Genomic DNA, 229,748 nt, shown 5'->3' with positions numbered 1-229,748 from the left:
TTCGCCGGCCTGATGGGCCAGCAGGTGGCGGCGAAAGGCGTCACTGTGGTCGACGACGGCACCATCCCCGAGCGGCGCGGCTCGCTCACCGTCGACGACGAAGGAACGCCTTCGGCGCGCAACGTGTTGATCGAGGACGGCAAACTGGTCGGCTATATGCAGGACCGACAGAACGCCCGGCTGATGGGCATGACGGCGACAGGCAACGGCCGCCGCGAGGGCTATGCGCACCAGCCGATGCCGCGCATGACCAACACCTACATGACCTCCGGCGACATGGAGCCGGAAGAGATCATCGCCTCGGTCAAGAACGGCGTCTACGCCGTTTCCTTCGGCGGCGGCCAGGTCGACATCACGTCAGGCAAGTTCGTGTTCGGCTGCACCGAGGCCTACATGATCGAGAACGGCAAGGTGACGCAGCCGATCAAGGGCGCGATGCTGATCGGCAACGGGCCGGACGCCATGCACCGCGTCAGCATGATCGGCAACGACATGAAGCTCGACAACGGCATCGGCATGTGCGGCAAGGCCGGACAGGGCGTGCCCGTCGGCGTCGGCCAGCCGCATCTGCGGATGAACCAGATGACGGTTGGCGGCACCAGGGTTTGAGCGCGTGAACGCTGGAAAGGCCACAATGTCGGCTTCTGAAAAGCTACCCATTGTTTCGACAAAAGAGATAGCCTGCGGGCCGGTGCCATCGACCAATGTCCAAACCCAAGATCGTCATCCTGACGGGCGCCGGCATCTCGGCGGAATCGGGCGTCGCGACGTTTCGCGATCCGAAGGGGGTGTGGGCTAGTTTCGACTTTGAGGAGGTCGCGACCCCGCAGGGCTTCGCCCGCAACCCAACCAAGGTGCAGGACTTCTACAACATGCGCAGGCGGCAGCTTGGCGACGTCAAGCCCAATGCCGCGCATGAGGCGCTGGCCAGGCTCGAGCAAGCCTTTCCCCGCGAAGTCCTGGTCGTCACCCAGAACATCGACGACCTGCATGAGCGTGCCGGCTCGCGAAAGCTGATCCACATGCATGGCGAGCTCTGTCGCGCGCTTTGCCAAGATTGCAGCGCCAGCAGCGCCTGGGCCGACGACATCGCCGACCATTCCGAGTGTCCGGCCTGCGGCGCCAGGGGACGGCTGCGGCCAGACGTCGTGTGGTTCGGCGAGATGCCCTATCGCATGGAAGAGATCAGCGAAGCGCTGGGCGGCTGCGACCTCTTCGCGGCGATCGGGACGAGCGGCAGCGTCTATCCGGCCGCCGGCTTCGTAGAAGAGGCACGCATCGCCGGCGCCTTGACCGTCGAGCTCAACCTGAAATGCGCCGGCTGGGCTTCCCGTTTCGACGAGCAACTGGAAGGGCCGGCGACGCAAGTGGTGCCCGCCTTCGTCGAGCGCATCCTTTCGGGCACGGGCTGATGGTTTCCAGCCCGAACTTCCCGCCGGCACCTTGAAGTGAACACAATCGTGTTAGGACATTATTAATTGTTTAATTGGCCGGGCCGGCGTTTGCGCATTAGCCTGTCGCCAGTCTCCTCGTTGCGGTGGTGTTGGCAGTGAAGCGATCCCCTGGTGTCTCGACCTCTTCTCTCCTCCTTGGCTTCATTTCGTTGGTTGGCGTTTCGTCGCTGCAAGTCGGCCCAGCGGCCGCGCAGTCGTCGCTGGTCAAACTAGCGTCGACGCGGCCTGCGGCCAGTTCCGCCGCCGTCGGCGGCAGCACCAGCGTCCCATATGGCTGGCTCGATTTCTGCCATCGCCGGCCGAAAGAGTGCAAGGTGCCCGCCTTGCCTGCCGCCAGCGTCAAGCTGACCGCGCAGAACATGAGCATCCTCAAGCGGGTAAACCAGAAGGCGAACCGCTCCATCAAGCCGGTCAGCAACTATGACCACTGGGGCACGATGATGGACCACTGGGACTATCCGGTGGACGGCAAGGGCGATTGCAAGATCTACGCGCTCTACAAGCGCAAGCTTCTCCAGGAGGCAGGATTTCCCCGTCAGGCGCTGTTGATGACGGTGGTGCGCGACCTTCACAATGAGGGCCACACCATCCTGACGGTGAAGACCGACAAGGGCGATCTCGTCCTGGACAATATGGTCGACGAAATCCGCCCCTGGAACGCCACCGGCTATTATTTCCTGAAGCGCCAGTCGCAGCAGAACCCGAACACCTGGGTGTCGATCAATCAGCGCGGCGGCACGGCGAAACGGCTGACGCCGAGTTCGTAGGCAAAGCGGCCGCTTGGCGAGATCTGCCCTTCGCCTTTAACACGATGGTCCGCGCCATGGACTCGTGGCCGCCTCTCGCAAGTTCATGGGTCGGAAGATCCGGCCCATGAAAGGAACGCTTCCGCCCGACAGCGGCAAGCCTATTGCTTGCAGGGCGGCTCGCCCGGATGCCCGCAGCTCGGCTTCTTGTTGCCTTGCGGCGGCTGCTCCTTGGGCTGCTGCGTCAGACGCCGCTCCTGCTGCTGGACCTGGAACTTCGGCTGCGCATGGAACTCCGGCTTCGGCGGCTTGGCGAACACCTGCACATTCGGCTTTTCCTGCAGCTTGAGCTGGCGCTGCGCATTCTCGTTTGGCCTGTTGACCTTGAAGTTCTGCTGGACCTCCGCGCCGCCAGAATCTGCACCACCGTTTCGCAATTTGCGGAACTTCTTGTTCCCGTTTGGTGAGCCCTGATTCTGGTCGGAGAACACGTTCGGATTGTTCTTCCCGAGGCGCTCCTGCACACTCGGCCGATTGTTGGTTGGCAAACCGTTGACGGTTGGCAGCTTGCGGAACTTCTTGCCCTTGTCGCTTCCGTCGGCCGAGCCTTGATCGCTCGGTCCGACGACGGACTGGCCTGCCGTAAGATCCTTGCGTGTCAGCTTCTTCGGTTTGCCTCCGTTCTGATCGGACAACACTTTCGTATTGTTCTTCCCGAATTTCTGCTGGGCGCTCTGTCCGTTCTCGGCCGGCAGACCGTTGACGGTCGGCAGCTTGCGGAACTTGCCATTCTTGCCCTGACCGTTGCCGGCTCCGTTCTGCTGGCCGCTACCGGTAACGGCGGCACCGGCATTTCCGGTTGCCTGCTGGTTGGTTCCCGGGGTGCCCTGCTTGCCGAGCAGCTTCTTCGACTTGTCGTTGGGGAAATTCTGGCCATTCAGCACCGGCTTGCCGTTGACGAGCGGCAACGTCTTGCCGTTCGTTCCCGGCAGTGCATGATCGGTCGAGAGCTTGCCCAGTGTTTTCGAAAGCGGCGCCGCACCGCCTGGCTGCTGGCCTTGCGCCGCACCTTGGCCGATCTTGCCCTGAACGGGATTCTGGTTGGACAACGCCGCCCGCTTCTGCAACAGCGGCGGCAGCGCCACCTTGGTAGCCAGAGCCGCGGCGCCCAGCCCAACCGCGCCGGCGGTCAGCTTCTGGCCGGTGGTGAGGCCGCCGCCCTGCCCTTGCTGATTGTTCTCGTTGATCGTCGTGTTGTTGATAACGGTCGTGTTGTGGATGTTGTTGAAGATGAAATTGTCCGGCGGCGGCACGATGTCATGCGGCGGCCTGACCCATACCGGCACGGGCACGAAGACCGGCGTCGGCAGGACGAAGACGTCGACCGGTGGCGGAGGCGGCGCCAGCACGACAAAATCCGGCGGCGGCGGCGGCAGGAAGATCACCGTAACCGGAGGCGGCGGGTCGAAGTCGAAATCCGGGTCGTCGAAATAGAGCACCGGCCGGTCGACATAGATGATTTCCTCCGGCGGAGGCGGCGGCAAATCATAGTCATAGACGGTGAATTCCTCCGGCGGCTCCAGCGCAGCATCGAAATGCTCGAGCCGACGACGCGCGTCCCAGGCGTGCGGGCCATGCGGATAGCGCCGCAGATAAGACCAATAGGCCTCCGGCGTGTCCCGCAGCCATGTCTCGCGCCAGGTGATCGCCTCGCGCCGCGCCGCGATGATGGCGCGCACCCGCTTGGCCATGGGATCGTGCGGATAGGCGACGAGGAAATCCTGGTAGCCGCGCATGGTATCGCGGTCGAGAGCCGCGACATAGGCGTCGTGCGCATCGAAGTCGCGTATTTCCCGAGTGCGGTTGGACCGGGATTCGGCCTCCGAAACCTTGGGCGCAGGCGCGTCCGGGGCACGATCGAAGAAGACGAAAGGCACATTGATCTTCGAGGCATTCCACGGCACTTGCGCGCCTTGCGTCACCTCGTTGACCCGCAGCCGCGTGCGGTCGAACACGTCGTCGAGCGACAACCCGCCTTCGCGTATCATCTCGGCCAGCGCCTGAGCATAGGCGCCATAGGGGCCCTTGCCTTCAGGCGCGACCGTTCCCGGGGCGGCATTGAACGCAATCAGCATGTTCGGGTCGGGGTCGAGCAGCGCGAGGCCGCCAGCCAGCGGCTGGCTCATTTGTGGGAAGTCATTCGGCCGCGCCGCGTCGAGGACCACGATATTGACCTTCGCCGGCAGTCCCGCCAGCGACTTGGTGACATCGGACAGCCGCATGGCCTGAAGCGGCACGTCGGCCGGATTGGCGATCTGGGCGTCGACCGGCAAGAAATAATTCTCACCTTCGAACTGCACCCCGCGGCCGGCGAGGTACACGAAAACGACCGCATCGGGACCTGCGGCGGAGACCTTTCCAAGGAAATCACGCAACGCGCCGCGCAGTGATTCCTGATCCACATCGCGGGCCCCAACCACATCGAAACCGGCCGCCTGCAGGGTCTGAGCGATCAATCCGCCGTCGTTGGCGGCTGTCGCGAGCTCTCCGGATTGATAGGCGCCATTGCCGATGACGAAGGCCAGCCGCTTTTCACCTTGCGCCAGCGCTCCGGCCGCGGAACCGACCGCGAATATGACGAGAACGACGACGAGACCGAGGAATTTCTGAAGCGTGCGCATTGCAATCCGCCATCCATTCAAAATGGTAACGCTCCAAAGGTCGGAACGTTTCCCGAACCGCTAAAATTTAAGTCCCGCAAAAAGGCGGCTTTAGGGCGCAATTTCGTCGAAGGAACAGAGGCTTCACAAAATTTCTTGCCAACCGCCAGTCGTAGGCTATCGCCGCCGCTTCGGCTTCTCCAGCAATGCCACCGCCTCGACATGCGACGACCACAGGAACTGGTCGATCGGCGTGACGCTCTTCAGTTGATAGCCGCCGTCGATCAGTATTCGTAGATCCCGCGCCAGCGTCACCGGATTGCAGGAGACGGCGGCGACCAGCGGCACGTCGGAACGGGCGATCTGCTTCGACTGGTCCTCGGCGCCGGCGCGCGGCGGATCGAAGACCAGCCCGTCGAAGACGTTCAACTCCTTGAAGGTCAGCGGCCGGCGGAAGAGGTCGCGACGTTCGCTGGTCACCCGCTTCAGACCGCCGGCGAAGCGGTAGGCGCGGTCGAGCGCGGCAAGCGCCGGCGCATCGCCTTCGACGGCATGGACCTCCGATTTCGCGCCAAGCCGCAGCGCAAAGCTGCCGCAGCCGGCGAACAGGTCCGCGACCTTCCTGGCGCGCGACAGATGCTGGCTGACGAGACCAGCCATTGCCTGCTCGGCGGCTTCCGTCGCCTGCAGGAAGGCGCCGGGCGGCAGAGCGACAGCAACCGATCCGAATTGCACCACCGGTTTCTTAGGCTCGACGACGATCTCGCCATCGACGGAAAGCCGCGCCAGACTCTCGGCCATGACGAAGTTCGAAGCTATGCGGCGCTGGTGGTCACCAAGCTTACCGGCATCATGGACGGCAATGTCGAGGCCCGAGGCGGTGACGGTCACGGTCATATGAAACGCCTTCGACGTCGCGCAGACCAGGCCGGCCAGGGCGCGCAATTTGTCGAGCGCCGCAACGATCGGCGGCAGCGAGATCGGGCATTCCTCGATCGGGATGATCTCTGAGGACAGCGCGCGCACGAAGCCGAGCAGCATCCCGGTTTCGGTGCGCCTGGCGCTGAACGTGACGCGGCGGCGGGTGTGCGGCGCGCAAGGCACCAGCGCGGCGATGTCACAGGCGATGCCCTTGGTCTTCAGGGCCTGCGCGACTTTCTCGCGCTTCCATTGCCGGTAGGCTTCCGCTTCGAAATGCTGGAGCGCGCAGCCGCCGCATTCGGTGAAATGGCGGCAGGCCGGGTCGATCCTGAGCGGCGAGGCTTCCAGCACCGACATCAGCGTGGCACGGTCCTTCTGGCGCGCGGCCATGACCGCCTCGCCCGGCAGCGTGAACGGGACGAAGACCTCCCCGCCCTCCGCATTGGCGATGCCGTCGCCCTGCGAGCCGAGCCTTGCGATCGTCAAGCGTGTGCTCATCACCCGTCCTTCGTGGCGGCGAGCAGGAACTCGCGGTTGCCGTCGCCGCCTTCGATCGGCGACGGGTGGAGTCCCAAGACCCGCCAGCCGGAAATACCAGCGAGCCAATCGCGCAGGTTAGCTGCAATGCGCGCTGCATCGCCTGGATCCTTGAGCAGGCCGCCCTTGCCGATCGCCTCGCGGCCGGCCTCGAATTGCGGCTTGACCAGGAGAATTGCCCTGGCGCTCTCGCCCGCCAATTCCAGCGCCGGCGGCAGCGCCAGCTTCAGCGAGATGAACGAGACGTCGCAGACCACAAAACCGGGGATGCGGCCGCCGAGATCGGCTGCCGTCAAATCGCGGGCGTTCAGCCCTTCGATCACCGTCACGCGCGGGTCGCCGGCAATGTCGGGATGCATCTGGCCGTGGCCGACATCGATCGCCGTGACATGCGTGGCGCCGCGCTCGAGCAGCACCTGGGTGAAGCCGCCGGTCGAGGCGCCGACGTCGAGCGCTTCGCTGCCGGAAGGATCGAGGCCGAAATGGTCGAGGCCGGCGATCAGCTTCAGTGCCGCGCGCGAGACATAGGCCCGCGCCGGATCGTCGATGGCGACCAGGCAGTCCGGCGCGACAGGCTGGCCGGGCTTGCGGGCGACGATGCCGTCGACCGTCACCGTGCCGCGCTCGATCGCGTCGCGGGCGCGCGAGCGGCTGGCGAACAGGCCGCGCCCGACGAGCAATTCGTCGAGCCGCTGGCGCTGGCTGGCTGGCAAAGGGGAACTCATCGGCCTTCATTGGCGAATGCCGGGCGCGAACGCAATGGGTTTGAATATCGGGCAGCAGGCTGCAGAATGCCGGCGGGAACAGGCCATTCGTCAGCCAATGGAGGTGGCAATGCTGAAAGGTACCTGTCATTGCGGCGCGGCCCACTGGACGCTGGAAGGCGATCCCGGCGGAATCACCGCCTGCAATTGCACGCTTTGCCGGCGCTACGGCGCACTCTGGGCTTATGACTATCTCGACGAGCGCATCCGCATCGCCGGGCCGCTGAAATCCTACACGCGCGCCGAGGTGTCGGAGCCCGCGCTGGAAATCCTGTTCTGTCCGACCTGCGCCTGTGTGGTCGCCTGGCGCGGCCTGCGCCAAGGCAAGAGCGGCCGCACGCGCATTGCCGTCAATGTCAGGCTGGCGCCGCCACAGGACGTCGCCGACCTGCCGACCATTTCGACGGCCTCGACAGTTTCGACGACCTGCCGCGCGATGGGCGCTGCGTGCGGGATATGTGGTTTTAAAGCATGTCTCCCGAAAGTGGTCCCGGTTTCGGGAAAAAGACATGCTTAAGATCAAAGACTTAAAGCAGGTTGCGTGAATCCTTTTTCACGCGACCTGCTTTAAAAGACAGTTCGCGAAACCTGGCGCTCGACGGCCGGCGTCAGGCCGTCATTGCCGGATGCTTCCTTGCGCAGCGGCTCAACCGAAGTGGGCGCGACAGGCGCAGCATCCGGCACCACGACGAGTTGAGGAACCTGCTTGTAGGAGAAGGTGCCGCGGATGTTGCCCATCTTGCCGGCGACGATCTCCATCGCCGCCTTTTCGAGATTGCGGTCGTAACGCGTCTCGGCTGCCGCCGGCGCAGCCATGGCAGCCAGCAAGGCCATGCCGCAAAGGAACGCCTTCATTGTTCTTACCCCGTGCCTGGGACCAAGGTCTTAGCAGGGCGCCGTTGAAAATCGGCCAAGAGACAGGGTAAGCGAACCGCCAAATGGAAGCGTTAACAACTAGTTACCGCAACAAACCAGCAAACCGATTCAGCGTGTTGAGGTCTTGATTCAGGCGCGCTGCGCCTGGACGCCGCGACCGAGCGCAGCAAAGACCGTGCGCACGATGCCGGCAGAATCCAGGCCGGCATCGGCATACATTTTCTCCGGCTTGGCATGATCGGCGAACATGTCCGGCAAGACCAGCGGGCGTACCTTGAGGCCGCTTTCCAGCAGGCCTTCATGGGCAAGGAAATGCAGCACCTGGCTGGCGAAGCCGCCGATAGCGCCTTCCTCCACGGTCACCAGCACCTCGTGTGAACGGGCGAGCCGGCGGATCAGATCTTCGTCCAGCGGCTTGGCGAAACGGGCGTCGGCAACCGTGGTGGACAGGCCTGCCGCGCCGAGCTCCTCGGCCGCCAATAGGCAATCCTGCAGCCGCGTGCCGAAGGAAAGCAGCGCGACCTTTGTCCCTTCCTTCAGGACGCGGCCCTTGCCGATTTCGAGCACCGAACCGCGCTCCGGCATGTCGACGCCGACGCCGTTGCCGCGCGGATAGCGGAAGGCGATCGGACCGTCATCATAGGACGCCGCGGTGCGCACCATGTGCCGCAGTTCCGCCTCATCGGCCGCGGCCATGACGACGAAGCCCGGCAGCGTGGTGAGGAAGGTCGTGTCGAAGGCGCCGCAATGGGTGGCGCCGTCGGCGCCGACGAAACCGGCGCGGTCGATCGGGAAGCGTACCGGCAATTTCTGGATTGCAACGTCGTGCACGACCTGGTCGTAAGCGCGCTGCAGGAAGGTGGAATAGATGGCGGCGAAGGGCTTGTAGCCTTCGGTGGCCAGCCCCGCCGCGAAGGTCACGGCATGCTGCTCGGCAATGCCGACATCGAAGGTCCGCCGCGGAAACACCTCGCCGAACAGATCGAGGCCGGTGCCACTCGGCATGGCGGCGGTGATGGCGACGATGCGGTCGTCCTCGCGCGCTTCCTGGATCAGGCTTTCGGCGAAGACCTTGGTGTAGGCCGGTGCATTGGCCGGCGCCTTGGCCTGCGCGCCGGTGATGACGTCGAACTTGTTGACGCCGTGATATTTGTCGGCCGCGGCCTCCGCCGGCGCGTAGCCCTTGCCCTTCTGGGTCACGACATGGATCAGCACCGGGCCCTTGCCGTTGTCGCGCACATTCTTCAGCACCGGGATGAGATGCTCCAGATTGTGTCCGTCAATGGGGCCGATATGGTAGAAGCCGAGCTCCTCGAACAGTGTGCCGCCGGTGACGTAGCCGCGCGCATGCTCGACGGCGCGGGTGATGGCGCGGTCGGCGCGCTTGCCGAGATAAGATGTCAGCTTCTTGCCGAAATCGCGCAGGCCCAGATAAGCCTTGCCGGAGGCGAGCCTGGCCAGATAGGCGCTCATGGCGCCGGTCGGCGGCGCGATCGACATGTCGTTGTCGTTGAGGATGACGATCAGCCGGGCATCGAGCGCGCCGGCATTGTTCAGCGCCTCGAAGGCCATGCCTGCCGACATCGAGCCGTCGCCGATGACGGCAATGACATTGTTGCGCCCGCCTGACAGGTCGCGCCCCATGGCCATACCGAGGCCGGCCGAGATCGATGTCGAGGAGTGTGCCGCGCCAAACGGGTCGTATTCGCTCTCGGCGCGCCGGGTGAAACCGGAGAGGCCGCCTTCCTGGCGCAGCGTGCGGATGCGGTCGCGGCGGCCGGTCAGGATCTTGTGCGGATAGGCCTGGTGGCCGACATCCCAGATCAGCCGGTCGTCCGGCGTGTTGAAGACATAATGCAGCGCGACGGTCAGCTCGACGACGCCGAGGCCGGCGCCGAGATGGCCGCCGGTCTGCGACACGGCGTCGATAAGCTCGGCGCGCAGTTCCGCGGCAAGCTGCGGCAACGCGCCCTCATCAAGCGTCCGCAGGTCCGCCGGAATGCGGACCTTGTCAAGCAGCGGCGTGTCTGGCTTCACTCGGGCGCGTCCTGCCTCAATTGATCGAACACGGCGCTACCAGCAAATTGCGCCTTAATCATGCGCCGGAATAGGCCGCCGGCGGGCGAATGTAAATGCGCGCCAGTGAAGCGCGGTCGAGCAATCCCTAGCTCTCTGGCAGCGGGATGAACTCTTCCTCATCGCCAGGAACGATATCGAAGCGGCCTGTCTTCCATTCCTGCTTGGCCTGCTCGATGCGTTCCTTCGAGGACGAGACGAAATTCCACCAGATATAGCGCTTGGAGCCGAGCGAGGCGCCGCCGAACAGCATGAAATGCGCGCCGCGCTCGGAGGAAACGACGATCTCCTCGCCCGGCTTGAACACCAGGAGCCGCTCGGCCGGGAAAACATCGCCGGCGATCGAGACGTCGCCTTCCAGCGTGTAGATGGCGCGCTCCTCGGCATCGGCCGGAATCTTCACGCTGGCACCCGCCGCCAGGCTGAGATCGGCGTAAAGCGTATCCGAAGCGGTCGCAACGGGCGAGCGCAGGCTCTCGAATTCGCCGATGACGACGCGGCCGCTGACGCCCTCAGCATCGATCTCAGGCAGGCGGGCCATCGAGGTGTTGGCGAACACCGGGGCAATTTCTTCCTTGCCGTCGGGCAGCGCCAACCAGGTCTGCAGGCCGGAGACCGACATCGGCGCGCCGCGCAGTTCCTCCGGCGTGCGCTCGGAATGAACGATGCCGCGTCCGGCGGTCATCAGGTTCACGTCGCCGGGCGCGATCACCATTTCGGTACCGAGCGAGTCGCGGTGCCTGATCTTGCCGTCGAACAGGTAGGTGACGGTGGAAAGCCCGATATGCGGATGCGGGCGCACGTCGAGCGCATGACCGGCGCGCAGGATGGCCGGTCCCATGCGGTCGAAGAAGATGAACGGCCCGACCAGACGGCGCTTTGCCGTCGGCAAGGCGCGGCGCACCTCGAAACCGCCGATATCCTTGGCGTTCGGAACCACCATCAGCTCGATCTGGTCGCAGGCGAAGGCATCGCCGGGCTCAGGATCGTTTCCCGGAAAGAAGCTCATGACCGTCCCTCAGGCGAAGCGCAGCGCCGACCTGGCTTTCGCCTTGGCGGCCTCTTCCTCGCGGTTGCGCGGTTCCAGGCTGGTTTCGAGCGAGTCGATCAATTCGCGCGCGATCGCGGCGATCGCCTCCACCGCATGGTGGAAGGCATGTTCGTTGCGCTTGGACGGCTTGGTCGAGCCGCTGAGCTTGCGCACGAACTGAAGCGCAGCATCATGCACTTCGTCATTGGTCGCCGGCGGTTCGAAATTGGCCAGGGTCTTGATGTTGCGGCACATGGCTTGAACTCCTTACCTGCTTGCTCTGCCCACCCTATTCCAAATCAGTCCGCGTCCAGCGGCTCCGTTCCTGCCGGCTTGCCGTCGCGCGACAGCCTGATCTTCTCGACCTTGTCCTCGGCGGCCTTCAGCAGCCGGTCGCAGTGCGCCTTCAGCGCCTCGCCGCGCTCGTAGATCCTGATCGACTGGTCGAGCGGGACGTCGCCGCGCTCCAGATCGTCGACGATCTTCTCCAGCGCGTCGAGCGCCTGCTCGAAGCTCATCGCCTTGACGTCCTCATTGCCTTCCACTGCCATACCCTATCCCTTCATCAGCCGCCCGACATGGGCGGCGACTGAAAATGCCAGTCCCTGCAGATCGTAGCCGCCTTCCAGCAGGCTGACGAGCCTGTTGCCGCTGTGGCGCCCGGCGCGCTCCATCAGCTGGCCGGTCGCCCAGTCGAAATCGTCCTCGGTCAGGTTGATCTCGGCCAGCGGATCGCGGTGGTGCGCGTCGAAGCCGGCGGAAATGATGATCAGGTCCGGCGCGAACGCATCGATGGACGGCAGCACGCGCGACAGGAAGGCGTCGCGGAACAGGTCGCTGCCGGTCTGCGGCGCGAGCGGCGCATTGACGATGTTGCCGGCGCCAGTCTCGCTCTTCGCGCCGGTGCCAGGATAAAGCGGCATCTGGTGCGTCGAACAATAGAGCACCGACGGGTCGTCCCAAAAAATGTCCTGGGTGCCGTTGCCGTGGTGGACGTCCCAGTCGACGATGGCGACGCGCTCGGCCTGGTGCTTCTTCTGCGCGTAGCGGGCAGCGATCGCGGCCGTGTTGAACAGGCAAAAGCCCATCGCGGTGCTTTTCTCCGCGTGATGTCCAGGCGGTCGCGCGGCGACGAAGACATTGGCGGCGCGGCCTTCGAAGACATCGTCGACCGCGGCGTTGGCGCCGCCGATGGCCGTCACCGCGGCCTGCCAGCTTTTCGGGCTGGCGCTGGTATCGGCGTCGATCGAGACGATGCCGTTCTCAGGGATCGCCGCGCGCACGCGCTCGACGAAATCCTCGGGGTGCGCATAGAGGATGGTTTTCTCGTCGCCTTCGGGCGCCTTGACGCGGTCGAGCGCCGAAAAAGCCTCGTCGTCGAGCACACGCTCGATGGCGCGCAGGCGGTCGGGCCGCTCGGGATGTCCGGGCGGCGTAAGATGTTCCAGGAAGATCGGGTGCGTGTAGAGACGGGTGGCCATGGCGCCTAATCTAGGCACCGGCGGCGCGGATGACCATGTTTGAAAGCCGAATGGCTGGGGAAAATTGCGCCAACCCGTGTCGCTGGCACCATTGGCGCAGCCCAAGCTTCGCGGTAAGGTCTCGTCGCTGCCTGGTGCCCGCGACGCGGGAGAATCGGGAACACGGTTGAAATCCGTGGCGTGCCCAACGCTGTGAGGGGGACCGCGCCGGCAAGAGCCACTGTCGATGACGGGAAGGCGCCGGTGCGGGACGATCCCGAGCCAGAAGACCGGCCTGGCAGACATGGTTTTCCGCTTGGTCAGGCGGGAGACTGCTTATCGCAAGGGGAAAAAGCGATGACGGCAGCAGCGATCGCCACGAGCGGCGACGACTTTGACCAATTGGCGCGCGACGCGGTCTACAGGGCGATGTTCACCAGGCGTGACGTGCGCAGCCATTTTGTCCCCGACGATCTCGACGACAGCGTGCTAGCGCGGCTGATCACCGCGGCCCATCACGCGCCGTCGGTCGGCTATATGCAGCCGTGGAACTTCATCGTCATCCGCGACGCGGCAAGGCGGCGGCAGGTACGCGATCTGTTCCTCGCCGCGCGCGAACAGGAACTGCCGGCGATCGAGGCGGAACGGCAGGCGCTCTACCGCAAGCTGAAGCTCGAAGGCATCTGCGAAAGCGCGCTCAACCTGTGCATCACCTGCGACCGGCAGCGCTCGAAAGACTCTCCGCTCGGGCGCTGGCACAACCCCGAGATGGATCTCTACAGCACCGTCTGCGCGGTGCAGAATTTCTGGCTGGCGGCGCGGGCGGAAGGTGTCGGCGTCGGCTGGGTCAGCATCATTGAGACCGAGGCGCTGAAGCAGCTCTTGTCGATCCCGGAGCATGTCACGCCGATCGCTTATCTGTGCGTCGGCCGCGTGTCGCAATTCGCGCCGAGACCGGACCTCGAAGCGCATGGCTGGGGCAAGCGCCTGCCGCTGCCGGAGCTGGTGATGAGCGAGACGTTTCGCGGCGCCGGCGAAGCGCCGCTCAAATCGGCAATCGCGAGGCTTCGTGACGACGACCAGCCGACGCCATAATCAGGCGGCCCGAGGCGTATCCCAGCGCGAGCCGCCGAAGGAGCCCAACGCCTTGTCGCGCAGTTCCCTGAACTTGGACGAGGCCTCGGCGAGCCGGCGGTCCCATTCGGGATTGGGCGTCTGGCCTTCGATGGCTTCGAAATAGACCTGCATCAGCGAGGCGATGGCGAAGGGCTCGATGAAGGCCGCCTTGAAGGCCCAGGCAAACACGATCGCCAGCACGAAGGCCCAGCCGGCAAGCTGTCCCGGCATGACCCAGAGGATCGCGGCCGCAGGCGCCAGCATCAACAGGAAGATGACGAAGGACACGCCCCACATGATCACCGCTAGCCAGACGGCGTTCTTGATCATGTGCTTGCCGTTCTGCGCGTAAAGCACGACGCCTTGCCGGGCCGTCTCGAAGGGCGAGTTCGAATTGATGCGGATGTTGTAGCCGAGGATGATCTCGTCGACATAGGTCAGCGAGATGCGGATGACCGTGTTGATGAAGCTGACGAGACCGCTCAGGCCCGGAATGGGCAGGAAGGCGGCGATGCCGCCGATCAGGCCGGTGATGGCGCGGATGGCGCCCTTGACCAGCTGGTCGACGACGAAAAGGATGTTGGCCTCGGCGAAACGCTGGGTGACCACTTCCTTGGCATAGGCGATCTGCCCTTGGCCGTCGGGAACGTCATGACCGTCGATCAGATGCACCATGACGGCGATATGACCGGCCTTGAGCACGTAGAGAATGTATTCGCGGATCCAGTAGACGGCGATCGAGACGATGCCGAAGCCGACCACGCCGCCCCAGAGCGCGAAAGACGTCGGTCCGTCCGGGTCGGTCGAGATGTGGCCGACGCCGTAGCCGACGCTGGCGCCGGTTCCGGTCGCCATGATGTAGGCGACCGTGATGCCGAAATAGACGATCATGCGAAAGACGATGAACGGCCATGTCCGCATCATGATGGACACCGACCTGGCGATGCTGAAGTCCCACATGCCCCGACTCTCCCACCCGCGCATGACCCCGAAAATCGGAATCGATTTTCGGAAAAGGATCATGCGCCAAATCAAGTTTTACAGCGTCCTTTGCGCGTTCAAAGAACGCGCGGCGCTGTAAGAGAATGGCTGGGGAGGATGCGCTCACCCGATCGATTGTCAATCACGGCAGGGTTGCGAGGGCCTGAAACCAGTGCACAACCCGGCGGCTTGGTCAGCCAAACGTGCCGTCAAGTTTTTCTGCGCAAGCCTTCGAGCAGTTGCTTGAACGCCGCGATCGCCTTCTTCGACGTCGCTTCGGGGTCACCGGAATTGGCGATACGCTGCGCGGCCTGGCTGCTGGCGCCGTTGATCAGCAGTGCGGTCGTCTCGGGATCAAGCTCCGGAACGACCACGCCATCGTCCTGCAGCTTCGTCAGATGGTTGGTCATCGAGGCGATGCAGGCACTGGCATTGGGCCATTGCGCCGGGTCGCCGAGCACCGCCGGGCCGTCGCGGAACATGATGCGCTGGATTTCCGGCTCCAGCGCCATCTCGATATAGGTGGTGCATTCGTCGACGAAATGCTGCCAGCGGGTCGGCGCTTTCGACGCCACCTCGTTCACCCGCACGGCCATTTCGCCGTCGATCTCGGCGATCACCGCCTGCAGCAGCCCCTTCTTGTCGCCGAAATGATGGTAGAGCGCGCCGCGGGTCAGCCCAGCAGACGCGGTGAAATCGTCCATCGAGGATTCGGCGTAGCCGACCGTGCCGAAAGCATGGCGAGCGGCCGCGATCAGCTTGGCGCGCGTCTCGGCGATCATCTCCTTGCGCGGTCTGTGCATGGCTCTGGCTCTATTTACATACGTTCCGTATGCCAATTGACATACGCTGCGTATGAACTATCTGACTTTCATACGCAGCGTATGTAGTTGCGATATGTTATGTTGTCGAGGAGCAAGACCATGCGAAACCCTTATTCGGACATCTTTCGGGCTCCCGGCACGAAAGGCTTCGCTGCGGCCGCCTTCATCGCGCGGCTGCCGATCGCCATGGCGCCGATCGGCATCGTGGCGATGCTGTCGCAGACGCATGGCGAATACTGGCTCGCCGGCGCCGTCTCGGCCACCTACGCGCTGGTCAATGCCTTCCTGTCGCCGCAGGTGTCGCGGCTGGTCGACCGGCGCGGCCAGACGGCGATCGCCGCGCCGATGACGCTCGTCTCGGTCATTTCCTTCGCGACACTGATCGTCGCGGCCAACCAACACTGGCCGGCCTGGACCTTGTTCCTTTCCGCTCTGCTTGCCGCCGCCATGCCCAGCATCCCGGCATTGGTCAGGGCACGCTGGACCGAGATCTTTCGCGATCGTCCCGAGCTCAACACCGCCTTCGCCTTCGAATCGGCGGCGGACGAGCTGGTCTATGTCGCAGGCGCCTCGCTGTCGGTGGGCTTGAGCGCGGCGCTGTTTCCCGAAGCCGGCATGGTGGTCAGCACGTTGCTGCTCGCGCTCGGCACGGCGGCATTCCTGCTGCAGCGTTCGTCCGAACCACCCATCCGCCCGGCGGAACATGGGGCGACCGGTTCGGCGATCCGCCTGCGGCCAGTGCAGATCATCACCTTCGCGCTGATCTTCGTCGGCGCGACCTTCGCGACGACCGAAGTGACGACGGTTGCCATTACAAAGCAGCTCGGCCAGCCTGAAGCGGCAAGCCTCGTCATCGGCGTCTATGCGCTGGGGTCGTTCGTGCTCGGCATCATCGTCGGCGCGCTCAGCCTGAAGGCACCGCTGCAACGGCAACTGGCTGTCGCAGTCAGCGTGATCGCGCTCACCACGCTGCCGCTGCTTTTCGCCGACACTGTGCCGACGCTGGCGCTGGCGGTGTTCGTGAGCGGCGTCGCGATCTCGCCGACCTTCATCACCGCTTTCGGCCTGATCGAACGCCACGTGCCGCCGGCGATGCTGACCGAAGGCGTCACCTGGGTGACCACCGGCATCGGCATCGGCATAGCGCTCGGCTCCTTCGCCGCCGGCTGGATGGTTGACAGTTTCGGTCCGCAGAGCGGGTTCTGGGTGTCGGTGGCGGCAGGCGCGATCGCGCTGGCCACCGTGCTCGCCGGGCAACGCCGGTTGGCGACGGACGATTGCGACGTGGACAGAGGCGAGGCGGTGATCCCGGCGCAGTGACGGCCAAAAGCGTGGCCAGCCATCCGTTGATCATCGCAGAGGTTGGAAGTTGGCCGTAGCCTCTATGACTTCGTCATCCACGGGCGGAGCGACGCGAAGCGGAGCGCAGACCCGAGGATCCATTCCGTTACCTCGATCGTAGAGCGCAGCGGAGCAGAATTCTGAACCGTCGCGGCGCTTCGAAGTCACGGCATGGATCCTCGGGTCTGCGCGCGGCGCTTCGCTCCTTGCTCCGCCCGTGGATGACGACGTCGCGGGGGGTTCAGCGAGCTACAAAATTTCGGTCTTGGCGATGTGGATGCCAAACCCCTCGAGACCGACATAGTGGCGCTCGCGCGAGGCGATCAGGTTGATCGAGGAGATGCCAAGGTCCTTGAGGATCTGGGCGCCTAGGCCGATCTCGCGCCACTCGTTCTCGCGGCGGCGGGCTTCCTCGTGGTCCTCGCGGTCGCCGCTCTGCGGCCGATTGCGCTCCTGGTGGGCGACGCCGACGGACCCCTCGCGCAGATAGACGATGACGCCGCGCCGGCGCTCGCCCATCGCCTTCATGATGCCGTCGAGGCGATGGCTGGTGCCGAAGACGTCAGTGACGACATCTTCGGAATGCAGGCGCACCGGCACGTCCTCGCCGTCGCGGATATCGCCGAAGACGACCGCGACATGGTGCATGGAATCCCAGGGCAGCGTGTAGGTGAAGACCTGGGCCTTGCCGCCGGGCGTGTCGATGTCGGAGCAGGCGACGCGTTCGACCAGCGTTTCCTTGCGCTGACGGTAGGCGATGAGGTCGGCGACCGAAACCTGCTTCAGGCCGTGTTGTTCCGCGAAAGCCTGCACTTCCGGGCCGCGCTTGACCGTTCCGTCGTCGTTCACCAGCTCGGAGATGACGCCGACCGGCGGCAGGCCGGCAAGCTTGCAAAGATCGACAGCGGCCTCGGTATGGCCGGAGCGCATCAAGACGCCGCCTTCGCGCGCGATCAGCGGGAAGATGTGGCCGGGGCGCACGAAATCCGACGGGCCGACATTGCCATTGGCAAGGTTTCGCACGGTCAGCGTGCGATCGTCGGCGGAAATGCCCGTTGTCGTGCCATGCTTGAAATCGACGCTGACCGTGAAAGCGGTGGTGTGGGCGGAGTCATTGTCCGCCACCATCGGCGCCAAGTTCAGCCGCCTGGCGTCCTCACGCAGCATCGGCGTGCAGACGATGCCGGAGGTGTTGCGCACGATAAAGGCCATCTTCTCCGGCGTGCAGTGGACGGCGGCGACGATCAGGTCGCCCTCGTTCTCACGCCCGTCATCGTCCATGACGACGACGATCTCGCCGCGCTCGAAGGCGCGGATCGCTTCGACGATCTTCTTCTGGTCGTAGGGCATTGGGCGCTCGCTTCGCTCGCAGGGAATAGGGGTTAGGCAGTAGGCGGTAGAAGGAAGAAACGGCTGTGTCGGGCGGCCTACTGCCTAATCCCTACTGCCTACTCCCTTCCCTGTTTGTCCTCTGTGCCGCAGATAATGATCGGCGATCGCGCAGGCAACCATGGCCTCGCCGATCGGCACCGCGCGGATGCCGACGCAAGGATCGTGGCGGCCCTTGGTCATCACCTCGACATCGTGACCGTCCTTGTCGATCGACCGGCGCGGGGTCAGGATCGACGAGGTCGGCTTGACGGCGAAGCGGGCGACGATCGCCTGTCCAGTCGAGATGCCGCCCAGGATGCCGCCGGCATTGTTCGATAAGAACACCGGCTTGCCGTCATTGCCCATGCGCATCTCGTCGGCGTTCTGCTCGCCGGTGATACGGGCCGCCTCGAAGCCGTTGCCGATTTCGACGCCCTTGACCGCGTTGATCGACATCAGGCCGGACGCGATGTCCTGATCGAGCTTGGCGTAGATCGGCGCGCCGAGGCCCGGCGGCACGCCGTCGGCGACGATCTCGATCACCGCGCCGACCGAGGAGCCGGCCTTGCGTATGCCGTCGAGATAGGCGGTGAAGACCGGAACCGAGGCCGGATCGGGCGTGAAGAACGGGTTTTCGGCGTCGCCGATGAAATTCCAGTTCCAGTTGCCGCGATCGATCGACTTCTCGCCCATCGAGACCAGCGCGCCGCGCACCACCATGCCGGGAACTATCCTGCGCGCCAGCGCGCCCGCCGCGACCCTGGCCGCCGTCTCGCGCGCCGAGGAGCGGCCGCCGCCGCGATGGTCGCGCAGGCCGTATTTGACGTCGTAGGTGTAGTCGGCATGGCCCGGCCGGTACTGGCGGGCGATCTCGCCATAATCCTTGGAACGCTGGTCGACATTCTCGATCAGCATCGACACCGGCGTGCCGGTGGTGATCATCGTCTCGCCGTCCTCGTCGAGGATGAAGCCGGAAAGGATCTTGACCTCGTCCGGCTCGCGGCGCTGGGTGACGAAGCGCGACTGTCCGGGACGGCGGCGGTCGAGCTCGGCCTGGATATCCTCGCGCTTGAAGCGAATGCCGGGCGGGCAGCCATCGACAACGCAGCCGAGCGCGGCGCCGTGGCTTTCACCCCAGGTGGTGACGCGGAAGAGATGGCCGAATGTGTTGTGCGACATGAGAATACGCCCTGCCCCGGCGGCAAAGCCGGTTAGGCTGCCTTCTATTGGCGTTTTCCACAGTGGTCAAACGACTGCATCAAACTGTGATCTGCCGGATTTAGTTTTGACACATTCGGTTGGTTTCTGCTCTCCTCCATCCGCCGTTGAGGATCCGCCGCTGACCAGCCGGCGCAATGACCAAAGAGGACGACGATGCGTACCCTGATTGGCGCCGCCTGCGCCATGTTGCTGATTTCCACCGCCGCCGCGTTCGCCGGCCAGACCGAAGGCCTGATCAAGAAGGTCGACAAGGACACGCTGACGCTGACGCTTGACGACGGCAAGGCCTACAAGCTCAACGCCGAGACCGATATCGACTCGCTGAAGCCGGGCATGGACATCGTCATCGCCTTCGACGTGACCAATGGCGAGAATGTCGTCACCGATATGCAGTTGCCCGACAGCGACCAGAACTAGTCCGACGCGAAGCCCGCACTGCACCGGGACCAACCTTAGACATTGGCCGAAACGCCAAAGCTTCGTCATTCTAGGGCGAAGCAAGGAGCGTAGCGACGCGCGCAGACCCTAGAATCCATGCCGTTGCGTATGAATGCCGCTACGGTGCAGGACGACCTCTGTCCTGCACCGTTTTTACCATTCGGCTGAGATCACGGCATGGATTCTAGGGTCTCCGCGACGGAGCTTCGCTCCTGCTTCGCCCTAGAATGACGATGCTAACCTTCACAACCACTCCAGGCTGCGGCCTTCCAGTCGCAGCAGGCGATCCTGCGGGATCTCCAGGCCGGCGGCTTCCTGCTTGGAAATGCCGGTAACGAAGCGGAAGAAGCAGCGCATGACGCCGCCATGGGTCACGCAGACGGTAGGCTGGCGCAGCCCGTCGAACCACGGCTTGATCCGGTCGAGCAGCATCTCGTAGCTTTCGGCGCCCTCGCCGGGCGGCTGGAAATCCCACTTGGAAGCGCGTCGGCCGTCGGTTGAACCGGGAGCACGTTCCTCGAGTTCGGCGAAGGTAAAACCCTGCCAGTCGCCGAAGCTTATCTCCACAAGGCGCGCATCGGTGCGGTAGGCGGTGGGATCGAGCCCCATCGCTTCGCGCATCAATTCCATCGTCTCGCGCGTGCGCCGCATCGGGCTGGCGACAAAATCGAAATCCGCAGGATTTCTGATTAGCTGCGCCAACCGTCGGCCATTTTGCGTGGCCTGCTCGCGGCCGAATGCGTTGATGTCGGTGTCGGCCTGGCCCTGCAGGCGGTGCTCGGCATTCCACTCGGTCTGGCCGTGGCGCGCGATGTAGACGAGCGGATACATCAGGTCTTCCAAGGTCGAGCCAGGGCCTGGGACGAAGGATCGGCGAAGGAGAGGATCAGTCCTTGACGGTCGAGATATCCGGCGCGTCGACCGCCTTCATGCCGACGACATGGTAGCCGGAATCGACGTGGTGGACCTCGCCGGTCACGCCGCGCGACAGGTCCGACAGGAAATAGACGCCGGAATCGCCGACCTCTTCCTGGGTGACCGTCTGCTTCAGCGGCGAATTGTACTCGTTCCACTTCAGGATATAGCGGAAGTCGCCGATACCGGAGGCGGCAAGCGTCTTGATCGGTCCGGCGGAGATCGCGTTGACGCGGATCTTCTTGGCACCCAGGTCCACGGCGAGGTAGCGCACGCTGGCTTCGAGCGCCGCCTTGGCGACGCCCATGACGTTGTAATGCGGCATCACCTTCTCGGCGCCGTAATAGGTCAGCGTCAAAAGCGAACCGCCATCGGTCATCAGCGGCTCGGCGCGCTTGGCGATGGTGGTGAAGGAATAGACCGAGATGTCCATGGTGCGCAGGAAATTGTCGCGCGTCGTCTCGACATAGCGGCCGGTGAGCTCGTCCTTGTCGGAGAAGGCGATGGCATGGACGAGGAAGTCGAGCTTGCCCCAGTGCTTGGCAATGTCGGCAAAGACGGCGTCGAGGCTTTCCGGGTCGGTCACGTCGCAATGTCCGGCGACATGCGCGTTGAGTTCGGCCGCGAGCGGCTCGACGCGCTTCTTGAAGGCTTCGCCCTGATAGGTCAGCGCGATTTCGGCGCCATGATCGGCGCATGCCTTGGCGATGCCGAAAGCGATCGACCGATTGTTCGCGACGCCGAGGATCAGGCCCCGCTTACCGGCCATCAGGCCCTGTCCAGCTGCCATGTGCAAGCTCTCCGCAAGAATATCTGCTTTGTGGAGAGCCCTATCGCACAGGCACAAAGCCCCTTCAAGCGCCCAAAAGACACTGTAACAGGAACAAAATTCCCTCAATCAGCCTTTTCGGCCGCGCATCAGGGCCTCAAGCTCGGCATTGCCGCCTTCCGGCAGCATCAATCGCACATGGGCATAGAGATCGCCATGGCCGCCAGCCTTTTCCGGCAGGCCCCTGCCCTTGAGGCGCAGCACCTTGTCCGAGCTCGACCATGCCGGGACGTTGACCGCGAGCTTGCCGGTCGGCGTCTCGACCGCCACCTTGGCGCCGAGGACGGCGTCGGCCAGGGAGACGGGCAGGTCGACATGCAGGTCGCGCCCCTCGATGCGGTAGCGCGGATGGCGGCGGATGTGGATCTTGACCAGCGCGTCGCCCGGCTGGCCCGGACCCTGCCCGCCCTGACCCTTCAGGCGAATCGTCTGGCCGTCCTCGACATAGGCCGGCAGCTTCACCGCCACCTTGCGGCCGTCGGGGAACATCGCCGTCACCTTGTCGGCGGTGGCTGCCTCCTCGACGCTGATGTCCATGGTGACGTTGAGGTCGGCAGCCTGCGCCGGCTGGCGGCGGTCGCCTGGCCCGGCCCCCCTTGCGCCGGCGCCGCGGGCGCCGGAAAAGGCATCGCCGAATATCTGGCTGAAGATATCGCTGTTGCCGTCGAACGGATCGCCGCCCGGACGCCCGGTGCGGAATTCGAAATGCGCGCCGCCCGGGCCCTGCTGACGGCGGAACCCGGCGAACGGGTCGCCGCCGGCCGCGCCTTCAAAACCCTGGAATTTCGGCTTGCCCTCGGCGTCGATCTCGCCGCGGTCGAAGGCGCCGCGCGTCTTCTCGTCGCCCACGACTTCGTAAGCCTGGTTGACGGCGGCAAAACGGTCCTTCGCTTTGGGATCATTCGGGTTCTGGTCCGGATGATGCTTCTTGGCGAGCTTGCGGTAAGCCGATTTTATGTCCTTCGCCGATGCGTTCTTGGCAACGCCCAGCACCTCATAGGGGTCGCGCATGCTTCCTGCCTGCAAGAGAGAATGGATTTGTGGTCGCCCCCTATATGCGCTCGCATAGGAAGAAATTCCAGTGCCACAAGAGGGATTGGTCCTCGAAAGTTAGAGCGCGCCCAAATCAAAGTGCCTTGAATTCCTGCATGCGCCAGCCACCGGCGCCGGCCAGGCACAACTCACCCTTGTAGAGCGCGACGCCGTCGAAGCTCTCGCGCGTGGCGCTGAAACGGCGGCAGGTCAGCCCGCCATCCTTCAGCTCCAGCAGTTCGGTGATCGCCCCGCGCGAGCCGGTGCCGGCATTGGCCCATGGCACCGCCTGGCCGCCCAACTCCTTGATGTCGGCCGAAGAAACGGCATTGCCGATGGTGGTCTGGTCGGAATCCTTGTCGCCGGCGGCCGGGGCAGCGGGCGAGGACGGGGCGCTGGAGGTGATGATCGAGCGGTCGACATCAGCCTTTTCCAGGCTGAAGCCACCTGCGCCGCAGGCGGCAAGGGGAAGGGCCGCTGCCACGACCACAGCCTTGACGCTGGCCGAAGCGATAACGCCCCATTGCCTGCTGTCAAAAGCTTGCGCGATACGCGACAATCGGCCAACTCCTCCCGCAACGGTAAAAATTTGGAAAACTATGAACGAAACCGAGTTAACAAGCAGTGACTTCACCGAGGCCGCGGAGCCGTTCAGGCTCTTTGCCGCATGGCTGGAGGACGCCACGAAAAGCGAGATCAACGATGCCAACGGCGTCGCCCTGGCGACCGTCGACGCCGACGGCATGCCGGATGTGCGGATGGTGCTGCTCAAGGGGTTCGACGAAAAGGGGTTTGTCTTCTACACGAATTTCGAGAGCGCCAAGGGCCGCGAGATTCTTGGCAGCATGAAGGCGGCGATGTGCTTCCACTGGAAATCGCTGCGCCGCCAGGTGCGGGTGCGCGGGCCGGTGGAGATCGTCAGCGACGCCGAGGCCGACGCCTATTATGCCACCCGTCCGCGCGGCAGCCGCATCGGCGCCTGGGCCTCGAAGCAGTCGCGGCCACTGGAAAGCCGCTTCGCGCTGGAGAAGGCGGTGGCCGAATATACGGCGCGCTATGCCATCGGCGAGATCCCGCGGCCGAAACACTGGTCGGGCTTCCGCATCCTGCCGCAGACGATCGAGTTCTGGCATGACCGGCCCTTCCGGCTGCATGACCGGGTCGTCTTTTCGCGCAATGCCGCCGGTGGCTGGGACAAGAGCCGGCTCTATCCCTAACCCCGAACGCCTGCCGGAAATCAGTCCTTTTCCAGCTGGAACAGCAGGAAGCGCGGCCGCTCGCTGGCGACGCCGACGGCCGGGCGTATCGACTTGGTCGCTTCCTTCGGCACCAGGAACGTCTCGCGCAGGTTGAGCGTATCGCCGCTCTTGGCGCCCGAGAAGATCGCCGAGATGCAGTTTCCGACATTGTCGGGGGTCTTCAGCAAGACGATCGAGGTCGGTAACCAGCGCCGGCCGTCCTTGTCGATCAGCGTGACCTTGCAGCCGAGCCAGAGCTTTTGCAGGTCCGGATCGCCGACCCTGACCTGGAAGTCGGCCAGCACGGGCACGGAGTCCGGCGGCAGGTTCGACATGCCGAAGGCGCCGCGCAAATCGGTCAGTTTCCAGTCGCTGCCGCCGAAATGCGCGCTCTGCCCCCACACGACGCGGCGCGCGAACAGGTCGCTGTCGCCGAGCAGCGCCTTGACGCTGTCATAGGACTCCACGGCCAAGGCGAGCGGGATCAGGAGCGCGAGCGACCACAGGCTGCGCCGCCGCCATTTCCGCTCCCCTGCCCTATTCTCCTGATCCAAAGCCTCTGCCGTCATTCGTTTTCCTCAGAGCGGCTGCGCCATAATCCAGCATGTCGACCGTGCCGGGAGGCAGGCCGTCCGGCGCGACTGCCACCGGCCCAAGCGCGATTTCGGCCTGGGAGTCCAGCGCCGCCATCAGCTTCTCCGAAACGAGCAAGGTCGCGTCGCTCACCTGGTCCGGCCGCATTTCGAAGATCAGCCTCGCCTTCCTCGGCAGGCCGGGATCGATCGCGACCGGCAAAAGCCCGTTCATGAAGGACAGCCTCTCGGTCTGGTCGTAGGTAAGACCGGTCGGCCCGCGCCAGGACGCGACACCAATGGTTGTCGACTCGGAGCGCGCCGCGAACTCGACCGTCACCACGGCCCAGACGCCGCCGGTGGTCAGGACCTTTTGTTGGCCGAACTGATCGACCTTCAGCTTGCGGGCGAACTCGACTTTCTCGGCATGGACCTCGAAGGCGCGCCCGACGGCGGTATCGCCGAGTTTGCCGTACGCGGGGATCGGCCCGATCAGGTCGCCGTAACGCGGCTTCGATGTCTGCAGGCCGTAGCAGAAAACCATGGCGACAAGCAGCAGGACGATGTTGGCCGATTTTCGCATCATGGGCCCATCATGGCTGGATATCCGCGCTGTCGGGCCCGGCGCCGACGGCAATGGTCAGCGTGCCGGCCGGTGTGGGATTGAACCAGCCCGGCAGGCCGTAGAGGTTGTCGCGCGGCTTGTAGGTCTTGCGGATGACCGTCAGGCCGAAACTGGCAGGTGCCGCCGCTCCGTCCGGCAATTGCCAGATATAGGCCATGCGCTCCGGCATGCCCGGATGCAGTTCGGGCGACATCGTGGAATCGCGCGTCAGCACGATGAAGGGTTTGGTGGCCGGATCGACCGTCGCCGGGCTTGCCTGCAGCACGTCGAAATAGTCCTTGGTCGACTTTGCAGTGCGGTTGGTCATTTCGAGCTCGAGCACCAGCGCCTTGCCGCCCGGCTTGAGCAACGTCCCGTAGGCGTATTTTTCCGCGGTGACATAGGCTTTCAATGGCCGCAGCAGCCACTCGCCGGTGTCGATCCGGCTTGCCGGCGCCAGGACCGGTAACGGCTCATGCCTCGCGCCGAAGGCGCCAAGGACACCCGCAACGGCAATTGCGGCTGCCGTGCCGATGCCGGCGACGGTCCACGCCTTCAGCCGTGAGCGGGCGCTTTCAAGCATTCTGCGCCTCGATTTCCGTGGCGTCGGCCGGCCCGGCCGGCTCGGCGCCCTCGCTGGCCTGGCGCTTGGGCAGTGCAAAGGCCGTTTCGAGGACCGCGGCGAGGAAGCAAATGCGCAGCGGCTCGACCAGGATGCCGGTCGAGGAATCCTGGAATGGGCTGCCGAACAGCAGCGATACGCCTTGCGAGAGCACCTGCCAGGTGTCGAGCTCATGCGGTCCGACGAGCCGCGTCATGCCGAGCCACGCCCAGGCGGCGAGCCAATCGATCAGGCGGTAGCCGACAATCAGCGTCACGATCAGCACGACGCCCGAGCTCAGCGTGATGCGCACGCCGTTGGCGATCGGCAGGTAACGCGAGCGGTAGCCGGAGATGAAATGGTCGGCGAAGTCGCGCAGGAATTTCGGGATGGCGCGATAGCGTTCGCCAGCGCGTTCAACCCGCCGGTGCATGCGCATCAGTTCCTTGTCGTCGCGCACGTCATAGCCGTAGATCAGCGCCGCCAGCACCAGCCAGATCACCGGCAAGAGCATGTAGAAGAACAGGTTCACCAGCCTGGTCGTGGTGTCGATGGAGGTGACCTCGACCGGCACCATCGGATCGGCGAAAGCGCTGGCGATGGGATGCGCGACGCCTTCGGCCGCTGCCTGCAAGGCGGAAAAGATGTTGCGGCTCATGATCCAGGCGACGGCCTCGTCCTTCCAGCGCGAGATCACGTAGAGACCGATGAAGATCCAGTTGGTCTCGCAGATGACCACGACGATCTGCCAGAAGGAGCGCGAGCCGCCGCGTTTCTGCATGGCGGTGGCGAAGCGCCTGATCAGCCAGGAGATGACGACCGACACGATCAGCCAGCGCGAATCCAGCACATCGAGCACGTTGCCGGCGCCTTCGCCGAAGGGCGCCATGTCGAGCGTGACGCGCGAATATTGCCGCACTGTGTCGCCGAGAAAGCCCCAGGCGGCGTAGTAGGCGAAGAAGGGCAGCAGCGCGACGGTGACCATGCGCGCCAGCCGCGCGCTACCGCTCCGTGGCCCGGTTTCGCTTTCGCGCTGGGCCGACTGCTGCGCGACGCGCACGGCAGGCAGAGCGGGCAGCAGGGTCTGGAACATGGCGACGGTGACGATGAGCTGGGTCAGCGCGACCAGCGTCAGCAGAGCGAGACCGGCCATGTGGTTGAGCAGGGCCGCGCGTGCCGCGACCTGCATGAACAGGTCGCCGAACACGATGCCCAGAAGCACCATGGCGACCAGCTGCGGCCAGAAGCGCCACCAGAGTTTCATGGTGAGCGCCAGCGGTCTTACGGCAATGGCAAGCATGTCGGACGTTCAATCCGTCGGTGCGTGCCTCGTCATTTCGGAAGGTTGCTCGTCAGCGGCAATTTTGCGGGCCATGTCCACTCCAGGCGACTAGAGCGCTTCGCACTCTAGTCCTTGTCTTGGCGCAATTCCGGACGGAAAACCGCTACGCACTTTTCCTGGAATTGCTGTAGGCCCCCGCCCCGTCGGCTTCGTGAGATAGGGCGCGAAAACGACAGTGTACAGACCAAAAATCGCGTCAGACGCGAGTTTCGCTCGAAGCTGCCACAACCTGACAGTGTCGTGAACTCAGCCCGCCTTCCTGCGCGTCATGAAAGCGGTGAGCGCTGCGCGTGCCTCTTCCGAGGTCAGCCGCTCGCGGAAATGCTCGCTTTCGACCTTGATGCGAGCGATCAATTCCTCGCGCGGCTCGCGCATCAGGTCGCGCGCGATCTTCAGTGCCTGCGGCGGCTTGGCGGCGATATTGTTGGCGGCGGCCAGCACCGCGCCTTCCAGCGCGTCTTCCGACACGACGTCGTAGATCATGCCGGCGGCCTTGGCGCGCTCGGCCGAAAAACCCTCGCCGAGACCGAGCAGCGCGAAGGCGCCCTGCCGGCCGAGGAGCTGCGGCGCGATCAGGCTGGAGCCGGCTTCCGGCACCAGGCCGAGATCGACGAAGGGCGTGCGGAACAGCGTGCGCGGCGTGGCGAAGGTCAGGTCGCAATGCAAATTGAGCGTCGTGCCGATGCCGACCGCGATGCCATCGACGCCCGACACCATCGGCTTTTCCGACCTGGCCAGCGCCATCAGGAAATCCCAGACCTCGTTGCCGCCCTCGCCGCCGGTGGCGATGACCAGGAAATCGGCAAGGTCGTTGCCGGAGGAGAAGGCGCCCGGAACACCGAGGAACACATGCACGCGGACCGCCGGATCGGCATCGCCTTCGGCAAGGGCCGTCGACATTTTCGCGTACATGGCGCGCGTCAGCGCGTTCTTCTTGTCCGGGCGGTTGATGCGGATGATCTGCACGGCGCCCTGGCGCTCGACGAGGATATGGTCTGTCACGGCTGGTCCTTTGAACGTCGGGATGCTTAAGCGGAAATCAGTGCCTTGCCGGCGGCGGCGAGGCTTTCTGCGCCGTCGATGACGCGCTCCTTCAGGGCGCGCGTTTCGCCGAGCAGGTTTTCGGCAAAGAAACGGCAGAGCGCGATGCGGCCGCGGTCGGCCAGCCCGCCCTGCGCCAGATAGGCACCGCCGGCGGCGAGCGAGATCAGGCGCAGATAGGGCGTCGCGCCGGCCATCGCGGCGTCGATCTTGCCGTCGGCGGTGAGCTTCTGCAGGAAGCGCGTCGCCTCGTCGAGATCGCTGAGTGATCGGTCGAGATTGTCGGCGGTACGGCCGAAGCCGTCGATGTTGGAGGTGCGCACCGCATCGGCCACGGCTTTCAATTCGCCGATATAGCGATGCACATGCTCGCCGCCGCCAAGCGGCAGTTTTCGCGCCACGAGGTCGATTGCCTGGATGCCGTTGGTGCCCTCATAGATCGGCGCGATGCGGGCATCGCGATAAAGCGCCGCGGCGCCCGTCTCCTCGATGAAGCCCATGCCGCCATGCACCTGGACGCCCAGCGAGGCGACCTCGACGCCGACATCGGTCGAGAAGGCCTTCGCCAGCGGCGTCAGCAGGTTGGCTCGGTCGCGCCAGGTGGCGGCGGCCTCGCCCTCGCCGACGCGGGCGCGGTCGATGGCATGGGCGCAGGAATAGCTGATCGAGCGGGCGATCTGGGTCAGCGCCTTCATAGTCAAGAGATTGCGCTGCACGTCCGGGTGATGGACGATCGGCGCCATGCCGGAACCGGAATAGTCCGATGCCTTGCCCTGGCGGCGCTCATTGGCATAGGCGATCGCCTTCTGGGTGGCGGTCTCGGCAACCGCCACGCCCTGCATGCCGACGGCCAGGCGAGCGTTGTTCATCATGGTGAACATGCAGGCCAGCCCCTTGTTCTCCTCGCCGATCAGCCAGCCGATGGCCCCGGGTGCCGCGCCCTGAAAGCCGTCGCCATAGATCATGGTGCAGGTCGGCGAGGCATGGATGCCGAGCTTGTGCTCGAGGCCGGAACAGAAGACGTCGTTGCGGCCGCCGAGCGAGCCGTCGTCATTGACGAAAAACTTCGGCACCAAAAACAGCGAGATGCCGCGCGTTCCGGCGGGCGCGTCGGGCAATCGCGCCAGCACCATATGCACGATGTTGTCGGTGAAATCGTGCTCGCCATAGGTGATGAAGATTTTTTGGCCGAAGATGCGATAGGTGCCGTCGCCGACCGGCTCGGCGCGGCTGCGCAAGGCGGCGAGGTCCGAGCCGGCCTGCGGCTCGGTCAGGTTCATCGTGCCCATCCACTCGCCTGAGACGAGTTTGGCCAGATATTTTTGCTTCAGCGCCTCGGAAGCATGTTTGTCGAGCGCCTCGACCGCGCCCATGGTGAGCGTCGGGCCGATGCCGAAAGCCATGGCGGCGGAATTCCACATTTCGAGCGCTGCGACGCCGAGCATCGTCGGCAGGCCCTGGCCGCCGAACTCCTCCGGTCCAGACAGCGCGTTCCAGCCGCCGTCGATCCAGCGCCGGTAGAGCTCTTTCCAGCCGGGCGGCGTAGTGACGGCCGCGTCCTTCAGCACCGCGCCATGCGCGTCGCCGATCTTGTAGAGCGGGGCGACCTCCTCGCTGGCGAAACGTCCCGCCTCGGCCAGGATCGCGTCGACGAGATCCTCGCCGAGATCGCCGAAGGTGCCGGCGTCCAGCGCCGGCTTCAGCCCGGCCACCTGCTTCAGCGTGAAGGCGATGTCCTCGACCGGTGCGCGATACATGTCTGCTCCTCCTCCGTTCCAGCCAACCGTAGTACATGGCCGAAGCGAAACCATGTGTCGATTTCGCACCTTCTTTTTACGTAAACGTCAAATTTTGTCACGCGGATTTTGCAGGATCGTCATCTGCGGGCGGAGCGGGAGCGTAGACCTGACGAGCGTTTCGACCAAGCGAAGGTCGGAACGCTTTGCCCCCCATGGAAACAATCGCAAACTTCGAAGATTAGCCGCAGCGCCTGAGCTTCGTCATCCACGGGCGGAGCGGGAGCGAAGCGGACGCGTAGACCCGAGGATCCATTCCGTGACCCCGCGCGAAGGGTGCAACGGAGCAGAATTCTGGATCGTAGAGCAACGTCAACGTTACGGAATGGATTCTATGGTCTGCGCGCGTCGCTTCGCTCCTTGCTACGCCATAGAATGACGAAATCGCGAATGCCGGGCCAATTGTGGAGGCTATGGCTACCTTTCAAAATTACTGCAACAAGGAACTACATCCCGCTATAGTCTGCCGAGGCAGATTACAGACAAACCGGACACCAGCCATGCTTGCCAGACCCGACGCCTATCGCTGCCTCGAATGCGGCCTGCCCTACCGGGCTCCAGGCTTCCACTACTATCACGGCATGCTCGAGGAAGGCCCAGCCTACTGGACCGATCGCGGCATATTGTGCTCGCCGCAATGCTCGCTCTCGCATCACAAGAAGCGCAGGGCCGAAGGCACGCTGCCGCAGGAGCCGGCGCCCGATCCGTTCGAGGTGCCGACAGTCTTCCGGCGCTGACGCCTTACCGATCCCTCAGCGCAAGCTGCGACCCACCGCCTGCAGCGCCAGAAAAGCTTCGTAACGGCGGTCGTGCCAAGCGCTGATGTCGCCCGTCGCGGGTGTGAAAACATCACCAAGCCGGGACATGGATGGCATGGCGGTCGATAGGTCCGCGTACCGGCGCGCCGCGACCGCTCCCAGCATCGCGGCGCCGAGCAGCACCGGCTCCGGCGACTGCGAGGCGGCCACCGGCAGGCCGGCGGCGTCGGCAAGCAGCTGGCGCACCAGCGGCGACTGGCCGGCGCCGCCGCTGATGACGATGGTGTCGACGACGTGGCCGGACGAGGCCATAGCCGCCACGATCTGGCGAACGCCGTAGCCGAGGCCGCAAAGTCCGGCCACGTAAAGGCCGACGAGACTCTCGACGGAACGGTCGGTGCCGAGCCCGGCGATCAGGCCGCGCGCATCAGGATCGGCTAACGGCGAACGATTGCCGAGGAATTCGGGCACGACATGGATGCTTCCCGTAAGCGTGGCGGCGGCCGACAGGTCGGGCGAACCCGCCGTGGCGGCCGCGGCCAGCCAATCGACCAGCGATTTGCCTTCGGTTGCGGCGCGCGCGGAAGCCTCGGCCTGGGCCGGGTGGAAATGCACCAGCAGGTCGATGGCCGCGCCGGCCGCCGACTGGCCGCCCTCGCTCAGCCAGAACCCCGGCACCATGGCGGAATAATAGGGTCCCCATACACCCGGCACGAAGGCCGGACCTTCACTGCTCGCCATGGTGCAGGCCGAGGTGCCGAGCACATAGGCCATGCGCGAGACGATGGTGCCGGCATCGCCCGCGGCGCCGACGGTGCCGACGCCGCCGGCATGGGCGTCAATCAGCCCGGCGGCCACGATCGTGCCCGCAACCAGTCCCAGTTCGGCGGCGGCCGCCTCTGTCAGGCCGGCGCCCACCGCCGTGCCGGGATCGACCACATCCGTGCCGATACGGACAAAACCCTCGTCCGCTAGCTCGCCAAGTCCCACCGCATGGAAATAGCTGTCGTCCCAGCGCCGTTCATGGCTGAGATAGGTCCATTTGCAGGCCAGCGTGCAGACCGAGCGGGCAAGGCTGCCCGTGGCGCGCCAGGTCAGGTAATCGGCCAGGTCGAAGAAATGCCGCGCTCTGGCAAAGGTCTCGGGCAGGTTCTCCTTCAGCCATAGAAGCTTCGGCGTCTCCATCTCCGGCGAGATGACGCCGCCGACATAGTCGAGGACCGGATGCCGCAGCGCGTTGATGCGCCTGGTCTGGTCGAGGGCGCGATGATCCATCCAGACGATGATGTTTCGGTCGCTGTCTCCCGAGCGGCCTACCGGCAAAGGCTCGCCATCGTCGCCGACCACCACCAGCGAACAGGTCGCGTCGAAGCCGATGCCACCGATGTCCCGGGGATCGACGCCCGATTTCCCGACCGCCTCGCGCACGCTGGCGCATGCCGCCTGCCAGATGTCGCGACTGGATTGCTCGGCGATCTCGCCGGACTCGACGAAGAGAGCAATGTCGCGCTTGGCGGAAGCCAGGAGTTGGCCATGCTCGTCAAAGACGCCGGCGCGCGCGCTGCCGGTGCCGACATCGATGCCGAGGAAGTGGGAAGGCATGGGGGGCCTCGGGGTGAACGGTGAATGGTGAATGGTGAATGGTGAATGGTGAATGGTGAGTAGTTATTAGTTAGTAGCGAGTTGAGTAGACGATTTTCTATTCACTATTCACTATTCACTATTCACTATTCACTATTCACTACTCACTACAAATCGTTGCTCTGCGGCAGGATCACCAGATCGCGAATGGTGATGTTCCTTGGTCGCGTGAGCATGAACAGGACGGCGTCCGCGACCTCGGTGGGCTGCATCAGGCCACCGGCCGCCAGCTCGTCCTCGAGCTTCTGCTTCGGCCAATCGCTGATCAGCGCCGTCACCACCGGCCCCGGCGCCACGGCGCCGACGCGCAGGCCGTGCTTGGCGACCTGCCGGCGCAGCGTGTGGACGAAGGCCTGGATGGCGTGCTTCGAGGCCGTGTAGACCGGCTCCCAGACGACGGGGACCAGGCCTGCGATGGAGCTGGTGACGACGATGTCGCCGGTCTTGCGTCCGACCATATGCGGCAGCACGGCGTGCACCGAGCGGAACACCGAATTGATGTTGAGGTTCAGCATGCGGTCCCAGGCGTCGGGATCGCCGTTGAGGATCTCGCCGCCGACATAGGAGCCGGCATTGGCGTGGAAGATGTCGAGCTGGCCGGTCTTGTCGAGGATGCCGGGCAGCATGGTCGCCACGCTGGCCGGGCTGGTGAGGTCGACCACCAGCGGGATGGCGCCGGAGCCGAGCTCGGCGACGACCTCCTTCAACCTGTCCTCGGCGCGGTCGACCAGCACGACGCGGGCGCCGGCTGTCAGCATGGCCCTGGCGCATTCGAGGCCGATGCCCGATGCCGCGCCGGTGACCGCGGCGACTTTTCCCGAAAGATCGTGAGCCATGTGTACCCTTCTCGTTTGAAACTGTTCAGGCGCGGCCGTGCGAAGCACGGGACCTGCGCGCGAGGGAGTCGACGATCACGGCGATGGCCAGAACGGCACCGGTGATCATGTAGCGAAGCGACGAGGACAGATCGAGCAGCGTCAGGCCGCTGGCGATCGACTGGATGACGATGATGCCAAGCAGCGCGGAATAGGCGCTGCCACGACCGCCGAACAGGCTGGTGCCGCCGATGACCGCGGCCGCGATGGCGTTCAGGTTCACGTCGCCGGTGCCGGCCTGCTGGCTGGCGGAAGCGAGCCGCGCCGCGGCCAGCACGCCGCCGAGCGCGGCGAAGAGCGAGCATAGGGCGAAGGCGCTGAGATAGATGGCGCGCACCTTGATGCCGGCGCGCCGCGCCGCCTCGCGGTTGCCGCCGACGGCGGTCATCGAACGCCCCCATTTGGTCCGGGTGAGCGCATAATTCATCGCCACGACGAGGCCGACGAACAGGCCGAACATCCACGGTATGCCGCGCGACTGGTTGAGGTAGGCGACGATCAGCTCGAGGCCGATGGTGATAGTGGCGACGCGCAGGATGAGCCCCGTCGCGGACGGGGTCGACAGATTGGCCGCGCGGCGGCGCGCGAAGGTGCGAAGCCCGGAAACCAGCATCGCCAGGCCGGGGATCGCGGCAAGCGTGTGGGAGACCCATTTCGGCATCACCATCAGCTGGCCGAAATCCACCAGGGCCGAGCCGTAAGGCAGGTTGATTGATCCGGTGGAGCCGAGGATGTAGAGCTGCATGCCCAGCACCGCGAGCAGGCCGGCCAGCGTCGAGACGAAGCTCGGCATGCCGAGCCGGTTGAACAGCAAGGCATAGAGCGAGCCGATCAGGGCGCCGAAGGCCAGCGCCGCCAAGATGGCGAGCGCCACAGGCCAGCCCTGGTTGACCCAGAGCGTGCCGACCATCGCCGAGGCGAAGCCGCTGATCGAGCCGACGGAAAGGTCGATCTCGCCGACCATCAGCACGCAGACGATGCCGAGCGCGATGACGCCGACGGTCGAGCAATCGAACAGGAGGTTGACCAGATTGCTGCTCGAAACGAACACCGGGTTGAGGCTGGTGAACACGGTCCAGATGACGACGAGGCCGACGACGACCGGCAGCGAGCCGAGATCGCCGCTGCGCACGCGATCGAGGAAGGCGCGGAGCGCGCCGCCGACGCCGGTGTCATGCTTCACCCGCGTATCGGCGCGGTCGAGCGCCAGCGGGGCGGAGGCGCCTTGCTTGACGTCCGTCATGGGTGTTGCTCCCCCGCCTGTTCGCTGTCGCTGTGATCGCGCTCCATGCGCAGGCGCTCGGCGCGGCGCGACACCGCGTTGTTGGACGCGCCGGTGATGGCGCTGACCAGATCCTGGTTCGAGGCATCGGGTTCAAAGACGCCGTTGTTGCGCCCCAGCCTGAGAACGACGATGCGGTCGGCGACGGCGCGGACATCTTCCATGTTGTGGCTGATCATCACGACGCCGAGGCCGCGGGCGCGGACGCGGTCGATGAGGTTGAGCACCTCCGCCGTCTGGGCGACGCCGAGGGCTGCGGTCGGCTCATCGAGCAGGATGAGCTTCGGTTCGAGCAGCAGCGAGCGCGCTATCGCCACCGTCTGGCGCTGGCCGCCGGACAGCGAGGCGACCGCCTCGCGCACGCTTGGGATGCGCGCCGACAATTCGTTGAGCAGCGTCCAGGCCCGCATCTCCATCGCCACTTCGTCCAGCCGGAGCGGGCTGAGCTCGTTGCCGAGGAAAATGTTGGCGACGACGTCGAGATTCTCGCAGAGCGCAAGATCCTGGAAAACCGTGGCGATGCCGAGCGTCAGCGCCGCGCGCGGGTCGGGCAGCGTCACCGCCCTGCCGCGGAAATTGATCGTTCCCGAGCTCGGCTGATGCACGCCGGCGAGGATCTTGACCAGCGTCGACTTTCCGGCGCCGTTGTCCCCGACCAGGGCCACGACCTCGCCGGCATGGACGTCGAAATCGATATCGGTCAGCGCCGAAACGGCGCCGAAATGCTTCGATATCCCGCGCAGGCTGAGCACCAGCTCGCCGACGGAAGCCGACCTTTCAGGACTCTCGTTCATGCGCCGCCCTTCTTGACAGTGTTTCCTGGACATCCGGCCGCCGACGGGCGGCCGGATGTCACCTGATCAGTTGGTGATGCCAAGCTTCTTGCAGCCCTCGGCATAGCGGTCGACGCAGAGCTCGGCGGCCGTGTTGATCTTCTTGTCGATGATCTCGGCCTTGAGGTTCTCCTGCGTCACCACCGCCGGCGTGAAGAGCTGCGAGGGCGTGTCGTAGAGCGTCATCTCGGCCTTCGGCGTCTCGCCCGACAACAGCTTGACGGCGACGTTGGCCGCCGCGGCCGCGACGATCTCGCTCGGCTTGGAGATGGTGTTGTACTGGTCGCCGGCGATGATCAACTGCAGCGCGGCGATCGTGGCGTCGTTGCCGGTCACCGGCGGAACCGGATCGACGCCGGCTGCCTTGAAGGCGGCGATCGCGCCGCCGCCGGTGCCGTCATTGGCGGCGACGACGCCTAGGATCTTGGCGCCGAAGCGGGTGACCTGTCCGCTCGCCCATTGCTGGGCCTTCGGCGGCGCCCATTCCGGCGTGTCGAACTCGGCCAGGATCGGGTAGCCGCTGTTGTCGAGACCCTCATGGATGCCCTTCTTGATCAGGCCGGCGGCGGCATCGGTCGGCGAGCCGTTGATCTGCAGCAGGCCGCCGCCGGCCGGGTCGACCTTCAGCGCCTTGAGATGCTCGACCAGCGAATCGGCAATGGCCTTGCCGATGCCTTCATTGTTGAAGGACACGTAGAAATCGGCGGGCGCCGTCGGGATGGGCCGGTCGTAGGCGATCACCTTGACGCCCTGGCTCTGCGCCAGCTTGACCAGCGAAGCGGCGGCGGTCGAATCCACGGGATCGAGCACGATGGCCTTGGCGCCCTGCGAGATCACCGAATTGAACTGCTGCTGCTGGCGCGCCGCGTCGGCATCGGCGTTCTGGTAGATCACCTTGCAGCCCGGGCAGAGCTTCTTCATCTCGGCGACGAAGCCCGGATAGTCGTGCTGCTCGTAGCGGGTCGATGCCTGGTCGGGCATCAGGAAGGCAACCGTGGCGTCGGTGACCGTGGCGGCGAATGCCGCCGTGCTGCCGAGCAGCGAGACCGCGAAAACGGCCGCGATCGTCGATTTCAAGGCAAACGGCGATTTCCATGTATATCTGGTCATTCGAATGTCTCCGTTTCGAGAAATGGTTTCACGATGACCTGCGCGGGACGACGCGTCAGGCCTTGACTGCATGTCGAACTGTTGAAAGGAGTATTGTCAGCAGCGGCCGAGGATCGATCGATCCCGATAAGCCACGCAGATATCCTCCTGAGCATGCTGGATTTCGGGCAAACGAACCCCAGCACCGGGTGCCCTGCACCCCGCGTCTTTCCTTCCCTGAATGTTTCTTTGTTTGATGCAATTCCGGGCGGAAAATCTTTTCAGACTGGAATTGCTTCAGGCTCCTCCCGCTTCCTCCCTGTTAGGCGGCAATCTCCGCGTTGATGTTCTCAGCCAGCAAGGCCCTGAAGCGCGAAGGCGACATGCCTTTCTGCGCCAGGAACTGACGGTTGAAATTCGAGATGTTGTTGTAGCCCGCGGCGTAGCAGATTTCGGTGATCGACATCTGGCCTTCGCTCATCAGCAGCTGGCAGGCGAGGTTGATGCGCAGGCGGTTGACATACTGCACCAGCGCCATTCCGGTGTGCCGGCGGAAGCTGCGCGAGAAGGCGCTCGGGCTGCGCCCGGCGATCTCGGCCAGCGTGCCTTCGCTGAAGGGTTCGGTCAGGTGGCAGTTGATATAAGCGAGCGCCTGGTTGATGCCGGCCGACATGAAGCCGGACGGGTCGGGCAGATAGCCGGCGCTGGCCAGCGTGCGGACATCGCCGGCGCGGTTCAAGATGTCGAGCACGGCCATGAACAGCGACAGGCGGCGCACGCCCTGCGCCTCGGTCAGCTCCGCCAGCAAGGGCGCCGCAAGCTCGGCCGTCGCCGCCGAGAACAGCGCGCCGCGGCGGCTGGTTTCAAGAATGCCGGCGCAGGCGGCAAGCTCGGGCAAGGCGGCGGAAGCGTCGGCGATGAATTCTTCGGAGAACTGCACGACACGGCCGCGCAGCGGCACGGTCTCGCCCGGCGGCACATCGCTGACCCAGTTGTGCGGCAGGTTGGGCCCGGTGAGCACCAGATTGCCCGGCTCGAACTCGCCGATGAAGTCGCCGACGAAATAACGGCCGGTGGTGGCGACGACCAGATGCAGTTCGTATTCGGGATGGAAGTGCCAGCGCACGGTGCGGAAAGGATAGCCGTGGGCCCAGGCCTTGAACGACTCTCCTTGTCTGATCTGGACGACTTCCAGGTCCGGATTCATCTTCATTTTCCTCCCCGCGCGGGTCCGGTCTTGTGACCGGTTGCTGCGCTTCGTTTGGGCAAACCGTGTATTCCCACTGGCCACCGCGATGGAAAGCTTAGGCGGCAATTGAAGCGCCTGCCACCACGGCTTGTCCACCCGACCGATACTTTTTTGACGTTTTGGAGCGGACCGAAGCAAGCCGATGTTGTGAAAGCAATTCCTTAACCATAGCGGTTCAGGATCGTCCCCTGGTCAGTGGGGACACCCTGATTGAAAAAGCCGGCGCGCCCTCTTCGCCGCCTGGCGCTTCTCGCGGCGGCGGTTGCGCTCGGCACGGCGGCACAGGCCTCGGATTTCTCCGAGCCGTGGAAGAATGCCGACCGCCCGCTGGTGATCGACGCCTACGAATACAATTCCATCGACTGGCAGCAGCTCGTCACCGACAAGCGCATCGCCGGCTTCATCAACAAGGCGTCCGACGGGCTGCCGCCACCTTACTTCTGCTTCGGGGCCGAGGCCGACGTCAAACTCTGCAAGGCGCAATGGAAGCGCTATGCGGTGACGCGCGAATTGTTCCAGACGCGCAAGGTCGTGGCCAAGGCGCTCGGCCTGAAATGGGGCGCCTATCATCTCGCTCGCCCCGGCAATCCGGTCGAGCAGGCCAACAATTTCATCGATTTCGCCGAACCGGCTCCGGATGAGCTGATCGCCCTCGACATCGAAGGCATCGATGCCACGCAATGGATGTCGCTGGAGGACGCGGAGGAATTCGTGCGCCAGGTGCATCGTCGCCTCGGCCGTTTCCCGGTCCTCTATGTCAACGGCAAGACGGCCCAGTACATCGCCGACAACCGTTACCAGTACCGCCTGCTGTCGCGGCTGCCGCTCTGGTATGCGCGCTACAAGCCGGACATCGACGTGCATTTCCCGATGGGCAACTGGCAGGGCTATGCGCTGTGGCAATTTTCGGCGCAGGCCAATTGCGGCCGTTTCCGCTGCCCCTATCGCGTGCCGGGCACGCCCCACGACATCGACGTTTCCGTCGCGCCGATGAGCGCCGACGAACTGCGCCAGGAATGGGCCTTTGGCGGACTGCTCGACGTGCCGGCCGACTACCTCGCCTCGATCCCGGTGCCGGTACCACGTGAGACGGCGCTGGCCGGCAAGGTGACCATCACCTATGCCGACGTGGCGACGCCGCCGACCGTCGAGGAGATGGTCGCCGTGCTCGGATCGCGCTGGGAAAGATTCCGCGACGGATTCCGCATGCCGGTGGTGAAGACGGTGCCACAGCGGCCGGGCTTCGGCATCGTGCAATATGTCGCCTGGAAACGCACCGAGCAGCGCACACCCGAGCAGATCGACGCGGCTTTCGCGGCGGCCGATCCGGTCAATACCGCATCGACCGCTCTCGACCACAAGCGACACTGAGCCCCAAGCATCATCAACGATGGTTGCCCAGGCTGGCATACATGCCGGTGGTGCGGAACTGCGTCGGGTTGATGCCGTAGCAGCGGCGAAAGACTTTTGAGAAGTAGTTCGCGTCCTCGAAGCCGCACAGCACCGCGACTTCCTTCACCGGCAGGAAATCCGCCTTGGTGAGCAGCTTCGCCGCGCGCTGCAAGCGCTGCTGCAGGACGAATTCCGCCGGCGGCAGCCCCTCGCTCTCGGCGAAGCAGCGCGAGAAATGGGCTCGGCTCAGGCCGCTGATCTCGACCAGCTCCGCCACCGGCAGCGGCTTGTCGAGATTGGCGTTGATGTGGTCGATGACCGGCTGCATGGCGCTCTGCTTCTCGGCGAAGGCGTGCGAGCCGAAGACGTCGTCGTAAAGCGCCATCGCCGCCTCATAGGCGATCGCCGACGCGGCGCCCGGTGAACCCGCCCCCTTGATGAGCCGCAGGCTGCAGTCGGCAAGGTGATCGACGGTGGCCGGCTGCAGCCGGAACACCGGGCCCGAAACGCTGAGGATCGACTTGTGGATGCGCAGTGCCTCCTCGCCATTCATCGAGATCCAGAAATATTCCCAGCGGTCGCCCTTGGCCAACCAGTAGCGATGATTGTGCGGCACCAGCACCAGCAGCGTGTCGTTCGCGTGCAGACGGTAGTTGCGGCTCTCGTAGCGCAATTGGCCGGTGCCGCTGATCGTATGCTGGAGCACGGTGAACGGGGTCTGGCCGCGCTTCCTGCCGTCCCAGTCGTAGGTCTCGTCCTCGCGCAGCTCATAGCCGGTGCTGGTCGGCATGGCATGCAGGCGCTGGCGGCCGCGCGGCAGCGAGATCGTGCGCATCAGCTTTCCGTTGGCGATCAGGTCCCGCAGCACAAAATTACCCTCGAAAGCATAATCCTTCTCTGGCCGCGCCGGCGAATAAGCGCATAATCCGGCCCTCAAGACGCGAAAGACCCGCGGTCGAGGAGCGGGCGGGAGGAGAAAAAGCCGGATTTCCGGCTTTGAATGGCGGGCGCGCTGTTGCGTGCGGCCATATCCTCCCTTGTTGCTCCTTGCCTAGCATTCGATTGGATCGAGGTGAAGGTGATGAGTTTCAAAATCGCTATTATCGGCGCCGGCAGCGTCGGATTCACCAAGAAGCTGTTCACCGACATCCTATGCGTGCCTGAATTCAAGGACATCGAATTCGCGCTGACCGATGTCAGCGAGCACAATCTCGGCATGATCAAGGCGATCCTCGACCGGATCGTCGAGGCGAACAAATTGCCGACGGAGGTGACGGCGACCACGAACCGCCGCGAGGCGCTGGAGGGCGCGCGCTACATCATCAGCTGCGTGCGCGTCGGCGGGCTTGAAGCCTATGCCGACGACATCCGCATCCCGCTGAAATATGGCATCGACCAGTGCGTCGGCGACACGATCTGCGCCGGCGGCATCCTCTACGGCCAGCGCAACATTCCAGTGATCCTCGACTTCTGCAAAGACATTCGCGAGGTCGCCGACACGAACGCCAAGTTCCTCAACTACGCCAACCCGATGGCGATGAACACCTGGGCCGCGATCGAATACGGTAAGGTCGATACGGTCGGGCTCTGCCACGGCGTGCAGCACGGCGCCGAACAGATCGCCGAAGTGCTCGGCGCAAAGTCGCCCAGGGAGCTCGACTATGTCTGCTCCGGCATCAACCACCAGACCTGGTTCATCGGGCTCAGGCTGAACGGCCGGCCGATCGGCAAGGACGAGCTGGTCGCCGCCTTCGAGGCGCATCCGGTCTATTCGAAGCAGGAGAAGCTGCGCATCGACGTTTTGAAGCGTTTCGGCGTCTATTCGACCGAAAGCAACGGCCATCTGTCGGAATATCTGCCCTGGTACCGCAAGCGCCCCGACGAGATCACGCGCTGGATCGACATGTCCGACTGGATCCATGGCGAGACCGGCGGCTACCTGCGCTACTCGACCGAGACCCGCAACTGGTTCGAGACCGAATATCCGCAATTCCTCGAAGCGGCCTCGAAGCCGATCGACCCGGCGAAGCGCTCGAACGAACACGCCAGCCGCATCCTCGAGGCGCTGGAGACCAACCGCGTCTATCGCGGTCACTTCAACGTCAAGAACGACGGCGTGATCACCAACCTGCCGCAGGACGCCATCATCGAATCGCCCGGCTTCGTCGACCGTTTCGGCATCAACATGGCGGCCGGCATCACGCTGCCGGAGGCCTGCGCCGCAACCTGCATGGCTTCGATTAACGTGCAACGCATGTCGGTGCATGCGGCCATTTCCGGCGACATCGACCTCTTGAAGCTCGCCGTGCTGCACGATCCGCTGGTGGGCGCGGTGTCGACCCCGGAAGAAGTCTGGCAGATGGTGGACGAGATGGTCGTCGCCCAGGCTCAATGGCTGCCGCAATATGCCGATGCCATTCCGGCGGCGAAGGAGCGGCTCTCGAAATCCAAGGTCAAGACCCGCGAATGGGCGGGCGCGGCGCGGCGGAGCGTGCGTTCGATCGAGGAATTGCGCGCCGAAAAGGCGGCGCTCAAACAGGCCGGCTGAGATCGCCCGGGCATGCTGACGGACGCGCAGGAGGCACGTCCGCCAAAGTCGGCCATTCAGAACAAGAAGCGGGCAGCAGCAGGCGTCCAAACAACTGGGAGGAGACGATGAGGACCTTACGCAGAATAGGCTTTGCCGCCGGACTGGCGATGAGCGTTGCCATTCCGGCATACGCCTTGGCATCCGAACCGACGATCCCGCCCGAGCCGGCGACGTTTCCGGCCGAAGGCAAGATCCACTATGTGGCGCGCGATTCCATCCTGGAGTTCAAGGCGCTGCCGCAATATCACGAGCCGGAGTGGGTGACGGAGAGATACGTCAAGACCGGCAAGCTGCCGCCGGTCAAAGACCGCCTGCCAAAGGAACCGCTGGTCTTCAAGACCGGCAACATGCCGGACGGCATCGGCGTCTACGGTGATACGATGCGCCACGTCATCGGCGGCAGGCCGGAAGGCTGGAACTACGGCGCCGGCCAGACGCAAGGCTGGGGCGGCATCGACATCGGCCTGTCCGAATGCCTGACGCGCACGGCGCCGCTGTTCCAGGTCGAGGCCAAGGACACCGAGCCGCTGCCCAACCTCGCCAAGAGCTGGGACTGGTCGAGCGACGGCCACAAGCTGACCATGCATCTGATCGAAGGCGCCAAATGGTCCGACGGCGCTCCCTTCAACGCCGACGACGTCATGTTCTACTGGGACGACGAGGTGGTCGATCCAAACGTCTCGCCGCTGAACGGCGCCACGCCCGAAACCTTCGGCGTCGGCACGACGCTGAAGAAGATCGACGACAATACCGTCGAGTGGACGTTCAAGGACGCCTTCCCGCGGCAATATCTCTATGCGATGGCCTACGGCACCTTCTGCCCCGGCCCGTCGCATATCCTGAAGCCGCAGCATCCGAAATATTCGAAGAACACCTACGACCAGTTCAAGAACGCCTTCCCGCCGGAGTATATGAACATGCCGGTGATGGGCGCCTGGGTGCCGGTCGAGTACCGGCCGGACGACATCATCGTCATGCGCCGCAACCCCTACTATTGGAAGGTGGACGAGAAGGGCAACCAGCTGCCTTATCTCAACGAGTTGCACTACAAGCTGTCGACCTGGGCCGACCGCGACGTCCAGGCGGTGGCGGGCTCCGGAGACTTCTCCAATCTCGAGCAACCGGAGAATTTCGTCGCCTCGCTGAAACGAGCGGCGGAAGCCAATGCGCCGGCCAGGCTCGCCTTCGGTCCGCGGCTGATCGGCTACAATCTGCGCTTGAACTTCTCCGCCAATGGCTGGGGCAACCCGGACGAGCGTGGCCAGGCGATCCGCGAGCTGAACCGTAACGAGGATTTCCGCAAGGCCGTGACCATGGCGATCGACCGCAAGGCACTCGGCGGGTCACTGGTCAAGGGGCCATTCACCGCCATCTATCCCGGCGGCTTCTCCTCCGGCACCAGCTTCTATGACCGCAAGTCGACGGTGTACTATCCGTTCGATCTCGAAGGCGCCAAGGCCGAGCTCGCCAAGGCCGGTCTCAAGGATACCGACGGCGACGGTTTCGTGAATTTCCCGGCGGGCACCGCCGGCGGCAAGAATGTCGAGATCGTGATGCTGGTCAACAACGACTACACGACCGACAAGAGCCTCGCCGAAGGCGTGGTGGCGCAGATGGAGAAACTGGGCTTGCGGGTCGTGCTCAACGGACTTAACGGCACCCAGCGCGACGCCACCCAATATTCCGGCCGCTTCGACTGGCTGATCCGGCGCAACGAGCAGGAGCTGACTTCCGTCGTGCAGAACACCGTGCAACTCGCGCCCGTCGGCCCCAAAACCAGCTGGGATCACCGCGCGCCCGAAAGCGGCGTGGTCGACCTGATGCCCTTCGAAAAGGACCTTGTCGATATCATCAACAAGTTCGTCTCCTCGTCAAACAATGACGAGCGCGCCAGCCTGATGAAGAAATTCCAGAAGATCTCGACCGAACATGTCTACAATATCGGCCTGACGGAATATCCGGGCGCGCTGATCGTCAACAAGCGCTTCTCCAACATCCCGCAGGGCACGCCGATCTTCATGTTCAACTGGGCCGAGGATTCGATCATCCGCGAACGGGTTTTCGTCGCGGCCGACAAACAGGCAAAATATGAATTGTTCCCCGAAGAGCTTCCCGGCAAGCCGGGTGACAAGGGTCCGATGTAAGGTCTACCTCCCCTGACCAAGAGACGTCCGGCCGCGTCGCGGCGCGGCCGGACAAACGAAACCTCCGAACGCACCCGAGGGAGCGACCGGTCAAAAAAGGAAGCGGACCGTCCATGCTGCGATTCCTGCTCATGCGCATAGCGTCGGCGCTTCCGGTCCTCCTCATCCTGAGCCTGGTCACCTTCGCCATCATCCAGGCGCCACCCGGCGACTATGCCGACTACATCCGCTCGCAGTTGATCAACCAGGGCGGCGCGTCCTTCGCCGAAGCCGACGCGCAGGCGCAGGCCTACCGTGTCGAGCACGGCCTCGATAAGCCGCTGCCCGTCCAGTACCTCAACTGGATCGGCGGCATCGTCACCCGCGGCGATTTCGGCTACAGCCTCTACTACAACAAGCCGGTGGCCGATGTGGTGGGCGAGCGCCTGCCGCGCACCTTGCTTCTGGCGCTGGTCTGCCATCTGCTCGCCTCGGTGCTTGGCATCACCTTCGGCATATGGGCGGCGACGCGGCAATATTCCTGGATCGACACGACACTTTCGGCGATCTCGTTCCTCGGCATGACGGTGCCGCGCTTCCTGATGGCGCTGATCATCGTCTATCTCCTGGTCTTCCAGTTCAACGTTTCGGAGATCGGCTCGTTCTTCTCGCCGCAATATGGCGGCGCGCCGTGGTCGTGGGCGAAGTTCGTCGACCTGGTCAAGCATGTCTGGCCGGTGGTGGCGATCGCGACCTTCGGCGGCCTCGCCTACAATATGCGCGTGATGCGCGGCAACCTGCTCGACACGCTCAACGCCCAATATGTCGAGACGGCCAAGGCCAAGGGCCTGACCGGCGGCGCCGTCGTCATGCGGCATGCCGTGCCCAACGCGCTGCATCCGCTGGTGATGTATCAGGGCGTGGTGCTGCCCTATATGCTGACCGGCGAGATCGAAACGGCGATCATCTTCGCACTGCCGACCGTCGGTCCGGCGATCGTCGGTTCGATGGCGGTCGGCGACGTCTATGTCACGGCCACCTTCATGATGGTGCTGTCGGCGACGCTGATTGTCGGCAACATCGTCGCCGACATGCTCCTCGTCCTGCTCGACCCGCGCATTCGCCAGTTCGGGGAGCGCTAGATGCTGGCCCGCGACCCCTCACCGCCGCCCCCATCCCTCACGCCCTTGCCGACCGAAGGCGTCGCGGTGGCCGGACCCGCGCATGGCAATGAGAGCTACATCGCGCTTGTCTGGCGCCGGCTGAAGCGTTCCTGGACCGGCATGGCCGGGCTTTGCCTGGTGGTGCTGCTGCTGGTCATGGCGGTGTTCGCCGAATTCCTGGCGCCGATGGACCCCAAGGCGACCGACGTCGCCTTCGCGCCGCCGCAAGTGCCTGTTTTCCACGACAAGGACGGCAATTTCGTCGCGCGGCCGCGGGTCTATGCGCTGTCCGATTCGGCCGATCTCGATCCGGTCACCTTCCAGCCGATCGTCGGCCCCGACTACGACCATCCAAGGCTGCTCGGCTTCTTCGTCGAGGGCGCTCCCTACAAGCTTCTCGGCCTCATCCCGGCGAACCGGCATTTCTTCGCCTCGATGGACGGCCAGCCGGTGCATTTCCTCGGCACCGACAAGTTCGGCCGCGACGTGCTGTCACGCGCCATCCACGGCTCGCGTGTGTCGCTGATGATCGCGCTGACGGTAGTCTTCATCATCACGGTCATCGGCACCAGCATCGGCATGATCTCCGGCTATTTCGGCGGCAAGTTCGACGTCTGGATGCAGCGCTTCGTCGAGCTTGTGCTTGCCTTCCCGCAACTGCCGCTTTACCTCGCGCTGACGACGCTGATCCCGGTCACCGCGCCGACCAATGTCTTCCTTGGCTTCGTCATCATCGTCATGTCGGCGCTGGGCTGGGCGCAGATGTCGCGCGAGGTGCGCGGCAAGACCCTGGCGCTGGCGCGGATCGACTATGTGCGCGCCGCCATGGCGGTCGGCGCCACCGACCGGCGCATCATCATGCAGCACATCTTCCCCAATGTGATGAGCCACGTGATCGTCGCGGTGACACTGGCGATCCCGACGGTGGTGCTGCTCGAATCCTTCCTCGGCTTCCTCGGCTTCGCGGTGAAGCCGCCGCTGATCTCGTGGGGGCTGATGCTGCAGGACACCGCGACCTATTCGGTCATCGGCACCTATCCGTGGATCCTGTCGCCAGTCGGCTTCGTGCTGATCACAGTCTTTGCCTTCAACGCGCTGGGCGACGGCCTGCGCGATGCCGTCGATCCCTATTGAGGTGGCCGGATGACGACGATCGCGCTCGCAGACAATTTCGCTCCGGCCGTCCGGTACGACCACAATGGTCGGCACGACCAGCCAGTCATCGACGCCCGCAACATCGAGGTCGCCTTCAAGGTCGAGCACGGCACCGTCGAGGCGGTGAAGGACATCTCGTTCCAGCTCTATCGCGGCGAGACGATCGCCATCGTCGGCGAATCAGGCTCCGGCAAGTCGGTGACGGCGCGCACGGTCATGGGCCTGTTGTCACGACGGGCAACCGTGTCGCCGCGGTCGAGCATCGACTATTGCGGGCAGGACATCCTGAAGTTCGCGGAAAGCGCGCGGCGCAAGCTGCGCGGCAACCGCATCTCGATGATCTTCCAGGAGCCGATGAGCTCGCTCAATCCGATCTACACGGTCGGAAGCCAGATCGTCGAGGCGATCCGGGTGCATCGCAAGATGAGCCGCAGGCAAGCGTGGGCGCGTGCCCTCGAGCTCCTCAAGCATGTCCAGATCCCCGAGCCGGAAGCGCGGCTCAAGCAGTATCCGCACCAGCTCTCGGGCGGACAGCGGCAGCGCGTGATGATCGCCATGGCCTTGGCCAACGAGCCGGACGTGCTGATCGCCGACGAGCCGACCACGGCGCTCGACGTCACGGTGCAGGCGCAGATCCTGAACCTGATCCGCAACCTGCAAAAAGAGCTGCGGATGGCGGTGATCCTGATCACCCACGACCTCACCGTCGTGCGCAAGTTCTCCGACTATGTCTATGTCATGCAGCATGGCGAGATGTGCGAGCACAACGTCACCGAGCGGCTGTTCGCCGAGCCGCGGCATCCCTATACGCAGCGGCTGCTCGCCTCGGAGCCGCGCGGGCGGCCGCAGCCGCTGCCGCAGGGCAGCGGCACCATCCTCGAGGCGAACGGCGTGCGCGTCTGCTTCATGCTGCGCCACGGCTCATTCCTCAAGCCGGACTGGCGCGAGCTGGTTGCGGTCGACGACCTCGACCTGAAGCTTTGCCGCCACGAAACGCTGGGGCTGGTCGGCGAATCCGGCTCCGGCAAGACCACATTCGGCCAGGCGCTGCTCCGGTTGCAGGACGCCAAACGTGGTGAGATCCGCTTCGATGGCCAGCCGATCCAAGGCCTGTCGCGCGCCGAAATGCGGCCGCTGCGCTCGCGCATGCAGATCGTCTTCCAGGACCCGTTCTCCTCGCTCAATCCGCGCATGACGATCGGCCAGATCATCGAGGAAGGACTGGTCGTCAACAGGTTGGGCGCGACGCGGCGCGAGCGGAACGACCGCGTGCGCGAGGCGCTGGTCAGCGCCGGCATGCCCGGCAACATCCTGTCGCGCTTTCCGCACGAATTCTCCGGCGGCCAGCGGCAGCGCATCGCGATCGCCCGCGCCATCGCGCTGGAGCCCGAATTCATCCTGCTCGACGAGCCGACTTCGGCGCTCGACCTCTCGGTGCAGGCGCAGATCATCGACCTGCTGCGCAAGCTGCAGGACGAGCGCGGCCTGAGCTACCTGTTCATCTCGCACGACCTCAAGGTGGTGCGGGCGCTGTGCCACCGCGTCATCGTCATGCAGCATGGCAAGATCGTCGAGCAGGGACCTGTCGACGAGGTCCTTTCCAATCCCAAGACCGCCTACACCGAACGGCTCGTCAGGGCCGCCTTCGACGTGGCGTAGCAAAAGTGCCGGAGGCTTACAGTGGCAAGGAATCCCAGGATCACGTTCATCGGCGCCGGCTCGACGGTGTTCATGAAGAACATCGTCGGCGACGTGCTGCAGCGTCCGGCGCTGTCGGGCGCGACGATCGCGCTGATGGACATCAATCCGCAGCGGCTGGAAGAAAGCGCCGTCGTCGTCAACAAGCTGATCGCGACGCTGGGCGTCAAGGCCAAGGCCGAGACCTATTCCGACCAGCGCAAGGCATTGAAAGGCGCCGACTTCGTCGTCGTCGCCTTCCAGATCGGCGGCTATGAGCCCTGCACCGTCACCGACTTCGAGGTGCCTAAGAAATACGGCCTGCGCCAGACGATCGCCGACACGCTAGGCGTCGGCGGCATCATGCGGGGCTTACGAACCGTGCCGCATCTGTGGAATATCTGCGAGGACATGCTCGCCGTCTGCCCCGAAGCGATCATGCTGCAATATGTGAACCCGATGGCGATCAACACCTGGGCGATCGCCGAGAAATATCCCACGATCAAGCAGGTCGGGCTCTGCCACTCGGTGCAAGGCACGGCGATGGAGTTGGCGCACGACCTCGACCTTCCCTACGAGGAGATCCGCTACCGCTCGGCGGGCATCAACCACATGGCCTTTTATCTCAAGTTCGAGCATCGCCAGCCGGACGGCACCTATCGCGACCTCTATCCCGATCTGGTGCGCGCCTATCGCGAAGGCCGTGCGCCGAAGCCCGGCTGGAACCCGCGCTGCCCGAACAAGGTGCGCTACGAGATGCTGACCCGGCTCGGCTATTTCGTCACCGAGAGCTCGGAGCATTTCGCCGAATACACGCCCTATTTCATCAAGGACGGGCGCGGCGACCTGATCGAGAAATACGGCATCCCGCTCGACGAATATCCGAAACGCTGCATCGAGCAGATCGAGCGCTGGAAAGGCCAGGCCGAAGCCTATCGCTCGGCCGACCGGATCGAGGTCGAGCAGTCGAAGGAATATGCATCCTCGATCATGAATTCGGTGTGGACCGGCGAGCCGTCGGTGATCTACGGCAATGTCCGCAACAATGGCTGCATCACATCGCTGCCTTCCGATTGCGCGGCCGAAGTGCCATGCCTGGTCGACGCTTCCGGCATCCAGCCCACTTACATTGGCGACCTGCCGCCGCAACTGACGGCGCTGATCCGCACCAACATCAACGTGCAGGAGCTGACGGTGCGAGCGCTGATGAGCGAGAACCGCGAGCACATCTATCACGCCGCGATGATGGACCCGCACACGGCGGCCGAGCTCGACCTCGACCAGATCTGGTCATTGGTCGACGACCTGTTGGCAGCGCATGGCGACTGGTTGCCGGCCTGGGCGCGGACAGGCAGAAAGACCCAGGCGGCCTGAAGGGTCAGGCATCGCCGCCCTTCTCGCGCTCGACGGCGCGCCAGCCGATGTCGTGGCGGTAAAAGCCCTGCGGCCAGTCGATAAGGTCGATCGCCGCATAGGCCTTTTGCTGCGCCTCGCCGACGGTCTTGCCCAGCGCCGTGACGTTGAGCACGCGGCCGCCATTGGCGACCAGCGCGCCGCCATTGATGGCGGTGCCGGCATGGAAGACCTGGACGCCCCCGCCTTCCGCCTCCTCGAGGCCGCGGATGACCGAGCCCTTTTCCGGCGTGCCGGGATAGCCCCTGGCCGCCATCACCACGGTCAACGCCGTCTCGTCGCTCCAGCGGATCGACATATGCGCAAGCTGGCCGTCGACGGCGGCGTTGAGCAGGACGAGCAGGTCATCCTTCAGCCGCATCATCAGCACCTGGCATTCGGGGTCGCCGAAGCGGGTGTTGTATTCGATCAGCTTAGGCCCGCTCTCGGTGATCATCAGGCCGGCGAAGAGGATGCCGGCGAAAGGCGCGCCGATATTGGCCATGCCGCGCATGGTCGGCTCGACGATCTCGCGCATGGTGCGCTCGGTCATTTCCGGCGTCATCACCGGCGCCGGCGAATAGGCGCCCATCCCGCCGGTGTTCGGTCCGGTATCCCCGTCGCCGACGCGCTTGTGGTCCTGCGCCGTGCCGAAGGGCAGCGCGGTCGCGCCGTCGCACAGGCAGAAGAAGCTCGCCTCCTCGCCGGTCAGATATTCCTCGACGACGACCTCGGCGCCGGCCGCGCCGAAAGCGCCTTCGAAACAGGCTTCGAGCGCGGCGTTCGCCTCGTCCAGCGTCATGGCGATGGTGACGCCCTTGCCGGCGGCAAGCCCATCGGCCTTGATGACGATCGGCGCGCCGGTCTGTTCGACATAGGCCTTGGCCGAGGCGAGGTCGCCGAAGCGGCCATAGGCGGCGGTCGGAATGTTGAATTTGGCGCAAAGATCCTTGGTGAAACCCTTCGAGCCTTCGAGCCGGGCCGCCGCCTTGGAGGGGCCGAAGACGCGGATGCCCCAGGCGCGCAGATCGTCGGCGATGCCGGCGACCAGCGGGCCTTCCGGGCCGACCACGACGAGGTCGATCTTCTTTTCCTGGCAGAAGGCGGCGACGGCGGAATGGTCGGCGACGTCGAGCTTCACCAGCTCGGCGACACGGCCGATGCCCAGATTACCGGGCGAGGCATAAAGCTTCGTCAGCAGCGGCGAGGCGGAGAGCTTCCAGGCAAGCGCATGCTCGCGGCCGCCCGAGCCGAGAAGAAGAACGTTCATGGCCACCTCTTGCTGATCGTCTCCCTGAACCCGCTATTGGTCCGCGGGCGGCGGGTCAAGGCGTCTTGGCATTTTGGCGGCAATTGCGCACGGGAAGATGGGCCTCATCAAGATGGATAAGATAAGTCCCGGTTCGGCTAGCCCAGAGCAATTCCAGGGAGATTAGCTGAAGCCTCCTCGACCTCGTCATTCTAGGGCGGAGCAAGGAGCGAAGCGACGCGCGCAGACCCTAGAATCCATGCCGTTACCTTAGCCGAAGGATGCAAACGGCGCAGAATTCTGGACCGTTGCGACGCCTCGGCGTCACGGCATGGATCCTCGGGTCTGCGCGCGTCGCTTCGCTCCTTGCTCCGCCCGTGGATGACGAGGTTGGGAGGCTTCAGCCAATCTCCAAGGCATGCCGCCTGCCAGTGCACATAGCCGACCGGTCGAAATCCTGTGCCTGGGGACCACCCTGGTCTGAAAAAGCGACTCAGCTCTGGTAGACGACCGGAAACCAGTCCTCGCGCAGTTTCTGGCCGGGCTTCATGTCGTGGCCCGGATAGGGCGGCGAGGTGCGGCCGGGACGTTCGACGTAATGCGCGTCGTCGCCGACCCAGCGCAGCGACAGCGCCCGGCGCCGCGCCGACGTCATGTTGCCGCGCGCCCCGTGGGCGGTGCGGAAATCGAACAGGATGGCGTCGCCCGGCTCCATCTCCCATTCGAGCACCTTCATCGAGGGGTCGTTGTCGGGATCGGGCACCGGCAGGTAATCGCCCTCGCCGGCATAGAAATTGTCGTCGTTCAGCCAGCGCACCGGCAGCACCATCTTTTCCCATTTGTGCGAGCCGGCGATCAGCCGAAGCGTCGCCTCCTTCACCGGGTCGATCGGAATCCAGAAGCTCACCGTCTGGCTGCCGTCGACGAAGTAATAGGGAATGTCCTGGTGCCACGGCGTCGGCTTCTGCGTGCCGGGCTCCTTGACCAGGACGTGGTCGTGGAAGAACTGGGCGCTGCGCGACTGCATGACGGCGGCGGCGAGCTCGGCGGCCGGCGATTCGCGCACGATCCTGACGAATTCCGGGATGCGCTCCCAGTTGCAGTAATCGTCGAAGAAGCTGCCCTTGCCGCCGGCGATGTCGGAGGCGGTGGCGCTGCGGTTCTCAATGTTGCGTTCGATGCCGTCGGCGATGACATCGACCCAGTCCTTGAAGGCGCCGCGGATGCAGACAGCGCCGTCGCGCTGGTAATCGGCAATCGTCGAAGCATCGATCTTTGGGCTGGCCATGGCGCTCTGTCTCTCTTTGTTTGACGCAATTCCGGACGGAAAACCGCTGCACACTTTTCCTGGAATTGCTCGCGGTTCGGTGGCCCGACTATCGCAAGCGCCAGACATCGCGTAAAATAATAACTTGTCATCTAGTTTATAGTTTTTGCCTATGAGACTGACGCTCACCCAGTTGCGCTATGTCGTTGCCGTGGCCCGCTATGGCAGCGTGACCGCCGCCGCCTCGGCGCTCAATGTGTCGCAGCCGTCGATCTCGGTGGCGATCGACAATGTCGAGGATGCGCTTGGCCAGAAGCTGTTCGTGCGCCAGCGGGGAAGCGGCGTTGCGCTGACATCCTTCGGCCGCAGGGCCGTCGCCAAGGCAAGGCAGGTGCTTGGCGAGGCGGATGAGCTCGCCGCGCTCGGATCACGCGACGCCGATATCGGCGGCGAGCTGGTGCTCGGCTGCTTCGAGGACCTGGCGCCCTATTTCGCGCCGGCGCTGATGCGCGCCTTCGCCGAGCGCTGCCCGGCCGTCACGGTCGTCATCGGCGACGAGACCTTCGACACGCTGGGGCGGCGCCTGGCCGACAGCGCCGTCGACCTCGGCCTCACCTACGATCTCGGCCTTCCAGGCCATTTCAAGCGCATTCTGCTGCACGAGTTGGGGCCGCACGCGCTTCTGCCGGCCGGCCATGCGCTGGCGGACAAGCACGCCGTCAGCCTGGCGGAGCTTGCTGAGCATCCGCTGATCACCACCGACCAGCCGCATAGCTGGCAGCACATGCTGGATCTTTTCCTGAGCCGAGGCCTGTCGCCGATCGCCCGGGCGACGACGAGCTCGTTCGAATTGCAGCGCTCCATGGTGGCCAACGGCTTCGGCGTCGCGGTCAGCTATACAAGGCCCTATGGCGACCGCAGCTATGACGGCCTGCCGCTGGTCTGCAAACCGCTCTCGGATCCGCTGCCGATGCAGCGCATCATCCTGACCCACGACACGCGCCAACGCCTGTCGAAGGCGGCCATGGCCTTCATCGATATCGCCAAGGCATGGTTTGCCAGTCACGATGTTTTCACTGCTTAAGCGACACTGCGTCCGCTTGACGGCGCCCCTTGCTGCTGCCACTCCAGCGTGATGGAACCCGTCCAGTCGAAAGCGATCCAGGGCCGTGTCGCCGACGCGCCGAGCGGCCATTGGGTCTATCGGGTGTTGCCGCGCTGGCTCTGGCCCTACGCGCAGCTCGCGCGCTGGGACCGGCCGATCGGCTGGCAATTGCTGCTCTGGCCCTGCTGGTGGTCGGCGGCACTTGCCGCGGGCGCCTATCCGCGTTCGACCGATCCGCTGCTGACGCTGCTTCCGGCGCCCTGGTACCTGCTGCTGTTCTTCATCGGCGCGGTGGCCATGCGCGGCGCCGGCTGCACCTACAACGACCTCGCCGACGAGGACATCGACAACCAGGTCGAGCGCACCCGCTCGCGGCCGCTGCCCGCCGGCAAGGTGACGCGCCGCCAGGCCTGGACCTTCGTCATCATCCAGGCGCTCATCGGGCTTGCCGTGCTGTTGCAGTTCAACAGCTTCGCCATTCCGCTCGGCATCGCCTCGCTGGCGATCGTGGCCGTCTATCCCTTCATGAAGCGCATCACCAACTGGCCGCAATTCGTGCTGGGGCTTGCCTTCTCCTGGGGCGCGCTGATGGGCTGGGCGGTCGAGTTCGGCGACATCGATGACCCGGCCATCATGCTCTATATCGGCTCGATCCTGTGGGTGATCGGCTACGACACGATCTATGCGCATCAGGACAAGGAAGACGACGCGATCGTCGGCGTGCGCTCGACGGCGCGGCTGTTCGGCGACAACACCAAGACCTGGCTCACCGGACTCTATGGCGGCGCGCTCATCTGCTTCGCCATCGCCTTCGCTTCGGCGCAGGTGCCCGTGGTGTCGCTCGCCGGGCTGATCGCCGCCGGCGCGCATATGGCGCGCCAGATCATCCGGCTCGACATCAACAATCCGGATCAATGCCTGAAACTGTTCAAGTCGAACAACCAGGTCGGCTGGCTGATCTTCCTCGGCCTGATCGGCGGGTCGGTGTGGATATGGCTGAAGCCGCTGGTGTAGCGGGGCGCCTTCCCTTCTCCCCCTGTGGGAGAAGGTGTCGCCGAAGGCGACGGATGAGGGGTGCTCCAGGGAAAGCCAACGTCTCACTCCGCTGGAACACCCCTCATCCGTCTCGGCGCTACGCGCCGATCCACCTTCTCCCGCAAGGGGAGAAGGAAAGCCGCGCTACTCCCGCGCGATAATCTCCTGGCCGTCGATGACGAGCCTGAGGCCCAGATTGCCGGCCTTGCGGCGGGCAAGGAAGCGCGGGCGGCGCATGTTGGAGACGCGGCCCTTGCGGCGCTCCTGCGGCGGCAGCGCCTTGATGGCGGCGCCGAGCGATTCTTCCAGTGTGCGGGCAATGCCGTCGGCCTCGATCAGCAGCATCGGCAGGCGATAGGCATCGGCCCAGGCGCGCCAGTCGGCGGCGACGTCGTCGAGGTCGTCGGCGACCAGAAGCGGCACCGACAGCATCGGATCATTGTGCAGCAGTTCCAGCGTCACCGTGACGTTGCCGTCCGGATCCTCCATGGCGCGCGCGGCGACGCCGCGGAACGCATTGGGGGGCAGCGCGATGATCGCCGGCACGCCGCTCATCTCCAGCATGCGGCGGATGACGGCGCCGCGCTGGTCGATGGTGAAGGTCACATCGCCATAGTCGTCGCGGGTGGCATAGCTCACCATCTGCGGCAGGCGAAACGGGTCGAGACGCATGTTGCGCCCGGCCCAGACTGGCTTCAGTCCAGTGTTCATCGATGTCTTCCCTGTTATTCCTGAGGGCCGTTTTTCCGGTTCTCTCAGGGCCGGTTTTTCCGGCCTCGTTATGGGAAGAAACATTAGCGCTCGCTTCTTACCGGCGCGCTTAAGAAAGTCGGTTAAATTTTGCTGATCTCAGGGATGGTTATCGGAATGCGACCGGCCACCAGATATGGGAAGGATCAGATAACCTTACCGGGATTCATGATGCCGGCCGGATCGAAGGCAGCCTTCACCCGGCGCATCAAATCGATCGCCATCGGCGGCGCCGTGGCGATCAGTTCGTCGCGCTTCAATTGACCGATGCCGTGCTCGGCCGAGATCGAGCCATGGAAAGAGCGCACGACGTCGTGCACCGCCTTGTTCATGGGGTGGTAGAGGTCGAGGAACGCCTCGTCCTGCCAGTCCACGGGACGCGAGATGTTGTAGTGCAGATTGCCGTCGCCCATGTGGCCGAAGCAGACCACGCGCGCGCCGGGGCAGACCCCCTCCACCACGCCGGCCGCCTTTTCGATGAACTCCGGGATCGAGGCGATCGGCACCGAGATGTCGTGCTTGATCGAGGCGCCCTCCGGCTTCTGGCATTCGGGCAGCGTCTCGCGGAAATTCCAGAAGGCGTCGCCCTGGGCAAGGCTTGCCGACACCACCGCATCGCCGACGATGCCCTGCTCCAGGCCGGCCGAAAGAATCTCCTCGATCAGCGCCTTGCCGTCTTCTTCGGAACGGCCGGACGAGACCTGCATCAGCACATACCACGGCCAGTCGTCGGCCAGCGGCCGGGTAATGCCTTGCCCGTGCTTGAGCGTGAAGTCGTAGGGCCTCTTGGCGATCAACTCGAAAGCGGTGAGCGAAGCGCCGGCGCGGTCCATCGCCAAGGTGAATAGCGAAAGCGCGTCCTGCGGGGACGACGGCAGGCCGGCAAAGGCGACCTCCCTGCCCTTCGGCTTCGGGAAAAGCTTCAGCACCGCGGCGGTGATGATGCCGAGCGTGCCTTCGGCGCCGACGAAGAGGTTTTTCAGATCGTAGCCGGTGTTGTCCTTCTTCAATTTGCGAAGGTCGTCGAACACCTCGCCGGTCGGCAGCACGACTTCGACGCCGAGGCAGAGCTCGCGCGCATTGCCGTAAGCAAGCACGCCGGTGCCGCCGGCATTGGAGGACAGATTGCCGCCAATCTGGCAGGAGCCTTGGGCCGCGAGAGACAGCGGAAACAGCCGGCCGGCGGCGTCGGCCGCTTCCTGCAGCGTCTGCAGGATCACGCCGGCCTCGGCGGTCACCGTATTCGACAAGACATCGATCTCGCGGATGCGGTTCAGCCGTGACAGCGACAGCACGATGTCGTGGCCGGATTTGTCCGGCACCTGGGCGCCGACCAGCCCGGTGTTGCCGCTCTGCGGCACGACCGGCGTTCCGGTCTCGGTCGCAAGACGCATGATGCGGCTCACTTCCTCGACGCTGCCCGGCCTCAACACCAGCGATGTGCGGCCATGCCAAAGGCCGCGCCGCTCGGTGATGTAAGGCGCGATATCGGCCTGGTCGCGCAGCGCATATTTGTCGCCGACGATGGCCACGAAGCGGTCGATGACGGCGGGATCGAGATCGAAGGGCTGATCGTTCATGATGCAAACCCTAGAGCAATTCCAGGAAAAGTGCGAAACGGTTTTCCGTCCGGAATTGCGTCAAAACAAAGAGATAGGCTCAGCCGTTCTTGTCACGCGGCGCGGCGGCGCGGGCAAGCCGGTCGTTGATCGCCTCGCCCAGGCCCTCGAACGGGATCGGCTCGACGGCAATGGTGGCGGCGCCGGCACGGTCGAGCGCCTGCATGAAGGCGAAGAGGTTGCTGGCCGCCTCGCGCAGGTCGCCCGTTTCGGAGAGATTGCGCAACGCAACGGCCCGTTCCCAGTCCGCGGCGCGGTTGCGGCCGAACGCAAGCAAAGCCTCGCCTTCGGCAACATCCTCGACATTGAGCCGCATCGCGGCGCCCGGCGCATAATGCGAGGCAAGCATGCCTGGCGCCTCGATACCGCTCGCGCCGCGCGATAGCTTCGCGCCAGCCACCACCTCGATCTCCTCGGCGGAGATGCCGCCGGGCCGCAGCAGCCGCAGCCTGCCGTTCTCGACCTTGAGAATAGTCGATTCCAGGCCGACAGGCGTCGCGCCGCCATCGACGACCAGCCTGATCCTGTCGCCGAGATCGGCCGCGACCGCGCCCGCCGTGGTGCCGCTGATCCTTCCGGAGGAATTGGCGCTGGGGGCGGCGAGCGGCCGGCCGAGCCGCGCGATCAGCTCGCCGCCGAATCCGCGCGGCATGCGCAGCGCGATCGTGTCCAGCCCCGCCGTGACCAGCGGATGGATGCCGCTGTCCGCTCTGCGCGGCAGCACCAGGGTCAGCGGTCCGGGCCAGAAGGCTTCGGCCAGTCTTGCCGAAAGCGGATCGAAGCCGGCAATGCGGTCCGCCATCGCGCGATCGGCGACATGGGCGATCAGCGGGTTGAAGCGCGGCCGGCCCTTGGCCTCGAAAATGCGCGCCACGGCGACGCCATTGGTGGCATCGCCGGCCAGGCCGTAAACCGTCTCGGTCGGGATGGCGACGACGTCGCCGCCTTCGAGCAACGCCAAAGCCCGCTCCAGAGCCTCGCCGATCGCCAGTATCTCAGCCAAATTCGCCACCAGTCCTGATGCATGTTGCCCAAAAGTGTGCAGCGGTTTTGGGACAACAACATGCATGAAACAAAACCTAAAGTGCGTCGATTGAATCCGTTTCAACGCGACGCGCTTTAGACATGCCGGTCCCGTAATACGGCCGCTTGCATCGGGCAAGTGCGGGCATTGGCGATTTATCAATCCCTAAAATGTTAAGTTTCCGCGCAAGCCGGCTTCAATGTGCCGGCTCTAAGGTGCGGGCTTGAGTTGGTTGCGGGCTGGGGAGTTTTTGTGATGCGTTTGCTCGGAGCGTTCGGTATCAGCCTTTTGGCGATGAGCGGCGCGGCACAGGCTTCGTCGATCGTCGTTGTCGGACCCTCGACCTCGACGCCTTCCGTCGTCAGGCTGAATGCGATCGAGGCAACCAAGCTGTCCGCGGCCTCGACGCCGTCGATGATAGCGCTGGGCGATCCCGTGCCCGCCGTCACCGACGAAAAGGTCGCGGCAATTCCCGAGAAGTCCAGGCACCAGCAGGCCCCGATGATCATCCGGGGCGGCATTGTCGGCGGCGCCTTCTCGACGCCGGCGGCGACCGCGTCGGCCAAACCCGCAACACCGACAACCACACCCGCGGCCACGGCGCCGGCAAACGGCACTTCGACGGCTACGCCCGCGAACGGCACCGCGTCCGCTTCGAACGGCAAAACCGGCAACCAGCCCGCCGCGACGGCCAACGCGCAGCCTCCAAATGCGCAGCCGCTGCCGCGCGTCGGCAAGGCAATGTAGATCACACTGCACACCACCTCGATGTGCTAGGCGCAGTTTGTCGGGACGCAATTCCGAACGGAATTGCCTGTCCGATCTCCGTCATCGGGATATGGCACGATGGGTTGGCGTTTCAAAAAGAAGGGGGATTTCATGACTGTCTCGAAAGCAATGGCCGTTGCCGGGTTGATGGCGGCAATAGCGCTGAGCGCGGGCACGGCGCGGGCCGACGACATGCTCGGCTCTTACACGGCGCGCATTTCCGATCGCGATCATCGCGCCAGCGACGGCTATCCGCTGAGCAGCGCGGCGCAGATGGTGCGGCAGGACCGCGCCAACTGGCACAAGTTCCACCGACGCGACAGCGACGACCAGGGCGATTCCTGGTTCCGCAGCGATGGTTCGCGCGCCGACCTGCAGCGCATGCTGGAACGTGGCGGCGCCATGAGCAGCGCCACAAGGCGGGCCATCGTCAATGGCGAGCCGTTGATCGAGGTCGACGTCTATCCGGACAGCGTGCGGGTCAGCATAGTGGAAGATTGACGGGTCAATCTTCCTGGAAGATTGACGAGGTCAGCTTCTCGAAGAGTGACAGGGCAAGCCTGACGAAAGGGGCGACGCACAACGCGCCGCCCCTCATTTCAGACGAGAGGAGACGGCTCAGGCCGCTTCTTCCTTGTCGTCATCGTCGGACTCGTCGGCGTCGTCTTCATCGTCGTCGCCATCTTCATCCTCGTCGTCGCCCGAGGCTTTGGCTTCTTCGTCGGCGTCTTCGTGTTCGTCGTCGCCGTCTTCGTCGTCATCTTCATCCTCGTCGTCCGACTCATCGTCGGCCGAGGCAGTGGCCTCCTCGTCGTCGCCTTCTTCCTCATCGTCTTCGGATGGCTCGGCGGATTCGACCGCCGCGGCGGCAGCGTGGTCGAGCAGGTTTTCGGAAGCGGATTCGATGGCCTCGGCGGCGGCCGGGGTCTCTTCAATCAGGTCGATATCGTCAACGGAATTCATGGCATGCCTCCGTGGTTGGGGAACGTCTTTTGTCTGATGCATGTCGTGGTCCCGGAACCGCTGCACACTTCCGGGCGACATGCATCGGTTGTCCCATGCGGAGGTCATCGTCATATGACTGTAAGCCGGCTGCGGCGCATTAAATTTCGTGCGCCGAATTGTCGAGGAATGCCCGCATCCTAGCGGATGCGGGCAAGTTGGAAGGCGCGATTTTCGCGCTATCAGCCGACGATTTTTGAAAAATCCGCGACCTGATCGGTGGCGGTCCGGATGCGGGCAAGCAGCGCCAGACGGTTGGCGCGCACGGCCTGGTCCTCATCATTCACGAGAACGCCCTCAAAGAATGAATCAACCGGTTCGCGCAACACGCTAAGCGCCAGCATGGCAGCCGAAAAATCTTCGTTTTGAATCGCTTGGCCGGCTTCCTTCTCGGCCTGATTCACCGCGGCATTGAGCTTCTTTTCCGCTCCCTCGCGGAACAGCGCCGGCTCAACGGTCTCGGCGACCAGCGTTTTCTTCTTCTCCTCGGCGGCCAGGATGTTGGCGGCGCGCTTGGTGCCGGCGAGCAGGTTCCTGCCCTCGTCGGTGTCGAGCAAGGAACCGAGCGCCTCGACGCGGCGCACGATCTGCAGCAGGTCGTCGGACTGCGGCGTGATGACTGCGTCGATCAGATCGTGCCGGGCGCCCTGGTCGCGGAGATAAACCTTCAGGCGGTCGTGGAAGAAGGCAAGGAGGTCGGACGACTGATCCGCGCCGCCTTTGAAGTTTGCAAAGGCCTTGGCGAAAACAGACGTCAGCGCCAGGCGAATCCGGTTCTCGATGAGGATCCTGACCACGCCAAGCGCGGCTCGCCGCAAGGCGAACGGATCCTTCGAGCCAGTCGGCTTTTCATCGATCGCCCAGAAGCCGGTCAGCGTGTCGAGCTTGTCGGCGAGCGCGACGGCAACCGAGACCGGATCGGTCGGCACGCGATCAGAGGGGCCTTGCGGCTTGTAGTGCTCCTCCGCGGCGGCCGCGACCGACGGATGCTCGCCCTGCAGCAGCGCATATTTGCGGCCCATTGCGCCCTGAAGTTCGGGGAACTCGCCAACCACCTCGGTCTGCAGGTCAGCCTTGGCGAGCACGGCGGCGCGGGCGACCAATGCGGTATCGGCACCGACGACAGGCGCAAGCCCTCGCGCCAGCTGCTTGATGCGCTCCACACGCGCACCTTGCGTGCCGAGTTTGGCATGGAAGGTGACGTTGAGATGATCGAGGCGTGCCATGCGCTGGTCGAGCGGCTTCTTCAGGTCGAGGCCGAACTTCGCCGCCGACTCTTGCAGCGTGCCGAGGTCCGGCAGATCGCCCTGGTCGGTCTTCCAGAAATAGAGCGCGTCGGACAGGCGCGCGCGCACCACCTTGCCGTTACCGCGCGCGATCTCCTTGCCGCCGTCGCTCGCCTCGATGTTGGCGACCGGGATGAAGCGGTTCGACAGGTCCTCGGCCGCGCCCTGCGGCCGGGTGACGAAGCATTTCTGGTTGGCGCGGATGGTGAGGCGGATGACCTCGCCCGGAATGGTGAGGAAATCCTGCTCGAACTCGCCCATCAGCACGACCGGCCATTCGACCAGGCCGGAGACTTCCTCGAGCAGGCCCTCGTCCTCGACCAGGTCGAGGCCGTTAGCGAAGGCGATGTTGCGGGCATCGGCCAGGATGATCTCCTTGCGGCGGTCGGCATCGAGCACGACCTTGGCCGCCTCGAGCTTCGACACATAGTCGTCGAAGCGGCGCACGGTGATCGCGCCCGGCGCGTGGAAACGGTGGCCATAGGTGACGTTGCCGGCGCGGATGCCGTCGATCTCGAAATCGACCACGACCGGCTCTTCGGTCTCCGGGCCAAAAGTGCAGACGATCGACTGCAGCGGCCGCACCCAGCGCAGCGAGCCGGGTTTTGCCGAGGCCGGCCCCCAGCGCATCGATTTCGGCCAGGGGAAGGCGCGAATGATGCCCGGCACCAGTTCGGCGATGATCTCCTCGGCCGCCCTGCCCGGCTTCGCGATATGGGCGACGTAGAAGTCGCCCTTCTTCGGGTCGGAATGGACATGCGCCTCGGCGATCGACGAAAGCCCGGCCTTGCGCAGGAAACCCTGCACCGCCTGCTCGGGCGCCGTGGTCGAGGGACCCTTGATCTCCTCGCGGATGTCCTTGGAGCGCGCCGTCAGCCCGCGGATGTCGAGCGCCAGGCGCCGCGGCGTCCAGTATTCGCGCGCCGCTTCATAGGTCAGGCTCGCCTCGACCAGACCGTCGGTCAGCATCTTCCTGAGGTCGCCGGCAGCCTTGCGCTGCATGCGGGCGGGAATCTCTTCCGAGCGAAGTTCTAGCAATAGGTCAGGCATGATTTGGCTCCCACCCTCCCCTTGATGGGAAGGGCCGGCGCGTCAGCGCCGTAACGAATGGGCGGGAAATAGCAACTCGGCCGGCCGCTGTCACCCCGCTAGCGGATCGCCTCTTGAAGCGAATTCACGGAATTTCAAGCCGCTGTCGGGACGCAACGAGGTCGATCGTCCTTGGAGCAGAACTTCCCATGAACCGAATGCTGCGCTGAAGCGACACACGCTCAGGCAGAGACCTATTGGCTGAACGACGATGAAAACGGCATCGAGAACCCTGCAGATCCTGGCGCTCAGCGCCTGCTTCGCCGCCCAGATGCACGGCGTGATCACGATGCCGGGGGTGAGGCAGGCCATGCGCACGATCGATGGCTCGAGCGGCCAGAATATCCTGGCTGCGGTGACCTATGCTGTTTCAGGCAAGCCGGCGCTGTCCTGAGGCATTGCGGGAGCGGCGGCGGGCCAGGCGGTTTGCCGCCGATAAATCTCCTTCACGACTTCCAGGAAAAGCAGGCTCAGCACAACGCTGGCGACATCGGAGACGGCAGTCGCAATCGAGGCGTTCTTCAGTTCCGGAATTTCCCGCGCTTTAATGGAGAGCCTGAAGGAGACCCGGCCGAGCGCGTTGGCCACCAGCCAGGCGGCCCACCAGCCCTGAAGCGTTCCGGATGTTCCGGCCGATTTCCAGTCGGGAGACCCACTGCTTGCCCGCCAAATCTCCAACATCGCCTGATAGGGCTTCCAAAGGTTGGCGATAGGGATGAAATACCAGCCGATCGCCCAGCCGGGGGTGAACTCCATGTCACGGGCGCCAAGCGCCCTGGCGTTCTTGTTGGCCAGTCTGATCCAGCCGAGAATGACAATCGCCTGCGCGAGATAGAGAACGAGCTGGACGATGCCTATCGCCCCCTGCCGGCTGTCGTTCCAATTGGCCGCGGCGGTGACATCGTAATCATAGGTGCCGGCTTCGATATCACTCAGCAGCCAGATCTCCGACAGACCTGAAAGTACGGCGATCACGTCGACGGCGATGCCGATCCACAGCAGCCTGACGACCCAGCTCGTACTTGTCGAAAAATTCTTGAGAATGCCCACGCTGCCTGTTCCCCCCAGCACGTTCCTGCAACCTACACGGGAACAAAGGAGGATCAAGCGCCAAAGCTGCAGTCGGTTCGCTAAGCAGCCAGCCCGCCAGCCCGCGTCTTCAGGAACGCCTCGCCGCAAGCCTTGGCCAGATTGCGCACCCGCAGGATGTAGCTTTGCCGCTCGGTGACCGAGATCACGCCGCGCGCGTCGAGCAGGTTGAAGACATGGCTTGCCTTGATGCACTGGTCGTAGGCCGGGAAGACCATGCGGTGCATCGCCAGATTGTCGCTCGGCTTGGGCGTGCCGGCATCGAGCAGCGCCTTGCACTCGGCCTCGGCGTCCTCGAAATGCCTGAGCAGCATCGCGGTGTTGGCGAATTCGAAGTTGTGGCGCGAATATTCCTGCTCGGCCTGCAGGAAGACATCGCCGTAAGTGACCTTCTCGGCGCCCTCGCGGCCGTTGAAGTTCAGGTCGTAGACATTGTCGACGCCTTGCACATACATGGCCAGGCGCTCCAGCCCGTAGGTCAGCTCGCCCGCCACGGGCGCGCATTCGATGCCGCAGACCTGCTGGAAATAGGTGAACTGCGAGACTTCCATGCCGTCGCACCAGCACTCCCAGCCGAGCCCCCAGGCGCCCAGCGTCGGGCTTTCCCAGTCGTCTTCGACGAAGCGGATGTCATGCAGCAATGGATCGATGCCTATCGCCGCGAGCGAGCCGAGATAGAGCTCCTGCAGGTTCGGCGGATTGGGCTTCAGGATCACCTGGTACTGGTAATAATGCTGCAGGCGGTTGGGGTTCTCGCCATAGCGACCGTCCTTCGGCCGGCGCGACGGCTGGACATAAGCGGCGTTCCAGCGCAACGGGCCAAGCGCGCGCAAGGTGGTGGCCGGATGGAAGGTGCCGGCGCCGACCTCCATGTCGTAGGGCTGCAGGATGAGGCAACCATAGTCCGCCCAGTAATTGTGCAAGGTCAGGATCAGCCCCTGGAAAGAGCGGCTGGGATGCATATGGGCGGGGATCTCGATGGTCACGGCGGCCTCGGAAAGCGCAGGATGACGCTTCCCTAGTTGCCGGGCCGGCAAGCGTCAAGGCAGCGCCCCGCATCCGACAAGGTTGAACGCTTTGCGTGCGGCTGGCCCATTGCCGGCGAACGGCGGCGATCCTTTGCTCCGCCCGAGCTTTAACGACAAAGGTTTCGCTATGTCCGGTCAACTTACCGTCCGACCCGTCACGAGGCAGGATTACGAGCAGTGGCTGCCGCTCTGGGACGGGTATAACGCGTTTTACGGGCGCTCCGGCCCAACGGCGCTTGCCGGCGAGATCACTCAGATGACCTGGTCGCGCTTCTTCGACGCCTATGAGCCCATGCATGCGCTGGTGGCCGAGCGCGAGGGCAAGCTGCTTGGCCTCGTCCACTATCTCTACCACCGCTCGACAACAGCTATTGCACCGAACTGCTACCTTCAGGACCTTTTCACGTCACAGGACGCGCGCGGCCAGGGTGTGGGGCGGGCATTGATCGAAGCCGTCTACCAGCGCGCCAGGGAAGCGGGTTCGGGCCGCGTCTACTGGCTGACGCATGAGACGAACCACACCGCCATGCAGCTCTACGACAAGGTCGGCGAGAAGTCCGGGTTCGTCGTCTACAGAAAGATGTTCTAGTTCCTCGACACAGGGATTTGAAAGGTCGCCCTTGTTTTGGTGCAAGATTTTTCGTTCATTTCCGTGAAATCAGCGCAAACGCCAGGGATTGAAGCCGCCCCAACCTCGTCATTCTATGGCGAAGCAAGGAGCGAAGCGAGGCGGCGCAGACCATAGAATCCATGCCGTGACTTGGATGCGCCGCCACGGTGCAGAATTTTGCTCCGTTGCACGCCTTGGCGAACGTAACGGCATGGATTCCAGGGTCTTCGCGACGGAGCTTCGCTCCTGCTCCGCCCTAGAATGACGACGCGAAGGGCGTTTCGGCCAATCACCGAGGCATTTGCCTGCCACCGCAGACATAACCTATCGCTGGAGAACTTGCCGACCTTCAGAGTGAGGCAAGCCGACCATAAGCTCGACAGACGCCAGGCCGAAACGAAAACGGGGCTCGACGAGCCCCGGATTCTTGAAGGTCGATGAAGTCGCTCAGCCTTTCGGCACAGGCGTCGGCTCCGGCTTCATTTTCGGGGTTTCCTGCGCGGTGTTGGATTCGATCGGCGGCAGGCCCTTGAGCAGCTTCTGCTGCAAAGTGGCGAGCACATCCGGATCGGGCTTCAGGTCGCGTGCCTGCGTCCACTGATAGGTGGCCTCCAGCTTGCGGCCGACGCGCCAGTAGGCATCGCCGAGGTGGTCGTTGAGGACCGGATCCTCCGGCTTCAGCGAGACGGCGCGCTCCATTTCGCGCACGGAGTCGTCGAAGCGGCCCATGCGGAAATAGGCCCAGCCCAGCGAATCGACGATGTAGCCGTCGTTCGGCCGCAGGTCGACGGCCTTCTGGATCATCGCCAGGCCTTCCTTGAGGTTCATGTTCATGTCGACCCAGGAATAGCCGAGATAGTTCATGACCTGCGGCTGGTCGGGCTGCAGCTCCAGCGCCTTGCGGAAATTCGGTTCCGCCTTCGGCCATTCCTTCAGCCGCTCATAGGCGATGCCGCGCTGGTAGAAGATGTTCCAGTTGGCGGCGGTCGGCGTCTTCAGCTGCTCGACGGCCTTGTCGTAGAGACTGGCGGCCGAGCGGAAATCTTCCTTCGAGCCGTAGACGCCGCCAAGCGCCAGATAGGCGCGCATGTCGTCCGGATGCTTGTCGAGATAGGCCTTCAGATGGGTGATCGCCTCGTCATGCTTGTCGAGATCGGCGAGGTTGAGGCCGATCTGCAGGTCGGAGAGCTCCTTCAGCGGCGAGGACGCCGGAATGCGGCGGTAGAGCGCGACCGCGCCTTCGCCGTCCTTCAGCTGCTCGGCAACGGCGGCAAGCTGCACAAGGGCGGCGTCGCTGTCCGGCTTCAGCGCCAGAGCGTATTGCAGGTAAAGTCGCACGAAAGGCTCGCCGCCGCCGCGGTTGAGCGCGGTGGCGAGGTCGAGCAGGATTTCGGACGCGCCGTCGGCCGGGCCGGCGACGAGCGGCTCGATCTTGTCGCCCTTGGCGATGCGGTCGCGCAGCGTGGTGATCTCGAGCTTGCCCGGCGCGAACGCCTCGGCCTGGTTCAACACCGCCAGGGCCTTCGACTTGTCGCCCTTGCGGACCAGGAACGAGGCATAGGCCTGGGCGTTGCGCATCCAGGTTTCGGGCGCAGAGCCGCCGGCCGTGGTGTCGGCCATGGTGGCGGCGTAGATCTCATCGGCCTTGTCGTTCAGGCCGGCGGCATCGGCGATCAGCGCGCGGTGGAAGGATTTGAACAGGCCGAACCAGTCCGGGCCTTTGAGCTTGTCGATGGAATCCATGGCCTCGGACGCGTTGCCGGCGCCCTCCTTGGCCCAGCCTTCCATGACGCCGGAGAGCAACCGGTCGAGATCGGATTCGAGCGAGAGCTTCAGCCAATACTGCGCCTTGGCGTAATCCTTCTTGTGGAAGGAATCGATGGCCAGCGCCAGGCGCGAGAAGCGCTCGACATCGGGCACTTCCTTCAGCTTGTCGGCATAGACCAGCGATTCCTCGAAGCGGCCTTGCGCGACCAGCGCCAGCATCAGGCTCTGCTGCAACTCCTTGTCGTCCGGCGCAAAGGCCAGCGCCTGCTTGTAGTAGGCGATCGCGTCGTCGAGGTCGTTGTCGCTTTCGGCGATATGGGCCGCGAGATAGGCGCCCGAGAAAGACGTGATCTGCAGCGGTTTGGCCTCTTCCTTGGCCTGGACCGGCAGCACCCAAAGCGCCACTCCGGTCAAAAATGCCAGCCTCGTCAGCCAGCGCGCACGTCCTTGCCGCATCGTATCCCTTTCAGCCAGACGCGATCCCGCCCTTGGCAGGCCGCCCTTAGACTCGATCTTTTCCGGTCAAAGCATGGCCTTTTTGGGGTCGGGCTTCAATCGCCAAGCGAATCACAATGCAATCATCCGGCTTAAAAAACGATGCCGCGCCACCGAAAAATCCCGCGCGAAGGTCTGAGATGCCCATATGCCAGCGTCGGATTGCCTACAGATGCGTCCCGCTGAATCCGCCGGCGGCAACCGTGTCGCACAGGCCCGACCATTCGCAGCCGGAGCATGCCTGGCGCGTCAGGCCGGCGGAAAAGGCCTTGCGCATCCCCGCCAGGCTGGCGGCGTCCAGCATGAACCGGTCGCCGGCCTGGATCGGCCGGCCGAGCAAAGTCCCCACGTCACGCGCGGCCAGCCGGTCCCGCTCGGCGGCGCTTTGGCGCAGGCAATGCGGCTCAGGCTCGCCGAGCAGCGGGGCGCAGATGTCGTCCGGACCGGAAACGACCACAACCCCCTCACCCTCACCCAGCCGCTTCACCACCTTGTCGTAGTTGGCGGTGAAGGCGGGCGAGTAGCCCTTGCCGACATAGGTCAGCAGGCAGAGCAGATGATGGGCGCGCAGCCTGACGGTCATCGCGTCCCGGACGAGCGGTCGCGCTGTTCCGCCCGATAGGTGGAAAAGAGCTTCAGCGTCGCCGCGCCCAGCGCCGACTTAAGCAGGCCGCCGACGATGAAGGGCAGGAAACCGAAGGTGATGGCCTTCTCAGCGCCGATCATGACGGCAAGCCAGGCGGTGCCGAGAACGAGGCAAAGCAGGTTGCCGATGAGCATGGCGGCGAAGGCGAGCATGACGCGGTTGCCGTTCCAGCCGCGTTCGGCCAGCCAGCCGACAACGGCGCCGACGACCGGGAAGGCGAAGAGATAGCCGCCGGTCGGGCCGACGAAATGCTGTATGCCGGCCGCGCCACCCGCCAGCACCGGAAAACCTGCCGCGCCTTCGACCAGCCAGGCGGCAATGGTGAGCGCGCCGAAGCGCCAGCCATAGAGAGCGCCGACCAGCGTGACGGCGAAAGTCTGCATGGTCACCGGCACCGGCACCATCGGCACCTCGATATAGGACGACAGCGCCAGGAACAGCGAACCGAGAATGACGGCGCCGATCTGCCAGGCGAGAGAACGGCTGTGCAGGCGCAGTGGGCTGAAGGAGGGCTTGTAGGTCGAAACGGCTGCGTTGGTCACGGTGTCTTCCCTGGCTGGCTTGAAATTATAGATAATTTTTGCGTTCGATCTATTATCGAATCCATATTTTTGCGAAGATGGCAAGCCCGCGGGTTCGTCATTCCAGGGCGAAGCAGGAGCGGAGCTCCGTCGCGGAAACCCTGGAATGACGAAGCTGGGAAGCCTCGCCCGCCTGCGCTACCCGACGATGGCGAAGGCGTCGCGGGTCCTGCCGGAGGCGGTCTTGACCGGCTTCTGGCCGATCCATTGCACGTGCCGCCCGAGCGTGGCCGCGGCCGATTCGACGTTGCCTTGCCTGAGCGCGCTCAGGATCGCCCGATGATCCTGGTCGGTGCGGATTTCCCATTCGGAGCGCCAGGCCGCGAACAGGAAGCGCGCGCTCGCCGCGTGCAGGTCGTCGATGGTGGAGAGCAGGCGCGGCATGTTGCAGGGCGCCAGGATCAACCGGTGGAAGGTGCGATTGGCCTCTTCCCAGGAGCGCACGTCGCGGGACTTGTCGCCGGCCTTGGTCGCCTCCTCGGCCTGGTCGAGGATCGACGCCGTCAGATGCGGCGCGGCATGGCGCAGCGCCAGCACTTCGAGCGCCGCTCGCATCTCGGCCACCTCCCTGACCTCGCCGAGATCGAAGGCGGCGACGCGCACGCCACGCCTAGGCTCGCTGATCGCCAGGCCCTGAGCCTCGAGGCGGCGAAAGGCCTCGCGCACCGGGACATGGCTGGTGTTGAATTCCTCGGCGACATGGTCCTGGCGCAGCCGCGAGCCAGGCTCGATGGCGCCCGAAATGATGCGGTCCGCCAATTCCTTACTGATGCGGACGGCGATGGTGTCTTCTGTGCTGGCCATATTTTATAGATAATTTGCCGAACCGCCCTTTGTCGAGACGGCCAGCACGGGATTCACATGCGCCTTGCCCGACGGATGCCAAGCAGGGCCCGGAAGACAGACAGGCTCAGTTGACGCGGCTGATGCAGAAATCGATGACGTCGATCAAAGCCGACTTCTGCGGCGTCGCCTCCAGCGGAGCGAGCGCGTCGCGGGCGATCTCGCCGAAATGGCGGGCGCGGACGATCGTGTCGGCGATCGCGCCGTGGCGGGCCATCAGGCCGATGGCCTTTTCGAGCGCGGCATCGTCGACGACATTGTCCTCGATGGCGCGCTTCCAGAAGGTGCGCTCGGCCTTGGTGCCGCGCCGGTAGGCGAGGATCACCGGCAGCGTCACCTTGCCCTCGCGGAAATCGTCGCCGACATTCTTGCCGAGATCCTTGCTGGAGCCGCCATAATCGAGCGCATCGTCGATGAGCTGGAAGGCAAGGCCGAGATTCATGCCGTAGGACCGAAGTGCCGCGCGATCGGTGCGCGAGGCCTGGGCGATGACCGGTCCTACTTCGGCGGCGGCCGAAAACAGCGCCGCGGTCTTGGCCTTGATGACGGCGAAATGCTCGTCCTCGGTGGTTTCAAGGTTCTTGGCGGCGGCAAGTTGCATGACCTCGCCCTCGGCGATGATGGAGGCCGCAGCCGACAGGATGTCGAGGGCTTCCAGCGAACCGACCTCGACCATCATGCGAAACGCCTGGCCGAGCAGGAAATCGCCGACCAGCACGCTCGCCTGGTTGCCCCAGATCATGCGCGCCGTCTTCTTGCCGCGGCGCAGCGCGCTCTCGTCGACCACGTCGTCATGCAGGAGCGTCGCCGTGTGCATGAACTCGACCGCCGTGGCGAGCTTGACATGGCCTTCGCCGGAATAGCCGAACATCTGCGCGGCGGCGAGCGTGAGCATCGGTCTCAGCCGCTTGCCGCCCGACGAGATCAGGTGATTGGCGATCTCCGGGATCATCTCGACGTCGGAGCCGGCCTTGGACAGGATCAACTCGTTGACCCGGCCCATGTCGGCAGCCGTCAGATCGATCAAATCCTTGATGGAAGCGGGTTCCCGCTTGCCTTCGATGTTGAGAACGACACCCACCACGACAACTCCCGTCTGTTTAACGCGCACGAGTTAACGCGCACGACGGCACCCTTAATCCCGCGCCGACTCTAGGGCGGTACAACCGGGCACGGCAAGAGGCGAATTGGCGCGGCTTTGCCGACGGTGTGTCTACCCGCACGTTTACAGAAACGCCGCAACCTGCGATTTTCGTTCCATGATCGAGCTTGTCCGCACCAATGACGCCGTCGTGATCTCCTTTGTCGAATCGCTGATGCGCGACGCCGGCATCGCCTGTTTCGTCGCCGACCAGAATATGAGCGTGCTCGAAGGGTCGATCGGCCTTTTGCAGAAGCGTGTCATGGTCGATGCCGACAAGGCTGACGTGGCGCGCCGCATCCTGAAGGATGCCGGCATCGAAAACGAAATTCGCCAGAAATAATGGCAGCGACGATCGCCCCAGATACGCCGGCACACACGGTCGATGCCTTCCATCGCGGCCGCTTCTGGCTGGTGCAGCCGAGACGTGGCGGTCATCGCGCCGGCATGGACGCCATGATGCTGGCGGCCGCCGTGCCTTCGGGCTTTTCCGGCCGTCTCGCCGATTTCGGCGCGGGCGCGGGTGCTGCCGCTCTTGCCGTCCTGTCGCGCTGTCCGGCGGCCCAGGCCGTGCTCGTCGAACGGTCATCCGAAATGGCCGGGTTCGCCGCCGCCACGCTTTCGCATCCCGGCAATGCGCATCTCGGCGACCGCGCCTCGGTGCTGACGGCCGACGTCACGCTTGCCGGCCGGGCGCGGGCCGAGGCAGGACTTGCCGACAATTCCTTCGATTTCGTGATCATGAACCCGCCGTTCAACGCCGCCGAGGATCGCACCACCCCCGACGCGCTGCGCCGGGAGGCGCATGTCGCGGAGGATGGCCTGTTCGAGCGCTGGATCAGGAGCGCCGCCGCCGTCGCCAGGCCGCGCGGCGGGCTGGCCGCCATCGCGCGGCCCGAACAGCTCGTCGCCATCCTCGATGCGATCGAGGGGCGTTTCGGCGATGCCGAGATGCTGTGCGTGCATCCGCGACCGGACGCGGCGGCGATCCGCATCGTCGTCAGGGCGGTGCTCGGCGCGCGCGGAAAACTGTCGATCCGCCCGCCGCTCACCTTGCACGGTCAGTCCGGCAACGCGCCGGCGGAGCGGACCGAAATGATCAATAACGGCCTGGCATCGCTGTTCGGCGATTGATCCTTGAAGCGCGTCGCGTTGAAATGGATTCTAGCGACGCGCTTCAAGTTTTTGTTTATGCATGTCTGTTTCGCAAAACCGCTGCACACTTTTGCGCGACATGCACCGGCTGGCGATGCGGCATTGCCGTTGGCCAGCGAATTCCTACATGCCCAGGGCAAGATGACGCCGTGAAACAGACCAACCGACCTGATCTCATCTTGCTGCCTTGCAAATGGACCGGAGACATTCCTTCGTGAAACGCCTCTTCAACCGCCTGCTGCCGAAATCCTGGCGCTCGACAGTCGTCACCATTCCGGTCATCCGGCTGCAAGGCGCCATCATGGCCGGCGGCGGCCAGTTCCGGCCGAGCCTGTCGCTCGCCTCGACGGCCGGCCTCATCGAAAAGGCGTTCAGCTTCGACGCGCCGGCGGTCGCCATCTCGATCAATTCGCCGGGTGGCTCGCCGGTGCAGTCGCGGCTGATCTTCAAGCGCATCCGCGATCTCGCGGTGGAAAAGAACAAGAAGGTTCTGGTCTTCGTCGAGGACGTGGCGGCTTCCGGCGGCTACATGATCGCGGTCGCCGGCGACGAGATCTTCGCCGACCCGTCGTCGATCGTCGGCTCGATCGGCGTGGTCTCGGCCTCTTTCGGTTTCCCTGAACTGATGAAGAAGATCGGCGTCGAGCGGCGTGTCCACACGGCCGGGCAGAACAAGGCCGTGCTCGATCCGTTCAAGCCGGAGAAGAAGGAAGATGTCGAGCGGCTGAAGGCGCTGCAGCTTGAAGTGCACGAGACCTTCATCGATCTCGTCAAGGAGCGGCGCGGTACAAAGCTCAAGGACGACCCGGACCTGTTCACCGGCCTGTTCTGGACCGCCAAGCGAGGCCTGGAGCTCGGCCTTGTCGATGCGCTGGGCGATATGCGCGGCGTGCTCAGGACCCGTTTCGGCGACAAGACGCAGCTCAAGCTGATCACCGCGCCGCGCGGTCTGTTTGGCCGTTTCGGCCTGTTCGGCTCGCGCTTCTCTGCGCCCGATATCGCGGCGGCCGCCGCCAGTGGCGTCATCGATGCGGCGGAAGAGCGCGCGCTGTGGGCTCGCTTCGGGCTTTGAAAAAGCCATGATTGCGGATAGCATGATCGCTTGACCGAGCCCATCCGGCCGGCCTTGCCGCGAGAACGCGGGAGGAGTTTTGAGATGCCGCAGATCATTTTCTTCGCCGTCGTCGGCGCCGCCGCTTACTTTGGTTACCGCGCTTTCGTGCGCGAGGCCGAACGCGTGACGGCCAAGATCCGGCGCACCGAGAAACAGGCGGCGAACGGCACGATGGGCACGCTGGTCAAGGATCCCAAGACCGGCGAATATCGTCTCGCCAAGGACTGAAGCCATCTCGCCAGCAGCCGACATTCTCGAGCCCGGCACAGAGGTCCGGACCTGGCTTGCGCCTGCCAAGATCAATCTGGCGCTGCATGTCACCGGACGGCGCGTCGACGGCTACCATCTCATCGACAGCCTGGCCGTCTTCACCCGCTTCGGCGACCGGCTCGAGATCGAGCCGGCGGAGCAGGACGACTTCTCGGTGTCCGGCCGCTATGCCGCCGGCCTGCCGCTCGACGCCGGCAATCTGGTGGTGAAGGCGCGCGATGCCTTGCGCCGGGAAGCCGACGCGCAGCATGCGCCGCCCGTTGCCATCCGGCTGGAGAAGAACCTGCCGATCGCCTCTGGCGTCGGCGGCGGCTCCAGCGACGCGGCGGCCGCGCTCAACGGCCTGGCGCGGCTCTGGAAGCTCGATATCGACGGCGCTTCATTGGCCCGGATCGGCCTCACGCTCGGCGCCGACCTGCCGATGTGCCTCAAGGGCAAACCGCTGGTCGCGCGCGGCATTGGCGATGAGGTGTCGCCGCTCCCCGCCTTTCCGGCGCTTGGCCTGGTCCTGGTCAATCCGGGCATCGCCGTCTCGACGCCCGACGTGTTCAATGCGCTGTTCAGCCGCGACAATGAGGCGTTGCCGCCGCTGCCGAAGCGCCTCGACTTCCACGCCATCCGCAACTGGCTGGAGGCGACGCGCAACGATCTCGAACCGGCCGCCCGCTCGATCCAGCCGGCGATCGGCGAGGCGCTGAAGGCGCTCAAGCGTGCCGACGCCGCCTTCGCGCGCATGTCCGGCTCGGGCGCCACCTGCTTCGGCCTGTTCGAGACGGGCAATGTCGCCAAGCGCGCGGCGATCGAGATCCGCGCCCGCCACCCCGACTGGTTCGTCGCCGCGACGCGCAGCATGGAAGTGAGCGATGGCGAAGCTTGACGAGAGCCGGCCCTTCATCCCGGTGCGCATCGCGGTGTTAACGGTTTCCGACACGCGCAGCCTTGCCGACGACAAATCCGGCCAGACGCTGGCCGACCGCATCACCGAAGCCGGCCATACCCTTGCCGCGCGGGACATCGTCACCGACGACCGCGACAAGATCCGCGACAAGGTGCTCGGCTGGTCGAAGGACGACAACATCGACGTTGTCATCACCACCGGCGGCACCGGCTTCACCGGCCGCGACGTGACGCCGGAGGCGCTGGAGCCGATCTTCGAAAAGCGCATGGACGGCTTTTCCGAAGTGTTCCACCGTATCTCCTACGACAAGATCGGCACCTCGACGATCCAGAGCCGGGCGACCGGCGGCGTCGTCAACGCCACCTTCGTCTTCGTGCTGCCGGGATCGCCTGGCGCCTGCAAGGACGCCTGGGACGGGATCATCAAGGCGCAGCTCGACTACCGGCACATGCCGTGCAACTTCGTCGAGATCATGCCGCGGCTGGACGAGCATCTCAGGCGCGGCGGCAAGCCCACCTCGTAAAGCACAGGCAAAGCGCCCGAATGGTGGGCAATCGCTGGAGACGTCGGCGCTGCCCCTCATCCGCCTGCCGGCACCTTCTCCCCGTAAAACAGGGAGAAGGAAGGAAACTCACTTCGGCGGCGCCACCCAGATTTCGGCGTTCAGCCTTCTGGTGGCAAGGCCCCGCGCCAGGGCCTCGGCGCTGCGCGCGCTCTTTGCCAGGGCCGTGGCCTGACGCTTGCTGATGACCAGACCCTCGGCCAGCGCACGGTTGCCCGAAAAGACGCGCGCCAGGAAAGGCGCGCGATCGGCCCGGGCGCGTGAAAAGCGTGCCGGCATGGTTTGCTTCGCCGTGTGCGCCACCACCTCGTCGATCCATCCCTCGGCAAGCCGGGCGCCCGGCTCCAGAAAAAGCAGCCAATCGCCCTTGGCCTGGCCGATGCCGGCGCCGATCCCGCCGGTCACATAGTGGCAGCCGGCATGTTCGGCCACCCGGTGCGTCTGGTCGGCGGAGCCTTGATCGCAGACGATCACGTCGCGGACCACGCCTTCGACCGCGCCGCCGACCAGCGAGGCGAGCGTGCGGGCAAGCCCCTCTTCGTCGTTCAAGGTCTCGATGAGAACGCTGAGCATTTTTAGCCGAATAGCGGAAAGTGCGGCGATGCGCCAGTTGCGCGCTCGAAGCGAAAAAGTTCTTGATTTGTTCTCATCGGCGAAATAGGAATAGTTTCATGAACAGAGCGATTCGACAGCCTGCCGACAGTCCCTGGGAGAGGGCGAAAATGGAACAGATCGTGCGCGCCGACATTGCCGCTTTCGGAGCAGGCAGAGCCGAGATGGCGAACGCGATGATCGAGCAGAGCGGCATGCGCGTCCGGCCCGACCGCAATCGCGGCCGCTCGGCCGGCATCAACCCGTCCGGCCGGTTCGAGCCGGTCAGCCGTCATGTGTTCGATGACGGCTGGAACTCGCTGGAGGAACTGCCGCCCTTCAAGACGGAAGTGCAGGTCGAGAAGCCGCGCACGATCATCACCCGCAACGAGTCGCCGGACATTTCCTTCGACCGTTCGATCAATCCCTATCGCGGCTGCGAGCATGGCTGCGTCTACTGCTTCGCCAGGCCGACGCATGCCTTCATGGGCCTGTCGCCGGGGCTCGATTTCGAATCGAAGCTGTTCGCCAAGCCGGATGCGGCGCGCATGCTGGACAGGGAATTGTCGAAGCCGGGCTACCAGCCGCGCACGATCGCCATCGGCACCAACACCGATCCCTACCAGCCGATCGAAAAGCAATACCGGATCATGCGCGAGATCCTCGAAGTGCTGGAGGCGCGCGGCCATCCTGTCGGCATCGTCACCAAGTCTGCACTGGTGACGCGCGACATCGACATCCTGTCGCGCATGGCCGAGCGCGGCCTTGCCAAGGTGGCGCTGTCGGTGACGACGATGGACCGCATGCTGGCGAGAACCATGGAGCCGCGCGCGTCGACGCCGACGAAACGGCTCGAGGCAATCAGGCAGTTGTCGGACGCCGGCATCCCGGCCTCGGTGATGGTGGCGCCGGTCATTCCCGGTCTCAACGATCCGGAGATGGAGCGCATCCTCGATTCGGCCAGAGCCGCCGGCGCCCGGGAGGCGGGCTATGTCATCCTTCGCCTGCCGCTCGAAGTGGCGCCGATCTTCAAGGACTGGCTGCTGCGTCACTATCCGGATCGCTACCGGCATGTGATGTCGCTGATCCGCTCGATGCGCGACGGCAAGGACTACGATTCCGAATGGGGCAAACGCATGAAAGGCGCCGGTCCCTATGCCTGGCAGATCGGCAGGCGCTTCGAGATCGCGGCCAAGCGGCTCGGCCTCAATGTCGAGCGGCGACAGCTTCGCACCGACCAATTCGTCGCGGGCTCCGGCGCCGGCGAGCAGCTGATGCTGCTTTAATCTCAGTGCCGGCCATGACGGGCCGGCGCTAAGCGGTTCCAGGCCAAGCGACTTTCCGTCTGGAATTGCCCTCCTTTCAAGTATCCCGTCCGGCCACTGTCCCCCGGCCGCGAGACGGTGCCTTCCCGGTCCGACGCCCCATCCGACCCGGAAGGACTTGCGGAGAATCGGAGCCGATGCGAACCTCGCCGCACCATGGCTCGCGCGCGTTCCGATTCTCCGCTTCTCTTTGAAATGGTCGAGAAGCCCGACTTCTCGATCGAGACGAAGGCGATGGCCGACGGGCTGTGGCCGGTCGCCGGCATGGACGAGGCTGGCCGCGGTCCGCTCGCGGGTCCGGTGGTGGCCGCCGCGGTGGTGCTCAACCCCGCCAATATCCCGGAAGGCCTCGACGATTCCAAGCGCCTCACCCATTTGCAGCGCGAGGCGCTGTTCCTGAAGATCCTCGGCTCGGCGCTGAGCGTCTCGATGGCCTCGATCAGCGCCGAAGGCATCGACAACAGCAACATCCTGAAGGCGAGCTTGGAAGCGATGCGCCGTGCCGCCGCCGGCCTGTCCTTGCAGCCGAAACTCGCTTTGGCCGATGGTCGTGACGTTCCGCCAGGTCTCGCTTGCGAAGGCCGGGCGCTCGTCAAGGGCGACCAGCGCTCGCAATCGATCGCCGCCGCCTCGATCGTCGCCAAGGTGATGCGCGACCGCATGATGTGCGGCTGCGGCGGACACCACGCGCATTACGGCTTCGAGGTGCATATGGGCTACGCGACGGTCCGCCACCGCACCGCCATCGAGGCGCATGGGCCGGTGGCACGGCTGCACCGTGCCTCGTTCGCGCCGTTCAGGCTGGGCGGAGCGGAGCCGGTTGAGGAAGAGAGCTTCGCCGGATTGGAGTGATAGCTAATCTCCCCCGGCGCTTCGTCATCCTCGGGCTTGACCCGAGGATCCATGCCGTGACCTCCGCCGGAGAGCGCAACGGTGCAGAATTCTATAACCGCTGCAACGCCTTAACCTCACGGCATGGATTCTAGGGTCTGCGCGCGTCGCTCCGCTCCTTGCTCCGCCCTAGAATGACGATCGAGATGTAGCAGCCCTTCGCGCCCCCTCAGCCCTGCTGGCATCTCGCCCACAATGGAGATTGGCAGCTTCAGCGCCGCTCCTTCCCCAAACAAAAAAGCCGCCGGGTTGCCCAGGCGGCTTCTCATTCGTAACTGCGGTCGGCTCAGTTCAGCTTGGCCTTGACGTCGTCCAGCGCCGACTTGAACAGGTCCGCGCCGGCCTTGACGTCGACCTTGGCGGCGAGCAGCGCGCGGGCAGCCTCGACGGCGATGTCGACGGCGCTGGCGCGCACTTCACTGACGGCCTCGCGTTCGGCCTGGCTGATCTTCTGCTCGGCAAGCGCGGTGCGCCGGGCGACATAGTCCTCGGTCTTCTTGGCGGCCTCGGAAGCAAGCAGCTCAGCCTCGCGCTTGGCGGCGGCGACGATGTCGGCGGCCTCCTTCTCGGCTTCCTTGCGCTTCTGCTGATACTGGCCGAGCAGCTGCTGGGCCTCCTCGCGCAGGCGCCGCGCTTCCTCGAGCTCAGCGCTGATCTTGACCGCGCGGGCGTCTAGCGACTTGGTCAGCATGCCCGGCACCTTCAGATAGATGATGGCGCCGAGGAAGATGAATAGGGCGATAGCGGCCCAGAGCGTGGCAAGTGATGTGGCGTCCATGATCCCGCTCCTTACCGGCTCGCGGATTTGACCGCGGCCGCGATCTCGGACTTGTCGGCCTTGCCGCCGACAAGCGCCTCGACGATGGCCGACGTGGTGTCCTCGGCGATCGTGCCGACTTCCTTCATCGCCTTGGCCTTGATCGAGGCGATGCTCGCCTCGGCCTCGCCGAGCTTCTTTTCGAGCTCGGCCTCGAGCTTCTTGCGCGTGCCCTCGGCGTCCGCCTTGGCGGCGTCGCTTGCCTGTTGGCCGATCTTGTTGGCGTTGGCCTTGGCCTCCGCCAGTTCCTGCTCATAGGCGGCAACGGCGGCATCGGCCTCGCCCTTCAGCCTTGCGGCATGATCGAGGTCCTGGGTGATGCGGTCGTTGCGGACATCGATAATGCCACCAAGACGCGGCATCACAACGCGCTTCAGGAACAGGTAGAAGAGCCCGAAGGTGATGACCAGCCACAGGATCTGCGACGGGAAGGTCTTGGCATCGAACGGCGGGAACGCCTCATGCTCCGCGGCAGGCACCGCAGTGCTCGCATGCGTATCGCCCTCGGCCGCGGCCGGCGCGGTTTCTTGCGCAAAGGCAGATGTCACGAACATCTCATTCCCCTGTCCATACGGGGCCGCACCATGCGGCCCCTTTTGTCAGCGCGCTTCTTACTTGGTGAACACCAGCAGCAGTGCGATGAGGAGCGAGAAGATGCCCAGAGCCTCGGTCACGGCAAAGCCGAAGATCAAGCGGCCGAACTGGCCGTCAGCAGCCGACGGGTTGCGGAGCGCGCCCGAGAGATAGCTGCCGAAGATGTTGCCGAGGCCGATGCCCGCGCCGCCCATGCCGATGCAGGCGATACCAGCGCCGATAGCAGCTGCTGCAGTTGCGTCCATTTCAAAACTCCTGTGGTTGCTTGTTCGTTGCAGTTGGTACGTTGGGTATGCTGGCGCCGGAGCGCCGGTGAAATCGATCAGTGGCTCGGGTGCAGCGCGTCGTTCAGATACATGCAGGTCAGCACCGCGAAGACGTAGGCCTGCAGGAAGGCGACCAGCAGTTCGAGAGCGGTCAGCGCGACCGCCATGGCGAGCGGCAGGACCGAACCGGCAATGCCGACGGCGCCGAGCGCGCTGAGGCTGACGACGAAGCCCGAGAACACTTTCAGCGTGATGTGGCCGGCCAGCATGTTGGCGAAAAGACGAACCGAGAGGCTGACAGGACGCGAGACGAAGGAAATGACTTCGATCGCCACCACCAGCGGCAGCAGATAGCCCGGCACGCCATGCGGCACGAACAGCTTGAGGAAGCCTAAACCGTGCTTGGCAAAGCCGTAGACAACGACCGTGCCGATGACCAGGATCGCCAGCGTGAAGGTGACGATGAGGTGGCTGGTGACGGTGAAGAAATAGGGGAACAGGCCGATCAGGTTGGCGACCAGCACGAACATGAACAGCGAGAACACCAGCGGGAAGAACTGCATGCCCTGCTTGCCGGCGGCGTCGCGCAGCATGTTGCCGACGAACTCATAGGCCATTTCGGAGACCGACTGCAGGCGCCCCGGGATCAAGGCGCGGCTGGCCGTGCTCCAATAGAGGAAAGCCGAGGCCAGCACGATCGTCACGACCATGAACAGGGAAGAGTTGGTGAACGAGACGTCGTAGCCGCCGATATGCAGCGGGATGATCGGATGGATCTGGAACTGGTGGATCGGATCGACCTTGTCAGCAGCAGCCACTTTAAATCCCCGTCAAAGCCACACGGCTTCTTAAGTTCGCTTCAGCGCCTTGCGGCGCCCCACTTCATTCTTTCGGCTCGCGCGGCTTGCCGCCCTGGCCGAATTCGGATGCAAGCCCCGCAGAGCGCAGGACATTCAGTATACCAGCGCCAAAACCCAGCAGCAGGCCGACGATCAGACCCCAGGGCGTTGTTCCCGCCGCGCGGTCGATGATCCAGCCCAAGCCGACACCGACCACCACTCCGGCGATGAACTCGCTGGACAGTTTCAGCGCCTGACCGTAACCGGTCGCAGCTTTCGCGTCGTCTTTCCCCTCGAGCCGGTCCGTGCGTCTCGTCGCAAGCGATGCTCCAAGATCGCGCCGGCGGCGCTCAAGTTCGTCGTCGCGGATGGTGGCTTCTGGCTGCCTGCCGCGGCCGGTTTCTCCGGTTCCGTCTGGCCCGTTTTTGTCGGCCATCGCAACCCCCCTGCCCGGGCAGACGATCACCGTCCGTCCGCTTCTAAAGTCGCCGGCAACATAGTTAGAGGGTCCGCGCCCGTCAAGCCACGGGCCGAACTTCCAAGCGATGTATTTTTGATAATTAAATCAACGATTTATCGAGGTGCGACATCGTGCCCTTCACGGCCGCGTGAGGACTCGGCGCGAATCCGCGCAACAAGCCGCGTCCGCCGGGGTGCGCCGGCGGACGGAGGAAGGATCGCCGGAGCGGTCGTTTAGGCGGCTCGGCTCGAGCCGCCCAACCGGCTCAGTTCGAGTCGCCTGAGGGCTCAGCTCCAGCCGCCGCCATAGGTGCGGTAGAAGATATGCAGGCCGATCCTTGTCATCTTGTGCATGGCGCGCGCCCAGCCCGGATGGACGTAATTGGCATAGTAATGCGTCGACGAGCCGACCTCGGGAATGAAGATCTTGCCGGCGGTCACCGCCATCGCGACGTCCTGGGCGGTCTTGTAGGAAGCCTGGTCGGTGATGATCTTCTTCCTGCCGTCGCAGGCGAAGGAGAACTGGCAGCGGTTGAACCAGTTGTCGTTCTGGTAGACGACGCCGCAGATCGTCTTGGGATAGGTCGGGTTGCGGACGCGGTTGAGGATCACCTGCGCCACCGCCGCTTGGCCGCGGACAGGCTCGCTGCGCGCCTCGAAATAGATGCCCTTGGCAAGGCAGGCCTGCTCGGGCTTGGAAAAGACGCTCGCCGGCAGCGGGTTCTGCAGCCAGGCATGGTCGCCCTTGCCCATCGGCGGGATGAAGCGGCCGTCGTTCGGATCGTCCTGCAGCAGCGCCTCGAAGGGCGAGGCCTTCGCGTAGTCGGGCGCCGACTGGGCATAGGCGGTGGCGAGGATATCCGGCTTGTCGTTGTTGACGAGGGCGACAAGCGCCGCCGGCAGATCCGGATCCGGCTTCTTGTCCTCGCGCAGATGGAAGGCCTGGGCGATCTGCACTTCCTTGCCCTTGATGCCGGGCTTGGCGAAGGTGAGCTTCAGGTTGCTGTCCATCGAGGGACGCAGCAGCGAGGAGGTGCGCTCGAAGATCGAGCCGGCGCTGAAATTCTTGGGCGGCGCGACCGGCGCCACCTTGACCAAACGGCCCTTCTTGTCGGCGCGTATGACGCGGTCTTCATCGGGCGTGGCGCCTGCGACATTGCCCTTGCCGCGAAAGGCCACCGTGCCGACGCCCGGCAGGTCCACACCGGAGCCGGAGAGCGAGCCGGTGGTGACGGAATCGACGAACGGCATTTCGGCTGCATGCACCGAGCCGGCGGCGGATTTCTCGATATAGGCGTTCCAGCGGACGTTGGACGATTCCAGGCCGGAGATCAGGCTTGCCATATCCTGATAGGCGACGGCCGACGGAAAGCCGATCCAGATACCGAGCCCGAGCACCAAAGGAGGAAGGAAGGAACGTTTTTTCGCAACGGCGGCGGCGGCAAGCCGCAATGAAACGCGTCGATGCACGGAACTCTCCAGAACGCTACTGACCCCGGAGAGCCAAAATGAAGCATTAACCTTGATGCGGGGTTAACGACATCGATCGTGTTCTTTTCATGTTTGAGGAAAGCCGGCTTGCTGCTTTCACAGCAAAGCCGGCGAACAATCAGACTGGTGAATCAGGCTTGGGTGAATCAAGCGGGGCGCAGGAAGATCGGCCAGGCGAGCGCAGCGCAGATCGCCGCCGCGAGCCACACGCCCGGCCATGCAAAGACCACCAGCAGCCACGGAATGGCGATCGGCACCAGACAGAAGCCGATGAACACAAAACTGTTGGCCAAGCTGAGCGCGGTCCCGACATGGCCGGCGCCGGCAAGCGTGGCAAGCTCGGTATAGGCGACGCCATGCCAGGCCGAGACGGATATGCCGGCGACGACGACCATCGGCGGCAGCAGCGGCATAAGCGCCGGAATGCCGGCGGCGCCGATCACCAGCAGCCAAAGCACCAGGAAGGCCAGCGCGCTCAAGGCGCTGCAGAGTTTGAGGAACGGGCGGCGGTTGCCGTGGCGGTCGGTGAAGCGCCCGCTCCAGACGCGCATCACCATGGCGCCGGTCTGCACCGCCGCGAGGGTGGCGCTGGTCACAAAGGTACCCATGCCGGCGAAGTCGTGCAGGAAGACCGAGCCGAAGGTCAGCACCGCCACCTGCGGGAAACAGAGCAGGCCGATGGCAGTCGAGCTGCGCCATACCTCGATGTTGCGCAAGGGCGCCGGGCCGCTTGTGGCAGTGGTGGCGTGACCGCCGCTTCCCACCGGCGGCTCGTGCAGCCAACGCCAGGCAAACCAGGCCGACAGAGCAGAGACGGCCGCAAGCAGGCCGAAGACCGCGGTGAAGCCCACAGCCAGCGCCAGGGAAGGCAGGACGAGCGCGCCCAGCCCGCCGCCGAGCGGCACCGCCGTCTGCCGGATGCTCATGGCGAAGCCGCGCTCGCCCTCCGCGAACCAGCCCATAATGGCGCGGCCGCTGGAGCCGTTGACGCTGCCGCCGAGCAGGCCGGCGACGAGCAGGCTTGCCGACAGCAGCGCGACGCCTGGAACGGCCGTTTTCGCCGGCACGACGAGCAGCGCCATGATGAAGAGCCATGCGGCCGTCGCGCCGAGCCCGGTCAGGAGCACGCGGCGGTCGCCCCAGCGGTCGGTGAGCACGCCCCAGGGCAGCTCGCTCAGCGCCACGCCAAGGCCGAGCAGACCGAGCGCCAAGCCGAGGGAGGCATTGTCGAGGTGATAGCCCTGGCGCATCGCCACCGCGGTTGCCGGAATGCCGGAGAAGGTGGCGGAGAAGCCGGCATTGGCGGCGACGCCGATGCCCAGAACCTTCCAGCGATGATTGGGGCCGAAGTCGCGCCGCGCTGGGGCGCCGGCGATATCTCCCTTGGGCGGCTGGCAGTCGTTTCGTGTGACGAAGGCGGACATGGTTCCATTCCCGTGACGGCCGGCTGACGGCTTGACGGACGGGATGTAGCGCCATAGCTTCATTCATAAAATCAGGAAGTTTTTGATCAACAATCCTGAAAATCAGGACAATCTTATGCGCCGCGTCACGTTCGACCTCGACGTCCTCAGGACCTTCGTCACCGGCATGGAGCTGGGCAGCTTCGCCAAGGCGGCCGAACGGCTGGGACGCTCGACGTCCGCCGTCAGCGCGCAACTGAAGAAGCTGGAGGAGCAGGCGGATACGCCGATCTTCCGCAAGGCGGGGCGCGGCCTGGCGCTCACCGAAGCCGGCGAGACGATGCTTGGCTATGCACGGCGGCTGATCGAGCTCAACGACGAGGCGGCCTCAGCCATTCGCGACATCGAGTTGGAAGGCTGGGTGCGGCTCGGCCTGCAGGAGGATTTCGGCGAAGCCGTGCTGCCCGACGTGCTCGGCCGCTTCGCCCGCGCCCACCCCAAGGTTCGGATCGAAGCGCGGATCGGGCGCAGCCACGATCTGGCCGAGCGTGTCCTGTCAGGCAACCTCGACATCGCCCTCGCCTGGCATGACGGCACGACCCTGCCCTACAGCCGGCATGTCGCCGACGTGCAAGCGCGCTGGATCGGCCCGGCGAAACCGATCGAGGCAGGTCCGCGCGATGGCGAGCCGCTGCCGCTGGTGGTGTTCGAGGCACCCTGCCTGCTCAGGACCGTGGCGACCGAGACGCTCGACCGCGCGGGCCTGCCCTGGCGCATGGCCTTCTCGAGCCCCAGCCTCGGCGGCATCTGGGCGGCGGTGGCGGCTGGCCTTGGCCTGACGATCCGCACCGATATCGGCCTGCCGGCCAATGTCAGGGCGATCGCGCCCGGGGTGCTCGGTCTCCCGGCCCTGCCGATGATGGCGCTGCACCTGCACCAGAAGGACGCCGAGCTCGACCCGGTGGCGGCGCGACTTGCCGAGATATTGCTGCAGGCGGCGATGGAGACGCTGCCTGAGGGGGCGCGAACCGGTGAGGGATTGCGAGAGGTCGCGTGAGGTCTTGGGCGGCGCCCTTCGACTTCGTCATTCTATGGCGAAGCAAGGAGCGAAGCGACGCGCGCAGACCATAGAATCCATGCCGTTACCTGCGCGAAGAATGCAGCGGAGCAGAATTCTGAACCGTGGCGACGCCTCGAAGTCACGGAATGGATCCTCGGGTCTGCGCGCGTCGCTTCGCTCCTTGCTTCGCCCGTGGATGACGAGGCATCAGCGTCGGCGCTTATCCTCAGAAGTCACCGCTTCTTCGCCCTGCCCGCGAAAGGATTGTCCGAGGTGCGCAGCGCCATGCGGATCGGCACGCCGGGCATGTCGAAGGCTTCGCGCAGGCTGTTGGTCAGGTAGCGGACATAGGATTGCGGCATCGCGTCCGGGCGCGAGCAGGAGACGACGAAGCCCGGCGGGCGCGTCTTGGCCTGGGTAACGTATTTGATCTTCAGACGGCGGCCGGCGACGGCGGGCGGCGGATGATGCGCGAGGATGCCTTCCAGCCAGCGGTTGAGCTTGCCGGTGGACACGCGGCTGTTCCAGACCTTGTGCGTCTTGATGACGCTTTCCATCAGCTTGTCGAGGCCGCGCCCGGTTTCGGCCGAGACCGTCACCGCCTGGATGCCGCGCACCTGCGGCAAGAGCCGCTCGGTCTTTTCGCGCAGCTCGGCCAGCAGCTCCTGCGGATTGTCGATCAGGTCCCATTTGTTGAAGGCGATTACCGGCGCCCTGCCCTCGCGGGTGATGAGATCGGCGATCTGCAGGTCCTGCTTCTCGAAGGGAATGGTGGCATCGAGCACGATGATGACGATCTCGGCGAAGCGGATGGCGCGCAGGCCGTCCTGCACCGAGAGTTTTTCGAGCTTCTCCTGCACCTTCGATTTGCGGCGCATGCCGGCGGTGTCGAACAGCTTGATGCGGCGGCCGCGCCAATCCCAGTCGACCGAGATCGAATCGCGGGTGATGCCGGCCTCCGGACCGGTGAGCAGCCGCTCCTCGCCGATCAGCGCATTGATCAGCGTCGACTTGCCGGCGTTGGGACGGCCGACGACGGCGATGCGCAGCGGCTTGGTGTCGTCATAGGATGCTTCGGCGTCCGGGTCGGCGATGTCCTCGCCGATCAGCACCTCGCTGGCGGCGACCTCGTCGCCGTCTTCCTCTTCCTCGTCCTCGCCGAATGCGCGTTCCTCGCCAAGTGCCTCGACCACCGCGTCACGCAGGTCGGGCATGCCCTGGCCGTGCTCGGCCGAAACCGGGATCGGCTCGCCCAGACCGAGTTCCCAGGCCTCCAGCATGCCGCCTTGAGCGCCCCGCGCCTCGGCCTTGTTGGCGACGAGCACCACCGGCTTGCCGGACTTGCGCACCACCTCGGCGAAGGTGCGGTCGTCCGGCAGCAGGCCCGACTTGGCATCGACGGTGAAGAAGATGAGGTCTGCCTCGCGGATGGCGATCTCGGTCTGCTGGCGCATGCGGCCAGGCAGGGTCGAGGCGGCCGTATCCTCAAAGCCGGCGGTGTCGATGACGTCGAAATGGAGATCGTAGAGTTTTGCCGCATGCACGCGCCGGTCGCGCGTCACGCCCGGCGTGTCGTCGACAAGCGCCAGCTTCTTTCCGACCAGCCGATTGAAAAGAGTCGATTTGCCGACGTTAGGCCGGCCGATGATGGCGACTTTGAAGCCCATCCGAGGTCACGACGCGTTGCCCGACCCGCGGATCAGCTCGGACATCAGCTGCGCCCGCTGGCGCACATTGCGCGGGGCGGCATCGTCCGAAGAGATCTGGTCGAACAGTTTGAGCGCGTCCGCCGACTTGCCGTCCTTCCAGGCGGCAAGGCCGAGCGCCTCGCGCGCCGAGTGGCGCAGCGGATTGGTGTCGGCGGTCAGCGCCTCGATGCGGCTGGAGACATCGGCGTAAGAGCCGTGGTCGACGAGCAGCAGTGCTGCCCTCAGCCGCGCGATGTCGCGGATGCCGCCGGGGATGGCGGTGTCGGCGGCGACCGCGTCGAAGTCCTTGACCGCGCCGTCGACGTCGCCCTTGTCGGCCTTGACGGTCGCGGCGCGCATGCGGGCGAGCAGCGGATAGGCGCCGTAGCCGTCCTTCTCCAGCTGGTCGAGCGCGGCGATCGCCTCGTCGTTCTTGCCGTCATTGGCGAATTTGAGGGCAGCCGAGAAGGCGTCGCCCGAGCGGTTGGCGCGGCTCTCGTCCCAGTAACGGTAACCAACGACCGCGGCGGTGCCCAGCACGATCAGGATGGCGATGCCGAGAACGGCCGGGCCAAAACGATCCCACAGCGCCTGCGCCTGCTCGCGACGAATCTCTTCGTTGACTTCGCGGATAAAACTGTCGTCCGACATCAATCAAAACCATTGCTGCCCCGGAAGGGGGCGCTTCTTGAGCCCGCGTTTTAGCGAAATTTTGTCGGCATGGAAGGGGGCGGGCCGGAAAATCGGCTGGGAATGCCCGGCGCCCACAGCCCTTGCCTGAACGCAACCGCGCCACATTTGCGCGATAGCCGGCTTCCGATCAGCCGGAGACGTCCCGCCAGAAGGTTGCCAATGCTTCGTTCGTACCGCGTCCTTGCATTCAGTCTCGCCTCGCTTGCCTGCGCCAATGCAGCCCTCGCCGATCCGCCGAAATCGCCGGCCGTTTCGCCCGCCAGACCCAAGCAGGTGGTGCTGATCTCGTTCGACGCCGCCCGCGATATCTCGCAATGGCAGCGCAGCCGGGCGCTGGCAAAGCGCACGGGCGCGCATTTCACCTATTTCCTGTCCTGCGTGTTCCTGCTCTCGCCTGAGACGCGGCAGGACTATGCCGGCCCCGGCAAGGCCGCCGGCAAATCCAATGTCGGCTTCGGCGCCTCGAAGCAGGACGTGGCCGACCGGCTGGAGCAGGTCCGGCTGGCCGCCGCCGAGGGCCACGACATCGGCAGCCATGCCTGCGGCCATTTCGACGGCAAGGCCTGGAGCAAGGCGGACTGGCTGGCCGAATTCGCCTCCGCCCGGCGCATCTTCGAGAAGGCCTATGCGATCAACGGCATCCCGGAACCGGCCGACTGGCATGATTTCGCGCATCATGCGCTGGTCGGGTTCCGCGCGCCCTATCTTTCGACCGGCAAGGCGCTTTACGAGGCCCTACCCGAAGCCGGCTTCCAGTATGACGCCAGCGGCGTTTCGAACGGTCCCGCCGTGCCGCCGACCCTGAATGGCACGACCCGTTTTGCCCTGCCGCTTATCCCGGAGGGAGCGAAGGCGAAGCCCGTGGTCGCTATGGACTACAATCTCTATGTCCGCCACTCGAGCGGCACCGAGAAGCTGGCCATGGCGGGCGAATTCACCGAACGCGCCTACCAGGCGTTCCGCGCCGCCTTCGAGGCTCAGTACAATGGCAAGCGCCTGCCGCTGGAGCTCGGCTTCCACTTCACGCTGATGAATAACGGCGCCTACTGGAACGCGCTGGAGCGCTTCGCCGGCGAGGTCTGCGTGAAGGCTGACGTCGAGTGCATCAGTTTTCGCGACTATGTCGAGCGGCAGCGCGCCGGCCAAGCCCAGGCGAGCGTGGGCGGCTGACTGGACGCAAGCCGCACCCTAAAGCGCGTCGCGATCTTTCAGATTCGCTCCATGCGCTTTAGGTTTTTGATTTTACGCATGTCTTTATCCCGAAACCGGTTCCCACTTTCGGGAGACATGCTTTAACTTGCCGGCTGATCTTCGGGGCGCATGCCAGCCTGCTCGCGTTCTAGGTAATGCTGATCGATAACCGGCAGCTGTTCGCCTTGCAGTGTCGCCTCGAAGGCACGCAAACGTTTGTGCACAGACTGCAGTTCGACAATCGTCGACCAGGAATTCAACAGGAACTGCAGCGAATTCGTCACCTTGCCGAACGCGTTCGAGATCTGGTTCAGCGCGCCGAACGTGATCTTGTGCGCGACCAGCGAAGGCCCGAGGATCAGCAGCGAGAAGATGTTGTCGGCCTGCAGGTAGGTGTAACGAACAACGTTGAAATAGATGTAGTGGAAATAGAGCTTGAAATAATTGCGGCGGACATTGGCGAACAATTGTGTCGTCGTCGCCGGCTGAGCCCGGTCGGCATGATCTTCGCCGTAGACAAGCTCCTTACGATAGGCTGCCTCGACACGCTGGTTGCGGAACTGCAGGCCCGGCAGCTTGAGACCCGCCACCATGACGGAAATCGTTCCGAACAGACACCAGCCCAATGCAGCAATGACCAGTGGCTGCGGGACCGTGCCGATGATCGGCAATTCGGTGATGTGAGCCTGCAGTTGAATCAAGACCGGCAGGAAGGCGATCAGGGTCATGATCGACTGAACGAAGGTCGAGCCGAGATCTTCCATGATCTGCGAGAAACGCATCGTGTCTTCCTGGATACGCTGCGAGGCGCCCTCGATGTGGCGCAGCCGGCTCCAGTTGGCCATGAAGTAATCGTTCATCGCGGTGCGCCAACGGAAGATCCAATGGCTGACGATGAAGGCATTGACCACCTGCACATTCATGCCGACCAGCGCCAGCCAGGAGAAATCGGCCAATCCCTTGTAGAATTCCGTGTTGGTCGAGGGAGTCGTTCCCGACATCAGGCCCTGAACATAGTCGAAGAAAGGACCGTACCAGTTGTTGACCGCGACCGAGATCTGCACGTTGAAATAGATGAAGAACAGGATGACGGCGGTCATCAGGATCGACCAGTTCTGCCACGGGTGCGGAGCGTACCAGCTCCAGAAGGCGTAGAAGACCGCCACGCACGCCACGAAGTAGATGTAGAACCACAGGAAAGGCTTCGACCACAGCACCGCGATACCAATGATCGGCGGCGTCCCGGCGGCTGCCGGCGGCAGGCCGAAGATGGCGCCCAGCTGCTCGCCGCCGAAGAACCAGAACAAGATCGCCGCAAGGCTCCAGACGGCGGCCGAGGTGAAAAAGAGCTTCGGCTGCGGGAAGAAGGATACGAACACTGTGGCGGATTTCCTCGGTCTGACCGCAAATCAGCGGCGTTGCTGTTTGGCGGGCATAAGGTCACACATTAGTGGGAAAGAAAATGCCTTGCCCGATGCCCGGCATCGAACAAGGCCGCAAATCATGGCGATTTTGGCGCGGCCGACCAAGCGACGACGCCGGAGAGCAGCAGTGCCGCCGCCGCCATGATCGAGGCAAGGGTGTAATTGCCCGAGGCCTGGGCGAGCAGGCCGGCGGCAATCGGACCGACGATCTGGCCGAGGCCGAAGGCTGCCGTCATCACCGCGAAGATGCGACGCGGCGCTCGCGGCGCGAGTTGCCTGCCCATCTGTATGCCCAGCGCCGTGATGGCGATGAAGGTGCCGCCAAGTAGCACGCCGGCGATCAGCGGCCCGGCGGCGCCCTTGACGACGACGCTGGCGGTGACGCCGACCACCTCGATCATGCAGCTCAAGGCATAAGCGGCATAGAGCCCGATCCGGCCGGCAAGCTTCTGCCACGCCCAAGTCGAGGGAAAGCCGGCAAGGCCGGCAACCATCCAGACGGTGGCCTCGAAGACGCGCCCGCCACCGCCCTGGCGCACGATGGCGACCAGGAACGTGGCTGTCACCACATAGCCGAAGCCGAACAGTCCATAGGCGACGATCATCTTTACCAGGGACCCGTCCTTGGGCAGCGCCGGCTCGCGCCCGTCGGCGACATTGGCCGGCGTGGTCGAGCCGGCAAGCAGCGCGACGACGATGAGACCCACCGCCGAAAGCGCTCCGGACCAGAGCCAGCCGTCGGCCCAACCCGCGTGTTCGGAGACGAGGATCGCCAGCAGCGCTGAGGACGCCGCTATGCCGAGGCCCACGCCGCCGAAATGCAGCGCCTGCAAATCGCCGCGGCCGGCCATCGCCAGATGGCTGAAGACGATCGAGGCCATGAACACCATGACGAAGGCGCTGGCGAGGCCGGCGAGGAAGCGGATGACGAGGAAGGCGGCCATCGTTTCGTTGAGCCCCATGAGGCCCGCGAGCACGGCGGTGGCGGCGAGGCCGGCGAACGTCAGCATGCGCTCGCGGCCATGCGCCCAGTCGCCGGCCGCGGCGAGCGCGCCGATGAGGTAGCCGAGATAGTTGGCGGAAGCGATCCAGCCGGCATCGGCCGGCGTCAGGTGCAGTCCCTCCATCATGCCCGGCAGGATCGGCGTATAGACGAAGCGGCCGATGCCCTGGGCGACGGCGAGCGCGAGCATGCCGGCGAGAGCAAGACGCAAGGGAGATGGCGAGGCGTTCATTGCGGCGCACAATAAGAATGTGCGTCCGCGAAACAATGCGCTTGCGTTGGGCCAGCGGGACGTAACGGCGCCGATGGAGTCAGCGGTCCGCCGCACCCATCGTTTCATATGCGGTGCGGCGGGCTGTCAGCCGGAAGGGCATGTCGCCAAGCTCGCGCTCCGACATGGTGTCGAGCACCGGATGCGACAGCGGATCGGTGATCCAGCGGGCCATCTCATCGTCATCGCGTGACCTCGCCTCGGCGCCGGAAAGCCCTTTCAGCAGGGATAAAATCTTCATGGGACCATCTCCTGGCTCAAGGCTGTTCCAGTTAAATTCTGCGCTTTCTTGTCGGATTCAATTGAGATTTCGATCCCTCCACTTTAGAAAAACTGAATGGCTATGCTCAATCGCGTCCATCTCAACGGCCTGCGCGCCGTGGAATCCGTCGCCCGGCTGGGATCGCTGGCGGGAGCGGCGGCGGAACTGAACGTCTCGGTCAGCGCCGTCAGCCAGCAGGTCAAGCGCACGGAAAAGCAGCTGGGACGGGCGCTGTTCGAACGCACATCTGGCGGGCTGGTGCCGACCGAATTCGGCGCCGCCTTCACGGTCCGGCTCAGCGCCGGCTTCCGTGAACTCGCGCAGGCGGTGGCGCTGGCCGACGAGGCAAACGAGTGCACGCTGGTCGTCTCGGTGGCGCCTGCTTTCGCCTCGAAATGGCTGCTGCCCAGGCTGTCGCGACACTTCGCGCGCCATCCGAACGTGCTTTTGCGCATCGACGCCTCGGCCCGGATCGCCGACCTCGACCGGTCCGACATCGATATCGCCATCCGGCTCGGCGACGGCAAATGGCCGGGCGACCGCGCCGAGCTTCTGCTTGCCCAGGAAGTGTTTCCGGTCTGCGCGCCCTCGATCGCGGCCAGGCTGAAGTCGATCGGCGACCTGGCGCAGACCTGTGCCATCACCGACGAGCGGGCGATGTTCAGCTGGGACGGCTGGTTCGAGGCGGCCGGCGTCGAGCCGGTCACCTTCCAGAAGGGCGCGCGCTTCACCGATCCGATGCTTTGCCTGGAATCGGCGATCGCCGGTCATGGCGTGATGCTCGCCTGGCAATTGCTCACCGCCGACGCGCTGGCCGACGGCCGGCTGGTCGCGCCCTTCGGCGTGCGGGCCGAGAGCGGGCTCGGCTACTGGTTGGTGACCTCTGCCACCAAAAGCGAAAGCCGCAAGGTGCGCGACTTCAAGGCCTGGATCCGCGAGGAGATCGAGGCGACCATGGCGCAGTTCCGGGCGTTGGACAGCGCAGCTTGAAGCCAGGCCCAGTCGATCGCGGTGGAAAGGCCAACCGCAGCGGTCTATGTAAGAACCAGACCCCAACAAACGGCAGGCAGGATCATGACCACACATTCGCGCGGCGTCTCGGCAAGCATCGACCCGGTGAAGCTCGACAGGCTGGCTGAAGTCGCCATCAAGGTCGGGCTGCAGCTGCAGCCTGGGCAGGATCTGGTGCTGACCTCGTCGATCGCGGCGCTGCCGCTGACCCGCCGCATCGTCGAGCACGCCTACAAGGCAGGCGCCGGGCTGGTGACGCCGATCTTCAACGACGACGAGATCACGCTGGCGCGTTTCCGCTATGGGGCGGATGCCGGTTTCGACCGCGCCGCCGGCTGGCTCTATGAAGGCATGGCGAAGGCCTTCTCGAACAATGCGGCGCGGCTTGCGGTGCGCGGCGAAGATCCGTCGCTGCTTTCCGCGCAAGATCCGGCCAAGGTGGCGCGCGCCAACAAGGCGAACTCGATGGCCTACCAGCCGGCGCTGGAGAAGATCACCGGCTTCGACATCAACTGGAACATCGTCGCCTATCCCGACCTTGCCTGGGCAAAGCAGGTGTTTCCGGGCGAGCCGGACGACGTCGCGGTTGTGAAGCTCGCCGATGCCATCTTCTCGGCCTCGCGGGTGGATGTCGAGGATCCGATCGGCAACTGGAAGGCGCACAACGCGGCGCTGGCCGAGCGGACGAAATGGCTGAACGAGCATAATTTCCACGCGCTGCATTTCACCGGGCCGGGCACCGACCTCACCGTCGGGCTGGCGGAAGGCCATGAATGGATGGGCGGCGCCTCGACGGCGAAGAACGGCGTCACCTGCAACCCGAACATCCCGACCGAGGAAGTCTTCACCACGCCGCATGCAAGGCGCGTCGAAGGCCATGTCTCCTCGACCAAGCCGCTCTCCTACCAGGGCACGCTGATCGACGAGATTTCCGTGCGCTTCGAGGGCGGGCGGATCGTCGAGGCCAAGGCCTCGAAGGGCGAGGACGTGCTGAAGAAGGTGCTCGACACCGACGAGGGCGCGCGTCGCCTCGGCGAAGTGGCGCTGGTGCCGCATTCCTCGCCGATCTCGCGGAGTGGGCTGTTGTTCTTCAACACGCTGTTCGACGAGAACGCCGCCTGCCACATCGCGCTCGGGCAGTGCTATTCGAAGTGCTTCGTCAACGGCGCCTCGCTCAGCCAGGACGAGATCGCCGAGCGCGGCGGCAACAAGAGCTTCATCCACATCGACTGGATGATCGGCTCGGACAAGATCGACATCGACGGCGTCGCCAAGGGCGGCGGCCGCGTGCCGGTGATGCGCAAGGGCGAATGGGCCTGAGAGAGGCGTAATGGCCTTCGACATAGCGGTGAAGCGCGTCTATGAGCCGCCGGCGAAAGCCGACGGGCAGCGGGTTCTGGTCGATCGCCTCTGGCCGCGGGGTGTCAGCAAGAAGGATGCCGAACTGGCGCTTTGGCTGAAGGAGATCGCGCCGAGCGACGAGCTGCGCAAATGGTTCGGGCACGAGCCGGAGCGCTGGGCGGAATTCCAGAAGCGGTATCGGGCCGAGCTTGATGCGAACAAGGAGGCGGTCGCGCAGCTGCGTGGCCTGTTGCGCGAGGGCAAGGTGACGCTGCTCTACGGCGCGCATGACGAAGCGCACAACAATGCGGTGGCGCTGGCGGCGTATTTGCGAGACCACGCATAATTGTTGAGATGTCGAGTTCCCTGGCCCCCCTCTCTGGCCTGCCGGCCATCTCCCCCTCAAGGGGGAGATCAGCCGTCGCGCCGGCTTTCGCCAATCGCCAACGTCGCAGGAATTAGCGAGGCGCCAAAGCTGCCAATCTGAGATGTCCGGCAGGACAGAGAGGGGGGCGAAGGAACGCTGCGTAAGCAGTCGAGCCTATTTTCCTCCCACCGCCTCCTCGTAAATCTCCGGCTTGAACCCCACCAAAATCCGATCGCCCACCTCCAGCACCGGCCGCTTGATCATCGTCGGCTTGGCCAACATCAGCTTCTTCGCCTTCTTCTCGTCGAGCGCTTCCTTGTCCTTCTCCGGCAGCTCGCGAAACGTGGTGCTGCCCTTGTTGAGCAGCTTTTCCCAGCCGACCTTACCGACCCAGCCGCTCAGTTTGTCAGCCTCGATCCCTTCGGCGCGGTAATCATGGAAGCGATACGGAACGTCATGGCTTTCCAGCCAGACGCGCGCCTTCTTTATCGTGTCGCAGGTGGTGATGCCGTACATGGTGTTGGTCAAGGCAGGCCTCGGGCGGATGGGGTTGCGAATCTGAGCGAACCCTAAGCCCGCCGCCGCGGCTTTGCCAGCGCAAGAGGCAAAGGCACACGCATCCCCCCGACGGCTGGGGCAAGTTGGCCGACCGACTTGCGAAGGCTCCTGAACCTCGTCATTCCAGGGCGGAGTAAGGAGCGTAGCGACGCGCGCAGACCCTGGAATTCATGCCGTTACCTGGACCGAAGTGTGCAACGGTGCAGAATTCTGGACCGCCGCGGTGCTTCCAAGTCACGGCATGGATCCTCGGGTCTGCGCGCGTCGCTACGCTCCTTGCTCCGCCAGTGGATGACGACCGCGATAGGCGTCTCGGCCAATCGCCAAGGCATGCCGCCTGCCAACGCACGAATAGCCAACCGATCAAAACTTCTGTGTTAAGGAACTAGTAGTAGAACCGCTCTTCGCTGATCTTGCCGTTCTTGACCGTGTAGAGGCCGACCTCGTCCATTTTGACACGTTCGCCGGTGGATTTCGGCGTAATGTCGAAGCTGAAGCGCAAGGCGAACTGGTCGCCATTGACATAGGGACCCTCGACCGAGCCGCCATGGACCTCGTGGTTCGCTTCCCACCACGCGCTTTTCTGCTTGACGGCTTCCTTGCCGTTGCACACGGCCATCGGACCTTCCATCGCCTCGTAGCTGACGATGTCGTCGGCATTGTACTTCGCGGCGGCGCTATGGCTGTCGCCCCGCTTGAGGAGTTCGGTGAAATCCTTGGCAATATCGGCAGTGGTCATGGGATCCTCCCGGTTTGGACCAGACATCAAGTAGGAACCGATTGCGCGCCTGCCACCGATGAGCCGCTTCGCAGGTGACAATTCGTGTCAGGATGGCGATGCCGCGCCATCAGAGCCCAACGATCCAGTTCCCGCCAGCGCCTTGCAGCCATGGGCCATGGTGCTCGGCCAGTTGGCTAGCCACGCAGAAACCCGACAGACCTTAGAGAGGTTCGAGATGCGGGTATGCTCGACCACCAGTACAGGTCCGTCGGCCATTTTTTGTTTCTGGATAACGAGCAATCGCTGAGGCATCCTGTGCAGATGTGCAACCTCTACAACATCACAACCAGCCAAGCCGCCATCCGCGAGTGGACCCGCGCCATGCGGGACATCACGGGCAACCTTGAGCCCTCGCTGGATATCTACCCCAACATGCCGGGCGCTGTGGTTCGCAATGCCCCGGACGGACAGCGGGAGCTTGCCAAGCTGCTGTGGGGAATGCCGACCCCGGCAGAGCGGGTGAAAGGCAAGGTGGACTATGGCACCACCAACATCCGCAATCCGCAGTATGGGCACTGGCAGCAATATGTTGGCGTGGAGAACCGCTGTGTGGTGCCCGTCACGAGCTTCGCAGAGCCAAGCCCCACGCCCAACGACAAGGACCCGGAGACACGTATACAGCGGAACTACTGGTTCGCACGAAGCGAGGACCGGCCGCTTTTCTTCTTCGCCGGCATGTGGACGCGCTGGCAGGGTGTCCGCAGGGTCAAAGACGGGCCGGGGGACTTCGAGCTTTACGGCTTCCTCACGACCAAGCCCAACGCCCTCATAGCACCCATCCACGAGAAGGCCATGCCGGTAATCCTCACCACCCGGGAGGAGGTGGAAACCTGGCTCACCGCCCCGTGGTCAGAAGCGCGGCACATGCAGCGGACAGCGCCCGACGATGCCTTGGTGATAGTCGAGAAGCCGGCCACACAGATCAAGTTCCCGCATGCCGGGGATGCGGCGGGTGGCCAAATGTCATTACTTTGACCCGGCTGAGACCCGGCGGGGAGATGATCTATCACTCTTTTTCATCACGCCAGATCACTCGACGCACCATACGGACCCCGACAAGCCGCCTCACGCGTATCTTCACGCCCTGGACGGCGCTGGGCAGCAGAATGTCCACGTCGAACTCCCGCCGCTTGCAGCGCTCGCACCGCATATGCCGCTCGACGTCCCAGAACGGAATGTCCCCCATGAGCTTGAGGAGATCTCCGGGGAGGTAGTGATGGGTGACGTTGCAGTTGATGCAGCGGACGCGGATTAACTGCCCGATTTCGTGAGCTCGGCTCAGTGTCTGAACGACGCGTCGGGTTCTGCTGCTGGGCTCCGGCATGGCCTACGAAATAGGAAAATGTTCCTTGCGGAGTCAATTTCAAAACTAGCCCTTTTGTTCTATTTTTGTTCATTTGTGGCAATTAGAGCGAGCTATCGGAATGAAGCGGCGGATTTCAGGACCCGCGTTCCTCTAATAACACCCGCGCTCGACCGCCAGCCGCCGCACCAACGCCAGCACGGTGTCGATGGTCGGCGTCGGCTGGCCGGTCAGGCGGCCGAGCTCTTGCACGGCTGTGACAAGCGCGTCGATCTCCATCGGGCGGCCGCGCTCGAGATCCTGCAGCATCGAGGTCTTGTGCTCGCCGACATCGCCGGCGCCCTTGATGCGCCGGTCGACGGGAATGAGGAAGCGTACGCCGAGGCTCTCACCGATCGCCTGCGCTTCCAGCATCATGGCGCGGGCGGTGGCGCGTGTGGCTTCGTCGGCGACGATTGCCGCAAGCGTGCTGCCGGTCAGCGCCGAGATCGGGTTGAAGGAAAGATTGCCCCAAAGCTTCACCCAGATTTCCGAGCGGATGTCCTCGCGCACCGGCGCCTGCAGCCCTGCCTTGACCATTTCGCGGGCAAGCGCGGTGGCCCGCTCGCTCTTTTCGCCCGAAGGCTCGCCCAGCGAAAAGCGCGTGCCCTCGACATGGCGGATCAGGCCGGGCGCGTCGACCTCGACGGCCGGATAGACGACGGAGCCGATGACGCGCTCCGGTCCGATGCGCTGCCAGATCGCACCGCCTGGATCGACCGCGGCGAGCCGCGTGCCTTCGAGCGCGCCGCCCGCCTTGTGGAAATACCACCAGGGCACGCCGTTCTGCATGGTGACAACGGCTGTCCCCTCGCCCAGCAGCGGCGCGATCTGATCAAGGGCCGGCGCCAGCGAATGCGCCTTCAGCGCCAGCACGACATAGTCCTGCACGCCGAGTTCGTCGGCGCGGGAGGCAGCCCTGACCTGCGCCACCTTTTCCTTGCCGTCCTCGATCAGGCGAAGGCCATCGGCCTTGATCGCCTCCAGATGCGCGCCTCGCGCCACGATCGACAGATCGACAGAGCTGGCGATCGCGAGCTTGGCGGCGAGGTAGCCGCCGATGGCGCCGGCGCCGAAGACTGTTACGCGCATCAGCCGAGCCCGAGCTTGGCCGCGAGACCTATGCGCTGCAGCTTGCCGGTCGCGCCCTTGGGAATCTCGTCAAGGATCAGCACCTTGCGCGGCACCTTGAAATCGGCGAGCCGAGTCGCGGCGAAGCCGCGGATGTCGGCCTCGCTGGCGCTCTGGCCTTCGCGCAGCACGACGGCGGACGCAACCTCTTCACCCAGCTTGTCATGCGGCATGGCGAAGGTGACGACCTGCGCCACCGCCGGATGATCCATCAGCACGTCGTCGACCTCGAGCGGCGAAATCTTTTCGCCGCCGCGATTGATGATCTCCTTCAGCCGGCCGGTGACGCGCAGGTAGCTGTCCTCATCGAGCACGCCCTGGTCGCCGGTGTGGAACCAGCCATGAGCGAAGGCGCTGGCATTGGCTTGCGGGTTCTTCTCATAGCCGGCGGTGACGTTCGGACCGCGAATGACGATCTCACCGATCTCGCCGGGTTTGAGCAGTCGCCCGTCCGGCGCCATGACGGCGACTTCCGGCCCGGCCGACGCGCCGACGCTGCCTGGCTTGCGCAGTCCGGGCGGCAAGCGGTTGGACGCCATCTGGTGCGCGGCCTCGGTCATGCCGTAGGATTCGATCACCGGGCAGCCGAAGGTCGCTTCCAATTCAGCCATCACCTGCGCCGGCAACGAAGCCGACGACGAGCGGATGAAGCGCAGCTTCGCCTCGGCGAGCTGCTCGGGGTTACGCGCGGCGCGCGGCAGGATCGCCTGATGCATGGTCGGCACCGCCGTGTACCAGCTTGGCTTGGCCTCTGAGAGCCACTGGAAGAAGCGCAGCGCGTTGAAGCCCGGCGTGCAGAAGACGCTGGCGCCGGCGGCGAGCGAGGACAGCACGGCTGCGATCAGTCCATGGATGTGGAACAGCGGCATGATGTTGAGGCAACGGTCGGCCGGCGTCAGGCCGAGCGTCGCGCCGATATGCGCTGCCGACGCCGCGAGGTTGGCGTGGCTGAGCGGCACCAGTTTCGGGCGAGAGGTGGTGCCGGAGGTGTGCAAAAGGAGCGCGACATCGCCATCGGCCGCCAGACCGGATGCGACCGGCGGCCCGACGGGATCGCCCTCGATCGCGAAGACGCCAGACGGCGCGCCTTCCGGCACCACCAGCCGCAGCACCGGAATGCCGAGGCGCCCGGCGACTTCGACCGAAGGGCCCTGCTCGTCCTTGCCGACGAGGATCGCCTTGACGCCGATATCGCTCAGATAGAAATCGAGCTCGTCGGCCCGGTAGGCCGGATTGAGCGGCGCGGTGGACGCTGCGGCCGCCACGGCGATGAAGGCCGTCGCCATTTCCGGGCCGTTCGGCAGCACGATGGCGACACGGTCGCCGCGGCCGATGCCCAGCGCGTTGAGCCGCGCCACGGTATCGCTGATCAGGCGACGCAGCCCGCCATGCGAGAGGGTCGCTCGCTCGGGCGCGGCGATGGCCGGCGCGTCGTCGGCGCCGGGTGCGAGGCGATGGGCGAGATCGGTGGCGTTTTGGCTGTTCGTCATGGTTCCAGACTATGTTTTGAACGGTCGGCTATTGTCCAGCAAATGGCTCAATATCCGAGCGCCAGCCCGTCCTTGCGCGGATCGGACGCGCCGGTCAGCGTGCCCTTTTCCCAATCGATCAGCACCGCCTGCCCGCCACCCAGCGGATGATCGGGCTCGACGACGCGATGGCCACGGCAACGCAGGCCCTCGATGGCATCTGGACGCACGCTTCGCTCGGCCTCGACGACGTCGTGGTTGTAGAAAACCCGAGCCACATCGATCGCCTGCTGCGGGTCCATGCCGAAGTCGATCATGTTGGTCAAAAGATGCACATGGCCGAAGGGCTGGTAGCCGCCGCCCATCACGCCGAAGGGCATCAAAGCGCGGCCGTTCCTCGTCATCATGCCTGGCATGATCGTATGCATCGGCCGCTTGCCGGGCGCGATCGCGTTCGGATGCTTCGGATCGAGGCGGAAGCTGGAGCCACGATTCTGCAGCACGACCCCGGTCTTCGGGCCGACGACGCCGCTGCCGAAGGAATAATAGGTCGAGTTGATGAAGCTCACCGCGTTGCGGTCGCGGTCGACGACGCTGATATAGACCGTGTCGCTGCCGGGAAGATCAAGCCTCGGCAGGTCGGTCATGGCGCGCTCGGGATCGATCGCCGAACGCAGGCGGTCGGCATAGGCGCCGGAAAGCAGCGCCTTGACCGGCACGTCGACATGATCCTGGTCGGCGAAAAATGCATCGCGGTCCTGGTAGGCGAGCCGGCCCGCCTCGATCTCGAGATGCTGACGCGCGGCGCCGTCCGGATCGAGCTTGCCCAGATCAAAGCCCGAGAGCAGGTTCAGCATCAGAAGCGCGGTCAGGCCCTGGTTGTTCGGCGGCATCTGGTGGATGTCGTGGCCGCGATAGGAGGTGCTGACCGGGGTTTGGCAATCGCCCTTGGCGGCGGCGAAATCGTCGAGCGTGTGCAGGCCGCCGAGCGCGCGAAGCCGTCCGACAATGTCCTCGGCCACCGCGCCTTCGTAGAAGCCGGCGCGGCCTTTTTTGGCGATGATGCGCAGCGTCTCCGCCAGTTCCGGCTGGCGATGGACGTCGCCGGGCTTCGGCGGCTTGCCACCGGGCAGGAAGATGCGCGTGGCCACCTCGTCCGCCGACAGGTCTGTCTCGGGATCCTCCCAGTCGAAGGCGACGCGGTCGTGCACGACATAGCCGTTTTCCGCGTAATGGATGGCCGGCGCGAGCGCGTCGGCCAAGCCCTTGCGGCCGTGATCGTCCAGCAAGCGGCACCAGGCGTCGATGGCGCCTGGGATGGTGACTGCGTGCGGGCCCTGTTTCGGCAGTTCGTTGAACCCCTTGTCCAGATACCAGTCGACCGTCGCGGCCCCGGGCGCGCGGCCCGAGCCGTTGAAGGCGAGCACATTGCCGTCGCCCTTCGGGCAATAGAGGACGAAGCAGTCGCCGCCGATGCCGGTCGATTGCGGCTCGACCACGGCCTGCACCGCGGCCGCGCAGACCGCTGCGTCCATCGCGTTGCCGCCGGAGCGCAGCATGTCGATCGCGGCAAGCGTCGACAAAGGATGAGAGGTCGCGGCCATCGCCTCGGTAGCGCGGACCGGCGAGCGGCCGGGAAACTGGAAGTCACGCATGCTGGTTTTGGTATCCCTCAAATCAACGTCCGCGGCCGAAAAGCTGGGCGGCGGACAACAAGACGATCGATAGCACGATCAAGCAAGTGGAAATGGCGGCGATCGTCGGATCGATCTGGTCGCGCAGCGCATTGAACATGCGGCGCGTCAGCGTCGTGGTCTCGCCGCCGGAGATGAACAGCGAGACCACCACCTCGTCGAACGACGTGATGAAGGCAAACAGCGCGCCCGAGACGATCGAGAATCTTATTTGCGGCATCGTCACCTGGAAGAAGGCGGAGAAGCGGCCGGCGCCGAGGCTGCGCGCGACCATCTCCTGGTTCATGTCATAGGACCGCAAGCCCGAGAGCACGGTCAGCACCACCAGCGGCAGCGCCTGCACCGTGTGCGCGATGACGAGGCCGGTCAGCGTGTTGTTGAGGCCGATGCGGGCATAGAGAAAGAAGGTGCCGATGCCGATCAGGATGACGGGGATGATCAGCGATGCCGTGAGCAGCGCGTTGATGGCGCCGGTCAGCCTCAGCGTGCGGGCGTTGATGGCGTAGGCCGCGGCGGTGCCGAGCACCGTCGCGACGATCGCCGTCATCACCGCCACCTTGACCGAGACAATGGTGGCGTCGCGCCATTCGACGGAGCCCAAATAGCTTTCATACCAGCGCAGCGACCATTCCTGCGGCGGGAACTGCAGGAGTGTCGAGCCGGAGAAGGACATGATGACGATGATCACCGACGGGGCGATCAGGAACAGCATGACAAGGCCGCCGAGCGCGTAGAGCCACAAGCGTTGCCGATGCGAGATGGGCAGGCTGTTTTCCACGCTCATCGCTCACTCCAGACCCCGGTGGCGCGGGCGCCGAGCAGCCACTGGAAGAGGCCAAGCAGGGCCAGCGTGACGCCAAGCAGCACGACGCCAAGCGCGGCGCCAGCACCCCAGTTGGAATAGAGGCTGGTGGTCTGCTCCATGCGCATCGCCCACATGATCACCTTGCCGCCGCCCATCAGCGCCGGGGTGACGAAGAAGCCGAGGCAGAGCACGAAGACGATCACCACGCCCGAGGCCAGACCCGGCAGCGACAGCGGCAGGAAAATCTGCCGGAAGGTGGCGGCCGGGCTGGCGCCGAGATTCATGCCGGCGCGCAGGCAGTCGGTGTCGATCGTCTTCATCGAGGCGTAGAGAGGCAGCACCAGGAAGGGCAGCATGATGTGGGTCATGCCGATGACCACGCCGGCGAAATTGTTGGCGAGCGGCAGCGGCTGGCCGATGACGCCGAGATCCATCAGCCATGTGTTTACCAGGCCCTTGCGCTGCAGGATGACCAGCCAGGCATAGGTGCGCACCAGCACCGAGGTCCAGAACGGCAGGATGACGAAGATCAGGCAGACTCCGGCGGCGCGGCGCGGCAGTTGCGAGAGCATATAGGCCAGCGGATAGCCGAAGAGCACGCAGGCGCCGGTGACGAAGAAAGCCACCTTGAAGGTGGTGACGAAGGTCTTGATGTAGGAGGCCTGCTCGAAGAAGCGCGCATAATTGGCGGCGCTGAACTGGCCGGCCTCATCGAACAGCGAAAGCCAGAACAGCCAGCCGATCGGCACGATGATGACGGTGAAGACGAGAAGCAGTCCGGGCGACAGAAGCGCGAGCATGCCACGCGATTCCCGCCGCGCGTCGGCGCGCAAGGCATCGGCATTGAGCGCCCCAACGGGCCGGCCGGCATGATCGAGGCTGGCGGACGCGATGCTCATTGGTCCGCCACCAGCACGACGTCCTGCGCATCGATACCGAGCGTTATCGGCTCGCCCGGCGCCGGCAGTTTCGCCAGCACGTCGGAGCGGCAATAGTCGCGCAAGGTCACCTGCCGCCCGTCCTTAAGCGTCGCGTAGCAGACGAAGCTGTCGCCCTGATAGATGACATCGCCGACAATTGCCGGCAGCACATTGACGTTGCCCGCGGGTTCGCCGGCGATCACGCGCAGCTTCTCCGGCCGCACCACCATCAGGTGCCGGCCGAGGGAAGGTGCCGCTGCTGCCATGTGGAGCTTCCTGTCCTCATACCAAACGCTGCCATTGCGGCATTCGACGGGAATGAAGCTCGACTCGCCGATGAAGCCGGCAACGAACTTGGTCTTCGGCCTGGCGTAGAGGATCTCGGGCTGGTCGATCTGCTCGATGCGTCCGGCATTCATGACGGCGACGCGGTCCGACATGGTGATCGCCTCGCGCTGGTCATGCGTGACGTAGACCGTCGTCATGCCGAGCCTTCGATGCAAGTTGCGCAGCTCGATCTGCATATGCTCGCGCAGGCTCTTGTCGAGCGCCGACAGCGGCTCGTCCATCAAAACGATGCGCGGCTCGAAGACGATGGCGCGGGCCAAGGCCACACGTTGCCGCTGGCCGCCGGAGAGCTGGTCGACACGGCGCTCGCCGAGGCCTTTCAGCTGCACGAGGTCCAGCGCCCTTTCCACGCGTTCAGTGGTTTCGGCCGCCGATACGCGCCGCTGCTTCAGCGGAAAGGCGATGTTGTGGAAGACGTTCATATGCGGGAACAGCGCGTAGCTCTGGAACACCATGCCAATGTTGCGCTTGTGCGGCGGCATGGCGATCATCTCCTCGCCGCCGACCTTGATGGAGCCGGCATTGGCCCGCACGAAGCCGGCCAGGATCATCAGCAGCGTCGTCTTTCCCGAGCCAGACGGCCCGAGCAGCGTCAGGAATTCGCCCGCCGCGACATCGAGGCCGAGATCATGCAGCACAGACACGCCGCCAAAGCGCTTCTCGATACCGCTGATGCCGATGGGAAGCGCGGTCTGCGCGAGAGACAAGAGCATCTCCTTCAACTCCGGATCATTTTTCGCGAAACGCTGCGGAGCGGCGCATTTTGCTCCGCTCCGCACAGGTTCGTCATTGCTGGATCAGGTTGTTGAATTTCTCCGTCGCCTCGACGAGCGTGTCGCGCCAGAAGGCCGGGTCCTGCAGCACCTGCTTCTTGACGTTCTCGGGGGCGGAATTGATGTCCTTGATCCGCTCCGGCGGGATCTTGCCGGTCTCGAAGGCCTTCTCGTTGGCCGGGCCATTGTCGACATAGAGCGGCAGATTGGCCTGGAGATCGGGGCTGACGAACTTGGCCAGCGCCTTCATGGCGATGTCCTTGTTCTTCGACCCCTTCGGGATGACCATGCAGTCGGCGGTCAGCACGCCCTGGTCGAAGGAGAAGCTGACCGGCGCGCCGGACTTCTTCAAGGTGCCGGCGCGGCCGTTCCAGATGCTCGCCATGTCGACCTCGCCATCCTTGACGAGTTGCATGGCCTGCGCGCCGGAGGTCCACCAGGCGTCGATATGGCCCTTGACCTTGTCGACGGATTGCAAGGCGCCGTCGATGTCGACCGGATAAACCTTGTCGATCGGAACGCCCTTGGCGAGGGCGGCGACGCTCAGCGTCTCCGTCGCCTGGCTGCCCGAGAGCGCGCGGCGGCCCGGGAATTTTTCGACGTTCCAGAAATCGGCCCAGGTCTTCGGGCCTTTGTCGCCGAAAACATCCGTGCGGTAGATCAGCACCACGGAGGTGTAGGAGATGCCGACCCAGTCGTCGTGGACAAGCTTCGGGTTGATGCCGCTCTTGTCGATGACGTTGTAGTCGAGTTTCTCGAACAGGCCTTCCTTGGAGCCGCGCGCGCACTCGTCGGCGCCGAGCTCGGTGATGTCCCATTTGACGGCATTGCCGGTGACCTGCAGCCGCACGTCGTCGAGGCCGTTGGTGGTATCCTGCTTGATGGTGATGCCGAGATCCTTGGCCGTCGGATCGAAGAAGGCCTTGGTCTGCGCCTCCTGATAGGTGCCGCCCCATGAGGCGACGGTTATGGTGTCGGCGGCCGACGCCGGAACGGCGACCGTGGCGAGCAGGCCGGCGATGGCCATGCCATGAATACAAAGTCTCTTCGTCATTTTCGCTTCTCCAACCGGTGTTCCCGTTATCGTTGATTTGGTATGCGAATTTGTATACAATTTTGAGTGTAATTCACCGGAAACCGTTGTCAACACGGACAATGCGTTTTTCGGTGGGAGGGCACGGAGCCGTCAGTCGGCACGTTGGCTCTTGTTGAGACGGCTCTGTTTCAAGCAAGGGCTAAAAGGCTCTAGACTGCGATTCTGCGATAGGCCGTTGGAGGCGGACGCTTGAAAAAGGAACGGAAAAACACGCTGCGCGACTCGGTGTTCGAGAAGCTGAAGGCGCTGATCATCACCGGCCAGATCCCGCCGGGCGGCCGCGTGACCGAAAACGAGATCGCCGAGCGCCTGAAGGTCAGCCGCACGCCGGTGCGCGAGGCCTTCAATCGGCTCGAGCGCGACGGGCTGGTGATCGGGCGCCCGCGCCAGGGCTATGTGGTGGCCGAGTTCAACCTGACCATGTTCCGCGAGGCCTTCGACATCCGCGAATTGCTTGACGGGCGCGCGACGGAGCTCGCGGCGGCCAATGCGACCGCCGCCGACAAGGCGAGGCTGCGCGACATGCTGGCCGAATGCGAGCGGCTGGCGGCGATCCCGGACCGCAGCACGAGGGAGAAATTCGAGGAGCTGCAGGTCGGCATCGACCTGCACCGGGTGATCGCCGAGATCGGCGGCAACGAGATGCTCTACGGCATGCTTTGCGGCATCCTCGACAAATGCCAGCAATATGTCTGGACGGAGCTTCTGTGGCTGGACGAATGGAAGCTCACCCGCGAGGAACATGCCGGCATCGTCGACGCGATCTGCGCCGGCGATGTCGCTTTGGCCGGCGAGCGCGCCCGCGCGCATGTGCGCGGCTCGCGCGAGAACATCCTGCGTCTGCTGCAGGCCAAGTCCGACTATCAGGGATTCTTCGCAAAGGCGTCTTGAGCATAGAGTGGTTCACCGTTTCACGGAAACGGTGAACCACTCTATCTCTTTGTTTTTACGCAATTCCAGACGGAAAGCTACGGCGAAGCCGCCGAGCCTAACCGCTCACACTTTTCCTGGAATTGCTCTAATGCATGTCGCGCAAAAGTGACCTCGGTTTTGCGGCAACGACATGCATCAAGCAAGGCGCTAAAGCGCGTCGCGTGAATCCGTTTCGACGCGACGCGCTTTAGGTCTTGTCCATCAACCGGAAAGCATGGGGCAGTTGGCGCCGCGCCGCAGGCTGACATGCGCGACGTCGCCGACGCTGAATTGAGAACCGTCGGCGCGGCGCGGGGCGTCGATGACGATCGCGGTCCCCTCACCCAGCTCGGCGTGGAGGCGCAGCGTGCGGCCATGGAAGACGACGCCGCTGACCCGCGCCGGCGCGGTTCCCTCGGCGGCCTCGCCGGCCGCCAGAAGATCCTCCGGGCGCACGCCTATGGTGCGCGTGTCGCCGGCGGCCGGCGTCTCGCCGTTGTCGGAAGTGGCCTCCAGCGGCAGTTCGCCTGCGGCGAAGCGCAGCCGCTCGCCGTCGCGGCCAAGGAAGCGCGACTGCAGCAAGTTCATCGTGCCGATGAAGGAGGCGACGAACCTCGTCGCGGGCCGGTCGTAGAGCGTCGCCGGCGCAGCAGTCTGCTCGATGCGGCCCTTGTTCATGACGACGATGCGGTCGGAGATCGACAGCGCCTCGGTCTGGTCGTGGGTGACCATGACGAAGGTGGTGCCGAGCCGCGACTGCAGCCGCTTCAATTCCACCTGCATCTGCTCGCGCAGATGCGCATCGAGCGCCGACAGCGGCTCGTCGAGTAAAAGCACGCGCGGCTCGCAGACGATGGCGCGGGCCAAAGCGACGCGCTGGCGTTGGCCGCCGGAAAGCTCGGAGACGCGGGCGCGCAGCTTGTCGGCGAGCCCGACCATGTCGAGCGCCTCGCGAACCCGTTTTGCCTGTTCGGCGCCGGTGAGTTTGCGCAGCGACAGGCCGAAGCCGACATTGGCCGCGACATCCATATGCGGGAACAGCGCATAGTCCTGGAAAACGGTGTTGACCGGGCGGTCGAAGGGCCGCAGGCCTGTGATGTCGCGGCCGTCGAGCAGGACATTGCCGCTGGTCGGGCTTTCGAAGCCGGCGATGACACGCAGGCTCGTCGTCTTGCCGCAGCCGGATGGGCCGAGCAGGGTCAGGAACTCGCCTGCGGCGATGTCGAGATCGACGCTATCAAGACCAACAATGCCGCCAGGGAAGACTTTCGAGACTTTCTGCAGTCGAACTAATGGTTCTCGCAATTCCGAACGGAAAACCGCTTCACACTTTTCCTGGAATTGCTTTGGAGCATCAGGCGCCATCGCGCACCTCGGACGGTTTTGTCGTGTTGACCCACAGGATCTGGCAGCGCTCGGCGCCGGGATTGCGGAAGGCGTGCAGCAGCGTGCTCTTGAAGGCGAAGCTGTCGCCGGCCTTGAGCACATAGGTTGTCGCGTCCACCACCAGCTCGACCTCGCCCGTCATCACGAAGCCGAATTCATGGCCGGCATGGGCATAGGCTTCCGCCGTGCCGCCGCCGGCCTCGACCGTCACCAGCATGCCGGTGAGCGTCGCGGCGGGCGGCGACAGCAACGCCTTGGCGATGCCCTCGGATTTCACCGGGATCGACCGGCGCTTGTCGGCGCGCACGCAATAGAGATCGTTGACCGCCTCGTTGCCGTCGGCGATCAACGCCGACGGTTCGATGTCGAGCGCGGCTGCCAGCGGCCAGATCACCTTGACGCGCAGCGAGGACATGCCGCGCTCGATCTGGCTGAGCGCGCCGATGGAGATGCCGGCCTTGGCCGCGAGCTCGGCCAGCGACAGCTTGCGCTCAAGCCTGAGCGCCCGCATGCGCCGGCCGACGCGGATGTCGGCATCGTCCTTTGGTTTCGTCGCCGCTTCGTCAAGAACATCCATGCATCGGTCCTCGTTGTCTTTCCACCGGTGCGGCGCAGCGCCGCCAGGCTCCCCCTTCTCCCCTTGTGGGAGAAGGTGTCGCCGAAGGCGACGAATGAGGGGTGCTCCAGCTTGGCAAGGACGGCGACCCGTCCAACACCCCTCATCCGTCTCGGCGCTGCGCGCCGATCCACCTTCTCCCACAAGGGGAGAAGGTAAGGGGCGCTCAGCCGCCCGCCTTCACCTTCTCGAACATCTTCGCCATATCGTCATTCTGCTTCATCGGCCCGGTGAAGATGGTGCTCTTCAGCATCACGTCCGGATCCGCCGGCAGCTGCAGCTTGTCCAGCTCCTCCTTCGACACGCCGGCGAAGGCGGTCGAGAGCGAGCTGCCATAGCCGTAGGACTGGATCAGGAACTTGCCCGAGTCGGCGTCGAGCCGGCTGTTGATGAAGTCATAGGCGAGATCGACGTTCTTGGCGTCCTTAAGCATGACGAAGCCGCAGGCCCAGGTGAGCATGCCTTCCTTCGGCTTCATGAACTCGACCGGAACACCCTGCTTCTTCAGCGAGGTGGCCGACGCGTTCCAGGTCATGGCGGCGACCAGCTGGCCGCTTGCCAGCGCCTGCTCGACCGAGGTCATGTCGGTGGTGTAGCTCGACAGCAGCGGCCGCTGCTCGCGCAATTTCGCGGCGACCTTCTCCATCTGGTCCGGCGTCATGTCGAACGGGTTCACGCCCGCGAGCAGCGCTGCGACGATCGGCGTGTCATGCACGGCGTCGATGGTCGCCATGCGGCCGGCATATTGCTTGTCCCACAGAAGGTTCCAGCTCGCCTCCGGGTTCTTCACCAGATCGGTGCGGTAGAGGATCGAGGTGTTGCCCCAGTCCCACGGCACCATCCACACCTTGCCGTCGCCGGCCTGCAGGTCTGGCAGGTTCTTGAACACCGGGAAGATCGAATCCCAGTTCTTGATGCGCTTGGTGTCGATCGGCTGCAGCAGGCCTTCCTTGTTCCAGCGCGCCACCTTGTCGTAGCAGGGATGCGCGATGTCGGGGCGGAAGCCGGCCTTGACCTTGGTGAAGGCGTCGTCGTCGTCGCCGAAGATCGTCGCCTCGACGCCGTCCGGATGCGCGGCAAGGAAGCTCTTGTTGAAGTCGGGCAATTCATAGCCCGACCAGGTGAAATATTGCAGCTTGTCGGCGGCAAGAGCGACCGTCGACGACAGCGCCATGGCGAGCGCCGTGAGGCCCGCCAAGGCTTTGCGGCCAGTGATCGATTTCAGGTGGAATGTCATTCTCGTTCTCCTCTTCTTTGTTGTGGTTCAGGCTGGATTGCGGCGCGCGGCGCCGAGGCCGCGATGGCGAAGGATTTCGGCGGTGCCGGCGATGACGAAGGAGACGCCGAGGATCACCGTTCCCAGCGCCATCACGGTCGGCAGCGAGCGCGGGAAGCGCAGTTGGCTCCAGATGTAGAGCGGCAGCGTCGGCTCGGTGCCGGCGAGGAAGAAGACGACGATGAACTCGTCGAAGGAAATCAGGAAAGAGAGCATGAAGGCCGACAGCACGGCCGGCGCACTCAGCGGCAGCATGACGCGCCGGAACGTCGTCCAGTCGGACGCGCCGAGGTCAAGGGCGGCCTCGCGAATGGTCTTCGGGATGGCGGCGAAGCGGCTGCGCATCACCACCACCGTCGTCGGCAGCGCAACGAGGATGTGACCGAGCACGATGGAAACGCGCGATGGGCCGAGGCCGATGAGGTTGACCAGGATGAGCAGCGAAATGCCGACGATGACGCCGGGGATCAAGATCGGCAGCCGGGCGATGGCGCTGATGGTGGCGGCGAGCGGCGAGCGGCCGCAGAGATCCATATAGGAGACGGTGATGCCGCAGAGCGTCGCGCCGGAGGCGGCGACGACGCCGATGACCAGGCTGTTGGCCAGGGCGCCGGAGAGCGCCGGGTTGCCATAGAGCGTGCGGTACCATTCCAGCGTGAAGCCCTGCAGCGGAAACGCCGCCTGGATCGAGTTGTTGAAGGAAAACAGCGGGATCAAAAGCACCGGCAGATAGAGGAAGACGAGATAGCCGAGCACATAGAGGCCGAGCCAGCGGCCGTCCGCATTGATGTCGGTCCGCGCGCTCATGTGCGGCTGCCAAACCGGCGGTCGGCACCGCGCGCGACCAGCACCACGCAAAGAATGACCAGCATGACGCAGACCGAGAGGGCTGCGCCGAACGGCCAGTCATTGGCCTTGCCGAACTGCGACTGGATCAGCGTGCCGATCATGGTGCTGGCCGGGCCGCCGACCATGGCCGGCGTGACATAGTCGCCGACCGTCGGCACGAAGACGACAAGTGCTGCCGCCAGCACACCCGGCATGGAATTCGGCAGCACGACGCGGCGGAAGCTGGTGAACGGCCGCGCGCCGAGGTCGGACGCGGCTTCGAGCAGCGATTTCGGGATCGTGTCCAGCGCCACATAGATCGGCAGGATGGCGAAAGGCGCGTAGGCGTGGGCGAGCGTCACCACGACTGCCGCCGGCGTGTTAAGGAAGGCCAGCGTCGGCTGCGACCACAGGCCGGTCTCGATGAAGGCAGAGTTCAGCACGCCGTTATAGGCGAGCACGATCTTCCAGGCGAAGACGCGCAAAAGGTAGCTGGTCCAGAACGGCAGCGTGACCAGGAAGAGCAGCAGGTTGCGCCGGCGGCCGGCATGGAAGGCAAGGTAATAAGCGACCGGATATGCAGTCGCGACGGTGGCGAGCGTCACAAGGCCGGCGATGACCAGCGAGCGCAGCGTCACCGTCCAGTAAAGCGGATCGGTGGCGACGGTGAAAAAGTTTGCGACCGTCAGGCCGACGCCGAGCAACGAGCCGTCATTGCCCCTAAAGGCGAGGAAGACCACGAGGCCGAGCGCGAACAGGATGAGGAAGAATGTGACCAGCCCGCCAGGCAGCAGCATGGCGAAGCGGAACACCGGCGAGATGCGGTTTTCCGGCAATGGCCGTGTTGCAACGATGGTCGACGACATCGAACTGCCCATCGAAATTCTGAAATCTCCTAATGTTTTTTCATATTCATGAAACTGTCAAGCTGAATCGCTTGTGCGCCGCACGCGTTCGGCGTCAGCGCTCGAAGGCGTCGAGCATGCGGTACCAGGTGATTGCCGCGGCAACGCCGACTTGGCGGAAGGCGTGGAATGGGATTGGCCGGATCGGCGACAGCGGGAATGGCAATTGCCTGGCGTCACCGCTTGCAAGGTAGTTCGCCATCCGCCTGCCCAGCGCGCTCATCAGCCCGACGCCCCTGCCCTGGCAGCCGACGACTGCGAGCAGGCCTTTTTCCGGCTCGTGCAGATGCGGCAGGTGATCCGGTGTCAGCGCCACGCGGCCGAACCAGCGCTTTTCGATGGCGATGCCGGCGAGCGCCGGATAGAGGCGGATGAGCGCGCGTTCGCAATGCGCCCAGTCCGCGGGGCTCGAAGGCAGCGCCATGCGGCCCCGCCCGCCCAGCACCATCCGACCGTCAGCGCTTTTGCGGTAATAGACCAGGATGCGGCGGGAATCCGAAACCGCCTGGCCGCCCGGCAGGATGCTGGCTGCAAGCTCCGCCGGCAGCGGCGCGGTGGCGATCTGGAAGGAATGCAGCGGCACGATCGTCTGGGCGAGCCCCGGCAGCAGGCCGTCCGTATAGGCATTGGTGGCAAGCACGACCCCCTTGGCGCGCAACTCGGCGCCGCCTTGCGTCGAAACCCGCCAGGCGCCGACATCCTTGCGGAGCTTCACCACCCGCTGCCGCTCGGCGATGCTGGCGCCCGCGACCGAGGCGACGCGGGCGAGCTCGAGTGTATAGGACAGCGGATCGATGACGCCGGCGCGGCGATCGAGCCAGCCGCCGAGATAGCCCCTCGCGCCGGTCATCGCCGCGATCTCGGCTCCGTCGAGCAGCTTGACGTCGGCGCCGCGCGAGCGCCATTGGCGATCCCGGTTGGCGGCTGCCTGCAGGGCAGTTTCGGTGTGCGCGGCTTGGATCCAGCCATTGCGGGTGAAAGGCACGGCCAGCTTCTCGTCGCGGATCACATCGAACACGGCGTCGGCCGTCGCGGCGGCGAACTCGACCAGGGCTTCGCCGCGCTCCTTGCCGAAGTGCCTGAGCAGCCATTCCGGATCGTATTTGAGGCCTGGAATGACCTGGCCGCCATTGAGGCCCGAAGCGCCCCGCCCGATCGCGACGGCGTCAAGCACCTGAACGGAAAGCCCCGCGCGCGCCGCGTGCAGGGCTGTCGAAAGGCCCATGATGCCGCCGCCAACGATGACCGCGTCGAGCGTGCCACCACTCGACAACTCAGACTGAAATGCCGGGGCTACCTGTGGCTTTCGCCAGATCGGATCGGAAAAGGCTGCGGGCAAGAGGTCACCTAGCGCTGGAGCTTCGTGAAAATCTTATTGTCGATTTCACAGATTTGAAAGAGTGCTTCGATGGGCCAGTCCAGCCGTGGCCGTGTGACAGTATTTGCATGGACCACAAATGTTGCGGCCGGCGGGATAGACGTTTCCGCGAAATCGGGGAAAAGTGCCGCGCGCGAAAAATCGAGAGGAAGCATCACCATGACCGATCCGACCCGCCTGCCCGCCGACGGACTTTTCGTCGGCCGCGCCAGGACAAGCGACGTTGCCCATCCGCTGGTGGTCACGGTGCGTGACGGCCAGGTCATCGACATCACCGCGAGCGCGGCGCCTACGGTGCGCGATGTCTGCGAGCTGAAGGATCCGGCCGGCTATCTGCGCTCGGCAAAGGGCAAGGCGATCGGCGCGCTTGCCGACATCGCGGCGAACAGCTTCGAAGCCGAACGCGACGCCAAAAAGCCGATGCTGCTTTCGCCCGTCGACCTGCAGGCGGTGAAGGCTTCCGGCGTCACCTTCGTCGTCAGCCTGCTCGAGCGCGTCATCGAGGAACAGGCGCGCGGTTCGGCCGAAAAGGCGGACGCCATCCGCGCCGACATCGCCGGGCTGATCGGCCATGACCTGTCGAAGTTGAAGCCCGGCTCACCGGAAGCGATGGAAATCAAGGCCAAGCTGATTTCGCGCGGCGCCTGGTCGCAATATCTGGAAGTGGGCATCGGCCCGGATGCCGAGATCTTCACCAAATGCCAGCCGATGGCCTCGGTCGGCTTCGGCGCCGATGTCGGGCTGCACCCGGTCTCCACCTGGAACAATCCGGAGCCGGAGATCGCCATGATCGCCGATAGCTCAGGCCGCATCGTCGGCGCCACGCTCGGCAACGACGTCAATCTGCGCGACGTCGAGGGGCGCTCGGCGCTGCTGCTCGGCAAGGCCAAGGACAACAATGCCTCCGCCTCGCTCGGCCCCTTCATCCGGCTGTTCGACGAGACGTTTTCCATCGCCGACGTGAAGCGCGCCACGGTGCGGCTCAGCGTCGAGGGCGAGGATGGCTTCTCGCTGCAGGGCGCGAGCTCGATGGCGGAAATCAGCCGCACGCCGGAGGAGCTGGTCAAGGCGGCAATGGGGCCGCATCACCAGTATCCCGACGGGCTGGCGCTCTATCTCGGCACCATGTTCGTGCCGTCGAAGGATCGCGGCGAGAAGGGCAAGGGTTTTACCCACAAGGTCGGCGACATCGTCACCATCTCGTCGGAAAAGCTCGGCGCGCTCACCAACCGCGTGCGCCTGTCGCCGGACTGCCCGCACTGGACCTACGGCGCCAGCCACCTCATGCGCGACCTGGCCAGGGCTAATCTGATCTAAGGCCGCACCATGAGTGGCGTTGTCCGAAGTCTACGCAACATGAGGGCGACGGTGCCGCGTGCCCGGGAAAATATCACCGCAGCTGATGCAATCTGATGGGATTGCTGATGGCGTGCGCGCCTCACCCAACATCCACTGGCGATGGAGGCTTGCCACCGCCCGAAAAAGAGAATGCTCTAGACGTTCCGGTCGGCGCTGGCGAGAGATGCGGCCCAAGGCCGCATCGCGCCTGATCAAGGAGGAACGTTTCAACATGGGAGGAAATCGAATGCTTTCGCGGCTAAGACTGCTCGTGCTTGGCTTGATCGCGGTCATCGCCATTCCGGCGATGGCCCAAGCCAAGACATTCTACTGGATTTCGCATGGCGGCCCGGCCGATCCGGTCTGGACCTACTTCCTGGCCGGCGCCAAGCAATGGGCGACGGACACCGGCAACAAGGTGAACACCTCTTTCCACAATGGCGACGTCGCCTCGCAGCAGGAGGCGATCCGCGCCGCCATTTCGGCCAAGGCCGACGGCATCGTCACCACCAGTCCCGATCCGGGCAGCCTGATCGAGCTGGCCAAGGAAGCGCGGGCGGCCAACATCCCGATCATCAACTTCAACACGCCCGATCCGAAGGCCAACTTCAACGCCTATGTCGGCGGAGACAACGTCACCTTCGGCAAGCACTGGGCGCAGTATCTGGTCGACAAGGGCCTGGTGAAGAAGGGCGACTTCGTGTGGATGCCGGTCGAGGTGCCCGGCGCCACCTACGGCGTGCAGGAAGAGGAAGGCATCAAGAGCGTGTTCGGCCCCGCCGGCATCACCTATGAGATCACCGAAGCGACGCTCGACCAGGCCGAAGTGATCAGCCGCATGTCCGACTATCTCACCGCGCACAAAGGCAAGGTGAAGGCCATCATCGGCCTCGGCGACCTCGTCACCGGCTCGATCAAGCGCGTCTTCGACCAGGTCGGCGTCAAGCCGGGCGAAATCCCGGTCGTCGGCTGGGGCAACTCGCTCGACACCACCCAGGAAGTGCTGAACGGCTATGTCAATGCCGCGCAGTGGCAAGACCCGCAGGCGACCAGCTATGTGGCCCTGTCGCTGGCTAATATGGCCGCCAGCGGCATTCCTCCGGGCTTCAACGTCATCACCGGCGCGCTCTATGAGAAGGACACCGCCGGCGTCTACGACAAGATCCTGTCCGGCAAATAAGTCCCGCGCATTCACCGGCGCCGCGCTTTCCACCTTAGGCGCGGCGCTGGATGCTATAGTCGTCGGAGCTTGCCGCCAGTCGAGGCGAAGGCCCGGCCAGTCCAATCGTATCGCGGGTATCTCGTGGAAAATCGTTCCTTCATCCAGCGCCTGATCGGCAGATCGGAATTCGGCCCCCTCGTCCTGCTCGTCATCGAGTTGGTCGTATTCTGGGGCATCAATCCCGACTTCCTGTCGGCGCAGAACATCTCCAACATCCTGGCCTTCACCGTCGAGCTCGGCCTGATCGCGCTGGCGATGACGCTGTTGATGACATCAGGTGAATTCGACCTGTCGGTCGGCTCGCTGTTCGGCTTCTCGCCGGTGCTGATGTGGACGCTCTACAACAGCGGCGTCACCTCGCTGGAAGTCGGCCTGCTGATCGCATTGCTGGTCGCGGCCGCGATCGGGCTGGTCAATGGCTGGTTCGTCACCCAGCTCAAGATCCCGTCCTTCCTGGTGACGCTCGGCATGCTGCTTGTCGTGCGCGGCACGGCGCTGTTCGTCACCGACGGCTTCCCGCAGCGCACCTGGAGCGCTGAAGGCAGCTGGCTGGCGAACATACTGGTCGGCGATTTCTATATCGGCCCGTTCCGCATCTATGCATCGCTGTTCTGGTTTATCGGTGCGGCAATCATCCTCGGCTATGTGCTGACGCAGAGCCGCACCGGCAACTGGATCCAGGCTGCCGGCGGCAATCCGAACGCCGCCCGCGCGCGCGGCGTCAACGTCAGCCGCGTCAAGGTCGGCCTGTTCATCCTGTCGGCGGTGATGGCTTCGCTGGCCGGCGTGATCTCCTCGCTGCGCACCTCCGCGGCCAACCCCAACAGCGGCACCGGCTACGAGCTCGAAGTCATCGCCATGGTGGTGATCGGCGGCACGGCGCTGACCGGCGGACGCGGCACCATCATCGGCACGGTGCTCGGCATCCTGATCCTGCGCGTCATGCGCAACGGCATCGTGCTGATCGGCGTGCCTGGACTTGCCTACAACATCTTCATCGGCGCGATCATCCTCGGCATGATGGCGCTGCATTCATGGCTCGAGCGCCGTCACCAGGCAGGGACTTAGAACCATGGCCGAACCGCTCATCCGCATGGAAAACATCCGCAAGTCCTACGGGCGCGTGCAGGCGCTGGTGGACGCCAATTTCCACGTCAACGAAAAGGAGATCGTCGGCCTGCTCGGCGACAATGGCGCCGGCAAGTCGACATTGATCAAGGTGTTGTCGGGTGCCGTGCCATTGACCAGCGGCGACATCTACATCCGCGGCAAGAAGGTGACTTTGCGCTCGACCAGCGACGCCATCGCGCATGGCATCGAGACCATCTACCAGGACTCGGCGCTGGTCACGCAGCTGTCGATCGCGCGCAACCTGTTTCTCGGGCGCGAGCCGATCAAGCAGCCGCGCTTCCTGAACCGCATGGACCAGGAGGCGATGAACGCGGTGGCGCGCGACCTTCTGCGGCAGGTCGGCATCACCAAGAACATCCCGCCGACGACGCCGATCGGCTCACTGTCGGGCGGCGAGCGGCAGGCGGTGGCGATCGCGCGGGCCATGCATTTCGACAGCGACCTGATCATCCTCGACGAGCCTACCAACAATCTCGGCGTCGCCGAGACGCAAGGGGTGCTGAGCTTCGTGCGCAGCGCCCGTGATTCCGGCCATTCCTGCATCTTCATCGCGCACAACATCCATCACGTCTTCCAGGTGGTCGACCGCATCGTGGTGATGCGCCGGGGCAAGGTGGTGGCCGACGACATCGATCCGAAAAAGACCACCGTCGCCGAGGTCGAGCGCGTCATCACCGGCATGTCGGACAAGGAGATCCGGGACGCAATCGCCGATGGCCGGGAAGCGCATGGCTGACTGCTGAAGGGCGGATCGCATCGGCGACGCGGCCATTTGCCCGCCGCTGGCACAGGATTGCATCAGCGCCTATGACTGGACCCATGAAAGCCACCGTAGCCGACATCGCCAAGAGCTGCGGCCTGTCGACCGCGACCGTCGACCGGGTGCTGAACAACCGCCCGGGCGCGAGCGCGGCCAACCGGCAGCGCGTGATGGAGGCGGCCAAGCAGCTCGGCTACCTGCCGACGCTCGACCAGGTGGTGCTGCCCTCGAAGCCAGCGCATCTCGAATTCTTCCTGCCGATCGGGTCCAACGCCTTCATGGCCGATCTCGCCCATCACATCGAGGATTATGCGGCGCGCCTGCCCCTGGTCGCCTCCTGCCGCATCCACAACCTTGCCGGCATTTCGCCGGGCGCGCTGCAAAGCGCGGTGGAGAATCTTTCGCTGAAGGCCAATGGCGTCGGCATCATTGCCGTCGACCACCCGCGCACGCGCAACATCCTGCGCGAGCTGGTCGATGCCGGGATCAGGCTGGTCACGCTGATCTCGGATGTGCCGGCCGCGCCCCGCTCGGCCTATGTCGGCATCGACAACCGGGTGGCGGGCCGCACGGCGGCGCTGCTGATGGGCCGGTTCCTTGGCGGCCGGACCGGACATCTGGCGATGGTGGTCGGCTCGCGCTCCTATCGCGGTCACGAGGAGCGCGAGATGGGTTTTCGTTCGGTGTTGAGCGAGGAGTTCCCCAACCTCACAGTTTCCAGCGCCGCCGAGAGCAATGACGACCCTGACGCCAGCTACCGCGCGACCATCAAGGCGCTGCACAACGAACCGGAGCTGCTCGGCATCTACTGCGTCGGCGCCGGACGGTCCGGCGTGGCCAAGGCCTTGCTCGAGGTCAAGCCGCGCAGGAAGCCGGTCTTCATCTGCCACGACCTGACCAAAGAAACGCGCCGCTATCTCGTCGACGATCTCGCCGACGTCGTGATCGACCAGAATGCACGGCTGATCGCCGAGCAGTCGGTGATCCGCCTGCTCGGCTCGATCGCCTCGTCGGCGCCCTACCTGACCAAGAAATTCATCGAGCCGCGGTTGATCTTCAAGGAAAACGTGCCGGTGCAGTAGTGCGCGGAGAGCGATTCCCAGGATTTGTCTGATGATTGATCCGGCAAATCTGCACAGCAGCTATGCACGTTTCGCAATTGCCGAATCGTTGGGCAACTCGTAGATATCTGGGTGTCGGCCGTCTCCTCCTCCCAGATGTGATGCCGACGCTGAATACGGTACACCTCCTCCCGTGCCGTATTCGAAATCGAAGCCCGCTGCCACCTCCTCCCGGCAGCGGGCTTTTTCTTTGCGCGCAATGAGGCGGAGCGCCCCCTCACCCGGATTGCCAAGTCGAATTGCTTTGCAATTCGGGCAATCCGACCTCTCCCCGAGGGGAGAGGAAGTCAGCGCGCGCGGAACGAGGCGATCAGGCTTTCGGCCATGCGCACGAATTGCGCGCTCGGACCTTCGGCGCCGACGCTCTGCATCGAGACGCGCGCGCCTTCGAGCAACAGCGACAGCGTGTCGGCGAGGAGCTCGGCCTGGCCGATGCCGGCATCGCGGCAAAGCGCAACCAGCTTCTCGCGCTGGGCCTCTTTCAGTTCCTTGATAACGCGCCTGGCCGGATGATCGGTCTCCGTGAGCTCGACGGCGGCATTGGCCATGTCGCAGCCGCGGCTGTCGGCGCTGAGCAGTTGCGAAGCCTTTTGGACCCAGGCATGCAGCTGGGCGAGCTTGTCGCCGGGATGCTGGGCCTCGAACTCGTCCCAAATCCTTGAAGCCTTCGCCGCCGTGGCGCGCAGGCACTCGATGATCAGCTCGTCCTTGGATTCGAAGTGACGGTAAAGCGTCATCTTGTTCGTGCCGGCAGCCTCGGTGATGGCGTCGACGCCCACACCCTTGATGCCGTGCTTGTGGAACATGTCCTGCGCCGTCTCCAGGATTCGATCCCGGGGGCGGGAACGCTCCGCGACGCCGTCAGTCATGATGATCTCCTTTTGTCGTTTCCAAAAAAACCGTCGCCACCTCTTGACTAGGGTGTTACCGGTCTGTAACTTCCAGCATGTTACTTACTGGTAACACCTATATCACTCGCCGTCAAACGACAAGGCCCTCCGATAGCCCTGCCAGAGTGAGATAGGCCAGAAAACCTGCCTGTCATGCGGCTTCGGCCGGTGAATTCGAGAAAAAGCGGCCCGTGATCAATCGATGCGGACCGAGCAAGGAGCCACTCCTGTGCAAAAGCGCAAAGACCTGACGATCGACGAAGCCATCCGGGATCCGATGATCCGGCTGGTGATGAAGGCGGACGGGATCGACCCCAAAGCCTTCGAACGGATGCTGCGCTCGCGCGCGGCCGAACAGGCGCTGGGCGAAGATATCCCGCCATCCTTCCTGGCGGATTCCGGCTCCGGCCGGGCCCGGCGCCTGCGCCATTTCGCAAAACCGTTCGGCGAGGCGTCCGCATCATGGTGAACTTCTTCATCCACCGCCCGATCTTCGCGTCGGCGATCGCCATCATCATGGTGCTCGCCGGTGCGATCGCGTATTTCCTTTTGCCGGTCTCGCAGTTCCCCGACATCACGCCCCCGCAGGTCGTGGTCAGCGCCCATTATCCGGGCGCCAGCGCGCAGGTCGTGGCCGATACGGTCACCACGCCGCTCGAGCAGCAGATCAACGGCGTGCAAGGCATGACCTACATGTCGTCGACGAGCTCGAATGACGGCTCCTCGACCATCACCATCACCTTCGACGTCGGCTATCCGCTGAGCACGGCGGCCGTCGACGTGCAGAATCGCGTCAGCCAAGCGGCGTCCTCCCTGCCGGCGATCGTCAACCAGGGCGGCGTGACGATCAAGAAGCAGAACCCCAATTTCGTGCTGATCGTCGACCTCACCTCGCCTGACGGCTCGGTCGATCCGGTGGCGCTGAGCAACCTCGCCTATCTGCAGGTGGTCGATCCGCTCAAGCGCCTGCCCGGCGTCGGCGACGTGCAGATCTTCGGCGAGCGCCGCTATTCGATGCGTGTCTGGCTCGACCCGGACAAACTGGCCAATCTCGGCATCACCGCCGTCGATGTGCAGAACGCCATCGCCGAACAGAACGTGCAGGTGGCGGCCGGCAAGATCGGCCAGTCGCCGGCGCCAGCAGGCACCGCCTTCGAGATGCAGGTCAATGCCGTCGGCCGTCTCAGCGACCCGAAGGAATTCGGCGACATCGTCGTGCGCGCCAATTCGCAGAACGGCTCGCTGGTCAGGCTGCGCGACGTCGCGCGCATCGAACTCGGCGCACTGCAATATTCGTCATCCGCCTTCTTCGGCAAGGATCCGACCGTGGTCTTGGCCGTCTACCAGATGCCCGGCTCCAACGCGCTCGACCTGCAGCAGCGGGTCAAGGACAAGATGCAGGAACTGTCGCAGCGTTTCCCGAAGGGCGTCCACTACGCCATGCATTACGACACGACGCGCTTCGTGTCGGCCTCGATGCATGACGTGCTGATCACGCTCGGCGAAGCGCTGGCGCTGGTCGTGGCAGTGGTGTTCGTCTTCCTGCAAAGCTGGCGCACCACCATCATCCCGACCATCGCCATTCCCGTCTCGCTGATCGCGACATTGGCGATCATGTACATGCTGGGCTTCTCGCTCAACATGCTCTCGCTGCTCGGCATGGTGCTGGCGATCGGCCTTGTCGTCGACGATGCGATCGTCGTCGTCGAAAACGTCGAGCGGCAACTGGAGGCAGGGCTCAAGCCGCTTGCCGCGACGCGCGCGGCGATGGCCGAGGTGACCGGGCCGATCATCGCCACCACCGCGGTGCTGATGGCGGTGTTCATCCCGGTCGCCTTCATCCCCGGCGTTTCCGGCCGGCTCTACAATCAGTTCGCGTTGACCGTGGCGATCTCGGTCGGCATCTCGGCCTTCAACTCGCTGACGTTGAGCCCGGCGCTGAGCGCCGCCTTCCTGCGCCATCGCGGCGAGACACAGTTCGTGCTGTTCCGCTGGTTCAACGCCGGCTTCGACTGGCTGTCGCATGCCTATGCGCATGGCGTGCGCATCCTGATCAAACTGCGCTGGATCATGCTCGGCCTGTTCGCGGCCGGTCTCGTCGCCACCTACTTCGTCTGGCAGAAGCTGCCTTCGACCTTCCTGCCGGTCGAGGACCAGGGCTATTTCTTCGTCGTCATCCAGTTGCCGGACGGCGCTTCGCTCGAGCGCACCGATGCCGTGGCGCAGAAGGCGCGCGACATCCTGCAGAGCACGCCCGGCGTCGACATCGTCGGCTCGATCAGTGGCCTGAACTTCCTCACCAGCGCTGCACAGTCGAACTCGGCGGTCGAGTTCGCCATCCTGAAGCCGTGGGACGAGCGCGGACCCGATCAGAGCGCCTCGAAGCTCGTCGAGCAGGTGCGCGGCAAGCTCCTGCAGATGCCGGACGCGTTCGCGCTCTCCTTCGATCCGCCCTCGATCCCGGGCATCGGCACCACCGGCGGCTTCGAGTTCCAGGTGGAGGACCTGTCGGGCCGCGGCAGCGCGGCGCTGAACGACGTCACGCAGGCGCTGCTCGCCGAGGCGCGCAAGCAGCCGGAGCTCAACCCGCAGCAGTTGTTCTCGTCCTTCTCGACCTCGACGCCGCAGTTCAACTACGACCTCGACCGCAGCAAGGCGAAGCTTCTCGGCCTCAACCTGCCGGACGTCTTCAACACGCTGCAGATCTATCTCGGCTCGCTCTACGTCAACGACTTCAACCTGTTCGGCCGCACCTTCCGCGTGACGATCCAGGCGGACAAGGACGCGCGCGCCGACGCCACCGACATCTCCAGGCTTTATGTGCGCAATGCGTCGGGCGGCATGGTACCGCTGAGCACGCTGGGCAAGCTTGTGCCGATCGTCGGACCTGAGACCGTGCCGCATTACAACAACAACGCCTCGGCGCTGATCAATGGCGGCGCTGCCCCCGGCTTCTCGTCCGGACAGGCGGTGGCAGCCATGGAGCGGGCGGCGGCGAACGTGCTGCCGCGCGACTTCGGCTACGAATGGACCGGCATCACATTCCAGGAGCTCAAGGCCGGATCGATCGCGTCTGTCGTGTTCGGGCTGGCGATCGTCTTCGTCTTCCTGATCCTGGCGGCGCAGTATGAAAGCTGGGCGATGCCATTCATGGTGCTGCTCGCCGTGCCGCTCGCCTTGTTCGGCGCCTTCGTGGTGCTCCTGCTGCGCGGTATGCAGATCGACGTCTACTCGCAGATCGGCTTCGTCATGCTGATCGGCCTGGCGGCGAAGAACGCGATCCTGATCGTCGAGTTCGCAAGGCGACGGCGCGAGGAGGGTCTCACCATCGTCGAAGCGTCGATGGAAGCCGCGCGGCTGAGGCTGCGGCCGATCCTGATGACGGCCTTCGCCTTCATCCTCGGCGTGCTGCCGCTAATGTTCGCGACGGGTGCGGGTGCCGCCAGCCGGCAGTCGATCGGCACCACCGTCTTCGGCGGCATGGTGGCGGCGACCATCCTGTCGCTGGTCTTCGTGCCGGTCTTCTACGCGGTGATCGAACAGCTGCGCGAACGCCGCGGCGGGAAAGAACCTGCCACGGGGTATCACGACGCCCCTCGGCAGGAGGAAATTGAACCGACCGCCGAGCCGGCGCTTCAGCCGCTCGCGCAGGCGGCCGAATAGGATTGGAGATCAATTATGCGTAGATGGAAAATCGCTTTAGGAACGGCCGTCGCGCTGGGCGCAATCTCGGTGGCCAGCGTGCACTTTCTCGACATGGGCAATTTGAGCGGCGGCACGGCGGGCGCGGCACCCGCGCCGGCAGCCTTCGTCATGCCGGTGCCGGTGGTGAATGTCGTGAAAAAGACGCTGCCGATCTATCTCGACTACGCCGCGCGGGTGGAATCGATCCGCAGCATCACGCTGCAGGCCCGCGTGCCGGGCTATCTGCAGGAGCAGACCGCGGCCGACGGCAGCGACGTCAAGCAGGGCGACATGCTCTACCGTATCGCGCCGGATGACTATCAGGCCGCGCTGGACCAGGCGAAGGCCCAGGTGCAGCGCGATAGCGCGACGCTCGAATATGCAAAGTCCAATCTCGGCCGCGGCACCGATCTTGCCAAGGCCGGTTACCTCGACAAGGACAGCTTCGACCAGCGCACCAGCAACCTGCGCGCGGCGCAAGCCGCCCTTGCTGTCGACCAGGCAACGGTGCGGACGGCCGAGCTCAACCTCGGCTATGCCGAGATCAAGGCGCCGTTCTCGGGGCGTATCGGCCGTAACCAGGCTTCGGTCGGCACGCTGGTCAGCGTCGCCGGCACGGTGCTCAACACGCTGGTGCAGCTCGATCCGATCTATGTGACCTTCAATCCGAGCGAGACCGATCTCATCCAGATCGAGCAGGCGAAGGCCAACGGTCCGATCGCCGTCGATGTGCTGCTGCCCGGCGAGACCCAGCCCAGCCAGAAGGGCGAGCTCACCTTCATCGACAACACGATCGACCACTCGACAGGCACGATCACGGCGCGCGCCACGATCGGCAACGCCAAGTTCACGCTGCTGCCCGGACAGTATGTGCGGGTGCGGCTGCATGTGAAGGAACAGCCCAACACGCTGATGGTGCCGCAAGTGGCGCTGGGTTCCAGCCAGCTCGGCAAGTACCTCTATGTCGTCGGCAAAGGCAACACCGTCGACCAGAAGCTGGTGTCGCTTGGGCCTACCGACGGCGACCTGATTTCCGTGACCTCCGGTATCTCCGAGACCGACCAGGTGATCACGGGCAATCTGCAGAAGATCGGACCCGGAATGCCGGTTTCTCCCTTGCCGCAACCGAAACCGGCCAGCTGATAACCCCCATCAGTTTCCGGTCCGACGGCGCCCTCGACACCCACGTCGAGGGCGCCGTTTTGCCATGAGGGTTCAGACGGCTCCCGACGCCGACTCCGTGCGCGGCTTCGCGGGATTGCTTGCAAGCAGTTCGACCAATCCGGCGATGTCGGCGCGTTCCGCCTTGGCCGGCAGCATGAAGGCGCAGTAGGGCTGGCCGAGACGAACCGAGACGGACGACAGGGCGATCAATCGGCCCGCCTCAAGGTCGGCACTCGCCATCACCCTCTGGCCGAGCGCTATCCCCAACCCCAGCCGCGCCGCACCGATCGCCAGGCTGGACAGGCCGACGCGGCGGCCATGCGAGGGGTCCGGCGCGCGGCTGCCGCCGGCAGCGGCGAACCAATCCGCCCAGCTCGGGTGCGAGGCATAGTTCGGCCCCCAATTGGTGTGAATGAAGTGGCTCTCATGCACGTCGGCCAGGCCGGCGGCACCGTTGCCGTGGCGCCGCCAGAACTCAGGCGATGCGACCGGCAGGACGTCGTCATGAACGAGGCGCGCCATCTTGAGCGCCGGGTAGTGATAGTCGCCATAGGAGATGCGCAGATCGATGTTCTGGCGCACCACGTCGACGGGATCATCCTCGACCCGGACGTCGATCGCCATCCGCGGAAAACCGTCGAGCAGCACCGCGAGCCTTGGCGCCAGCCAAAGCTCCGCCAGGGAGAACGGCACGCTCACCACAAGGCGCGTGCGCAAGCCGCCTTCCAGCATGCGCCGGCCGACCGCCGCGATCTCGCCCAGCGCATGCGCCGTCTGCGGATAAATGGCGTGGCCGGCATCGGTCAGCGCGATGCGGTTGCCGTTGCGCATGAAGAGCTGCTTGCCGAACCAATCTTCCAGATTGCGGATCTGCTGGCTGACCGCGGCCGACGAGACACCTAGCTCGGAGGCGGCGAGCGTGAAGCTGCCGGCGCGAGCCGCGACCTCGAAGGTTCTCATCGCGTTCAAAGGCGGAAGCTTTTCCAAATTTTCCTCGAAAGTTTTTCTAGGGGGATCCTAACAATTTTCCGCATTGCGGCAAAGATTTCCTTGGCGTGTAGTGGCAACAGGATTTTTGGAGGACACTATGATCGAAAACATTCTCGACCTGGACCGCTACCCGCTCCACCGCGAAGGCAGCCCCGAATGGCAGCGGCTGGTAGACGCGTCCAAGGCCGCGCTCGCGGCCAGCGGCATGTTCAACCTGGAAGGCTTTCTGCGCCCCGGCATGGCCGAACGGGCCGTCGCCGAGATCCGGCCGGTGATGGACACGCGCTCGCATGTCCACAGGCGCATGCACAACATCTACTTCAAGCCGTCGATCCCGGAGCTTTCGCCGGATCATCCGGCGCTACGCACGGTCGAAACGATCAGCCATACGGTCTGCGCCGACCAGATCCCGAGAAGCACCGTTTTGTCGATCTACGAATATGCACCGCTGGTGCGGTTCCTGGCGGCGACGATGGAGAAGCCGCAGCTGCATGTCATGCAGGATCCGCTGGCCCGCGCCAATGTCATGGGCTATCGCGCCGGCGAGGCACTCAACTGGCATTTCGACCGCTCGGAATTCACCACGACGCTGCTCTTGCAGGCGCCGGAAATCGGCGGCGATTTCGAATACCGCACCGACCTGCGCTCGGACGACGATCCGAACTATGACGGTGTGGCGAAGCTGCTCGAGGGGCGCGATCCCGAGGCAAAGATCCTGCGCATCAAGGCCGGCACGCTGAATGTTTTTCGCGGCAAGAACACCGCGCATCGCGTCACCACCGTCGAGGGCAACCGCGAACGCATGATCGCGGTGTTCTCCTACTATGAACGTCCAGGCGTCATGTTCACCGACGAGGAGCGGATCGGGTTCTACGGCCGCGCCGCTTGAGACTTAAAATCTCGAGGCCGTGGAAATCAGTCCTTGTTAGATTGTCGACAATCTGCTTGTCTTGCAGAAATTCCTCTCGGAGTCGACTTATGGCAAAGCTGGATTTCAGTCCGATCGCGGATACGACGCGCAGGGCGGAGATCGTCGCCCTGCTGCGGCGCGCCATCTTGACCGGACAGCTGGAGCCCGGGCAGAAACTCAACGAGCTGAGGATTTCGGAGCAGATGCGGGTGAGCCGCGCGCCCTTGCGCGAGGCGATGCGCGAGCTGGTGCAGGAAGGCATCCTGACCAGCATTCCCTATGCCGGCACCTTCGTCATCGAGGTCACCGCCAAGGACATCATCGACGCCTATTCGCTGAACCAGGTGCTGGACGAGTTCGCCATCGAGAGGACCTGGTCGCAACGCGACCAGCGCTTCTTCGACGAGCTCGGCCGCCGCCATGAAGCGGTGAAGCAGGCGACACGCGCGAAGGACACCACGCGCCAGATCGAGACGGCACTGCAGCTGCACGGGCTGATCTACGAATGGGCCGACAATTCGGTGCTGTTGGAGACCTGGCAGCGCCTGACCAGCCGGCTGCAGATGTATTTCGCCCTGCATCAGCGCGCGCGCAACGAACCGGTGCCGGCCGAAGACGTGCACGAGACCTATGTCGCGCTGCTCAAAGGCGCCGACATGCGCGCCGCCCAGCGCCATGCGCGCGAGCATATCGACCTCGACTTCGAAGAGCTTCTTGCCTATGCGCGCGGCCTCGAAAAGCGCGCGTCGAAGAACTGACAGACAAGCGGACGACAGCACAGTGAAGATCAAGAGCATCAAGGCCTATCATGTCGTGCAGCCCTTCGTGGATGGGCCCTACCGCATGTCCAAGGGACGCGTCGCCGACTGCTTCGACGCGGTGATCGTCGCGATCACTTCCGATAGCGGCGTGACCGGCTGGGGCGAGATGGCGCCGCTCGGCAATTTCTACTCGGCCGCGTTTCCGGCGGGAACACGCGCGGGCGTGCCGGAGATCGCGCCGCATCTGATCGGCCAGGATCCGCGCGGCCTTGCCGGCATCGGCCGGCTGATGGACACGGTGTTCAAGGGCCACTCTTACATCAAGTCGGCGCTCGACATGGCGTGCTGGGATCTCGCCGCCCGCGCCGCCGACGTGCCGCTGGTGACCATGCTCGGCGGCCGCGAGAGCGACATGGCGGAGACCTACCGGGTCGTCACCCACGGCACGCTCGATCAGATGGCCGCACTTGCCAAGAGGATCATCGCCGAAGGCTGCCGCCGCCTGCAGGTCAAGGTCGGCGGCAATGTGCATGACGACATTGAGCGCGTGACGACGGTGGCCGCCGCCGTGCCGAAGGGCACGGTGATCTTCTGCGACGCCAATGCCGGCTGGACGCCCTATCAGGCGCGGCAGTTCGCCGATGCCACGCGCGGCATCGACTACACGTTCGAGCAGCCCTGCACGACGCTCGACGAGAATATGTCGGTGCGCCGCATGCTCGACAAGCCGATGGTGCTGGACGAATCCGTCACCTCGCTCGGCGAGATGCTGGAGATCCATCGCCGAGGTGCGGCCGACGGGCTGACACTGAAGATATCGCGGCTCGGCGGCGTGACGCAGACACGGCTGATCCGCGATGTCGCCGTCGATCTCGGCTTCATGATCACGGTCGAGGATACAGGCGGCGCCGAGATCGATACCGCCGCGATGGCGCATCTGTCGCTGTCGACGCCGGCGGAGCGCCGTCTGCATGCGATCGCCTTCCACGAATGGGTGACGGTGCGCACGGCCAGGAACGCGCCACCGGTGACCGGCAGCCATATGGGCGTTCCCGACGGCCCCGGCCTCGGCATCGATGTCGATCCCGGCCTGCTCGGCGAACCCTTCTTCGAGATCGGCTGACATGAAGATCAGGCGCGTCAAGGCGACACCGATCAACTACAGGCTGGAGGCCCCTTATGTCTGGGTCTTCGGCGAGCTCGACGGCTTCTCGCCGACCATCGTCGAGGTCGAGACCGAGGACGGGCTTGTCGGCATCGGCGAGGCGCCGACGCCGGGCGCGGCCGCCGTCATCAACGACGTGCTGGCGCCGAGGCTCGCCGGGCGCGACGCCTTCGACATCGCCGGCGCGGAGGAAGTCTGCCTGCCGTTCTGGAGCGGCGTGCAATCGATCAACGACCGTACCCGCATCATGGCCTTCGGCGCCATCGAGATGGCGCTGTGGGACCTGCGCGGCAAAGCCTGGAAACAGCCGCTCTATCAGTTGCTAGGCGGCGCGGTGCGCAAGGACATCCCCTTCACCGATTATTTCTCGCTGCGCGGCGACGGAGCGACAGTCAAAGGCGAGAAGACGCCGGAAGAGGTCGCCGACTATTGCGTCGAACTCCACGAGCGCCACGGCACGACCTTCTTCGAGGGCAAGTTCTCGACGCACGATCCCAAGGTTTCAATGAAGATGGTCGAGCTGATCCGCAGGAAGCTCGGCGACGCGGCGATGATCCGCATCGATTCCAACCAGGCCTATTCGCTGGCGACCGCCAGGCAGTTGGCGCGGCCGCTGGAAGAGCTTGGCGTGCGCAATTGGGAGGATCCGGTGGCGACCATCGAGGAGATGCGGGAACTGCGCCGCCACACCTCGATCCCGTTCTCGACCCACAACATCGATATAGCGCGCGCCATGGAGTTGAAGGTGCCGGACGCCTTTGTCGGCAACCCGACGGCGCATGGCGGCATCAACCGCATGCTGCGCTTCGTCGGCGCCTGCGAGCATGCCGGCATCGACTACTGGTGCTACAGCGGCGACACCGGCATCGGCAGCGCCTGCTACCTGCATCTGTGCGCCGCGCTCGGCTGGATCCGGGAGCCCAACCAGTCGCTGTTTCGCATGCAGCCGATGGACGTCATCGAGGAAGGCCCGTTCGCGCCGAAGAACAATGTCGTGCCGGTGCCCGAAGGCCACGGCCTCGGGGTCACGCTGTCGCGGGAAAGGCTTGCCGCCTGCCATCGCGACTTCGTCGAAAACGGCCCCTGCAACAAATATCACGATCCGGAAAAACCCGGGACCTACCGCAGGCTGCCGCTGAATTAGGAGGATGTCGAAACGCAAACAGGACTTATCGAGAAAAGGACGGCCACGGGTCGCCCGGCCGACAGACAATCCATCAAGAAAATCTGACTTTTGCGTCCCAACGGGCGGATGGACCGGTCGGAGCCGCATGCTACTGTACATCGACCGATACTGAGTGCCTGGACCGGAGAACTCCACGCAACTCGTTCACTGGAATGCACCCGCCAACCACAACAATTGGGGAAAGGGCTTAGACCCATGAGCAAGAACTATCGCATTCTCGATCTCCTCCGGCGCGGCCGGACGCCACTCGAAAACCACCTCATCGACGGCCTGGTCGACGGCCGCATCAGCCGCCGCGAGTTCGTGCGCCACGGCAGCCTGCTCGGCCTGTCGCTGCCGCTGCTCGGCCGCATCGGCATGGCCGCCGGCTTCGGCGCAGCACCCTCGCTCGCTCGCGCCGGCGCACCCGGCGCCACCATCCGCGTCGGCAGCAGCGTGCCGGCAGCGGCGATCGATCCGGTCACCATCGCCGACGCCGGTGGCCTGCTCGTCATGCAGCAGGTGGCGGAATTCCTCTGTGTCGACGGCCCGGACCTGGTGCTGAAGCCGGCGCTGGCGGAAAGCTGGAAGCCGAATGCCGATGGCACGGTGTGGACCTTCACGCTGCGCAAGGGCGTGAAGTTCCACTCGGGCGGCGAGATGAAGGCCGAAGACGTGGTGGCCAGCATCGACCGGCTCGCCGACCCGGCCAATTCGTCGAACGCGCTGTCGGTGTTCACCGGCATCCTGCAGAAGGGCAACACCAAGAAGGTCGACGACTACACCGTCGAATTCCATCTCGACGCGCCGAACGGCAACTTCCCGTACATGGTGTCGTCGGACAACTACAACGCCGTCATCATTCCGGCGAGCTACAAGGGCGGCTATGAACAGAGCTTCGACGGCACCGGGCCGTTCAAGCTGGAGAAGTACACCCCGAAGGTCGGCGCCTCCTTCGTGCGCAACGACGATTACTGGGGCGAGAAGGCTCTGCCGGACCGTACCGAATTCACCTTCTTCACCGACATCCAGCCGCAGATCCTGGCGCTGCAGGGCGGCCAGATCGACATCATCAACCAGATGCCGGTGCTGGCGGGCGTCGCCGTGCTCAACGACCCGAATGTCGACATCATCAGCCTGAAGTCGTCGGCGCATCAGCAGTTGCATATGCATTGCGACGAAGGCCCGACGAAGGACGCCCGCGTGCGCCGCGCCATTGCGCTTTGCCTCGACCGCGAGAAGCTCGCCGCCGGCCTGATGAAGGGACGCTCGGCGCTCGGCAATGACAGCCCGTTCGCCGCCGTCTACCCCTCGACCGACACCAGCGTGCCGCAACGCAAGCAGGATATTGCCCAGGCCAAGCAGCTGATGGAAGCGGCCGGCGTCGGCCAGGGCTTCAAGATGACGCTCACCACCGAGCGCTATCTGGAAATCCCGGAATACGCCCAGCTCATCCAGAACTGGGTCAAGGAAATCGGCATCGAACTCGAGCTCAACATCCTCGACCAGAGCGCCTATTACGGCGACGCGGTGTTCGGCAAGTCGAACTGGCTGGATTCGGCGATGGGTATCACCGACTACGGCCACCGGGGCGTGCCCAACGTCTATCTGGCGGCACCTTTGAAGAGCGACGGCACCTGGAACGCCGCCCACTTCAAGAACAAGGACTACGACCAGATGGCGGCAAGCTATATCGCTGCCCTCGACCTCGAGGCGCAGAAGGCCACTGCCAGCAAGATCCAGAAGCTGCTGCTCGAGGAAACACCGGTGGTCTTCGGCTACTTCTACGACTATCTGACGGCGACGGCGAAAGGCGTGGCGGGCGTGCAGCCCACCGCAATGTCGCAGTTGTTCCTCGACAAGGCGTCGAAAGGCTGACGAGAGCGGACAAGCTTATCCCTAATAGCCGGCTCTCCATGGAGAGCCGGCTCCTATAGGAGTATTCGCCATCCTCGTCTTCCTCGTCCGGCGCCTGGCACTGTCGCTCGTCACGCTGTTTTTGCTCAGCGTCATGGTTTTCCTTGGCGGCCAGGTGCTGCCCGGCAATGTCGGGCGAGCCATCCTGGGGCCGTTCGCCGACCAGCGCGCGGTGGATGCGCTGAACCATTCGCTCGGCGTCGACCGGCCGCTGCTCGTCCAGTACGGAAGCTGGATCTGGAATTTTCTCCACGGCGACATGGGCACGTCCTATGTCTTCCGCGCGCCGGTGGCGCCCTTCGTCATCGACGCCTTGGGCAACTCGATGAAGCTGGCGCTGGTCGCCTTCGTGCTGGTGGTGCCGATCGGGATCCTGGGCGGGGTCATCGCCGCGCTCAATTTCAACCGGCCGCTCGATCGCATCATCAGCCTCGGCGGCCTGTCGGTCACGGTGCTGCCCGAGTTCGTCACCGGCATCATCCTGATCCTGATCTTCGGGGTCTGGCTGCGCTGGCTGCCGATCGCCGCCGCCTGGCCCAAGGGCGCCGGTGTCCTCACCCAGCTCTACTATCTCATCCTGCCCGCGCTGCCGCTGTTTCTGGTGCTGTTCGGCTATATCGCGCGCATGGCACGCTCCGGCATGATCGAGGCGCTGGATTCCGACTATACGCGCACGGCCGTGCTGAAAGGCTTGCCCTGGCGCACGGTGATCTGGCGCCATGTGCTGCGCAATGCGCTGTTGCCGACCATCACCGTGATCGCCACCCAGACCGGCTATCTGATCGGCGGCCTGGTCGTCATCGAGACGCTGTTCCGTTATCAGGGCATCGGCTCGCTGATCTTCACTGCCGCGCGCGGCAAGGATTTTCCGATGCTCGAGGCCGGCATCCTCACCATCGGCATCGTCTATGCGGTGGCGACCCTGATCGCCGACTTCCTCTATTCCGTGCTCAATCCGCGTATCCGGCTGGGAGCAGAGCAATGAGCGCGACGGACACTCCCGCCAGCCTGCCGGCGCCCGCACCGGCGCCTGACACCGCACAGCGGAGCCCCTGGGGTGAGGTGCTGCATTCGCTCTCCAGGTCCGGCACCTTCCTCACCGGGCTTTTCATCCTCTTGTTCTGGGTCGTCTGCGCGCTGTTCGGCCAGCACTTCGTCCCCTACGATCCGCTGGCAAGCGACATCATCGACGCGCTGACGCCGCCGGCAGCCGATCACTGGTTCGGCACCGACCAGCTCGGCCGCGACGTGTTCTCGCGCGTCATCGTCGGCTCGCGCGACATCCTGACGGTGGCGCCGCTGGCGACCATCCTGGCGACCATCGCCGGCACCGCGCTCGGCCTCGTCATCGGCTATTTCCGCGGCATCGTCGACGACATCGTCAGCCGCGTGCTGGAAGCCTTCATGGCGATCCCGGTGGTGATCATCGCGCTGCTCGCCATCGTCGCGCTCGGCACATCCAAGATCACCGTCATCGTCGTCATCGGGCTTAGCTTCGCGCCGATCATCGCGCGCACGGTGCGCTCGGCGGTGCTGGCCGAACGCGAGCTCGACTATGTGGCCGCGGCAAAGCTGCGCCACGAAGGCGCGCTGCACACGATGTTCGTCGAGATCCTGCCCAACGTCATCCCGCCGATCCTGGTCGAGACGACGGTGCGGCTGGGCTACGCCATCTTCGCGGTCGCCACGCTCTCCTTCATGGGCTTCGGCATCCAGCCGCCCTCGCCCGACTGGGGCCTGTCGATCTCCTCCAATTACGGCATGATCGGCGGCGGCTTCTGGTGGACAGTGCTGTTCGACGCCCTGGCCATCGCCTCGCTGGTGATCGGCGTCAATCTGGTGGCCGACGGCGTGCATGGAGCGTTCAATGACTGACAAGAACGCACTTGAACTGAAAGACCTCTCGGTCGCCTATCGCGTCGGCCGCCGCAACCGCGCGGTGCTGCGCAACGTCAACCTGACCATCAAGGCCGGCGAGGCCTATGGGCTGGTCGGCGAATCCGGCTGCGGCAAATCCACCGTGGCGCTTTCGGTGGTGCGCTACCTGCCGCGCAACGGCTCCATCACCGGCGGCTCGATTGCGCTCGACGGCAAGGATGTGATGAAGCTCGACGCCGAAGCGCTCAGGCGCGCTCGCGCCGACAGCGTGTCGATGGTCTACCAGGACCCCGGCAAGGCGCTCAACCCGTCGCTGCGCATCGGCCGGCAGCTGACCGAAATCTTCGAGCTTGCCGGCGTCACCGGACAGGCGGCTGAAGACAAGGCAGTCGCCATGCTGAACCGCGTGCGGATCTCCGATCCGGCGAGCGTCATGCAGCGTTATCCGCACCAGCTTTCCGGCGGCATGCAGCAGCGCGTGGCGATCGCCATGGCCCTGGCCAACGACCCCTCGATGCTGATCCTCGACGAGCCGACCACAGGCCTCGACGCCACGGTCGAAGCCGAAGTGCTCGACCTGATCGGCCAGTTGCGGCGCGAGCTGTCGGCCTCGATCCTGTTCATCAGCCACAATCTCGCCGTCGTCTCCAACATGTGCGACCGCGTCGGCGTGCTCTATGCCGGCATGCTGGTCGAGGAAGGCTCGACGAAGGACGTCTTCAACGATCCGCGCCATCCTTACACGGTGGCGCTGCTGCGCTGCCTGCCGCGCGGCGGCCAGCGCAAGGACCAGGGCCGGCTCGACACCATCCCGGGCTTCCTGCCGGGCATCGGCGCCAACATCGTCGGCTGCGCCTTCGCCGACCGCTGCGCGCTGGCGACCGAGCGCTGCCGCGCCGAGCCGCCGCCGCTCTACGAACTCGGCGACGGTCGGCTGTCGCGCTGCCATTATCACGACAAGGCGCAGTCGCTGCCGCGCGCCACGCCCGCCGAGATCGCTGCCACAGCACCCAAGCAGGCGCCACCGGTGCTGCAGGTCGAGGGACTTAACAAGACCTATGCCAGCCACGGCCGTCCGCTGCGGGCGGTGAAGGACGTCTCGGTCAGCCTGAGGCCCGGCGAGACGCTCGGCCTGGTCGGCGAATCCGGCAGCGGCAAGACCACCTTTGCCAGGCTCCTGCTCGGCCTTGTCGCGCCGGACGATGGCGGCTCGATAGAGCTCGAAGGCAAGCAGTTGGCGCCGCGGCTCGCCAGCCGCTCGGAAGACCAGGTCAAGGCGGTGCAGATCGTCTTCCAGAATCCGGATTCGGCGCTCAACCGTTCGCATTCGATCCGCCATATCCTCAGCCGCGCCCTGAAGCGGCTGGGCGGGCTGAGCGGCAAGACGCTGGACACAAGGCTCGAAGAGCTCGTCCGTTCGGTGCGGCTTACCGACCGGCATCTCGCGGTCAAGCCGCGGCAGCTTTCGGGCGGCCTGAAGCAGCGCGTGGCGATCGCGCGCGCCTTCGCCGGCGATCCGCGCATCGTGGTCTGCGACGAGCCGACCTCGGCGCTCGACGTCTCGGTGCAGGCGGCGATCCTCAACCTTCTGGCCGACCTGCAGTCGAGGCAGGATGTCAGCTACATCTTCATCTCGCACGACCTTGGCGTGGTGCGCTATCTCTCCGACAAGATCGCCGTGCTCTATCTCGGCCGCATCATGGAGTTCGGACCGTCGGAAGCGGTGTTTTCCGGCCCGCATCATCCCTACACCGAAGCGCTGCTGTCAGCCGTGCCGAAACTCGACCGCACCGAGAGCTCGCGCATCCGTCTCGACGGCGAAATCCCGAGCGCGGCCAATCCGCCGACGGGCTGCGTCTTCCACACACGCTGCCCACGCAAGATCGGCGCCATCTGCGAGACGCAAGAGCCCGAGCTCACCGAGGCCCAGCCGGGGCACACGATCCGCTGCCACATCCCCTACGCCGAACTGGCAAGGCTGCAGAAGCCGAAGATCGTGGAGCCGGCGTGATCAAAATGCCGCCGCGCCTAAAGCGCGTCGCGATCTTTCAGATCGCTCCATGCGCTTTAGGTTTTGACTTTAGGCATGTCTTTGTCCCGAAACCGGTTCCCACTTTCGGGAGACACGCTTGCCATGCTGAAGGCGCGGTCGCTTTCCGCGAAGGCCTGATCGCCGGACAGGTTCCTGGCGAGCGTACGCAGGCCGGTCAGCGCAACGTCTAGCGCGTCGGAAGAGGCAGGGTTCTCGGGATAGGCAAGGTAGATCGGGCGCTGGAACACCGGCGTATCCTCGACGCGCCGCAACTCGCCACGCTCGATATGGCTGCTTACCGCACTCAGCGGTAGGTAAGCAGCCGCCTTCTGCGACAGGACGTGCTGCAGGCCGATGAACACCAGCCCGGCCGAGATCGCCGGCTTCACCATGCCGGCAAAGGCACGGTCGTGCTCGACGCGGAACTCCAGCCCCCAGTCCATCAGGATGTAATTGTCCATCCACGGCCCGGCTTGCGCCGTGTGCTGGACGAGCACGATCTGATCGACAGCCAAACTCTCATAGACGACGCCGGGATGCGGCTTGGGCAGATAGAGGATGCAGATATCGAGCAGGCCTTCTGCCATCTGGTCGATCGCCAGGTCCGGGAAGCTGCCTTCCAGACGCAGCGCCACATTCGGCCGCTTCGCCCGCATCCAGTCGATCCAGGGCGAAGTGATGCTGTCCCAAAGATAGGCGGGCGCGGTGAGCCTCAGCAGCGTCTCGTAGCCATCGGGAACGGCGATGTCCTGGCGCGATTGCTCCCAGGTACGCGTGATCGTCGAGGCGTGGGGCAGGAACTGCCGGCCGGCCGGCGTCAGCGTGACGCCGTCGCTGTCGCGCACGAACAGCTTGCGGCCCAGCTGTTCCTCCAGGCCGCGAATGCGCGCGCTGACGGTCGACTGGGCAAGGTTCAGTCGGTGCGCGGCAACGGTGAAGCTGCCATGCGCCGCGACCTCCAGGAAACTGCGCAGATTCTCGGTGTCCATGGCTTTCGCCTTTCAGTGGCTCGTCATCGAAATTTCCGATGGCTCCAATCAAAAAATATCGCTTTTCGGTCGAGGTCAACAATGGCCTAAATGCCAAGGCCCCCGCGACAAAACAAGGAATGCCGCCATGCCGAAGCATTTCAGGACGATCGACGCCGCCCGCAAAACCCTCAGCGCAATCGAAAATTCCGCTATCGACGAATTGCTCGCCGGCAGGATCGGCCGGCGCGAATTCCTGCGCCATGGCAGCGTGCTCGGCCTGTCGCTGCCCTTTCTCGGCGGCATCGCTTCGGCGGTCGGGCTCGGCGCTTCGCAAGCGCGCGCCGAAGGCAAGCCCGGCGGCACCGTGCGCGCCGGTATCGCCGTGCCCGGCGGCGCCATCGATCCCGTCACCTTCTATGACAGCGGCAGCTACCAGCTCGTCTTCCAGACGGCCGAGTTCCTGTGCGTGACGCAGCCGGACCTGACATTGAAGCCCGTGCTTGCCGAAAGCTGGTCGCCCAATGCCGACGGCAGCGTCTGGACCTTCAAGCTGCGCAAGGGCGTGAAATTCCACAATGGCGAGGCTTTTAAAGCCGACGACGTGGTGGCAACCTTCGATCGCCTTGCCGATCCGAGCGGCACATCTAATGCGCTCTCGGTGTTCAAGGGCCTGTTGTCGAAGGGCGGCACGCGCAAGGTCGACGACCACACCGTCGAATTCCACCTCGACGCGCCGAACGGCTCCTTCCCCTATTCGGTGTCGATCGACAATTACAACGCCGTCATCCTGCCGGCGAGCTACAAGGGCGACTACGAGAAGACCTTTGAGGGCACCGGTCCGTTCCGGCTCGAAAGCTACACGCCGAAGGTCGGCGCGAGCTTCGTGCGCAATCCCGACTATTGGGGCGAGAAGGCCCTGCCCGACCGGCTCGAGTTCAAATTCTACGGCGACGTGCAGCCGCGGATTCTCGCGCTGCAGGCGGGCGAGGTCGACGTGCTCGACGCCATCCCGCTCGACGTCAGCCAGGTGGTGCTGGGCAATCCTGATATCACCGTGCTGCGCGTCGCCTCGACCGCGCATCGCCAGCTCCACATGCGCTGCGACATGGCGCCCTTCACCGACAAGCGCGTGCGCCAGGCGCTGGCCTTGTGCATCGACCGTTCCCAACTGGTCGACGGTCTCTGCCGCGGCATGGCCGCGACCGGCAATGACAGCCCGTTCGCGCCGGCCTTCCCGGTCACCGACAAGACGGTGGCGCAGCGCACCAGGGACATCGCCAAAGCCAAGCAGCTAATGGAGGCGGCGGGCCTGGCCAACGGTTTCGACATGACGCTGACGACGCTGCGCTATTCCGACATCCCCGGCTATGCGCAGCTCTTCCAGAACTTCGCCAAGGAGATCGGCGCGCGCATCTCGCTCAACATCGAGGACCAGGACAAATATTACGGCAAGGCGGTGTTCGGCCAGTCGGACTGGCTGGACAGCCCGCTTGGCATCACCGATTACGCGCACCGCAGCGTGCCGAACGTGTTCCTGAAAAGCCCGCTGGTCAGCGACGGTCCGTGGAATGCGGCGCATTTCAAGAACACGACCTATGACGGGATGGTCACCGGCTATCTCAGGGCGCTCGACCTCGACTCCCAGCGCAAGGCCGCTTCCGACATCCAGAAGCTGCTGCTCGACGAGACGCCGGTGATCTTCAGCTATTTCCCGGACCTCCTGGTGCCGGTGCGCAAGAATGTCAGCGGCGTGCCGCCGATCGCCGCCGGCCTGCTGCTCGATCGGGTATCGGTGAGTTGATCATGAGCGCGCGCAAGGCCCTGGCCGCAAACGACGAGAAAAGGACAAGTACCATTCGCAAGCCCCATCTGCGCGGCCGCGGGCCGCATTTCCCGGTGCTCGACACCATCGTGCAGTATGAATTCGAGCCGGGCTATGTCGCCTTCACCATGCCCTCGCCCAAGCGGATCAGGGTGCAGGTCGGGCCGATGATCGTCGCCGACACCACCAAGGCGCTGGTGTTCCAGGAGAGCGACCACCTGCCGGTCTATTACTTCCCGATGAGCGACGTGCGCGAGGAGTTCCTGCTGCCGAGCCGGACGACGACGGAAGACCCGTTCAAGGGCGTCGCCACGCATTACTCGCTGAACACCGGCATCACGCTGGTCGAGGACGGCGCCTGGCGCTACCTCGATCCGGTCAAGGGCTGTCCGCCGATCGGCGACTACATCTCCTTCTACTGGCCGAAGATGACACACTGGTTTGAAGAGGACGAGGAGATCTTCGTCCACGCCCGCGACCCGTTCCGCCGCGTCGACTGCCTGCCTTCGTCGCGGCGCGTGCAAGTGATCCTCGACGGCGAGCAGGTCGCCGATTCACGGCGCGGCGTGTTCCTGTTCGAGACCGGACATCCGGTGCGCCACTATCTGCCGATCTCGGACTCGCGCCTCGATATGTTTTCGCCCAGCCGCTACATCTCGCGCTGCCCTTACAAGGGCATCTCCAACTACTACCATGTGACGACGCCTAAGAAGCGGCACGAGAACCTCGTCTGGTACTATCCCGAGCCGGTGCACGAGGCCGAGCGCATCAAGGGCCTGGTGTGCTTCCATCACGAGCTCGTCGACAAGATCCTGGTCGACGGGGTCGAGATCCCCAAGGAAGCGACCGCGGCGTCGGACGGCTATTTCTGAGCCTTCATGCTCGACTGGCCAAGACCCGGCTCGGCTTGAGTTTCGCGTTTGCGTCCGTCCGTGGCGGTGCTACGTTGCGCCACGCGGCGGATACCTGCTTATGAGGAAAGCATTCCATCATGCGGTTTGGCCCTGGTTCGTCGCCTTGCCGGCGACGCCGATGCCGGCGATTGCCCAGAATGCTCCCGCCTTCGAGCTGAAGCTCGACATCGATCAGGACGGCAAGACCGACCGGGCGATCATCCTGCAGGAGGCCGGCGGCCCCGCCGATCTCTACATCTATCTCGACGTGGAAAAGCCCGATCCCCCACGCCAACCGGATTTTGTCAAGAAAAGGCTGACGGAAGACCAGGTCGTCGACCTTGAAGCCAAGGGCAAGGGATCGCTGGCGATCACCTCCTGCTCCGGCTGCGGCGCCATCAAGTCGACGGAAGAGACGCTGACGATCGTCTATCGCCGGGGAAAATTCCTGGTCGGCGGCTACAGCCGCAACTGGGACTGGAACCAGCAGACGTCGAGCGGCGTCGAGACGACGCTTGGCGATTGCGACATCAACTATCTCACCGGCAAGGCCACCGCCTCCACGGATCTGGAAGAGGGCAAGCCGATCAAGGGCAAGTTCAGGCTGGTACTGTTGAAGGACTGGTCCGCCGACAGTCGCCCGAAGGCCTGCGATTTCTGAAGAGGTTGATCGCAGGGCGCGACTGCGCATACCCTCGGCGCATAGGGAGGGTGCGATGGATCTTTTCAAACTGGACGGCGGCGTGGCGCTGGTGACGGGCGCCGGCAGCGGGATTGGTCAGGCGATAGCCATCGGGCTTGCGGAGGCCGGCGCCGATGTCGCCTGCTTCGGTCATGCCTCGAACGGCGGGCTTGAGGAAACGGCTGCGAGAATCAAGGCGCACGGCCGCAAAGCACTGGTGCTGACGGGCAGCGTGACGTCCGAAACCGACCTGGCGACGGCGATCGCCCGCGTCGAGGCCGAACTCGGCGCGCTGACCGTTGCCGTCAACAATGCCGGCATTGCTGGATCGGAAGCGGCCGAGACCATGTCGCTGGAAAAATGGCGCAAGGTGCACGAGGTCAATGTCGCCGGAGTTTTCCTGTCGTGCCAGGCCGAGGCGCGCGTCATGCTGCCCCGGCGCACAGGCTCGATCATCAACATCGCCTCGATGTCGGGCACCATCGTCAACCGGGGGCTGACGCAGGCGCACTACAACTCCTCCAAGGCCGCCGTCATCCACATGTCGAAGAGCCTGGCCATGGAGTGGGCCGATCGCGGCCTGCGCGTCAATGTCGTCAGTCCGGGCTACACGCTGACGCCGATGAACAAGCGTCCGGAAGTGGCGGAGGAGATAAAGATCTTCAAGCGCGACACACCGATGGGGCGCATGGCGGCGCCGGAGGAAATGGTCGGGCCGACCGTGTTCCTGGCCAGCCGCGCGTCCAGCTTCGTGACCGGCCTCGACCTGATCGTCGATGGCGGCTACGTCTGCTGGTAGACCGATGGGGTGTCCCGCAAGACACCCCACGTTGCTGATTTAACGAACCTGAACGGAGGCGCGCGCGCTACTCGGCCGCGACGCCTTTCACCTCGAGGTAGCTCTCCATCGAATCGTCCAGCGCCTGCAGCCAGGGCGTATGATGCACCGGCGCCATGGTGCCGGTCATCAGCGAGCGGTAGGCGTTGTCGCGGAAGGTCATGATGTTTTCCATCTTGTGGTGCTCCCACTCCATGAAGGTGTGGTTGACCGCCTCGACGTCGAAGCCCGGATAGTCGGTCTGGTCCATCAATTCCTTGGTGTAGTCGCCCTGGAACCAGATCATCTGCTCGGCGTCCTCCAGCGTCTCCTCGCGAGCGCGCCACTTGGCGCCGTGCTCGGCCATCGCCTCGGCCGACGGCAGCTTGATGCGGCCCATGATGACGTCGCGCGCGTACCAGGCTTGCGCGTCGAACATGTTGAAGGTGTAGAACTGGTCCTGCATGCCGATGTAGAAAAGCTTCGGGTTTTTCTCCCAGACGACACCCTCATAGAGATCGAGCGGCCACATGCGGTTGGCGGTCTTGAGCTTGAGGTCGTCGGTGAGGAAGGGGAAGGAATGCAGGTAGCCGGTGCACAGGATGATGGCGTCGACGTCCTTGGTGGTGCCATCCTTGAAATGCGCCGTCTTGCCGACGACCTTCTGCAGCAGCGGTACTTCCTTCCAGTTCTCCGGCCATTTGAAGCCCATCGGCTTGGAGCGGTAGCTGGAAGTGATCGATTTGGCGCCGTATTTGTAGCATTGCGAACCGATGTCCTCGGCCGAGTAGGAACGGCCGATGATGAGGATGTCCTTGCCCTTGAATTCCATCGCGTCGCGGAAATCGTGGCTGTGCAGGATGCGGCCATTGAAGGTGGGGAAGCCCTCGAAGAAGGGCACGTTCGGCACCGAGAAATGGCCGGACGCGACAACGACATTGTCGAACTCTTCCGAGTAGGTGACGTCCTTGCTGCGATCATGCGCGGTGACGGTGAATTTCTTGGTCTCGTCGGAATAGGTCACCATGCGCACCGGGCTGTTGAAACGCACCCAGTCGCGTAGGCCCGACTTCTCGACGCGGCCCTTGATGTAGTCCCACAAAACGGCGCGCGGCGGATATGAGGCGATCGGCCGGCCGAAATGCTCCTCGAAGGTGTAGTCGGCAAATTCGAGGCATTCCTTCGGGCCGTTCGACCAGAGATAGCGGTACATCGAGCCGTGCACCGGATCGCCATGCTCGTCGAGGCCGGTGCGCCAGGTGTAGTTCCACAGGCCACCCCAGTCGGACTGCTTCTCGAAGCAGACGATTTCCGGGATCTCGGCGCCCTTGTCGGCGGCCGACTTGAAGGCCCTTAGCTGCGCCAGACCGGACGGTCCGGCGCCGATGACGGCAACACGAGATTTCATTGCGGGCCTCCTTTTTTGATTTCCCCAGCGAAACAAATTTCACTGACAGTGACAGTAATTGGGTCTTCGGTGCTGTCAACAAACATCTGCGGCAACGCGCTTTGCGTGAAACGGTTTTTGTGCGCAAAAGCCGTGGCGCTCGCATTCAAGCCGGCGATCCCTGCGACATACAGTGGCTTGCCGTCGTGGTTGCGCTCTTGCATCGCCACCGAATATGTTCACCTTGAGTGAAATAAATCCGCGAGAGTCGGAGGCGACATGGCGAACAGGAATTCCGGCACCAGGTCCACCGATGCGGCAGCGAAAGGCAAGACGCCGCCGAAGCGCGTTTCGGCGGACGGGCGCACCATCCGCACGCCGCTGACGCAGAACCCGCACGCCATCCGCGACACGCGCGAAAAGGTGCTGGAAGTGGCGATCGGCCATGAGGTGCGTGCCTTCCGCAAGAAGCTCGGCATCACCGTCGCCGATCTCGCTACCGCCACCGACATTTCGCTTGGCATGCTGTCGAAGATCGAGAACGGCATCACTTCGCCATCGCTGACGACATTGCAGGCGCTGTCCCGGGCGCTGGGCGTTCCGGTGACCGCCTTCTTCCGGCGTTTCGAGGAAGAACACAGCGCCGTCTTCGTCAAGGCGGGCGAAGGCGTCGATGTCGAGCGGCGCGGCACGCGCGCCGGCCACCAGTACAATCTGCTCGGACATATCGGCGCCAACACCAGCGGCGTCGTCGTCGAGCCCTATCTCATCACGCTGACCGAGAATTCGGACGTGTTCCCGACCTTCCAGCATGCGGGCATGGAGTTCCTCTACATGCTCGAAGGCGAGGTCGTTTACCGGCACGGCAACAACCTCTATCCGATGAAGCCGGGCGACAGCCTGTTCTTCGACGCGGATGCGCCGCACGGCCCGGAAGAGCTGACGCAACTGCCGATGCGCTATCTGTCGATCATCTGCTATCCGCAGAACAGCGCCGGGTGAGCCGCTTGGTTCCTCGCCCCACGCGCAGTGGGAAGAGGTGGCTCGGCGAAGCCGAGACGGATAGGGGAGCGCCCTACGAAGGCCCCCTCTCCGTCCGCTTCGCGGACACCTCTCCCCCGCTTTGCGGGGGCGAGGAACCCAAGCTTTTAATCCGGCCCAAAACCCGGGCTCGTCGGGCTGCCGTCGTCCAGCTTCGACAGCCATTCGACCAGCGTCGGGCGGTAGCGGGTCAGGCCTTTGTAAGTGGCCAGTTCTTCCGGCAGGTCGCGGATGACGCGATGCAGGCGGCGCGCCCATTTCGGCTGCGTGACCAGCTCGTCCATCTTGATCAGGTAGCAGCGGATCGGGAAGACGATGCCGTTGGAGCGCGGCAGCCGCCAGAAGCTTTGCAATTCGACGCGCAGATGCACCTTGTCGCCGACATTCTCCGGCGTGACGGTGGCGCGGTCCGGGCCCCATTTGTGATAATTCTCGGGACTGGTGTCGAGGCGCGGATTGATGGTCATCGTCCAGTTCAGGCGCCGTGCCGGCTTGCCCTGCTGGATGTTGGTGAGGAATTTCAGCGCGCGGGTGAAGATGCCTTTCTCATGCGCCAACGGCACCGGCGCGTGCCATTCGAAGAAGTTCATGCCGATGTCGAAATCGAGCGACCAGTCGGCCTGGGTGGTGACCATGCCGGCATCCATCCACAGATTGCCGTCGCGCTGGTCGAGGATGCAAAAATCGCCCTGGCTCTGGCGGGTGATGTATTCCATCGGCCCATAGGGCAGCGTCGAGGTGTCGCCGAAGGTGAAGGTGTCGTCGATGCCGAGCGGACGGTTGATCCAGCGCCAGCGGTCGCCGTTTCGCTCCAGCGTGAAATGTTCGGGATAGCCGAGCGCCTGCTGCTCCATCAAAAGCTCGAGCAGGTCCCAGCCTGCGAGCGTCATATGGGGCAGCGACTGGCAGCGCAGCGGATCCTCGGCCAGCACCAGCGCGCGGTCCTGCATCTCGGCGACATAGTGCTCGTCGACGTCGATCAGGTTTTCCAGCACGCTGCCTTTCGGCCCGACGACATGCGGCTCGATGTTGACCGCATACATGTAGGCGTCTTCGTTGAACGGGAAGGGAAAGCGCCTGATGTGCTCCGGACTGTTCCTGAAGCTGAAATCGTCGCGAAATGTTTCCTTGCGAAAGGTGATGCCCATTGACGCCTCCTATCTTTCCAGGACCAGCGACTTGCCCTCGAAGCGCGAGACGCAAGGCATGATCTTGCAGCCGGAACGGTGGTCTTCCTCGCTCAGCCAGTGATCGTTGTGGATAAACTTGCCGTCGAAGGAGATCACATTGGTCTCGCACTGGCCGCAGACGCCGCCGCGGCACAGATAGGGCGGGTCGACGCCGGCGGCTTCGATAGCTTCGAGCAGGCTCTGCTGCTCGCCGACACGGATCGTCTTGCCGCTGACGGCCAACTCGACATCGAAGGGCGCGCCGGGTTGCGGGGCCGCGAAATGCTCGAAATGCACCGTCTCCGACGGCCAGCCGAGCGCGGCGGCGCGGTCGCGCACCCAGTTGATCATGCCGGCCGGGCCGCAGACATAGAGATGCGTGCCGAGCGGCTGCGAGGACAGGAGCCGGTCGAGATCGATGCGCTCCTCGCGGTCGTCGTGATAGAGCCTGACCCGGTTGCCATAGCGCTCTCTGAGCACATCGGCATAGGTGCCCAGCGAAGCGGTGCGGCAGGTGTAGTGCAATTCGAAATTGCCACCGGATCCCGCCAGCTGCGACGTCTGCGCCATGAAGGGCGTGATGCCGATGCCGCCGGCCAGCATCAGGTGTTTTTTGGCTCTCAGATCGAGCGAGAACAGGTTGACCGGATTGCTGATCACCATCTCCAGGCCGGGCTTGACTTGCCGGTGCATGAAGAGCGAGCCGCCGCGGCCGACATCGTCGCGTCGCACCGAGATCGTGTACTCGCGCGTGTCGAGCGGCGAGCCCATCAGCGAATAGGGATTGAGCCTAGTGCGGTCGCCGTCGCGCATCTCTACCACGACATGGGCGCCGCCGGAAAAGGTCGGCAGCAGCTCGCCGTCGCGGCGACGGAAATGGAAGCGGGTAACGAGATCGTTGACCGGAACGACGTCGCTGACGACGACGTCGAGCTTGGTGGTGCCGGTGCTCATGGGAAGGCCTCCTCCATCGGAGGAATGTCGGAGCGATCCTCGGCGTTGATGCATACGCCCTGGAAGGCGGCGAGGCGCCGCGAATAGTGATCGCGCACCAAAAGCAGCAGGCCGCAATGCGAACAAGTGGCCGGCTGCGTCGTCACATTCTCGGTGATGCCCTTGCAGTGCACGCATTGCATGCGGCGCGCCAGCGAGCCACGATGCTCGGTCTGCATGGACGTGTGGTCGATGCCGGCTTCAAGCGCCGCCTGCATGGCCTGGCCGATCAGGCCCTCGGTGCCGGCAAGATAGAGGCGCAGCCCCATATGCGCATTGGTCAGCGTTTGCCTCAGCCGCGGCAGCAGGCTTGCAAAGGACGGCGCGATGTGGAGCTGCGCCGGCTTCAGCGTTTCGAGGGCAGCGATGTGCTTGCCCTCAGGTCCCGGAATGAAGACGATTTCCGCGCCGTCGAAAAAGCCGGGCGGCGCCTTGCCGGCCATGTCGGTGATCGCCAGCGCGCCTTCCGCATCGGCGATGAAGAGATGATGCTTGCCGGGCTGCGGAGAGAGCGTTCCGTAAATGGGCCGGCTGATGATCGTCTTGGCTGCCATTCTTTCTTAGATCAGGATGCCGTTTCGTAGAATCGGCACCCTGCTCTAACCCCTTTGTTGGAGCATGATCTTTTCCGAAAACCGGTTCCCACTTTTCGGGATCATGCTCTGGTACCTCAAAACCCCTCCCGGTTGATGATGATGCCTCAGCCTTTCGCTGTGCGCTTGGTCTTTTTCGGATCGTCGAACGGCAAGGGCTGCGCCGTCGCCTTGATCGACCCGCTCTTGTTGCGGATCTCGAGCTTGGTGTCCTTGACCGCGCAGTCGACGTCGAGTCGGGCGATGCCCATCGATTTCTCGACCAGCGGCGAATACATGGCGCAGGTCACCACACCGACCCTTTTGCCGTCTCGGTAGACCGGGGCGCCTTCGTCCGCCGGCTCCTTGCCGTCGAGCAGCACGCCGTAGATCTTGAAGCGCTCCTTGCCTTTCAGCCTGTAGTGTTCTTCAGCACCGCGGAAGCCGGTCTTGCCGGGGCTGACGGTGAAGTCGAGGCCAAGCTCCCACAGCGTGTCGCCGGGGCCTTCGTTCTCGAACGGATATTTCTGCGAATTGTCGTAGGGATAGAAGAGCAGGTAGCTCTCGACGCGCAGCATGTCGAGCGTGGTAAAGCGGCACGGAATGATGCCGGCGCTCTTGCCCTCCTCGAGGATCCTGTCCCAGATCGTGCCGGCATCCTGGCCGCGGCAGAAGATCTCGTAGCCGCGCTCGCCGGTATAGCCGGTGCGCGAGATCATCACCGGAAAGCCGAACAGCTGCGTGTGCATGTGATGGAAGTAATTGAGGTCGCGGATGCCCGGCACATGCTTGGCCAGATAGTCAACCGCCGTCGGACCCTGCAGCGACAAGTCATGCAGATTGTCGTCGAAACGTAGCGAGACATCGCGGCCCATCGCCGCCCGCTGCAGTTCCTCATGGCCGGTGCCGGAGCCGTGCACGACCATCCATGAATTCGGGCTGATGCGATAGAGGATGCAGTCGTCCGTGAACTTGCCCGCCTCGTTCAGCATGCAGGCATAGGCCGACTTGCCCGGATAGATCTTTTCGACATCGCGCGTCGTGGCGAGGTCGATGAGATGCGAGGCGTGCGGCCCGGTGATGTGGACCTTCTTCAGGCCGGAGACGTCCATCAGCCCGGCCTTGGTGCGGATGGCGACATATTCCGCGTCGGCGTCCTTGTCGTAGGTCCAGGCGGTGCCCATGCCGCTCCAGTCCTCGAGCTTCGAGCCGAGCGCGCGATGGCGGTCCGCCAGGGTCGAGAATCTCCAGGATGCCGTCATCCGATCGTCCTCCGTGCAATCTAGGTCGCTTTAAGCGGTTGCTGTTCCCTGCTCCTGCTTGGTGGCGGAGCTTGGATGAATATTGACCGCAAACCGTGAGGCCCTGCAATCCCCTTGAAGCAAATAATTTCATTGTCAGGCAAATTTCTTGACCTGAAACAAGCGGTTTACGACGCGTAAATCCGGCTTGACAATTCCGGGAATCGAGCGGAACTTATGAAAAAAATTTCACTCTGTTGAAAGAGTGGCCGCCCGGTCGATTTCGGGACCGGACGTCGCCAGAAGGGGAAAACCGATGTCCGACCTGCAGCAGCGCATCGAAGCGCTGTACCGTTCCGACGTGCGTGGATCCGTGCTCCTGATCGTGTGCCTGTGGGCGACGATCCTCTTCGTCCTCCTGATGACATGGCCATACATCCCGCACGGCGGCATCAAGCTCGTGGTGGCGGTTGCAGCCGCCGCGGTGCTGATCTTCAACACCGCCGCGATCCTCGCCATGCTCAACCACTACAAGGAAGACAAGGACTTCATCTACGGGCTCGACATCAAGAACGCCGACGCGGCCCGCAACCGCCAATCCTGAAGGGAGAAACCATGGCCCGCTATACCCCGCCGGAGCAGAGCAAGGCCGGACAGGTCTTCGACATCGCGGTCGTGGTTGTCGCCATCTTCGTGGCGCTCTGGCTGCCGCTGAAGCTCGGCTTTGCCGGAGCGGCGAAGTCGATCGACCCGCTCGACGCCAAGACCTGGGACGCGCTCGGACAGAACCCCACCATGGCCTCGATCTGGGAGAAGCTCGGCTACACGCCGGAGACGGCGCACGACATCATCCAGAACCGCTTCCACTACATCATCGACTGGCCGACGCTGATCATCATGGCGATCGTGCTGATCGCCTATTTCGTCTTCCTGTTCCGGGCCTCCGACAAGGAATATCGCGAGGTCATCAACGAGAAGTTCGACGACAAATAGATTTCGACGACAAAGAGACTTTCGACGACAAAGAGTCCGGGGAAAACATCATGTGGATGGGACTGTCTTACCTTTGCTGGGGCATCTCGGTCGTGCTTGCGGCGTGGATGCTCTACGACTGGTTCAAGGTCGATACGACCTATTCCGAAGCCGTGCTGACATCCTCGCGTGAAGGCGAGCTCGAAGCCGTTTCCGAAAAGCACCGGATCTGAGTGGGGACTGAGCGATGACGGCTGCGGTTGAAACGGTACAGACGACAACTATCCACGGCGACAGGGTCTCGCTGCTTCGGGTGCTCGGCCCTGCCCATGTGTGGGCGCTCGGCGTCGGCATCGTGCTGGTCGGCGAGTTCACCGGCTGGAATTTTTCCGCCGACAAGGGCGGCGCGCTCGCCGCGCTGATCGTCTGCTGGGTCGTTGGGCTGCTCTATACCTCGGTCGCCATGATCGACTCGGAGGTCACGTCCACCGTCGCCGCCGCCGGCGGCCAATATGCGCAGGCCAAGCATATCGTCGGGCCGCTGATGGCCTTCAACGTCGCGTTGTTCCTGGTGTTCGCCTACACCATGCTCGAAGTGTCGGACGCGATCCTGCTCGGCGACACCATCGTCGCCAAGGCCGGGGTCGAAGGGCTGACGCACAACTCCTTCATCGCCGCCACGATCGTCGTGCTCGCCTGGCTCAACTATCGCGGCGTGCTGATGACGCTCAACGTCAACTTCGTCATCACCGCGATCGCCTATGTCTCGATCGTCATCCTGTTCTTCTCCGTCAGCCCGTGGACGCAAGGCGCGGTGTTGAAGCTCAACGAGCTGGTCACGCCCGGCAATGCGCTGCCCTATGGCTGGATCGGCGTCATCGCCGCCTTTCAGTTCGGCATCTGGTATTATCTCGGCATCGAGGGCACCACCCAGGCGGCCGAGGAAGTGCGCTCGCCGGCGCGCTCCCTGCCCTACGGCACCATGGCCGGCATGATCACGCTTTTGATCGCCGCCGCGATGACCTGGTATGTCTGCGCCTCGCTGATGCCCTGGGAATATCTCGGCATCACCTACTATCCGCTGTGGGACGCCGGCAAATTGACCGGCAGCCCACTGCTGGAAAACCTGTTGTTCATCGCGACGCTGCTGGCCGCGCTCGCATCGGCCAATGGCTGCATCAACGACGCGGCGCGCGCCTGGTTCTCGCTCGGCCGCGACCGCTACCTGCCGAGCTGGTTCTCGGCGGTGCATCCAAAGTACCGCACGCCCTACCGCTCGATCCTGTTCCTGCTGCCGATCGCGCTGGCCTTCGCCTTCATCGCCGACCTCAACCAGGCAATCACCTTCTCGATCCTGTCGGGCGTGCTGCAATACACCTTCATGAGCATCAACATCATGATGTTTCGCAAGAAGTGGCCTCTGGGCACGATCCGTCGCGGCTACACGCACCCCTTCCATCCGCTGCCGGCGATCGTCCTGTTCTGCCTGTGCATGGTGACGTTCTTCGCTATCTTCCTCGGCTTCGGCTCGCAGCTGATCGCGATGACGGTGTTCTATTTCCTGATTTCGCTATGGTTCCACTTCTACCGCTACAAGTTCGTGCGGCGCGGCGACCAGTTCTCCATGCCGTGGCCGAAGCCGCAGGGTTATTGAGTGGAGTAAGGGCCCGCCTGTCGACGGCGGGCCGTGGCGTGTCGAGATGTCCGAACTGACGTCAGTATTGCTTACCGGGGCGGTCGCATTGGGCGTCGTTACCCATATCGCGTGGCTCGCGCGTGCCGGCCACAACAGGGCGAAGGCGGCTATGGCCGCCGATACGGCTAGCGTTCGCAGCGTCATCGCGAACGCCGCCGACATTTCCGACGGCACGGCCGGCGTCGTCACCTGGGCCGGCTCCTGGAACGGCCGGCGCGTCCAGCTGCGCACCATCGTCGACACGCTGGCGACGCGCAAGCTGCCGACGCGTTGGCTCGCCGTTTCGATCACCGAGCCGGTCGCGGTGGCGGGCACGTTCGACATGATGATGCGCCCGAATTCGGCAACGACATTTTCCAATTTCGACCATCTCCCCCACACGCTGCCCAAGGTTCTTGGGCTTCCAGCCGAAGCGGTGCTGCGCACCGACCGCAAGGGCATCGCCTTCCCGCAGGATCTGATCGCCGCGCATACCGGCATCTTTGCCGAGGGGCGAGCCAAGGAATTGCTGATCACGCCGAAGGGCGTGCGCATCGTCTGGCTGCTGGCCGAGGCCGAGCGCGCCCGGTACGGCGTGTTCCGGCAGGCCGCGTTCGGCGATGCCAGGATCGATCCCGCCTTGATCGAAAGGCTGATCGAGGCGGCGTCCGAACTCCGCGATGCGATCAACCGGCGCGAACGGCAAGCCGCATGACCGACGAAACCGCGATGCCTGCTCCCGCAAACCCGTATCTCGTGCTCGGCGCGGCGATCTTTTTGCCGGCAAGCGGCCACGTCATGCTCGGCGTGCCGGTGCGCGGCCTGCAGTTCCTGTTCTTCATGGTGATCCTTGGTTGGGTAACGACCAAGCTGGCGCCGGCCGACGCCGGCTTCATCGGCCGCCATGCCGGCGGCTTCCTGATCTATGCGCTGTCGATCCTCGACGCCTACAGGATCGCGCGCATCCGCCATGCGATCTGGGTTCACAAGGCGCATCCCGGCAGCGATAGTGTCGAGGGCGATGCGCCGTCTAATATATAACGACAGGAAAATTTCTTTCATACCATTGAATTCGGCAAACTCATTCGGTACATCAATCTGAGAGCCAAAAAACGTCGGAGGCTGGCATGTGCGGAATCGTCGGACTTTTCTTGAAGGACAAGGCGCTGGAGCCGAAGCTCGGCGCGATGCTGTCGGAGATGCTGATCTGCCTCACCGACCGCGGCCCGGATAGCGCGGGCATCGCCATCTATGGCGCCCCTTCCAAGAATGAAGCCAAGATCACCATCCAGTCGGCCAAGCCGGAGCGCGATTTCCGCGGCCTCGACGCCGAGCTTGCCAAGGCGATCGGCGCCCCCGTCAGTCTTGCCACGAAATCCACCCATGCCGTCATCCGAACCGCGCCGGACAAGGTCGACGCGGCGCGCGAGGCGTTGCAGTCGCTGCGGCCCGACATCCGCATCATGGGCGCTGGGGAAGCAGTCGAGATCTACAAGGAAGTCGGCCTGCCGGAAGCCGTCGTCGACCGCTTCGACGTACGCTCCATGACCGGCACGCATGGCATCGGCCATACCCGCATGGCGACGGAATCGGCAGTGACGACGATGGGCGCGCATCCCTTCTCGACCGGCGCCGACCAGTGCCTGGTGCACAACGGTTCGCTCTCCAACCACAACAATGTGCGGCGCGAGCTGATCCGCGACGGCATGAAGTTCGAGACCGAGAACGACACCGAAGTGGCGGCCGCCTATCTCTCCAACCGGATGGCGCACGGCAAGAACCTCGGCGAGGCGCTGGAAGGCACGCTTTCCGACCTCGACGGCTTCTTCACCTTCGTCGTCGGCACCAAGAACGGGTTTGGCGTGGTGCGCGATCCGATCGCCTGCAAGCCCGCAGTCATGGCCGAGACCGACCAGTATGTCGCCTTCGGCTCCGAATATCGCGCGCTGACCAAGCTGCCCGGCATCGACAATGCGCGGGTCTGGGAGCCCGAGCCCGCAACCGTTTATTTCTGGGAGCATTGAGCTGATGCCGGCAACCACAATGTCGAAGGCTGAGCGCGACCAGAGCCATGCGAGGGTTTTCGACCTCTCGCAACATTCGCTGCGCGAATTGAACCGGGCGCTGCACACGCTCACGTCCGGCTCGAACGAGACCGCCTGGGAAGTGCTCAACCCGAAGGGCAGCCACTCGGTGGCGGTCGGCGTCGACCAGCCGGTCTCTATCGATGTGCGCGGCAGCGTCGGCTATTACTGCGCCGGCATGAATGACGGCGCCGCGATCACCGTGCACGGTTCCGCCGGTCCCGGCGTCGGCGAGAACATGATGTCGGGCTCGATCGTCATCAAGGGCGACGCCAGCCAGTATGCCGGCGCCACCGGCCGCGGCGGTCTTCTCGTCATCGAGGGCAACGCCTCGTCGCGCTGCGGTATCTCGATGAAGGGCATCGACATCGTCGTGCATGGCAATATCGGCCATATGTCGGCCTTCATGGCGCAGTCCGGCAATCTGGTCGTGCTGGGCGATGCCGGCGACGCGCTGGGCGATTCCATCTATGAGGCGCGGCTTTTCGTGCGCGGCAAGGTCGAAAGCCTCGGCGCCGACTGTATCGCCAAGGAGATGCGGCCCGAGCACATCGAATTGCTGCAGGGCTTGCTCGACAAGGCCGGCGTCACCGGCGTCAAGGCGTCGGAGTTCAAGCGCTACGGCTCGGCCCGCAAACTCTACAATTTCAACATCGATAACGCCGACGCGTATTGAGGCAAGATGACCTACCGCAACCCGCCGACGACGCCGCGCAAATCCGCGACCTTCGACGACTACACGCTTTCCGAAATCCGCCGCGCGGCCGCGACCGGCATCTATGACATCCGCGGCGCCGGCGCCAAGCGCAAGCTGCCGCATTTCGACGATCTGCTGTTCCTCGGCGCGTCGATCTCGCGCTATCCGCTGGAAGGCTATCGCGAGCGCTGCGACACCTCGGTGGTGCTCGGCTCGCGCCATGCCAAGAAGCCGATCGAGCTGAAGATCCCGATCACCATCGCCGGCATGAGTTTCGGGTCGCTCTCCGGCCCGGCCAAAGAAGCTCTCGGACGCGGCGCCACGCTTTCCGGCACCTCGACCACGACCGGCGACGGCGGCATGACCGAGGAAGAACGCGGCCATTCCAAGCAATTGGTCTACCAGTATCTGCCGTCGCGCTACGGCATGAACCCGCGCGACCTGCGCCGCGCCGACGCCATCGAAGTGGTGGTCGGCCAGGGCGCCAAGCCCGGCGGCGGCGGCATGCTGCTCGGACAGAAGATCTCCGACCGCGTCGCCGAGATGCGCACGCTGCCCAAGGGCATCGACCAGCGCTCGGCCTCGCGCCATCCCGACTGGACCGGGCCGGACGATCTCGAGATCAAGATCCTCGAGCTGCGCGAGATCACCGACTGGGAAAAGCCGATCTACGTCAAGGTTGGCGGGGCGCGGCCCTATTACGACACCGCGCTCGCGGTGAAGGCCGGCGCCGACGTCGTGGTGGTCGACGGCATGCAGGGCGGCACGGCCGCGACCCAGGAAGTGTTCATCGAGAATGTCGGCCAACCGACGCTTGCCTGCATCAGGCCGGCGGTGCAGGCGCTGCAGGACCTCGGCATGCACCGCAAGGTGCAGCTCATCGTCTCCGGCGGCATCCGCAACGGCGCCGATGTCGCGAAGGCGCTGGCGCTCGGCGTCGACGCCGTCTCGATCGGCACGGCGGCGCTCGTTGCGCTGGGCGACAACGATCCGCGCTGGGAGGCGGAATACAACGCGCTCGGCAGCACGGCGGGCGCCTATGACGACTGGCACGAGGGCCGCGATCCGGCCGGCATCACCACCCAGGACCCCGAGCTGATGAAGCGGGTCGACCCGATCGCGGCCGGACGGCGGCTCGCGAACTACCTGAAGGTGATGACGCTCGAAGCCCAGACCATTGCCCGCGCCTGCGGCAAGAACAGCCTGCACAATCTCGAGCCCGAAGATCTCGTCGCGCTCTCGATCGAAGCCGCCGCCATGGCCGGCGTTCCGCTTGCCGGCACCAACTGGATACCAGGGAAAAACGGCTTCTAGAACACCAGAGACTAACAGCACCCAAAATCCGCGAGGGAACTACATAAATGGGGAACGATCTCGCCGCATTCGCCAAGGAGAACGGCGTAAAATATTTCATGATCTCCTACACCGACCTGTTCAGCGGCCAGCGCGCCAAGCTGGTGCCGGCGCAGGCGATCGCCGACATGCAGAAGGACGGGGCGGGCTTTGCCGGTTTCGCAACCTGGCTCGACCTGACGCCGGCGCATCCCGACATGCTGGCGGTGCCGGATCCGGCTTCGGTCATCCAGTTGCCCTGGAAGCGGGACGTCGCCTGGGTGGCCGCCAACTGCATCATGGACGACAAGGAGGTCGAACAGGCGCCGCGCAACACGCTGAAGCGGCTGATCACCGAGGCCGCCCGCGACGGCATGCATGTGAAGACCGGCGTCGAGGCGGAATTCTTCCTCATCTCGCCGGACGGCAGTGCCATCTCCGACCAGTACGACACGGCGTCGAAGCCGTGCTACGACCAACAGGCGGTGATGCGCCGCTACGACGTGATCGCTGAGATCTGCGACCACATGCTGGCTTTGGGCTGGGGCCCATACCAGAACGACCACGAGGACGCCAATGGTCAGTTCGAGATGAACTGGTCCTTCGACCACGCGGTGGCGACCGCCGACAAGCACTCCTTCTTCAAATTCATGGTCAAGTCGATCGCGGAAAAGCACGGCCTGCGCGCGACCTTCATGCCGAAGCCGTTCCAGGGCCTGACCGGCAATGGCTGCCATGCCCATATCTCGGTGTGGGACGAGACCGGCAAGACCAATGTCTTCGCCGACAATTCGATGGAGCTTGGGCTGTCGGCCAAGGGCAAGAACTTCCTTGGCGGCATCATGAAGCATGCCTCCGCCTTGGCTGCGATCACCAATCCGACGGTCAATTCCTACAAGCGCATCAATGCGCCGCGCACCATCTCGGGCGCCACCTGGGCGCCGAACACGGTGACCTGGACCGGCAACAACCGCACCCACATGGTGCGCGTGCCCGGCCCCGGCCGCTTCGAGCTGCGCCTTCCGGATGGTGCTGCCAACCCCTATCTGCTGCAGGCTGTGATCATCGCCGCCGGTCTCGACGGCATCCGTTCGAAAGCCGACCCGGGCAAGCGCTACGACATCGACATGTACCAGTTCGGGCATACTGTCACGGACGCGCCGAAACTGCCGCTCAACCTGCTCGACGCGCTGCGCGAATTCGACAAGGACAAATCGCTCAAGGCGGCGCTGGGTGAGGAATTCTCGTCGGCATATCTAAAGCTGAAGCAGCAGGAATGGAATTCCTATGCTTCGCACTTCACGCAGTGGGAGCGCGACCACACGCTGGATATCTGAAGTCCAGCGTTGCGGGTGAGCGACCTCGGAATGACGCAATGAAATATTCGATCTTCTCGCTCGCCCGCGCCGCCCTTTCCGGCCACAAGAACTGGAAGCCGACCTGGCGCGATGCAGCGCCCAAGGATCGCTATGACGTGATCATCATCGGCGGCGGCGGCCATGGGCTCGCCACCGCCTGGTTCCTCGCCAGCGAGTTCGGCATCCGCAACGTCGCGGTGCTGGAAAAGGGTTGGATCGGCTCCGGCAATGCCGGCCGCAACACCACCATCATCCGCTCCAATTATGGCCTGCCCGGCAATACCGGCTTCTACGAATTGTCGATGAAGCTGTGGGAGAGGATGGAGCAGGACCTCAACTACAACGCGATGGTCAGCCAGCGCGGCGTGCTCAACCTCTATCATTCCGATGCGCAGCGCGATGCCTTCGCGCGGCGCGGCAACACGATGCGCATCAACGGCATCGACGCGGAGCTGCTTGACCAGGCGGCGCTGCGCAAGATGCTGCCGTTCCTGAATTTCGACAATGCGCGCTTCCCCGTGCAAGGCGGGCTGCTGCAGCGGCGCGGCGGCACGGCGCGGCATGACGCGGTGGTCTGGGGCTACGCGCATGCGGCGAGCGAACTCGGCGTCGACATCATCCAGAACTGCGAGGTCACCGGCTTCACGCGCGACGCCAACGGCAAGGTCACCGGCGTCGAGACGTCGCGCGGCAAGATCGGCGCCGGCAAGGTCGGCATGGCGGTTGCCGGCTCCTCGTCACGCGTCGCGGCGATGGCGGGGCTTCGCCTGCCGATCGAAAGCCATGTGCTGCAGGCCTTCGTCTCCGAAGCGATCAAGCCGCTCATCCCCGGCGTCATGACCTTCGGCGCCGGACACTTCTATGTCAGCCAGTCGGACAAGGGCGGCCTGGTCTTCGGCGGCGACATCGACGGCTACAATTCCTATGCCCAGCGCGGCAACCTGCCGGTCATGGAGGATGTCTGCGAAGGCGGCATGGCGCTGATCCCGATGATCGGCCGGGTGCGGCTGCTGCGCCAGTGGGGCGGCATCATGGACATGTCGATGGACGGCACGCCGATCATCGACAAGAGCCCGGTCGACGGCCTCTATATCAATGCCGGCTGGTGCTATGGCGGCTTCAAGGCGACGCCCGGCTCGGGCTTCGTCTTTGCCCATCTCCTTGCCCGCGATCAATCGCATAAGGAAGCCGCACGCTTCCGCCTCGACCGCTTCCAGCGCGGCGCCATGATCGACGAGAAGGGCCAGGGCGCCCAACCGAACCTGCACTAGAGATAGAGCATGATGTTATCCAAAAACCGCTCCACACTTTTTGGCATCATGCACTGAGGACAGCCCGAAACCATGCGCATTGTCTGTCCCTTCTGCGGCGAACGCGAACTCGGCGAGTTCACCTATCTCGGCGACGCCAAGCCGCAACGCCCCGCGGCGGATGCCGGCGAGGACGCCTTCTACGACTACGTCTATCTGCGCGACAACGTCGCCGGGGTGATGAACGAGCACTGGTACCATGGCGGCGGCTGCCGGGCCTGGCTGAAGGTCACCCGCAACACGCTGACGCATGAGATTTCGGCCGTCGAGCCGGCGGCGGGCGTCGGCGCCGCCAAGGTTGGTGCGTGATGGGCGGCGATCAGACAAACCGTCTCACATCCGGCGGTCTCATCGACCGCTCGGCCGCGCTCAATTTCCGTTTCGATGGCAAGACATTCTCGGGCTTCAAGGGTGACACGCTGGCTTCCGCGCTGGTCGCCAACGGCGTCAAGCTGGTTGGTCGCTCGTTCAAATACCATCGCCCGCGCGGCATCCTGACCGCGGGCTCGGAAGAACCCAACGCGCTCGTCGAATTACGCAGCGGCGCGCGGCGCGAGGCGAACACCAAGGCGACGACGGCCGAGCTCTATGAGGGTCTCGAGGCCGCAAGCCAGAACCGCTGGCCATCGCTCAGCTTCGACGTGATGTCGGTCAACCAGCTGTTCGCGCCGATCTTCGTCGCCGGCTTCTACTACAAGACCTTCATGTGGCCGGCAAAGTTCTGGGAAGCGATCTACGAGCCGGCGATCCGCCGCGCCGCCGGCCTCGGCCGCGCCGCAAAGGTTTCCGACCCCGACCATTACGACAAGGCCTGGGCGCATTGCGATGTGGTGATCGCCGGCTCCGGCCCGGCCGGTCTGGCGGCCGCGCTTGCCGCCGGCCGCAGCGGCGCGCGCGTCATCCTGTGCGAGGAGGATTTCGTCCTTGGCGGCCGCCTGCTCGCCGATGGCGGCACGATCGACGGATTATCCGCCGCCGAGTGGGTCGCACGCACGGTTGCCGAACTTTCGGCGATGCCGGACGTGCGCATCATGACGCGCACGACGCTGTTCGGCGTCTATGACGGCGGCACCTATGGCGCGATCGAACGCGTCAACGACCATCTGCCGGTGCCGCCGGAGCATCAGGTGCGCCAGCGGCTGTGGCGGATCGTGGCCAAGCGCTGCGTGGTCGCCGCCGGCGCGATCGAACGTCCCATCGTCTTTGCCGGCAACGACACGCCCGGTGTGATGATGGCATCGGCCATGCGCAGCTACATCAACCGCTACGCCGCGACGCCGTCCAGGCGCATCGCGCTGTTCACCAACAATGAGGATGGCTGGCGTACGGCCGAAACGGCGATCGCCGCCGGACTGCAGGTGGCGGCAGTGATCGATGCGCGGCCGGATGTTTCGCCGGCGCATCGTTCGCTTGCCAGCAAAGGCGGCTTCCCGGTCCTACATGGCGCCATCAGCGGCGTCGACGGCGGCAAGGGCGGCGTGCGCAAGATTTCCGTCGCGCTGACCGGCGGTGCGCGCGCCGAGGTCGAGGCGGACGGGCTCGCCGTCTCCGGCGGCTGGAACCCGGCGGTCGGCCTTACCTCCTACCATCGAGGCCGGCCGAAATGGCGCGTCGACATCGCCGCCTTCGTGCCCGACGGCGCACCGCCCGGCATGGTCGCGGCGGGCTCGGCCAACGGCGCCTTCGGGCTTGGCGCCTGCCTGCGCGAGGGGTTCGAAGCCGGCGCTGCCGCGGCACGCGATGCTGGACGCAGCGGCAACATCGGATCGATGCCGGTCGCCGACGACGACGCCTTTTCGATCACCCCGCTCTGGCATGTCGCCGGCAAGGGCAAGGCCTTCGTCGACCAGCAGCATGACGTCACCGCTTCCGATGTCGAGCTGGCGCAGCGCGAGGGTTTTCAATCGGTCGAGCATCTGAAGCGCTATACGACGCTCGGCATGGCGACCGACCAGGGCAAGACCTCGAATGTCGCCGGCCTCGCCATCATGGCGGCGGTCAGCGGCAAGTCGATCCCGGAGACGGGCACGACGATCTACCGGCCGCCTTACGTGCCGGTCGCCATCGGCGCCTTCGCCGGCCACCATCGCGACGAGAATTTCCATGCGACGCGGCTTACGCCGTCGCATCACTGGGCGGCCGAACAGGGCGCGATCTTCGTCGACACCGGCCTGTGGAAGCGCGCGCAGTGGTATCCGCGCGCCGGCGAGAAGGACTGGCTGGAATCGGTGACGCGCGAGGTCAAGGCGGTGCGCTCAGGCGTCGGCTTCTGCGATGTCTCGACGCTCGGCAAGATCGACGTGCACGGGCCAGACGCCGGCGCCTTCCTTGATCGCGTCTACATCAACGCCTTCTCCAGCCTCGCCGTCGGCAAGGCGCGCTACGGGCTGATGCTGCGCGAGGACGGCATCGTCTATGACGACGGCACGACCTCGCGTCTGGCCGAGGACCATTACTTCCTCACCACCACCACGGCGAAGGCCGGGCTGGTGATGCAGCATCTCGAATTCTGCCGCCAGGTGCTGTTCCCCGAGCTGGACGTGCAGCTGACTTCCGTCTCCGACCAGTGGGCGCAGTTTTCCATCGCCGGGCCGAAGACCCGCGACCTCTTAAAGGTGATCGTCGATCCGGCGGAAGACCTGTCGAACGAAGGTTTCCCGTTCATGGGCGCGCGCGAGGTCGGCTTGCGCGGCGGCATCAAGGCAAGGCTGTTCCGCATCTCCTTCTCCGGCGAGATGGCGTTCGAGATTTCGGTGCCGGCGCGCTACGGCGAGGCGATGGCCCGCAATCTGATGATTGCGGGAAAACCGTTCGGCGTGACGCCTTACGGCACCGAAGCGCTCGGCGTGATGCGCATCGAAAAGGGCCATGTCGCCGGGCCGGAGCTCAACGGCACCACGACCGCGGGCGATCTCGGCCTCGGCAAGATGATGTCGACCAAGAAGGATTTCATCGGCCGCGTCATGGCCGGCCGCGAGGCGCTGGTCTCGCCGAACCGGCAGGTGGTCGTCGGCATCAAGCCGACCGACAAGGCGCGTCGCCTGCGCTCCGGCGCGCATATCATTCCGAAGGGCGAGACACCCGGCCCCGGCAACGACCAGGGCTATGTCACCTCGGTCTGCTTCTCGCCGGTACTCGACCAGTGGATCGGGCTCGGCCTGGTCGAGCGCGGCCGCGAGCGCATCGGCGAGATCGTGCGCGCGCATGATCCGCTGCGCGGCGAGGACTACGATGTCGAGCTCTGCAATTCCGTCTTCTACGACCCGGATGGAGGGCGCCAGCGTGGCTGATTTTTCCTGGGACGTCCGCAGCCCGCTCGATCGTGCGCTGGTCGCCGGCTCTTACGGCGCGCAAGGCGACGCCGGCGTGGCGCTGACCGAGATCCGCAATTTCGACCTCGTGCAAGTGATGGCGCGGCGCGGCAAGGCGGCCGAGATGGCGAAGGCCGCGCAGGCGCGCTTCGGCGTCGCCGCGCCGGAAACGCCCAAGGCGGTAGGGACGGCCGATGCGACGCTGATATGGTCGGGACCGGACCAGTTCTTGGTGCTGTCGAGAGGCGGCAAGCATACGATGGATAGCCTTGCGCCCGTCTTTGCCGGATCGACCTCGCTTTCCGACCAATCGCATGCGCGGGCGCTGATCAGCGTTAGCGGCGACAAGGCGCGTGCGGTGCTCGCGAAGCTGTCGTCGATCGATCTGCACCCCGATGTGTTCGGCGTGGGTGCGGCGGCGGCGACCTCAATGGATCACACCAGCGTGACGCTGTGGCGCGGTGCGGACCGGGCCGATGGGCAGGCTGTGTTCAATCTCCTAGTGTTCTCTACTTTCGCCGAGAGCCTGTGGCACACCATTCTCGATTCTGCAGCGGAATATGGTGCGACGATCGGTCATTCCGAGGAATTAATGTAGAGGCGCGCGCCCTCCTTCTCCCCTTGTGGGACAAGGTGTCGCCGAAGGCGACGGATGAGGGGTGCTCCAGGGAAAGCCAGCGTCTCACTCCGCTGGAACACCCCTCATCCGTCTCGGCGCTGCGCGCCGATCCACCTTCTCCCACAAGGGGAGAAGGGGAAGTCCCGCCTTGCCAAACCCATTCACCCTGCTATTCTCTCAGCGAAAATAATTTTACACACAGGCAAACTTATTTCTCGCTCGGAGGAGGGTTTGAGATGAGCCAGTCGCCCTACCCTGCCGTCCAGTCCGGACCGCCGCGGCCGAGCCTGATCCTGCGGCCCGGCCAGATCGCGCTGCCGCCCGGTCGCGAGCGCTACACCGTGCAGGGCAACGGCGCGGTGCTGATCGACGTCGAGGCCGGCGACAGCGTCAGCGTGACCAATGTCGAGGGCGGCCAGCCTTGCGAATTGCTGGCCTGGGACACATCCGGCGCGACCGATCCCGGCGTTTTCGGCGAGCGGTCGAACAGCAACGCCGCCGGCATCAAGGCGCTGCTAGCCGAAGGCGACGACAGTCTTGCAGCGCTGCGGCTCAGCCTCGAGCGACGCAAAGTGCAGCTCGACCAGCCGAAGGCGGTGCGCGTGTTCGGCGGCGCCACGCCGGCCGGCACCGAGCAGAGTTTTTCCGTTCAACGCGACGGCGCGCTGCTGATCGCGGCGCCCGGCGGGCCAATGCTGGTCGATGGCAACAATACGGCGACGCCGCTGGCCGTGCTGGTGCGCCGCGGCACGATCCGGCTGAAGAACAGGTCGCAGCTTCCCGACCCGCTCGCCGATCCGGTGCTCGATCTTCGCGTGAAATCGGCGACGGCCGAATCCTATTTTGTCAAGGCAGGCGACTACCTGCAGATCATCGATGTCGACGGCCGGCAATGCACGGACTTCCAGTGTTTTTCGGCGCGCAAGCTGGACAAGGGACGCGACCTGCCGCTCGACGTGACCACCACTCGAACGTTGATGGGCGCGGCCTATCCGATGCCAGGCCTGCATTCGAAATATTACGACCAGGACATGGAGCCGCTGGTCGAGGTGGTGCAGGACACATGCGGGCGGCACGACGCCTTCGCGCTCGCCTGCGCCGCCAAATATTACGACGACATCGGCTATCCCGGCCACACAAACTGCTCGGAGAATTTCAATCGCGCGCTTTCAGACAAGGGCGTGAATGCCCGCGCGGGCTGGATGGCGATCAACTTCTTCTTCAACACGGCGATCGACGCGCATGGCGTGATGGTGTCGGACGAGCCGTGGTCGCGGCCGGGCGACTATGTGCTCTTGCGCGCGCTGACCGATATCGTCTGCGTCTCCTCCGCCTGCCCGGACGACACCACGCCATCCAATGGCTGGGACCTGACCGACATCCATGTGCGCGCCTATTCCGGCCAGCACAAATTCTCGCGAGCGATCGCCAGACGCATGAAGCCCGACTCGGAACCGAAAATGACCCGCGAGACAGCCTTTCATTCGAGCTTTGCCAAACACACGCGCGACTTCGTCGAATACAGGGGCTATTGGCTCGCCAATTCCTTCGCCAAGGAAGGGCCAATCGCCGAATACTGGGCCTGCCGGCGGGACGCCGTGATCATGGATCTGTCGCCATTGCGCAAGTTCGAGGTCACCGGGCCGGATGCCGAAGCGCTGCTGCAATACACGCTGACGCGCGATGTCAAGAAGCTCGGCGTCGGCCAGGTCGTCTATACGGCGATGTGTTACGAGCATGGCGGCATGATCGACGACGGCACGCTGCTCAGGCTCGGCAAGGACAATTTCCGCTGGGTCGGCGGCGACGATCTGTCCGGCGAATGGCTGCGCGAAACGGCGAAAAAACTCGGCCTCAACGTGCTGGTCCGCTCCTCCACCGACCAGATGCACAACATCGCCGTCCAGGGGCCGAAGAGCCGCGACATATTGAAGGAAGTCGTGTGGACCTCGCCGGTGCAGCCCTCGATCGGCGAGCTCGAATGGTTCCGCTTCGCGGTCGCCCGGATCGGCGGCGGCAATGGTGTGCCGGTTGTCGTCTCGCGCACCGGCTATACCGGCGAGCTCGGCTACGAGATCTGGTGTCATTCGCGCGACGCCGAAAAGGTATTCGACGCCGTCTGGGAAGCCGGTCAGCCGCACGGGCTGAAGCCGATGGGTCTGCAGGCGCTCGACATGGTGCGCATCGAGGCCGGGCTGATCTTCGCCGGTTACGAATTCTCCGACCAGACCGATCCGTTCGAGGCCGGTATTGGCTTCACCGTGCCGCTCAAGACCAAGGCCGACGACTTCATCGGCCGCGACGCGCTGATCCGGCGCAAGGAGCATCCGCAGCACAAGCTCGTCGGGCTCGACATCGATGCCAATGTCGCCGTCGGCCATGGCGACTGCGTCCATGTCGGCCGCGCCCAGATTGGCGTCGTCACCTCCGGCATGCGCTCGCCGGTGCTCGGCAAGAATATCGCGCTAGCACGACTCGACGTCACCCACGCCGAGATCGGCACGGAGGTCGAGATCGGCAAGCTCGACGGCCATGCCAAGCGTTTGCCGGCGCGCGTCGTGGCCTTCGCCCATTACGATCCTCAGAAAACCAAACCACGTTCCTGATACGCCTCCCAAGGCGGATCCGACCCTCGCCGGCCGCCACCGGCGGCGGTCGGATCGATGTTTCGCAAGCGTGATGTGCATGACATTCACAAAACGCTTGACGCGAAAGCGCGCCGGATCAATCTTCACTCTTAAGAAAAAAATACGACTGAGTGGAAACACGACGGGTCGACGCTGATTTGCCGGGGAGCAAGCTTCGCGAGAGCCGAGGCGTCGCTGGCGGGGAACAACAAAAAGGGGAAGACAACCATATGAGCACGATAAGCACGGCCCTCGAGCAGCCTGCCGAAAGCAAGCTGCTCAGGCATATCGACTGGCGTGGCGCCTTCTGGGTGGCAAGCGGCGTTCCAGCGCTGGTCCTGTTCTCGATCGGCGGCATTGCCGGCACGACCGGAAAGCTCGCCTTCCTGATCTGGACGGTGTCCATGATCATGGGTTTCCTGCAGTCCTTCACCTATGCCGAGATCGCCGGCCTGTTCCCGAACAAATCGGGCGGCGCCTCGATCTACGGCGCCACCGCCTGGCTACGTTATTCCAAATTCATCGCGCCGCTTTCGGTGTGGTGCAACTGGTTCGCCTGGTCGCCGGTGCTGTCGCTCGGCTGCTCGATCGCCGCGGCCTATATCCTCAACGCGCTGGCGCCGATCCCGATCTTCAGCGAGACCTCGCCGGAGGTGGTCGCCTACATAGCGGCGCATGTCGGGACGGCGCCCGCCGACGCCATCACCGCGGTGACCGCCGCCGCGACGCCGGCGATCCGCAACTGGACGCTGTGGGGCCACACGCTCGGCCCGGTCTCCTTCACGCTCAACGCCACCTTCTTCATCGGCGCGGTTCTGATGCTGGTCATCTTCGCGATCCAGCATCGCGGCATCCTCGGCACCGCCAATGTGCAGAAATATATCGGCCTGCTCGTCATCATCCCTATGCTGATCGTCGGCGTCGTGCCGATCTTCACCGGCCAGATCGACTGGGCGAATTTCTCGCCGCTGGTGCCGCTGGCCGCCGCCTACGCGCCTGATCCCGGTTCGTGGAACATTGCCGGCTGGACGCTGGCGCTCGGCGGCATGTTCATCGCCGCATGGTCGACCTACGGCTTCGAGACCGCCGTCTGCTACACGTCGGAGTTCAAGAATCCCGGCACCGACACCTTCAAGGCGATCTTCTACTCAGGCCTGCTCTGCATGCTCCTGTTCATTCTGGTGCCCTTCACCTTCCAGGGCGTGCTCGGCTTGAACGGCATGCTGGCGACGCCGATCGTCGACGGCTCGGGCGTCGCCGACGCGCTGGCCGGCATGGTCGGCGGCGGTAAGATCATCCACAGCCTGCTGGTCATGCTGATGATCCTGGCGCTGGTGCTGTGCATCATGACGGCGATGGCCGGCTCCTCGCGCACGCTCTACCAGGGCTCGGTCGACGGCTGGCTGCCGCGCTATCTCAGCCACGTCAACGAGCATGGCGCGCCGACGCGGGCGATGTGGACCGACCTCTGCTTCAACCTGATCGTGCTGGCCATCGCCTCGGCCGACGCGACGAGCTTCTTCTTCATCCTCGCCGTGTCGAATTGCGGCTACATCATCTTCAACTTCCTCAACCTCAATGCAGGCTGGATCCACCGCATCGACAACGGCCATATCAACCGTCCATGGAAGGCCCCGAGCTGGCTGCTCGGCATCGGCGCGATCTTTGCCTATGTCAACGCGATCTTCATGGGCGCCGGCGCCAAGGTGTGGAACCCGATGGCGCTGTGGGCCGGCCTGATCACCGCCGCCTTGATCATCCCGGTGTTCTGCTTCCGCCACTACATCCAGGACGGAGGCAAGTTCCCGGAGCACATGCTGGCCGACCTCGGCATGGCGGGAGCCGACCTCTCGGTCAAGAAGGCGGGCATGCTGCCTTACCTGACGCTGATCGCCGGCGTGGCGGTGATGCTGATCGCCAATTGGGTGTTCGTCATCTGACATGGCAACCTGAAAGAGACGGGCGCGCCTCGGCGCGCCCGTTTCGTTTTGATCAGACTGCCTTGCGGACCGCCGACTCTTCGAAAAACCGGTTCGGCGGCCGCTTCAGGCCGAGATTCTCACGCAGCGTCGATCCTTCATATTCTCGCCGGAAGATTCCGCGCCGCTGCAGCTCGGGCACCACCTTCTCGGCGAAATCGTCCAGCCCCGCCGGCAGATAGGGGAACATCACATTAAATCCGTCGCAGCCTTCGGTGAGGAGCCATTCCTCCATCTCGTCGGCGATGGTCCCGGGAGTGCCGACGAAGGCGAGGCCCGAATAGCCGCCGAGCCGCTGGGCGAGTTGGCGGACCGTGAGGTTTTCCTTGCGCGCCAGTTCTATGACGCGCTCGCGGCTGCTTTTGCTGGCATTGGTGTCAGGAATGTCCGGCAACGGGCCGTCCGGCTCGAAACCCGACGCATCGTGGCCAAGGGCGATCGACAGCGAGGCGATGCCGCTCTCGTAGTAGACCAGGCTATCGAGCTTGGCTCGTTTGGCCCGCGCCTCCTCGACGCTGTCGCCGACGATGACGAAAGCGCCGGGCAGGATCTTGATATCGTCGCGCGAACGGCCAAGCTTTTCGGCACGACCCTTCACGTCGGCAAGGAAGCGTTGGCCGGATGCCAGGTCGGACGGCGCCGCGAAGATCACCTCCGCCGTCTCGGCGGCCAGCTGGCGTCCGGCATCCGAGGCGCCTGCTTGTACGATCACCGGCCAACCCTGGACGGGACGCGCGATGTTGAGCGGGCCGCGCACCGATAAATGCTCGCCCTTGTGGTCGAGCACATGCAGTTTCGATGTATCGAAGTAGAGCCCGCTCTCCGCATCGCGGATGAAGGCATCGTCGGCAAAGCTGTCCCATAGCCCGGTGACGACGTCATAGAATTCGCGTGCCCGGTGGTAGCGCTCGTCATGCTCGACATGCTCGTCGAGGCCGAAATTCAGAGCCGCGTCCGGGTTGGACGTGGTGACGATGTTCCAGCCGGCGCGGCCGCCGCTGATATGGTCGAGCGACGCGAAACGCCGCGCGATATGATAGGGCGCATCGAAAGTGGTCGATGCGGTCGCGACCAGGCCGATGTGATCGGTGACGGCGGCGAGCGCCGACAAAAGCGTGAACGGCTCGAAAGAGGTCACCGTGTGGCTGCGCCGCAGCGACTCGATCGGCATGTTGAGCACGGCCAGATGGTCGGCCATGAAGAAGGCGTCGAACTTCGCCGCCTCGAGCGTCTGCGCGAAGCGCTTCAGATGCGCGAAATTGAAGTTGGCATCCGCGTAGGCGCCAGGATAGCGCCAGGCGCCGGTGTGAAGACTGACGGGACGCATGAAGGCGCCGAGCCGTAAATGCCGTTTTTCGGACATGGGAATGATCCAGCGGTGACGAGCGTTGCCGCTCCGATATCGGCGCAGGATCGGCCTGCATCGCGCCGCTGAAAAGGAATTCTGTTTTGCGGAAGCCCTGTAGCGGAGCATTTTTCGCCCGGCTGGCCCCGGATGCAGATCATCCGCCACCGGCTTTCACCGATGGCGGATGATCTAAGGTTGCCACCTTACCGTTTCAGCATGATCTTTGCCAAAAACCGCTGCGCACTTTTTGGGATCATGCTCTATTCCGCAGCCAGGGCCAGCTGCGGCCTTTCGATACCTTCGATCTTCTCCGGCTCGGGCGCCTGCTCGTCGGTCTTGGCCTTCTTTGGCTCGCGGCCGAAGAACAGCGCGTAGCCGGCCGGCAGCACCAGGATGGTGAGCACGGTTGCTACCAGGATGCCGCCCATCATGGCGTAGGCCAGCGGCCCCCAGAACACGGCGCGCGAGATCGGGATCAGCGCGAGCACCGCAGTCAGCGCCGTCAGCATGATCGGCCTGAAGCGGCGCACGGCTGCACCCACGATCGCTTCCGATCGCTCCATGCCGGCCGCAATATCCTGGTCTATCTGGTCGACCAGGATGATCGAGTTGCGCATGATGATGCCGAGCAGCGCGATGACGCCGAGGATGGCGACGAAACCGAACGGCGCGCCGCTGATCAAGAGCGCCGCGGCGGCGCCGATGATGCCGAGCGGACCGGTCGCCAGCACCAGCATCGATTTGCCGAAATGCTGCAGCTGGACCATCAGCAGCACGACGATGATGGCGAGCATGACCGGCGCCTTGGCGGCGATCGAGGCCTGGCTCTCGGCCGAGTCTTCGGCGCCGCCCTGGATCTCGACCTTGTAGCCGGGCGCGAGGCCGGCGCGCAGGTCCTTCATGTCGTTGTACATCTTGGTGACGACGTCGTTCGACTGCACGCCGTCCGGCAGCGTGGCGCGCACGCTGATCGTCGGCAGGCGGTCGCGCCGCCACTCGACGCCCTGCTCCATCACCGGCACGACCTTGGCCACCTGCGATAGCGGCACCGAGCCGCCGAAGTCGGTCGGGATGTAGACCGAGTCGACCGAGGACAAGAGATGGCGGGTCGCCTCCGGTTCGCGGGCGACGATCGAGACCGTCTCCTCGCCGTCGCGGAAGTCGTCAAGCGGCGCGCCGGACATGGTGGCCTGCAGCATCTGGCGGATGCGCTGCGAGGTGACGCCAAGCGCGCGGGCGCGATCCTGGTCGATCACCAGCTTCATCGCCGGCACCGGCTCCAGCCAGTCGTCATGGATGGCGCCAAGCAGCGGGTTGGCCTGGAAGCGTGCCTTCACCTCGTCGGCAATGCGGCGTGCCTCCTGGCGGTCCGGGCCCATGATGCGCATCTGCACCGGCCAGCCGGTCGGCGGACCGAGGAACAGGCGGTCGACCTTGCCGCGGATCGAGGGGAAGTCCTGCGCCAGGATCTTGCGCATCTTGACGATCAGCCGCTCGCGCGCCGGCTCGTCCTTGGCCATCACCAGGAGCTGGGCGAAGTTCGGATTCCTGAGCTGCTGGTCGAGCGGCAGGAAGAAGCGCGGCGCGCCTTCGCCGATATAGGTGGCGATGAAGCGCTTGTCGGGATCGTCCATCATCTTGGCTTCAAGCGCCTTGGCCTGCTTCTCGACCTCATTGATCGAGATGCCTTCCGGCAGCCAAAGATCGACCAGGATTTCCGGCCGCGAGGACTGCGGGAAGAAGTTCTGCGGGATGAACTGGAAAGCCCACAGGCTGGTGGCGAAAGTTACCAGCGTCATCACCAGGACGATGATGCGGTGGCGCACGGCCCAGGTGACGGTGGCGCGCAGGCGGCGGTAGAAGCCGGTGTCGAAGACATCGTGGTGGGTGCCGGCGTGCTTGCGCTGCTTGAGGATCATGTAGCCCAGCCACGGCGTGAAATAGACTGCGACGAACCACGACACGACCAGCGCGATGCCGACGACATAGAACAGGGTGCGCACATATTCGCCGGCGGTGGAAGCGGCGAAGCCGACCGGGATGAAGCCGGCCGTGGTGATCAGCGTGCCGGTGAGCATCGGGAAGGCGGTCGAGGTGTAGGCAAAACTCGCCGCCTCGATCTTGACCAGCCCCTCCTCGAGCTTTCGCTCCATCATCTCGACGACGATCATGGCGTCGTCGACCAACAGGCCGAGCGCGATGATGAGCGCGCCGAGCGAAATGCGCTGCAGGTCGATGCCGATCTCGTACATAATGGCGAAGGTGGCTGCCAGAACCAGCGGGATGGCGATCGCGATCACCAGGCCGGAGCGCCAGCCGATCGACAGGAGCGAGACGGCAAGCACAATCAGCAGCGCTTCGCCGAGCGCCTCCATGAATTCGCTCACCGCGTCCTTGACGACCTGCGGCTGGTCGGAGATCTGGTCGACCGCAACGCCATAAGGCAACCCGGTCTCGAAACGCTGGTAGGTCGCCTCGACATCCTTGCCGACATCCCTGACGTTAAAACCCTTCGCCATGACGACGCCGACCTGGACGCTCTCATGACCGTTGAAGCGGTATTTGCGCTCATAAGGGTCCTCGAGGCCGGAAGAGACGGTGGCGATGTCGCCGAGACGTGTCACCTGGTTGCCGGAGCGCAGCCGCAGCTCGCGGATATCCGCGGCCTTGGTGACGTCGCCTTCGACCGAGATGCGCACCGAGCGCAGGCCGGTGTCGACGGAACCCGCCGGATCGACGGCGTTCTGCCCTTTGACGGCGTTCTGCAGGTCGACAATGGTCAGGCCGCGCTCGGCCAGCGCCTTGGACGAGACGTCGATATAGATCTTCTCCGGCTGGTCGCCGATGATGACGGCCTTTTCGACGCCAGGCGTCGTCAACAGCATGTCGCGCGCCTGGATGGCGAATTTCTTCAGCTCCGGATAGGTGAAGCCGTCGCCGCTGATCGAATGCAGCGTGATGAAGGTGTCGCCGAACTCGTCGTTGAAATAGGGACCGAGCAGGCCCTGCGGCAGGTCGCTTGAAATGTCGCCGACCTTCTTGCGCACCTGGTAGAAGGCGTCCTTCACCTCCTCGGCATTGGTGTCGCCTTTCACCTGGAGCGTGATGATGGCGCTGCCGGCGCGGGTATAGGAGCGCACGAAATCGAGATGCGGCGTTTCCTGCAGCTTGCGCTCGATCTTGTTGACGACCTGGTCCTCCATGTCCTGGATAGAGGCGCCGGGCCAGATCGCCTGCACCACCATGACGCGGAAGGTGAAGTCGGGATCTTCCTTCTGGCCCATGCGCATCAGGCCGAGCGCGCCGGCCAGGATGATGAGGCCGAACAGGAAGCGCGCGATGCTCGGATGTCCGATCGCCCAGCGCGAAAGGTTGAAGGGCCGCTTTTCAGTGCTGCTGTCGGTGGTGGTCATGGCACAAGTCCAGTCCAATTGATCGGCAAGGCACGCCTGGCATGCCGCTTTTGAGTTCGGTGGGCTTCCGGACGGCGAGACCCCTCAAGCGGAGAGACTCGCAAATCGCGCTGGACGCGGCACTGCTGCGGGGGAGCCAACATGCCGGCATCTCACGATCGGGCGTTCGCCGCCCGGAACCCATGCCCTCCCCGGCTCGCGGCTCGATGCAGCGAGAGCGGGAACGGCGTCTGTTTCGCCTGACTTCAGGTCTTAGTTCGATGCATGTCGTTGTCCCAAAACCGCTTCGCACTTTTGGGCGACAAGCATCAGTGCAGGCTGCTGGTGGTCGCGACGTCATCCTCCGCCGAAGCGGACTGCTGGGCGTCGCCGGAAAGCTTGACCTTCAGGTTCTCGGTCATGAACTGGGTGCCGGCCGCGACCACGACGTCGCCCTGTTTCAGGCCGTCGGCCACGGCGACGCCGTCGGCGGTGAAGTTGGCGACCTTGATCGGACGCGGATGCACCGTGTCGGAGGCGCGATCGACCGTCCAGACGATCTGCTTGCCGTTCTTCTCGGTCATCGCGGTCAGCGGGATCGACACGAGCTGCGCCTTGCTGCCGACGGTCGCCTGGACATTGGCGGTCATGCCGAGCAGCACGCGCGAATCGTCGGGCAGCGAGACCCGGACAGCGAAGGTGCGCGACTGCGGATCGGCGCTGCCGGCGACCTCGCGGACCTTACCGTCAAGGGTAAGCCCTTCGTCCGACCAGAAGCTGGCCTTGACCTCCTTGCCGGGCTTGAAGCCGGCGATATCCATCTCCGGCACCGCTATCGACACTTCCTTCTCGCCGTCGACAGCGACGGTCATGACCGGCGTGCCGGCGGCGACCACCTGGCCGACATCAGCCGAAATGGCGGTGACGATACCGTTCTTGCTGGCTTTCAGATCGGCGTATTGAACCTGGTTCTGCGCCTGGGCCAGCGTCGAGCGCGCGGCATCGCGCGTCGCCACCGCCTGGTCGTAGGTCAGCCGCGCCTGATCGAGCTGCGACTTCGGCGCGAAATTCTTGGCGTAGAGCTGCTCGGCGCGCTTCCTGGCGAGGTCGACGGTCTCGACCTGGCGCTCGGCGGCGTCGAGGCTGGCCGCAGCGCTTTTCACCGACAATTCGTAATCGGCTGGATCGACGCGGGCGAGCACATCGCCCTCGTTCACATGCTGGCCGATATCGACCAGGCGCTCGGTGACCTTGCCGGCGATGCGGAAGCCGAGATTCATCTCGGTGCGGGCGCGCACCGAACCGGAATAGTCGAGCTGACGGGTGGTTTGCGCCTCGCCGATCTCGACCACCTTGACCGGCCGGACGACTTCCTGGACGACCTCGGCCTTCTCCTGGCTGCAGCCGGCGAGGCCGAGCGCTGCTGCGACGATGACGACGGCTGGGAGGCCGGCGGCCGGCAGCTTGCGGAGGATGGAACTGGACAAAGACACCTTAGCACTCCTGAACTGGAGATGATTTGTCGAAACCGCGCCCGGCGGGCGGCGGCTATTTCAAGGCTCTGATGGCGTAGTCGATAAGTTCGTCGGGCATCGCCCGGTTGGTCTTGGCAAGGCACTGCGCCACCATCTGCGGATGGCAGAGAATGACGGTCGCGGCGCCGAAGCAGCGCGAGGCTGTCTCCGGATCCTGCTCCCTGAACTCGCCGGCCTCGATGCCCTCGCGGATCACCTCGGCGTAGAGGTCGTGGATGCTGTTGACATGCGCGTCGATGACGCCCCAGTCGCGCTCCAAGGCGACGATGACCATCTCATGCACCTTCTCCTGGTCGAGCATGACCTCCAGCGTCATCTTGTACTGGGCATGGATGTAGCGGCGCAGCCGTTCCTCGGCGCTGATCGGCAGGTGCATGATCTCGTAGGCCATCTTGTAGCTGGCGCCGAGCATGCGGCCGCAGACCGCCTGGTGGATTTCAACCTTGGAGGCGAAGAAGCGGTAGATGTTGGCCGGCGACATGCCGAGCTCGCGGGCAATGTCGGCGACATTGGTCTTGCCGTAGCCGTAGTGGCGGAACAGGCGCTCGGCGCAGTCGAGAATGCGGGTCACATTCTCTTGTCTGGCGGGGTCTGCCACGATGTTGGCGGCTTCGGACATGGCGCTTTCGTTTTGACGAGTGACGAATTTCAATTTTCATCAGTCGTAAAACGAAAGTGACGGGGAGTCAACGCGAAATCGACGTACGCGTATAATTTGGTGACAGATGGTGACAGGAACAAGGGAGCGTTGGCGATTGGAGCCATGACCTGTGTGGCCGTCATCCACGGGCGAAGCAAGGAGCGAAGCGACGCGCGCAGACCCGAGGATCCATTCCGTGACGCTCGCCGAAGAGTGAGGCGGATCAAGATGTTACGTCAATTTGCGCGGTGCCGCTGGTGGCTATCCTCGCCCGCATGAGTACGCCCGCAAGGTCACGGCATGGATCCTAGGGTTTCCGCGACGTCGCTTCGCGACTGCTCCACCCTAGGATGACGAAAGTTAGATACCCTTCGCCATTTCCCTCAACCTGAACTTCTGGATCTTGCCCGTCGATGTCTTCGGGATCTCGGCAAACAGTACCGCCTTCGGCACCTTGAAGCGCGCCAACAGCCCTCGGCAATGCTCGATGATCTCGGCCTCGGTCGCGCTCTTGCCCGGCTTCAGCTCGACATAGGCGACCGGCACCTCGCCCCATTTCTCGTCCGCGCGGGCAACCACGCCGCAGGATGCGACCGACGGATGCTTATAGAGCGCGTCCTCGACCTCGATGGAGGAGATGTTCTCGCCACCCGAGATGATGATGTCCTTGGAGCGGTCCTTGAGCTGGATGTAGCCGTCGGGATGCATGACGCCGAGATCGCCGGAATGGAACCAGCCGCCGGCAAAGGCCTCGTCGGTCGCCTTCCTGTTCTTCAGATAGCCCTTCATGACGATGTTGCCGCGGAACATGACCTCGCCGATGGTCTCGCCGTCGGCCGGCGTCTCCACCATGGTATCCGGGTTCATCACTGTCAGCCCCTCGAGCGCGGCATAGCGCACGCCTTGGCGCGCCTTCTTCGCCGTCCTCGGTCCCTTCTCAAGCGCGTCCCACTCATTGTGCCATTCATTGACGACGGCCGGGCCATAGGTCTCGGTCAGGCCGTAGAGATGGGTGACGGCGAAGCCGGCGTCGGCCATGCCGGAAAGCACGGCCTCGGGCGGCGGCGCGGCCGCCGTGTTGAAGGTGACGATCTGCGGGAACTGGCGCTTGTCCTCGTCCTTGGCATTGATCAGCACCGACATGACGATCGGCGCGCCGCACAGATGGGTGACGCCATGGTCGGCGATCGCGTCATACATCGGCTTCGGCCTTACCCAGCGCAGGCAGACATGCGTGCCGGCCTGAACGGCCAAAGTCCAGGGGAAACACCAGCCATTGCAATGGAACATCGGCAGCGTCCAGAGATAGACCGCATGCTTGGCCATGCCGGCATGGATGGTGTTGGTATAGGCCATAAGCGCGGCGCCGCGATGGTGGTAGACGACGCCCTTCGGATTGCCCGTCGTGCCGGACGTGTAGTTGAGCGAGATGGCGTCCCATTCGTCATCGGGCATCGACCAGGCGAAAGCCTCGTCGCCGCCGGCGACGAACTCCTCATAATCAGCCGAGCCGATGCGCTCGCCCTTCGGATAGGGCGCGTCGGCCGCATAGTCCGGATCGTCATAGTCGATGACCAAGGGCTTCACCTTGGCCAATGCCAGCGCTTGCCTGACGACGCCCGAGAACTCGCGGTCGACGATCAGCACCTTGGTCTCGGCATGGTCGAGCTGGAAGGCGATGACGGCAGCGTCGAGGCGGGTGTTCAGCGAATGCAGCACCGCCTTGGTCATCGGCACGCCGAAATGCGCTTCCAGCATCGGCGGCGTGTTGGAGAGCATCACCGTCACCGTATCGCCCTTGCCGATGCCACGCTTGGCCAGCGCCGAGCCAAGCTTCAGCGAGCGGCGCCAGAAATCGCGGTAGATGATGCGCTGGCCGCCATGAATGATGGCGACATGGTCGGGATAGGTTTTTGCCGCGCGCTCGAGATAGGTCAGCGGCGTCAGCGGCTGGTGGTTGGCGGCGTTCCTGTCGAGATCCTGTTCGTAGGGATTGGCCATCCCGTTCTCCCCAAAGTTCTTTTCGAACTTTCTAACCTTGCGCATGCCGTCACGCTATCCCCCTCTCGTGGCTGAAAATGCTATGCTGCGCCAGCTTGGTGGAATGGCGATCCGGATTGAGCCGCGCCGTGAGACGATCGAGGCTCACGCGGGCAAATTTGACTTTTGTCGAGAGCCGTGACTAATGTCAGCCGAGGAGGCGGCATGGCGATCAGACCGGCAGAACAGCTCATCCACAAGGCCGCCTGGCTTTACTATGCCCACGGCCTTCGCCAGGACGAAGTGGCGAGCCAGCTCAACATTTCACGCGCCTCGGTCGCCATGTATCTGCGCAAGGCGCGCGAGACTGGCATCGTCAACATCTCGACCTCGACGCAGCTCTTCACCGACGACGTCACGGCGCGCCAGCTTGAAGACGCCTTCGGGCTCGACGCAGTCTGGATCGCGCCGGAAAATGCCTATCTCGCCGATCCCTCGACCGACATCGCCGTGCTGGCGGCGAGCGTCTTTCTCGAGTTGGTGAAGAAAGGCGACCGCATCGGCGTCGCCTGGGGCCGCACCGTCTACACCATCGCCGACATCATGTCCTTTGCCGACCTGCAGGACGTCACCGTGGTGCAGCTCTGCGGCAATCTCGGCGCGCCCTATTCCTATCGGCCCGACCAGTGCACGATGGAGATTGCGCGGCGGCTGAACGCCAAGGGCCTGAACTTCTACGCACCACTGGTGCTGTCGACGGAAGAGCTGGCCAAGAGCCTGCGCGCAGAACCGGTGATCCGCGACCAGCTTGCCGGCATCGCCGACTGCGACTTGGCACTCTACTCCGTCGGCGCGGTCGATGCCGACAGCCATCTGGTGAAATGCGGCGCGCTGTCGCCGGCCGAGATGGAAGCGCTGCGCAGCCAAGGTGCCGCCGGCGTCATCGCCGGGCAGATCATCGACGCCAAGGGCGAGGTGCTCGACTGCAGCTACAACCGGCGCGTCATCTCCGCCGAGCTCGCCTCGCTGCGTGCCATCGAGAAGCGGCTGATGGTGGTGCAGGAAGACACCAAGTTCGAGCCGCTGCTTTCGGCCATCGCCGGCGGGCTCTGCACGCATCTGGTGATCGGCGCGCATATGGCCGAGCGCCTGCTCGATCACGCAGACGAAGCCGGCAAAAAAGCCTCTTAGAAAAACCACCCTCGCCGCTTCTGTCATACAGGCGTCGCGGCTTTCTGTTCATGAGCAAAAAGACGAGTATCGGACGGATCGACATGAAGAACCTTTGGAATGACGCCGACGCTGAAAAGATGGTTGCCGACTATGCCAGGAAGGGCGTCAGCCGCGACCTTGCGCTGCGCGTCTACACGACCCGCCTGCTCGGCGGCGAGCCGCGGTTGGTGCTGCATGGCGGCGGCAACACGTCCTGCAAGACCAAGGCCACCGATCTCATCGGCGACGAATGGGACGTGCTCTGCGTCAAGGGCAGCGGCTGGGACATGGCCGTCATCGAGCCGCAAGGCCTGCCGGCTGTGAAGATGGGTGCGCTGCTCAAGGCGCGCTCCCTGGAAACGCTCGCCGACGAGGACATGGTGGCGCTGCAGCGCTCCAACCTCATCGACCCCGCCTCCCCGAACCCATCGGTGGAAACGCTGCTGCACGCCTTCCTGCCGCACCGTTTTGTCGACCACACGCATTCGACGGCGATCCTCGCCATCGTCGACCAGCAAGACAGCAAGCCGCTGATCGAGACCGTGTTCGGCGACAGACTAGGTTACGTGCCCTACATCAAGCCGGGCTTCGACCTCGCCAAGGTGGCGGCGGAAGTGTTCGACGCCGATCCGAGCGTCGAAGGCCTGATCCTCGACAAGCATGGCATCTTCACCTTCGGCGACGATGCCAAGCAGGCCTATGACCGCATGATCCACTACGTGAACGTGGCCGAGGACTATGTCGCCAAAAACGGCAAGCCGCAGGCGGCCAAGGCGGCGCTGCCGGCAAAGCTCGCCAAGCCCGGCGACATCGCGCCGACGTTGCGCGGCGCCGTCGCCGTGGCGCGCGGCGAAGGCCGTTTCGACCGCATGATCAGCGACTTCCGCACCTCGGATGCGATCGTCGATTTCATCAATTCTGCGAAGATCGCCGACTATGCCGGCCGTGGCGTGTCGACGCCCGACCTGTCGATCCGCATCAAGACCGGACCGATGGCCGTGCCCGCGCCCGACGCCGACAAGCTCGGTGACTACAAGGGCGTCGTGCGCAGCCATGTCGAGGCTTTCGTCAAGGACTACACCACCTATTTCGAGACCAATGACGCGCTGGACGACGTCAAGCGCACCATGCTCGACCCGATGCCACGGCTGACGCTGGTGCCGGGGCTGGGCATGTTCGGCCATGGCCGCACGCTAAAGGACGCCAAGATCGCCTCAGATGTCGGCGAGATGTGGATCGAGGCGGTGCGCGGCGCCGAAGCCGTCGGCAATTTCCATCCGCTCTCCAAGGCCGACCTCTTTCCGCTCGAATACTGGTCGCTGGAGCAAGCCAAGCTCGCCTCCAACAAGCCGAAGCCGCTGACCGGCCAGGTGGTGCTGATCACCGGCGGCGCCGGCGCGATCGGCGCCGCGACGGCAAAACTGTTCGCCGCCAACGGTGCGCATGCGGTGATCGTCGACCTCGATCCGGCCAAGGCGGCGGACGCGGCGAAGGCGGCAGGCAACAACTCGATCGGTGTCGGCGCCGACATCACCAACCCGGCCGAAATGCGCGCCGCCTTCGACAAGGCGGTCGCCGTCTATGGCGGCGTCGATATCCTGGTCTCGAATGCGGGCGCGGCCTGGGAAGGCCGCATCGGCGAGCTCGACGACGCCATGCTGCGCAAGAGCTTCGAGCTCAACTTCTTTGCCCACCAGTCGGCGGCGCAGAACGCGGTTCGCATCATGCTGGAACAGGGCACCGGCGGCGTTCTGCTCTTCAACACCTCCAAGCAGGCGATCAATCCCGGCCCGAAATTCGGCGCCTATGGCATCCCCAAGGCCGCAACGCTGTTCCTGTCCAGGCAATATGCGCTGGACTACGGCGCCTATGGCATCCGTTCCAATGCGGTCAACGCCGACCGCATCCGCTCCGGCCTTCTGACCGATGCGATGATCGCCAGCCGCTCCGGCGCGCGCGGCGTGTCGGAGAAGGAATACATGTCCGGCAATCTGCTGGGGCAGGAAGTGACGGCCGACGACGTGGCGCAGGCTTTCCTGCATCAGGCCCTGGCCGAACGCACCACCGCGGACGTGACGACCGTGGACGGCGGCAACATCGCGGCGGCGCTGCGCTGAGGACGTAACAACACAGCCTTGGAGCGGTTCACCGTTTCATAAACGGATGAACCGCTCCTCGTCTTGACGCGGTTTCGAACGGAAGGCCTTTCGCGCTTCTGCTGAAAAACTGCTTCAACCGGTCAAAGTCCCACTCCAATCCTTCGGTTACTACTCCGGAGAGTTGAAGGGGGATGTCTGGTGTTTCGCGTACGAGCTCCGACCCCGATCATTGGTGGAGTTGTCGATGCCCGCGAAAAGACTGCGTATCGGTGTGCTGTTCGGCGGGCGCTCCGCCGAGCACGAGGTGTCGCTGCTTTCGGCGGCCAATGTCATGGCCGCGCTCGATCCGGCGAAATACGACGCCGTGCCGATCTTCGTCACGCGCGAAGGGCAGTGGCTGCTGAGCGGTTTCGAGAACGGCGCTCTCGCCACGCCCTCCAGCGGCACTGAAATCTGCCTGGTGCCGGGCGGGCATGGGCGGATGCTGGCGATCCCTGCCAGCGGCTCTCCTTACCCGCTGCCCGCCATCGATGTCCTGTTTCCAGTGCTGCATGGCCTGCATGGCGAGGACGGCGCGGTGCAGGGATTGGCGGAAGTGGCGCGCGTGCCGCTCGCCGGCTGCGGCATCCTCGGCTCGGCCACCGCCCTCGACAAGGACATCGCCAAGCGGCTGCTGAAGGCGGCGGGCGTGCCTGTCGCGCGCTCGGCGACGATCGATGAGGCTGCGCCGCCGTCGCTTGCCGACCTCGAAGACAAGCTCGGCTTGCCGCTGTTCATCAAGCCGGCGCGGCAGGGCTCGTCGGTCGGTGTGGCAAAGGTCAATGGCAGCCAGGAATTCGATCGCGCGCTGTCGGAAGCGTTCCAGCACGACAGCAAGCTGCTGGCGGAGGAATTCGTTCGCGGCCGCGAGATAGAGTTCAGCGTGCTGGAGAGCCCAGCGGGCGAGCTCTTCGTCTCGCGGCCGGGCGAGATCGTGCCTGCCGAAAGCCACGGCTTCTATAACTACAACGCCAAATATATCGACGAGAATGGCGCGGCCCTGACCGTGCCGGCCGAGCTGCCGTTGGAAGCCGAGACGGCCATGCGCGACATGGCCGCCAAGGCGTTCCGGGCGCTCGGCTGCGACGGCATGGCCCGCGTCGACTTCTTCCTGATGCCGGACATGACATTCCTGATCAACGAGCTCAACACCATTCCGGGCTTCACCAACATCAGCATGTACGCCAAGGCGATGGCGGCCAGCGGCGTCGGCTATCCAGAGGTCATCGACCGTCTGGTGGCGCATGGGTTGGCGCGGGCCGGCCGGTGAAAAAATCTGAGGAATTGGACGCGGGGTTGCCGTTTGTCTTGGTACAAGATTTTCCGCTCATTATCGTGAAATCAGCGCGAACACCGGAGATTGGTTGAAGCCGCCCCAAGTCGTCATTCTATGGCGGAGCAAGGAGCGAAGCGACGCGGCGCAGACCATAGAATCCATTCCGTGATGTTGAGGCGTTGCCACGATGCAGAATTCTGCTCCGTTGCACTCCTTGGCGAAGGTAACGGCATGGATTCTAGGGTCTTCGCGACGGAGCTTCGCTCCTGCTCCGCCCTAGAATGACGACGGCGTGGGCGTTTCGGCCAATCCCCAAGGCATGCCACCTGCCAACGCAAACAGAGCCGACCAGTCAAATCCCTGTGCTGGAGCGACTAGCCCCATCATCGTGGCCGGCTTCATTCCGGCAGGCCGGCCTTGCGGAAGCCGTCGACGAAATGCTCCAGCACCGCGTCGTCGCGGAACGGCTCTGTGTCGACCCAGCGCCGCGTGGAAAAATGCGGATTGCCGACCAGGAACAGCGCAACCTCGGTGCGCGCCTCGTCGAGGCGGCCGAGCTGAGCAAGGGCTGCCGCCAGGAAGCGGCGTGAGCTGGTGCGATAGGTCTCGTCGCGCCGCAGCGTCTCGACAGCGGCCTCATAGTCGCGGGCCGCATATTGCGCCTGGCCGAGCGTGAGATAATACCAGCTCGGTGGAAACGGGTTCAGCCGGAACGCCTTGCGAATGTGTTCGAGACTCAAGTCTATCTGCCCGGCCAGAACCTCGATGTCGGACAGGGTCGCCCAGATGTCGGCCTCGTTCGGATCGAGCTCGATCGCCTTGGCGAATTCGGCCTCGGACCGCCCGAAATCACGTTCATAGGCAAGAAGGTTCGCCAGAACCCAGCGGCAACCGGCATCGTTGGGATCGATCGCCACAGCCTTGCGCGCCAGTTCGAGGGACGTGCTGCGGGCAGGCTCGAACGGCTCGCCCCAATGCACCCAGCCCATCCAGTGGTTCATGGCGAGCCAGCGATAGGCCTCCGCGTAGTCGGGGTCGAGCGTGATGGCGCGCGTCAGCATCAGATGCGCTTCGCGCGCCATCTGCGGCGACTCGTCGAACATCTTTCGCGCCCGCACGACGAGATCATAGGCTTCGAGGTTCTTCGGCCGGTTGCGCGCCGGCGGCGCGCGCAATCGACCGAGCAGCGCCTCGACGATCTTGGCGGTCGCCTCATCCTGGACGGCGAAAATGTCTTCCAGGCCGCGATCGAAACGCTCCGCCCACAGATGCTCGCCGCTCAGCGCGTCGATCAGCTGCGCGTTGATGCGCACGCGCCCGGCGGCGCGCCTCGCACTGCCCTCAAGCAGAAAACGCACGCCGAGTTCGCCGGCGATGGCGCGCACATCCATGGCCTTGCCCTTATAGGCAAACACCGAGTTGCGCGCGATGACGAACAGGCCCGGGATCCGCGAGAGATCGGTGATCAGGTCTTCGGTCAGGCCGTCGGCAAAAGAATCCTGCTCGGGATCGTTGCTCAGATTGACGAAGGGCAGCACGGCGATCGATGGCTTGTCGGGTAGCGGCAAGGGTTTGCGCCTGGCGTCGGCCTGTTCGACGGCGCCGGCGAAGCGATAGCCGACGCGCGGCACCGTGGCGATCCATTCGCCGCCACCGGCCGCCGGACCGAGCAGCTTCCTGAGTTGGGCAATCTGCACGGTGAGATTGCCTTCCTCGACGGCCGTGCCCGGCCAGGCAGCGTCCATCAACTCGGCCTTGGCCAGGATTTCGCCGGGGCGCGCAATGAGCGCTTCCAAAAGCTTCAGCCCGCGGTGACCTGCGGCAACGGGAACATCGCCCCGCAGCAGCGTTCCCGCGCCAGGATCAAACACGAACGGTCCAAAAGCGAAGCGCGATCCCTGCATGCGGGGCATCTATAGCCGATTTGGAAGTTTTGAGAACTATTTGGGAGGGCTTAATTACGCCGCCGGGCGCCTGCGGCACACTGCAATCTCAATCAGATCACGGGTTTCCGAACCCGCACCGCATGGAGGTTGCCATGAACCACATTCTTGCGCCTTGCACACCTTTGGCGACGTGCCCAGCCGAGATCAAGGGCCGCCGGCGTTACAGCCTCTCAGCCTTGCGCAGCCTTTTCGCCGAGCGACGGAAGCAGGCCTATTTTCGCTTCGAGCTCAAGCGCATGGTGACGGACAATCCGCATCTGATCGACGACATCGGACTGACGAAAAAAGAGGTTGAAGCGGAGATCGCGAAACTTCCGTTCTGGCAAAGATGAGGTCGCAACGGTCCCCTGAAAAAGACAGAGAGCGGCCCGTTGGACCGCTCTCTCCATCAGTGACAGGCAGAACCCTTATTTGGCGTTCGGGTTCGGCATCCAGGCAGGCATCGCAACATCGGCATGGGCGAACTGCGGCAGCTTGGCCGACAGGTCTTCCATGTTCTTGATGTCCTTGTCGATCAGCTCCTTCTGGGTGATCAGCGTCGGCGGCACGATGACGTTGTGGCCGGGGTCCTCACCGGCGAGCAACTGCGCCAAAGCGCGCACCGAGACCTGACCGACGACGGCCGGGTTGGTGGCGGCGGTGGCCGCCCAGGCGCTGTCGGGCTCGCGCATCGCGGCGATGTCCGAGGTCGAGATGTCGGCCGAGTAGATCTTGATGCCCTTGTTCAGGCCCGCCTCGTCGACGGCGATCTTCACGCCCTTGGCGAACTCGTCATAGGGCGCGAACATCACCTTGATGTCTGGATGCGCCTGCAGCACCGAGCGCGCCTGGTTGGCGACCGAGTTGGCGATCGGGTTGTCGAGCGTGCCGAACATGGCGACCTCGTTGATGCCCGAATACTTCTTCTTCACGTCCACCCAGGTCTCGTTGCGGCGGTCGAGCGGGGCGATGCCGGCGACATAGACATAGCCGGCCTTCCAGCTTTCGCCATTGTCCTTCACCGCCTGCTCGAGCGCCAGCTTGGCAAGATCCTTGTCCGACTGCTCGATCTGCGGGATCTTCGGGTTCTCGACATTGACGTCGAAGGCAACCACCTTGATGCCCGCATCCACCGCGCGCTGGGCGGCATCCTTCATCGATTCCGTCAGGCCGTGCTGGATGATGATGCCCTGCACGCCGAGCGCAATCGCCTGGTCGACCATGTCGGCCTGGAGGGCGGCGTCCTGGCGGCTGTCCAGCACGCGCAGGTCGACGCCGAGCGCCTTGGCCTGCGCCTCGACGCCCGAGAGATAGGCCTGGAAGAAGTCACCGGTCGAAAGATAGCGCACCAGCGCGATCTTCACGCCCGGCTTGTCGAACGGCGCCGGCTTGTCCGCCGCCAAAGCCGTGCCCTGCATCAGCAGCGCCGCGCCGGCGAGGCCGAGTGCTGCCTTCCCCAAAAGTCTTCTTGTGATGCTCACTTCGTTTTCCTCCGTTTTGTCTCAATGCCCCGGTCGAAACTATCTCTTGCCCCTGCCGGAAAGGGCGAAGGTGAAGACAAGGGCGACGACGAGAACCGCGCCCTTGACGAAATCCTGCGTGTAGTAGGGAGCGTTCATCATCGTCAGGCCTTGCAGCAGGACGCCGACGAACACCGCGCCGACGGCCGTGCCGAAGGCGTTCGGCTTGGCGGCGCCGAGTACCGCGTAGCCGATGAGCGCCGCGGCGACAGCGTCAAGCAAGAGATTATTACCCGAGGCGATGTCGCCGCGTCCAAGCCGGGCGGCGAGCAGAATCCCGCCGATCGAGGCAAAAACTCCCGAAATCACATAAGCCCAGATTTTGTATGCCTTGACAGGCGCGCCAGCGAGTTCAGCCGCCCTCTCGTTGGAGCCGACCGCATACATCATGCGGCCGAAGCGGGTGTATTCGAGGAAGAACCAGATCAGCACCGCGAGCACCACCAGCACCACCACCGAAACCGGGATCAGGTTCGGAATGAAGAAGTCGATGCGGTGGCGGCCGAGCGCCAGGAAGGCTTCCGAGAACTTGCCGTTGGCGACCGAGCCGTCGGGCATGGTCATGCCGGTGGCGATCGAGCGGCCTTCGGTCGGGATGCGCTGCAGGCCGAGCAGCAGGAACATCATGCCGAGCGTGGCCAGCAGATCGGGCACGCGCATATAGACGATCAGCCAGCCATTGATCAGGCCGACGATGACGCCGATGACGAGGCAGGCGATGACGGCAACGATCGCATTCTGCTCCAGCACGACCATGGCGTAGGAAGCCGCCATCATGGCGCTGGTGGCGACCGAGCCGATCGAGAGGTCGAAGCCGCCGACGACCAGCGTCGCGGTGACGCCGAGCGCCAGCACGCCGGTGATGGCCACCGACTGGAAGATGAAGACGGCACTTTGCGGCGAAGCGAAACCGTCGGCGGCGATCGCGAAATAGGCGATCAAGCCGACCAGCAGGACGATGAAGCCGTAGCGGATGGCGTAGTCGCGCAACATCACTCAGCGCCCCGCCGCGCGGCATTCGAAGTCAAACGCATTCCAAGTCCACTCCATGCAAATTACTCGACCTCATGCCGCGCTGTGAAGCGGTCCGCCGGCCACTTCCGCCAGCAGCCGGTCGAGGTCGATGTCGGCGTTGCGGTGCTCGCCGACGATCGTGTGTTCCGACATCACCAGGATACGGTCGGCGGTCTCCAGCGCCTCGTCGATCTCGGTGACGAAAATGAGCGTCGCGCGGCCGTCGGCGCTGGCCCTCAGCTTGGCCGCGATGTCGCGGCGCGCCGAGATGTCGACGCCCTGGAAGGGCTCGTCGAGGATGAAGAGCCGCGAGGCCTGAGACATCCAGCGCGCCACCATGACCTTCTGCTGGTTGCCGCCGGAAAGCGCCGACAGCTCGTCCTTCTCCGAGCGGCAGACGATGCCGAGCTCGTCGATCTGGCGGCGTGCGACGGCGCGCTCGGCGCGCTTCTTCATGACGCCCAGGCCCGACATGCGCTTGAGGAACGGCAGGCTGATGTTGCGCTCGATGTTGAAGCCGCCGACGATGCCGCTCGCGGCGCGATCCTTGGCGACCAGGAAGACGCCAGCTGCGATCGCCTCGCGCGCCGAGCCCGGCGTGTAGGGCTTGCCGTCCATATGCATGGTGCCGGCAAGTGGCTTGCGCACGCCGAACAGCGTTTCCGCCAAAGCCGTCTTGCCGACGCCGACCAGACCGGTGATCGCCACCACCTCGCCGGTGCCGAGCGTCATCGAGATCGGCCTCGACCCTTGCGCGATCCGCAGGCTCTCGGCGGTGAAGACGGCTCGGGCGGAACTCCGCGCCACCACCTGGTCGAGATGGATCTTGCGGCCGAGCATGGCGTTGACCGCGCCCTCATAGTCGAGCGGCTTTTTGTCAAAGACGCCGGAGACGATGCCGTCGCGCATCGAAACGATCCGATCTGCGAGCCGCCTTATGTCGGACATGCGGTGTGAGATGTAGAGGATGGCGACGCCGTGCCCGCGCAGCCGGTCGATCAGCGAAAACAGCCGGTCGGCCTCGGCGCTCGACAGCGACGAGGTCGGCTCGTCGAGGATCAGGACTTTGGGCTGGTGCGCCATGGCCCGCGCAATGGCCACCATCTGCCGATCCGCCAACGAAAGGTCGCTGACGCGCGCCTTGAGATCGATCGCGAGCCCCATGCGGTCGGCGACGGCTCTCGCTTCGGCCCGGACATTGGCAGGCTTGAAAAGCAACGACGCGCCTTTGCCGCTCAGCCGGTCGAGCGTCAGATTGGTGGCGACATCGAGATCGGCCACCACGCCGTCATTGATGTTCTGATGCACGGTGACGACGCCGGCGCGGATGGCTTCGGCGGGGGTCTGCGGGTCGAAGGCCTTGCCGGCGAGCTGCATCGAGCCGGCGCCGCGCGAATAAACGCCGCTGACGATCTTGACCAGGGTGGACTTGCCGGCGCCGTTGGCGCCCATCAGCACGGTCACCTCGCCCGCAAAGAGGTCGAGCGAGATGCCGCCAAGCACCTCGTTCTGGCCGAAGGATTTCCTCAGGCCCTCCACATGGAACACGGCATCTGCGCCCATCCGTTCCTCCCGGCTGGTGACGCTATGGGCTCATTCGGCAATTGTCAACACGATTGACATTTGCCAAAGCGCTTCCTAGCTTGGCCCCGCCGCCGTGGCTCCGCTATCGTCGGAAACCGCGCGCAGGAGGGGAGAGCATGACCGGGAAGTTCGAAGCATTGTCGGTGGAAACGCTGCCGAAGCGCCTTGGCGAGACCACGGCGCTGACCGAGCGCATCGGCAAGGACGCCGGCCAGTGGAAGGTACGCGAGGTCGGCGACGGCAATCTCAACCTCGTCTTCATCGTCGAGGGCGACCAGGGCGCCGCGGTGGTCAAGCAGGCGCTGCCCTATGTGCGGCTGGTCGGCGACAGCTGGCCGCTGCCGCTCAAGCGCTCCTTCTTCGAATATCATGCGCTGACCAGGCAGGAGGCACGCGCGCCCGGCTCGGTGCCGGCGATCTACCATTTCGACGAGACCCAGGCGCTGATCGTCATGGAATATCTGGCGCCGCCGCACATCATCTTGCGGCGCGCGCTGATCGACGGCCGCGAACTGCCGAACATCGCGCGCGACATCGGCCTGTTCATGGCCCGCACGCTGTTCCGCGGCTCGGACCTGTCGATGGTGACGAAAGAGCGCAAGGCCGACCTGGCGCTGTTCGCCGACAATGTCGAGCTCTGCGACATCACCGAGAACCTGGTGTTTTCCGATCCCTATTTCGACGCCAAGATGAACCGGCACACCTCGCCGCAGCTCGACGGCCTGGTGGCGGAGCTGCGCGCCGACCGCGACCTCAAGGTCGAAGCGCAGCGGCTGAAGCATCTCTTTGCCGCCAATGCCGAGACGCTGCTGCATGGCGATCTTCATTCCGGCTCGATCATGGTGACCGACACGGAGACCCGGATGATCGATCCGGAATTCGCCTTCTACGGCCCGATCGCCTTCGATGTCGGCATGCTGCTCGCCAATTTCTGGATGGCCTTCTTTTCGCAGCACGGCCATGAGGAGAACGGCAGCAGGAACTCGATGCGCGCCTATCTGCTCGGTGTCACGGCCGAGACCTGGGCAGTGTTCCGCGCCGAATTCTCGCATCTGTGGCGCACCGAGCGTACCGGCATCCTCTACCAGAAGAGCCTGTTCGAGGATCAGGGCGACCTGCTCGGCTCCGAACAAGCGCTCGATCACATGCTGCATTCCATCTGGACCGACCTGCTCGGCTTTGCCGGCATCGAGGTGCACCGGCGCATCCTCGGGCTAGCCCACAATGCCGATTTCGAGACCATTGCCGATCAAGACCTGCGCGCCACATGTGAGGCCAAGGCTTTGCGCTTCGGCCGCCACATCGCCGTCAACCGGCGCCAGATCCACAGCATCGACGAGGTCAACAATCTCGCCGCGCTGATCGAACAGGAGAACAGAATTTGAACGTCGGCGAACGCCACTACCGCACCATCTGGCTCAGCGACGACAAGCGGTCGATCGAGATCATCGACCAGCGCTGGCTGCCGCATGAGTTCCGCATCGAGACGATCGGAACGGTCGCCGGCATCGCCACCGCGATCCGCGACATGTGGGTGCGCGGCGCGCCGCTGATCGGCGTCACCGCCGCCTATGGCGTCGCCATCCAGATGCAGGACGATCCGTCGGACGAAGCGCTCGACGCCGTATGGGAGACGCTGCACAAAACGCGGCCGACGGCGATCAACCTGCGCTGGGCGCTGGACGAGATGCGGCGCTTCCTCAAGCCGCTGGCGCCCGAAGCGCGCGCGGAAGCTGCCTACCGGCGCGCCGCCGAAATCGCCGATGAGGATGTCGGTTTGAACCGCGCCATCGGCGAGAACGGGCTTGCCATCATCAAGGAGATCGCGGCGAAGAAGAAGCCGGGCGAGACGGTCAACATCCTCACCCATTGCAATGCCGGCTGGCTGGCGACCGTCGACTACGGCACTGCCACCGCGCCGATCTATCTCGCGACCGAGGCCGGCATTCCGGTGCATGTCTATGTCGACGAGACCAGGCCGCGCAACCAGGGCGCCCAGCTGACCGCCTGGGAGATGGCCGGACACGGCGTGCCGCACACGCTGATCGTCGACAATGCCGGCGGCCATCTGATGCAGCATGGCGACATCGACATGGTGATCGTCGGCACCGACCGCACCACGGCCAATGGCGACGTCTGCAACAAGATCGGCACCTACCTGAAGGCTTTGGCCGCCGCCGACAATGACGTGCCGTTCTACGTGGCGCTGCCCTCGCCCACCATCGACTGGACGGTCGCGGACGGGCTCGCCGAAATCCCGATCGAGGAACGCTCCGGCGACGAGGTTTCGCTTGTCTGGGGCAAGACGGCGGACGGCAAGATCGCGCAGGTGCGGGTCTCGCCGGATGCGACACCGGCGGCGAACCCTGCCTTCGACGTGACGCCGGCGCGGCTGGTGACAGGGCTTATCACCGAGCGCGGCGTGGCGAAGGCCTCGCGCGAGGGGCTGAAGGCGATGTTTCCGGAGCGTGGGTGATTGGCTGATCTCCCCCACCACGTCGTCATTCTCGGGCTTGACCCGAGAATCCATGCCGTGACCTCCGCCATCGAGCGCAGCGGTGCAGAATTCTGTAGCCGTTGCAACACGTTAGCGTCACGGAATGGATTCTAGGGTCTGCGCGCGTCGCTTCGCTCCTTGCTCCGCCCTAGAATGACGACCGCCATTGACAGCACCTTGCCACCCCTCCATACCTACCCGCGTTAAGTTCTCAGGGCGGGGTGAAAGTCCCCACCGGCGGTAAGGGTCTCGACCCCAAGCCCGCGAGCGCCTTCCACCTATCGGAAGGGTCAGCAGATCCGGTGCGATTCCGGAGCCGACGGTTACAGTCCGGATGGAAGAGAACGTACGCAGGAGACGGTCCGCGCATGCGGGTCGCTTTTTTGCGTCGTGCGTCCTGATTCTGGTTCAAAACGGAAGGAAGGACCCATGAATCAGCATTTCCCCAAAGACCATACTACCCGTCGTGTCGCCGTCATCCGGGCGCGTTGGCATGCCGATATCGTCGACCAATGCGTCACTGCCTTCGAGGCGGAGCTTGCCGCGCTTGGCGGCTTTGCCGTCGAGGTCTTCGACGTGCCGGGAGCCTATGAAATCCCGCTGCACGCCAAGACGCTCGCCGAGACCGGCCGCTATGCCGTGATCCTCGGCACCGCCTTTGTCGTCAATGGCGGCATCTATCGCCACGATTTCGTGGCAGGCGCCGTTCTGGACGGCATGATGACTGTGCAGCTTGCGACCGGCGTGCCGGTGCTGTCGGCCGTGCTGACGCCTCACAACTACCATGATAGCGCCGAGCACCACCGCTTCTTCCACGAGCATTTTATCGTGAAGGGCAAGGAAGCCGCGAGGGCCTGCGTCGAGATCCTCGCCGCGCGTGAGCAGATCGCCGCCTGACCGCTTCGCGCACGGCGCATCGGAACTAAACCGATTTGGATTTCAGGACCGCGCCTTGAGTGGGTTGCGGTCCGTCGGAAATCCAGCCAGAAGCAGTTGGGCCGGGCTTCGGCCCAACCTGCCAAATCGCGCCTGCAACCAGATACGGGAGACTATTCGTTGGCTCGCATCACATTGAGACAATTGCTCGACCATGCCGCCGAACACGGCTATGGCGTGCCTGCCTTCAACATGAACAATATGGAACAGGGGCTCGCCATCATGGAGGCGGCCGAGGAGACAAAATCGCCGGTCATCCTGCAGGCCAGCCGCGGCGCGCGCGCCTATGCCAATGACGTGGTGCTGGCCAAGCTGATCGACGCGCTGGTCGAGATCCATCCCGACATCCCGGTCTGCATGCATCTCGACCACGGCAACAACGAAGCGACCTGCGTCACCGCCATCCAGTACGGCTTCACCTCTGTGATGATGGACGGCTCGCTGAAGGAGGACGGCAAGTCGCCGGCCGACTACGCCTATAACTCCGGTATTACGCGGCGCGTCGTCGACATGGCGCATTGGGGCGGTGTGTCTGTGGAAGGCGAGATCGGCGTGCTGGGCTCGTTGGAGAGCGGCGGCGGCGAGCAGGAAGACGGCCACGGCGTCGAAGGCGCGATCAGCCACGACCAGCTTTTGACCGATCCGGTGCAGGCCGAGCAGTTCGTGCGCGACACGCATGTCGATGCGCTGGCCGTCGCCATGGGCACCAGCCACGGCGCCTATAAATTCTCGCGCAAGCCGGACGGCGCAGTGTTGGCGATGAACGTGATCGAGGAGATCCATCGCCGCCTGCCCAACATGCATCTGGTCATGCACGGTTCCTCCTCCGTACCCGAGGACCTGCAGGAGATCATCAACAAATATGGCGGCCAGATGAAGCCGACCTGGGGCGTGCCTGTCGAAGAGATCCAGCGCGGCATCAAGCATGGCGTGCGCAAGATCAACATCGACACCGACAACCGCATGGCGCTGACCGGCGCGATCCGCAAGGTGCTGACCGAGAACCCGTCGGAATTCGATCCGCGCAAATATCTGACGCCGGCGATGGCGGCGATGAAGAAGCTCTGCAAGGAGCGGTTCGAGCAGTTCGGCACAGCCGGCAACGCGCCGAAGATCAAGCCGATCCCGCTTGCCGACATGGCCAAGCGCTACAAGTCGGGCAGCTTGGATCCGAAATTCGGCTGAGCCAACTATGGCCCGCGACCGGTCGCAATCCGATCGCGGGCATTCGCCTCGCCGAAACGGGGCGGAACTTCACGCCGACAAATTGGTTCCTGCTCAGACACCTTCCGCACCGTTCGAGGGAAGGAGCAAATCATGAGCAAGGATCGCGGTGGCGAAGGGCCGGTTTTTTCCGGCCAAGACGCACGGCAGGGCGAGATCATCCTGCGCACGCGCGTGCAGCGCATCATCTTCATCGCCGGGTTGGTGGGCATCGTGGTGCTGGCGCTGATGGTCAGCCTCGCCGCCCACTGAAGCTTGCGCATCACGGATGCTCCCGGGCACCGCCAAGGAACCATCCTCGGCTCTGCCTAGTTGATCGTCGCAGACGAAATTGAGGCGCGGCGAATTTCAGCGCCCTGACAGTCGATGCTTGAGACGCTTTGCTGCGACATGCCGCTTCATCCGACCTGGCCGGACCTTGTCGGGCGACTGTTGCTGACCTTGCTCGCCGGCTTCCTCATCGGCCTGAATCGCGAGGCCCGGGGTCATTCCGCCGGGCTGCGCACGACAATCCTGGTCGGTCTGGCGGCATGTGTGGCCATGGTCCAGGCCAACATGCTGCTCGACGTCGCCGGCAAGGCTCCGGACTCCTTCGTGCGCATGGATGTGATGCGCTTCGCGCTCGGCGTGCTTACCGGTGTCGGCTTCATTGGTGGCGGCGCCATTCTGCGGCGCGGCGATCTGGTCACCGGCGTCACCACCGCCGCGACGATGTGGATCATGACCATGATCGGCCTTGCCTTCGGCGGCGGCCAGTACGGCCTCGGCGGCATCGCGACGGTGCTGACCTTGGTTACGCTGCAGGCGCTGAAATGGGTCGACCTCAAGATCCCGCGCGACCACAGGGCGATCCTGTCGGTCTCATGGCCGAAGAGTTCGCCGCCCGATCTGCAGGAGATGGTGCGACCTCTGGGCTACGATGCGCGTTTCGTCGGCATGGAGCATGATGGCGACCGCGACCGTTTCGTGTTTTCCTTCAATATTCAATGGAAGCAGCCCGACGCAAAAGCGCCTTCCACCGACGTGCTGGCGCTCGTCGGCGAGCACTGCGCAGTCGAGCGTTTCGAGGTGATCGGCGAGAAACCATTCTGAGTCTCGTAACGGAGGATGGTTGAAATTGTCCGGGCCCATGAAACTTTCCTGCCTGCAGATGGTTTTGGGCAAGACGTTACTTATCCATGATGGGTAGGCATTGATGGCCGAACTTTCTCTGACGCGCGGCCGGATGGTCGATGTCCAGATCGCCCAGCGTGGAATTCGCGACCGCCGCGTCCTGCAGGCCATGCGGGAGGTTCCACGCGAGGCCTTTGTCGATCCCGATTTCGAAGAATTCGCCTATGAGGACACCCCCCTGCCGATCGGCAAGGGCCAGACGATCTCGCAGCCCTTTATGGTCGCCTACATGGTCGAAGCCGCCGAGATCGATCCTGGCGACCGCGTTCTCGAGGTCGGAACCGGGTCGGGCTACGCGGCGGCAGTGATGAGCCGCATCGCGGGTCGCGTCTACACGATCGAGCGCCATGCGACGCTCGCCGAAGTCGCCCGCCAGCGGTTCGACCGCCTTGGCTACGACAATATCGAGGTCCGCGCCGGCGACGGCACCAAGGGGTGGGGCGGCGCCGCTCCGTTCGACGCCATAGTGGTGGCCGCGGCCGGTCCCGGCGCACCGCTGGCGCTTCAGGAACAGCTCGATGTCGGTGGCCGCCTGGTGATCCCGGTCGGCAACGACCCCGACGACCAGCGCCTGCTGAAGGTCACACGCACCGGCGCGACGACCTACGCAGAGGAAGACCTCGGTGGCGTGCAATTCGTTCCACTCATCGGCGAAGAAGGATGGGCGGAAAGGCCTCAATCCGATGATGATCTGCCGAGAACGGTCACGCCGCCGGCGCGCGGACAAAGCCTGCCGGAGATGATCGCAGTCGCCGCCGAGCCGCTGCCCGATTTCCGAGACCCGGCCTTCGGCGACCTATTCGACCGCTTCGCCGACCGGCGTCTTGTCCTTCTCGGCGAGGCCAGTCACGGCACCTCAGAGTTCTACAAGGCGCGCGCCGCAATCACGCGTAGGCTCATCGAAAAGCATGGCTTCGTGATCGTCGGGGTTGAAGCGGATTGGCCGGATGCGGCGGCCATCGACCGCTACATCCGCCATCGGCCGGCGCGCACGGCCGCCGAGCCACCGTTCCAGCGCTTTCCCACATGGATGTGGCGCAACACCGACGTCGAAGCGTTCGTCGGCTGGATGCGAGGTCACAATGCGAATCTCGACGATGCGAATCGCATGGTCGGCTTTTACGGTCTCGACATCTACAATATGAGCGCCTCGATCGCGGCTGTGCTTCGCTATCTCGACCACGTCGATCCGGAAGCGGCTGCTGCCGCGCGGCAACGCTACGGCTGCCTGACGCCTTGGCAGAATGAGCCGTCCACATACGGACGCGCCGTGCTCACCTCTGGCTATCGAAAATGTGAACAAGCCGTGTTGGAGCAGTGTCAGGAACTGCTTGCGAGGCAGCTCGATTACGCCCGACAGGACGGCGCAGACTTTCTCGATGCCGCGCAGAATGCAAGGCTGATCGCAGCCGCCGAACGCTACTATCGGATCATGTATTACGGCGGTGCCGATTCATGGAACCTGCGCGACAGGCATATGTTCGAAACGCTCGAACATCTGCTCGAGGCACGTGGCTCCGAGGCGAAAGCCGTCGTCTGGGCGCATAATTCCCACATTGGCGATGCCCGCCACACCGAGATGGGAACGATCAGGCAGGAGCTGAACATCGGCCAGCTCTGCCGCGAGCGCTTCGGCAACCAGGCGGCGCTGATCGGTTTTGGCACCGACAGCGGTACGGTGGCAGCAGCATCGGACTGGGACGTTCCGATGGAGGTTATGCGGGTGCGGCCGTCGCACGCCGACAGCTACGAACGACTTTGCCATGATAGCGGTGTGCCGCGATTTCTGCTCGATTTCGACCGCGACGGCGCGTTGAGAAATCGCTTGCTGGAGCGTCGGCTCGAACGCTTCATCGGCGTGATCTACCGGCCGGAGACGGAATTGCGCAGCCACTATGCCGACGCCTCTTTGCCGAGGCAATTCGACGCCTTTGTCTGGTTCAACAAGACGAAAGCGGTCACGCCGCTCGGACCAGAGCACGCCGGAAAGGACGTCCCCGAGACCTATCCGTTCGGGCTTTGAGCTGCTGAACAAGGACACCTGCCGGGCAGCCAAGCAGTCTGGCGCATATTCGCGGCTTGTGAACGCGCCAGTCACAAGTGCTACGCGTTTGGCGTCTCGACGTCCGCTCGGACAAGCTTGATGTCGGCACTTGCCGCCCAAGCGGCGATGTCCTCGCGACGCAACGCCGCCGCCATCATGTCGGGAAAATGGTCGGGCGTGCAGGCAAAGACCGGAATGCCGAGCGCGGCGACAGATCCGGCCATCGACGGGTCGTAACCGGGACGGCCCTGGTCGGTGAGCGCCAGCAGTACAATGACGTTGACGCCTGAACGGACAAGTGCCGCCAGCCTTTGCAGAAGCTCCTTGCCGTTGCCGCCTTCGTAGAGATCGGTGATCAAGATGAAATGCGCCTTGGTCGGCCGCTCGATGCGCTCGGCGCAATAGGCGACCGCCTGATTGATGTCGGTGCCGCCGCCGAGCTGGACGCCGAACAGCACCTCGACCGGATCGCTGAGTTCTTCGGTCAGGTCGACGATCGCGGTGTCGAAGCAAACCAGCTTGGTCCGCACCACCGGCAGCGAGGCCATCACCGCGGCGAAGATCGAGGCGTAGATGACCGAGCTTGCCATCGAGCCGGACTGGTCGACGCAGAGCGTCACCTCGTCGAGGTCGACCAGGCGGCGCTGGCGACGCATGAAGCCGACCAGCTTTTCCGGCACCACGGTCTTATGGTCCGGCTGGTAGTGGCGAAGGTTTGCCGAGATGGTGCGCCGCCAGTCGATATCGCGTTGACGCGGCCGGTTGGTGCGCCGCGACTTATCAAGCGCGCCGCGGATCGCCTCGGCGGTCTTCTGCTCCAGGCGCTGCATCAGCTTGGCGACGATATCGGAAATGATGGAGCGGGCGATGTCCTTGGTCTTGTCCGGCATCGCCGAGCGCAGCGAGACGAGGTCGGCGACGAGATTGACGTCGGCCTCGATCGCCTTGAGGAATTCCGGCTCCATCAGCATCTGCTTCAGGTTAAGCCGCTCGAAGGCGTCCTTCTGCACGACCTGGACGACCTGCTCGGGGAAGAACGAGCGGATATCGCCCATCCACTGCGCGACACGCGGCGCCGAGCGGCCAAGCCCGCCGCGACGCTTGCGCGGGTCGCCGGTGGTGTCGCCGCTGCCGTCGCCGTAGAGCGCGTCGAGCGCCGCCGACAGCCGGCGGTCCTCCGCCGACAGCGCCGGTGACGTCTCGTCGTCGGCGCCGATCGCCAGCCGCCAGCGGCGCTCCCGGTTGTCCAGCGTTGGATCGAGCTCCGGCTCGGTCGTTTCGTCAGCCATGGCTGGGCTCTCCCGTGAGCAGCTTGCCGAGGAGGCCAAAATGCCGGCGCCATGCCTCGCCGCCATCCGGCGCGGCTATGAGCCCGGCAGGCAGGCTTGCCCTCTTGCCGAGCACGGCCTCGATCAGGCGGCGGCGCTCCATGCTGTCGAGGTTGGAGAAGACGCGGCGCAGCAGCGGCAGATGCGCCACGAAAGCCTCCTCGTCGAGCGAGGCCAGCCAGGCATCGACGGCGCCCCGCAGACCCTCGTCATAGATCAGCCGCTGACCAGCGCCGCTGAAGAAGCCTTCGAAGAAAGCAGCCGCATCGATCACGGGCGTGCCTGGCGACAAGCGCTTTGCCAAGAGATCGGTGGTCTCATCGGCTGAAAGCTGCCCAGCCTCATAGAGCAGATGCGCGGCGCAGCCGGCGACGAGCGCCGTCGAGCGCGACGAATCGAGCACGGCCGCGAGCCCGTTGCGCCAAGCCTCCAGGACAGGCTCGCCCGGCTCGACCAGCTTGATCGCTTCGTCGGCCTTGCGCAACGCGCCCATCAGCGCGCCGGCGGCCTGTGCGTCGAGGTCGCGCGCGGCGTAAGGCAGTGCGATCGAGCCTTCGATGATCAGTCGTTCCAGCAGGCCGGCAAGGCGCTCGGTCTCGGTCTTGCGCGCTTCGCCATAGCGGATGATGTCGGCGAGCGGCGGCACCGAAGCCAGCAGCTCCAGGCACTCGCTGCTGTGCGCCGCCTTTTCCTCGAGCGCTGCGAGGCCGGCCGCGGATGCTTCGCCCAAGGCTGCGGTAATCGCGCTCTGGACCAGCGTGGCCAGCGTATCGAGCGTTGGGGCGGCGCCGATCATCTGGACAAGGCGGCCATTGGCGGCCTTCTCGATCGTCGGCCCATAGACGAGGTTCTCGACCAGGCGAACGGCATACTCCGGCTGCCAGGCCAGCATCCAGCGCTCGCGGAACGTGCCGCGGCTGCGCCCGACATCGGTCAGCCTGCCCCAGCCGACGCCGAGCACGTTCAGCCGGTGCAGCAATGTCGAGCGGAACAGCCCGCTCTCGCTGCGCAGGTCGACCGAAAGTTCCCGCTCGAGCGCTTCCGGCTTCAGCCGGGCGGCCTTCTGGTTGCGCTGCAGGTCGTCGATCAGCGGCGCCAGCGGCGTGTCGGCTGGAATCTCGCCGACATCGGCGCCGAGCAGCAGCTCGGCCTCGACCATCTTCCACAGCAGGGCCTCGCCGTTGAAGAGTGCCGAAACCGAAGCGTCGCGCAATTCCTCGAAGCCCGGCTTCGGCCGTTCGCGGATGGCGGCGAGCGCGCGCGCCAGACGCTCCGCCTCGATCAGCGACGCCGTCGAAATCATGTGGCCCTTGGCGCGGAGGACCGAGGCGATGCGCGCAAGCCACAAAACCGAGGCGTCGTCCTGCCCACGCGTCTGCCACAGATGCTTGCACCAGCCGGGCGCGACGACACCGGCGCCGTAGCCATAGCCCAGCGCCAGGCGCGGGCCGGTCCAGGGCGCATAGGTCATCGTGGTCTTGCGCCGGCCGATGCCCTTGAGCAGCGCCTGATCGCTCTTTTGCGTGTGTGCCGCTTGCAAAGCCGGCACGTGCCAGGCGCCGCAGACGACGGCCAGCGGCCCGTCGAATTCTTTTCGCGCGGCGGCGATCTCGATGCGCATATGCGCCTCGCGCATCGCCTCGAACTTGCCGATCGCGCCTTCGCCGTCACGCAGCGTCGTCATAGCATCGGCGATCGCCGCGAAGATCGGGCCGGGCGCGGGATTCTGCTCGATGATGTCCGACCACCAGCTCTCGCCGTCCTCGTAGCCGGCAGCACGAGCCAGGGTGCCGATCGGATCGTGGATGCGCGTGGGTTCTTCATTGTGCTCGTCCGTGACTTCCGTCTCGGCGGCATCGGCGTCTGTCGTCCTTTCAGGCCCCTTCTCGGCAAACCGTGCTGCCGATGGCAGGTCGATGAAGCGCAACGCCGCCTTGTTGGCGACTGCCCAGAGTGCTGCCTGATATTCCGGCGAGAACTCCGCGAAAGGCCAGAAGCTCGTCGCGGCGGGATCGTCCTCGGGATAACAGAGCAGCGCCACCGGCGGCTTCATGTCGGGGCTGGCAAGCAGCGGCAGCAGCGGCGAGGCATCCACCGGCCCCTCGATCAGCACGGCAACGGGCTGCAATTCCTGCAACGCCTTGACCAGGCTCCCGGCGGAGCCCGGCCCGTGATGGCGAATGCCGAAATAGCTGATGCCGTCCCGCGCCATGGTTCAGATGGCCGCGTTGAGCGCCGCATAATAGCCGGCATAGTCGGGCCGCTTCTTCAGCACCGTCTCCAGATATTCCTCCAGCACCACCTTGTCCTGCACAGGGTCCTTGACGATGGCGCCGACCAGGCTTGGTGCCAGCCCTTCGGCATGGAGCTTGCCGTCATCGAACCACGCCGCCTGGCTGAGGCCACTGACCATCGTAGCGATCGCCTCGGCGGTCGACAGCGAGCCCGACGGCGTCTTAAGCGTCACCTTGCCGTCGGCGGTCGCGCCAGAGCGCAACTCGCGGAAGATGGTGAGCACGCGAGCGATCTCCTCGCCGACATTTTTCGGCACCGGAAGGTCCAGCCCGCCGGCCATCTCGCCGACGCGCCTGGAGACGATCGAGACTTCCTCAGCCATGTCGTCTGGCAAAGGGAGCACCACGACGTTGAAGCGGCGCTTCAGCGCCGAGGAAAGCTCGTTGACGCCCTTGTCGCGGTTGTTGGCGGTGGCGATGATGTTGAAGCCGCGCTGCGCATAGATCGAGGTGTTCAATTCCGGCACCGGCATCATTTTTTCCGACAGCACGGTGATCAGCGTGTCCTGCACGTCGGAGCCCATGCGCGTCAGTTCTTCGAGGCGGCAGAGCTTGCCGTCCTGCATGGCGCGGTAGAGCGGCGTCGGCACCAGCGCCTCCTGGCTCGGGCCCTTTGCCAGGAGCTGTGCATAGTTCCAGCCGTAGCGGATCTGGTTCTCGTCGGTGCCGGCGGTGCATTGCACGACCAGGGTCGAATTGCCCATGATGGCGCCGGCGAGATGTTCCGACACCCAGGATTTCGCGGTTCCCGGAACGCCGAGCAGAAGCAGCGCCCGGTCGGTCGCGAGCGTGGCGACCGCCGTTTCCATCAGTTGCCGCCGGCCGACATATTTGGGCGAAATCACCGTGCCGTCGCTCGCCTTGCCGCCCATCAGATAGGTCAGCACGGCTTTCGGCGACAGGCTCCAGCCGGCAGGCTTCTGGCGGTCATCGCCCTGCGCGAGCGCGTGCAGTTCGGCGGCGTAGACCTGTTCGGCCGGGAGGCGGATGGCTGCGTTCATGCGATCTTCTCCGGATTGATCATCTGGCGGATTGGTTTTCGGTCAGTGCTGCGTTGAGCCGCAGCAGGCTGAGCGATGGCGAGGCCGGCGGAAGCCCGGCGGCAACGATGTCGCCGATCAGTTTTTCCGCCGTCGCCGCCGAGGCGAGAAAGCCTATGGTTTCGAGATACTGCTCGGTGTTTCGTTTCGTGACGTCATTATCACCCGAGACGGCGGCCCTCAGCGCCGAAAGCGTCTTGCCGTTTGCGAGGTCGCCCCATTCGAGCCAGCCTGCTTCCGCGCCTTCGACCAGATTGAGCGCGGCTAGGTTTTGCGCATCATTCAAGATCTGCCTGATCAGGGCACGCATCCTGCCGCCGTCCAGACGCAACATGAGCTGGAGGACGAGAAGCGCCAGCCTGCCGCCAGCGGCGACCAGCAGATCCGCCAGACAGGCCACCGCCGCATCGCTGCCGGACACCGCGATCATTCGGACGAGAAAGAGATCGGCACCGTCATCGACGCCGAACTGCCATGCGCCGATGAAATCCGGCTCCGTCTTGCCGAAGCGGACAACGAGATCGCCGAAGTAACAGGACGCGAACAAGTCGGCGCGACGTGCCTGTTGCGCCTGTGACTTGGGCTTTATCGGCGCGTAGGTGGTGCGGCGACGGATGAAGCCGGATTTGCCTTCCTCGATGAAAGCGGCGAGCTCGGCTATCGGATCTTCCGACCCGCCTTCAGTTGGATTGCCATGCTCACCTAATCTCGCTAGGAGCCGGCCCGCCATGTCGCGCACCTTGCCCGAGCGATCGGCGGACAGGCTCTTCAGAAATGGCACATCGTCCGCGCTCAGACCGAAGCGCATGAGTTCGATGAGCGCAAGCCTGACTTCCGCGGGCTCGCTTGCCCCTTTTGTCTCGATAAGGGTTCGCGCCAAGGCGGGTGTGGAGCGCCGCAAATCGACCAGCGCGCTACGGCGCGCGGCGGGATAGAAATCGTCCCAGGTTTCCGCCGTCAGGTGCTCGCGTCGGGATTGTTTTTCGCTGTCCGCGCCTGCCTGCCAGTCGATCCAGGGAGCATAGATGTCCGGGCTTTCCTGATCCGTCGCAGTAGGCATCCAATCCATCGGATGCAGCACGAAGCCTCGGCTGGCGACGAGCGCGGCCACGCGGGTCTTGAGCCGCATATCGGCGGCATATTTCAGCGCCGCGCGCAGCAACGGCCGGAGCCGTTCAGGCAGCATCGGCAAGGCCAGCACAGGCAGCGGCGGGCGCCGCTTCAAGGTTTTCGGCGCCGCGGGGCGAAGCGCGACATCGAGCGCTTGCGCGGCGATGGCCAGCAGCCGACGTTCCTGCTCGTCGGCATTGGAAGCGGCAGCGACTTCCTTCCACTCGGCAGGCGCAAGCTCGAAAGCCGCCCCACCTGAAATCCAGCCGTCGCGCAATCGTGCCAGCCCTGCCTGATCGTGCTCGTTCATGATAGATCGAGCCTCCCGATGTTGCTTTGCGAGGCCAGCAACTCGAGCCTGGCGCCGTTCCAGACCGCAGCCGTCGCCGTGAGATCGAGGCCGAGCAAGGTCTGGCTGACGGAGCCTGCGACTGGCAGGGCGATGCCGTGCGGATCGTTCGCCGCCTGCCACCAGGCGCCTTCCCTTTCGTCCAGCGCGATTGCGCCGGCGGGCAGGATGACCGGGCAATCGGCCAGCCATGGCGCACCGTCCTGAAAGGCGGTGTAGGCAGCCAGCGGATCGCCGGCCGCGTCCATAGCAAATGACGGCCAAGCTCCTGGCGCCACATCGCCCAACCGTTCCGCGACCAGCGCCCGCAGCGGGTTTCCGGACGGATAGAACACCAGCCTGGCCTTGAAACGATCCCCAGGAGCGAAGGCGGCGGAGCGCCGTCCCGCCGATGCCGGGAAGAAATCGAGCAGGAGTGCAAATCGTGGGATTGGACTCCCGAGATCGAGCAGCCAGGTCGCGTGGCTGACGAGGCCGTCCCGGCGGGTCTCGATCTTCTCGCCGAGCACCTCCCAGTCGCTCTCCACCTGAACTGCATCGGGATTGGTGAGGATCTGGTCGCGGGTCTCGGACGTCGACACGAGACGCTTCAGCTCGGCATCGTCGGGCGCGGCACGCCAGGCCTTGGCGAGCAGCACCAGCTTGCCCAGCTCGCGGATCGCAGCGTCCGGCCTCTCCTCGCTGCGCAGCGCCATCAGCCGCGCCGGCAGCTCGTCGATGCGCCCGGCCAGCGCCGTCGCCTTGAGATCGACAAGCCTTGCCGCGATACGGCGACAGCGCTCGCTCGAGGCGTCGACAAAGCCGGCAAGGCCGAGCCGCAACTGATCGGCGATCCACTGGTCGAGCTCATCGAGCGCGGCCGAAACGGCGCTTCGCGTATCTTCCGCCCGCTTGCGCTGCGCCGCCTCGCGGCGTTCGGCGGCAGCGGCGTCCTCAACGGGAGCGGCCTCTTGCGGCCGCGATGCCTCGTCGATGCTTTTGCCTTCCGCGCGCGCAGGCGCCTGGGCCGGCGGCTGCCCGGGCTTGCGGCGACGGCCGAGCCAGTCATTCACCCAGTCGGGCGTCTGGTCGACGCGCGCGAAACTGTCGGGGGTCGTGGCGCCGATCCACGCCAGCGCCAGTATGTGCTTGCACGGAAACTTTCGCGACGGACAGGTGCATTTATAGCCGTGATCGGAGGTGTCGAACGCGACGCGATAGGGATTGGATCCAGAACCTTGGCATTCGCCCCAGATCAGCGGCAGCTGTTCATGTGCTTCGAGCCGGGGCCAGTTCGACCGCTTGGTCAGCTTGGCGGCAGCGCCAAGCGAGGCCTGATCGGGCGCCAAAGCCTCGATTGTCTTCAAATCCAGCTGCAAGCCGCGCGCCCCCCGAAGCATGACGTCGCGACGATTGATAGCCGTTTGCGGCGCGCTGGTTAAGCTCCAGCCGCCGTAAAATCGAGACCTTGTCTAATGTTCCGTTGCGCTCCTGACAGTACCGGTCAGACAGGCACGGCGGCTTCCGCCCCACCGAGATAAAGCCGGTGCAGTTCGTCCGGCGATTGCCGCAGCTTCGCACAGTCGCCATCATAGACGACGCGGCCGCGGCGCATGACATAGGCACGGTTGCCGATCGACAGCGCAAGGGCTGCGAACTGCTCGACCAGCACGACAGCCAGGCCGTCATCGGCGAGCTTACGCACGGCTGTCATCAGCCGCGTGACGATGACCGGCGCCAGGCCGGCCGACATCTCGTCGATCAAAAGCACCTTCGGGCGGGTGAGAAGCGCACGCGCGATGACCAGCATCTGCTGTTCGCCGCCCGACAGCAGGCTCGCCTTCACCGACCGGCGCTGCACCAGCTCGGGAAAAAGCGCATAGGCTTCCGCGATGTCGGCGCCCGGATGATGCAGGCTGACGCGCAAATTCTCTTCCGTCGTCAGTTGGCGGAAGACGGTGCGGCCCTGCTCGACATGGGCGAGGCCTTCGCGCGAGCGGGCGCCGGGACGTGCCTTCTGCAGCTCGCGGCCGTCGATGGCGATGGTGCCGCCGGCGACCGGGATGATGCCCGACAAGCCTTCGAGCAGCGTCGTCTTGCCGGCGCCATTGGCGCCGAGCACGACGCTGATCGCACCGCTCTCGGAGACGAGATCGACCGACGAGACCACCGGCAATTCGGCGCGGTCGATCGACAGGTTGGAAACGACGAGCCTGCTCATGCCGCGACGCTCTCTTCCTCGATTCCGAGATAGGCCTTCTTGACCGCCTGCTCGCTGAGGACCTTCGCCGGCGGGCCGGAAGCGATGACCTGGCCGAAATCGAGCACGGTTACCTCCGAGCAGACCGCCCGCACGAGGTCCATGTCATGCTCGACCAGCAGCACGGCCGAGCCGAACAGTTTCGGGATCTCGGCGATGCGCTGGCCAAGCCGCAGCGTTTCCTCATGCGACTGGCCGGCGGCCGGCTCGTCAAGCAGCACGACGGCCGGGCGGGCGGCGACGACGCCCGCGACATCGAGCAGCCGCCTCGTGCCGGCATCGACCGAGGCGACCAGCATGTCGGGATGCGGACAGTCGAGCCAGTCGAGCACGGCTTTGGTCTCGCTCGTCGACAGGCCCTTGGCGGCCAAAGCCAGGTAACCGCCGACGGTGAGCTCCGGCGCTATGCGGTTGGTCTGCCAGGTGCGACGCACGCCCTCGCGGGCGCGCAGATGCGCCGGCACGCCTTCGAGCGGCTTGCCTTCCAGGCGGACACTGCCCTGATAGGACGACAGGAAGCCCGTCACCGCGTCGATGAAGGTCGACTTGCCGGCACCGTTCGGGCCGATCAGACCGGCCACCGTGCCGGCCGCCACCGTGAGGCTGACATTGTTCAGCGCGACCACGCTGCCATAGCGGACCGTCAAACCGTCGATGCTCAATGCCGGGCCGGCGGCACGCTCGACTGCTGCCGGCAGGTCCGAAGCAAACGCGGCGGCGGCTTTCGGTGCGCGCGCCGGCAGCAGCTTGCGGAACTGGCGCCGGAACGTCTCGCTCATCGTCTCGCCGGACGCCAGCGCCTGGGTGGCGCCGATGGCGAAGAGCACGTTGCCGATGTCCTGCGGCCAGTCGAGCCGGCGCAGGAGTTCGGGGAACATGACGACGAGCAGACCGCCGATGATCGCGCCCTCGGCAAAATGCGCGCCGGCCATCACCGACACCGCATAGAGCGAGAGCGACTGCATCATGCTGAAATTCTCGGCGACCAGCGTGCCGAGATAACCGGCGAGCAGACCGCCGGAAACGCCGGCGACAAAGGCGCTGAGCGCAAAGGCCGAGAGCTTGGCGGTCGCGATGCTGACGCCGTGCGCGGCAGCGGCGCGCTCGGAGTGGCGCACCGCCAGCCAGGACGCGCCGAGCCGCGAGCGGCTGACGATTTCGAGCGCCACGGCGATCACCACATAAAACAGCAGCACGAAGACGAAATAGCCCTCGTCGCTGTCGAACAGCTCCGGCCTCGGCACCTGGAGGAAGTCGGTTTGGCCCGGATAGGTCATGGTGGCCAGGATGGTGTCGAAGGCGGTGGCGAAGGAAAGCGTGACGATGGCGAGGTTGATGCCGCGCAACCGCAGCGCCGGCAGGCCGATGGCAACGCCGAACGGCACGGCCGCCAGGCCGCCGACCAGGATCCATGCCGCCAAGCCTCCCGGCGCCTCGGCGAGGTTGAGATAACCGACCGTCCAGGCGCCGACGCCGGCAAAGGACATCTGACAGAGCGCGATCATGCCGGTGCGGCCGGCGACGAGACCGAGGCTCTGCAGCGCGACGCCGGTAATCAGCACCGAGGTTGCGAGGAACACCCAATAGGAGGGCAACAGGCCGGCATAGGCGGCGCCGCCGGCACCGAGCGCCACGACGATGAGTATCAACGAGGCTCTCGAACTAGCGCGCTTCATCCCAGCGGGCCTCCCGCTGCGACCACAGAAGAACGGCAAGCACCACCAGGAACGGGATGGCGCTACGATACTGGCTGACGCTGTCGAGGGAGCTTGCCAGCCCTTCGACGATGCCGAGCGCAATGCCACCGGCAAGCGTCCACCAGAAGCTGCGGAAGACGCCGATAAGCGCCGCGGCCAACGCCGGCACGACAAGCAGGCTGAGCGTCATGAAGTTCGGCGAGCGCTGCGGCGCAATGATCATCAGCGCGAAAGTGGTGAAGGCGCCGGTCATGCCCCACACCAGCAAAGACAACAATTGCACGCGCACGCCGAGCAGTTCAGCCGCCATCGGCCGGTCGGCCAGCGCGCGCAGATTGAGGCCGATTTTGGTACGGTTGAGAAAGAGGTCGGAAAGGACGGTGAACAGTACCGCAAGCCCGATTGTGAGCACCGAGGCGATGGTCACCTCGACGCCGGCGAGACGGAAGGCCGAGCCCGGGAACAGCTCCGGCATGTTGTGCGGATGCTGGCCACCGGTCAACCGCAACCCGACCGCGATCAGGCCGACGAGCAGCGCCACCGTCACCGCCGCTTTGGTCGAAGCGCTCGCCTCGCCGAACCACCTGGTCATTATGTAGCCAATTGCGACGCCGGTCAGCGTGCCGGCCGCTATGCCCGCCAGCACTGAGGGCCAGATCGGGAAACCGGCCTCGAAGAGCGCGATCAGCACGAAGGTGCCGGCGGTGCCGATCGCGGCCCCAGTGAAGTTCACCACGGCGACAAGCCGGTAGGTGAAGACGGCGCAGACACCTAGCAGGGCATAGGTGCCCCCGGCCGTCAGTCCCGCCACGGCGGATGTGAGCAATGCGTTCATTTTTTCCCAATCTGGAAAGCGGGTTGGCATCGGCCCCGAATATGTCCCAAGACCGGCGCCGCCCCTCATTGTCCTGCCCGTCCTCCGCAGCAGCTGCGCTGCAGCTTCGGAGGGTAAACCGGACATTTCGAGGCGAGGGGCAGCGCCGACGCCCGGGAGGATCTCACTTGGCCTGCGGCAGCACGACCCAGTCCGGCGTCTCGACCTTCCATGCGCCGGCCTCGAGCTTCATCACCTTGGTGGCCTGCATCGGCGAATGCGTCTTGGCCTTGCCAAAGACGTAAGGCGAGCCGGCGAGCGGGTTGGTGAGCGGCTGCATGTCGTGCAGCGCCTTGGCGACGCTTTCGCGCGTGACCTCGCCGTCGATCGAGGCAACCACCTTGAGGAACAGCTCGGCGGCAAGGTAGCCGCCCTGCGAGAAGGCGGTGAGCGGCCGGTTCGCCTTCTGCATGTCGGCAATCCATTGCGCGTTGGCGGCCGAGTTCTTCTCGGTGAAGGGCTCCCACTCGGTACCGACATAGATCGGCTGCTTGGTGTCGGCCAGCGCCTTGGCGACCTGCTCGGTGTAGCCGGGCGCCAGGAACAGCCAGTTGATGCCGGTGATCTTCTGCGCATCGACGGTCTTGATCAGCTGCACCACCTGCGGCTCGACCTGGTTGGTCAGCACCGCGTCGCAGCCGGCGTCGCGCGCCTTGATGACGTAAGGCGTCAGGTCGCCCTGGAAGGGCAGCGTCAGGTCGATCAGGTGGATCTTCTGGCCGCTGATCTTCTCCCAGTTCTCGATCGCCTTCTTGTAGGCCTCCTGGGTGCCGCCGATGATGATGAAGAAGGCGCAGAGCTTCTTCGTCTTCAATTCGTTGGTGGCGTAATAGGCCATCGCCGTCGACAGCGTGTAAGGCCCGACATTGACTGGCGCGACGTTGGGCGAGGAGAAGCAGGCGGCGTCGACGCCGAGACCCTGCACCGAAAGGATCTTCTTGCGGCTGTAGGTGGCGGAGTTGACGGCGCAGTCGAGAAGGCTGGCGGAGCCGACCAGTGCCACGGCCTCCTTGTTGTCGATCAGGTCGCGCGCGGCTTGTGCCGCGACTGCCGGATCGGCCTTGTCGTCGGCGATGGTGTAGTCGATCTTGCAGCCATTGATGCCGCCGGCGGCGTTGACCGCATCGAAGGCGGCCTGCGTTGCCTTCGGCACTTCCGAGAAATCGGCAGGGCCGGTGACGGTCGACACGGCGCCGACCTTGATGGCGCCGTCCTTGCAGGTCGGGCCGGCGGCGGAGGCCGTGCCGGCCATGGCGGCAAGCCCAACCCCGGCAATTGCCGCTGCGAGCAGTCTCGATTTCCAATGCATGTTCATTCTCCCATTTTTGTCATCATGTTATTCGGTTTCAGGCGGCGGCGAGCGCCGGCGTGGCGATGCTCGCGGCATCGATGGCGGCGAATTTCACCAGCGTGCGGGCGATGGTCTCGCGCTCGATGTCGCGGACGATGAACACCAGCCGGGTGCGACGGTCCGCTGACGGCCAGCGGTCGAGCCGCGCCGGCGGGTGGAAGACATGCTGCACGCCATGCAGCACCAGCGGCCGCTCGGGATCGTCCGTTGTGCGCACGATGGCCTTGAAGCGCAGCAGGTTCTCGCCCTTCAGCGCCGCGACATAGTCAAGCCAGCGGGTGAAAGCGCTCCACTCGACCGGCTTGTCGATGATGAAGCTGAAGGACCGGATGCCGTGATGGGTGTCGTGATGATGATCGTGGCCATGGTGGCAATCAGGTCCGCATGCATGGTCGTGATGATCCGCCGCTTCGAGCCGCCCGGCGATGCGGGCCACATCCGACGCGGCATCAGCGGGCAAGCTCGCCAGCAGATCGAGTTCGACTTCGCCGTTGCGGGCAATGGTTTGCTCGACGGCCGGCGCCAGATGCTCAAGGTGGTGCTGCAAGTCGCCAAGCGCTTCGTTCGAAACGAGATCGGTCTTGGTGATCAGCAGCCGGTCGGCGACGGCGACCTGCTTGGCGGCCTCGGAATGGCGGGCGAGCGTCGCCGCGCCATTCACCACATCGACGGTGGTGACGACACCGCCGATGCGAAAGCGAGTCATAAGCTCGGCTTCGGCCATGAGCGTGTGCAGGATCGGCGCCGGATCTGCGAGCCCTGTGGTTTCGACGATCACCTGAGAAAGCGGCGTCGTTTCGCCGGCCTGGCTCTTGCGGTCGAGCTCCTTCAGCGTGGCGACGAGATCGCCGCGCACCGTGCAGCAGACGCAGCCATTGTCGAGCAGCGTGAACTGCTCCTCGCTCGCCTCGATCAGCAGATGGTCGAGCCCGACGGCGCCGAATTCGTTGACGATGACGGCAGCACCTGCAAGCGACGGCTGGCGCAGCAGGCGGTTGAGCACCGTCGTCTTGCCGCTGCCGAGAAAGCCGGTGAGGATTGTCACCGGGATCCTCGCGTCGCTGGTGGGATCAGGCGCGCTCATAGACCACCCTCCCCTCGAACCAGGTCGTCAGCACTTTGGTGTCGGCGAGGTCCTCGGCCGGCGTCTCCAGCACGTTGCGGTCGAGCACGATGAGATCGGCCGATTTGCCGATCTCGATCGAGCCGACGGTGTCGGCGAGGCCGATCGCGCGAGCCGAGTTGATGGTGAAGATTTCCAGCGCTGTCGCGACGTCGATCGCCTGCTCCGGCCAGAGCGCGGCGCCCGGAAACTCGCCGCTCGGGTTGCGGCGCGTCACCAGCCCTTCGATGCCGTCCCACGGATCGGGGTTCGGCATCACCGGCCAATCGGAGCCGCCGGCCAGCAGTGCGCCGGCCGCAAGCAGGTCCCTGTTCGGCCAGAAGCGCAGCGCGCGTGCCTCGCCCATGGTCTGCTTGTGGCCTTCGAGGAAGCTCGTCGGATACCACAGGAACGGCGAGAGATCGGCGACAACGCCAAGCTCGGCGAAGCGGGCGACGTCGTCCGGCGCGATGTAGCTCGCATGCGCAATGTGATGCTTCAGCTTAGTCGGTCCATTGAAGGAGCGAACGACGTCGATGGCATCCAGCGCCTGGCTGACGGCGGCATCGCCGGCGCAATGGATCTTCACGCCGAGGCCGAGCTTCTCGCATTTGCCGACCCAGCGGATCAGCTCCGGTACGGTGACGATGGTCGAGCCGCGGAAACAGCAGCCGAGCACCGGGTCCTTGGTGTAGGGCTCGTGGAAGGCGGCGGTGCGGGCGCCCGGCACGCCGTCGAGGAAGATTTTCACGAAATCCGGCTTGGCGTGGACGCCGCGATACTGCTCGCGCAGTGCGATCAGCTCGTCGCCGGCAATGCCGAACATGAAGGAAGGCTCGACCGCCGGCATCGCCGAGACCGACCATGCGGTCAGCTCGCCGCGATCGTCGAGGCCTTTCAGCGCCGCGAGGATCGGCTGCATGGCGGCGGCGTCGAGGAATGCGGTGACGCCGTAGGAGTTGAGCGTCGCGATCGAGCGCGCCATCGCGGCGCGGTCCATCTCTTCGGTGTAATGGCCGGATTGGGCGATGGTGCGCTCGACGATGCCGGCGGCGGATTCGATCATCATGCCGGTCAGCGCGCCGGTCGCCGGATCGCGGCCGATCGAACCCTTCTCCGGATCGGGCGACGAAGCGGAAAGGCCAGCGAGAACAAGCACCTGCGAATTGACCCAGCGGTTGTGATAGGTGTCGTCGCGCAGCATCACCGGCCGGCCCTGGCTGACGCGGTCGAGCGCCGCCAGCGCTTCCAGCCGGTTGAGCTTCGGCAAGAGATCGCTGCCCCATTGGCCGCCGATGATCCAGGATCCTTCCGGCGATTTTGCCGCCGCCTCGCCGACGCGCGCGATCAGCGTCTCGAAGCTTGCCGTCGGCGGGAAACGCAGCTCGAAAAGCTCGGCCTGGCCGCCCATCATCAGATGCGCATGCACGTCGACGATGCCCGGCATCATCATCGCGCCCTTGAGATCGACGACGCGCGTGACAGCGCCGGTCAGCGCAGCGACATCAGCGGCCTCACCGACCGCGACGATGCGGCCGCCCTTGACGGCGACGGCCGAGGCCCAGGGCCGCTTGCGGTCGAGCGTGTAGATGCGGCCATTGGTGAAAACCAGGTCGGCACTTCTGTCGGGCATTTTTTCTCCTCCTCTCCCACCGGCCTGCGCCTCCACGCTGCTCGGTGAGCAAAACCTCAATTCACGTCACACCGCCCTGTTCTGTGTCGGGGCGCGACCGCCGCCATCCGCCACCAGCACCGCGCCGGTGACGAAGGACGCTTCGTCGGAGGCGAGGAACAGGCAGCAGGAGGCGATCTCTTCGGGTTCGGCGACGCGGCGCAGCGCGATGCGATTGGTCAGCGCCTTGAACTCCGCGTCGGGCGTCGAGCCGTTGGCGGCAGCAGCCACCTTCATTTCGTAGACGCTCATCGGCGTGCGCACCCAGCCAGGCGCCACCGCATTGGCGCGGATGCCGTCGACGCCATGCGCGAAGGCAAGCGAGCGGGTGTAGGAGACGAGCGCCGCCTTGCTCGCCGAATAGGCGGCGTTCTGGCCGCTGGCGTTGAAGGCGCCGACCGAGGCGATGTTGACGATGGCGCCGCCGCGCGCCTTGAGCAGCGGCAGCGCCGCGCGGCAGACCATCATCGAACCGGTGACGTTGACGGCGAAGCTCTTGGCCCAGGTCTCGTCGCTCAGCGTCTCCGGCTCGTCGAGGATCATGATGCCGGCGGCGTTGACGACGATGTCGAGACGTCCGTCACAGGCATCGATGGCCTGAGCGATGTCGCCGGCATCGGTGATGTCACCGCGCACGGCGGTGCCGCCGCTGGCCTTGGCCGCTTCGTCCAGCACGTCCCCGCCATGCCCGAAGGCGACGACCTTGGCGCCCTCACGCCCGAACAGCTCGGCGGTGGCGCGGCCCATGCCGGTGGCGGCACCGGTGATCAGCGCCGTGCGGCCTTCGAGGCGGCGGCTCATGCGAGCCCCCAATGCCGCTCGACGGCGTAACCGGTCTCCGGCAGGGTCGAGCCGCCGTCGACGACGATGGTCTGGCCGGTGGTGTATTTCGCTTGTTTCGAAGCGAGATAGAGCATCGCGTAGGCGATGTCGTCGGCCTCGCCGAGATGCCCCATCGGGATGAATTGCCCGAGCCTGTCCGCCACCTCTGGCTTGCTCATCGTGCCGCGCCCGGGCTTGGCGATGAAGCCCGGCTCGACGCCATTGACGGTGATGCCGTCGCGGGCGAGCTCGAAGGCCGCGCCGCGGATGAAGGCGTTGACGCCGGCCTTGGCTGCCGAATAGTGCGCCCCGCCGGCCATGGCGACCCGCGCCGACACTGAGGACGTCACCATGATGCGACCAAAACCGTTCTTGCGCATCGCCGGAGCGGCCGCCTGCGCCAGCCAGAAACAGGCTTTGAGGTTGACCGCCAGCGCTTCTTCCAGCTTCTCCTCGTCGAGCTCCTCAACCGACGCCCAGGGGCAGCCGCCGGCATTGTGGACGACGATGTCGAGGCGGCCAGCCTGGAGCACGACATCGCCGACCAATGCGTGCAGCGCCGCGCGGTCCAGCCCGGCGAGTGCGACGGCGCGGACGGAGAGGCCGCGCGCCGACAGCTCGGCGGCAAGCGCCTCGGCGACATCCAGCGTTCGATTGGCGATGACGACCGAGGCGCCGGCCTCGGCCAGGCGCGTAACGATTGCCGCGCCGATACCGCGCCCGCCGCCGGTCACCAGCGCCACCTTGCCCGTGAGGTCGAACGGGTTCGCCATCGTTCAGACGACGCCCGCGCTGCGAACGAGATCGACGAAGCGGCCGAAGACTTGCGTGTGGCGATCGACATCGGCCGGCTCGGTCGCCGGGCACATCAGGAACATGGTGTGGAAGGGCGTCACCAGTATGCCTTCGTTCATGTAGAAGGCATGCAAAAGCGTCTCGAGGTCGCCGCGCCGACCGGCGATGACGTCGGCGCCGCTCAGCGGCGGGTTCGGCATGAACATGATCTCGGCGCGGGCGCCCGTCTGCGTCACATGCCAGGGCAATTTGTTGTCGGCGATGATCTTCCGCGCGGCTTCGGCAAGGTGCGTGGCGTTGGCGATCATCCGTTCGAAATTGGCCGGCGTCAGCACCTCTTCCAGCACGGCGCGCATGGTGGCGACGGTGAGCGCGTTGCCGGCCAGCGTGCCGCCGATGCCGAGATGCGCCGACTGGCGCACGCGCGGATTGACCATCGGCACGATTTTCCAAAGCCGCTCGGCGATCTCTTGCGAGGTGCCGAAGATGCCGGCCGGAATGCCGCCGGCGATCGCCTTGCCGGCGACCAGCATGTCCGGCTCCAGGCCGTGCAGCGCGGTGTAGCCGCCGGGGCCGCTGGAGATGGTGTGCGTCTCGTCGATGATCAGCACGGTTCCGGTGCGGCGCGTGATCTCGCGCAGCGCTGCATGAAAGCCCTCGGCGACCGGGATCATGCCGAAATTGGTCATCAGCGGCTCGGTCAGCACGCAGGCGACGTCGCCATGCGACAGCGCTTCCTCGAGCGCCGCGACATCGTTGAACTCGACCACCCTGGAGACGGCCGAATGGTCGACGCCGTTCGGGTGGATCATGTTGCGCATGCCGATCTTGCCATCGCGGATCTCGACATGCGCCTCCTCGACGCCGCCGTGATAGCAGCCGGAGAAGACCAGCACCTTGGGGCGCCCGGTGATCATGCGGGCAATGCGGATGGCGCCGCGATTGGCATCTGTGGCCGAGGTGGTCAGCGTCCAGTAAGGCAGGCCGAAGCGGCGCGTGAGCTCGGCGCCGACCCAGAGGCTGTCCTCGGTGGGCAGCATCATCGTCGTGCCGTTCTGCAACTGGTGAAGCGCCGCCCGCGTTACCGCCTCCGGCGCGTGGCCGCACATGCCGCCGGTGTCGCCAAGCGCGAAGTCGACATAGTCATGGCCGTCGATGTCAGTGATATGGGCGCCCTTCGCCGAAGCCGCATAGACCGGGAAGCCGCCGGCCCAGCGGCGCATCCAGTGCGACGGTCCGCCATAGAGGAAATGCGTCTTGCCCTCCTCCCAGGCAGCCGCCGAGCGCGGATGCGTGTCGAGGAACCTCGCCTGCTCGCGGTCAAGCAGGCCGTCGATCGTTGCGGGTTGCAAAGCAGTCTTGCTGGCGGCCATCACGGCGCTGAACTCTCCCTGGCGCGCAAAATTCCGGAGCGCTAAATTGTTCCCGACGGTTCACTATTTGAACCAGTGTTTTGTATGTTATAGACACACTGAAGGCAGCAAGAGCGCGTGTCAAGTTAATTCACATGCGAAGTATCTCGGAGAGCGGACAATGAGCACGGTGGGCAAGGCGGTGTCGCTGCTGGAGCTGTTCACGCTGCACGAACCCGAGATCGGCCTCTCCGAGCTTGCCCGCCGCGCCGGCCTCGACAAGGCCACCGCCAGGCGGCTTCTGATGGCGCTTGCCGCGCACCGGCTGATCGAGCAGGAGCCGCGGAGTCGTCGCTACCGGCTGGGCGCCGGCCTGTCGCGGCTCGCCCGCATCCGCGACGCGCATTTCCCCTTCGTGCGCCTGGCCGCGCCGGTCATTCGCGAGCTGTCGCTGGAAACCGGCGAGACAGTGCATCTGTCCGAGTTCAGCGCCGGCGCGCTGCTTACGCTGCATGTGGAGCTGTCGGCCAAGGCCAACCGCGTCAATGTCGATGTCGGCCAGGTGCTGCCGCTGCACGGCACCGCCTCAGGCATCGCGTTCCTCGCTGCCTCGCGCCTGGAAGCGGTCGGCGCCTATCTGGAAAAGCCGCTGCAGGCCTTCACCTCGTTCACGATGACGCAGCCGGACGATCTGGTGAAAGCCATCGCGCTTGCCGCTTCGCGCGGCTATTCGCGCAGCGCCCAGGGCTATGAGGAAGGCGTGCACAGCATCGGCGCGGCCATCCTCGGCACCGACGGTCAGCCGATCGGCACGCTGGCCGTCGCCTCCCCCGTCTCGCGCGTCGACGACGCGACGGCGGCCGGACAAGGCGAGGCGGCGGTCAGGGCGGCCCGGCTGATCTCGGCGCGGCTGACCGGCGAGGCGTGAGCGCCCACCTGCGCCCGAAGCCCACGGACCACTGCCTTGAGGCATTTTTAACCTACGCTTTCCGTTTGTGAACACCGTTCATTTTTCTCTTGAACGCTGTTCACGATGTGCTATGGTGCATCCGTGAACAACGTTCAAAGCAATGTATCCGGCCTGAAACAGACCGGCGCCGATCCGGCTTAACGCTGAAACGAAAGGATCATATCGATGCTCGCCGACAGCCAAGCCCGCAAACGGTCAATTGCCTGGAAAGCCTGGAGACCGGTCATGGACGACAGATTCCAGGCGCCAAGAACAAGAAACAAATGGATTGGCCAAATGGATTGGATTGAATCGCAGTAACGAAGTTTAACCGCTTCCCGATAAACAAGGCTCAAACCGCGCAAGTGTCCGCTCAGTCCAATCGGATTGCCAGCCGGACTTGCCCAATGGAAATTGCCATGAACTCCCATCTGATGATGTCGCGGCGCTTCGCGCCTCTCTTCTGGACGCAATTCCTCTCGGCCTTCAACGACAATTTCCTGAAGAACACGCTGGTGTTCCTCATTCTCTTCACGCTGGCGAAGGATCAGGCCGCGTCGCTGGTGACGCTGGCCGGCGCCGTTTTCATGGCCCCCTTCCTGCTGCTTTCGGCATTGGGCGGCGAGATCGCCGATCGTTTCGACAAGGCGCTGATCGCCAAGCGGCTGAAATTCACCGAGATCGCCGCGGCCGCGGTTTCCGTCGCCGGCATCGCGCTGTCGTCGATCCCCGTGCTGATGACGGCGCTGTTGATGTTCGGCGTCATCTCGGCGCTGTTCGGGCCGATCAAATACGGCATCCTCCCCGATCATCTCGAGCGCAAGGAACTGCCCAAGGCCAATGCCTGGATCGAGTCGGCCACCTTCGCCGCGATCCTCGGCGGCACCATCGCCGGCGGCGTCGTCTCCGCCGACGGCATCGGCGTCGCGGTGTTCGGGCCGATCATGATGGCGCTGGCCGTCGGTTGCTGGTTGGTCAGCCGCTACATCCCCGCCACCGGTTCGGCGGCGCCCAACCTCGTCATCGACAAGAACATCTTCCGCTCGACCTGGCGGCAAGTCACCGAATTGCGCACCGACACGCGCATCTGGCGCGCCGGCCTGATGACCTCGTGGTTCTGGCTGGTCGGCGCCATCGTGCTTTCGATCCTGCCGGCGATGATCAAGGATTCGCTCGGCGGCAACGAGATCGCCGTCACCGCCTATCTTGCGGTGTTCGCCGTCTCCATCGCCATCGGCTCGGCGATCGCCGCCTGGATGTCGCAAGGGCGCATGGTGCTGCTGCCGGCGCCGGTCGGCACCGCGCTGCTGGCGCTGTTCGGCCTGCATCTTGCGTGGACCATCGGCAGCATGCAGCCCTCGCCCAAGGCCGAGACGCTTGCCGCCTTCTTCGCCGGCCCCAACACCATCCGTGTCGCCATCGACCTCGCCGGCATGGCCATTGCCGCTGCCTTCCTGGTGGTGCCGACCTTCGCCGCCGTGCAGGCCTGGTCGCCCGAGGCGCGCCGCGCCCGCGTCGTCGCCGCGGTGAGCATCGTCAATGCCGGCTTCATGACCGTGGGCGGCATCCTCGTCGCCGCCATCCAGGCCGCCGGCGTCTCCATCGCGGGCATCCTGTTCGGCCTCGTCGTCGCCAATGCCATCGCCGCCTGGCTGATGCTGAAATACCTGCCGACCAATCCGTTCCGGGATTTCGTCTCGATCCTGTTCCGCGCCTTCCTGCGCCTGGAGGTCGAGGGCATCGAGAATCTCAAGGCGGCCGGCAAGGCGCCGATCCTGGCGCTCAACCATGTCAGCTTCCTCGACGGCCCGCTGGCGCTGACGCTGACCGACGAGGAGCCGGTCTTCGCCATCGACTACACGATCGCCCAGGCCTGGTGGATGAAGCCGTTCATGAAGCTTGCCCGCGCCTTGCCGCTCAATCCGGCCAAGCCGATGTCGACCCGCACGCTGATCAAGATCGTGCAGGGCGGCGATCCGCTGGTCATCTTCCCGGAAGGCCGCATCACCGTCACCGGCGGCCTGATGAAGGTCTATGACGGCGCCGCCATGGTTGCCGACAAGACCGGCTCGATGGTGGTGCCGGTGCGCATCGACGGGCTGGAAAAGAGCTATTTCTCGCGACTCTCCTCGCAGCATGTGCGCCGCCGCCTGTTCCCGAAGGTCAAGGTGACCATACTGGAGCCGGTGAAGCTCGACGTGCCGCAGGAACTGAAGGGCCGCCAGCGCCGCGCCGCGGCCGGCGCAGCGCTCTACCAGGTGATGTCGGACCTCGTCTTCCGCACGCAGGACATCGACAAGACCGTGCTGGAGAAGATTATCGAGACAGCCAACGAGCGCGGCATGAAGGAGCTTGCCGTGCAGGATCCGGTCACCGGTTCGCTGAGCTACGGCAAGCTGCTGACGGCCGCCGCCGTGCTCGGCGAGAAGTTCGAACATCTCTATGCCGGACAAAAGACGCTGGGCATCATGCTGCCCAACGCCAACGGCGCCTGCGCGGCCCTGCTCGGCGTCATGTCGTCCGGCAAGGTGCCGGCGATGATCAACTTCACCGCGGGTGCCGCGAACATCCTGTCGGCCTGCAAAGCGGCCGAGGTGCGCACCGTGCTCACCTCCCGCGCCTTCGTCGAGCAGGCAAAGCTCGGCCCGATGGTCGAGGAGATCGGCCGCTCGGTCGACATCGTCTGGCTCGACGATCTGCGCGCCACGATCGGCCTCAAGGACAAGCTGCTCGGACTGTTGCGCAAGGCGACGCCGCGAGTGGCGCGCAAGGCTGACGACCCGGCGGCGATCTTGTTCACCTCGGGCTCGGAGGGCACGCCCAAGGGCGTGGTGCTGACCCACCGCAACATCCTGGCCAATGCCGCCCAGGCCGCCTCGCGCATCGACTTCCACTCGGGCGACAAGGTGTTCAACGTGCTGCCGATCTTCCACTCCTTCGGCATGACGGCGGGCACGGTGCTACCGCTTATCTCCGGCGTGCCGGTCTATTTCTACCCCTCGCCGCTGCACTACCGCATCGTGCCGGAACTGATCTATGCGTCGAACGCGACGATCATCTTCGGCACCGATACGTTCCTCGCCGGCTACGCCCGCACGGCGCATCCTTACGACTTCCGCTCGGTGCGCTACTGCTTCGCCGGCGCCGAGCCGGTCAAGGCCGCCACGCGCACGACCTACATGGAAAAGTTCGGCCTGCGCATCCTGGAGGGCTACGGCGTGACCGAGGCCGCACCGGTGATCGCCATCAACACGCCGATGTACAACAAGTCGGGCAGCGTCGGCAAAATCATGCCCGGCATGGAGTACCGGTTGGAGCCGGTGCCCGGCGTCGACGAAGGCGGGCGGCTTTACGTGCGCGGCCCCAACGTCATGGCCGGTTACCTGCGCGCCGAGAATCCGGGCGTGCTGGAGACGCTGGAAGACGGCTGGCACGACACCGGCGACGTCGTCACGGTCGACGACGCGGGCTTCATCTCGATCCGCGGCCGCGCCAAGCGCTTCGCCAAGATCGCCGGCGAGATGGTCTCTCTTGCCGCGATCGAGGCGCTGGCCGGGGAGCTGTGGAAAGGAGCGCTCTCGGCTGTCGCCACGGTGCCGGACGCGCGCAAGGGCGAGAAGCTGATCCTGATCACGGAGGCTTCCGGCGCGACGCGCGCGGACTTCCTGGCCTTCGCCAAGGCGAACGGCGCCATGGACCTGATGGTGCCGGCCGAAGTGCGCGTCGTGCCGAAGGTGCCGGTGCTCGGTTCCGGCAAGCTCGACTTCGCCGGCGTGACCCGGATGGTGCGCGGCGCGGAAGAGCTGAAGGTCAAGGCCGCCTGATCCTGCAGACTCGCATCGAGCATGCCTTTGACGCAATTAAGCCGCGGCGCACTTTTGGGCGACATACATCAGGTGCCGACATCGGCCTTGCCGGCTTGGGCGAGCATCTCCACAAATCTCGTCACCTTGGGCGGACGGAAGCGGGCAGCCGGATAGACGGCATGGATGCCGCCGGAGGGCAAGGCCCAGCCGGGTAGAACGGGCACCAGCCGGCCGGCCGCCATATGGCCGCCCAAAGCGAAGTCTGGAAGGATGGACATGCCGGCGCCGGCCAAAGTAGCCTCCAGAACGGCCGGCGTGGCGTTGATTGTCAGCCCGAGCTTCATCCGCACTGTACGCCGATCGTGCTCACCTCGCGCAAAACGCCAAACGAGCGGCTCTTTCAACGCGGCATTCGCGATGAAGGGCAAGTCGGACAGGTCCTCAGGCTCGGCGGGCGAAAGACTCCGCGCCAGATCAGGCGCGGCCACGAGAAACTGCTTGAAGGAACCGATCCGGCGTGCCTGAAGACTTGAGTCCGCTAGCCACCCTGCACGGATCGACAGATCAATCTGGTTCGCGATCAGATCGATCCTGGTGTCCGAAAGCATCAGGTCAACGCGACATGCCGGATAGGCACGACAGAACCGGGCTGCAAGCGGCGCTATGGTGGCGGTGCCATAATCATTCGGCGCGGTGACGCGCAGAACGCCCACCGGCTGGGCGTTTGTCTGGGCGAGCTCGTCGAAGGCCGCCTCGGCCTCCCGCAGAATCGTCATGCATCGCGCGTGAAGCTGCCGCCCCGCCTCGGTCGGCTCAACGCGCCTGGTCGTGCGAAGCAGGAGGCTTGTCTTCACGTCCTGTTCAAGTCGCGCCACCTGCTGGCTCACGACAGTCTTGGTGATGCCGAGACGTTCAGCCGCCCGCGTGAAGGAACCTGCCTCCACCACGGCGGCGAAGTAGGCCAGCCTATTGAGGTTGATCGCTTCCATGGTGGTCGCTCCGCAAGATTGTGTGCCTTCAGCTTACATTGAATTCAATTCATTGGGATTTATCGATCAATACGAATGGCGCATTTTTTGTGCGTCGAGTTCAGCCACCGCCTGATCCGCCCAACGTTCGAAGGCCCCCGCATGACGGCAAACATCTTTCCCGCAATCGGCCAGATGTACGAGGCTCGCCTGGGCGAACTCGCGTTTCATTTGAAGTTCGACAGCGACGGGCAAAGCATGCGGTTTGCCCCCGCGCAAGCGGACGACTTCGGCAAGGCGGAGGCGGTGACCTATCGGGCAGTCGCCATTCGTCAGGGCGTGTTCATGGTGACCTGGATTGAGGCTGACGGCACGACCGTGACCCACATCGAGGATTTCGAGAACGGGGTCGTCCACACAAACATCACACGGCCCGACCGCAGCTTCCTCAATTTGTCCGGCACTTGGACCCGGTTGACCTAGCCCCGGCTTCGGGCGCGCAGACAGATTTCTTTGCCATCACATAAGGAGGTTCAAATGTTCACCAGGAGACAGATCATGAAAACTTCCGTTGCCATCGCCGCAGCCGCTTTTGCTCCCGCCGATATCGGCCGTGCCGCCGGAACCGGGCTCGTCTGGAAGCACTTTCCCGCCGGTCCGAACGGCTTCTTCCGTGCCCCGGTCCTGCTTTCCGGGGCTACCGAGGCGCTGCTCATCGACGGCGGCTTCACCTATCCGGACGGCCGCGCGCTGGTCGAGGCAGTCAAGGCCAGCGGCAAGAAGCTGACCACGATCTATGTCAGCCAGTCGGATCCGGACTATTATTTCAGCCTCAAACCGGTGCGTGAAGCTTTCCCGGAGGCCAAGGTCATCGCCGCATCGGAAACGGTGGCTGCGATCAAGGTCTCGGTCGAGAAGAAGCTCGCCGTCTGGGGGCCCCAGCTCAAGGAAAACGGACCGCAGGCCCTGGCCGACATCGTCCTGCCGGAAGCCTTTGACGGTCCGTCGCTGACGGTGGACGGCGATACGGTGGAGATCGTTACCGCCGAGGGCCTCGCCAACCGCCGCTACCTCTGGGCGTCATCGCTGAACGCGGTGTTCGGTGGCGTCCTGGTCTTCGCCGGCGTGCACGTCTGGACCGCCGACACGCCCACGAAGGAAGAACGCGCGGCCTGGGTTGCCAATCTCGACAAGATCGCAGCGCGCAAGCCGGCTATCGTCGTGCCGGGGCACATGACGCCGGAGGCGCCGGTCGACATCTCGGCCGTCGAGCACACCAAGACCTATCTGCTGGCCTTCGAGGAAGAACTCGCCAAGGCCACCGACGCCGCCGCGCTGAAGGCCGCGATGGAGGCTCGCTTCCCGAACCTCGGCATGGGTGTCGCCCTCGACATCGGCTCGAAGGTCGCCAAGGGCGAGATGAAGTGGGGCTGAGATGATCAGCAATCTCGAACTGATCCGCAGGACCTATGAAGGCTCCTCCGCGGAGAACGGCGGCAATCTGCTCGCCGTTGTCTCGCCCGATGTCGAATGGACAGAGGCCGAAGGCTTTCCTTATGCCGGCACTTACGTCGGCGTGGAAACCCTGATGAAAGGCGTTTTCCAGCGCTTGGCCACCGAATGGACCGGCTATCGCGCGAATGTGCATAGCTATCTTGCCGATGGCGACCGGGTCGCCGCCTTCGGCGTGTATTCGGGCACCTACAATGCCACGGGCAAAGCGATGACCGCTCCCTTCGCCCACCTCTATGAATTGAGGGACGGCCGGATCATTCGCATGCGGCAATATGTGGACACCGTCCTGGTCGCCCGCGCACTCAGCTGACATCCGATTTCAAGGAAAGAGACTAAATGAAAAACCTCAGAATCTTTGGCGCCGCCCTCATCGCCGCGGCCACCCTGGCGACTTCCGCGAGTGGGGAAACGGCAAAACCAGCCAAGAAGGTCATCCTGCAGCAATATGAGCTCACTCAGAAAAACAAGACGATTGTCCTTCAGGCCTATCAGGAGCTTTTCGGCGATCACGATCTGACCGCGCTGGATCGCTATTGGGCCGCAAACTATATCCAGCACAATCCGACGATGACAGATGGTCGCGACGCTGTGAAACAATTGCTTGAGAAGATGGGCGTTTCCCATTGGCCGAAGCAGAAGGTCGACTTCAAGCGCGTCATCGCGGAGGGCGACCTCGTAATGACCCAGGTCGTACAGCCGAAATTCGGCGACAGCCCAGAAACGGTCATCGTTGACATTTTCCGTGTAGAAAATGGCAAAATCGCCGAGCATTGGGATGTAATGCAGCCTGTCCCTGCGGATGCCGTCAACAAAAGGTCGATGTACTGACCTGGATTTTCTCAACGGAAAATCTGGCACCGAGGGCCCCTGCTTGGCGCCTCGCTATCGTCCGGAATGAATTCGCTCCAGGTGCGCAAATTGGGAGCATCCATGACGCCCGGCGTCGAGCTGAGGTTCAATATCGAGCGGCCGGGGAAATGTGAGGCGTCCCGGCCGCTCGCTAGCGCCTTCTTGCCTGCTCTGTGCACTTCCTTGGTCAACGAGCGGTGAGTGAACGATTTCCGCCGTTGCGGCGGAGATGATTAGCATGTTAAGTTATTTGTCGGTTGCATCGGCGCTGCCGTTGCTTCTCAAAATCCCGCATCAAGACGGGAGACGGAACGAAATGGAGGAAACGATGCACGGCCACCATGTGAGCGTCGCCGACGGCGAAGCCTTCCTGTCCGCCTCGCGGATGCTGTTCGGCCCGATCACCCAGCGCTTCTCTCGCGGCGAGGCGCCGTCGCTGCCGAAGCTGGTCTCGGTCAATCTCGGCGCCTGCCGCCTGTCCGAGATCAGGGCCAAGTCGCATCTGGTTCTCAACGACCGCGCCTTCTGGCGCAGCTTCGATCCCGACGCGATCAAGATCCTGATGCAGCGCAAGGGCCGCAGCCGCTTCGAGCAGCAGCAGGTTGCCGTCGATCTCGGGCCGCGCGCGGCGATCATCTACGACCCGGTGCGCAGCTATTCGCTGCAAAACCTTTCCGATGTCGACCAGCTCATCCTGCAGGTGCCGCGCTCGACTTTCGGCGACGAGACGCTGGCGCGGCTTTCGGCGCCGCTGCCGCTGCCGGGCGAGGACGACAGCCTGACCCATATCGTGTCGGGCCTGATGCAGATGGCGATCGGCGAGGCACACAAGCTCGACGAAGCCGGCTGCCGCCGCGTCGGCGAGAGCCTGATCCAGCTCGTCAACGGCCTGATCCAGGCCAAGCCCATGGCGCCGGAATTCCGCCGCTCGCCGCTGGAAGCGCTGCGCGAGCGCATCGTCGCCTATATCGACGCCAACCTTTCGCGCAGCAATCTCTCGGCCGAGGACATCGCCCGCCACATGGGCTGCTCGCGCCGCTACCTCCACCGCGCTTTCGAGGGCGAAGGCATGACCCTGGAACGCTTCGTCTGGGACCGGCGGCTGGAGCGCAGCAAGGAGGAGTTGCTCTCCCCCGCCCGTGGCTCGGCCTCGATCTCGGAAATCGCCTTCGCCTGCGGCTTCAATTCCAGCGCGCATTTTTCACGAGCGTTCAAGAGCAAGTATGATATCGCGCCGCGTGAGTTAAGGGAGAGGGTGCGGACGATGGTGCATTGAGGGTAACGCCGGCTGCTCTGAGCGGCCCAGGTTCACCGGTTCGGTCATCAGAGAAGCCTTTTGACCCTCGGTTCGCGCAGCCAACTTGGCCGTCGAACCACAATAATTCGTCGGCTCTCAACTAGGTAGATATTCACGGCTCCAGCACTCGCTGATTGCTCCTCCGGATAAAAGGCCTTCGATCTGAGCCTCGCTGTATCCAAGCGACATAAGAACCGAGCGCGTCGAAGCGCCGTACTTCTCCGCCGGCGGCATGGCGTAGACCTTTGCGACCGTTGGGCGGATCGCGTACGGGTCAAGCTGCGTCACCACATGCCCGCTCGGGTGATCGTGATAGACCGAGAATGAATAGCTACCGTTGCGCGTCCCCGGAGCGGCGTCCGCCGGTCGCGAATTCCTTGATCTGATCGTCTCGATGTTTTCGCAGATAGCCGCTCCAACATCGGCCGCCCTGAGACGGGTCAGCCATGTCTCGGCAGAGCCTTTCATCAGCGCTCCCGTCAGATAGTGCACGCGGTCTTCCTTCGGGGATCGAGCGATGCCCTCGAGGCCCTCCACTTTGGCCAAGCGCGGTATATCCGCCTCCAAAGCACTCAGCAGAACGCTTTGTCCGGACGCTGTATCGTAGACATGAGTGAGGGCGTCGTTGCCTTTGACCCGAGGCCCGGCCGCTTCGCTGAATGGCTGGCGACCCTGGTAGTCGTAGCAGAACGGCATCTGCGCGAGGCCGCTCAGCGCGGACAGCGAGGTCCGCGCTCGACCGATCCGCCCGGTTCTGGACTTCTGATAGAGGGCTGCGGCGATGCCGAGCGCCGCGCCGAACCCGCACATGACGTCGATGGTGCCGACGTGGGCGTGCTCCTCGGGTGTGTCCATGGACCCGCCGAATCGCTGCATGATGCCCGTGGCCGCCTGCACCAGGTCGTCATAGCCGAGATAGTCGGTGCGTGGCCCGCGACGCACGCCGCCGAAGCAATCGAGCTGGCAAAAGATCGCTTTCGGATTGAGCTCGCGCAGACCATCGAGATCGAGCCCCTTGTCCTTGACCTGGCGCTCAGTCGCATTCCAGACGATGACGTCGACCGACTTGACCAGCGCTTCGAAAACAGCGCGGCCGTCCGGCGACCCTAAATCGGCAAGCACCGAGCGCTTGCCGCGCATGTGGGTCATGCCGAAAATCACTGTGTTCCAGCAATCGTAAAGCGGCTTCGCCGGATCGATCTTGATGACCTCCGCCCCGAAGCGGGCGAGATAGGAAGCCGAATGCGGGCCGGCAATGACGTTGCAGAGATCGAGGACCCGCACGCCGTCCAGCCATCCTGCTTGCGCGCCGGTGGACGGAACCGAACGCGGTTCTGTCGGATGTTCGGACAGGGCCGCCATTGCAACGTCGAAACCGGCCCAATACCGGGGCGTCGGGCTCAGCATGACCTCGCCACTCTCTTCAAGCCAGGCCATAGGGCCAGGCTGGATCATGCGTCCATAAACGGGGTCGTCGACCTCGATCATCAGGCCGGCGCATTCGGCGTGATCGTCACTGATCCATTCTTGCAGCCAACGCTGCGGCGCGCCAGGAAACTGCCCCTTGCCAAAGATACGTTCCCATTCCTTGGCGGTTCGGGTCAGGAACACCGCCTTCATGCGCGCCGCAATCTTGTCGGCCCAGTATTTCGGCAAGGGGTAGACGCCAAGCGAGACATCGGAGGTCCATTCACTGACCGGCAGATAGGTGTCGGCTTCCTCCCTCAATCCTTCCGCAACGAGCTCGTCATAGAGGCCGAGAGCCTTCAGGCAGCGCTTGGCGTGATTTTTGTGACTCGGACAGACCACATAGAACATGCGCCCATCCTTGCATTTGTAGCTGCGATAGAACGGGTCGAGCAACTCCTGCAGGGCCTCGTAGGAGAGGTCCATCGGCAAGCCTTCGGCACGTCTGCGTTCGATCTCGCTTTCCCGCTGGGTCTTGTAGCGAAGCGGATAGTTGTCGATCTTGATCGAGTTGTAGGCGAGACCTTCCATGACCGCGCAGGCGAGCGGCACTTCGATTTGGTCGCCCGTTCCGGTACGTTCGCGCGCCTGAAGTGCCAGAACGGTTGCCGAGGCAGCCAGCATCGTGCCGTAGGCGGAGGCCAGCGGGAGTGGCGAGAAGGAGGGGTTGACGCCCATCAAGACGCGGTTGAGCCCCATATCCGTGAAGACACCCGAGGACGCGGCGATGACGGCTTCGAAAGCCCGCCATTCGCGACGGAGTTGATCGTTGGACGCAAAGCCGGGGATAGAGACGGTGATCAACTCCGGCCGCGCCCGACGAAGTTCGGCGAAATCGATGCCGAGGCGGCTGAGCACGCTCGGGCGAAAATTCTCGACGACGATGTCGGCTTGCTCGACCAGGGATCGTGCTTGCGCGAGTCCCGCCTTGGTCTTCAAATCGATGGAAACGATCAGCTTGTTCCGGTTGAGCGTGGCGTTGGCTGGGCTGTCCCACAGCGGACCCGATGGCGGATCCACATGCACGACCGTGGCGCCGAGATCGCCAAGGATCATCGCCACGGCCGGTCCCGCGATGTACTGGCCGAAATCGACGACCTTGATGCCGTGCAGCGGAAGGGTTGAACGATGCATCTTTTTCGCCTGGTCAATTGATGGGTCGGAAGCAGCTGTCATGCGTGACCTCGCGCCCGCGCCTCTCGAATGATCAGCCGCGCTGCCTTTTCGGCGATCATAAGCGTCGGCGCGTTGGTGTTTCCGCTGGTGATACTCGGCATGATACCGGCGTCCACGACGCGCAGACCTTGTATACCCCTGACGCGCAAATGGCTGTCGACGACAGCCATCGCGTCTCCGTCGTGCCCCATTTTCGTCGTGCCGACCGGATGAAAAATGGTGTTGGCGATGTCGCCCGCAAGCTTCGCGAGTTCCGCATCGCTCTGGAACTCGACGCCAGGTTTCCATTCGACGGGTTTGTACTTTGCAAGCGCTGGCTGTGACACGATGGTGCGAATCTGCCGGATACTGTCGGCGGCGATCTGGCGGTCTTCCGCCGTGCTGAGATAGTTCGGCGCGATCGCCGGAGCGTCGCTGCCGCGTTTCGAGCGGACGCGCACGCTGCCACGACTGGTCGGGTTGAGATTGCACACGCTGGCCGTGATTGCCGGCACCGTGTGGAGAGGTTCGCCGAACGCGTCAAGGCTGAGCGGTTGAACATGATATTCCAAGTTCGCGTAGGGCTGGCCCTTGTCGGAACGCGCGAAGGCGCCCAGTTGTGACGGCGACATGCTCATAGGTCCGCTGCGGCGCAACGCATATTCGAGACCGATCTTGGCCTTGCCGAAAAGGCTGTTGGCCAGCGTGTTGAGTGTTTTGACGCCACTGACCTTGAACACGGCCCGTATCTGCAGGTGGTCTTGCAAGTTTTCGCCGACGCCCGGCAAGTTCAGTTCAACGGGGATCCCGTGCCGCTGAAGCAGCCCCGCCGGGCCGATTCCGCACAATTGTAGAATCTGCGGTGAGCCGATTGCGCCGGCCGAGAGTATGACCTCCCCATCAACTCGGACGGTCACCTCCCGCCCGCCGCGCTGCACGACGACGCCGACGCAGCGCTTTCGTCCTTGCGGACCAGACTCGATGAGCAGCCTTTCAGCCTGGGCTTCGGTCCAGATGACGAGATTGGTCCGGTTGCGGGCCGGACGTAGAAAGGCCTTGGAGGTGTTCCACCGCCAGCCGGATTTCTGATTGACCTCGAAATACCCCACGCCTTCATTGTCGCCGCTGTTGAAGTCGATTGATCGCGGAATACCTGCCTCCACTGCCGCCTCCGCGAAGGCCTCAAGGATCTCCCAACTTAGGCGTTGCTTCTCTATTCGCCACTCGCCACCGTGCCCATGCATGTCGGAAAATCGGCTATTGCCACCCGTTGGGGGATCTTCGCCTGCATCGAGGCGGTAATGATCTTCATGAGCCTTGAAGTCCGGCAGGACGTTTGCCCATGCCCAGGCATCGTCGCCGGTCTGCGCGGCCCAATTGGCATAGTCGCGCGCTTGGCCGCGCATATAGATCATGCCGTTGATCGAGGAGCAGCCGCCTAGCGTCTTGCCACGCGGGTAACGCAAGGACCGCCCGTTCAATCCGGCGTCGGGCTCGGTCTTGTACAGCCAATCCGTCCGCGGATTGCCGATGCAGTATAGATAGCCGACCGGAATATGAATCCAGGGATAGTTGTCGTTCTTGCCGGCCTCCAGCAAAAGGATGCGCTTGGATGGATCGCGGCTCAGCCGGTTGGCAAGCAGGCAACCGGCCGAACCGGCGCCGACGACGACATAGTCGAACGTATGATTGGTTGGCGAAGAAACACGGGATCTCATTAGGGAGCGACCCTGTTCAGGCGGCGGCTGCATGGTATTCGTGGCGAGGCATTATAAGGTACGTTCGCTTGAAGCGTCATTTGTGGCGCACTCCTCCCTCATCCGGATAACCGATAGTGCGGGACGAGTGGGAAAATCCAATGACAAATAGCTCTTACAATTATAACCTCGATTAATAATGCATCGCCCGCTTGATTTGAGAACGTTGAGGGCCTTTGTCACCGTCGCCCGCGAGGGAAACGTAACCCGCGCGGCCGACCAGCTGCACCTCACTCAGCCGGCGATCAGCCTGCAGTTGAAGCGATTGGCGCAAGATACAGGCATCACGCTTTTCCGTCGCACCGCCACCGGGTTGGAACTCACCCGGGACGGCGCCCTGCTTGCGGCCAAGGCCGAGCAGGTGCTCGCCTCGCTGGTGGATTTCAGCCAGACCGCCCGACACCTGACCACGCAGCTGCGCGGCAGGCTGAGGATCGGCACAATCATCGATCCGGAATTTACCCGGCTGGGTGCCTTTCTGAAGGCGCTGGTCGAGAGCGGGCCTGGAATTGAAACGGAGCTTCGCCACGGCATGAGCGGCGAGGTGCCCGAGATGCTGACAAAGGACGAGTTGGACGCCGGATTCTTCCTTGGCGACATCAAGGATTTCGATGCCGTCGCGGGCCTCGCGGCTGGGGCTCAGGAGCAGCTCTTCCATGTCAAGGAATTGGCGCGGTTGACTTACCATGTTGTCGGGCCACCGTCGCTCGGAGGTGTTATACGAGGCCAGGATTGGACCGGCCTCGCCACTCTGCCGTGGATCGGCACCCCACATGCGTCGGTGCATAACCGGCTGCTGTCGCGACTGTTTGCCAGGCTCGGCGTACGCCAGAACGTGGTCGCATCCGTTGATCAGGAAGCCTCAATGCTGGCGATGGTACGCACCGGCGTCGGCCTCAGCCTTTGCCGTGAATCCATCGCCCTGCATGAACAACAGGCCAATGGATTGGTCATCGCCGACGTCAAAGTGGAAACAACGCTCAGTTTCGTTTGCCTGAACGCGCGCATTCTCGATCCAAGCATCGCCCACGCCTTCGATGCCATTCAGCGAGTGTGGGGATAAGCGGCAAACGGTGCGCTTCGACGCTGGTCAGTCTCCACGCGTTCGACCTGGACCTTATAGTCGCAGTTGCGAACGAGCGCGGCGAAGGCTGATGCTTGCCGACGGGGCCAACGCCGGCACGGCAGGATACGCGGTCGGCTATGACAGCCCCTCGCAGTTCAGCCGCGAATATCGGCGCCTGTTCGGCGCCCCGCCCCGTCAGGACATCGAGCGCCTTTAGGCCACACCCGGTTCGGCTGCGGCCTATTAAGCCTTCGGCTGAGCCGCAGCGCAGCTTGTCCAACGGGCCAGCTTGCACCGCCGAAGATTTCGTCAGCGCGATCGCCGCTCAGGCCGCGTATCTTGCCATGACGGGCTGCCTCGACCACTGGGCGTACCATGTGTCGAACAGCTTGAGCTGCTGCTCGGCATAGCCGCGTTGGCTGTCGCTCAAGGCGTCCGTCTCGTTGAAGTGCAGCCTGTATTCGGGGCCACCCTTCAGCACCATCATGTGCTTGAAATAGAGCACAAGGTCCGGGCCCTCGTCGAAAGAGGACAGCACGGCCAACGCCGCGTCCAGTTCCTGCGCCAGCCGGCGCGCTTCGGCATCGCCCTTGGCCGCCGCCTGGCTGAGGCCGACGAGATGCAGCACTTCCCTGGGCAGGACATTGCCTATGCCGGTGATGGCCCCGGACGCCCCGCAATTGACGAAACCGTGGACGACGGCGGTATCGACACCGATCATCAGCGCAACCTCATCGTCGCGGCTGGTGATGTTTTCCGCGGCGTAGCGCAGATCCGACGGGCCGCCGAACTCCTTGAAGCCGACCAAGTTCGGATGCTCGGCGCGCAACGCGAAGAAAAGATCGGCGCGCGTGGCAAAGCCGTAGTAGGGACTGTTGTAGATGACGGCCGGCAGGTCGGGGGCGGCGGCAAGGATCGCCTTGAAGTGGTGGCGCTGCGCCGTCACCGACGGCCCGCGCGACAGAACGCGCGGGATGACCATCAGGCCCCGGGCGCCGACCTTTTGCGCATGGGCGGCATGCGCCACGGCGCTGGCGGTGTTGACCGCGCCTGTGCCGACGATCACCGGAACGCCAGCCTTCACCAGGCGCTCGACGCCTTCCATGCGCTGCGCGTCGGTCAACAGCGGCCAGTCGCCCATGGAGCCGCAATAGACGACGGCCGACATGCCGGCGCCGATCAGCTCGCGTCCCTTGCGCACCAGCGCGTCGAAGTCGGGAAGGCGGCCATCGGTGCAAGGCGTCATCAGCGCCGGCATGCAGCCGGAAAAAACATTGGCGGTCATTTTCGGAGTCTCCTTGAGGCGTCACGCGGATGGCTCAGTTTGTCCCGACCGGCACCGCTTGCCAAGCGGATAGTCGCGTTGCGGCGCGAAGAGCGCCTCAAACCACCACCACGATCTTGCCGAACTGCTCGCCCGCCTCGATAAAACGATGCGCCTCGGCGATCTGAGGCCTCCCAATCTCCCCCGTCAGGCCGACTTCAGTCGCCTCGCCTTGCGCCCCAGCCGCATCATCCCCTTCGGCAGGAACAGCATCGCCAGGATGATCGTCAGCCCCGAAATCACCGGGTGGTAGTCCGGCACGACGATGCGGGCAAGATCGAAGACGGCGTACATCACCAGCGCGCCGAGGATTGGGCCGAGCAGCGTGCCGGTGCCGCCGACCACCGTCATCATCAGCGGCAGCAGCATCCAGTCAAGGTCGAACACCGAGTCCGGCCCGACATGGAAAATGTAGAAGGTGTAGAGGCTGCCGGCGATGCCGGCGATGAAGGCGCTTCCGGCGAAGGCTGCGACCTTGACCTTGAGCGTGTCGATGCCGTTGGCGGACGCCGCCATCTCGTCGTCGCGCACGGCGATCAGCGCCAGGCCGTAGCGCGAGCGCATCAGCGCGCGGATGGCCAAAGCGGTGGCGACCGTCAGGCCGAGCCCGACCCAGTAATGCGGCCGCAGCGTGTCGAAGCTGCTCGCGGGAGCGACGATGCCGAAGGCGCCGCCGGTGAAGTCACCGCCATTGACGAACAGCACCTTGACGATCTCGCCAAAGCCGAGCGTGCCGAGCGCGAAATAATCGCCATGCAGTTTCGACAGAAGCGGCAGACCGATGATGACCGCGGCAATCGCCGCGACAATGCCACCCAGCAGCATCGTCACCGGATCGAAATAGTAGATGTTTGGATGGCTGTCATAGAGCGAGCCCCAGAGATAGTTGCCGCTCCACAGGATGGCGGTGGTGTAGGCGCCGAGCCCGAAAAAGGCGTGGCTGCCGAGGCTGATCTGGCCGCCATAACCGGCGACCAGGTTCCAGCTCTGCGCCATGATGGCGTAGAGGAAGACGAAGAACAGGAAGGAGAAATAATAGGCGTCGACGGCGCCCGGCAGGAAGGGTAGCAGCGCGAGCGCCGCGACGACGACGATTGCAATCCATTGCAAGGCCCGGCTCATCGCTCTCATGCCTTCTTGTAAGGACGGCTGAACAGGCCTTCCGGCTTGAACATCAGCACCAGGAGAAAGACGCCGTAGGCGATGGCGTTCGTCCAGCCGCCCGAGATGAAGAACTGGACATAGGCTTCGATCAGGCCGAGCAGGATGCCGCCGGCCAAGGCGCCGGTGACATTGCCGATGCCGCCCAGCGCCAGCGCCACCAGCGCCTTCAGGCTGAAGATGAAGCCGGCGAACGGATTGAACGGAAAGGTCGTCGCAACCGCCACGCCGGCCGCGCCCGCCAGCGAAATGCCGATGGCGAAGGCAATCGCATTGACGCGGTGCGGGCTGATGCCCATAAGGGTCGCGGCGTCCATGTCCTCCGAAGCGGCGCGCACCGCTTTGCCGACGATCGTCTTGCGCAGGAAAAGCATCACCAGCCCGGTGCCGGCGAGCGCGATCAGGAAACCCATGGAGCGGGTAAACGAGGTGCGCACGCCCAGGAGCTCGATGCCGCTCGCCGTATAGCTCGTCACCACGCCGGCGGTGTTGCCGCCCCAGATCACCGTCATCAGGTTCTGGACCAGGAACATCAGGCCGACGGCGATGAGCAGCGAGACGTTGCGGTCTTCCTCGGCGGCCGCCTTGCGGAACAGGCCCTGATAGATCAGCCAGCCGACGCCGAGCCCGACCGGCACGACGATCAACAGCGACAGGAACGGGTCGATGCCGAGGCCGTAGAACAGTGCCCGCACGAAATAGGCGGCGAGGATGATCATCGCGCCCTGGGCGAGGAAGATCAGCCGCATGGTGCCGAAGATCAGACTCAAACCGACGGCGGCGACGCCGTACATGGCGCCGCCGAGCGCGCCGTTGAGCGAGAGCTGGAAGAGGATTTCGGGTGGCGGGAGATTGAACATCTTTCTACTCCAACACGCCCATATAGGCCTTCTGGATTTCGGGATCGGCGATGAGGTCGGCGCCGGTGCCCTGCATGGCGAGCGAGCCCGTCTGCAGCACGAAGGCGTAGTCGGCGACATTCAATGCCTGATGGATGTTCTGCTCGACGAGCAGGATGGTGACGCCCTGGCCGTGCAAGGTCTGGATGAGCGAAAACATCTGCTGCACGACGAGCGGGCTGAGGCCCAACGACGGCTCGTCGAGGATGAGCAGCGACGGCTCCGACATGGTGGCCCGCGCGATCGCCAGCATCTGCTGCTCGCCGCCGGAGAGCGAACCGGCTTTCTGGTGCGCGCGTTCCTTCAGGCGCGGAAAGAGCGTGTAGGCTTTCTCCAGGAGTTCCTTCGTGCGCGGCCGGGCCTTGGGCTGGAAAGCGCCGAGCTCGAGATTCTCCAGCACCGTCATCTGGCGGAACAGGCCTCGCCCTTCCGGCACATGGGCGATGCCCATGCGGGCGATCGCTTCAGGCGCCTTGCCTGTGATCGACTGGCCCGACAGGCGGATGTCGCCCGCCCTGGGTTTCAGCAAGCCGGAAACGGTCCTGAGCAGCGTCGTCTTGCCGGCGCCGTTGGCGCCGACCAGCGCGACGATCGTGCCGGGATCGACATGGAGCGACACGCCCCACAGCGCGCCGACATCGCCATAGGCGACTTCGAGATCGCTTACTTCAAGCAGCCGGTTCGCCAAGATAGGCCTCGATGACTTTGCGGTTCTGGGTGACTTCGCGCGGCGTGCCGTCGGCGATCTTCTCGCCATGGTCGAGCACGATGACGCGGCTGCACACTTTCATGATGGCGTCGACCTTGTGCTCGACCCACAGCATCGAGATGCCTTTCTCGCTACGCACACGCCGGATGACGTCGACCATGCGCTGGATCTCGGTCGGGTTGAGGCCGGCCATCGGTTCGTCAAGCAGAAGCAGCGCCGGATCGGAGGCGACGGCGCGCGCGATCTCCAGCATGCGACGATCGGAGAGCGTCATATGGGCGGTGCGCATGTCGCGCCGCGCCGTCAGGCCGACCAGTTCGAGCGCGGAGTTCGCTGTCTCTGTCGCATGCTTGACCCGCCCCCCTGCCCCGTAGACGGCGCCGACCATGACATTCTCGAAGGCGGTCATGGTGAGGAAGGTGCGCACCAGCTGGAAAGTGCGGGCGATACCCAGCCGCGCGATGCGGTGCGGCGCGATGCCGGTGATGTCCTTGCCGCGAAACCGTACCCGCCCCTCGGTCGGCGCATAGATGGCGGTGATGACGTTGAAGAGCGTCGACTTGCCGGCGCCGTTCGGCCCGATCAGGCCGATCAGCTCGTTGGAGCCGACGGCGATGTCGATGTCGTTGAGCACGACAAGCCCGCCGAAGCGCTTCTTGACCGCCTCGAGGCGCAGCATGGTTCCGTCAGGCTGCATCGTGTTCCCATTATCCCCTTAGTGACGATACCGGGGCGGGTCGCGTTGGCGACCGGCCCCGCCCGCCCGCCTCTCTGATTTTATCAGCGCTTGTCCCAGGCCGGGGCCGGCTTGTAGGTCCAGTTGCCGTCCGGATAGATGAGCTGGTGCTTGCCCTGCCACCATTGCGTGGCGACGCTGGGGATCAGCGCGAAGCCGGTCTCGTCGAATTTCAGGTCACCGACCACGGTGTCCTTGAACTCCTGGCCGAAGATCGCGTCATGGATTGCCGTGGCATCGGTGCTGCCGGCCTTCTCGATCGCCTGCGCCAGCACCTGCGCGTTGGCGTAGAAGGCGCCGACGGTGACGGAGTCCTTCTTGAACTCGGCCTCGTAGCGATCGCCGAGCTCCTTCGCGCCCTTGTAGGGATAGCTCGCCGACCAGAAGCCGTCGGTGAGGATGTAGTCGGAGTCCGGCCCCAGCGCCTCATGGAACTCGCCGGTCCAGGTGCCCTTCCAGCCATGCAGGTAAGGCACGGAGAAGCCGAGCTCCTTCATTTGCCTTAGCAGCGTGACGGTGTCTGCAGGCGAGCCGAAGACCAGCATGGCGTCGACATCCGCCGCCTTGAGCTTGGTGATCAGCGCCGAATAGTCGGTGGCGCCGATCGCCCAGGGATCGTCGACGGCGAAGCTATAGCCGTATTTCTTGGCCGCCGCCTCGAAGGCGCCGCCGAACCCCTTGCCGTCAGGCGAGTCTTCCGAGACCAGCGCCGGATGCTTCGGCTTCTCGCCGGCCGGCAGCTTGTCCCAGATCTGGAACGGCACTTCGGCGCCGGGTCCCGGATGGAAGAAGAACAGCGCCGAATATTTCAGCTTCAACGGCTGCCACTCGAAGGGGAAGGCCGTCGTGATCATATAGAATTTCTTGTATTTCTCAGCGACGATGGCGCCGGCGATGTTCATCGGACCGGAATGGGTCGACAGCAGCGCGTCGACCTTCTGCACCTTGATCAGGTTCTCCAGCGCCGAAGCGACCTTGCCCTCGGAGCTCTCATCATCGGCGACGACGAGCCGGACCGGCAGCTTCTTGCCGGCCGACTTCACCATGATGCCGCCTGATTTGTTGATGTCGGCGACCGCCTGCTCGTAGGCCCATTTCTGCTCCTTGCCGTCGCCGGCAAGCGGCCCAGTCAGCGAGATCGGCGCGCCGATGACGATCTCGTCGCCCGCAGCATTGGCGACGACCGTGCCGCCGGCAGTCAGCGCTGTGGACAGCAAAAGGCCCGCCAGCATTCCCTTTAGACTGATTTCCATTTCCATCCTCCCAGGTTTTCCATCGGGCCGATCCTCCCAAGGCGAGGCCCGCATTCGCTGCGCCTCAGCTCATCGCATCGGCGACCAGCTTGGTGTCGGTGAACTGCTCGAAACTGACGGCCTTGCCGTCGCGCATTTCCCAGACATGGACGACGCGCGCCGTCATCGGCTTGCCGGTCTTCCTGCAGGTGCCCGAATAGGTGCCGATGCCGATAATGGTGGCGCCGCCGTCGACCAGTTTCTCGAGCGCGAAAGTGTAACCGTCCCACTCCTCGCCGATGCGCTTGAAGACGCCGGCGATGACCGCATCGGGGCCGATATAGGTGCCGGCATAGGGAAAGCCGGCCATCTCGGTCCAGGCCGTGCTTTCGGTGATCGGCGCCATCATCGCCGCAAGGTCCTTGGCGTCGGAGCCGGCGTAGTGGGCCTTGATGGCGTCGTAGTTCCTGTTGCTCATGATGCTGATCCCGACGCTCAGACAGGTTCCTGGCCCGGGTCGTAGACGGCCCGGGATTTCTTCTCGATGAAGGCGCCGGCGGGCTTGTTCTCGACCTTGCCCTGGCTCGTCACGCCGAGGAACTTGCCGGTCGAGCGCATCGTGTCCCAGTTGTAGAAGAACAGCGAGGCGACCGGGATGATGAACTCGCGGAAGCCGAAGACATAAAGGTTGTCGGCGAACTTCCAGGTGGTGGCCAGATCGACGTCGCCGTGACCGCGCTGGACGCCGACGAGGTTCTGCCAGGCGTAGCGCTGCGAGCTGAGATAAATGTGCTCGTAAACATGGTTGGGGCTGTAGGTGTAGTGCGCGGTCAACCCGATCAGGTCGCGCGTCGGCGCCGGCTCGCGGCCGGTCGGCGGCACGGCGGGATCGCCCAGAACACCGGCAGCATAGGTCTGCGCCACGCGCGGTTCGCCCTGCGCCTCGCCGGGCTCGCGCACCCGCTCGCGCACCGACAGCACCCGCCGCGTTTTGGTCTCGACGATGAAGGCTTCGTCCTCGACCGGCCTCGCGGCAAAGGTCATGTTGATGAAGAAGACTTGCGGCGCGACTTCCAGCGCCTCGTACCAGTCGGCGCCGGCCTCGTTGCCTT

The 229,748-nt window shown here is 64.5% G+C and carries 209 protein-coding genes, 1 pseudogene and 2 riboswitches (2 of these 212 running past the window's edge); of the genes and pseudogenes, 95 read left to right on the top strand and 115 right to left on the bottom strand.

The features are described 5' to 3' along the window. From tldD to RFM52_RS06970, 3 genes are all read left to right on the top strand, one after another. A protein-coding gene (gene tldD / locus RFM52_RS06980; protein WP_320294762.1) for a metalloprotease TldD crosses the window boundary here: on the top strand, positions 1–609 show its 3' portion. 804 nt of this gene lie to the left of the window's left edge; 609 of the gene's 1,413 nt are visible here — the last part of the coding sequence; the start codon falls outside the window, past its left edge; it ends in the stop codon at positions 607–609. Between the two features lie 95 nt (positions 610–704). Beyond that, positions 705–1,412: an NAD-dependent deacylase gene (locus RFM52_RS06975; protein ID WP_320294761.1), complete on the top strand. Its 708-nt coding sequence runs from the start codon at positions 705–707 to the stop codon at positions 1,410–1,412. Positions 1,413–1,549: 137 nt separating this feature from the next. Beyond that, positions 1,550–2,221, top strand: coding sequence for a transglutaminase-like cysteine peptidase (locus RFM52_RS06970; RefSeq protein WP_320294760.1), 672 nt, complete (start codon positions 1,550–1,552; stop codon positions 2,219–2,221). Positions 2,222–2,361: 140 nt separating this feature from the next. On the opposite strand, the gene RFM52_RS06965 is transcribed toward RFM52_RS06970, so the two are convergent. The 3 genes from RFM52_RS06965 to RFM52_RS06955 form a co-directional block, all read right to left on the bottom strand. Then, a complete protein-coding gene (locus tag RFM52_RS06965; RefSeq protein WP_320294759.1) occupies positions 2,362–4,881 on the bottom strand; it encodes a caspase family protein in 2,520 nt (839 codons plus the stop codon). A gap of 156 nt (positions 4,882–5,037) precedes the next feature. Continuing rightward, positions 5,038–6,279, bottom strand: a complete 1,242-nt coding sequence (locus tag RFM52_RS06960; RefSeq protein WP_320294758.1) for a class I SAM-dependent RNA methyltransferase — start codon at positions 6,277–6,279, stop codon at positions 5,038–5,040. Continuing rightward, complete coding sequence (locus RFM52_RS06955) at positions 6,279–7,043, bottom strand: TlyA family RNA methyltransferase (RefSeq protein WP_320294757.1); 765 nt, start codon at positions 7,041–7,043, stop codon at positions 6,279–6,281. The genes RFM52_RS06960 and RFM52_RS06955 overlap by 1 nt, the downstream gene beginning before the upstream one ends. 109 nt (positions 7,044–7,152) lie before the next feature. Here RFM52_RS06955 and RFM52_RS06950 point away from each other — a divergent pair. After that, a pseudogene (locus RFM52_RS06950) lies at positions 7,153–7,550 on the top strand (GFA family protein). Between the two features lie 99 nt (positions 7,551–7,649). Here the strand turns inward: RFM52_RS06950 and RFM52_RS06945 are convergent. From RFM52_RS06945 to RFM52_RS06920, 6 genes are all read right to left on the bottom strand, one after another. Beyond that, on the bottom strand, positions 7,650–7,937 hold the full coding sequence (locus tag RFM52_RS06945; RefSeq protein ID WP_320294756.1) for a hypothetical protein: 288 nt from the start codon (positions 7,935–7,937) through the stop codon (positions 7,650–7,652). A 150-nt stretch (positions 7,938–8,087) separates the two neighbouring features. Further along, positions 8,088–9,995 carry a 1-deoxy-D-xylulose-5-phosphate synthase gene (dxs, locus tag RFM52_RS06940; RefSeq protein WP_320294755.1) on the bottom strand — a complete coding sequence of 636 codons (1,908 nt, stop codon included), beginning with the start codon at positions 9,993–9,995 and terminating at the stop codon, positions 8,088–8,090. A 127-nt stretch (positions 9,996–10,122) separates the two neighbouring features. Continuing rightward, a complete protein-coding gene (locus RFM52_RS06935; RefSeq protein ID WP_320294754.1) occupies positions 10,123–11,043 on the bottom strand; it encodes a pirin family protein in 921 nt (306 codons plus the stop codon). 9 nt (positions 11,044–11,052) lie between these two features. Then, positions 11,053–11,319 carry a DUF2277 domain-containing protein gene (locus RFM52_RS06930; RefSeq protein ID WP_320294753.1) on the bottom strand — a complete coding sequence of 89 codons (267 nt, stop codon included), beginning with the start codon at positions 11,317–11,319 and terminating at the stop codon, positions 11,053–11,055. A 44-nt stretch (positions 11,320–11,363) separates the two neighbouring features. Further along, positions 11,364–11,615, bottom strand: a complete 252-nt coding sequence (locus tag RFM52_RS06925; protein ID WP_320294752.1) for an exodeoxyribonuclease VII small subunit — start codon at positions 11,613–11,615, stop codon at positions 11,364–11,366. Positions 11,616–11,618: 3 nt separating this feature from the next. Continuing rightward, on the bottom strand, positions 11,619–12,545 hold the full coding sequence (locus RFM52_RS06920; protein ID WP_320294751.1) for a histone deacetylase family protein: 927 nt from the start codon (positions 12,543–12,545) through the stop codon (positions 11,619–11,621). 115 nt (positions 12,546–12,660) lie between these two features. After that, a riboswitch (cobalamin riboswitch) is annotated at positions 12,661–12,837 on the top strand. 44 nt (positions 12,838–12,881) lie between these two features. Between RFM52_RS06920 and bluB the strand changes: the two genes are divergently transcribed. Beyond that, a complete protein-coding gene (bluB, locus tag RFM52_RS06915; protein WP_320294750.1) occupies positions 12,882–13,619 on the top strand; it encodes a 5,6-dimethylbenzimidazole synthase in 738 nt (245 codons plus the stop codon). On the opposite strand, the gene RFM52_RS06910 is transcribed toward bluB, so the two are convergent. After that, a complete protein-coding gene (locus RFM52_RS06910) occupies positions 13,620–14,600 on the bottom strand; it encodes a hypothetical protein (protein WP_320294749.1) in 981 nt (326 codons plus the stop codon). A 230-nt stretch (positions 14,601–14,830) separates the two neighbouring features. Next, the gene (locus RFM52_RS06905; RefSeq protein ID WP_320294748.1) at positions 14,831–15,424 is read right to left on the bottom strand and encodes a TetR/AcrR family transcriptional regulator; all 594 of its coding nucleotides are present in this window, start codon (positions 15,422–15,424) and stop codon (positions 14,831–14,833) included. Between the two features lie 120 nt (positions 15,425–15,544). On the opposite strand from RFM52_RS06905, the gene RFM52_RS06900 reads away from it, so the two are divergent. Further along, positions 15,545–16,765 (top strand): MFS transporter, encoded by a 1,221-nt coding sequence (locus tag RFM52_RS06900; RefSeq protein WP_320294747.1) that lies wholly within the window; start codon positions 15,545–15,547, stop codon positions 16,763–16,765. Positions 16,766–17,035: 270 nt separating this feature from the next. Here RFM52_RS06900 and ribB read toward each other — a convergent pair whose 3' ends face one another. Together ribB and aroC are read right to left on the bottom strand one after the other, a co-directional pair. After that, positions 17,036–18,136 carry a 3,4-dihydroxy-2-butanone-4-phosphate synthase gene (ribB, locus tag RFM52_RS06895; RefSeq protein ID WP_320294746.1) on the bottom strand — a complete coding sequence of 367 codons (1,101 nt, stop codon included), beginning with the start codon at positions 18,134–18,136 and terminating at the stop codon, positions 17,036–17,038. Between the two features lie 84 nt (positions 18,137–18,220). Next, a complete protein-coding gene (aroC, locus tag RFM52_RS06890; protein WP_320294745.1) occupies positions 18,221–19,336 on the bottom strand; it encodes a chorismate synthase in 1,116 nt (371 codons plus the stop codon). 195 nt (positions 19,337–19,531) lie between these two features. Between aroC and RFM52_RS06885 the strand changes: the two genes are divergently transcribed. After that, entirely contained in the window at positions 19,532–19,795 is a 264-nt protein-coding gene (locus RFM52_RS06885) for a DUF1344 domain-containing protein (protein WP_140783436.1), read from the top strand. 264 nt (positions 19,796–20,059) lie between these two features. Here RFM52_RS06885 and RFM52_RS06880 read toward each other — a convergent pair whose 3' ends face one another. The 4 genes from RFM52_RS06880 to RFM52_RS06865 all read right to left on the bottom strand — a co-directional run bounded on the left by RFM52_RS06880 (position 20,060) and on the right by RFM52_RS06865 (position 23,151). Next, a complete protein-coding gene (locus RFM52_RS06880) occupies positions 20,060–20,647 on the bottom strand; it encodes a histidine phosphatase family protein (protein ID WP_320294744.1) in 588 nt (195 codons plus the stop codon). Positions 20,648–20,702: 55 nt separating this feature from the next. Continuing rightward, positions 20,703–21,521 (bottom strand): enoyl-ACP reductase FabI, encoded by an 819-nt coding sequence (gene fabI, locus RFM52_RS06875; RefSeq protein WP_224669765.1) that lies wholly within the window; start codon positions 21,519–21,521, stop codon positions 20,703–20,705. A gap of 108 nt (positions 21,522–21,629) precedes the next feature. Next, a complete protein-coding gene (locus RFM52_RS06870; protein ID WP_320294743.1) occupies positions 21,630–22,571 on the bottom strand; it encodes a DnaJ C-terminal domain-containing protein in 942 nt (313 codons plus the stop codon). Between the two features lie 115 nt (positions 22,572–22,686). Further along, positions 22,687–23,151, bottom strand: coding sequence for an RT0821/Lpp0805 family surface protein (locus tag RFM52_RS06865; protein ID WP_320294742.1), 465 nt, complete (start codon positions 23,149–23,151; stop codon positions 22,687–22,689). A gap of 40 nt (positions 23,152–23,191) precedes the next feature. Here RFM52_RS06865 and pdxH point away from each other — a divergent pair, with 40 nt between their 5' ends. Continuing rightward, a complete protein-coding gene (pdxH, locus tag RFM52_RS06860; RefSeq protein WP_320294741.1) occupies positions 23,192–23,809 on the top strand; it encodes a pyridoxamine 5'-phosphate oxidase in 618 nt (205 codons plus the stop codon). Between the two features lie 20 nt (positions 23,810–23,829). On the opposite strand, the gene RFM52_RS06855 is transcribed toward pdxH, so the two are convergent. The 6 genes from RFM52_RS06855 to RFM52_RS06830 form a co-directional block, all read right to left on the bottom strand. Next, a complete protein-coding gene (locus RFM52_RS06855; protein WP_320294740.1) occupies positions 23,830–24,399 on the bottom strand; it encodes a hypothetical protein in 570 nt (189 codons plus the stop codon). Continuing rightward, positions 24,368–24,988, bottom strand: coding sequence for a hypothetical protein (locus tag RFM52_RS06850; RefSeq protein ID WP_320294739.1), 621 nt, complete (start codon positions 24,986–24,988; stop codon positions 24,368–24,370). Before RFM52_RS06850 ends, RFM52_RS06855 begins: the two co-directional genes overlap by 32 nt. A 7-nt stretch (positions 24,989–24,995) precedes the next feature. Next, positions 24,996–25,589 carry a hypothetical protein gene (locus RFM52_RS06845; protein ID WP_320294738.1) on the bottom strand — a complete coding sequence of 198 codons (594 nt, stop codon included), beginning with the start codon at positions 25,587–25,589 and terminating at the stop codon, positions 24,996–24,998. Continuing rightward, a complete protein-coding gene (locus tag RFM52_RS06840) occupies positions 25,582–26,907 on the bottom strand; it encodes a hypothetical protein (protein ID WP_320294737.1) in 1,326 nt (441 codons plus the stop codon). The genes RFM52_RS06845 and RFM52_RS06840 overlap by 8 nt, the downstream gene beginning before the upstream one ends. 288 nt (positions 26,908–27,195) lie before the next feature. Continuing rightward, a complete protein-coding gene (locus tag RFM52_RS06835; protein ID WP_320294736.1) occupies positions 27,196–27,951 on the bottom strand; it encodes a crotonase/enoyl-CoA hydratase family protein in 756 nt (251 codons plus the stop codon). Between the two features lie 26 nt (positions 27,952–27,977). Next, entirely contained in the window at positions 27,978–29,747 is a 1,770-nt protein-coding gene (locus tag RFM52_RS06830) for an acyl-CoA dehydrogenase family protein (RefSeq protein WP_320294735.1), read from the bottom strand. Positions 29,748–30,286: 539 nt separating this feature from the next. Here RFM52_RS06830 and RFM52_RS06825 point away from each other — a divergent pair. Then, entirely contained in the window at positions 30,287–30,523 is a 237-nt protein-coding gene (locus RFM52_RS06825; protein WP_320294734.1) for a hypothetical protein, read from the top strand. Positions 30,524–30,538: 15 nt separating this feature from the next. Here RFM52_RS06825 and RFM52_RS06820 read toward each other — a convergent pair whose 3' ends face one another. The 6 genes from RFM52_RS06820 to RFM52_RS06795 form a co-directional block, all read right to left on the bottom strand. Then, a complete protein-coding gene (locus RFM52_RS06820; protein WP_320294733.1) occupies positions 30,539–32,146 on the bottom strand; it encodes an FGGY-family carbohydrate kinase in 1,608 nt (535 codons plus the stop codon). Positions 32,147–32,292: 146 nt separating this feature from the next. After that, a complete protein-coding gene (locus RFM52_RS06815) occupies positions 32,293–33,021 on the bottom strand; it encodes an SDR family oxidoreductase (protein WP_320294732.1) in 729 nt (242 codons plus the stop codon). A 25-nt stretch (positions 33,022–33,046) separates the two neighbouring features. After that, positions 33,047–34,303: a sugar ABC transporter permease gene (locus RFM52_RS06810; protein ID WP_320294731.1), complete on the bottom strand. Its 1,257-nt coding sequence runs from the start codon at positions 34,301–34,303 to the stop codon at positions 33,047–33,049. Beyond that, positions 34,300–35,136 (bottom strand): ATP-binding cassette domain-containing protein, encoded by an 837-nt coding sequence (locus tag RFM52_RS06805; RefSeq protein WP_320294730.1) that lies wholly within the window; start codon positions 35,134–35,136, stop codon positions 34,300–34,302. The genes RFM52_RS06810 and RFM52_RS06805 overlap by 4 nt, the downstream gene beginning before the upstream one ends. Before the next feature lie 66 nt (positions 35,137–35,202). After that, the gene (locus RFM52_RS06800) at positions 35,203–36,285 is read right to left on the bottom strand and encodes an ABC transporter substrate-binding protein (protein WP_320294729.1); all 1,083 of its coding nucleotides are present in this window, start codon (positions 36,283–36,285) and stop codon (positions 35,203–35,205) included. A gap of 301 nt (positions 36,286–36,586) precedes the next feature. After that, positions 36,587–37,471, bottom strand: coding sequence for an AraC family transcriptional regulator (locus RFM52_RS06795; RefSeq protein ID WP_320295035.1), 885 nt, complete (start codon positions 37,469–37,471; stop codon positions 36,587–36,589). 252 nt (positions 37,472–37,723) lie between these two features. On the opposite strand from RFM52_RS06795, the gene RFM52_RS06790 reads away from it, so the two are divergent. Continuing rightward, the gene (locus RFM52_RS06790) at positions 37,724–38,884 is read left to right on the top strand and encodes a glycoside hydrolase family 25 protein (RefSeq protein ID WP_320294728.1); all 1,161 of its coding nucleotides are present in this window, start codon (positions 37,724–37,726) and stop codon (positions 38,882–38,884) included. A 13-nt stretch (positions 38,885–38,897) separates the two neighbouring features. On the opposite strand, the gene RFM52_RS06785 is transcribed toward RFM52_RS06790, so the two are convergent. After that, on the bottom strand, positions 38,898–39,773 hold the full coding sequence (locus RFM52_RS06785; RefSeq protein ID WP_430699235.1) for a helix-turn-helix domain-containing protein: 876 nt from the start codon (positions 39,771–39,773) through the stop codon (positions 38,898–38,900). A gap of 213 nt (positions 39,774–39,986) precedes the next feature. On the opposite strand from RFM52_RS06785, the gene melA (RFM52_RS06780) reads away from it, so the two are divergent. The 6 genes from melA (RFM52_RS06780) (at position 39,987) to melA (RFM52_RS06755) (ending at position 48,987) form a co-directional block, all read left to right on the top strand. After that, positions 39,987–41,453 (top strand): alpha-glucosidase/alpha-galactosidase, encoded by a 1,467-nt coding sequence (melA, locus tag RFM52_RS06780; protein WP_320294727.1) that lies wholly within the window; start codon positions 39,987–39,989, stop codon positions 41,451–41,453. Between the two features lie 107 nt (positions 41,454–41,560). Continuing rightward, positions 41,561–43,639, top strand: coding sequence for an ABC transporter substrate-binding protein (locus RFM52_RS06775; protein ID WP_320294726.1), 2,079 nt, complete (start codon positions 41,561–41,563; stop codon positions 43,637–43,639). Positions 43,640–43,752: 113 nt separating this feature from the next. Beyond that, positions 43,753–44,760 carry an ABC transporter permease gene (locus RFM52_RS06770; protein ID WP_320294725.1) on the top strand — a complete coding sequence of 336 codons (1,008 nt, stop codon included), beginning with the start codon at positions 43,753–43,755 and terminating at the stop codon, positions 44,758–44,760. After that, positions 44,761–45,915, top strand: a complete 1,155-nt coding sequence (locus tag RFM52_RS06765; protein WP_320294724.1) for an ABC transporter permease — start codon at positions 44,761–44,763, stop codon at positions 45,913–45,915. Between the two features lie 9 nt (positions 45,916–45,924). Next, complete coding sequence (locus RFM52_RS06760) at positions 45,925–47,595, top strand: ABC transporter ATP-binding protein (RefSeq protein WP_320294723.1); 1,671 nt, start codon at positions 45,925–45,927, stop codon at positions 47,593–47,595. A gap of 21 nt (positions 47,596–47,616) precedes the next feature. Next, positions 47,617–48,987, top strand: coding sequence for an alpha-glucosidase/alpha-galactosidase (gene melA, locus RFM52_RS06755; protein WP_320294722.1), 1,371 nt, complete (start codon positions 47,617–47,619; stop codon positions 48,985–48,987). A gap of 4 nt (positions 48,988–48,991) precedes the next feature. On the opposite strand, the gene purD is transcribed toward melA (RFM52_RS06755), so the two are convergent. Together purD and RFM52_RS06745 are read right to left on the bottom strand one after the other, a co-directional pair. Then, positions 48,992–50,275 carry a phosphoribosylamine--glycine ligase gene (gene purD, locus RFM52_RS06750; RefSeq protein WP_320294721.1) on the bottom strand — a complete coding sequence of 428 codons (1,284 nt, stop codon included), beginning with the start codon at positions 50,273–50,275 and terminating at the stop codon, positions 48,992–48,994. A gap of 472 nt (positions 50,276–50,747) precedes the next feature. After that, positions 50,748–51,542, bottom strand: a complete 795-nt coding sequence (locus RFM52_RS06745) for a phytanoyl-CoA dioxygenase family protein (protein ID WP_320294720.1) — start codon at positions 51,540–51,542, stop codon at positions 50,748–50,750. A gap of 151 nt (positions 51,543–51,693) precedes the next feature. Here RFM52_RS06745 and RFM52_RS06740 point away from each other — a divergent pair, with 151 nt between their 5' ends. Together RFM52_RS06740 and ubiA are read left to right on the top strand one after the other, a co-directional pair. Then, the gene (locus RFM52_RS06740; RefSeq protein ID WP_320294719.1) at positions 51,694–52,605 is read left to right on the top strand and encodes a LysR family transcriptional regulator; all 912 of its coding nucleotides are present in this window, start codon (positions 51,694–51,696) and stop codon (positions 52,603–52,605) included. A 51-nt stretch (positions 52,606–52,656) separates the two neighbouring features. Further along, entirely contained in the window at positions 52,657–53,640 is a 984-nt protein-coding gene (ubiA, locus tag RFM52_RS06735; RefSeq protein WP_320295033.1) for a 4-hydroxybenzoate octaprenyltransferase, read from the top strand. Between the two features lie 165 nt (positions 53,641–53,805). Here the strand turns inward: ubiA and RFM52_RS06730 are convergent, their stop codons facing one another. The 3 genes from RFM52_RS06730 to RFM52_RS06720 all read right to left on the bottom strand — a co-directional run bounded on the left by RFM52_RS06730 (position 53,806) and on the right by RFM52_RS06720 (position 57,033). After that, positions 53,806–54,372, bottom strand: coding sequence for a DUF6101 family protein (locus tag RFM52_RS06730; protein ID WP_320211926.1), 567 nt, complete (start codon positions 54,370–54,372; stop codon positions 53,806–53,808). A gap of 185 nt (positions 54,373–54,557) precedes the next feature. Continuing rightward, a complete protein-coding gene (locus RFM52_RS06725; protein ID WP_320294718.1) occupies positions 54,558–55,991 on the bottom strand; it encodes an FAD-binding oxidoreductase in 1,434 nt (477 codons plus the stop codon). Between the two features lie 79 nt (positions 55,992–56,070). Then, positions 56,071–57,033, bottom strand: a complete 963-nt coding sequence (locus tag RFM52_RS06720; RefSeq protein WP_320294717.1) for an L-threonylcarbamoyladenylate synthase — start codon at positions 57,031–57,033, stop codon at positions 56,071–56,073. A gap of 276 nt (positions 57,034–57,309) precedes the next feature. Here RFM52_RS06720 and RFM52_RS06715 point away from each other — a divergent pair, with 276 nt between their 5' ends. Further along, positions 57,310–57,801, top strand: coding sequence for a hypothetical protein (locus RFM52_RS06715; protein ID WP_320294716.1), 492 nt, complete (start codon positions 57,310–57,312; stop codon positions 57,799–57,801). Between the two features lie 132 nt (positions 57,802–57,933). Then, positions 57,934–58,323: a hypothetical protein gene (locus tag RFM52_RS06710; RefSeq protein WP_320294715.1), complete on the top strand. Its 390-nt coding sequence runs from the start codon at positions 57,934–57,936 to the stop codon at positions 58,321–58,323. 117 nt (positions 58,324–58,440) lie between these two features. On the opposite strand, the gene RFM52_RS06705 is transcribed toward RFM52_RS06710, so the two are convergent. Both RFM52_RS06705 and glyS read right to left on the bottom strand, forming a co-directional pair. Further along, positions 58,441–58,785 carry an ATPase gene (locus RFM52_RS06705; protein WP_320294714.1) on the bottom strand — a complete coding sequence of 115 codons (345 nt, stop codon included), beginning with the start codon at positions 58,783–58,785 and terminating at the stop codon, positions 58,441–58,443. Between the two features lie 221 nt (positions 58,786–59,006). Continuing rightward, entirely contained in the window at positions 59,007–61,160 is a 2,154-nt protein-coding gene (gene glyS, locus RFM52_RS06700; protein ID WP_320294713.1) for a glycine--tRNA ligase subunit beta, read from the bottom strand. 250 nt (positions 61,161–61,410) lie between these two features. On the opposite strand from glyS, the gene RFM52_RS06695 reads away from it, so the two are divergent. Further along, positions 61,411–61,593, top strand: a complete 183-nt coding sequence (locus tag RFM52_RS06695) for a hypothetical protein (RefSeq protein ID WP_320294712.1) — start codon at positions 61,411–61,413, stop codon at positions 61,591–61,593. Here the strand turns inward: RFM52_RS06695 and RFM52_RS06690 are convergent. Further along, positions 61,560–62,249 carry a DUF4328 domain-containing protein gene (locus RFM52_RS06690; RefSeq protein ID WP_320294711.1) on the bottom strand — a complete coding sequence of 230 codons (690 nt, stop codon included), beginning with the start codon at positions 62,247–62,249 and terminating at the stop codon, positions 61,560–61,562. The two genes, RFM52_RS06695 and RFM52_RS06690, sit on opposite strands and share 34 nt — an antisense overlap. An 80-nt stretch (positions 62,250–62,329) precedes the next feature. Beyond that, a complete protein-coding gene (locus RFM52_RS06685; protein WP_320295032.1) occupies positions 62,330–63,250 on the bottom strand; it encodes a glycine--tRNA ligase subunit alpha in 921 nt (306 codons plus the stop codon). Positions 63,251–63,443: 193 nt separating this feature from the next. Here RFM52_RS06685 and RFM52_RS06680 point away from each other — a divergent pair, with 193 nt between their 5' ends. Then, a complete protein-coding gene (locus RFM52_RS06680; RefSeq protein ID WP_320294710.1) occupies positions 63,444–63,905 on the top strand; it encodes a GNAT family N-acetyltransferase in 462 nt (153 codons plus the stop codon). 468 nt (positions 63,906–64,373) lie between these two features. Here the strand turns inward: RFM52_RS06680 and RFM52_RS06675 are convergent, their stop codons facing one another. From RFM52_RS06675 to RFM52_RS06655, 5 genes are all read right to left on the bottom strand, one after another. Further along, complete coding sequence (locus tag RFM52_RS06675; protein ID WP_320294709.1) at positions 64,374–66,149, bottom strand: tetratricopeptide repeat protein; 1,776 nt, start codon at positions 66,147–66,149, stop codon at positions 64,374–64,376. 205 nt (positions 66,150–66,354) lie between these two features. Then, on the bottom strand, positions 66,355–66,771 hold the full coding sequence (locus RFM52_RS06670; RefSeq protein ID WP_320294708.1) for a DUF1284 domain-containing protein: 417 nt from the start codon (positions 66,769–66,771) through the stop codon (positions 66,355–66,357). Continuing rightward, complete coding sequence (locus tag RFM52_RS06665) at positions 66,768–67,376, bottom strand: biotin transporter BioY (RefSeq protein ID WP_320294707.1); 609 nt, start codon at positions 67,374–67,376, stop codon at positions 66,768–66,770. The genes RFM52_RS06670 and RFM52_RS06665 overlap by 4 nt, the downstream gene beginning before the upstream one ends. Positions 67,377–67,553: 177 nt before the next feature. Further along, on the bottom strand, positions 67,554–68,219 hold the full coding sequence (locus RFM52_RS06660; RefSeq protein WP_320294706.1) for a GntR family transcriptional regulator: 666 nt from the start codon (positions 68,217–68,219) through the stop codon (positions 67,554–67,556). A 106-nt stretch (positions 68,220–68,325) separates the two neighbouring features. Continuing rightward, complete coding sequence (locus tag RFM52_RS06655) at positions 68,326–69,339, bottom strand: polyprenyl synthetase family protein (RefSeq protein ID WP_320294705.1); 1,014 nt, start codon at positions 69,337–69,339, stop codon at positions 68,326–68,328. A gap of 178 nt (positions 69,340–69,517) precedes the next feature. Between RFM52_RS06655 and RFM52_RS06650 the strand changes: the two genes are divergently transcribed. The 7 genes from RFM52_RS06650 (at position 69,518) to moaB (ending at position 73,359) form a co-directional block, all read left to right on the top strand. Beyond that, complete coding sequence (locus RFM52_RS06650; protein WP_040991013.1) at positions 69,518–69,742, top strand: putative signal transducing protein; 225 nt, start codon at positions 69,518–69,520, stop codon at positions 69,740–69,742. Continuing rightward, positions 69,742–70,533 carry a tRNA1(Val) (adenine(37)-N6)-methyltransferase gene (locus RFM52_RS06645; RefSeq protein WP_320294704.1) on the top strand — a complete coding sequence of 264 codons (792 nt, stop codon included), beginning with the start codon at positions 69,742–69,744 and terminating at the stop codon, positions 70,531–70,533. The genes RFM52_RS06650 and RFM52_RS06645 overlap by 1 nt, the downstream gene beginning before the upstream one ends. 3 nt (positions 70,534–70,536) lie before the next feature. Then, on the top strand, positions 70,537–70,707 hold the full coding sequence (locus tag RFM52_RS06640; protein WP_320294703.1) for a hypothetical protein: 171 nt from the start codon (positions 70,537–70,539) through the stop codon (positions 70,705–70,707). Between the two features lie 61 nt (positions 70,708–70,768). After that, positions 70,769–71,626, top strand: coding sequence for a S49 family peptidase (locus RFM52_RS06635; RefSeq protein ID WP_320294702.1), 858 nt, complete (start codon positions 70,769–70,771; stop codon positions 71,624–71,626). Positions 71,627–71,710: 84 nt separating this feature from the next. Next, positions 71,711–71,896 carry a membrane protein gene (locus RFM52_RS06630; protein WP_027164591.1) on the top strand — a complete coding sequence of 62 codons (186 nt, stop codon included), beginning with the start codon at positions 71,711–71,713 and terminating at the stop codon, positions 71,894–71,896. 22 nt (positions 71,897–71,918) lie between these two features. Continuing rightward, positions 71,919–72,815, top strand: a complete 897-nt coding sequence (locus RFM52_RS06625) for a 4-(cytidine 5'-diphospho)-2-C-methyl-D-erythritol kinase (RefSeq protein WP_320295031.1) — start codon at positions 71,919–71,921, stop codon at positions 72,813–72,815. Beyond that, on the top strand, positions 72,802–73,359 hold the full coding sequence (gene moaB, locus RFM52_RS06620; RefSeq protein WP_320294701.1) for a molybdenum cofactor biosynthesis protein B: 558 nt from the start codon (positions 72,802–72,804) through the stop codon (positions 73,357–73,359). Before RFM52_RS06625 ends, moaB begins: the two co-directional genes overlap by 14 nt. Positions 73,360–73,467: 108 nt before the next feature. Here moaB and RFM52_RS06615 read toward each other — a convergent pair whose 3' ends face one another. After that, on the bottom strand, positions 73,468–73,971 hold the full coding sequence (locus tag RFM52_RS06615) for a glycosyltransferase (protein ID WP_320294700.1): 504 nt from the start codon (positions 73,969–73,971) through the stop codon (positions 73,468–73,470). 149 nt (positions 73,972–74,120) lie between these two features. Here RFM52_RS06615 and RFM52_RS06610 point away from each other — a divergent pair, with 149 nt between their 5' ends. Together RFM52_RS06610 and rnhB are read left to right on the top strand one after the other, a co-directional pair. Beyond that, on the top strand, positions 74,121–75,275 hold the full coding sequence (locus tag RFM52_RS06610; RefSeq protein ID WP_320294699.1) for a PA0069 family radical SAM protein: 1,155 nt from the start codon (positions 74,121–74,123) through the stop codon (positions 75,273–75,275). A gap of 195 nt (positions 75,276–75,470) precedes the next feature. Next, the gene (gene rnhB, locus RFM52_RS06605; RefSeq protein ID WP_320294698.1) at positions 75,471–76,166 is read left to right on the top strand and encodes a ribonuclease HII; all 696 of its coding nucleotides are present in this window, start codon (positions 75,471–75,473) and stop codon (positions 76,164–76,166) included. Positions 76,167–76,491: 325 nt separating this feature from the next. Here rnhB and RFM52_RS06600 read toward each other — a convergent pair whose 3' ends face one another. The 7 genes from RFM52_RS06600 to RFM52_RS06570 all read right to left on the bottom strand — a co-directional run bounded on the left by RFM52_RS06600 (position 76,492) and on the right by RFM52_RS06570 (position 82,095). Next, positions 76,492–76,983 carry a F0F1 ATP synthase subunit B gene (locus RFM52_RS06600; RefSeq protein ID WP_320294697.1) on the bottom strand — a complete coding sequence of 164 codons (492 nt, stop codon included), beginning with the start codon at positions 76,981–76,983 and terminating at the stop codon, positions 76,492–76,494. An 11-nt stretch (positions 76,984–76,994) separates the two neighbouring features. Next, the gene (locus tag RFM52_RS06595) at positions 76,995–77,576 is read right to left on the bottom strand and encodes a F0F1 ATP synthase subunit B (protein ID WP_320294696.1); all 582 of its coding nucleotides are present in this window, start codon (positions 77,574–77,576) and stop codon (positions 76,995–76,997) included. 57 nt (positions 77,577–77,633) lie between these two features. Further along, positions 77,634–77,861 (bottom strand): F0F1 ATP synthase subunit C, encoded by a 228-nt coding sequence (locus tag RFM52_RS06590; RefSeq protein ID WP_095816382.1) that lies wholly within the window; start codon positions 77,859–77,861, stop codon positions 77,634–77,636. Positions 77,862–77,938: 77 nt separating this feature from the next. Then, a complete protein-coding gene (locus RFM52_RS06585) occupies positions 77,939–78,700 on the bottom strand; it encodes a F0F1 ATP synthase subunit A (RefSeq protein WP_320294695.1) in 762 nt (253 codons plus the stop codon). Between the two features lie 64 nt (positions 78,701–78,764). Beyond that, on the bottom strand, positions 78,765–79,157 hold the full coding sequence (locus RFM52_RS06580; RefSeq protein ID WP_320294694.1) for an AtpZ/AtpI family protein: 393 nt from the start codon (positions 79,155–79,157) through the stop codon (positions 78,765–78,767). A gap of 311 nt (positions 79,158–79,468) precedes the next feature. Then, positions 79,469–80,650 (bottom strand): cell wall hydrolase, encoded by a 1,182-nt coding sequence (locus tag RFM52_RS06575; protein WP_320294693.1) that lies wholly within the window; start codon positions 80,648–80,650, stop codon positions 79,469–79,471. A 167-nt stretch (positions 80,651–80,817) separates the two neighbouring features. Further along, positions 80,818–82,095: an MFS transporter gene (locus tag RFM52_RS06570; protein WP_320294692.1), complete on the bottom strand. Its 1,278-nt coding sequence runs from the start codon at positions 82,093–82,095 to the stop codon at positions 80,818–80,820. A gap of 115 nt (positions 82,096–82,210) precedes the next feature. On the opposite strand from RFM52_RS06570, the gene RFM52_RS06565 reads away from it, so the two are divergent. Then, positions 82,211–83,131, top strand: coding sequence for a LysR substrate-binding domain-containing protein (locus RFM52_RS06565; RefSeq protein ID WP_320294691.1), 921 nt, complete (start codon positions 82,211–82,213; stop codon positions 83,129–83,131). 236 nt (positions 83,132–83,367) lie between these two features. On the opposite strand, the gene der is transcribed toward RFM52_RS06565, so the two are convergent. Further along, the gene (gene der, locus RFM52_RS06560) at positions 83,368–84,801 is read right to left on the bottom strand and encodes a ribosome biogenesis GTPase Der (RefSeq protein ID WP_320294690.1); all 1,434 of its coding nucleotides are present in this window, start codon (positions 84,799–84,801) and stop codon (positions 83,368–83,370) included. 6 nt (positions 84,802–84,807) lie between these two features. Then, positions 84,808–85,473: a tetratricopeptide repeat protein gene (locus tag RFM52_RS06555; RefSeq protein ID WP_320294689.1), complete on the bottom strand. Its 666-nt coding sequence runs from the start codon at positions 85,471–85,473 to the stop codon at positions 84,808–84,810. Between the two features lie 201 nt (positions 85,474–85,674). On the opposite strand from RFM52_RS06555, the gene RFM52_RS06550 reads away from it, so the two are divergent. After that, positions 85,675–86,685 (top strand): polysaccharide deacetylase family protein, encoded by a 1,011-nt coding sequence (locus RFM52_RS06550; RefSeq protein WP_320294688.1) that lies wholly within the window; start codon positions 85,675–85,677, stop codon positions 86,683–86,685. Between the two features lie 122 nt (positions 86,686–86,807). Here RFM52_RS06550 and sbmA read toward each other — a convergent pair whose 3' ends face one another. The 3 genes from sbmA to RFM52_RS06535 all read right to left on the bottom strand — a co-directional run bounded on the left by sbmA (position 86,808) and on the right by RFM52_RS06535 (position 89,645). Next, complete coding sequence (gene sbmA / locus RFM52_RS06545; protein WP_320294687.1) at positions 86,808–88,085, bottom strand: peptide antibiotic transporter SbmA; 1,278 nt, start codon at positions 88,083–88,085, stop codon at positions 86,808–86,810. 122 nt (positions 88,086–88,207) lie between these two features. Then, positions 88,208–89,323 (bottom strand): YbfB/YjiJ family MFS transporter, encoded by a 1,116-nt coding sequence (locus tag RFM52_RS06540; protein ID WP_320295030.1) that lies wholly within the window; start codon positions 89,321–89,323, stop codon positions 88,208–88,210. Between the two features lie 121 nt (positions 89,324–89,444). Beyond that, positions 89,445–89,645 (bottom strand): hypothetical protein, encoded by a 201-nt coding sequence (locus tag RFM52_RS06535; RefSeq protein WP_320294686.1) that lies wholly within the window; start codon positions 89,643–89,645, stop codon positions 89,445–89,447. A gap of 96 nt (positions 89,646–89,741) precedes the next feature. Between RFM52_RS06535 and RFM52_RS06530 the strand changes: the two genes are divergently transcribed. The 3 genes from RFM52_RS06530 to RFM52_RS06520 all read left to right on the top strand — a co-directional run bounded on the left by RFM52_RS06530 (position 89,742) and on the right by RFM52_RS06520 (position 92,364). Next, positions 89,742–90,656 carry a LysR substrate-binding domain-containing protein gene (locus tag RFM52_RS06530; RefSeq protein WP_320294685.1) on the top strand — a complete coding sequence of 305 codons (915 nt, stop codon included), beginning with the start codon at positions 89,742–89,744 and terminating at the stop codon, positions 90,654–90,656. A gap of 84 nt (positions 90,657–90,740) precedes the next feature. Beyond that, complete coding sequence (locus tag RFM52_RS06525) at positions 90,741–91,997, top strand: aminopeptidase (RefSeq protein ID WP_320294684.1); 1,257 nt, start codon at positions 90,741–90,743, stop codon at positions 91,995–91,997. Positions 91,998–92,007: 10 nt separating this feature from the next. After that, positions 92,008–92,364, top strand: a complete 357-nt coding sequence (locus RFM52_RS06520) for a DUF488 domain-containing protein (protein ID WP_320294683.1) — start codon at positions 92,008–92,010, stop codon at positions 92,362–92,364. 195 nt (positions 92,365–92,559) lie between these two features. Here the strand turns inward: RFM52_RS06520 and RFM52_RS06515 are convergent, their stop codons facing one another. After that, complete coding sequence (locus RFM52_RS06515; RefSeq protein ID WP_320294682.1) at positions 92,560–92,913, bottom strand: ArsC family reductase; 354 nt, start codon at positions 92,911–92,913, stop codon at positions 92,560–92,562. Positions 92,914–93,328: 415 nt separating this feature from the next. After that, positions 93,329–93,682: a SnoaL-like domain-containing protein gene (locus RFM52_RS06510; protein ID WP_320294681.1), complete on the bottom strand. Its 354-nt coding sequence runs from the start codon at positions 93,680–93,682 to the stop codon at positions 93,329–93,331. Positions 93,683–93,985: 303 nt separating this feature from the next. Here RFM52_RS06510 and RFM52_RS06505 point away from each other — a divergent pair, with 303 nt between their 5' ends. Then, positions 93,986–94,699: an SOS response-associated peptidase gene (locus tag RFM52_RS06505; protein ID WP_320295029.1), complete on the top strand. Its 714-nt coding sequence runs from the start codon at positions 93,986–93,988 to the stop codon at positions 94,697–94,699. 481 nt (positions 94,700–95,180) lie between these two features. On the opposite strand, the gene RFM52_RS06500 is transcribed toward RFM52_RS06505, so the two are convergent. The 7 genes from RFM52_RS06500 to RFM52_RS06470 all read right to left on the bottom strand — a co-directional run bounded on the left by RFM52_RS06500 (position 95,181) and on the right by RFM52_RS06470 (position 103,260). Continuing rightward, a complete protein-coding gene (locus tag RFM52_RS06500; protein ID WP_320294680.1) occupies positions 95,181–96,158 on the bottom strand; it encodes a 2-dehydropantoate 2-reductase in 978 nt (325 codons plus the stop codon). Next, positions 96,158–97,687, bottom strand: coding sequence for an acyl--CoA ligase (locus RFM52_RS06495; RefSeq protein ID WP_320294679.1), 1,530 nt, complete (start codon positions 97,685–97,687; stop codon positions 96,158–96,160). Before RFM52_RS06495 ends, RFM52_RS06500 begins: the two co-directional genes overlap by 1 nt. Before the next feature lie 47 nt (positions 97,688–97,734). Next, positions 97,735–99,321 carry a gamma-glutamyltransferase gene (gene ggt / locus RFM52_RS06490; RefSeq protein ID WP_320294678.1) on the bottom strand — a complete coding sequence of 529 codons (1,587 nt, stop codon included), beginning with the start codon at positions 99,319–99,321 and terminating at the stop codon, positions 97,735–97,737. Positions 99,322–99,343: 22 nt separating this feature from the next. Continuing rightward, positions 99,344–100,144: an ABC transporter permease gene (locus RFM52_RS06485; protein ID WP_320294677.1), complete on the bottom strand. Its 801-nt coding sequence runs from the start codon at positions 100,142–100,144 to the stop codon at positions 99,344–99,346. Then, positions 100,141–101,064, bottom strand: a complete 924-nt coding sequence (locus RFM52_RS06480) for an ABC transporter permease (RefSeq protein WP_320294676.1) — start codon at positions 101,062–101,064, stop codon at positions 100,141–100,143. The genes RFM52_RS06485 and RFM52_RS06480 overlap by 4 nt, the downstream gene beginning before the upstream one ends. Continuing rightward, positions 101,061–102,140 carry an ABC transporter ATP-binding protein gene (locus RFM52_RS06475; protein ID WP_320294675.1) on the bottom strand — a complete coding sequence of 360 codons (1,080 nt, stop codon included), beginning with the start codon at positions 102,138–102,140 and terminating at the stop codon, positions 101,061–101,063. Before RFM52_RS06475 ends, RFM52_RS06480 begins: the two co-directional genes overlap by 4 nt. A 79-nt stretch (positions 102,141–102,219) precedes the next feature. Further along, on the bottom strand, positions 102,220–103,260 hold the full coding sequence (locus RFM52_RS06470; RefSeq protein WP_320294674.1) for an ABC transporter substrate-binding protein: 1,041 nt from the start codon (positions 103,258–103,260) through the stop codon (positions 102,220–102,222). Between the two features lie 231 nt (positions 103,261–103,491). On the opposite strand from RFM52_RS06470, the gene RFM52_RS06465 reads away from it, so the two are divergent. Beyond that, entirely contained in the window at positions 103,492–104,193 is a 702-nt protein-coding gene (locus RFM52_RS06465; protein ID WP_320294673.1) for a GntR family transcriptional regulator, read from the top strand. A 243-nt stretch (positions 104,194–104,436) separates the two neighbouring features. On the opposite strand, the gene RFM52_RS06460 is transcribed toward RFM52_RS06465, so the two are convergent. From RFM52_RS06460 to RFM52_RS06435, 6 genes are all read right to left on the bottom strand, one after another. Next, complete coding sequence (locus tag RFM52_RS06460; RefSeq protein WP_320294672.1) at positions 104,437–105,579, bottom strand: ABC transporter ATP-binding protein; 1,143 nt, start codon at positions 105,577–105,579, stop codon at positions 104,437–104,439. Continuing rightward, a complete protein-coding gene (locus RFM52_RS06455) occupies positions 105,569–106,177 on the bottom strand; it encodes a cupin domain-containing protein (RefSeq protein ID WP_320294671.1) in 609 nt (202 codons plus the stop codon). The genes RFM52_RS06460 and RFM52_RS06455 overlap by 11 nt, the downstream gene beginning before the upstream one ends. A gap of 205 nt (positions 106,178–106,382) precedes the next feature. Further along, positions 106,383–107,453 carry an ABC transporter substrate-binding protein gene (locus tag RFM52_RS06450; RefSeq protein WP_320294670.1) on the bottom strand — a complete coding sequence of 357 codons (1,071 nt, stop codon included), beginning with the start codon at positions 107,451–107,453 and terminating at the stop codon, positions 106,383–106,385. 27 nt (positions 107,454–107,480) lie between these two features. After that, a complete protein-coding gene (locus tag RFM52_RS06445) occupies positions 107,481–108,299 on the bottom strand; it encodes an ABC transporter permease (protein ID WP_320294669.1) in 819 nt (272 codons plus the stop codon). Then, positions 108,296–109,198 carry an ABC transporter permease gene (locus tag RFM52_RS06440; protein ID WP_430699233.1) on the bottom strand — a complete coding sequence of 301 codons (903 nt, stop codon included), beginning with the start codon at positions 109,196–109,198 and terminating at the stop codon, positions 108,296–108,298. The genes RFM52_RS06445 and RFM52_RS06440 overlap by 4 nt, the downstream gene beginning before the upstream one ends. Positions 109,199–109,280: 82 nt before the next feature. Further along, the gene (locus RFM52_RS06435; RefSeq protein ID WP_430699232.1) at positions 109,281–110,564 is read right to left on the bottom strand and encodes an NAD(P)/FAD-dependent oxidoreductase; all 1,284 of its coding nucleotides are present in this window, start codon (positions 110,562–110,564) and stop codon (positions 109,281–109,283) included. A gap of 198 nt (positions 110,565–110,762) precedes the next feature. Here RFM52_RS06435 and RFM52_RS06430 point away from each other — a divergent pair, with 198 nt between their 5' ends. The 5 genes from RFM52_RS06430 to RFM52_RS06410 all read left to right on the top strand — a co-directional run bounded on the left by RFM52_RS06430 (position 110,763) and on the right by RFM52_RS06410 (position 116,136). Then, positions 110,763–111,920, top strand: a complete 1,158-nt coding sequence (locus tag RFM52_RS06430) for a fumarylacetoacetate hydrolase family protein (RefSeq protein ID WP_320294667.1) — start codon at positions 110,763–110,765, stop codon at positions 111,918–111,920. A 268-nt stretch (positions 111,921–112,188) separates the two neighbouring features. Further along, positions 112,189–113,121: a sugar ABC transporter substrate-binding protein gene (locus RFM52_RS06425; protein WP_320294666.1), complete on the top strand. Its 933-nt coding sequence runs from the start codon at positions 112,189–112,191 to the stop codon at positions 113,119–113,121. A 123-nt stretch (positions 113,122–113,244) separates the two neighbouring features. Continuing rightward, positions 113,245–114,231 carry an ABC transporter permease gene (locus tag RFM52_RS06420; RefSeq protein WP_320294665.1) on the top strand — a complete coding sequence of 329 codons (987 nt, stop codon included), beginning with the start codon at positions 113,245–113,247 and terminating at the stop codon, positions 114,229–114,231. 4 nt (positions 114,232–114,235) lie between these two features. After that, positions 114,236–115,030, top strand: coding sequence for an ATP-binding cassette domain-containing protein (locus tag RFM52_RS06415; RefSeq protein WP_320294664.1), 795 nt, complete (start codon positions 114,236–114,238; stop codon positions 115,028–115,030). Between the two features lie 83 nt (positions 115,031–115,113). Further along, positions 115,114–116,136, top strand: a complete 1,023-nt coding sequence (locus RFM52_RS06410; protein ID WP_320294663.1) for a LacI family DNA-binding transcriptional regulator — start codon at positions 115,114–115,116, stop codon at positions 116,134–116,136. A 326-nt stretch (positions 116,137–116,462) separates the two neighbouring features. On the opposite strand, the gene RFM52_RS06405 is transcribed toward RFM52_RS06410, so the two are convergent. Beyond that, entirely contained in the window at positions 116,463–117,044 is a 582-nt protein-coding gene (locus tag RFM52_RS06405; RefSeq protein WP_320294662.1) for a TetR/AcrR family transcriptional regulator, read from the bottom strand. A gap of 223 nt (positions 117,045–117,267) precedes the next feature. On the opposite strand from RFM52_RS06405, the gene RFM52_RS06400 reads away from it, so the two are divergent. Genes RFM52_RS06400 through RFM52_RS06390 form a run of 3 tightly spaced genes read left to right on the top strand, consistent with a single transcriptional unit; the run spans position 117,268 to position 121,892 of the window. Next, positions 117,268–117,534, top strand: a complete 267-nt coding sequence (locus RFM52_RS06400; protein ID WP_430699231.1) for a hypothetical protein — start codon at positions 117,268–117,270, stop codon at positions 117,532–117,534. Then, entirely contained in the window at positions 117,528–120,728 is a 3,201-nt protein-coding gene (locus RFM52_RS06395; RefSeq protein WP_320294661.1) for an efflux RND transporter permease subunit, read from the top strand. Before RFM52_RS06400 ends, RFM52_RS06395 begins: the two co-directional genes overlap by 7 nt. Positions 120,729–120,743: 15 nt before the next feature. Continuing rightward, the gene (locus RFM52_RS06390; RefSeq protein WP_320294660.1) at positions 120,744–121,892 is read left to right on the top strand and encodes an efflux RND transporter periplasmic adaptor subunit; all 1,149 of its coding nucleotides are present in this window, start codon (positions 120,744–120,746) and stop codon (positions 121,890–121,892) included. 72 nt (positions 121,893–121,964) lie between these two features. Here the strand turns inward: RFM52_RS06390 and RFM52_RS06385 are convergent, their stop codons facing one another. Then, on the bottom strand, positions 121,965–122,873 hold the full coding sequence (locus tag RFM52_RS06385; protein ID WP_320295026.1) for a LysR substrate-binding domain-containing protein: 909 nt from the start codon (positions 122,871–122,873) through the stop codon (positions 121,965–121,967). 127 nt (positions 122,874–123,000) lie between these two features. On the opposite strand from RFM52_RS06385, the gene RFM52_RS06380 reads away from it, so the two are divergent. From RFM52_RS06380 to RFM52_RS06345, 8 genes are all read left to right on the top strand, one after another. Further along, entirely contained in the window at positions 123,001–123,792 is a 792-nt protein-coding gene (locus RFM52_RS06380; protein ID WP_320294659.1) for a HalD/BesD family halogenase, read from the top strand. A gap of 89 nt (positions 123,793–123,881) precedes the next feature. After that, on the top strand, positions 123,882–124,571 hold the full coding sequence (locus RFM52_RS06375; protein WP_320294658.1) for a GntR family transcriptional regulator: 690 nt from the start codon (positions 123,882–123,884) through the stop codon (positions 124,569–124,571). 22 nt (positions 124,572–124,593) lie between these two features. Then, the gene (locus RFM52_RS06370; RefSeq protein ID WP_320294657.1) at positions 124,594–125,697 is read left to right on the top strand and encodes a mandelate racemase/muconate lactonizing enzyme family protein; all 1,104 of its coding nucleotides are present in this window, start codon (positions 124,594–124,596) and stop codon (positions 125,695–125,697) included. Position 125,698: 1 nt separating this feature from the next. Next, complete coding sequence (locus tag RFM52_RS06365) at positions 125,699–126,883, top strand: mandelate racemase/muconate lactonizing enzyme family protein (RefSeq protein ID WP_320294656.1); 1,185 nt, start codon at positions 125,699–125,701, stop codon at positions 126,881–126,883. Between the two features lie 237 nt (positions 126,884–127,120). Continuing rightward, the gene (locus RFM52_RS06360; protein ID WP_320294655.1) at positions 127,121–128,782 is read left to right on the top strand and encodes an ABC transporter substrate-binding protein; all 1,662 of its coding nucleotides are present in this window, start codon (positions 127,121–127,123) and stop codon (positions 128,780–128,782) included. Positions 128,783–128,852: 70 nt separating this feature from the next. Next, entirely contained in the window at positions 128,853–129,806 is a 954-nt protein-coding gene (locus tag RFM52_RS06355) for an ABC transporter permease (protein ID WP_320295025.1), read from the top strand. Then, positions 129,803–130,696, top strand: a complete 894-nt coding sequence (locus RFM52_RS06350) for an ABC transporter permease (RefSeq protein ID WP_320294654.1) — start codon at positions 129,803–129,805, stop codon at positions 130,694–130,696. Before RFM52_RS06355 ends, RFM52_RS06350 begins: the two co-directional genes overlap by 4 nt. Next, the gene (locus tag RFM52_RS06345; RefSeq protein ID WP_320294653.1) at positions 130,689–132,710 is read left to right on the top strand and encodes an ABC transporter ATP-binding protein; all 2,022 of its coding nucleotides are present in this window, start codon (positions 130,689–130,691) and stop codon (positions 132,708–132,710) included. Before RFM52_RS06350 ends, RFM52_RS06345 begins: the two co-directional genes overlap by 8 nt. A 56-nt stretch (positions 132,711–132,766) precedes the next feature. Here RFM52_RS06345 and RFM52_RS06340 read toward each other — a convergent pair whose 3' ends face one another. Beyond that, positions 132,767–133,720, bottom strand: a complete 954-nt coding sequence (locus RFM52_RS06340) for a LysR family transcriptional regulator (RefSeq protein WP_320294652.1) — start codon at positions 133,718–133,720, stop codon at positions 132,767–132,769. A gap of 127 nt (positions 133,721–133,847) precedes the next feature. Between RFM52_RS06340 and RFM52_RS06335 the strand changes: the two genes are divergently transcribed. The 4 genes from RFM52_RS06335 to RFM52_RS06320 all read left to right on the top strand — a co-directional run bounded on the left by RFM52_RS06335 (position 133,848) and on the right by RFM52_RS06320 (position 137,898). Next, a complete protein-coding gene (locus RFM52_RS06335; RefSeq protein WP_320294651.1) occupies positions 133,848–135,503 on the top strand; it encodes an ABC transporter substrate-binding protein in 1,656 nt (551 codons plus the stop codon). A gap of 2 nt (positions 135,504–135,505) precedes the next feature. Beyond that, positions 135,506–136,396: a DUF427 domain-containing protein gene (locus RFM52_RS06330; protein WP_320294650.1), complete on the top strand. Its 891-nt coding sequence runs from the start codon at positions 135,506–135,508 to the stop codon at positions 136,394–136,396. Positions 136,397–136,496: 100 nt separating this feature from the next. Beyond that, positions 136,497–137,078 (top strand): hypothetical protein, encoded by a 582-nt coding sequence (locus RFM52_RS06325; protein WP_320294649.1) that lies wholly within the window; start codon positions 136,497–136,499, stop codon positions 137,076–137,078. 55 nt (positions 137,079–137,133) lie between these two features. Beyond that, positions 137,134–137,898: an SDR family oxidoreductase gene (locus RFM52_RS06320; RefSeq protein WP_320294648.1), complete on the top strand. Its 765-nt coding sequence runs from the start codon at positions 137,134–137,136 to the stop codon at positions 137,896–137,898. Between the two features lie 67 nt (positions 137,899–137,965). Here the strand turns inward: RFM52_RS06320 and RFM52_RS06315 are convergent, their stop codons facing one another. Both RFM52_RS06315 and RFM52_RS06310 read right to left on the bottom strand, forming a co-directional pair. After that, positions 137,966–139,324: a trimethylamine monooxygenase gene (locus tag RFM52_RS06315; protein WP_320294647.1), complete on the bottom strand. Its 1,359-nt coding sequence runs from the start codon at positions 139,322–139,324 to the stop codon at positions 137,966–137,968. After that, positions 139,321–139,533, bottom strand: coding sequence for a hypothetical protein (locus tag RFM52_RS06310; RefSeq protein ID WP_320294646.1), 213 nt, complete (start codon positions 139,531–139,533; stop codon positions 139,321–139,323). The genes RFM52_RS06315 and RFM52_RS06310 overlap by 4 nt, the downstream gene beginning before the upstream one ends. 49 nt (positions 139,534–139,582) lie before the next feature. Between RFM52_RS06310 and RFM52_RS06305 the strand changes: the two genes are divergently transcribed. Continuing rightward, the gene (locus RFM52_RS06305; RefSeq protein WP_320294645.1) at positions 139,583–140,305 is read left to right on the top strand and encodes a helix-turn-helix domain-containing protein; all 723 of its coding nucleotides are present in this window, start codon (positions 139,583–139,585) and stop codon (positions 140,303–140,305) included. 146 nt (positions 140,306–140,451) lie between these two features. Here the strand turns inward: RFM52_RS06305 and RFM52_RS06300 are convergent, their stop codons facing one another. The 4 genes from RFM52_RS06300 to RFM52_RS06285 all read right to left on the bottom strand — a co-directional run bounded on the left by RFM52_RS06300 (position 140,452) and on the right by RFM52_RS06285 (position 144,340). Further along, positions 140,452–141,492, bottom strand: a complete 1,041-nt coding sequence (locus tag RFM52_RS06300; protein ID WP_320294644.1) for a heme-dependent oxidative N-demethylase family protein — start codon at positions 141,490–141,492, stop codon at positions 140,452–140,454. A gap of 9 nt (positions 141,493–141,501) precedes the next feature. After that, on the bottom strand, positions 141,502–142,467 hold the full coding sequence (locus tag RFM52_RS06295; protein ID WP_320294643.1) for a PDR/VanB family oxidoreductase: 966 nt from the start codon (positions 142,465–142,467) through the stop codon (positions 141,502–141,504). Further along, complete coding sequence (locus RFM52_RS06290) at positions 142,464–143,060, bottom strand: dimethylamine monooxygenase subunit DmmA family protein (protein ID WP_320294642.1); 597 nt, start codon at positions 143,058–143,060, stop codon at positions 142,464–142,466. Before RFM52_RS06290 ends, RFM52_RS06295 begins: the two co-directional genes overlap by 4 nt. Before the next feature lie 146 nt (positions 143,061–143,206). Beyond that, positions 143,207–144,340 (bottom strand): aminomethyl transferase family protein, encoded by a 1,134-nt coding sequence (locus RFM52_RS06285; RefSeq protein WP_320294641.1) that lies wholly within the window; start codon positions 144,338–144,340, stop codon positions 143,207–143,209. Positions 144,341–144,635: 295 nt separating this feature from the next. Here RFM52_RS06285 and RFM52_RS06280 point away from each other — a divergent pair, with 295 nt between their 5' ends. The 16 genes from RFM52_RS06280 to RFM52_RS06205 all read left to right on the top strand — a co-directional run bounded on the left by RFM52_RS06280 (position 144,636) and on the right by RFM52_RS06205 (position 162,244). Continuing rightward, positions 144,636–144,923, top strand: coding sequence for a hypothetical protein (locus RFM52_RS06280; protein WP_112095211.1), 288 nt, complete (start codon positions 144,636–144,638; stop codon positions 144,921–144,923). 11 nt (positions 144,924–144,934) lie between these two features. Next, the gene (locus tag RFM52_RS06275) at positions 144,935–145,312 is read left to right on the top strand and encodes a hypothetical protein (RefSeq protein WP_320294640.1); all 378 of its coding nucleotides are present in this window, start codon (positions 144,935–144,937) and stop codon (positions 145,310–145,312) included. A gap of 50 nt (positions 145,313–145,362) precedes the next feature. After that, on the top strand, positions 145,363–145,524 hold the full coding sequence (locus RFM52_RS06270; RefSeq protein ID WP_320294639.1) for a hypothetical protein: 162 nt from the start codon (positions 145,363–145,365) through the stop codon (positions 145,522–145,524). Positions 145,525–145,538: 14 nt separating this feature from the next. Continuing rightward, positions 145,539–146,945, top strand: coding sequence for an APC family permease (locus RFM52_RS06265; RefSeq protein ID WP_320294638.1), 1,407 nt, complete (start codon positions 145,539–145,541; stop codon positions 146,943–146,945). Between the two features lie 46 nt (positions 146,946–146,991). Next, positions 146,992–147,681 carry a hypothetical protein gene (locus tag RFM52_RS06260; protein ID WP_320294637.1) on the top strand — a complete coding sequence of 230 codons (690 nt, stop codon included), beginning with the start codon at positions 146,992–146,994 and terminating at the stop codon, positions 147,679–147,681. A gap of 14 nt (positions 147,682–147,695) precedes the next feature. Then, complete coding sequence (locus RFM52_RS06255; protein WP_320295024.1) at positions 147,696–148,007, top strand: hypothetical protein; 312 nt, start codon at positions 147,696–147,698, stop codon at positions 148,005–148,007. 86 nt (positions 148,008–148,093) lie between these two features. Further along, complete coding sequence (locus tag RFM52_RS06250; RefSeq protein WP_320294636.1) at positions 148,094–148,990, top strand: class II glutamine amidotransferase; 897 nt, start codon at positions 148,094–148,096, stop codon at positions 148,988–148,990. Positions 148,991–148,994: 4 nt separating this feature from the next. Continuing rightward, the gene (locus tag RFM52_RS06245) at positions 148,995–149,726 is read left to right on the top strand and encodes a GXGXG domain-containing protein (protein ID WP_320294635.1); all 732 of its coding nucleotides are present in this window, start codon (positions 148,995–148,997) and stop codon (positions 149,724–149,726) included. Positions 149,727–149,732: 6 nt separating this feature from the next. Further along, entirely contained in the window at positions 149,733–151,061 is a 1,329-nt protein-coding gene (locus RFM52_RS06240; protein ID WP_217573345.1) for an FMN-binding glutamate synthase family protein, read from the top strand. 47 nt (positions 151,062–151,108) lie between these two features. Beyond that, entirely contained in the window at positions 151,109–152,416 is a 1,308-nt protein-coding gene (gene glnT, locus RFM52_RS06235; RefSeq protein WP_320294634.1) for a type III glutamate--ammonia ligase, read from the top strand. A gap of 38 nt (positions 152,417–152,454) precedes the next feature. Beyond that, positions 152,455–153,708 (top strand): sarcosine oxidase subunit beta family protein, encoded by a 1,254-nt coding sequence (locus tag RFM52_RS06230; RefSeq protein ID WP_320294633.1) that lies wholly within the window; start codon positions 152,455–152,457, stop codon positions 153,706–153,708. A 72-nt stretch (positions 153,709–153,780) separates the two neighbouring features. Continuing rightward, positions 153,781–154,056, top strand: coding sequence for a sarcosine oxidase subunit delta (locus RFM52_RS06225; RefSeq protein WP_320294632.1), 276 nt, complete (start codon positions 153,781–153,783; stop codon positions 154,054–154,056). After that, positions 154,056–157,037: a sarcosine oxidase subunit alpha gene (locus RFM52_RS06220; RefSeq protein WP_320294631.1), complete on the top strand. Its 2,982-nt coding sequence runs from the start codon at positions 154,056–154,058 to the stop codon at positions 157,035–157,037. The genes RFM52_RS06225 and RFM52_RS06220 overlap by 1 nt, the downstream gene beginning before the upstream one ends. Beyond that, positions 157,030–157,656 carry a sarcosine oxidase subunit gamma gene (locus tag RFM52_RS06215; RefSeq protein ID WP_320294630.1) on the top strand — a complete coding sequence of 209 codons (627 nt, stop codon included), beginning with the start codon at positions 157,030–157,032 and terminating at the stop codon, positions 157,654–157,656. Before RFM52_RS06220 ends, RFM52_RS06215 begins: the two co-directional genes overlap by 8 nt. A 257-nt stretch (positions 157,657–157,913) precedes the next feature. Beyond that, on the top strand, positions 157,914–160,283 hold the full coding sequence (locus RFM52_RS06210; RefSeq protein WP_320294629.1) for a trimethylamine N-oxide demethylase: 2,370 nt from the start codon (positions 157,914–157,916) through the stop codon (positions 160,281–160,283). A gap of 251 nt (positions 160,284–160,534) precedes the next feature. After that, positions 160,535–162,244, top strand: a complete 1,710-nt coding sequence (locus RFM52_RS06205; protein WP_320294628.1) for a trimethylamine N-oxide permease — start codon at positions 160,535–160,537, stop codon at positions 162,242–162,244. 52 nt (positions 162,245–162,296) lie between these two features. Here RFM52_RS06205 and RFM52_RS06200 read toward each other — a convergent pair whose 3' ends face one another. From RFM52_RS06200 to RFM52_RS06180, 5 genes are all read right to left on the bottom strand, one after another. Continuing rightward, entirely contained in the window at positions 162,297–163,646 is a 1,350-nt protein-coding gene (locus RFM52_RS06200) for an LLM class flavin-dependent oxidoreductase (RefSeq protein WP_320294627.1), read from the bottom strand. Positions 163,647–163,891: 245 nt separating this feature from the next. Continuing rightward, on the bottom strand, positions 163,892–167,044 hold the full coding sequence (locus RFM52_RS06195; RefSeq protein ID WP_320294626.1) for an efflux RND transporter permease subunit: 3,153 nt from the start codon (positions 167,042–167,044) through the stop codon (positions 163,892–163,894). Between the two features lie 308 nt (positions 167,045–167,352). Beyond that, positions 167,353–168,516: an efflux RND transporter periplasmic adaptor subunit gene (locus tag RFM52_RS06190; protein WP_320294625.1), complete on the bottom strand. Its 1,164-nt coding sequence runs from the start codon at positions 168,514–168,516 to the stop codon at positions 167,353–167,355. 55 nt (positions 168,517–168,571) lie between these two features. Then, positions 168,572–169,177: a TetR/AcrR family transcriptional regulator gene (locus RFM52_RS06185; RefSeq protein ID WP_320294624.1), complete on the bottom strand. Its 606-nt coding sequence runs from the start codon at positions 169,175–169,177 to the stop codon at positions 168,572–168,574. Positions 169,178–169,558: 381 nt separating this feature from the next. Further along, positions 169,559–171,199, bottom strand: a complete 1,641-nt coding sequence (locus tag RFM52_RS06180; RefSeq protein ID WP_320294623.1) for an acyl-CoA synthetase — start codon at positions 171,197–171,199, stop codon at positions 169,559–169,561. 204 nt (positions 171,200–171,403) lie between these two features. Between RFM52_RS06180 and RFM52_RS06175 the strand changes: the two genes are divergently transcribed. The 3 genes from RFM52_RS06175 to RFM52_RS06165 all read left to right on the top strand — a co-directional run bounded on the left by RFM52_RS06175 (position 171,404) and on the right by RFM52_RS06165 (position 175,798). Next, positions 171,404–172,369, top strand: coding sequence for a sugar-binding transcriptional regulator (locus tag RFM52_RS06175; RefSeq protein ID WP_320294622.1), 966 nt, complete (start codon positions 171,404–171,406; stop codon positions 172,367–172,369). 83 nt (positions 172,370–172,452) lie between these two features. Continuing rightward, positions 172,453–174,507, top strand: coding sequence for a bifunctional aldolase/short-chain dehydrogenase (locus RFM52_RS06170; RefSeq protein ID WP_320295023.1), 2,055 nt, complete (start codon positions 172,453–172,455; stop codon positions 174,505–174,507). A gap of 226 nt (positions 174,508–174,733) precedes the next feature. After that, entirely contained in the window at positions 174,734–175,798 is a 1,065-nt protein-coding gene (locus RFM52_RS06165; protein ID WP_320294621.1) for a D-alanine--D-alanine ligase family protein, read from the top strand. 404 nt (positions 175,799–176,202) lie between these two features. Here RFM52_RS06165 and RFM52_RS06160 read toward each other — a convergent pair whose 3' ends face one another. Further along, complete coding sequence (locus RFM52_RS06160; protein WP_320294620.1) at positions 176,203–177,717, bottom strand: winged helix-turn-helix domain-containing tetratricopeptide repeat protein; 1,515 nt, start codon at positions 177,715–177,717, stop codon at positions 176,203–176,205. A 125-nt stretch (positions 177,718–177,842) separates the two neighbouring features. On the opposite strand from RFM52_RS06160, the gene RFM52_RS06155 reads away from it, so the two are divergent. Next, positions 177,843–178,082: a DUF1127 domain-containing protein gene (locus RFM52_RS06155; RefSeq protein WP_320295022.1), complete on the top strand. Its 240-nt coding sequence runs from the start codon at positions 177,843–177,845 to the stop codon at positions 178,080–178,082. Between the two features lie 75 nt (positions 178,083–178,157). Here RFM52_RS06155 and RFM52_RS06150 read toward each other — a convergent pair whose 3' ends face one another. From RFM52_RS06150 to RFM52_RS06140, 3 genes are all read right to left on the bottom strand, one after another. Further along, positions 178,158–179,210 (bottom strand): substrate-binding domain-containing protein, encoded by a 1,053-nt coding sequence (locus RFM52_RS06150; protein WP_320294619.1) that lies wholly within the window; start codon positions 179,208–179,210, stop codon positions 178,158–178,160. A 39-nt stretch (positions 179,211–179,249) separates the two neighbouring features. Further along, positions 179,250–180,245, bottom strand: a complete 996-nt coding sequence (locus RFM52_RS06145) for an ABC transporter permease (protein WP_140809419.1) — start codon at positions 180,243–180,245, stop codon at positions 179,250–179,252. A 69-nt stretch (positions 180,246–180,314) separates the two neighbouring features. Next, entirely contained in the window at positions 180,315–181,826 is a 1,512-nt protein-coding gene (locus RFM52_RS06140; RefSeq protein ID WP_320294618.1) for a sugar ABC transporter ATP-binding protein, read from the bottom strand. 137 nt (positions 181,827–181,963) lie between these two features. Between RFM52_RS06140 and mtnK the strand changes: the two genes are divergently transcribed. From mtnK to RFM52_RS06105, 7 genes are all read left to right on the top strand, one after another. Continuing rightward, positions 181,964–183,232: an S-methyl-5-thioribose kinase gene (mtnK, locus tag RFM52_RS06135; RefSeq protein WP_320294617.1), complete on the top strand. Its 1,269-nt coding sequence runs from the start codon at positions 181,964–181,966 to the stop codon at positions 183,230–183,232. Then, complete coding sequence (mtnA, locus tag RFM52_RS06130) at positions 183,229–184,323, top strand: S-methyl-5-thioribose-1-phosphate isomerase (RefSeq protein ID WP_320294616.1); 1,095 nt, start codon at positions 183,229–183,231, stop codon at positions 184,321–184,323. The genes mtnK and mtnA overlap by 4 nt, the downstream gene beginning before the upstream one ends. A gap of 224 nt (positions 184,324–184,547) precedes the next feature. Further along, positions 184,548–184,694, top strand: a riboswitch (FMN riboswitch). A gap of 79 nt (positions 184,695–184,773) precedes the next feature. Continuing rightward, positions 184,774–185,241, top strand: coding sequence for a 6,7-dimethyl-8-ribityllumazine synthase (locus RFM52_RS06125; RefSeq protein ID WP_320294615.1), 468 nt, complete (start codon positions 184,774–184,776; stop codon positions 185,239–185,241). 159 nt (positions 185,242–185,400) lie between these two features. After that, positions 185,401–186,465, top strand: a complete 1,065-nt coding sequence (gene fba / locus RFM52_RS06120; protein WP_140675387.1) for a class II fructose-bisphosphate aldolase — start codon at positions 185,401–185,403, stop codon at positions 186,463–186,465. A gap of 132 nt (positions 186,466–186,597) precedes the next feature. Continuing rightward, entirely contained in the window at positions 186,598–186,756 is a 159-nt protein-coding gene (locus RFM52_RS06115) for a peptide ABC transporter permease (protein ID WP_320294614.1), read from the top strand. Positions 186,757–186,870: 114 nt separating this feature from the next. After that, positions 186,871–187,596, top strand: a complete 726-nt coding sequence (locus tag RFM52_RS06110) for an MgtC/SapB family protein (protein ID WP_320294613.1) — start codon at positions 186,871–186,873, stop codon at positions 187,594–187,596. A gap of 103 nt (positions 187,597–187,699) precedes the next feature. After that, positions 187,700–189,700: a protein-L-isoaspartate(D-aspartate) O-methyltransferase gene (locus tag RFM52_RS06105; protein WP_320294612.1), complete on the top strand. Its 2,001-nt coding sequence runs from the start codon at positions 187,700–187,702 to the stop codon at positions 189,698–189,700. A gap of 80 nt (positions 189,701–189,780) precedes the next feature. On the opposite strand, the gene RFM52_RS06100 is transcribed toward RFM52_RS06105, so the two are convergent. From RFM52_RS06100 to RFM52_RS06035, 14 genes are all read right to left on the bottom strand, one after another. Next, entirely contained in the window at positions 189,781–191,010 is a 1,230-nt protein-coding gene (locus RFM52_RS06100) for a VWA domain-containing protein (protein ID WP_320294611.1), read from the bottom strand. Continuing rightward, positions 191,003–193,261 carry a DUF5682 family protein gene (locus RFM52_RS06095; RefSeq protein WP_320294610.1) on the bottom strand — a complete coding sequence of 753 codons (2,259 nt, stop codon included), beginning with the start codon at positions 193,259–193,261 and terminating at the stop codon, positions 191,003–191,005. The genes RFM52_RS06100 and RFM52_RS06095 overlap by 8 nt, the downstream gene beginning before the upstream one ends. Before the next feature lie 3 nt (positions 193,262–193,264). Further along, a complete protein-coding gene (locus RFM52_RS06090) occupies positions 193,265–194,344 on the bottom strand; it encodes an ATP-binding protein (RefSeq protein WP_320294609.1) in 1,080 nt (359 codons plus the stop codon). 19 nt (positions 194,345–194,363) lie between these two features. Next, positions 194,364–195,803, bottom strand: a complete 1,440-nt coding sequence (locus RFM52_RS06085) for a DUF5691 domain-containing protein (protein ID WP_320294608.1) — start codon at positions 195,801–195,803, stop codon at positions 194,364–194,366. Further along, positions 195,800–197,200 carry an SWIM zinc finger family protein gene (locus tag RFM52_RS06080; RefSeq protein WP_320294607.1) on the bottom strand — a complete coding sequence of 467 codons (1,401 nt, stop codon included), beginning with the start codon at positions 197,198–197,200 and terminating at the stop codon, positions 195,800–195,802. The genes RFM52_RS06085 and RFM52_RS06080 overlap by 4 nt, the downstream gene beginning before the upstream one ends. Before the next feature lie 125 nt (positions 197,201–197,325). Continuing rightward, positions 197,326–198,042 carry an ABC transporter ATP-binding protein gene (locus RFM52_RS06075; RefSeq protein WP_320294606.1) on the bottom strand — a complete coding sequence of 239 codons (717 nt, stop codon included), beginning with the start codon at positions 198,040–198,042 and terminating at the stop codon, positions 197,326–197,328. After that, positions 198,039–199,757, bottom strand: coding sequence for a branched-chain amino acid ABC transporter ATP-binding protein/permease (locus tag RFM52_RS06070; RefSeq protein ID WP_320294605.1), 1,719 nt, complete (start codon positions 199,755–199,757; stop codon positions 198,039–198,041). Before RFM52_RS06070 ends, RFM52_RS06075 begins: the two co-directional genes overlap by 4 nt. Then, positions 199,744–200,613, bottom strand: coding sequence for a branched-chain amino acid ABC transporter permease (locus RFM52_RS06065; RefSeq protein WP_320294604.1), 870 nt, complete (start codon positions 200,611–200,613; stop codon positions 199,744–199,746). The genes RFM52_RS06070 and RFM52_RS06065 overlap by 14 nt, the downstream gene beginning before the upstream one ends. A gap of 163 nt (positions 200,614–200,776) precedes the next feature. Next, entirely contained in the window at positions 200,777–201,961 is a 1,185-nt protein-coding gene (locus RFM52_RS06060; RefSeq protein ID WP_320294603.1) for an ABC transporter substrate-binding protein, read from the bottom strand. Positions 201,962–201,998: 37 nt separating this feature from the next. Further along, positions 201,999–203,087, bottom strand: coding sequence for a CobW family GTP-binding protein (locus RFM52_RS06055; protein WP_320294602.1), 1,089 nt, complete (start codon positions 203,085–203,087; stop codon positions 201,999–202,001). Then, entirely contained in the window at positions 203,074–204,738 is a 1,665-nt protein-coding gene (locus tag RFM52_RS06050; RefSeq protein WP_320294601.1) for an amidohydrolase, read from the bottom strand. Before RFM52_RS06050 ends, RFM52_RS06055 begins: the two co-directional genes overlap by 14 nt. A gap of 66 nt (positions 204,739–204,804) precedes the next feature. Next, the gene (locus tag RFM52_RS06045; protein WP_320294600.1) at positions 204,805–205,578 is read right to left on the bottom strand and encodes an SDR family NAD(P)-dependent oxidoreductase; all 774 of its coding nucleotides are present in this window, start codon (positions 205,576–205,578) and stop codon (positions 204,805–204,807) included. Beyond that, positions 205,575–206,372, bottom strand: a complete 798-nt coding sequence (locus RFM52_RS06040; RefSeq protein WP_320294599.1) for an SDR family oxidoreductase — start codon at positions 206,370–206,372, stop codon at positions 205,575–205,577. The genes RFM52_RS06045 and RFM52_RS06040 overlap by 4 nt, the downstream gene beginning before the upstream one ends. A gap of 3 nt (positions 206,373–206,375) precedes the next feature. Next, positions 206,376–207,767 carry a transaminase gene (locus tag RFM52_RS06035; protein WP_320294598.1) on the bottom strand — a complete coding sequence of 464 codons (1,392 nt, stop codon included), beginning with the start codon at positions 207,765–207,767 and terminating at the stop codon, positions 206,376–206,378. 160 nt (positions 207,768–207,927) lie between these two features. Between RFM52_RS06035 and RFM52_RS06030 the strand changes: the two genes are divergently transcribed. After that, positions 207,928–208,674 carry an IclR family transcriptional regulator gene (locus RFM52_RS06030; protein ID WP_320294597.1) on the top strand — a complete coding sequence of 249 codons (747 nt, stop codon included), beginning with the start codon at positions 207,928–207,930 and terminating at the stop codon, positions 208,672–208,674. A gap of 440 nt (positions 208,675–209,114) precedes the next feature. Then, the gene (locus RFM52_RS06025) at positions 209,115–212,519 is read left to right on the top strand and encodes an acyl-[ACP]--phospholipid O-acyltransferase (RefSeq protein WP_320294596.1); all 3,405 of its coding nucleotides are present in this window, start codon (positions 209,115–209,117) and stop codon (positions 212,517–212,519) included. Between the two features lie 68 nt (positions 212,520–212,587). On the opposite strand, the gene RFM52_RS06020 is transcribed toward RFM52_RS06025, so the two are convergent. After that, complete coding sequence (locus RFM52_RS06020; RefSeq protein WP_320294595.1) at positions 212,588–213,490, bottom strand: LysR family transcriptional regulator; 903 nt, start codon at positions 213,488–213,490, stop codon at positions 212,588–212,590. A 75-nt stretch (positions 213,491–213,565) separates the two neighbouring features. On the opposite strand from RFM52_RS06020, the gene RFM52_RS06015 reads away from it, so the two are divergent. From RFM52_RS06015 to RFM52_RS05995, 5 genes are all read left to right on the top strand, one after another. Further along, positions 213,566–213,952 carry a MoaF-related domain-containing protein gene (locus tag RFM52_RS06015; RefSeq protein ID WP_320294594.1) on the top strand — a complete coding sequence of 129 codons (387 nt, stop codon included), beginning with the start codon at positions 213,566–213,568 and terminating at the stop codon, positions 213,950–213,952. A gap of 54 nt (positions 213,953–214,006) precedes the next feature. Then, entirely contained in the window at positions 214,007–214,903 is an 897-nt protein-coding gene (locus RFM52_RS06010; RefSeq protein WP_320294593.1) for an MBL fold metallo-hydrolase, read from the top strand. A 1-nt stretch (position 214,904) separates the two neighbouring features. Then, positions 214,905–215,294: a nuclear transport factor 2 family protein gene (locus RFM52_RS06005; protein ID WP_320294592.1), complete on the top strand. Its 390-nt coding sequence runs from the start codon at positions 214,905–214,907 to the stop codon at positions 215,292–215,294. Between the two features lie 26 nt (positions 215,295–215,320). Then, positions 215,321–215,812, top strand: coding sequence for a nuclear transport factor 2 family protein (locus RFM52_RS06000; protein ID WP_320294591.1), 492 nt, complete (start codon positions 215,321–215,323; stop codon positions 215,810–215,812). A gap of 349 nt (positions 215,813–216,161) precedes the next feature. Further along, positions 216,162–217,109 (top strand): helix-turn-helix domain-containing protein, encoded by a 948-nt coding sequence (locus tag RFM52_RS05995; protein ID WP_320327838.1) that lies wholly within the window; start codon positions 216,162–216,164, stop codon positions 217,107–217,109. Positions 217,110–217,226: 117 nt separating this feature from the next. Here the strand turns inward: RFM52_RS05995 and RFM52_RS05990 are convergent, their stop codons facing one another. After that, positions 217,227–219,731, bottom strand: coding sequence for a CoA transferase (locus RFM52_RS05990; protein ID WP_320295021.1), 2,505 nt, complete (start codon positions 219,729–219,731; stop codon positions 217,227–217,229). Positions 219,732–219,769: 38 nt separating this feature from the next. Continuing rightward, entirely contained in the window at positions 219,770–221,470 is a 1,701-nt protein-coding gene (locus RFM52_RS05985; protein WP_320294589.1) for a GMC family oxidoreductase, read from the bottom strand. A gap of 178 nt (positions 221,471–221,648) precedes the next feature. On the opposite strand from RFM52_RS05985, the gene RFM52_RS05980 reads away from it, so the two are divergent. Both RFM52_RS05980 and RFM52_RS32770 read left to right on the top strand, forming a co-directional pair. Beyond that, positions 221,649–222,572, top strand: a complete 924-nt coding sequence (locus RFM52_RS05980) for a LysR family transcriptional regulator (RefSeq protein WP_320294588.1) — start codon at positions 221,649–221,651, stop codon at positions 222,570–222,572. Next, positions 222,547–222,792, top strand: a complete 246-nt coding sequence (locus RFM52_RS32770) for a helix-turn-helix domain-containing protein (protein ID WP_347349923.1) — start codon at positions 222,547–222,549, stop codon at positions 222,790–222,792. The genes RFM52_RS05980 and RFM52_RS32770 overlap by 26 nt, the downstream gene beginning before the upstream one ends. A 108-nt stretch (positions 222,793–222,900) precedes the next feature. Here RFM52_RS32770 and RFM52_RS05970 read toward each other — a convergent pair whose 3' ends face one another. The 8 genes from RFM52_RS05970 to RFM52_RS05935 form a co-directional block, all read right to left on the bottom strand. Beyond that, complete coding sequence (locus RFM52_RS05970) at positions 222,901–223,860, bottom strand: dihydrodipicolinate synthase family protein (protein ID WP_320294587.1); 960 nt, start codon at positions 223,858–223,860, stop codon at positions 222,901–222,903. 186 nt (positions 223,861–224,046) lie between these two features. Next, positions 224,047–225,009, bottom strand: a complete 963-nt coding sequence (locus RFM52_RS05965; RefSeq protein WP_320294586.1) for a branched-chain amino acid ABC transporter permease — start codon at positions 225,007–225,009, stop codon at positions 224,047–224,049. 17 nt (positions 225,010–225,026) lie between these two features. After that, entirely contained in the window at positions 225,027–225,920 is an 894-nt protein-coding gene (locus RFM52_RS05960) for a branched-chain amino acid ABC transporter permease (RefSeq protein ID WP_320294585.1), read from the bottom strand. A 4-nt stretch (positions 225,921–225,924) separates the two neighbouring features. After that, positions 225,925–226,635 carry an ABC transporter ATP-binding protein gene (locus RFM52_RS05955; RefSeq protein ID WP_320295020.1) on the bottom strand — a complete coding sequence of 237 codons (711 nt, stop codon included), beginning with the start codon at positions 226,633–226,635 and terminating at the stop codon, positions 225,925–225,927. Next, positions 226,628–227,365, bottom strand: a complete 738-nt coding sequence (locus RFM52_RS05950) for an ABC transporter ATP-binding protein (protein ID WP_320294584.1) — start codon at positions 227,363–227,365, stop codon at positions 226,628–226,630. The genes RFM52_RS05955 and RFM52_RS05950 overlap by 8 nt, the downstream gene beginning before the upstream one ends. An 83-nt stretch (positions 227,366–227,448) precedes the next feature. Next, on the bottom strand, positions 227,449–228,657 hold the full coding sequence (locus RFM52_RS05945) for an amino acid ABC transporter substrate-binding protein (protein WP_320294583.1): 1,209 nt from the start codon (positions 228,655–228,657) through the stop codon (positions 227,449–227,451). A gap of 64 nt (positions 228,658–228,721) precedes the next feature. Further along, on the bottom strand, positions 228,722–229,114 hold the full coding sequence (locus RFM52_RS05940; RefSeq protein WP_320294582.1) for a nuclear transport factor 2 family protein: 393 nt from the start codon (positions 229,112–229,114) through the stop codon (positions 228,722–228,724). Positions 229,115–229,131: 17 nt separating this feature from the next. Further along, positions 229,132–229,748, bottom strand: the 3' portion of a protein-coding gene (locus RFM52_RS05935; protein ID WP_320294581.1) for a MoaF C-terminal domain-containing protein. Its footprint extends 178 nt past the window's final position; only the last 617 of its 795 coding nucleotides appear in the window; its start codon lies beyond the right edge, outside the window; its stop codon occupies positions 229,132–229,134.

The sequence above is a fragment of the Mesorhizobium humile genome (genome assembly GCF_033977215.1).
In the GTDB taxonomy this organism is placed as follows: domain Bacteria; phylum Pseudomonadota; class Alphaproteobacteria; order Rhizobiales; family Rhizobiaceae; genus Mesorhizobium; species Mesorhizobium humile.
The sequence above is the reverse complement of the archived record's forward strand: the minus strand, read 5'-3'. Positions and strand labels throughout refer to the sequence as shown.

Bases quoted from the DNA above. Each gene is read 5' to 3' on its own strand.
- RFM52_RS06975 (WP_320294761.1), top strand. From the start codon at position 705: ATGTCCAAACCCAAGATCGTCATCCTGACGGGCGCCGGCATCTCGGCG.
- RFM52_RS06965 (WP_320294759.1), bottom strand. From the start codon at position 4,881: ATGCGCACGCTTCAGAAATTCCTCGGTCTCGTCGTCGTTCTCGTCATA.
- RFM52_RS06960 (WP_320294758.1), bottom strand. From the start codon at position 6,279: ATGAGCACACGCTTGACGATCGCAAGGCTCGGCTCGCAGGGCGACGGC.
- RFM52_RS06955 (WP_320294757.1), bottom strand. From the start codon at position 7,043: ATGAGTTCCCCTTTGCCAGCCAGCCAGCGCCAGCGGCTCGACGAATTG.
- RFM52_RS06945 (WP_320294756.1), bottom strand. From the start codon at position 7,937: ATGAAGGCGTTCCTTTGCGGCATGGCCTTGCTGGCTGCCATGGCTGCG.
- RFM52_RS06935 (WP_320294754.1), bottom strand. From the start codon at position 11,043: ATGAGCTTCTTTCCGGGAAACGATCCTGAGCCCGGCGATGCCTTCGCC.
- RFM52_RS06930 (WP_320294753.1), bottom strand. From the start codon at position 11,319: ATGTGCCGCAACATCAAGACCCTGGCCAATTTCGAACCGCCGGCGACC.
- RFM52_RS06925 (WP_320294752.1), bottom strand. From the start codon at position 11,615: ATGGCAGTGGAAGGCAATGAGGACGTCAAGGCGATGAGCTTCGAGCAG.
- RFM52_RS06920 (WP_320294751.1), bottom strand. From the start codon at position 12,545: ATGGCCACCCGTCTCTACACGCACCCGATCTTCCTGGAACATCTTACG.
- bluB (WP_320294750.1), top strand. From the start codon at position 12,882: ATGACGGCAGCAGCGATCGCCACGAGCGGCGACGACTTTGACCAATTG.
- RFM52_RS06910 (WP_320294749.1), bottom strand. From the start codon at position 14,600: ATGTGGGACTTCAGCATCGCCAGGTCGGTGTCCATCATGATGCGGACA.
- RFM52_RS06905 (WP_320294748.1), bottom strand. From the start codon at position 15,424: ATGCACAGACCGCGCAAGGAGATGATCGCCGAGACGCGCGCCAAGCTG.
- RFM52_RS06900 (WP_320294747.1), top strand. From the start codon at position 15,545: ATGCGAAACCCTTATTCGGACATCTTTCGGGCTCCCGGCACGAAAGGC.
- ribB (WP_320294746.1), bottom strand. From the start codon at position 18,136: ATGCCCTACGACCAGAAGAAGATCGTCGAAGCGATCCGCGCCTTCGAG.
- aroC (WP_320294745.1), bottom strand. From the start codon at position 19,336: ATGTCGCACAACACATTCGGCCATCTCTTCCGCGTCACCACCTGGGGT.
- RFM52_RS06885 (WP_140783436.1), top strand. From the start codon at position 19,532: ATGCGTACCCTGATTGGCGCCGCCTGCGCCATGTTGCTGATTTCCACC.
- RFM52_RS06880 (WP_320294744.1), bottom strand. From the start codon at position 20,647: ATGTATCCGCTCGTCTACATCGCGCGCCACGGCCAGACCGAGTGGAAT.
- fabI (WP_224669765.1), bottom strand. From the start codon at position 21,521: ATGGCAGCTGGACAGGGCCTGATGGCCGGTAAGCGGGGCCTGATCCTC.
- RFM52_RS06870 (WP_320294743.1), bottom strand. From the start codon at position 22,571: ATGCGCGACCCCTATGAGGTGCTGGGCGTTGCCAAGAACGCATCGGCG.
- pdxH (WP_320294741.1), top strand. From the start codon at position 23,192: ATGAACGAAACCGAGTTAACAAGCAGTGACTTCACCGAGGCCGCGGAG.
- RFM52_RS06855 (WP_320294740.1), bottom strand. From the start codon at position 24,399: ATGACGGCAGAGGCTTTGGATCAGGAGAATAGGGCAGGGGAGCGGAAA.
- RFM52_RS06850 (WP_320294739.1), bottom strand. From the start codon at position 24,988: ATGATGCGAAAATCGGCCAACATCGTCCTGCTGCTTGTCGCCATGGTT.
- RFM52_RS06845 (WP_320294738.1), bottom strand. From the start codon at position 25,589: ATGCTTGAAAGCGCCCGCTCACGGCTGAAGGCGTGGACCGTCGCCGGC.
- RFM52_RS06840 (WP_320294737.1), bottom strand. From the start codon at position 26,907: ATGCTTGCCATTGCCGTAAGACCGCTGGCGCTCACCATGAAACTCTGG.
- RFM52_RS06830 (WP_320294735.1), bottom strand. From the start codon at position 29,747: ATGTATCGCGCACCGGTCGAGGACATCGCCTTCACGCTGAAGCAGGTG.
- RFM52_RS06825 (WP_320294734.1), top strand. From the start codon at position 30,287: ATGCTTGCCAGACCCGACGCCTATCGCTGCCTCGAATGCGGCCTGCCC.
- RFM52_RS06820 (WP_320294733.1), bottom strand. From the start codon at position 32,146: ATGCCTTCCCACTTCCTCGGCATCGATGTCGGCACCGGCAGCGCGCGC.
- RFM52_RS06815 (WP_320294732.1), bottom strand. From the start codon at position 33,021: ATGGCTCACGATCTTTCGGGAAAAGTCGCCGCGGTCACCGGCGCGGCA.
- RFM52_RS06810 (WP_320294731.1), bottom strand. From the start codon at position 34,303: ATGACGGACGTCAAGCAAGGCGCCTCCGCCCCGCTGGCGCTCGACCGC.
- RFM52_RS06805 (WP_320294730.1), bottom strand. From the start codon at position 35,136: ATGAACGAGAGTCCTGAAAGGTCGGCTTCCGTCGGCGAGCTGGTGCTC.
- RFM52_RS06800 (WP_320294729.1), bottom strand. From the start codon at position 36,285: ATGACCAGATATACATGGAAATCGCCGTTTGCCTTGAAATCGACGATC.
- RFM52_RS06795 (WP_320295035.1), bottom strand. From the start codon at position 37,471: ATGAATCCGGACCTGGAAGTCGTCCAGATCAGACAAGGAGAGTCGTTC.
- melA (WP_320294727.1), top strand. From the start codon at position 39,987: ATGAGTTTCAAAATCGCTATTATCGGCGCCGGCAGCGTCGGATTCACC.
- RFM52_RS06775 (WP_320294726.1), top strand. From the start codon at position 41,561: ATGAGGACCTTACGCAGAATAGGCTTTGCCGCCGGACTGGCGATGAGC.
- RFM52_RS06770 (WP_320294725.1), top strand. From the start codon at position 43,753: ATGCTGCGATTCCTGCTCATGCGCATAGCGTCGGCGCTTCCGGTCCTC.
- RFM52_RS06765 (WP_320294724.1), top strand. From the start codon at position 44,761: ATGCTGGCCCGCGACCCCTCACCGCCGCCCCCATCCCTCACGCCCTTG.
- RFM52_RS06760 (WP_320294723.1), top strand. From the start codon at position 45,925: ATGACGACGATCGCGCTCGCAGACAATTTCGCTCCGGCCGTCCGGTAC.
- purD (WP_320294721.1), bottom strand. From the start codon at position 50,275: ATGAACGTTCTTCTTCTCGGCTCGGGCGGCCGCGAGCATGCGCTTGCC.
- RFM52_RS06745 (WP_320294720.1), bottom strand. From the start codon at position 51,542: ATGGCCAGCCCAAAGATCGATGCTTCGACGATTGCCGATTACCAGCGC.
- RFM52_RS06740 (WP_320294719.1), top strand. From the start codon at position 51,694: ATGAGACTGACGCTCACCCAGTTGCGCTATGTCGTTGCCGTGGCCCGC.
- ubiA (WP_320295033.1), top strand. From the start codon at position 52,657: ATGGAACCCGTCCAGTCGAAAGCGATCCAGGGCCGTGTCGCCGACGCG.
- RFM52_RS06730 (WP_320211926.1), bottom strand. From the start codon at position 54,372: ATGAACACTGGACTGAAGCCAGTCTGGGCCGGGCGCAACATGCGTCTC.
- RFM52_RS06725 (WP_320294718.1), bottom strand. From the start codon at position 55,991: ATGAACGATCAGCCCTTCGATCTCGATCCCGCCGTCATCGACCGCTTC.
- RFM52_RS06715 (WP_320294716.1), top strand. From the start codon at position 57,310: ATGCGTTTGCTCGGAGCGTTCGGTATCAGCCTTTTGGCGATGAGCGGC.
- RFM52_RS06710 (WP_320294715.1), top strand. From the start codon at position 57,934: ATGACTGTCTCGAAAGCAATGGCCGTTGCCGGGTTGATGGCGGCAATA.
- RFM52_RS06705 (WP_320294714.1), bottom strand. From the start codon at position 58,785: ATGAATTCCGTTGACGATATCGACCTGATTGAAGAGACCCCGGCCGCC.
- glyS (WP_320294713.1), bottom strand. From the start codon at position 61,160: ATGCCTGACCTATTGCTAGAACTTCGCTCGGAAGAGATTCCCGCCCGC.
- RFM52_RS06695 (WP_320294712.1), top strand. From the start codon at position 61,411: ATGAAAACGGCATCGAGAACCCTGCAGATCCTGGCGCTCAGCGCCTGC.
- RFM52_RS06685 (WP_320295032.1), bottom strand. From the start codon at position 63,250: ATGCATCCCAGCCGCTCTTTCCAGGGGCTGATCCTGACCTTGCACAAT.
- RFM52_RS06680 (WP_320294710.1), top strand. From the start codon at position 63,444: ATGTCCGGTCAACTTACCGTCCGACCCGTCACGAGGCAGGATTACGAG.
- RFM52_RS06675 (WP_320294709.1), bottom strand. From the start codon at position 66,149: ATGCGGCAAGGACGTGCGCGCTGGCTGACGAGGCTGGCATTTTTGACC.
- RFM52_RS06670 (WP_320294708.1), bottom strand. From the start codon at position 66,771: ATGACCGTCAGGCTGCGCGCCCATCATCTGCTCTGCCTGCTGACCTAT.
- RFM52_RS06660 (WP_320294706.1), bottom strand. From the start codon at position 68,219: ATGGCCAGCACAGAAGACACCATCGCCGTCCGCATCAGTAAGGAATTG.
- RFM52_RS06650 (WP_040991013.1), top strand. From the start codon at position 69,518: ATGATCGAGCTTGTCCGCACCAATGACGCCGTCGTGATCTCCTTTGTC.
- RFM52_RS06645 (WP_320294704.1), top strand. From the start codon at position 69,742: ATGGCAGCGACGATCGCCCCAGATACGCCGGCACACACGGTCGATGCC.
- RFM52_RS06630 (WP_027164591.1), top strand. From the start codon at position 71,711: ATGCCGCAGATCATTTTCTTCGCCGTCGTCGGCGCCGCCGCTTACTTT.
- moaB (WP_320294701.1), top strand. From the start codon at position 72,802: ATGGCGAAGCTTGACGAGAGCCGGCCCTTCATCCCGGTGCGCATCGCG.
- RFM52_RS06615 (WP_320294700.1), bottom strand. From the start codon at position 73,971: ATGCTCAGCGTTCTCATCGAGACCTTGAACGACGAAGAGGGGCTTGCC.
- RFM52_RS06610 (WP_320294699.1), top strand. From the start codon at position 74,121: ATGGAACAGATCGTGCGCGCCGACATTGCCGCTTTCGGAGCAGGCAGA.
- rnhB (WP_320294698.1), top strand. From the start codon at position 75,471: ATGGCTCGCGCGCGTTCCGATTCTCCGCTTCTCTTTGAAATGGTCGAG.
- RFM52_RS06600 (WP_320294697.1), bottom strand. From the start codon at position 76,983: ATGGACGCCACATCACTTGCCACGCTCTGGGCCGCTATCGCCCTATTC.
- RFM52_RS06595 (WP_320294696.1), bottom strand. From the start codon at position 77,576: ATGTTCGTGACATCTGCCTTTGCGCAAGAAACCGCGCCGGCCGCGGCC.
- RFM52_RS06590 (WP_095816382.1), bottom strand. From the start codon at position 77,861: ATGGACGCAACTGCAGCAGCTGCTATCGGCGCTGGTATCGCCTGCATC.
- RFM52_RS06580 (WP_320294694.1), bottom strand. From the start codon at position 79,157: ATGGCCGACAAAAACGGGCCAGACGGAACCGGAGAAACCGGCCGCGGC.
- RFM52_RS06570 (WP_320294692.1), bottom strand. From the start codon at position 82,095: ATGTCCGCCTTCGTCACACGAAACGACTGCCAGCCGCCCAAGGGAGAT.
- RFM52_RS06565 (WP_320294691.1), top strand. From the start codon at position 82,211: ATGCGCCGCGTCACGTTCGACCTCGACGTCCTCAGGACCTTCGTCACC.
- der (WP_320294690.1), bottom strand. From the start codon at position 84,801: ATGGGCTTCAAAGTCGCCATCATCGGCCGGCCTAACGTCGGCAAATCG.
- RFM52_RS06555 (WP_320294689.1), bottom strand. From the start codon at position 85,473: ATGTCGGACGACAGTTTTATCCGCGAAGTCAACGAAGAGATTCGTCGC.
- RFM52_RS06550 (WP_320294688.1), top strand. From the start codon at position 85,675: ATGCTTCGTTCGTACCGCGTCCTTGCATTCAGTCTCGCCTCGCTTGCC.
- RFM52_RS06540 (WP_320295030.1), bottom strand. From the start codon at position 89,323: ATGCTCGCGCTCGCCGTCGCCCAGGGCATCGGCCGCTTCGTCTATACG.
- RFM52_RS06535 (WP_320294686.1), bottom strand. From the start codon at position 89,645: ATGAAGATTTTATCCCTGCTGAAAGGGCTTTCCGGCGCCGAGGCGAGG.
- RFM52_RS06530 (WP_320294685.1), top strand. From the start codon at position 89,742: ATGGCTATGCTCAATCGCGTCCATCTCAACGGCCTGCGCGCCGTGGAA.
- RFM52_RS06525 (WP_320294684.1), top strand. From the start codon at position 90,741: ATGACCACACATTCGCGCGGCGTCTCGGCAAGCATCGACCCGGTGAAG.
- RFM52_RS06520 (WP_320294683.1), top strand. From the start codon at position 92,008: ATGGCCTTCGACATAGCGGTGAAGCGCGTCTATGAGCCGCCGGCGAAA.
- RFM52_RS06510 (WP_320294681.1), bottom strand. From the start codon at position 93,682: ATGACCACTGCCGATATTGCCAAGGATTTCACCGAACTCCTCAAGCGG.
- RFM52_RS06505 (WP_320295029.1), top strand. From the start codon at position 93,986: ATGTGCAACCTCTACAACATCACAACCAGCCAAGCCGCCATCCGCGAG.
- RFM52_RS06500 (WP_320294680.1), bottom strand. From the start codon at position 96,158: ATGCGCGTAACAGTCTTCGGCGCCGGCGCCATCGGCGGCTACCTCGCC.
- RFM52_RS06495 (WP_320294679.1), bottom strand. From the start codon at position 97,687: ATGACGAACAGCCAAAACGCCACCGATCTCGCCCATCGCCTCGCACCC.
- ggt (WP_320294678.1), bottom strand. From the start codon at position 99,321: ATGCGTGACTTCCAGTTTCCCGGCCGCTCGCCGGTCCGCGCTACCGAG.
- RFM52_RS06485 (WP_320294677.1), bottom strand. From the start codon at position 100,144: ATGAGCGTGGAAAACAGCCTGCCCATCTCGCATCGGCAACGCTTGTGG.
- RFM52_RS06480 (WP_320294676.1), bottom strand. From the start codon at position 101,064: ATGAGCATCGCGTCCGCCAGCCTCGATCATGCCGGCCGGCCCGTTGGG.
- RFM52_RS06470 (WP_320294674.1), bottom strand. From the start codon at position 103,260: ATGACGAAGAGACTTTGTATTCATGGCATGGCCATCGCCGGCCTGCTC.
- RFM52_RS06460 (WP_320294672.1), bottom strand. From the start codon at position 105,579: ATGGCGCCTGATGCTCCAAAGCAATTCCAGGAAAAGTGTGAAGCGGTT.
- RFM52_RS06455 (WP_320294671.1), bottom strand. From the start codon at position 106,177: ATGGATGTTCTTGACGAAGCGGCGACGAAACCAAAGGACGATGCCGAC.
- RFM52_RS06450 (WP_320294670.1), bottom strand. From the start codon at position 107,453: ATGACATTCCACCTGAAATCGATCACTGGCCGCAAAGCCTTGGCGGGC.
- RFM52_RS06445 (WP_320294669.1), bottom strand. From the start codon at position 108,299: ATGAGCGCGCGGACCGACATCAATGCGGACGGCCGCTGGCTCGGCCTC.
- RFM52_RS06440 (WP_430699233.1), bottom strand. From the start codon at position 109,198: ATGGGCAGTTCGATGTCGTCGACCATCGTTGCAACACGGCCATTGCCG.
- RFM52_RS06430 (WP_320294667.1), top strand. From the start codon at position 110,763: ATGACCGATCCGACCCGCCTGCCCGCCGACGGACTTTTCGTCGGCCGC.
- RFM52_RS06425 (WP_320294666.1), top strand. From the start codon at position 112,189: ATGCTTTCGCGGCTAAGACTGCTCGTGCTTGGCTTGATCGCGGTCATC.
- RFM52_RS06415 (WP_320294664.1), top strand. From the start codon at position 114,236: ATGGCCGAACCGCTCATCCGCATGGAAAACATCCGCAAGTCCTACGGG.
- RFM52_RS06410 (WP_320294663.1), top strand. From the start codon at position 115,114: ATGAAAGCCACCGTAGCCGACATCGCCAAGAGCTGCGGCCTGTCGACC.
- RFM52_RS06405 (WP_320294662.1), bottom strand. From the start codon at position 117,044: ATGACTGACGGCGTCGCGGAGCGTTCCCGCCCCCGGGATCGAATCCTG.
- RFM52_RS06400 (WP_430699231.1), top strand. From the start codon at position 117,268: ATGCGGACCGAGCAAGGAGCCACTCCTGTGCAAAAGCGCAAAGACCTG.
- RFM52_RS06395 (WP_320294661.1), top strand. From the start codon at position 117,528: ATGGTGAACTTCTTCATCCACCGCCCGATCTTCGCGTCGGCGATCGCC.
- RFM52_RS06390 (WP_320294660.1), top strand. From the start codon at position 120,744: ATGCGTAGATGGAAAATCGCTTTAGGAACGGCCGTCGCGCTGGGCGCA.
- RFM52_RS06385 (WP_320295026.1), bottom strand. From the start codon at position 122,873: ATGAGAACCTTCGAGGTCGCGGCTCGCGCCGGCAGCTTCACGCTCGCC.
- RFM52_RS06380 (WP_320294659.1), top strand. From the start codon at position 123,001: ATGATCGAAAACATTCTCGACCTGGACCGCTACCCGCTCCACCGCGAA.
- RFM52_RS06375 (WP_320294658.1), top strand. From the start codon at position 123,882: ATGGCAAAGCTGGATTTCAGTCCGATCGCGGATACGACGCGCAGGGCG.
- RFM52_RS06365 (WP_320294656.1), top strand. From the start codon at position 125,699: ATGAAGATCAGGCGCGTCAAGGCGACACCGATCAACTACAGGCTGGAG.
- RFM52_RS06360 (WP_320294655.1), top strand. From the start codon at position 127,121: ATGAGCAAGAACTATCGCATTCTCGATCTCCTCCGGCGCGGCCGGACG.
- RFM52_RS06350 (WP_320294654.1), top strand. From the start codon at position 129,803: ATGAGCGCGACGGACACTCCCGCCAGCCTGCCGGCGCCCGCACCGGCG.
- RFM52_RS06345 (WP_320294653.1), top strand. From the start codon at position 130,689: ATGACTGACAAGAACGCACTTGAACTGAAAGACCTCTCGGTCGCCTAT.
- RFM52_RS06340 (WP_320294652.1), bottom strand. From the start codon at position 133,720: ATGGACACCGAGAATCTGCGCAGTTTCCTGGAGGTCGCGGCGCATGGC.
- RFM52_RS06335 (WP_320294651.1), top strand. From the start codon at position 133,848: ATGCCGAAGCATTTCAGGACGATCGACGCCGCCCGCAAAACCCTCAGC.
- RFM52_RS06330 (WP_320294650.1), top strand. From the start codon at position 135,506: ATGAGCGCGCGCAAGGCCCTGGCCGCAAACGACGAGAAAAGGACAAGT.
- RFM52_RS06325 (WP_320294649.1), top strand. From the start codon at position 136,497: ATGAGGAAAGCATTCCATCATGCGGTTTGGCCCTGGTTCGTCGCCTTG.
- RFM52_RS06320 (WP_320294648.1), top strand. From the start codon at position 137,134: ATGGATCTTTTCAAACTGGACGGCGGCGTGGCGCTGGTGACGGGCGCC.
- RFM52_RS06315 (WP_320294647.1), bottom strand. From the start codon at position 139,324: ATGAAATCTCGTGTTGCCGTCATCGGCGCCGGACCGTCCGGTCTGGCG.
- RFM52_RS06305 (WP_320294645.1), top strand. From the start codon at position 139,583: ATGGCGAACAGGAATTCCGGCACCAGGTCCACCGATGCGGCAGCGAAA.
- RFM52_RS06300 (WP_320294644.1), bottom strand. From the start codon at position 141,492: ATGGGCATCACCTTTCGCAAGGAAACATTTCGCGACGATTTCAGCTTC.
- RFM52_RS06295 (WP_320294643.1), bottom strand. From the start codon at position 142,467: ATGAGCACCGGCACCACCAAGCTCGACGTCGTCGTCAGCGACGTCGTT.
- RFM52_RS06290 (WP_320294642.1), bottom strand. From the start codon at position 143,060: ATGGCAGCCAAGACGATCATCAGCCGGCCCATTTACGGAACGCTCTCT.
- RFM52_RS06285 (WP_320294641.1), bottom strand. From the start codon at position 144,340: ATGACGGCATCCTGGAGATTCTCGACCCTGGCGGACCGCCATCGCGCG.
- RFM52_RS06280 (WP_112095211.1), top strand. From the start codon at position 144,636: ATGTCCGACCTGCAGCAGCGCATCGAAGCGCTGTACCGTTCCGACGTG.
- RFM52_RS06275 (WP_320294640.1), top strand. From the start codon at position 144,935: ATGGCCCGCTATACCCCGCCGGAGCAGAGCAAGGCCGGACAGGTCTTC.
- RFM52_RS06270 (WP_320294639.1), top strand. From the start codon at position 145,363: ATGTGGATGGGACTGTCTTACCTTTGCTGGGGCATCTCGGTCGTGCTT.
- RFM52_RS06265 (WP_320294638.1), top strand. From the start codon at position 145,539: ATGACGGCTGCGGTTGAAACGGTACAGACGACAACTATCCACGGCGAC.
- RFM52_RS06260 (WP_320294637.1), top strand. From the start codon at position 146,992: ATGTCCGAACTGACGTCAGTATTGCTTACCGGGGCGGTCGCATTGGGC.
- RFM52_RS06255 (WP_320295024.1), top strand. From the start codon at position 147,696: ATGCCTGCTCCCGCAAACCCGTATCTCGTGCTCGGCGCGGCGATCTTT.
- RFM52_RS06250 (WP_320294636.1), top strand. From the start codon at position 148,094: ATGTGCGGAATCGTCGGACTTTTCTTGAAGGACAAGGCGCTGGAGCCG.
- RFM52_RS06245 (WP_320294635.1), top strand. From the start codon at position 148,995: ATGCCGGCAACCACAATGTCGAAGGCTGAGCGCGACCAGAGCCATGCG.
- RFM52_RS06240 (WP_217573345.1), top strand. From the start codon at position 149,733: ATGACCTACCGCAACCCGCCGACGACGCCGCGCAAATCCGCGACCTTC.
- glnT (WP_320294634.1), top strand. From the start codon at position 151,109: ATGGGGAACGATCTCGCCGCATTCGCCAAGGAGAACGGCGTAAAATAT.
- RFM52_RS06230 (WP_320294633.1), top strand. From the start codon at position 152,455: ATGAAATATTCGATCTTCTCGCTCGCCCGCGCCGCCCTTTCCGGCCAC.
- RFM52_RS06225 (WP_320294632.1), top strand. From the start codon at position 153,781: ATGCGCATTGTCTGTCCCTTCTGCGGCGAACGCGAACTCGGCGAGTTC.
- RFM52_RS06220 (WP_320294631.1), top strand. From the start codon at position 154,056: ATGGGCGGCGATCAGACAAACCGTCTCACATCCGGCGGTCTCATCGAC.
- RFM52_RS06210 (WP_320294629.1), top strand. From the start codon at position 157,914: ATGAGCCAGTCGCCCTACCCTGCCGTCCAGTCCGGACCGCCGCGGCCG.
- RFM52_RS06205 (WP_320294628.1), top strand. From the start codon at position 160,535: ATGAGCACGATAAGCACGGCCCTCGAGCAGCCTGCCGAAAGCAAGCTG.
- RFM52_RS06200 (WP_320294627.1), bottom strand. From the start codon at position 163,646: ATGTCCGAAAAACGGCATTTACGGCTCGGCGCCTTCATGCGTCCCGTC.
- RFM52_RS06195 (WP_320294626.1), bottom strand. From the start codon at position 167,044: ATGACCACCACCGACAGCAGCACTGAAAAGCGGCCCTTCAACCTTTCG.
- RFM52_RS06185 (WP_320294624.1), bottom strand. From the start codon at position 169,177: ATGTCCGAAGCCGCCAACATCGTGGCAGACCCCGCCAGACAAGAGAAT.
- RFM52_RS06180 (WP_320294623.1), bottom strand. From the start codon at position 171,199: ATGGCCAATCCCTACGAACAGGATCTCGACAGGAACGCCGCCAACCAC.
- RFM52_RS06175 (WP_320294622.1), top strand. From the start codon at position 171,404: ATGGCGATCAGACCGGCAGAACAGCTCATCCACAAGGCCGCCTGGCTT.
- RFM52_RS06170 (WP_320295023.1), top strand. From the start codon at position 172,453: ATGAAGAACCTTTGGAATGACGCCGACGCTGAAAAGATGGTTGCCGAC.
- RFM52_RS06165 (WP_320294621.1), top strand. From the start codon at position 174,734: ATGCCCGCGAAAAGACTGCGTATCGGTGTGCTGTTCGGCGGGCGCTCC.
- RFM52_RS06160 (WP_320294620.1), bottom strand. From the start codon at position 177,717: ATGCCCCGCATGCAGGGATCGCGCTTCGCTTTTGGACCGTTCGTGTTT.
- RFM52_RS06155 (WP_320295022.1), top strand. From the start codon at position 177,843: ATGAACCACATTCTTGCGCCTTGCACACCTTTGGCGACGTGCCCAGCC.
- RFM52_RS06140 (WP_320294618.1), bottom strand. From the start codon at position 181,826: ATGGGCGCAGATGCCGTGTTCCATGTGGAGGGCCTGAGGAAATCCTTC.
- mtnK (WP_320294617.1), top strand. From the start codon at position 181,964: ATGACCGGGAAGTTCGAAGCATTGTCGGTGGAAACGCTGCCGAAGCGC.
- RFM52_RS06125 (WP_320294615.1), top strand. From the start codon at position 184,774: ATGAATCAGCATTTCCCCAAAGACCATACTACCCGTCGTGTCGCCGTC.
- RFM52_RS06115 (WP_320294614.1), top strand. From the start codon at position 186,598: ATGAGCAAGGATCGCGGTGGCGAAGGGCCGGTTTTTTCCGGCCAAGAC.
- RFM52_RS06110 (WP_320294613.1), top strand. From the start codon at position 186,871: ATGCTTGAGACGCTTTGCTGCGACATGCCGCTTCATCCGACCTGGCCG.
- RFM52_RS06105 (WP_320294612.1), top strand. From the start codon at position 187,700: ATGGCCGAACTTTCTCTGACGCGCGGCCGGATGGTCGATGTCCAGATC.
- RFM52_RS06100 (WP_320294611.1), bottom strand. From the start codon at position 191,010: ATGGCTGACGAAACGACCGAGCCGGAGCTCGATCCAACGCTGGACAAC.
- RFM52_RS06095 (WP_320294610.1), bottom strand. From the start codon at position 193,261: ATGGCGCGGGACGGCATCAGCTATTTCGGCATTCGCCATCACGGGCCG.
- RFM52_RS06090 (WP_320294609.1), bottom strand. From the start codon at position 194,344: ATGAACGCAGCCATCCGCCTCCCGGCCGAACAGGTCTACGCCGCCGAA.
- RFM52_RS06085 (WP_320294608.1), bottom strand. From the start codon at position 195,803: ATGAACGAGCACGATCAGGCAGGGCTGGCACGATTGCGCGACGGCTGG.
- RFM52_RS06075 (WP_320294606.1), bottom strand. From the start codon at position 198,042: ATGAGCAGGCTCGTCGTTTCCAACCTGTCGATCGACCGCGCCGAATTG.
- RFM52_RS06070 (WP_320294605.1), bottom strand. From the start codon at position 199,757: ATGAAGCGCGCTAGTTCGAGAGCCTCGTTGATACTCATCGTCGTGGCG.
- RFM52_RS06065 (WP_320294604.1), bottom strand. From the start codon at position 200,613: ATGAACGCATTGCTCACATCCGCCGTGGCGGGACTGACGGCCGGGGGC.
- RFM52_RS06060 (WP_320294603.1), bottom strand. From the start codon at position 201,961: ATGCATTGGAAATCGAGACTGCTCGCAGCGGCAATTGCCGGGGTTGGG.
- RFM52_RS06055 (WP_320294602.1), bottom strand. From the start codon at position 203,087: ATGAGCGCGCCTGATCCCACCAGCGACGCGAGGATCCCGGTGACAATC.
- RFM52_RS06050 (WP_320294601.1), bottom strand. From the start codon at position 204,738: ATGCCCGACAGAAGTGCCGACCTGGTTTTCACCAATGGCCGCATCTAC.
- RFM52_RS06045 (WP_320294600.1), bottom strand. From the start codon at position 205,578: ATGAGCCGCCGCCTCGAAGGCCGCACGGCGCTGATCACCGGTGCCGCC.
- RFM52_RS06040 (WP_320294599.1), bottom strand. From the start codon at position 206,372: ATGGCGAACCCGTTCGACCTCACGGGCAAGGTGGCGCTGGTGACCGGC.
- RFM52_RS06035 (WP_320294598.1), bottom strand. From the start codon at position 207,767: ATGGCCGCCAGCAAGACTGCTTTGCAACCCGCAACGATCGACGGCCTG.
- RFM52_RS06030 (WP_320294597.1), top strand. From the start codon at position 207,928: ATGAGCACGGTGGGCAAGGCGGTGTCGCTGCTGGAGCTGTTCACGCTG.
- RFM52_RS06025 (WP_320294596.1), top strand. From the start codon at position 209,115: ATGAACTCCCATCTGATGATGTCGCGGCGCTTCGCGCCTCTCTTCTGG.
- RFM52_RS06020 (WP_320294595.1), bottom strand. From the start codon at position 213,490: ATGGAAGCGATCAACCTCAATAGGCTGGCCTACTTCGCCGCCGTGGTG.
- RFM52_RS06015 (WP_320294594.1), top strand. From the start codon at position 213,566: ATGGCGCATTTTTTGTGCGTCGAGTTCAGCCACCGCCTGATCCGCCCA.
- RFM52_RS06010 (WP_320294593.1), top strand. From the start codon at position 214,007: ATGTTCACCAGGAGACAGATCATGAAAACTTCCGTTGCCATCGCCGCA.
- RFM52_RS06005 (WP_320294592.1), top strand. From the start codon at position 214,905: ATGATCAGCAATCTCGAACTGATCCGCAGGACCTATGAAGGCTCCTCC.
- RFM52_RS06000 (WP_320294591.1), top strand. From the start codon at position 215,321: ATGAAAAACCTCAGAATCTTTGGCGCCGCCCTCATCGCCGCGGCCACC.
- RFM52_RS05995 (WP_320327838.1), top strand. From the start codon at position 216,162: ATGCACGGCCACCATGTGAGCGTCGCCGACGGCGAAGCCTTCCTGTCC.
- RFM52_RS05990 (WP_320295021.1), bottom strand. From the start codon at position 219,731: ATGCATCGTTCAACCCTTCCGCTGCACGGCATCAAGGTCGTCGATTTC.
- RFM52_RS05985 (WP_320294589.1), bottom strand. From the start codon at position 221,470: ATGAGATCCCGTGTTTCTTCGCCAACCAATCATACGTTCGACTATGTC.
- RFM52_RS05980 (WP_320294588.1), top strand. From the start codon at position 221,649: ATGCATCGCCCGCTTGATTTGAGAACGTTGAGGGCCTTTGTCACCGTC.
- RFM52_RS32770 (WP_347349923.1), top strand. From the start codon at position 222,547: ATGCCATTCAGCGAGTGTGGGGATAAGCGGCAAACGGTGCGCTTCGAC.
- RFM52_RS05970 (WP_320294587.1), bottom strand. From the start codon at position 223,860: ATGACCGCCAATGTTTTTTCCGGCTGCATGCCGGCGCTGATGACGCCT.
- RFM52_RS05960 (WP_320294585.1), bottom strand. From the start codon at position 225,920: ATGTTCAATCTCCCGCCACCCGAAATCCTCTTCCAGCTCTCGCTCAAC.
- RFM52_RS05950 (WP_320294584.1), bottom strand. From the start codon at position 227,365: ATGCAGCCTGACGGAACCATGCTGCGCCTCGAGGCGGTCAAGAAGCGC.
- RFM52_RS05945 (WP_320294583.1), bottom strand. From the start codon at position 228,657: ATGGAAATCAGTCTAAAGGGAATGCTGGCGGGCCTTTTGCTGTCCACA.
- RFM52_RS05940 (WP_320294582.1), bottom strand. From the start codon at position 229,114: ATGAGCAACAGGAACTACGACGCCATCAAGGCCCACTACGCCGGCTCC.